The 215,302-nt window shown below is 56.5% G+C and carries 187 protein-coding genes, 4 tRNA genes and 1 riboswitch (1 of these 192 cut by a window edge); of the genes, 75 read left to right on the forward strand and 116 right to left on the reverse strand.

From position 1 onward, the window contains the following. From KOE80_RS03010 to metE, 5 genes are all read right to left on the reverse strand, one after another. Positions 1–429, reverse strand: partial view of a TerC family protein gene (locus KOE80_RS03010; RefSeq protein WP_035272842.1) — the 5' portion only. 276 nt of this gene lie to the left of the window's left edge; 429 of the gene's 705 nt are visible here — the first part of the coding sequence; it begins with the start codon at positions 427–429; the stop codon falls past the left edge of the window. Between the two features lie 301 nt (positions 430–730). After that, the gene (gene sucD / locus KOE80_RS03015) at positions 731–1,612 is read right to left on the reverse strand and encodes a succinate--CoA ligase subunit alpha (protein ID WP_009461784.1); all 882 of its coding nucleotides are present in this window, start codon (positions 1,610–1,612) and stop codon (positions 731–733) included. Between the two features lie 21 nt (positions 1,613–1,633). Next, positions 1,634–2,794, reverse strand: coding sequence for an ADP-forming succinate--CoA ligase subunit beta (gene sucC / locus KOE80_RS03020; protein WP_009461782.1), 1,161 nt, complete (start codon positions 2,792–2,794; stop codon positions 1,634–1,636). Between the two features lie 84 nt (positions 2,795–2,878). After that, a complete protein-coding gene (locus tag KOE80_RS03025) occupies positions 2,879–3,457 on the reverse strand; it encodes a DUF2889 domain-containing protein (protein ID WP_035272843.1) in 579 nt (192 codons plus the stop codon). Positions 3,458–3,729: 272 nt separating this feature from the next. Then, a complete protein-coding gene (gene metE, locus KOE80_RS03030; protein WP_226348333.1) occupies positions 3,730–6,024 on the reverse strand; it encodes a 5-methyltetrahydropteroyltriglutamate--homocysteine S-methyltransferase in 2,295 nt (764 codons plus the stop codon). A 117-nt stretch (positions 6,025–6,141) separates the two neighbouring features. Here metE and KOE80_RS03035 point away from each other — a divergent pair, with 117 nt between their 5' ends. Next, the gene (locus KOE80_RS03035; protein ID WP_026483398.1) at positions 6,142–7,062 is read left to right on the forward strand and encodes a LysR family transcriptional regulator; all 921 of its coding nucleotides are present in this window, start codon (positions 6,142–6,144) and stop codon (positions 7,060–7,062) included. A 167-nt stretch (positions 7,063–7,229) separates the two neighbouring features. Here the strand turns inward: KOE80_RS03035 and recX are convergent, their stop codons facing one another. Together recX and recA are read right to left on the reverse strand one after the other, a co-directional pair. Then, positions 7,230–7,724, reverse strand: coding sequence for a recombination regulator RecX (gene recX / locus KOE80_RS03040; RefSeq protein ID WP_226348334.1), 495 nt, complete (start codon positions 7,722–7,724; stop codon positions 7,230–7,232). A 137-nt stretch (positions 7,725–7,861) separates the two neighbouring features. Then, the gene (recA, locus tag KOE80_RS03045) at positions 7,862–8,944 is read right to left on the reverse strand and encodes a recombinase RecA (RefSeq protein ID WP_021446515.1); all 1,083 of its coding nucleotides are present in this window, start codon (positions 8,942–8,944) and stop codon (positions 7,862–7,864) included. Positions 8,945–9,150: 206 nt separating this feature from the next. On the opposite strand from recA, the gene KOE80_RS03050 reads away from it, so the two are divergent. From KOE80_RS03050 to KOE80_RS03065, 4 genes are all read left to right on the forward strand, one after another. Further along, positions 9,151–9,840, forward strand: a complete 690-nt coding sequence (locus KOE80_RS03050) for a response regulator transcription factor (RefSeq protein ID WP_003799515.1) — start codon at positions 9,151–9,153, stop codon at positions 9,838–9,840. 10 nt (positions 9,841–9,850) lie between these two features. Further along, on the forward strand, positions 9,851–11,308 hold the full coding sequence (locus KOE80_RS03055) for a sensor histidine kinase (protein WP_035272846.1): 1,458 nt from the start codon (positions 9,851–9,853) through the stop codon (positions 11,306–11,308). A gap of 4 nt (positions 11,309–11,312) precedes the next feature. Beyond that, on the forward strand, positions 11,313–12,986 hold the full coding sequence (locus KOE80_RS03060) for an MFS transporter (RefSeq protein ID WP_035272847.1): 1,674 nt from the start codon (positions 11,313–11,315) through the stop codon (positions 12,984–12,986). A 167-nt stretch (positions 12,987–13,153) separates the two neighbouring features. Beyond that, on the forward strand, positions 13,154–14,050 hold the full coding sequence (locus KOE80_RS03065) for a recombination-associated protein RdgC (protein WP_009461768.1): 897 nt from the start codon (positions 13,154–13,156) through the stop codon (positions 14,048–14,050). Between the two features lie 36 nt (positions 14,051–14,086). Here KOE80_RS03065 and KOE80_RS03070 read toward each other — a convergent pair whose 3' ends face one another. Continuing rightward, entirely contained in the window at positions 14,087–15,139 is a 1,053-nt protein-coding gene (locus KOE80_RS03070) for a helix-turn-helix domain-containing protein (RefSeq protein WP_080748095.1), read from the reverse strand. A gap of 114 nt (positions 15,140–15,253) precedes the next feature. Here KOE80_RS03070 and KOE80_RS03075 point away from each other — a divergent pair, with 114 nt between their 5' ends. The 5 genes from KOE80_RS03075 (at position 15,254) to KOE80_RS03095 (ending at position 21,234) form a co-directional block, all read left to right on the forward strand. Continuing rightward, a complete protein-coding gene (locus tag KOE80_RS03075; RefSeq protein ID WP_226348335.1) occupies positions 15,254–16,861 on the forward strand; it encodes a long-chain-fatty-acid--CoA ligase in 1,608 nt (535 codons plus the stop codon). A gap of 44 nt (positions 16,862–16,905) precedes the next feature. Beyond that, positions 16,906–17,700, forward strand: a complete 795-nt coding sequence (locus KOE80_RS03080) for a crotonase/enoyl-CoA hydratase family protein (RefSeq protein ID WP_226348336.1) — start codon at positions 16,906–16,908, stop codon at positions 17,698–17,700. A gap of 51 nt (positions 17,701–17,751) precedes the next feature. Further along, positions 17,752–18,069: a DUF485 domain-containing protein gene (locus KOE80_RS03085; protein ID WP_026483405.1), complete on the forward strand. Its 318-nt coding sequence runs from the start codon at positions 17,752–17,754 to the stop codon at positions 18,067–18,069. After that, on the forward strand, positions 18,066–19,634 hold the full coding sequence (gene actP, locus KOE80_RS03090) for a cation/acetate symporter ActP (RefSeq protein ID WP_009461764.1): 1,569 nt from the start codon (positions 18,066–18,068) through the stop codon (positions 19,632–19,634). The genes KOE80_RS03085 and actP overlap by 4 nt, the downstream gene beginning before the upstream one ends. 79 nt (positions 19,635–19,713) lie before the next feature. Beyond that, positions 19,714–21,234 carry a CoA-acylating methylmalonate-semialdehyde dehydrogenase gene (locus tag KOE80_RS03095; protein ID WP_060185191.1) on the forward strand — a complete coding sequence of 507 codons (1,521 nt, stop codon included), beginning with the start codon at positions 19,714–19,716 and terminating at the stop codon, positions 21,232–21,234. A 182-nt stretch (positions 21,235–21,416) separates the two neighbouring features. Here the strand turns inward: KOE80_RS03095 and KOE80_RS03100 are convergent, their stop codons facing one another. The 5 genes from KOE80_RS03100 to KOE80_RS03120 all read right to left on the reverse strand — a co-directional run bounded on the left by KOE80_RS03100 (position 21,417) and on the right by KOE80_RS03120 (position 32,160). Beyond that, a complete protein-coding gene (locus KOE80_RS03100; RefSeq protein WP_026483408.1) occupies positions 21,417–22,712 on the reverse strand; it encodes an aspartate carbamoyltransferase in 1,296 nt (431 codons plus the stop codon). Between the two features lie 161 nt (positions 22,713–22,873). Then, on the reverse strand, positions 22,874–23,329 hold the full coding sequence (locus tag KOE80_RS03105; protein WP_226348337.1) for a hypothetical protein: 456 nt from the start codon (positions 23,327–23,329) through the stop codon (positions 22,874–22,876). A gap of 113 nt (positions 23,330–23,442) precedes the next feature. Next, entirely contained in the window at positions 23,443–24,030 is a 588-nt protein-coding gene (locus KOE80_RS03110) for a hypothetical protein (RefSeq protein WP_226348338.1), read from the reverse strand. A gap of 74 nt (positions 24,031–24,104) precedes the next feature. Next, complete coding sequence (gene pbpC / locus KOE80_RS03115) at positions 24,105–26,267, reverse strand: penicillin-binding protein 1C (RefSeq protein WP_226348339.1); 2,163 nt, start codon at positions 26,265–26,267, stop codon at positions 24,105–24,107. After that, complete coding sequence (locus KOE80_RS03120) at positions 26,251–32,160, reverse strand: alpha-2-macroglobulin family protein (RefSeq protein WP_226348340.1); 5,910 nt, start codon at positions 32,158–32,160, stop codon at positions 26,251–26,253. The genes pbpC and KOE80_RS03120 overlap by 17 nt, the downstream gene beginning before the upstream one ends. A 343-nt stretch (positions 32,161–32,503) precedes the next feature. Here KOE80_RS03120 and KOE80_RS03125 point away from each other — a divergent pair, with 343 nt between their 5' ends. Then, a complete protein-coding gene (locus tag KOE80_RS03125) occupies positions 32,504–33,040 on the forward strand; it encodes a hypothetical protein (RefSeq protein WP_009461759.1) in 537 nt (178 codons plus the stop codon). Positions 33,041–33,054: 14 nt separating this feature from the next. On the opposite strand, the gene KOE80_RS03130 is transcribed toward KOE80_RS03125, so the two are convergent. Together KOE80_RS03130 and hemN are read right to left on the reverse strand one after the other, a co-directional pair. Further along, positions 33,055–34,203, reverse strand: coding sequence for an NAD(P)H-dependent flavin oxidoreductase (locus KOE80_RS03130; protein ID WP_021446508.1), 1,149 nt, complete (start codon positions 34,201–34,203; stop codon positions 33,055–33,057). Between the two features lie 122 nt (positions 34,204–34,325). Then, positions 34,326–35,747, reverse strand: a complete 1,422-nt coding sequence (gene hemN, locus KOE80_RS03135) for an oxygen-independent coproporphyrinogen III oxidase (protein ID WP_226348341.1) — start codon at positions 35,745–35,747, stop codon at positions 34,326–34,328. Between the two features lie 196 nt (positions 35,748–35,943). On the opposite strand from hemN, the gene KOE80_RS03140 reads away from it, so the two are divergent. From KOE80_RS03140 to KOE80_RS03170, 7 genes are all read left to right on the forward strand, one after another. After that, on the forward strand, positions 35,944–38,871 hold the full coding sequence (locus tag KOE80_RS03140; RefSeq protein ID WP_035272857.1) for a monovalent cation/H+ antiporter subunit A: 2,928 nt from the start codon (positions 35,944–35,946) through the stop codon (positions 38,869–38,871). Beyond that, a complete protein-coding gene (locus KOE80_RS03145) occupies positions 38,871–39,212 on the forward strand; it encodes a Na+/H+ antiporter subunit C (RefSeq protein WP_035272858.1) in 342 nt (113 codons plus the stop codon). Before KOE80_RS03140 ends, KOE80_RS03145 begins: the two co-directional genes overlap by 1 nt. A 44-nt stretch (positions 39,213–39,256) precedes the next feature. Further along, the gene (locus KOE80_RS03150; protein WP_235332520.1) at positions 39,257–40,837 is read left to right on the forward strand and encodes a monovalent cation/H+ antiporter subunit D; all 1,581 of its coding nucleotides are present in this window, start codon (positions 39,257–39,259) and stop codon (positions 40,835–40,837) included. A gap of 5 nt (positions 40,838–40,842) precedes the next feature. Beyond that, positions 40,843–41,328, forward strand: a complete 486-nt coding sequence (locus tag KOE80_RS03155; protein ID WP_052159474.1) for a Na+/H+ antiporter subunit E — start codon at positions 40,843–40,845, stop codon at positions 41,326–41,328. Then, the gene (locus tag KOE80_RS03160; RefSeq protein ID WP_009461751.1) at positions 41,325–41,606 is read left to right on the forward strand and encodes a K+/H+ antiporter subunit F; all 282 of its coding nucleotides are present in this window, start codon (positions 41,325–41,327) and stop codon (positions 41,604–41,606) included. Before KOE80_RS03155 ends, KOE80_RS03160 begins: the two co-directional genes overlap by 4 nt. Continuing rightward, complete coding sequence (gene mnhG / locus KOE80_RS03165) at positions 41,603–42,019, forward strand: monovalent cation/H(+) antiporter subunit G (protein WP_021446503.1); 417 nt, start codon at positions 41,603–41,605, stop codon at positions 42,017–42,019. Before KOE80_RS03160 ends, mnhG begins: the two co-directional genes overlap by 4 nt. 197 nt (positions 42,020–42,216) lie before the next feature. Further along, on the forward strand, positions 42,217–42,594 hold the full coding sequence (locus tag KOE80_RS03170; protein ID WP_035272861.1) for a hypothetical protein: 378 nt from the start codon (positions 42,217–42,219) through the stop codon (positions 42,592–42,594). A 117-nt stretch (positions 42,595–42,711) separates the two neighbouring features. Here KOE80_RS03170 and KOE80_RS03175 read toward each other — a convergent pair whose 3' ends face one another. The 14 genes from KOE80_RS03175 to KOE80_RS03240 form a co-directional block, all read right to left on the reverse strand. Beyond that, positions 42,712–44,547, reverse strand: coding sequence for a potassium transporter Kup (locus KOE80_RS03175; protein ID WP_226348405.1), 1,836 nt, complete (start codon positions 44,545–44,547; stop codon positions 42,712–42,714). A gap of 54 nt (positions 44,548–44,601) precedes the next feature. Then, the gene (locus KOE80_RS03180; RefSeq protein ID WP_035272863.1) at positions 44,602–45,741 is read right to left on the reverse strand and encodes a sensor histidine kinase; all 1,140 of its coding nucleotides are present in this window, start codon (positions 45,739–45,741) and stop codon (positions 44,602–44,604) included. Positions 45,742–45,780: 39 nt separating this feature from the next. After that, entirely contained in the window at positions 45,781–46,461 is a 681-nt protein-coding gene (locus tag KOE80_RS03185) for a response regulator transcription factor (protein WP_009461744.1), read from the reverse strand. An 87-nt stretch (positions 46,462–46,548) separates the two neighbouring features. Further along, positions 46,549–47,049 carry an ExbD/TolR family protein gene (locus KOE80_RS03190; protein ID WP_226348342.1) on the reverse strand — a complete coding sequence of 167 codons (501 nt, stop codon included), beginning with the start codon at positions 47,047–47,049 and terminating at the stop codon, positions 46,549–46,551. Positions 47,050–47,051: 2 nt separating this feature from the next. Next, the gene (locus KOE80_RS03195) at positions 47,052–47,909 is read right to left on the reverse strand and encodes a MotA/TolQ/ExbB proton channel family protein (protein WP_226348343.1); all 858 of its coding nucleotides are present in this window, start codon (positions 47,907–47,909) and stop codon (positions 47,052–47,054) included. 9 nt (positions 47,910–47,918) lie between these two features. Further along, a complete protein-coding gene (locus KOE80_RS03200; protein ID WP_413228917.1) occupies positions 47,919–48,722 on the reverse strand; it encodes an energy transducer TonB in 804 nt (267 codons plus the stop codon). Between the two features lie 221 nt (positions 48,723–48,943). After that, a complete protein-coding gene (locus KOE80_RS03205) occupies positions 48,944–50,041 on the reverse strand; it encodes a sulfate/molybdate ABC transporter ATP-binding protein (protein ID WP_026483423.1) in 1,098 nt (365 codons plus the stop codon). An 18-nt stretch (positions 50,042–50,059) separates the two neighbouring features. Further along, a complete protein-coding gene (gene cysW / locus KOE80_RS03210; protein WP_226348344.1) occupies positions 50,060–50,947 on the reverse strand; it encodes a sulfate ABC transporter permease subunit CysW in 888 nt (295 codons plus the stop codon). Next, the gene (cysT, locus tag KOE80_RS03215; RefSeq protein ID WP_035274669.1) at positions 50,944–51,858 is read right to left on the reverse strand and encodes a sulfate ABC transporter permease subunit CysT; all 915 of its coding nucleotides are present in this window, start codon (positions 51,856–51,858) and stop codon (positions 50,944–50,946) included. Before cysT ends, cysW begins: the two co-directional genes overlap by 4 nt. A gap of 25 nt (positions 51,859–51,883) precedes the next feature. Then, positions 51,884–52,903: a sulfate ABC transporter substrate-binding protein gene (locus tag KOE80_RS03220; protein WP_060185199.1), complete on the reverse strand. Its 1,020-nt coding sequence runs from the start codon at positions 52,901–52,903 to the stop codon at positions 51,884–51,886. 151 nt (positions 52,904–53,054) lie between these two features. Then, positions 53,055–53,327 (reverse strand): hypothetical protein, encoded by a 273-nt coding sequence (locus KOE80_RS03225; RefSeq protein ID WP_226348345.1) that lies wholly within the window; start codon positions 53,325–53,327, stop codon positions 53,055–53,057. 225 nt (positions 53,328–53,552) lie between these two features. Then, on the reverse strand, positions 53,553–53,762 hold the full coding sequence (locus KOE80_RS03230) for a cold-shock protein (protein WP_042481232.1): 210 nt from the start codon (positions 53,760–53,762) through the stop codon (positions 53,553–53,555). Positions 53,763–54,079: 317 nt separating this feature from the next. Beyond that, positions 54,080–54,155, reverse strand: a tRNA-Val gene (locus tag KOE80_RS03235). Positions 54,156–54,246: 91 nt separating this feature from the next. Further along, a complete protein-coding gene (locus KOE80_RS03240) occupies positions 54,247–54,519 on the reverse strand; it encodes an HU family DNA-binding protein (protein WP_003799450.1) in 273 nt (90 codons plus the stop codon). A 574-nt stretch (positions 54,520–55,093) separates the two neighbouring features. Between KOE80_RS03240 and cobA the strand changes: the two genes are divergently transcribed. Genes cobA through nirJ form a run of 7 tightly spaced genes read left to right on the forward strand, consistent with a single transcriptional unit; the run spans position 55,094 to position 60,496 of the window. Continuing rightward, the gene (cobA, locus tag KOE80_RS03245; RefSeq protein ID WP_226348346.1) at positions 55,094–55,876 is read left to right on the forward strand and encodes a uroporphyrinogen-III C-methyltransferase; all 783 of its coding nucleotides are present in this window, start codon (positions 55,094–55,096) and stop codon (positions 55,874–55,876) included. A 50-nt stretch (positions 55,877–55,926) separates the two neighbouring features. Then, positions 55,927–56,250 (forward strand): c-type cytochrome, encoded by a 324-nt coding sequence (locus KOE80_RS03250; protein ID WP_226348347.1) that lies wholly within the window; start codon positions 55,927–55,929, stop codon positions 56,248–56,250. Next, a complete protein-coding gene (locus KOE80_RS03255; RefSeq protein ID WP_226348348.1) occupies positions 56,247–57,407 on the forward strand; it encodes a cytochrome D1 domain-containing protein in 1,161 nt (386 codons plus the stop codon). Before KOE80_RS03250 ends, KOE80_RS03255 begins: the two co-directional genes overlap by 4 nt. Further along, on the forward strand, positions 57,388–58,383 hold the full coding sequence (locus KOE80_RS03260; protein WP_230940549.1) for an Lrp/AsnC family transcriptional regulator: 996 nt from the start codon (positions 57,388–57,390) through the stop codon (positions 58,381–58,383). The genes KOE80_RS03255 and KOE80_RS03260 overlap by 20 nt, the downstream gene beginning before the upstream one ends. Further along, positions 58,376–58,861 carry an Lrp/AsnC family transcriptional regulator gene (locus KOE80_RS03265; RefSeq protein ID WP_060185206.1) on the forward strand — a complete coding sequence of 162 codons (486 nt, stop codon included), beginning with the start codon at positions 58,376–58,378 and terminating at the stop codon, positions 58,859–58,861. Before KOE80_RS03260 ends, KOE80_RS03265 begins: the two co-directional genes overlap by 8 nt. Before the next feature lies 1 nt (position 58,862). Further along, complete coding sequence (locus KOE80_RS03270) at positions 58,863–59,360, forward strand: Lrp/AsnC family transcriptional regulator (protein WP_226348350.1); 498 nt, start codon at positions 58,863–58,865, stop codon at positions 59,358–59,360. A gap of 2 nt (positions 59,361–59,362) precedes the next feature. After that, positions 59,363–60,496 carry a heme d1 biosynthesis radical SAM protein NirJ gene (gene nirJ / locus KOE80_RS03275; protein WP_226348351.1) on the forward strand — a complete coding sequence of 378 codons (1,134 nt, stop codon included), beginning with the start codon at positions 59,363–59,365 and terminating at the stop codon, positions 60,494–60,496. A 308-nt stretch (positions 60,497–60,804) separates the two neighbouring features. On the opposite strand, the gene KOE80_RS03280 is transcribed toward nirJ, so the two are convergent. From KOE80_RS03280 to KOE80_RS03290, 3 genes are read right to left on the reverse strand one after another with little or no spacing between them, the layout of a single operon-like run. After that, positions 60,805–61,785 (reverse strand): bifunctional precorrin-2 dehydrogenase/sirohydrochlorin ferrochelatase, encoded by a 981-nt coding sequence (locus tag KOE80_RS03280; RefSeq protein WP_009461227.1) that lies wholly within the window; start codon positions 61,783–61,785, stop codon positions 60,805–60,807. A gap of 48 nt (positions 61,786–61,833) precedes the next feature. Further along, positions 61,834–62,178, reverse strand: a complete 345-nt coding sequence (locus KOE80_RS03285; RefSeq protein WP_026483439.1) for a c-type cytochrome — start codon at positions 62,176–62,178, stop codon at positions 61,834–61,836. 13 nt (positions 62,179–62,191) lie between these two features. Next, positions 62,192–63,751, reverse strand: a complete 1,560-nt coding sequence (locus KOE80_RS03290; protein WP_226348352.1) for a nitrite reductase — start codon at positions 63,749–63,751, stop codon at positions 62,192–62,194. Between the two features lie 319 nt (positions 63,752–64,070). Between KOE80_RS03290 and KOE80_RS03295 the strand changes: the two genes are divergently transcribed. Continuing rightward, the gene (locus KOE80_RS03295; protein ID WP_060185211.1) at positions 64,071–65,543 is read left to right on the forward strand and encodes a PLP-dependent aminotransferase family protein; all 1,473 of its coding nucleotides are present in this window, start codon (positions 64,071–64,073) and stop codon (positions 65,541–65,543) included. Positions 65,544–65,556: 13 nt separating this feature from the next. Here KOE80_RS03295 and KOE80_RS03300 read toward each other — a convergent pair whose 3' ends face one another. From KOE80_RS03300 to rnr, 3 genes are all read right to left on the reverse strand, one after another. Then, positions 65,557–66,792 carry a cystathionine gamma-synthase family protein gene (locus tag KOE80_RS03300; protein WP_115633817.1) on the reverse strand — a complete coding sequence of 412 codons (1,236 nt, stop codon included), beginning with the start codon at positions 66,790–66,792 and terminating at the stop codon, positions 65,557–65,559. A 158-nt stretch (positions 66,793–66,950) separates the two neighbouring features. Then, a complete protein-coding gene (gene rlmB, locus KOE80_RS03305) occupies positions 66,951–67,697 on the reverse strand; it encodes a 23S rRNA (guanosine(2251)-2'-O)-methyltransferase RlmB (protein ID WP_035272375.1) in 747 nt (248 codons plus the stop codon). Between the two features lie 69 nt (positions 67,698–67,766). After that, complete coding sequence (gene rnr, locus KOE80_RS03310; protein ID WP_226348353.1) at positions 67,767–70,244, reverse strand: ribonuclease R; 2,478 nt, start codon at positions 70,242–70,244, stop codon at positions 67,767–67,769. Positions 70,245–70,352: 108 nt separating this feature from the next. Between rnr and KOE80_RS03315 the strand changes: the two genes are divergently transcribed. Further along, positions 70,353–70,437: transfer RNA gene (locus KOE80_RS03315), tRNA-Leu, on the forward strand. A 497-nt stretch (positions 70,438–70,934) separates the two neighbouring features. Here KOE80_RS03315 and KOE80_RS03320 read toward each other — a convergent pair. The 3 genes from KOE80_RS03320 to KOE80_RS03330 all read right to left on the reverse strand — a co-directional run bounded on the left by KOE80_RS03320 (position 70,935) and on the right by KOE80_RS03330 (position 74,162). Next, complete coding sequence (locus KOE80_RS03320; protein WP_226348354.1) at positions 70,935–71,189, reverse strand: heavy-metal-associated domain-containing protein; 255 nt, start codon at positions 71,187–71,189, stop codon at positions 70,935–70,937. Positions 71,190–71,430: 241 nt separating this feature from the next. Further along, positions 71,431–72,708, reverse strand: coding sequence for an MFS transporter (locus KOE80_RS03325; RefSeq protein WP_226348355.1), 1,278 nt, complete (start codon positions 72,706–72,708; stop codon positions 71,431–71,433). Between the two features lie 71 nt (positions 72,709–72,779). Further along, complete coding sequence (locus KOE80_RS03330; protein ID WP_226348356.1) at positions 72,780–74,162, reverse strand: M20 family metallopeptidase; 1,383 nt, start codon at positions 74,160–74,162, stop codon at positions 72,780–72,782. A gap of 141 nt (positions 74,163–74,303) precedes the next feature. Here KOE80_RS03330 and KOE80_RS03335 point away from each other — a divergent pair, with 141 nt between their 5' ends. Beyond that, entirely contained in the window at positions 74,304–75,182 is an 879-nt protein-coding gene (locus KOE80_RS03335) for a LysR family transcriptional regulator (protein ID WP_060185215.1), read from the forward strand. 2 nt (positions 75,183–75,184) lie between these two features. Here KOE80_RS03335 and KOE80_RS03340 read toward each other — a convergent pair whose 3' ends face one another. Beyond that, positions 75,185–76,225, reverse strand: a complete 1,041-nt coding sequence (locus KOE80_RS03340; RefSeq protein WP_226348357.1) for a LacI family DNA-binding transcriptional regulator — start codon at positions 76,223–76,225, stop codon at positions 75,185–75,187. Positions 76,226–76,412: 187 nt separating this feature from the next. On the opposite strand from KOE80_RS03340, the gene KOE80_RS03345 reads away from it, so the two are divergent. The 7 genes from KOE80_RS03345 to KOE80_RS03375 all read left to right on the forward strand — a co-directional run bounded on the left by KOE80_RS03345 (position 76,413) and on the right by KOE80_RS03375 (position 82,663). Then, positions 76,413–77,096, forward strand: coding sequence for an amino acid ABC transporter permease (locus tag KOE80_RS03345; RefSeq protein ID WP_035272365.1), 684 nt, complete (start codon positions 76,413–76,415; stop codon positions 77,094–77,096). Positions 77,097–77,099: 3 nt separating this feature from the next. Continuing rightward, on the forward strand, positions 77,100–77,768 hold the full coding sequence (locus KOE80_RS03350) for an amino acid ABC transporter permease (RefSeq protein WP_035272363.1): 669 nt from the start codon (positions 77,100–77,102) through the stop codon (positions 77,766–77,768). A gap of 23 nt (positions 77,769–77,791) precedes the next feature. Continuing rightward, entirely contained in the window at positions 77,792–78,520 is a 729-nt protein-coding gene (locus tag KOE80_RS03355) for an amino acid ABC transporter ATP-binding protein (protein ID WP_035272361.1), read from the forward strand. A 46-nt stretch (positions 78,521–78,566) separates the two neighbouring features. After that, on the forward strand, positions 78,567–79,367 hold the full coding sequence (locus KOE80_RS03360; RefSeq protein WP_226348358.1) for a transporter substrate-binding domain-containing protein: 801 nt from the start codon (positions 78,567–78,569) through the stop codon (positions 79,365–79,367). A gap of 124 nt (positions 79,368–79,491) precedes the next feature. Then, on the forward strand, positions 79,492–80,031 hold the full coding sequence (locus KOE80_RS03365; protein WP_060185219.1) for a VOC family protein: 540 nt from the start codon (positions 79,492–79,494) through the stop codon (positions 80,029–80,031). A gap of 12 nt (positions 80,032–80,043) precedes the next feature. Further along, a complete protein-coding gene (locus tag KOE80_RS03370) occupies positions 80,044–81,318 on the forward strand; it encodes a RuBisCO large subunit C-terminal-like domain-containing protein (RefSeq protein ID WP_226348359.1) in 1,275 nt (424 codons plus the stop codon). A gap of 13 nt (positions 81,319–81,331) precedes the next feature. Continuing rightward, the gene (locus KOE80_RS03375; RefSeq protein WP_226348360.1) at positions 81,332–82,663 is read left to right on the forward strand and encodes a four-carbon acid sugar kinase family protein; all 1,332 of its coding nucleotides are present in this window, start codon (positions 81,332–81,334) and stop codon (positions 82,661–82,663) included. Positions 82,664–82,808: 145 nt separating this feature from the next. Here KOE80_RS03375 and KOE80_RS03380 read toward each other — a convergent pair. Next, positions 82,809–82,893, reverse strand: a tRNA-Leu gene (locus KOE80_RS03380). Positions 82,894–83,046: 153 nt separating this feature from the next. After that, a riboswitch (SAM-I-IV-variant riboswitch) is annotated at positions 83,047–83,140 on the forward strand. A 117-nt stretch (positions 83,141–83,257) separates the two neighbouring features. On the opposite strand from KOE80_RS03380, the gene KOE80_RS03385 reads away from it, so the two are divergent. Next, on the forward strand, positions 83,258–83,602 hold the full coding sequence (locus KOE80_RS03385; RefSeq protein ID WP_060185222.1) for a hypothetical protein: 345 nt from the start codon (positions 83,258–83,260) through the stop codon (positions 83,600–83,602). Here KOE80_RS03385 and KOE80_RS03390 read toward each other — a convergent pair. Together KOE80_RS03390 and KOE80_RS03395 are read right to left on the reverse strand one after the other, a co-directional pair. Further along, positions 83,599–84,399 carry a siderophore-interacting protein gene (locus KOE80_RS03390; RefSeq protein ID WP_226348361.1) on the reverse strand — a complete coding sequence of 267 codons (801 nt, stop codon included), beginning with the start codon at positions 84,397–84,399 and terminating at the stop codon, positions 83,599–83,601. The two genes, KOE80_RS03385 and KOE80_RS03390, sit on opposite strands and share 4 nt — an antisense overlap. Before the next feature lie 2 nt (positions 84,400–84,401). Next, complete coding sequence (locus KOE80_RS03395) at positions 84,402–84,974, reverse strand: PadR family transcriptional regulator (RefSeq protein WP_022983141.1); 573 nt, start codon at positions 84,972–84,974, stop codon at positions 84,402–84,404. Positions 84,975–85,136: 162 nt separating this feature from the next. Here KOE80_RS03395 and KOE80_RS03400 point away from each other — a divergent pair. Together KOE80_RS03400 and KOE80_RS03405 are read left to right on the forward strand one after the other, a co-directional pair. Beyond that, positions 85,137–85,221: transfer RNA gene (locus tag KOE80_RS03400), tRNA-Leu, on the forward strand. Further along, positions 85,192–85,437, forward strand: coding sequence for a hypothetical protein (locus KOE80_RS03405; protein ID WP_226348362.1), 246 nt, complete (start codon positions 85,192–85,194; stop codon positions 85,435–85,437). The genes KOE80_RS03400 and KOE80_RS03405 overlap by 30 nt, the downstream gene beginning before the upstream one ends. Before the next feature lie 115 nt (positions 85,438–85,552). Here the strand turns inward: KOE80_RS03405 and KOE80_RS03410 are convergent, their stop codons facing one another. Both KOE80_RS03410 and KOE80_RS03415 read right to left on the reverse strand, forming a co-directional pair. Then, positions 85,553–86,626: an NAD(P)/FAD-dependent oxidoreductase gene (locus KOE80_RS03410; protein ID WP_226348363.1), complete on the reverse strand. Its 1,074-nt coding sequence runs from the start codon at positions 86,624–86,626 to the stop codon at positions 85,553–85,555. Between the two features lie 211 nt (positions 86,627–86,837). Continuing rightward, positions 86,838–87,518 (reverse strand): prepilin peptidase, encoded by a 681-nt coding sequence (locus tag KOE80_RS03415; RefSeq protein WP_404831205.1) that lies wholly within the window; start codon positions 87,516–87,518, stop codon positions 86,838–86,840. Between the two features lie 224 nt (positions 87,519–87,742). On the opposite strand from KOE80_RS03415, the gene KOE80_RS03420 reads away from it, so the two are divergent. Beyond that, entirely contained in the window at positions 87,743–89,776 is a 2,034-nt protein-coding gene (locus KOE80_RS03420; protein ID WP_226348364.1) for a DUF4139 domain-containing protein, read from the forward strand. 8 nt (positions 89,777–89,784) lie between these two features. Here KOE80_RS03420 and KOE80_RS03425 read toward each other — a convergent pair whose 3' ends face one another. Beyond that, complete coding sequence (locus tag KOE80_RS03425) at positions 89,785–90,660, reverse strand: LysR substrate-binding domain-containing protein (RefSeq protein WP_083053390.1); 876 nt, start codon at positions 90,658–90,660, stop codon at positions 89,785–89,787. Positions 90,661–90,800: 140 nt separating this feature from the next. On the opposite strand from KOE80_RS03425, the gene KOE80_RS03430 reads away from it, so the two are divergent. The 6 genes from KOE80_RS03430 (at position 90,801) to KOE80_RS03455 (ending at position 97,602) form a co-directional block, all read left to right on the forward strand. Continuing rightward, entirely contained in the window at positions 90,801–91,877 is a 1,077-nt protein-coding gene (locus tag KOE80_RS03430; RefSeq protein ID WP_115633823.1) for a putative 2-aminoethylphosphonate ABC transporter ATP-binding protein, read from the forward strand. Further along, positions 91,864–93,672, forward strand: a complete 1,809-nt coding sequence (locus tag KOE80_RS03435) for a putative 2-aminoethylphosphonate ABC transporter permease subunit (RefSeq protein WP_226348365.1) — start codon at positions 91,864–91,866, stop codon at positions 93,670–93,672. Before KOE80_RS03430 ends, KOE80_RS03435 begins: the two co-directional genes overlap by 14 nt. A gap of 46 nt (positions 93,673–93,718) precedes the next feature. Next, positions 93,719–94,549, forward strand: a complete 831-nt coding sequence (phnX, locus tag KOE80_RS03440; protein WP_060185229.1) for a phosphonoacetaldehyde hydrolase — start codon at positions 93,719–93,721, stop codon at positions 94,547–94,549. A 37-nt stretch (positions 94,550–94,586) separates the two neighbouring features. Further along, positions 94,587–95,606 carry a putative 2-aminoethylphosphonate ABC transporter substrate-binding protein gene (locus KOE80_RS03445; RefSeq protein WP_035272329.1) on the forward strand — a complete coding sequence of 340 codons (1,020 nt, stop codon included), beginning with the start codon at positions 94,587–94,589 and terminating at the stop codon, positions 95,604–95,606. Continuing rightward, on the forward strand, positions 95,606–96,736 hold the full coding sequence (locus KOE80_RS03450; protein ID WP_226348366.1) for a TIGR03364 family FAD-dependent oxidoreductase: 1,131 nt from the start codon (positions 95,606–95,608) through the stop codon (positions 96,734–96,736). The genes KOE80_RS03445 and KOE80_RS03450 overlap by 1 nt, the downstream gene beginning before the upstream one ends. Positions 96,737–97,059: 323 nt before the next feature. Next, entirely contained in the window at positions 97,060–97,602 is a 543-nt protein-coding gene (locus KOE80_RS03455) for a GNAT family N-acetyltransferase (RefSeq protein WP_226348367.1), read from the forward strand. A gap of 225 nt (positions 97,603–97,827) precedes the next feature. Here the strand turns inward: KOE80_RS03455 and KOE80_RS03460 are convergent, their stop codons facing one another. Continuing rightward, positions 97,828–98,070: a hypothetical protein gene (locus KOE80_RS03460; RefSeq protein WP_226348368.1), complete on the reverse strand. Its 243-nt coding sequence runs from the start codon at positions 98,068–98,070 to the stop codon at positions 97,828–97,830. Positions 98,071–98,216: 146 nt separating this feature from the next. On the opposite strand from KOE80_RS03460, the gene KOE80_RS03465 reads away from it, so the two are divergent. From KOE80_RS03465 to KOE80_RS03475, 3 genes are all read left to right on the forward strand, one after another. After that, entirely contained in the window at positions 98,217–98,879 is a 663-nt protein-coding gene (locus tag KOE80_RS03465; RefSeq protein WP_226348369.1) for a dienelactone hydrolase family protein, read from the forward strand. A gap of 6 nt (positions 98,880–98,885) precedes the next feature. Beyond that, positions 98,886–99,110 carry a DUF3820 family protein gene (locus KOE80_RS03470; protein ID WP_003799391.1) on the forward strand — a complete coding sequence of 75 codons (225 nt, stop codon included), beginning with the start codon at positions 98,886–98,888 and terminating at the stop codon, positions 99,108–99,110. A gap of 99 nt (positions 99,111–99,209) precedes the next feature. Continuing rightward, positions 99,210–99,917: a glutathione binding-like protein gene (locus KOE80_RS03475; protein ID WP_226348370.1), complete on the forward strand. Its 708-nt coding sequence runs from the start codon at positions 99,210–99,212 to the stop codon at positions 99,915–99,917. A gap of 345 nt (positions 99,918–100,262) precedes the next feature. Here KOE80_RS03475 and KOE80_RS03480 read toward each other — a convergent pair whose 3' ends face one another. Beyond that, entirely contained in the window at positions 100,263–101,129 is an 867-nt protein-coding gene (locus tag KOE80_RS03480; RefSeq protein WP_045930071.1) for a pirin family protein, read from the reverse strand. 79 nt (positions 101,130–101,208) lie between these two features. Between KOE80_RS03480 and alkB the strand changes: the two genes are divergently transcribed. Beyond that, positions 101,209–101,856 (forward strand): DNA oxidative demethylase AlkB, encoded by a 648-nt coding sequence (gene alkB / locus KOE80_RS03485; RefSeq protein WP_226348371.1) that lies wholly within the window; start codon positions 101,209–101,211, stop codon positions 101,854–101,856. Between the two features lie 11 nt (positions 101,857–101,867). Here the strand turns inward: alkB and KOE80_RS03490 are convergent, their stop codons facing one another. Next, a complete protein-coding gene (locus tag KOE80_RS03490) occupies positions 101,868–102,656 on the reverse strand; it encodes a deaminated glutathione amidase (RefSeq protein WP_042481485.1) in 789 nt (262 codons plus the stop codon). A 1,183-nt stretch (positions 102,657–103,839) separates the two neighbouring features. Here KOE80_RS03490 and KOE80_RS03495 point away from each other — a divergent pair. After that, positions 103,840–105,012 (forward strand): MFS transporter, encoded by a 1,173-nt coding sequence (locus KOE80_RS03495; protein WP_226348372.1) that lies wholly within the window; start codon positions 103,840–103,842, stop codon positions 105,010–105,012. A 221-nt stretch (positions 105,013–105,233) separates the two neighbouring features. On the opposite strand, the gene KOE80_RS03500 is transcribed toward KOE80_RS03495, so the two are convergent. Further along, the gene (locus KOE80_RS03500; protein WP_045930074.1) at positions 105,234–106,430 is read right to left on the reverse strand and encodes an MFS transporter; all 1,197 of its coding nucleotides are present in this window, start codon (positions 106,428–106,430) and stop codon (positions 105,234–105,236) included. Between the two features lie 96 nt (positions 106,431–106,526). On the opposite strand from KOE80_RS03500, the gene KOE80_RS03505 reads away from it, so the two are divergent. From KOE80_RS03505 to KOE80_RS03515, 3 genes are all read left to right on the forward strand, one after another. Beyond that, entirely contained in the window at positions 106,527–107,291 is a 765-nt protein-coding gene (locus tag KOE80_RS03505; RefSeq protein WP_042481492.1) for an AraC family transcriptional regulator, read from the forward strand. 28 nt (positions 107,292–107,319) lie between these two features. After that, positions 107,320–108,522, forward strand: coding sequence for a benzoate/H(+) symporter BenE family transporter (locus tag KOE80_RS03510; protein ID WP_083053378.1), 1,203 nt, complete (start codon positions 107,320–107,322; stop codon positions 108,520–108,522). 120 nt (positions 108,523–108,642) lie between these two features. After that, positions 108,643–108,831: a DUF3008 family protein gene (locus KOE80_RS03515; protein WP_009458869.1), complete on the forward strand. Its 189-nt coding sequence runs from the start codon at positions 108,643–108,645 to the stop codon at positions 108,829–108,831. Here KOE80_RS03515 and KOE80_RS03520 read toward each other — a convergent pair whose 3' ends face one another. Both KOE80_RS03520 and KOE80_RS03525 read right to left on the reverse strand, forming a co-directional pair. Further along, entirely contained in the window at positions 108,832–109,590 is a 759-nt protein-coding gene (locus KOE80_RS03520) for a LamB/YcsF family protein (RefSeq protein WP_009458868.1), read from the reverse strand. It lies immediately after the preceding gene. Further along, on the reverse strand, positions 109,587–110,528 hold the full coding sequence (locus tag KOE80_RS03525) for a LysR family transcriptional regulator (RefSeq protein ID WP_035272299.1): 942 nt from the start codon (positions 110,526–110,528) through the stop codon (positions 109,587–109,589). The genes KOE80_RS03520 and KOE80_RS03525 overlap by 4 nt, the downstream gene beginning before the upstream one ends. A gap of 143 nt (positions 110,529–110,671) precedes the next feature. On the opposite strand from KOE80_RS03525, the gene xdhA reads away from it, so the two are divergent. From xdhA to KOE80_RS03560, 7 genes are all read left to right on the forward strand, one after another. Next, on the forward strand, positions 110,672–112,165 hold the full coding sequence (gene xdhA / locus KOE80_RS03530; protein WP_226348373.1) for a xanthine dehydrogenase small subunit: 1,494 nt from the start codon (positions 110,672–110,674) through the stop codon (positions 112,163–112,165). Continuing rightward, positions 112,165–114,492, forward strand: coding sequence for a xanthine dehydrogenase molybdopterin binding subunit (gene xdhB / locus KOE80_RS03535; protein WP_226348374.1), 2,328 nt, complete (start codon positions 112,165–112,167; stop codon positions 114,490–114,492). Before xdhA ends, xdhB begins: the two co-directional genes overlap by 1 nt. Then, positions 114,489–115,457: a xanthine dehydrogenase accessory protein XdhC gene (gene xdhC / locus KOE80_RS03540; protein ID WP_052159430.1), complete on the forward strand. Its 969-nt coding sequence runs from the start codon at positions 114,489–114,491 to the stop codon at positions 115,455–115,457. The genes xdhB and xdhC overlap by 4 nt, the downstream gene beginning before the upstream one ends. A 24-nt stretch (positions 115,458–115,481) precedes the next feature. Then, positions 115,482–116,807, forward strand: coding sequence for a guanine deaminase (guaD, locus tag KOE80_RS03545; protein ID WP_226348375.1), 1,326 nt, complete (start codon positions 115,482–115,484; stop codon positions 116,805–116,807). Between the two features lie 184 nt (positions 116,808–116,991). Further along, a complete protein-coding gene (locus tag KOE80_RS03550) occupies positions 116,992–118,293 on the forward strand; it encodes a methyltransferase family protein (RefSeq protein ID WP_063690622.1) in 1,302 nt (433 codons plus the stop codon). Positions 118,294–118,352: 59 nt separating this feature from the next. Continuing rightward, the gene (locus KOE80_RS03555; RefSeq protein WP_226348376.1) at positions 118,353–119,027 is read left to right on the forward strand and encodes a response regulator transcription factor; all 675 of its coding nucleotides are present in this window, start codon (positions 118,353–118,355) and stop codon (positions 119,025–119,027) included. Between the two features lie 3 nt (positions 119,028–119,030). After that, a complete protein-coding gene (locus KOE80_RS03560; RefSeq protein ID WP_226348377.1) occupies positions 119,031–120,335 on the forward strand; it encodes a sensor histidine kinase in 1,305 nt (434 codons plus the stop codon). Between the two features lie 31 nt (positions 120,336–120,366). Here the strand turns inward: KOE80_RS03560 and KOE80_RS20275 are convergent, their stop codons facing one another. The 4 genes from KOE80_RS20275 to KOE80_RS03575 are packed head-to-tail and all read right to left on the reverse strand — an operon-like array spanning position 120,367 to position 126,124. Beyond that, a complete protein-coding gene (locus KOE80_RS20275; protein ID WP_319002365.1) occupies positions 120,367–120,723 on the reverse strand; it encodes a hypothetical protein in 357 nt (118 codons plus the stop codon). After that, a complete protein-coding gene (locus KOE80_RS20280) occupies positions 120,704–121,123 on the reverse strand; it encodes a hypothetical protein (RefSeq protein ID WP_264180182.1) in 420 nt (139 codons plus the stop codon). The genes KOE80_RS20275 and KOE80_RS20280 overlap by 20 nt, the downstream gene beginning before the upstream one ends. 41 nt (positions 121,124–121,164) lie before the next feature. Continuing rightward, positions 121,165–124,611, reverse strand: coding sequence for a molybdopterin-dependent oxidoreductase (locus KOE80_RS03570; protein ID WP_226348407.1), 3,447 nt, complete (start codon positions 124,609–124,611; stop codon positions 121,165–121,167). 25 nt (positions 124,612–124,636) lie between these two features. Further along, complete coding sequence (locus KOE80_RS03575) at positions 124,637–126,124, reverse strand: short-chain fatty acid transporter (RefSeq protein WP_226348378.1); 1,488 nt, start codon at positions 126,122–126,124, stop codon at positions 124,637–124,639. A 133-nt stretch (positions 126,125–126,257) separates the two neighbouring features. Here KOE80_RS03575 and KOE80_RS03580 point away from each other — a divergent pair, with 133 nt between their 5' ends. Continuing rightward, complete coding sequence (locus KOE80_RS03580; RefSeq protein WP_226348379.1) at positions 126,258–127,211, forward strand: LysR family transcriptional regulator; 954 nt, start codon at positions 126,258–126,260, stop codon at positions 127,209–127,211. Between the two features lie 142 nt (positions 127,212–127,353). Here KOE80_RS03580 and rpoD read toward each other — a convergent pair whose 3' ends face one another. The 19 genes from rpoD to ndk all read right to left on the reverse strand — a co-directional run bounded on the left by rpoD (position 127,354) and on the right by ndk (position 148,368). Next, the gene (rpoD, locus tag KOE80_RS03585) at positions 127,354–129,576 is read right to left on the reverse strand and encodes an RNA polymerase sigma factor RpoD (RefSeq protein WP_226348380.1); all 2,223 of its coding nucleotides are present in this window, start codon (positions 129,574–129,576) and stop codon (positions 127,354–127,356) included. Positions 129,577–129,835: 259 nt separating this feature from the next. Beyond that, entirely contained in the window at positions 129,836–131,842 is a 2,007-nt protein-coding gene (gene dnaG / locus KOE80_RS03590; protein ID WP_226348381.1) for a DNA primase, read from the reverse strand. Next, positions 131,839–132,051, reverse strand: coding sequence for a 30S ribosomal protein S21 (rpsU, locus tag KOE80_RS03595; RefSeq protein ID WP_003799344.1), 213 nt, complete (start codon positions 132,049–132,051; stop codon positions 131,839–131,841). Before rpsU ends, dnaG begins: the two co-directional genes overlap by 4 nt. A gap of 122 nt (positions 132,052–132,173) precedes the next feature. Then, on the reverse strand, positions 132,174–132,719 hold the full coding sequence (locus KOE80_RS03600; protein WP_226348382.1) for a phosphoribosyltransferase: 546 nt from the start codon (positions 132,717–132,719) through the stop codon (positions 132,174–132,176). A gap of 154 nt (positions 132,720–132,873) precedes the next feature. Then, entirely contained in the window at positions 132,874–134,169 is a 1,296-nt protein-coding gene (locus tag KOE80_RS03605; RefSeq protein WP_009455867.1) for an adenylosuccinate synthase, read from the reverse strand. Positions 134,170–134,243: 74 nt separating this feature from the next. Further along, a complete protein-coding gene (locus KOE80_RS03610) occupies positions 134,244–135,401 on the reverse strand; it encodes an ATP phosphoribosyltransferase regulatory subunit (protein WP_226348383.1) in 1,158 nt (385 codons plus the stop codon). Positions 135,402–135,571: 170 nt separating this feature from the next. Next, the gene (gene hflC / locus KOE80_RS03615) at positions 135,572–136,459 is read right to left on the reverse strand and encodes a protease modulator HflC (RefSeq protein WP_021446479.1); all 888 of its coding nucleotides are present in this window, start codon (positions 136,457–136,459) and stop codon (positions 135,572–135,574) included. Between the two features lie 9 nt (positions 136,460–136,468). After that, on the reverse strand, positions 136,469–137,785 hold the full coding sequence (gene hflK, locus KOE80_RS03620; RefSeq protein WP_045930084.1) for an FtsH protease activity modulator HflK: 1,317 nt from the start codon (positions 137,783–137,785) through the stop codon (positions 136,469–136,471). After that, positions 137,769–138,857 carry a GTPase HflX gene (gene hflX, locus KOE80_RS03625; protein ID WP_226348384.1) on the reverse strand — a complete coding sequence of 363 codons (1,089 nt, stop codon included), beginning with the start codon at positions 138,855–138,857 and terminating at the stop codon, positions 137,769–137,771. Before hflX ends, hflK begins: the two co-directional genes overlap by 17 nt. Before the next feature lie 78 nt (positions 138,858–138,935). Further along, the gene (gene hfq, locus KOE80_RS03630) at positions 138,936–139,172 is read right to left on the reverse strand and encodes an RNA chaperone Hfq (RefSeq protein ID WP_003799329.1); all 237 of its coding nucleotides are present in this window, start codon (positions 139,170–139,172) and stop codon (positions 138,936–138,938) included. Between the two features lie 116 nt (positions 139,173–139,288). Further along, entirely contained in the window at positions 139,289–140,371 is a 1,083-nt protein-coding gene (gene hisC / locus KOE80_RS03635) for a histidinol-phosphate transaminase (RefSeq protein WP_042481536.1), read from the reverse strand. After that, entirely contained in the window at positions 140,371–141,729 is a 1,359-nt protein-coding gene (der, locus tag KOE80_RS03640; protein WP_009455876.1) for a ribosome biogenesis GTPase Der, read from the reverse strand. The genes hisC and der overlap by 1 nt, the downstream gene beginning before the upstream one ends. Continuing rightward, complete coding sequence (gene bamB / locus KOE80_RS03645) at positions 141,726–142,904, reverse strand: outer membrane protein assembly factor BamB (RefSeq protein ID WP_226348385.1); 1,179 nt, start codon at positions 142,902–142,904, stop codon at positions 141,726–141,728. The genes der and bamB overlap by 4 nt, the downstream gene beginning before the upstream one ends. Positions 142,905–142,907: 3 nt before the next feature. Continuing rightward, on the reverse strand, positions 142,908–143,543 hold the full coding sequence (locus tag KOE80_RS03650; RefSeq protein ID WP_009455880.1) for a YfgM family protein: 636 nt from the start codon (positions 143,541–143,543) through the stop codon (positions 142,908–142,910). Positions 143,544–143,545: 2 nt separating this feature from the next. Then, positions 143,546–144,829 carry a histidine--tRNA ligase gene (gene hisS, locus KOE80_RS03655; RefSeq protein WP_060185243.1) on the reverse strand — a complete coding sequence of 428 codons (1,284 nt, stop codon included), beginning with the start codon at positions 144,827–144,829 and terminating at the stop codon, positions 143,546–143,548. Between the two features lie 42 nt (positions 144,830–144,871). Beyond that, the gene (gene ispG / locus KOE80_RS03660; protein ID WP_035272271.1) at positions 144,872–146,158 is read right to left on the reverse strand and encodes a flavodoxin-dependent (E)-4-hydroxy-3-methylbut-2-enyl-diphosphate synthase; all 1,287 of its coding nucleotides are present in this window, start codon (positions 146,156–146,158) and stop codon (positions 144,872–144,874) included. Further along, positions 146,155–146,649, reverse strand: a complete 495-nt coding sequence (locus KOE80_RS03665; protein ID WP_035272268.1) for a helix-turn-helix domain-containing protein — start codon at positions 146,647–146,649, stop codon at positions 146,155–146,157. Before KOE80_RS03665 ends, ispG begins: the two co-directional genes overlap by 4 nt. After that, positions 146,646–147,794, reverse strand: coding sequence for a 23S rRNA (adenine(2503)-C(2))-methyltransferase RlmN (rlmN, locus tag KOE80_RS03670; RefSeq protein WP_009455884.1), 1,149 nt, complete (start codon positions 147,792–147,794; stop codon positions 146,646–146,648). The genes KOE80_RS03665 and rlmN overlap by 4 nt, the downstream gene beginning before the upstream one ends. 148 nt (positions 147,795–147,942) lie before the next feature. Next, a complete protein-coding gene (gene ndk / locus KOE80_RS03675) occupies positions 147,943–148,368 on the reverse strand; it encodes a nucleoside-diphosphate kinase (protein ID WP_009455885.1) in 426 nt (141 codons plus the stop codon). Between the two features lie 253 nt (positions 148,369–148,621). Here ndk and KOE80_RS03680 point away from each other — a divergent pair, with 253 nt between their 5' ends. Continuing rightward, positions 148,622–151,474 carry a valine--tRNA ligase gene (locus tag KOE80_RS03680; RefSeq protein WP_226348386.1) on the forward strand — a complete coding sequence of 951 codons (2,853 nt, stop codon included), beginning with the start codon at positions 148,622–148,624 and terminating at the stop codon, positions 151,472–151,474. Positions 151,475–151,701: 227 nt separating this feature from the next. On the opposite strand, the gene KOE80_RS03685 is transcribed toward KOE80_RS03680, so the two are convergent. After that, complete coding sequence (locus KOE80_RS03685; RefSeq protein WP_083053369.1) at positions 151,702–152,574, reverse strand: LysR family transcriptional regulator; 873 nt, start codon at positions 152,572–152,574, stop codon at positions 151,702–151,704. Positions 152,575–152,650: 76 nt separating this feature from the next. On the opposite strand from KOE80_RS03685, the gene KOE80_RS03690 reads away from it, so the two are divergent. Beyond that, the gene (locus tag KOE80_RS03690; protein WP_226348387.1) at positions 152,651–153,619 is read left to right on the forward strand and encodes a DMT family transporter; all 969 of its coding nucleotides are present in this window, start codon (positions 152,651–152,653) and stop codon (positions 153,617–153,619) included. A gap of 72 nt (positions 153,620–153,691) precedes the next feature. Here the strand turns inward: KOE80_RS03690 and trmD are convergent, their stop codons facing one another. From trmD to KOE80_RS03725, 7 genes are all read right to left on the reverse strand, one after another. Further along, positions 153,692–154,450: a tRNA (guanosine(37)-N1)-methyltransferase TrmD gene (gene trmD / locus KOE80_RS03695; RefSeq protein WP_060185247.1), complete on the reverse strand. Its 759-nt coding sequence runs from the start codon at positions 154,448–154,450 to the stop codon at positions 153,692–153,694. Positions 154,451–154,538: 88 nt separating this feature from the next. Continuing rightward, the gene (gene rimM / locus KOE80_RS03700) at positions 154,539–155,138 is read right to left on the reverse strand and encodes a ribosome maturation factor RimM (RefSeq protein ID WP_060185248.1); all 600 of its coding nucleotides are present in this window, start codon (positions 155,136–155,138) and stop codon (positions 154,539–154,541) included. A 33-nt stretch (positions 155,139–155,171) separates the two neighbouring features. Beyond that, complete coding sequence (gene rpsP / locus KOE80_RS03705; protein WP_009455906.1) at positions 155,172–155,432, reverse strand: 30S ribosomal protein S16; 261 nt, start codon at positions 155,430–155,432, stop codon at positions 155,172–155,174. Positions 155,433–155,568: 136 nt separating this feature from the next. Further along, complete coding sequence (locus tag KOE80_RS03710; RefSeq protein WP_009455909.1) at positions 155,569–155,823, reverse strand: sulfurtransferase TusA family protein; 255 nt, start codon at positions 155,821–155,823, stop codon at positions 155,569–155,571. Beyond that, positions 155,823–158,450, reverse strand: coding sequence for an alanine--tRNA ligase (gene alaS / locus KOE80_RS03715; protein WP_226348388.1), 2,628 nt, complete (start codon positions 158,448–158,450; stop codon positions 155,823–155,825). Before alaS ends, KOE80_RS03710 begins: the two co-directional genes overlap by 1 nt. Before the next feature lie 284 nt (positions 158,451–158,734). Beyond that, on the reverse strand, positions 158,735–159,667 hold the full coding sequence (gene puuE / locus KOE80_RS03720; RefSeq protein WP_021446474.1) for an allantoinase PuuE: 933 nt from the start codon (positions 159,665–159,667) through the stop codon (positions 158,735–158,737). Positions 159,668–159,678: 11 nt separating this feature from the next. Beyond that, positions 159,679–160,407 carry a GntR family transcriptional regulator gene (locus tag KOE80_RS03725; RefSeq protein ID WP_035272249.1) on the reverse strand — a complete coding sequence of 243 codons (729 nt, stop codon included), beginning with the start codon at positions 160,405–160,407 and terminating at the stop codon, positions 159,679–159,681. Between the two features lie 232 nt (positions 160,408–160,639). Between KOE80_RS03725 and uraH the strand changes: the two genes are divergently transcribed. After that, positions 160,640–160,993 carry a hydroxyisourate hydrolase gene (gene uraH, locus KOE80_RS03730; RefSeq protein WP_009455919.1) on the forward strand — a complete coding sequence of 118 codons (354 nt, stop codon included), beginning with the start codon at positions 160,640–160,642 and terminating at the stop codon, positions 160,991–160,993. A 58-nt stretch (positions 160,994–161,051) separates the two neighbouring features. Next, a complete protein-coding gene (locus KOE80_RS03735; protein WP_009455921.1) occupies positions 161,052–162,284 on the forward strand; it encodes a urate hydroxylase PuuD in 1,233 nt (410 codons plus the stop codon). Positions 162,285–162,503: 219 nt separating this feature from the next. On the opposite strand, the gene KOE80_RS03740 is transcribed toward KOE80_RS03735, so the two are convergent. The 9 genes from KOE80_RS03740 to KOE80_RS03780 all read right to left on the reverse strand — a co-directional run bounded on the left by KOE80_RS03740 (position 162,504) and on the right by KOE80_RS03780 (position 174,154). Continuing rightward, on the reverse strand, positions 162,504–163,037 hold the full coding sequence (locus KOE80_RS03740) for a hypothetical protein (RefSeq protein WP_226348389.1): 534 nt from the start codon (positions 163,035–163,037) through the stop codon (positions 162,504–162,506). Beyond that, a complete protein-coding gene (locus KOE80_RS03745; RefSeq protein WP_226348390.1) occupies positions 163,003–164,094 on the reverse strand; it encodes a hypothetical protein in 1,092 nt (363 codons plus the stop codon). The genes KOE80_RS03740 and KOE80_RS03745 overlap by 35 nt, the downstream gene beginning before the upstream one ends. 371 nt (positions 164,095–164,465) lie before the next feature. Next, on the reverse strand, positions 164,466–165,059 hold the full coding sequence (locus KOE80_RS03750) for a hypothetical protein (protein ID WP_226348391.1): 594 nt from the start codon (positions 165,057–165,059) through the stop codon (positions 164,466–164,468). Then, positions 165,056–166,045: a TcpQ domain-containing protein gene (locus KOE80_RS03755; protein ID WP_226348392.1), complete on the reverse strand. Its 990-nt coding sequence runs from the start codon at positions 166,043–166,045 to the stop codon at positions 165,056–165,058. The genes KOE80_RS03750 and KOE80_RS03755 overlap by 4 nt, the downstream gene beginning before the upstream one ends. 103 nt (positions 166,046–166,148) lie before the next feature. Then, on the reverse strand, positions 166,149–167,462 hold the full coding sequence (locus KOE80_RS03760; protein WP_009455926.1) for an extracellular solute-binding protein: 1,314 nt from the start codon (positions 167,460–167,462) through the stop codon (positions 166,149–166,151). 7 nt (positions 167,463–167,469) lie between these two features. Then, positions 167,470–168,723 carry a D-amino acid dehydrogenase gene (locus tag KOE80_RS03765; RefSeq protein WP_226348393.1) on the reverse strand — a complete coding sequence of 418 codons (1,254 nt, stop codon included), beginning with the start codon at positions 168,721–168,723 and terminating at the stop codon, positions 167,470–167,472. A gap of 37 nt (positions 168,724–168,760) precedes the next feature. Then, complete coding sequence (locus KOE80_RS03770; protein WP_009455928.1) at positions 168,761–169,795, reverse strand: CDP-6-deoxy-delta-3,4-glucoseen reductase; 1,035 nt, start codon at positions 169,793–169,795, stop codon at positions 168,761–168,763. Positions 169,796–169,856: 61 nt separating this feature from the next. Then, positions 169,857–172,166, reverse strand: coding sequence for a DNA topoisomerase IV subunit A (gene parC, locus KOE80_RS03775; protein WP_203145679.1), 2,310 nt, complete (start codon positions 172,164–172,166; stop codon positions 169,857–169,859). A gap of 20 nt (positions 172,167–172,186) precedes the next feature. After that, positions 172,187–174,154 (reverse strand): DNA topoisomerase IV subunit B, encoded by a 1,968-nt coding sequence (locus tag KOE80_RS03780; RefSeq protein ID WP_374698172.1) that lies wholly within the window; start codon positions 174,152–174,154, stop codon positions 172,187–172,189. A 227-nt stretch (positions 174,155–174,381) separates the two neighbouring features. Here KOE80_RS03780 and trxA point away from each other — a divergent pair, with 227 nt between their 5' ends. From trxA to gdhA, 3 genes are all read left to right on the forward strand, one after another. Then, positions 174,382–174,708: a thioredoxin TrxA gene (gene trxA / locus KOE80_RS03785; RefSeq protein WP_009455930.1), complete on the forward strand. Its 327-nt coding sequence runs from the start codon at positions 174,382–174,384 to the stop codon at positions 174,706–174,708. A gap of 69 nt (positions 174,709–174,777) precedes the next feature. After that, positions 174,778–176,034: a transcription termination factor Rho gene (rho, locus tag KOE80_RS03790; protein WP_009455931.1), complete on the forward strand. Its 1,257-nt coding sequence runs from the start codon at positions 174,778–174,780 to the stop codon at positions 176,032–176,034. Positions 176,035–176,175: 141 nt separating this feature from the next. Further along, complete coding sequence (gene gdhA, locus KOE80_RS03795) at positions 176,176–177,516, forward strand: NADP-specific glutamate dehydrogenase (RefSeq protein WP_009455932.1); 1,341 nt, start codon at positions 176,176–176,178, stop codon at positions 177,514–177,516. Positions 177,517–177,733: 217 nt separating this feature from the next. On the opposite strand, the gene KOE80_RS03800 is transcribed toward gdhA, so the two are convergent. The 7 genes from KOE80_RS03800 to KOE80_RS03830 form a co-directional block, all read right to left on the reverse strand. Further along, the gene (locus KOE80_RS03800) at positions 177,734–178,348 is read right to left on the reverse strand and encodes a flavin reductase family protein (protein WP_179136418.1); all 615 of its coding nucleotides are present in this window, start codon (positions 178,346–178,348) and stop codon (positions 177,734–177,736) included. A 13-nt stretch (positions 178,349–178,361) separates the two neighbouring features. Next, the gene (locus KOE80_RS03805; protein WP_179136417.1) at positions 178,362–178,979 is read right to left on the reverse strand and encodes an aromatic-ring-hydroxylating dioxygenase subunit beta; all 618 of its coding nucleotides are present in this window, start codon (positions 178,977–178,979) and stop codon (positions 178,362–178,364) included. Then, positions 178,976–180,289, reverse strand: a complete 1,314-nt coding sequence (locus tag KOE80_RS03810) for an aromatic ring-hydroxylating dioxygenase subunit alpha (RefSeq protein WP_063690659.1) — start codon at positions 180,287–180,289, stop codon at positions 178,976–178,978. Before KOE80_RS03810 ends, KOE80_RS03805 begins: the two co-directional genes overlap by 4 nt. A 32-nt stretch (positions 180,290–180,321) precedes the next feature. Then, positions 180,322–182,208, reverse strand: coding sequence for an ABC transporter ATP-binding protein (locus KOE80_RS03815; protein WP_226348394.1), 1,887 nt, complete (start codon positions 182,206–182,208; stop codon positions 180,322–180,324). After that, positions 182,208–183,092, reverse strand: a complete 885-nt coding sequence (locus tag KOE80_RS03820; protein ID WP_045930107.1) for an ABC transporter permease — start codon at positions 183,090–183,092, stop codon at positions 182,208–182,210. The genes KOE80_RS03815 and KOE80_RS03820 overlap by 1 nt, the downstream gene beginning before the upstream one ends. After that, on the reverse strand, positions 183,089–184,102 hold the full coding sequence (locus KOE80_RS03825; RefSeq protein ID WP_063690663.1) for an ABC transporter permease: 1,014 nt from the start codon (positions 184,100–184,102) through the stop codon (positions 183,089–183,091). The genes KOE80_RS03820 and KOE80_RS03825 overlap by 4 nt, the downstream gene beginning before the upstream one ends. Before the next feature lie 82 nt (positions 184,103–184,184). Further along, complete coding sequence (locus tag KOE80_RS03830; RefSeq protein ID WP_226348409.1) at positions 184,185–185,705, reverse strand: ABC transporter substrate-binding protein; 1,521 nt, start codon at positions 185,703–185,705, stop codon at positions 184,185–184,187. Positions 185,706–185,868: 163 nt separating this feature from the next. On the opposite strand from KOE80_RS03830, the gene KOE80_RS03835 reads away from it, so the two are divergent. Continuing rightward, positions 185,869–186,378 carry a V4R domain-containing protein gene (locus KOE80_RS03835; RefSeq protein WP_060185262.1) on the forward strand — a complete coding sequence of 170 codons (510 nt, stop codon included), beginning with the start codon at positions 185,869–185,871 and terminating at the stop codon, positions 186,376–186,378. Beyond that, positions 186,371–187,051 (forward strand): GntR family transcriptional regulator, encoded by a 681-nt coding sequence (locus KOE80_RS03840; RefSeq protein ID WP_226348395.1) that lies wholly within the window; start codon positions 186,371–186,373, stop codon positions 187,049–187,051. Before KOE80_RS03835 ends, KOE80_RS03840 begins: the two co-directional genes overlap by 8 nt. A 33-nt stretch (positions 187,052–187,084) precedes the next feature. Here KOE80_RS03840 and bla read toward each other — a convergent pair whose 3' ends face one another. Next, a complete protein-coding gene (gene bla, locus KOE80_RS03845) occupies positions 187,085–187,960 on the reverse strand; it encodes a class A beta-lactamase (protein ID WP_226348396.1) in 876 nt (291 codons plus the stop codon). A gap of 90 nt (positions 187,961–188,050) precedes the next feature. Beyond that, positions 188,051–191,656 (reverse strand): YhdP family protein, encoded by a 3,606-nt coding sequence (locus KOE80_RS03850; RefSeq protein ID WP_226348397.1) that lies wholly within the window; start codon positions 191,654–191,656, stop codon positions 188,051–188,053. Positions 191,657–191,756: 100 nt separating this feature from the next. Between KOE80_RS03850 and glnE the strand changes: the two genes are divergently transcribed. Both glnE and KOE80_RS03860 read left to right on the forward strand, forming a co-directional pair. After that, positions 191,757–194,513, forward strand: a complete 2,757-nt coding sequence (glnE, locus tag KOE80_RS03855) for a bifunctional [glutamate--ammonia ligase]-adenylyl-L-tyrosine phosphorylase/[glutamate--ammonia-ligase] adenylyltransferase (protein ID WP_226348398.1) — start codon at positions 191,757–191,759, stop codon at positions 194,511–194,513. Between the two features lie 103 nt (positions 194,514–194,616). Next, positions 194,617–195,315, forward strand: coding sequence for an epoxyqueuosine reductase QueH (locus tag KOE80_RS03860; protein WP_026483517.1), 699 nt, complete (start codon positions 194,617–194,619; stop codon positions 195,313–195,315). A gap of 319 nt (positions 195,316–195,634) precedes the next feature. On the opposite strand, the gene clpB is transcribed toward KOE80_RS03860, so the two are convergent. Continuing rightward, entirely contained in the window at positions 195,635–198,226 is a 2,592-nt protein-coding gene (clpB, locus tag KOE80_RS03865) for an ATP-dependent chaperone ClpB (RefSeq protein WP_009455937.1), read from the reverse strand. Positions 198,227–198,550: 324 nt separating this feature from the next. Between clpB and KOE80_RS03870 the strand changes: the two genes are divergently transcribed. Then, positions 198,551–199,279, forward strand: a complete 729-nt coding sequence (locus tag KOE80_RS03870; protein ID WP_009455938.1) for a helix-turn-helix domain-containing protein — start codon at positions 198,551–198,553, stop codon at positions 199,277–199,279. 137 nt (positions 199,280–199,416) lie between these two features. Here the strand turns inward: KOE80_RS03870 and KOE80_RS03875 are convergent, their stop codons facing one another. The 10 genes from KOE80_RS03875 to aceA form a co-directional block, all read right to left on the reverse strand. Next, positions 199,417–199,671, reverse strand: a complete 255-nt coding sequence (locus KOE80_RS03875) for a hypothetical protein (protein ID WP_042482206.1) — start codon at positions 199,669–199,671, stop codon at positions 199,417–199,419. Positions 199,672–199,737: 66 nt separating this feature from the next. Next, complete coding sequence (locus KOE80_RS03880; RefSeq protein ID WP_226348399.1) at positions 199,738–199,941, reverse strand: FixH family protein; 204 nt, start codon at positions 199,939–199,941, stop codon at positions 199,738–199,740. A gap of 18 nt (positions 199,942–199,959) precedes the next feature. Continuing rightward, a complete protein-coding gene (gene ccoG, locus KOE80_RS03885; RefSeq protein WP_226348400.1) occupies positions 199,960–201,459 on the reverse strand; it encodes a cytochrome c oxidase accessory protein CcoG in 1,500 nt (499 codons plus the stop codon). A 37-nt stretch (positions 201,460–201,496) separates the two neighbouring features. Beyond that, positions 201,497–202,414, reverse strand: coding sequence for a cytochrome-c oxidase, cbb3-type subunit III (gene ccoP, locus KOE80_RS03890; RefSeq protein WP_035272722.1), 918 nt, complete (start codon positions 202,412–202,414; stop codon positions 201,497–201,499). Next, positions 202,411–202,584: a cbb3-type cytochrome oxidase subunit 3 gene (locus KOE80_RS03895; RefSeq protein ID WP_035272721.1), complete on the reverse strand. Its 174-nt coding sequence runs from the start codon at positions 202,582–202,584 to the stop codon at positions 202,411–202,413. The genes ccoP and KOE80_RS03895 overlap by 4 nt, the downstream gene beginning before the upstream one ends. Further along, a complete protein-coding gene (gene ccoO / locus KOE80_RS03900) occupies positions 202,585–203,244 on the reverse strand; it encodes a cytochrome-c oxidase, cbb3-type subunit II (RefSeq protein WP_035272720.1) in 660 nt (219 codons plus the stop codon). It abuts the gene before it with no gap. 10 nt (positions 203,245–203,254) lie between these two features. Beyond that, positions 203,255–204,742 (reverse strand): cytochrome-c oxidase, cbb3-type subunit I, encoded by a 1,488-nt coding sequence (gene ccoN / locus KOE80_RS03905; RefSeq protein WP_021446465.1) that lies wholly within the window; start codon positions 204,740–204,742, stop codon positions 203,255–203,257. A 186-nt stretch (positions 204,743–204,928) separates the two neighbouring features. Continuing rightward, the gene (gene ccoS, locus KOE80_RS03910; protein WP_009455947.1) at positions 204,929–205,114 is read right to left on the reverse strand and encodes a cbb3-type cytochrome oxidase assembly protein CcoS; all 186 of its coding nucleotides are present in this window, start codon (positions 205,112–205,114) and stop codon (positions 204,929–204,931) included. A gap of 1 nt (position 205,115) precedes the next feature. Continuing rightward, positions 205,116–206,084 carry a hypothetical protein gene (locus tag KOE80_RS03915; protein WP_051359093.1) on the reverse strand — a complete coding sequence of 323 codons (969 nt, stop codon included), beginning with the start codon at positions 206,082–206,084 and terminating at the stop codon, positions 205,116–205,118. A 584-nt stretch (positions 206,085–206,668) separates the two neighbouring features. Next, positions 206,669–207,976, reverse strand: a complete 1,308-nt coding sequence (gene aceA, locus KOE80_RS03920; protein WP_009455950.1) for an isocitrate lyase — start codon at positions 207,974–207,976, stop codon at positions 206,669–206,671. Positions 207,977–208,284: 308 nt separating this feature from the next. Between aceA and queF the strand changes: the two genes are divergently transcribed. After that, the gene (queF, locus tag KOE80_RS03925; protein ID WP_226348401.1) at positions 208,285–209,112 is read left to right on the forward strand and encodes an NADPH-dependent 7-cyano-7-deazaguanine reductase QueF; all 828 of its coding nucleotides are present in this window, start codon (positions 208,285–208,287) and stop codon (positions 209,110–209,112) included. A 179-nt stretch (positions 209,113–209,291) separates the two neighbouring features. Here the strand turns inward: queF and KOE80_RS03930 are convergent, their stop codons facing one another. Genes KOE80_RS03930 through acpS form a run of 5 tightly spaced genes read right to left on the reverse strand, consistent with a single transcriptional unit; the run spans position 209,292 to position 214,456 of the window. After that, positions 209,292–210,542 carry an MFS transporter gene (locus KOE80_RS03930; RefSeq protein WP_052159458.1) on the reverse strand — a complete coding sequence of 417 codons (1,251 nt, stop codon included), beginning with the start codon at positions 210,540–210,542 and terminating at the stop codon, positions 209,292–209,294. A gap of 5 nt (positions 210,543–210,547) precedes the next feature. Then, positions 210,548–211,120: a CDP-diacylglycerol--glycerol-3-phosphate 3-phosphatidyltransferase gene (gene pgsA / locus KOE80_RS03935; protein WP_026482947.1), complete on the reverse strand. Its 573-nt coding sequence runs from the start codon at positions 211,118–211,120 to the stop codon at positions 210,548–210,550. A gap of 39 nt (positions 211,121–211,159) precedes the next feature. After that, complete coding sequence (gene uvrC / locus KOE80_RS03940; RefSeq protein WP_035272716.1) at positions 211,160–212,983, reverse strand: excinuclease ABC subunit UvrC; 1,824 nt, start codon at positions 212,981–212,983, stop codon at positions 211,160–211,162. Then, on the reverse strand, positions 212,946–214,001 hold the full coding sequence (gene nagZ, locus KOE80_RS03945) for a beta-N-acetylhexosaminidase (RefSeq protein ID WP_035272713.1): 1,056 nt from the start codon (positions 213,999–214,001) through the stop codon (positions 212,946–212,948). The genes uvrC and nagZ overlap by 38 nt, the downstream gene beginning before the upstream one ends. Beyond that, complete coding sequence (acpS, locus tag KOE80_RS03950; protein WP_226348402.1) at positions 213,998–214,456, reverse strand: holo-ACP synthase; 459 nt, start codon at positions 214,454–214,456, stop codon at positions 213,998–214,000. The genes nagZ and acpS overlap by 4 nt, the downstream gene beginning before the upstream one ends. 160 nt (positions 214,457–214,616) lie before the next feature. Between acpS and KOE80_RS03955 the strand changes: the two genes are divergently transcribed. Continuing rightward, positions 214,617–215,302: transposase (locus KOE80_RS03955; RefSeq protein WP_226348302.1), on the forward strand; the 686-nt coding region annotated here is incomplete at its 3' end.

Genomic DNA, 215,302 nt, shown 5'->3' on the forward strand with positions numbered 1-215,302 from the left:
GTAGCCCAGTTGATGATCCAGGTGCGCGTTTTGTGCTGCACCGGCAATGGCAATCACGTTATCCAGGCTCATCACGAAATCCGCGATGATGATGGTTTTGACGGCAGCCCAGATGGTTCCGCCCCCTTGAATATTGCCGTGTGCGTCGTCGTCCGGCATCAGCAGCTTGATACCGATCCACATGAGCAAAAGACCACCCACCACTTTCAAAAATGGCAGATCCAATAAGGTCAGAGCAAAGAAAATCAGGACTACACGCAGGATAATTGCGCCTGCGGTCCCCCACAAAATGCCTTGCATGCGCTGCTGCTTGGGCAAGTTGCGACAGGCAAGTGCGATCACGACGGCATTGTCGCCACCGAGCAAAATATCAATCAGTACAATTTGAAACAGTGAACCCCAATGCAGGGTTTGGAGGAATTCAATCATTTCGTTCCCGTATAGCTAAACGTGAGTTCTCTTCCCAGCCGCGGGACAAACGTTCTTTTTCTGTCGCCAGGCTGTCCCAAGACAACAATGCCCCTTAAAGCAGCAAACTAATCCTAGCCTGTGCAACATCGGGGCTTCTTTTTCTTACTTGATTCGTTTGAGCATGATCAGGCTGGCCAGATTCGGGAAGGAATGCGCCGGGTTGTGGTGTTTTTCTTGACGAAACCGGCTGGCCAATTTTGCCCGGCTGCACAGGGCAGCCAGACAAAGAGCCCGCCAAAGCGGGCCCTGGTACTACTATTTACAGCACTTCTTTGAGCAGCTTGCCCATTTCGGATGGGTTGCGAGTGGTACGAATACCGCAAGCTTCCATCACTTCCAGCTTGGCGTCGGCCGTGTCGGCACCACCGGAGATCAGGGCACCGGCGTGACCCATGCGTTTTCCGGGAGGCGCTGTCACACCAGCGATAAAGCCAACAACAGGCTTGGTCATATTGTCTTTAGCCCACAAAGCCGCGTTGACTTCGTCTGGACCGCCGATCTCGCCAATCATGATAACGGCATCGGTATCAGGATCGTCGTTGAACATCTTGAGCACATCGATGTGCTTCAGACCGTTGATTGGGTCGCCACCGATACCCACAGCCGAGGATTGACCCAGGCCCAGTTCGGTTACTTGAGCAACGGCTTCGTATGTCAGCGTGCCGGAGCGGCTGACCACACCGATGCGGCCCTTGCGGTGAATGTGGCCGGGCATGATACCGATCTTCAGCTCGTCAGGAGTGATCAGACCGGGGCAGTTCGGGCCCAACAGCAAGGTTTTGCGGTTTTCTGCGCGCATGCGGTTGCGCACTTCCAGCATGTCGCGAACAGGGATGCCTTCGGTAATGCAGATAACCAGGTCCAGGTCAGCTTCAACAGCTTCCCAGATGGCAGCCGCAGCACCTGCGGGCGGAACGTAGATAACTGACACAGTTGCGCCAGTTTCAGCCTTGGCGTCGGACACGGAGGCGTAAATAGGTACACCTTCGAAATCCTCACCAGCACGCTTGGGGTTCACGCCAGCCACAAAGGCTTCCATGCCGTTACCGTATTCACGGCACATGCGGGTGTGGAACTGGCCGGTCTTGCCGGTGATCCCTTGCGTGATGACTTTGGTGTCTTTATTGATCAGAATCGACATTTGCTAATCCTCAACCTTTTCTTACTTGGCGGCAGCGACAACAGCAGTCGCCGCTTCGGCCATGGTGTCAGCACTGATGATGGGCAGACCGGAATCGGCCAGCATTTTCTTGCCCAGCTCTTCGTTGGTACCCTTCATGCGTACCACCAGAGGCACGTTCAGGTTGACGGCCTTGCACGCAGCGATCACGCCTTCAGCGATCACGTCGCAGCGCATGATGCCGCCGAAGATGTTAACCAGAATGGCTTTGACGCCCTTGTTGGCCAACATGATCTTGAAGGCTTCAGTAACTTTTTCGGCCGTAGCGCCACCGCCCACGTCCAGGAAGTTGGCAGGCTCGCCGCCAAACAGCTTGATGGTGTCCATGGTCGCCATGGCCAGACCGGCACCGTTCACCAGGCAGCCAATGTTGCCGTCCAGCTGGATGTAGGCCAGGTCGTACTTGCTGGCTTCAACTTCAGCAGGATCTTCTTCAGCCAGGTCACGGAAAGCCACGATATCGGGGTGACGGAACAAAGCGTTGCCGTCGAAGTTGAACTTGGCGTCCAGAGCGATGATGTCGCCCGAGCCGGTCAGGATCAGAGGGTTGATCTCGGCCAGTTCAGCGTCGGTTTCGGTGTAGCACTTGTACAGCTTCTGGAATTCAGCAACGGCTTTTTCGATCGAAGCGTCAGGAACGCCGATACCGCGAGCCAGCTTGGTGGCTTGCTCGTTGGTCAGGCCAACAGCAGGGTCCACGAATTCTTTCAGAATGGCGTCGGGGTCGCGCTCGGCCACTTCTTCAATTTCCATGCCGCCTTCGCTGGAAGCCATCACGGCCACGCGCTGGGTAGCACGGTCGGTAACGATACCGACGTAGTATTCCTTCTTGATGTCCGCGCCTTCCTCGATCAGCAGGCGACCCACTTTCTGGCCTTCAGGGCCAGTTTGGTGAGTGATCAGCTGCATGCCCAGGATTTCCGAGGCCAGTTGACGCACTTCGTCCATCGAGCGAGCCAGCTTGACGCCACCGCCCTTGCCACGGCCACCGGCGTGAATCTGGGCTTTGACAACCCACACAGAGCCACCCAGCTCCTGCGCAGCTGCAACCGCTTCATCGACGGAGAAGGCAGGAATTCCGCGTGGCACGGCAACGCCAAACTGCTTAAGCAGTGCTTTGCCCTGATATTCGTGAATTTTCATGTGATACCTGTCAGTCTAAAAACACAATAAAAAAAGAAGGCAGGAACTCCAGGCCTGAGCCCGAGACCTGACTAAAACAAAAAACTAATCCACCCCGTCTGTGACTTTAGGTCGATACCAGACGGGATAAAACTCCTCAACCACGGGACCGCTCAAACGCAAGGCATGGCAGCCATCCAGATGGAAAGGCTGCTTGTCGGTGCGATAAATCTCTGATTCCCCGCTGCTGCGACGTCGCCCGGCCATGGTTTGTACGGCGGCGGTTGGCAACACTTGTGCCAGCTCGCTCATGTGCGTACAGCCAGCCGAACGCCCAAAGCGCTCTTTGACACCCTGACGAAACTGCTTGAGCAAATTCAGGCCCACCAACTTCTGGTAGGCGTCCGCAATGGACGAACAGTTGTCCTGGTAAGGGGCTGCATCGTAGACCGCCACGGCATCCACAATGGCAAAGCTGCTATCGATAGTGATACGCAGATGCATCAGGTGGACAGGATCACCTGCCTTATGGGTTTGGCCGTTGCGTATGGGAAAGTCGTAGGACTTCACATCCAGCAGCGAGGCCTCCAGGTCCCAGAGGCCATCTTCCCGTGCAAACGACTCTACCGTGATGGTACGCGTATGCAATGGTTCACGGGCGACGGACGGCGGGGGCAAAGGCATTGATATGAACGGGGCGGCAAGATTGAAACTGATCAAGTATAACGCACCTCGTATGTTCCGTATCAGCCACTTACATAATCTGTAAGCGCATCCCAAGCGGGCCAAACACAGGATCTACGCGGTGTCGATCCTACGGTATACCAAATTTGCATGAAAAAAACGACCACCTGACGGGCGGTCGTTTTCATCCGGCCTGGGAAATCGGGTGGCAGGACGAAAAGCGCCCTGCCCTGTCAATCTATTCAAGCGGCTTATTTTAAGCCTGCACCAAATCAGGCTAACGCCCGCAATGCTTTGGCCGCATCCACCATGGCCAGCAAGGCAGCCTCAGTTTCAGACCAAGCCCGCGTTTTCAAACCACAGTCGGGATTCACCCACAAACGGTCGGCGGGCAAGCGCTTGGCCGCCTCCCCCATCAAGCGCACCATCCAATCCTTATCAGGCACATTGGGCGAGTGAATGTCATAAACGCCAGGGCCAATATGATTGGGATACTCAAAACTCTCGAAAGCATCCAGCAAGAGCATATTGGAGCGCGAGGTTTCAATCGTGATCACATCCGCGTCCATATCGGCAATGGACTGCATGATGTCGTTGAACTCCGAGTAGCACATATGCGTGTGAATCTGGGTTTCATCGGACACCGCGCTGGTGGACAGGCGAAAGCAATCCACCGCCCAATCCAGGTAGGCCTGCCAATCGCCCTGACGGAGCGGCAAGCCTTCGCGGAAAGCGGGTTCATCCAGCTGGATGACACGAATGCCAGCCTGTTCCAGATCGGAAACTTCATCCCGCAAGGCCAAAGCCAGCTGGCGGCAAGTATCGGCACGGGGCTGGTCGTCACGAACAAAAGACCACTGCAACATCGTCACTGGCCCCGTCAACATGCCTTTGACGGGCCGATCAGTCAGTGATTGGGCGTAGGAGGACCAGGCCACACTCATTGGCGTGATGCGCAGCACATCCCCAAAGATAATAGGCGGCTTTACGCAACGCGACCCGTAGCTTTGTACCCAACCGTTTTGTGTAAAGGCGAAACCACCCAGCAGTTCACCAAAGTATTCCACCATATCGTTGCGCTCGGCCTCGCCATGCACCAGCACGTCCAGACCGATCCGCTCCTGAAAACGAATAACTTGCTCGATTTCTGCCTGCATCGCTTTTTCATAAGCCGCATCACTCAGGGCTCCCCCACGCCAGTCGCGGCGAGCAGTACGAATTTCCGTGGTCTGAGGAAACGAACCAATCGTGGTGGTGGGATAGGCGGGTAACTTCAGCTTGTTGCGCTGGGCCTGGATACGCTGCGCGAAGGGCGTACGTTGACGCTTGAGCTGGTCAATCTTGGCCATCTGGGCTTGTACAGCAGGATTATGCGTGCGCTTGGACTCACGGCGCGTTTGCAAAGCAGCTTGCTGAGCTTGAACCGCTTGCTGACCCGCTTCGTCCAAAGTGCCATCCAGCAATCCTTGCAACAGTTTCAGCTCATCCAGTTTTTGCACCGCAAAGGACAGCCAGCTCTTCAATTCAGCGTCCAGGCCGGTTTCACTTTGCACATCCACAGGGACATGCAGCAGCGAGCAGGATGGCGCAATCCACAGGCGCTCGCCCAAAGCCGCTTTCAAGGGCTTCAAGGCTTGAACCGTTTTTTGCAGATCGGTGCGCCAAATATCCCGACCCGAAATCACACCGGCAGACAGCACCTGGTCTTGCCCCAATACCGCTTGTACGGCCTGCAAAGCAGCCGGAGCACGCACCGCATCCACATGCACACCCGCCACAGGCAAATCCTTCAATACCGCGACGTTCTCATGCAGATCATCAAAATAAGTCGCCAGCAGCAGCTTCAAGCCGGATTGATTCAGACCTTGATAGACGCGACGGAAGGCGTCTTGCCACGCTTGAGGCAAATCCAGAACCAGAACAGGTTCGTCAATCTGTACCCATTCCACACCCTGAACTTTGAAACGGGCCAGCACTTGTTCATACACAGGCAGCAACGTATCTAGCAAGGCCAGCTTGCCCGCATCTGCCAAGCCCTCATAGGCATCGCCCTTGCCCAGCCACAACCAGGTCAAGGGTCCGGGAATCACGGGCTTGACCTTGTGCCCCAGAGCCTTGGCCTCTTCAATCTGCTCAAACAAGAATTCACGGGCAATCCGGAAGCTTTGACCTGGTGTGAATTCGGGCACGATGTAGTGGTAGTTTGTATCGAACCACTTGGTCATTTCACAAGCAGCGGCAGGGGTGCCGCTGGGCGCACGGCCACGCGCCATGCGAAACAAGGTATCCAATGACACGGGTGCATTTTCAGCCTGGCCGAAACGGGCGGGAACCGCTCCCAGCAAGGTGCTCCACTCCAGAATCTGGTCATACCAGGCAAAATCGCCCACAGGCACCGTATCCAGCCCAGCCTTGCCTTGCAAACCCCAATGCTGGGCGCGCAAGGCTTTGCCTGTTTCCAAAAGCTCTTGCTGGCTTACCTGACCGGCCCAATAGGCTTCCAAAGAGCGCTTCAATTCGCGCTGCGCGCCCATGCGAGGAAAACCCAGATTATGAATAATAGTCATAGTAAGCCCATAAATTAGAAATAAAAGGCCTGTATCAGGCGCTTGAAATCTATTGTGCCTGTATACTTATTTGAAAAAAAATCAAATACACCATGCTAATCATGAGTTTTCCTCAACATGCTTGAAATCCGCCATCTCGAAACCCTGAGCGCCATCCGCGACAGCGGCAGCTTGCAAGAAGCCGCCGAGCGCCTGCATGTTACGCAGTCCGCCCTCTCGCACCAGCTCCGCGACCTGGAAGTGCGGCTTCAAGTGCAATTGCTGAACCGCCGCACCCGCCCTGCCCGCCTGACCACCGCTGCCCTGCGTATCCTGACGCTGGCCGATGACATCCTGCCGCGTGTACGCGCCACCGAGCGCGATTTGCAAAGACTGGCCGCGGGACGCACGGGACGCCTGCATGTGGCCATTGATTGCCACTCCTGCTTTCAATGGCTGATGCCAGCACTGGACGCATTCAGGCAGCAATGGCCTGACGTCACGCTGGACTTGAGCGCGGCTTTTTCCTTTGCGCCCTTGCCCGCCTTGATGCGCGGGGATCTGGATGTGGTGATCACCTCGGACCCGCAGGACAATCCGGCTGTCCATTACGAACCCCTGTTCCGCTACGAGCTGGTGCTGGCTGTCTCCAACCAGCACCCCTTGTCGCAGTACCGCTATGTAGAACCTTTCCAATTGACCGATCAGGTTCTGATTACCTACCCGGTAGAACGCAATCGTCTGGATATTTTTACGCAGTTCCTGACGCCAGCCGATGTAGAGCCCGCTGCTATTCGGCAGGCCGAGCTAACGCCCATGATCGTGCAACTGGTTGCCAGCCAGCGCGGTGTGACGGCGCTGCCAAACTGGGCCTTGACGGAGTTCTTGAACCCGGCCTCGATTCGCACTTGCCGTTTGGGAGAGCACGGTATCTGGCGCACGCTATACGCCACGGTACGTAGTGAGGATTTACAAGCGGACTATGTGCAGGCCTTTTTGGCACAGGCACGAGAGACCTGCTTCAAAAGCCTGCAAGGAATCGTGGCGGCGCAGTCTTGAGCCATTTAGCAATGGCATGGCAAAACTCTGTTGCAAGCACTATATAGATAGAGGAAAAGTACAGGCGGGCGGGCTCATGCCACCTTGAACGAGAGAGACCACGTTTTTTGATAGCGGCAGCAGACAAGCAAGAAACACAGCAAAACGAAGCATTGCAGATAGCTTATTCAAGCCGGATCGTCTTCCCAATCACCCAGAATCTGCTGCAAGATACGGCCCGAGAAGCCTCGGCTGGCCATGAAGCGATATTGCTTGGCATAACTGCGGGGGTCATCGGGCGGCGCACTGAATTTCTTGCCCCATACTTGCTTGGCCCGTTCCAGCTCGGTCGCCATCAATTCTTCTTTGATAATTTCGGTCTGTTCCACATCCACGCCATGCTGGCGCAGTTCTTGCAGAATGACTCGGGTGCCCACACGCGAGGCACGGCGATTGACGACACTATGTGCGAAGCGCTCGTTGGACAGCCATTTCTGTTCGACCAGGGCGTCGAGCAAGGCTTCCACTTCTTCAGCGGTTTCTGCATGGGGTGCCAGACGGCGGCCCAACTCCAAGCGCGAGTATTCGCGTCGGGATAAAAAATTCAACGCTCTGGCTTTAAGAGACAGCCCCGGCCGTTTGGACGGGGCTTTCTTTTCCGCAGCGGGAGCATTGTCGCCCAAGCTATCTTCTACGTTTCTGCCCGCCCGAGTGGGCCGGGCAGAAAGCGCAGCAACGCGCTCCCTTTGAGCTTGTTTACGTTCCCGGATTTCCTCCGGGTCTGTCTCAAAGGGTTCGTCATCGAACTCTGGGGGAAAAATCAGACTTCTCCCTCGGCCGGATCAACCACAGGAGCAGCGGCTGGACGGCTGACAGCAGCGCTCATCAGGGCAACGCCCAGCTTTTCACGCACTTTGTTTTCGATTTCGCGGGCCAACTCGGGGCGCTCTTTCAGGAATTCGCGCACATTGTCCTTACCCTGACCAATGCGGTTGCCGTCGTAGCTATACCAGGCACCTGCCTTGTCGACCACGCCAGTTTGTACGCCTAGATCGATAATCTCGCCTTCACGGGAAATACCGCTGCCATACATGATGTCGAATTCGGTTTGCTTGAAAGGAGGCGCAACCTTGTTCTTGACCACTTTAACGCGGGTCTCGTTACCCACCATTTCGTCGCCACGCTTGATGGAACCGATACGGCGAATATCCAGACGCACGGAGGAATAAAACTTCAGCGCGTTACCACCCGTGGTGGTTTCAGGGTTGCCGAACATGACGCCAATCTTCATACGGATCTGGTTAATGAAGATGACCATGCAGTTAGCGCGTTTGATGGTAGCCGTCAATTTACGCAGGGCCTGGCTCATCAGACGGGCCTGCAGACCAGGCAAGGAATCGCCCATATCGCCTTCGATTTCAGCCTTGGGAGTCAAGGCGGCCACCGAGTCGATAACGATCAGGTCTACCGAACCCGAACGCACCAGAGCTTCGGTAATTTCCAGAGCCTGCTCGCCGGTATCAGGCTGGGAGATCAACAGATCGCCCAGGTTCACGCCCAGTTTTTGAGCGTATTGCACGTCCAGCGCGTGTTCGGCGTCAATAAAGGCACATGTGCCTTTGAGCTTTTGCATCTCTGCAATCACTTGCAGGGTCAGCGTGGTTTTACCCGAAGATTCCGGGCCGTAAATTTCAATAACGCGACCACGTGGCAAGCCACCGACGCCCAAAGCAATGTCCAGACCCAAGGAACCCGTAGAGACCACCTGGATGTCATGCTCGACGTTGTCGTCGCCATAACGCATGATCGAGCCCTTGCCGAACTGCTTTTCGATTTGCGACAGAGCGGCGGCCAGCGCTTTGGAACGTTCCGAGGCCACTGCTTTGCTGTTTTTATCGTCCATGAAAAATCCTTGACTGTGGAATGGCGCCCCAACGGACGGGCACGGCAATTAAAAATCAAACCTAATTATTGCATCAAATTATACTGTATATATACACAGATATTCAAATAAATTAACTAGCCGCCATCGTTATCCCCTACTGACCAGCCTTACAGCCTTGTGCAACAATGCCGAACAGCCATTCAATCATCTGTTTGTGTAGGGTCATGCGCATACTCATAGCTGAAGACGACAGTATTCTCGCGGATGGACTTTCTCGCTCCTTACGCTACGAAGGCTATGCGGTTGATGTCGTGCACGATGGCGATAGCGCCGACTCGGCCTTGCAGCTGCAAAGCTTTGACCTTCTGATCCTGGATCTGGACCTGCCCAAAAAGCCCGGCCTGTCGGTGCTGCAGTCTATCCGACAGCGTCAGGACACCCTCCCCGTACTGATTCTGACAGCCAGCGACACCGTAGAACAGCGCGTGCGCGGTCTGGACCTGGGCGCGGACGACTATATGTCCAAACCCTTTGCCCTGACCGAGCTGGAAGCCCGTGTACGCGCCCTGACGCGTCGCAGTACCGGCACCAGCAGCGCCTTGCTGCATCACAAACGGCTCAGCTTCGACCTGAAAGGTCGCATGGCTTATATAGACAATCAGCCCCTGGAGCTGTCGGCGCGTGAAACCAGCTTGCTGGAGATTTTCCTGTCGCGCAGCGGTCGCATGATCAGCAAGAACCAGTTTGTGGATCTGCTCTGTGAGTGGGGTGAGGAAGTCACCCCTAACGCCATCGAGGTCTATATCCACCGCCTGCGCAAAAAACTGGAGCCTAGCGGCGTACGCATCCTGACCGTGCGTGGTCTGGGATACTGTCTGGAACCGGAAAAACTGCGAGAAGACGCTCCAGCCTAAAGGATCGTCCATGCAGCACGCTACGCCCCCATCCCACAACACGGCTGCGCCTGCCAAAAGCAAGCGTGTCGCACCGCGCCCGCTCATCCACAAGATCATGATCTGGATTTTCGGGCCTTTGTTTCTGCTGTGGACGGTAGGCATTGTCATTACCTACTTCATCGCCCAGCACATTGCGAACTCCCCCTACGACCGCACCTTGCGCGATCACCTGGACTTGTTGCGGGTGGAAATCAGCCATCAGGATCTGAGCCAGCCCATCCATTTATCGCACGGGGCACAGACAATTTTGCGTCAGGAAAGCCCGACCCCTACGCTATGGCAAATCCGCGATGCCAATGGCGAGCCACTGGCTGGCAACGCGAATTTGCCGGTTCCCGACAGTTGGGGATATGACACCGACCTACTGCGCTACCGGGACGTTATTCTGGATGATCAAAGCCTGCGGCTGGCCTATGTCTGGGGGGGCAAGGACAAAAACGACACGCCCTTTCTGGCGGTTGCTGCCGAAACCAATGAACATAGAGCGGTGCTACACAGAGAAATTCTGATCGGGATGCTGACACCGCAATTCATTCTGGTACCGTTGGCGGCCATGCTGGCGGGCCTGGGGCTGACACATGGCCTGGAGCCGCTGAACCTGCTGCAAGCGCGCTTGCGTGCTCGTGCGCCCGGTGATTTATCGCCGGTAGATCAAGAGCAGGCACCTGCCGAAATTGTGCCGCTGATTGATGCCATGAATGGACTCCTGGCCCAGCAGGCACAATTTTCAGCCACTCAAAGGCAGTTTGTGGCCAATGCGGCCCACCAGTTGAAAACGCCGCTGGCGGGGATACGCACCCAAGCCGAACTGGCCCTGCGCGAGCGCGACCCCAGGCAGACCGAAGCCAGCTTGCAACAACTGGTACGCGGCACCGACCGGGCCACGCGCCTGGTCACCCAAATGTTGGCCTTGGCCCGTGCCGAAAGCAGCGATGCCCTGTACGCCCCTACCAAGCAAACCCTGGACCTGAATACCCTGACTGAATTGCATGTAGGCCAGCGTGTGCCCGATGCCTTGAAACTGGGGCTGGATCTGGGGCTGGAAAACACGGCCAAGGCCATCCTCTTGCAAGCGGATCCGGTCCTGCTCGATGAGCTGATCAACAATTTGCTGGATAACGCCCTGATCTACACCCCTGCTGGCGGCTGGATCACCATGCGTACCGGCCAGACTCAGGGCAAGGGCTGGTTGGAAATCGAGGACAACGGCCCCGGCATTCCCACGGAACATAAAGCACGAATTTTTGATCGTTTTTATCGCATCATGGGCAACCAGGCAGACGGTAGTGGCCTGGGGCTGGCCATTGTGCGGGAGATTGCCGACATTCACGGCGCCTCCATCGACTTCATGCCACTGACTGGGGGCCAGGAAAGCGGCCTGCGCTTGCGCGTCAGTTTCCCACTGTCTTTGCCTTGGAGAGCCTGAGCACATGCCCCAGACAATCACCAGTGCAACCTTCCCGAAAGCCAAGAACAAGCTGGACACCCAAGGCCGCAAAGTTATTTTTGCCTCCGCCCTGGGCACCATGTTCGAGTGGTACGACTTCTACCTGTACGGCTCCATGGCCGCCATTCTGGCGCAACACTTCTTTTCCGCTGTTAACCCGACAGCCGGCTTTATCTTTGCCTTGTTGGCCTTTGCCGCCGGTTTTGCCGTACGCCCCTTTGGAGCCTTGCTCTTTGGTCGTATTGGCGACCGCGTGGGCCGCAAGTACACCTTCCTGATCACCATCCTGCTGATGGGCCTGTCCACCTTTTTGGTCGGCGTACTACCCAGTTATGAAGCCATCGGGATTGCCGCCCCCATCATGCTGATCGTCCTGCGTCTGCTGCAAGGCCTGGCCATGGGTGGCGAATACGGCGGTGCCGCCACCTATGTGGCTGAGTACGCGCCCCAGCACCGTCGCGGTTTTTACACCAGCTGGATTCAGACCACGGCATCTGTGGGTTTGCTGCTGTCCCTGCTGGTCATCATGGGCATACGCAGTCTGGTCGGGGAAGAAGCATTTGTGGTTTGGGGGTGGCGCATTCCCTTTCTGATTTCCGTGCTGCTGCTGGCGATTTCCGTCTGGATACGGATGAACCTGAAAGAGTCACCTGCCTTCCAGCACATCAAGGAAGAAGGCACGCTGTCAACCTCTCCCATTACCGAATCCTTCGGGCGCTGGGCGAATCTGCGCATCGCCTTGCTGGCGCTGTTCGGCCTGACGGCCGGCCAAGGCGTGGTCTGGTACACGGGGCAGTTCTACGCCTTGTTCTTCATTACCCAAATGCTGGGTTTGCATGCCACCTTGGCGCAAACCTTGATGGTAATTTCCCTGCTACTGGCCACCCCGCTATTTATCTTTTTTGGCTGGCTGTCGGATCAAATCGGGCGCAAGCCCATCATCCTGACGGGCTGTTTGCTGGCCGCCCTGACCTACTACCCGGTCTTCCAGGGCCTGGCCTATTTTGCCAACCCTGCTTTGGTCCAGGCGCAGCGCAACGCGCCCGTCACTGTCATTACCGACCCGGCCAGTTGTTCCTTCCAGTTCAATCCGGTGGGCAGCCACACCTTCACCAGCTCTTGCGATATCGTGAAGTCCTACATGGCCAGCCACGCGGTCAGCTACAACAACGTCAAGGGTTCGCCCGGTCAGGTGGCCCAGGTACGCATTGGCGATCATGTGATCGATGGTTTTGAAGGCGGACATCTGAGCCGCGCCGATTTTGCTCGTCACTCGCAAGAGCTGCGCAATGAGCTGACTCAGACCATGCGCCAGTACGGCTACCCGGACGGCGCAGACCCGGAGCAGATCAATAAAGTAATGCTGGTGGTCCTGCTGACCTATCTGGTGGGGCTGGTAACCGCGGTCTACGGCCCCATTGCGGCCATGCTGGTGGAGATGTTCCCGATCCGCATCCGCTACACCTCCATGAGCCTGCCCTATCACATTGGCAATGGCTGGTTCGGGGGCTTTTTGCCCACCCTGTCCTTTGCCATGATTGCCGTCACTGGCAATATTTACGATGGTTTGTGGTACCCGATTCTGATCTGTCTGGTGACGGTTGCGATTGGTGCGCCCTTTGTGCGGGAAACCCGCCATAACGACATCAATCGTTAGCCAGTCCAGGCAAAAAACGCGTTGCACCGGCCATTTCCCGCGCTCTGTCAAGCAAATGCAAGGGTCCGTAAATGGCGGGGCGACACAGGAAGATCTGCGCGTACAATCGAACATTGCCTCGGGCTTTACGCCCGCCCTTTTTCTTCTGTTTATTTATCTTCGTATCCATGTGGTTTAAGAATCTACGCATCTATCGCCTCTCCCCCGACTGGGTATGTTCCGCCGAAGAGCTGGAAGAAGCTCTTTCCAAACACAGCTTCACCCCTGGTTCCAGCCAGGAACCGCTAAGCCTGGGCTGGGTCAGCCCACGCGAGAACAGTGCTCTGGTGCACGAAGTTAACGGTCAGTACCTGATCGCTCTGCGCGCCGAAAAGAAGCTGCTACCCACCACAGTGATCAACCAAGTCGCTCGTGAAAAGGCTCGTGATATCGAAGAGCAGCAAGGCTACAAACCTGGCCGCAAGCAAATGAAGGAAATCAAGGAACAAGTCATTGTGGACTTGATGCCTCGTGCCTTCGCCGTCTCGCGCGACACCCGCGTCTGGCTGGATACCCGCAACCACTGGCTGGCTATTGATGCCGCGGCTACCGCCAAGAGCGACGAAGTTCTGGGCCTGCTGGCCAAGAGCGTGGAACCTTTCCCCGTGCAGCCTCTGTATACCGAGCAATCACCCGGTGCCGCCATGACCTCCTGGCTGGTGGACGAAGAGCAACTGGCCAACTTTACTGTGGACCAGGACACCGAACTGCGCTCCACCGGCGATAGCGGTGCTGCCGTACGCTACGTGAAGCAAAGCGCCGACATTGACGAAGTGCGCAAGCACGTTGAAGCCGGCAAGCAATGCACCCGTTTGGCCATGACCTGGGCAGATCGCATCAGCTTTGTGCTGACCGATGCGCTGGACGTCAAACGCGTGGCCCCGCTGGACATCCTGACTGAAAAACAAGATGTGACGGCCGTCAACGATGACGAAATCTTTGACGCTGACATGACCTTGATGACCTCCGAGCTGGCCAAGATGATCAGCGATCTGGTCGAAGTCCTGGGCGGCGAACGCAAGTAAGCCCGGACCACACAGCCTGCTTGGCTGAACCGCCCTTCAGGCCAGTTCCTGCTGGGCGGCGCGATACACACCGGGCGTCATGCCCGTCCAATGGCGGAAAGCCCGGTGAAATGTCGCTGGCGAACTGAACTTCAAGGCGTAAGCAATTTCAGCCAGCGACATATCTTTGCGCAGCAATTTGAAAATCGCCAAATCTCGGCGCAGCTCATCCTTGATCCCCTGAAACGACAGGCCTTCTTCTTGCAGCCTGCGTATCAGCGTGCGCGCCGACATATGCAATTTGCCGGACACATCCTGCAAGGTGTAGCCCAGATCGGTATGCAAGATTTCCCGTACTTTCAGGCGCAAGGCATGCTCGTGATAGGAAGTAAAAATCCAGTCACGCGGCGCACGCTCCAGAAAGGCTCTGGCCTCAACCTGAGTGCGTTGTGGCCGTACCTGCCCCAACTCCACGCCGAACAAGATATGCGAGCACGGCGCATCAAAACTGACTGAAGCGGGAAACAGCACCGAATAGTCCGCCGCAAAAGCCGGTCTGGGAAATGCAAAGGCCACTTGCTGCACCGGCACCTCGCGCCCCATCAGCCAGGACACAATTCCGTGCGTCAGCTTCAGCATCAGTGCATGGCCGAAACGATGCACATAGGCGGTGGGATAGCGCGGCACCAGCTCAATGCCCAACTCTTTATCCGTGCGTATCAGATTCAGGCTGAAATCATCCAGCAGCAGATTCCAGAACTGGGTGAAACGGTACAAGGCCACATTGATGGATGGCGCATCCCGCACGGTGCGCACAATGTATTTCAAGGCCCCGGCCCGTATCGGCCGAGTCCAGAACCCCATCATCTCATCGCCCGTTTTCCTGGCGCTTTCCTGATACAGGCGCACCAGTTGATCCCGCGTCAAACGAGCGCCGGGCCGATCAATAAAGTCTTTCACGATGCCCGACTGCTTCAGGCAGTGATCCAGCACCTCTTCGGAGTAGCTGGTGCGCAGGCTGTGAAACCAGTCCTGAACCAGATCCAGCGCCACGGTGGCGGTATGGGCTGCATCAACGGGCACCGGGAGCGTGCCGGGCAAAGCATTCATTTCCTATGACCTCTCAAAGATTGTCACTTTTTGCATATTCGACGTCAGTATTCGCTATTGGGTAAGGTGCTAAACCATCCTATGCTGACACACATAATACAAGGAGACATCACCATGTTAGGCACTGGAAATATGATGCATATGCCCTTGCTCATCAGTTCAATTCTCACCCACGCCGTAGAGAATAACCCTGAGCAGGAGATTGTTACCGCTTTGGATAATGGCGAGCTTCATCGCTACAGCTATCTTGAATTTGCCCACCGGGTTCAGGATCTGGCCTTGGGACTGCGCCGCGAAGGCCTGCAGCCCGGCGAGCGCGTGGCAACTTTGGCATGGAACACCTACCGCCATCTGGAAATTTACTACGCCACCTCGGGCATCGGTCTGATCTGTCACACCGTGAACCCGCGTCTGACGCGCGAGCAAATTGCCTTCATCATCAATGATGCTCAAGACACGGTGATGTTCTACGACGAACATTTTGAAGAAATGGTCAGCTATCTGCGCGGCCAATGCCCCACCGTCAAGCAGTGGGTACGCATGGGCAGCCAGGCTCAGGGCCCCTTGGCCGATGAATACAAAAGCTGGCTGGGCAATGACAGCACGGGCTTTGAGTGGCCTGTGTTTGATGAAAATACCGCCAGCGGCCTGTGCTACACCTCCGGCACCACGGGCGATCCCAAAGGTGCCCTGTACACCCATCGCTCCACCCTCTTGCATGCCTACGCCTCGGCCCACCCGAACGCACTGTGCATTGCCAGCGCTGACGCCGTCATGCCTTTGGTCCCCATGTTTCACGTCAATGCCTGGGGCCTGCCTTACTCCGGCCTGATGTCCGGAGCCAAAATTGTTCTGCCCGGTGCAAATTTGCAGGGAGAGCGCATTTACTCCCTATGCGAACGCGCTGGCGTCACCTTGTCCGCCGGTGTACCCACCATCTGGAAAACCGTGCTGGACTATGCCAAAGCCAATGGCAAGCAGTTCACCACCCTGAGCCGCATCCTGATCGGCGGTTCCGCTTGCCCACCCAATATGATTGCCGCCTGGGCGGGCTACGGCATTACCGTGCGCCACGCCTGGGGCATGACTGAAACCTCGCCGCTGGGCACGGTGTGCCAATTGCTGCCCAAACACAGCGATCTGCCCGAAGCCCAGAAGCAGCACGTGCTGGCCTCGCAAGGCCGTGCCCTGTTCGGCGCACGCCTGAAAACTGTTGACGACGAAGGCAACACCTTGCCACGCGACGGCAAGAGCAGCGGCCACCTGCTGATCCAGGGCAACTGGATCATGGACCGCTATTACGGCAAACCCGATCTGGCCAGTGAAAACGGCTGGTTCCGCACAGGCGACGTGGGCTCCATCGACGCCGATGGCTACGTCTACATTACTGACCGCAGCAAGGATGTGATCAAGTCCGGTGGCGAATGGATCTCCTCGATCGAGATCGAGAACATCGCCATGGAAGAGCCTTTGGTTGAGCTGGCTGCCTGCATCGCCCAGGCCGACGACAAATGGGGCGAACGCCCCGTGCTGTTCGTAGTGCCACGCGAAGGCGCTGAGCTGGATGAGGCCCACATGCTGGAGCGCTATCAGGATCGCGTCACCCGCTGGTCCGTACCCGACAAAGTAATTTTCATCGACCAGATGCCGATGACGGCAACTGGAAAGATTCAAAAAATGGCACTGCGCAAAATGCTGGCGGATCAAGCCGACCCCAGCTGATTTGCACCACTGCCCTCGCATTTATGTAACACAAGGAGTTTTTTATGGCCGCCCCTTTCCTGCGCACCACCGAGTTGGACAACATCGGAATTGTCACGCTGAACAAGGCGCACAAGCGCAACGCCCTGGATGAAGATGCCATTGCTGAAATTGATGCGTACTTCTCCAATATTCCCGAGCACATCCGGGTCATTCTGATGAAGGCAGAAGGCGACCATTTCTGCGCGGGCCTGGATCTGAAAGAACACCATGACAAGGAACGCGGCGCCGTGGATTTTCTGCGCGTCTGCCAAAGCTGGCACCGTGCTTTTGACAAGATCGAACACGGCGGCATCCCCGTCATTGCCTGCCTGCAAGGCGCGGTCGTGGGTGGGGGCCTGGAACTGGCTAGCGCAGCGCACATTCGCGTGGCCGACAGCAGCACCTTCTTTGCCCTGCCTGAAGGCACACGCGGCATCTTCACCGGCGGTGGCGCAACCGTTCGCACCGCAAAAATCATTTCTCCCAACCGCATGATCGAACTGATGCTGACAGGCCGCGTGCTCGATGCCGTGGAAGGAGAGCGACTGGGGCTGGCGCACTACGTGTGCAACAACGAAGCCAACCCCAAAACAGCCTATGAGCTGAGCCTGGAACTGGCCCAGCGCATTGCAGGCAATGCCATCTTGTCGAACTACGCCATTGTCAGCTCGATCAGCCGCATTGCCGATATGTCTGCCACCGATGGCCTCTTTGCCGAGGGCTTGATGGCAGCAGTAGTTCAAACCGGGCGGGACGTGCAGGAACGCTTGGGGGAGTTTGTTAATAAGAAAGCTCATAAAGTGAAGCCGACCAAATAATATCGGCCAGGCGGACATGGGCAGTAATCACAACAATACGGAGACAAAACCATGCTGTCGCATCAAGAGTTAAGCCGGCAACTAGCCGGACTACAGGAATATGAGCAACTCAAGTCGCAGCGTCGGCGTCTGGCATTTGCCTGCGCCGGCATCTGCCTGGGGCTGACCGGCCTGTTTATCGTGACGGCCATTTTTTGGCCCGGCGTTCTAACCCATGACCTGGGCAGTGGAGGAGCTGTCAACAGTGGCATGGTGTACGGGGTAGGACTGATTTTTGTGTCCTGGTTATTAACAGGCGTGTACATCCACGTCGCCAACACGCGCTTTGATCCGCTTTGCGAACGTGTACTGGCAAAGGTGCGCCCATGAATACACAAGCGATTCTGATTTTTGCCGCCTTTGTGGTCGTGACCCTGGGCATTACTTACTGGGCCTCGTCACGCACTCGTTCCAGCTCGGACTTTTACACCGCCGGGGGTGGCATTACCGGCACGCAAAATGGGCTGGCCATTGTGGGTGACTACATGTCCGCCGCCACCTTGCTGGGTATTTCGTCCCTGGCCTTTACCAACGGCTTTGACTCGCTGTTGTATGCGGTCTGCGCCTTCATGGGCTGGCCGGTCATCATGTTTCTGATTGCCGAGCGTTTGCGCAATCTGGGTCGCTACACCCTGAGCGACATCGTCTCATACCGCCTGGATGAACGCAGCACTCGCATCTTTACCGCGATCAGCTCGCTGACCGTGGTGCTGTTCTACCTGATCGTGCAAATGGTCGGCGCAGGACAACTGGTGCAACTGCTGTTTGGCATCGACTACACCTATGCCGTGGTGGCCGTGGGCTTGCTCATGATGGTGTACGTCGTGGTGGGTGGCATGGTAGCAACCACCTGGGTACAAATCATCAAGGCTATCTTGATGATGGGTAATGGCTTCTTGATGGCTGGCCTGGCCCTGTACTACTTCAACTTCGACTTTTCCGCCCTGGTCAGTGCGGCGGCCGAACATCACCAGGCTGGCGCGGCCATGAAGGGTCCCTGGAAGCTGATGGCTGATCCGTTCTCGGGCCTGTCTCTGGCCGTGTCACTGGTGTTTGGTATTGCCGGTCTGCCTCACATCATGATGCGTTTCTTCACGGTGCCTGATGCACGCGCTGCCCGTAAATCGGTCTTCGTGGCAACGGGTTTGATGGGCGTCTTCTTTGTGGTGATCTGCTTCCTGGGTCTGGCTGCCATGGCCATCCTGCCCAACTACCCCGAGTTCTATGTGGACGGCAAGGTAGGCGGCATGGTGCTGGGCGGCTCGAACATGCCCATCATGCACCTGGCAACGGCTTTGGGTGGCAACCTGCTGTTTGGTTTGCTGGCCGCCGTATCCTTTGCCACGATTCTGGCCGTGGTCAGTGGTTTGACCCTGGCCGGTGCCTCGGCAGTTGCACATGATCTGTACGCCAAAGTCATCCGCCGCGACGATGTCACACCCTCGCAAGCCATGCGCGTCAACCGTCTGGCTTCGATCGGCATTGGCATTGTCGCCATTTTCCTGGGCCTGCTGTTCCGTGACCAGAACGTGGCGTTCCTGGTTGCCCTGGCCTTCAGTATTGCCGCCTCGGCCAACTTCCCGGTCTTGCTGATGTCCATGTACTGGCGCGGCATGACCACTCGTGGTGCCATTTATGGCGGTTTGAGCGGCCTGCTTGTGGCCCTGGGCCTGGTGATTCTGTCGCCAGCCGTCTGGGTCCGCATTCTGGGCTTTTCCGAAGCCGTATTCCCTTACGACTTCCCCACCCTGATTTCCATGCCTTTGGCATTCTTCATGATTTACTTTGTATCGAAACTGGACAGCAGCCGCCGCGCCAGCGAAGACCGGGATGGCTTTGACGCCCAACAGGTCCGCGCTGAAACTGCAGTCGGTATTGCCGCTGTCTCTCACTAGATACTTGGTACTCTGGCGGTAGCCCAGCCCGACCGGGTTACCGCCCCTTGTTTTAATTCATCCCAGCAGGAGCATCACCATGACAGAGTTAAACACCCCCGAAATTGCTCACTACATCGGAGGTGGCCAGCAGGCTGGCGCCGGTACACGTACTCAACCGGTGTACAACCCGGCCACCGGCCAGGTCAGCGCCAAAGTCAAACTGGGTAGCCAGCAAGATATTGACGCCGCTGTGGCCAGCGCCCAGGCCGCTTTCCCCGCCTGGGCCGACACCCCACCGCTACGCCGCGCCCGTGTGCTGTTCAACTTTTTGTCCTTGCTCAACGAGAACAAGGAAAAGCTGGCAGCCATGATTACGGCCGAGCATGGCAAGGTTCTGTCCGATGCAATGGGCGAAGTCACCCGCGGTATTGAAATTGTGGAATTTGCTTGCGGCATTCCTCAACTGCTCAAAGGCGATTTCACCGAACAGGTCAGCACCAATATCGACAACTGGACCATGCGCCAGCCCTTGGGTGTGGTGGCCGGTATCACCCCGTTCAACTTTCCTGTCATGGTGCCCATGTGGATGTTCCCCGTTGCCATCGCCGCGGGTAACACCTTTGTGCTGAAACCCAGCCCGATCGACCCCAGCCCCAGCCTGTTCATTGCCGAACTGCTGAAAAAAGCCGGTCTGCCCGATGGCGTGTTCAACGTGGTGCAAGGTGATAAAGACGCGGTTGAGGCGCTGGTCAATCACCAGGACGTGCAAGCCGTCTCCTTCGTGGGCTCCACCCCGATTGCCAACCGCATTTATGAAATGGGCGCCATCGGCGGCAAACGCGTGCAAGCCCTGGGCGGTGCCAAGAACCATCTGGTCGTCATGCCGGATGCCGACATCGACCTGACCGTGGACGCCCTGATCGGTGCCGCCTACGGCTCGGCTGGCGAGCGTTGCATGGCCATTTCGGTAGCCGTGCTGGTGGGTGACTCTGCCGAGCGCATCCTGCCCAAGCTGGAAGAACGCACTCGCAGCCTGAAAATTCTGAATGGCACCAATGCCGCCGCCGAAATGGGCCCCATCGTGACACAGCAAGCGCGCGAGCGCATCAGCAGCTGCATCGACAAAGGTGTACAGGAAGGCGCCAAACTGTTGGTCGACGGTCGCGAATTTGACGGCGCCAAAGCCGGTGAAGGTTGCGAGAACGGCTTCTGGATGGGTGGCACCCTGTTCGATCACGTCACCCCCGACATGAGCGTGTATCAGGAAGAAATTTTCGGCCCTGTGCTGTGCTGCGTACGCGTACCGGATCTGGCCAGCGCCATTGAACTGATCAACAAGCACCAGTTCGGCAACGGCGTAGCTTGCTTTACCAGCGACGGTAACGTGGCCCGTGAATTTGGCCGCCGTATCCACGTGGGTATGGTTGGCATCAACGTGCCAATTCCAGTGCCAATGGCCTGGCACGGTTTTGGTGGCTGGAAGAAGAGCCTGTTTGGCGATATGCACGCTTACGGTGAAGAAGGCGTTCGCTTTTACACCCGCCAGAAATCCATCATGCAGCGCTGGCCTGAAAGCATCTCCAAGGGTGCGGAATTTGCCATGCCTACGTCCAAGTAAAAGTAGATTTGCCGGGCTGAATCGTCACTTTCAAAAAACGGCTCAGCTTGGCATATCGGTATAAGTCTGCTCACCCAGCAGGCTTATAAAACACGTTTCAAGAACAAAAAAAACGGGGCTCTAATTCAGAGCCCCGGTTTTTTTTAATGCTTGCGTGTACTTAGCGCTGACACCTGCTCAACTTAGTACATGCCGTGGAAAACCGCATCATCAGGACCGATGTGCGAAGGAGGATTCCAGGTCACATCGCGCATGGAATGCTGCACCAGCGTTTCCACACCCAGCAGCACAGCAAAAATCGCCATACGCACGGGAATACCATTGTCAGCCTGACGGAAGATGGCCAGTCGAGGGTCGTGGTTCAGATCCACGCTCAAATCGTGGGCACCTTCACGGCTATCGCGTGGCAGCGGGTGCATCACGATGACATCCGGGCCGCAGCAGCGGTCGATGATGGCCTTGTTCACCTGGAAGTCCGCGGTAAAGCTGCCATCCTGCCCTTCTTCGAAACGCTCTTTCTGCACACGCGTGGCGTAAATCACGTCCACACCGGGCAAACCTTTTTCCAGGGAAGTCGTTTGCTCGATGACGTGCTTACCTTGCTTAGCCACCTGCTCCACAATGTGCTCGGGCATTTCCAGGCCGGGGGGCGAGATCAGGGTGAATTTCAGGCCACGGTACATGCCCAGCAACTTGATCAGGGAGTGCACGGTACGGCCATACTTCAAGTCACCCACCAGGGCGATATGCGCGCCATCCAGCAATTTGCCCAGACGGGAAAATTCAGTGCTGATAGTGTACAAATCCAGCAGCGCCTGGCTGGGGTGTTCACCCGCACCGTCACCACCGTTCACCACAGGAATGTTGGTGGCACGCGCAAATTCCGCGACCGAACCTTGCTCAGGGTGACGAATCACCATGGCATCCACATAGCCGCTCATGACGCGGCTGGTGTCGTAAATGGATTCGCCTTTGGCCATGGAGGAAAAGGTAAAGCCAGTGGTATCGCACACCGAACCACCCAGGCGGCAGAAGGCCGAGCCGAAGCTGACGCGAGTACGGGTGGAGGCTTCGAAAAACAGGTTACCCAGCACCGCCCCTTCCAGCACGCGCGACACTTTTTGACGGCGAGCGATGGGCTGCATGATGTCGGCCAGACTGCACAGTTCTTCCACGGTTTCGCGGGTGAACTGGTCTACGGACAAGAGCTGATGCTTGCCGCCGGTGGCGATACGGTCACGCAAAGGACCGGACTGTGCGCTTTGCGCATACTTGCTCAGCAAGGCTTCGTTTTCCACGATTTCCGTGACAAAACGCTGCACCACTTCGGGCATGGCCCGCGACTCCAAAGAGCCTTCAGGCAGCAGCCAGGTATCCAGTGCACGACGCTTCACCCCAATACGTGCCGCAAAAACGTCACGAGTCAGGTTCAGGCGACGCATTGCATCACGCAAAAAAACTTGTTGGGAGACGGCCATATCAGCTCTCGCTTATGAAATATACGCAATGCGCACATTTTAAGACTGCGACTGATAAAAAAGCGAGCAAGAATTGAGACTATTGCAGAAAATACAACGACACTCTACGCAGCAGGCTGGAATCGCTGCTGTCTGAACGTAGCGTTCAAGTGGAAGGCAAGCTAAGGATGCTGCCGATAAGGCGTCGTGTAGGGCTGGGCTTCGTCATTATTGGGAACGACAAAACCGTCATAGTCTTGCTGGCCGGAGGTAAGCCACTCGCTATGCTGGTAGGTAAAATCGGCCAGGCCCAAAGTACCCCATACGCCAATTACAAAAAGAGCCAGACTCAAGGCCAGAAAGAAGGCCGAACAGAAACCGGGTATCCAGGCCCAGCGTCGCCCTACTTTGGAGCTATGCCACGCCAAGGTCCAGTGACTCCAGCACAAGGCCAGAAACGCCGAAACCAGCCCCATCAGAAAAACGAACAAGGGCAGACGCAAAAAAGCGGGGACGAAAACGGATCCAATTGCTCCGGTGCCCATCAACATGACGAACAGCAGCGCGGCCCCATGCAGGCCGACCAGAACCCGAAAAGAAAGAATATAAAAAGCGAGACTGCCTGGCGGGGTCACCATACCGACTTTCCTGTTAGTAACAAGAGCGGCGGGTTTGCACCCACCGCGTTTTTCAAAAAGCCGGGCATGGGTGAACCCAGGACCAGGACAGCACTCAGACGAGCAAGCAGCGCTTACTTCTTACCGTTGGTCTGGGTAGCCTGTGGACCGGCAATCGCGCGGGCAGCAGCCAAAGCGTTAGCTTCCGTACCGACCATAAAAATCAGACGGCCATCTTTAACGGGCGCACCGTAAGCAGGGGCAGCCAGCATGGTGTCACCCACGACCAAAGCCAGACGCTTTTTGGGGAACTGAGTGGTAACTTGCAGCAGACGCTGAGCAGCCTCTGGAGTCAGATCCAAAGCCAGCAAACCTTCTTTGCTGTCGTTGGTGCCGGCTTGCACGCCAACCAGATCCTCACGCACCACCACGGCACGCGGATTCACAAACAAGACACCATTAGGTTGCACGTCGACACGTGCCCAACCCGCTTGTTCCTGAGTATCAGCCAGGAAGATCTGTACAGGCGCAGCTTGCTGCTCGGCACCAGCTTGAGCCTGAGGCTGCTGAGCACCCGTCGCAGGCGTGGAGGGAGTGGTTTGCGTTGCGGCGCTGGAGGTGCCAGCTTTGTCGCTCGGCTTTTCTTGAACGGTTTGACAAGCGGCCAATGCGACCAGGCCAACAGGAGCCAAAATTCGAGCGAGTGTGCGTAAAGTCATCATAGTGAAGTTCCCCCCTCTCTTTACGAAGAATCAATAAGGATAGCAGTGTATCAGTCATGTAAAAGCGCAAGCGGTTAATCTTTGTTAAAGCTTGTCATTTGCGCACCCCTAATTTGTACGCTGACTTGATCCATTAAGCGACCTTGTTCAGTTTTCAATTCAATGCGCAGCGTTCCGGGTACCAATGGAATTCGCAGCTGCGCCCCCTTCCCTGCTTCTACTCCCTGCACCCACCATACCAAGGGCTCGGTAATCTGCCCTTGGGCCAACAAACGCAATTGCTGGTTTTGCGGTGGAATATCCGGGTCCAACGCAAAAATGGTGCCATTGACCGGCTCGCGGATACGGGCCGGGCCGGCATAGGCCAGATTCACATCACTTAATTCCACACGATCGGTCTGTGTGCCTTCAACGAAAAACTCTTCCCGGCCAGGCTCCATGGCGGGTACAAACTCAATCTGCCGCACCTGCACCTGGGCAGGCATGGCCGTTTGACGACCGGGGCGACGCTGGTTCAAGAGCGAAATGACCTCGTGCCAGATCGGGGCTGCCCCGCTGACACCTGATACATCTTGCATACTTTGGCCAGCACTATTTCCCACCCAAACGCCAACGGTATAGTGCTCTGTCCAACCCAGGGCCCAGTTGTCACGCATGTCTTTACTGGTCCCGGTTTTAACCGCACTCCAAAATGGTGTACTCAAGGCACTGTCCAATCCAAAGGTCAGCACCCGAGCCTGACGGTCCGACAACATATCACCCACAATCCAACTGGCCCCCTCATCCATCACAGAATGAAAGGGAGCGGATTGCTGATCCATACGTGTTTGCACGGCTTGCGTCTGGCCCAAATTGGCCAGTGCACGGTAAGCATTGGTCAGTTCCAGCAAGGTGACATCGGCGCTGCCCAAAGCCAGGCTATACCCATAGAAATCGCCATCCTGGCGCAGATTCAGGCCCAGTGCACGCAGGCGATCCACCAAGTTGGCAGGCCCCAGCATGGTCAGCACACGCACAGCAGGAATGTTCAGGGAAGAAGCCAGAGCATTGCGCGCACTGACCCAGCCCACAAACTGCTTGTCGTAGTTTTGCGGGATATACAGACCATTGCCGGTGGACAGATTCAGCGGCGAATCCTCCAGCAAGGATGCGGCGGTCAACAGGCGCTTTTCAATCGCCATCTCATACAAAAAAGGCTTGAGCGTGGAACCGGCTTGCCGCAAGGAACGGGCATGGTCTACCTCGGCCGCCTCGGACAGATCGCCACTGGACCCCACATAGGCCAGGACCTGTCCGCTATGGTTATCCAGCACCACCACCGCAGAATCCTGAACACGTGCGGTGCGCAGATCCAGCAAGTGGCGCCGCATACTGGCTTGCACTTGAGTTTGCAGGCGCGTATCCAAGGTCGTACGAATACTGTCACCGGCCTTGATTTCAGGATTCTGATCCAGAACCCAACGGGCAAAATGAGGGGCCAGTTGGGCTTGCCCCAAGGGGGCTTGTCCGGCCCGGCGCAAAGCCACCGGCACCAGATTACTTAATTCTCGACATAGTTCGGCACGTCCCATCTCTTGCAGGGTCGTACACGCCCGGCGCTCGACCATCAAGGCCGAGGCATTGGGGCCGCGCAGCAAAACTGCGGCAATGGCAGATTCGCGTGCATCCAGCGCAGCGGCCTGCTTTTGAAACAAGGTACGCGCCATCGCGTCCACCCCGACCAGCTCACCCCGAAAAGCCACCTGATTCAGATAGGCTTCCAGAATTTCCGGCTTGGTCCAGGTGTCTTCCAGCGACTGGGCGGCCACCACCTGATCCAGCTTTTGCCAGACTGAGCGCCCACCTCGACCACCGATCAGATCCTGATCCATCAGGCCGGCCAGCTGCATGGTAATCGTAGAAGCACCGCGACTGCGTCCGGCAAACAGACCATCCCACGCGGCGGAGCCCACTGATAACCAGTCCACCCCACCGTGAGATTCAAAACGGCGGTCTTCAGACACCAGGACCGCCATTTGCAAGGCCGGAGAAATTTGCTCCAGCGCGACCCAATCGCCGCGCCGTTGACGAAAGTCCAGACGGACTCGCTGGACAAGCTGGCCCTGACGATCCAGGACCTGCACATCGGACGATCGGTAAGCTTGCCGAACTTCCTTGTAGCTGGGCATGGCCTGCCCGGGACTGGCCCACAGGGCCAGTCCCAACACCAGCAGTCCTGCTTTAATTGGCTGGTGCATCCACAACTTCCAGAACTTGCTCGTTAGGCCAGACAGCAAACACGTCGGGCTCGTACAGGGCTTCAGCACGGCTGGCTGGCAGCACGAACTGACCCACTGTATTCAGACGCACCGTATAGCTGACTTCGGTCGTGCCTTCTTCAAAGCGCTCGTAGTAAGCACGGTAGCCATCAAAGCGGCGTTCGACAAAGCTGGGCCAATGACCGGACTGCTCTTCACCGGCCGTTGCCATGGCAGAGTCGCGACCCAGGCCGCTGCCCAGGATAGTGGCACCGGCAGGAATCGGATCCGACACCACCACCCAGCTTGCCTGACCTTGAGCCTTGACCTTGATCTTCACGCGCATGATGTCGCCACGACTCCATACACCGGGTTTGGCCTGCTCCACGGCTTCGATGTGACGCTCCATGCTCAAACCAGCCGCAATAGGCTTGGTCACGGGCACCGCTGCCAGGGAGCGAACTTCGATCCAGGCCTTGCCCTCACCCATTTGCTCAACGCTCAGGTTATCGGCCTGATCGCCGCGCCACGGCACATCAATTTTGGAAGAGCGCACACCCTGACCGTCAGGTTTGAGCATGTCCCAATCCACCACCTGGGCACTTTCCGAGCCCAGAATCACCATGGACTGACCGCTAGGGTTCTGTTCGTGATGACGGCTGAACTGTTCAATAGCCAAACTACCCAAGAGGTTTTCAGTGGTCATGCGCCATGCACCACGTTGCTGCTCCGCCAACAGACCTTGGGCCAGACGAGGCATGTCCTCGGTCCAGTCCGACATTTCATTGGCCAGCAGCATCAGGCGAGCCTGGTTGGTCACGCGGCTGGTCATGGCCCATGGGCTGCCGTTAAGCGCGTCCTCACCAAAGACCAGACGGGTACCACGGCTGACCAGACGTGCCTGAATCAGATTCATGGCTTCTTTACGTGTCTGCTCGGCTTTCTTGATGCCCGGCAAACGCTGAGTCAGATCCACCCAGGCCAGCAGGATTTCAGTGGGCCAGCTTTGCAGGTTCAGTTCCACCGAATCCAGCATATTGACGCGAGCACGGCCATACTTGGCCAACACGGCCGTCGCACGAATCACCTCAAGATCCCGCTCTTGGCGAGAGACCGTTTGCATGCTCGGGATACGACCATTCACCACGTTTTCCAGCGCTTGCAGCATCTCGTTGCGGAAGCCGTCCGGGATGGGGTAGTTCAGGCCCATGGATTCTGCAATGTAGCTGATATCCAGGATGTAGCTGGTCAACACGCGGCTGCCCCAACCGTAGCTGCTTGGGAAGTAACGCAACAAACCATTCTCGTCCATATAGGACGGCATGCGCTGCATCAGGCCAGCCCACGCCTCTTCGGAACGCAGGCCCATGAAACGCGAGGCTTGCTGTTCAAAGCAGCTGTAAGGATAGCGTTCAAACCAGGCACGCACCCCTTCCATACCGCCACCCAAGGAGGAACGGAACAACATTTGCAGACCACCTTGAACCACGCCTTGTTCGTTCTTCAAGGCACCGGCCGGTGCCTGCACCGACATGTTCAATGGCTCATCCATACCCACGGCAACCAGTGTTCCCTGCTGAACCGTAACGGGGGTCGCGGTAAAGACTTCCTGCTTGATTGCAAGGCTGTCTTTGGCAGCCTTGCCCGTGGCACCGGACTGCTGAACTTCCTGTGCATCCACCGTCCACTCCATCTGGTGCGAATCAGCTGAACCGCTGGACAGTGGAACCGACATGGGCCAGGAAACCACTTTAGCCGAGCCCGAAGCCAGCTCAACGGTTTGCTCTGGCAAGGCCGCCGAGGGCAAGCCTTTACCACGGTACTGCGCCTGCACCTTCACGGTCATGGCACGTGGGCTGCTGTTACGCAGCGTCACTTGGGCCTGGTAATCATCACCCTCACGAGCAATGGCTGGCAAACCGGAAATGATTTGCAGGTCTTGCGTTGTGACGATCTGAGCCGAACCACTACCAAAGCGGTCGCCCGCCAGATCGGCGACGGCCACAATCCGGTATTGGGTCAGGGAGTCTTTCAGCGGCACGGTCACCGTTGCGCGACCTTGTGCGTCCAGCTCCACATTGCCTTTCCACAGCAGCAAAGTATCCAGCAATTCACGAGTGGGGCTCTTGCCACCGCCACCACCCGCTGCGACAGCCTTGCGACCATAGTGACGACGACCCACGATTTCAGACTGCGCCGTGGCGGTCTGCACGTTGTAGCCGCGCAAGGCACGCATGGCGTTGAGCAGGTTCCAGCTATTGTTCGGGCTCAGTTCCAGCAAGGCTTGATCCACAGCCGCCAAGGCCACGGACGCACCGGCTGCCGGTGTGCCATCGGACTTGAGGACCTGAATATCAACCTTGGCCTGCTCACGAATCGCGTACTGGCTGCGATCCGTCGTTACCTTCACATCCAGCGCATCTTGCTGGCTGCTGACTTCAATGCTGGCCAGACCAAAACGATAGCTAGGCTTGGACAAGTCCACGGTAGTTGTCGGGGCAACAAATTCACCACCGCCTTCCGAGTAGGCTTTGTACCAAGTCAGAGGCTGACTCCAGCCCCAGCTAAAGAAAGAGTACCAAGGCACTTCACGCAGACGGCCACGCAGAACCAGCACGGACACGTAAACGTTCGGCCCCCATTCGGGCTTGATCTCCACGCTGACGTTAGGGCTGTCGCCTTCCAGCTGAACCACTTGAGCCTGCAAGACACCTTCACGCTCCACCGACACCAGGGCCGTGGCCTCGCGGAACGGCATGCGCACCTGGAACTCGGCTGTCTCGCCAGGAGCCCAAACTTTCTTCGCAGGAATCACGTCGATACGGTCATCGTTCTGACCACCGAACCACAGGTAACCGGAGCCACTGACCCAGACGGTGCTGGCAGCAACGGACTCGCGGCCTTCGCCATCACGTGCAATGGCACGCAGCTCGACCTGACCGCCCTTCTCCAGTTTCACATCACACTGCACCAGACCCTGATCGTCGCTGCGACCTTCGCAGATCGTGCCCAGGTCTTCGCGCTGCTCCTGATTGTCGTAGCTGTAGAAGCCACCCACCATACGCTTGCGGATCGAGAAACGCTGCACATTGGCCGCCTCAATACGCACAGGCACGTTTTTCAGTGGCTTGCCGTCCGGGCTCACCGCGATAGCCGAGAGCTTGGTGGACGAACCGGCTGCCAACCAGCTACCTGCACGCAGACCCACCACTACATCGGCCGGCCATACGGACACGGTTTGGGTCAAGGTTTGAATTTCACCGTTCGGATCGGCAAAAGTGGCTTCTACCAGAAATTCGGAAGGACGATCCACCTCAGGCAACTCATCCAGCGTGGCACGCAAACCACCCTGTGCATCCAGCTGAAAGCGCTTCTTGTTCAGGAAAACACGGGAGTCCGAGACATCAGACTGTTCAACTTTCTCGGGAGGGACAAAGCTGAAATCGTCATAGGCGCTGAAGGACGTTCCTGCCGAGCGGACGACCGCCGACAACTGAACCGGCAAGTAATCGGCCGGGCCACCAGACAGGTACTGCAACTGCAGGTCGGCCTGCAGTTCTTTGGGTTTGACCAGATAAGGACGATCCTGACCGTCACCCAGCTTGATACTGCCGCCCAACGCAGGCAGCTTGAACTGCTCTACGCGGAACTCGCCGAAGTTGAAGTACTGATCCTCGCCTTCGGTTCGCAAGCGATACACACCCAGCTCGGCGTCCTTGGGGATTTTCCAGTCGGTCAGAGCAAATACGCTGCCTGCCGCTGTCTTTTGCCACTTCAAGGGCAGCTCAATTCGCTTGCCGCTGCCATCGTGCTCGACAATCATGGTGTCGGGATAGCGAGCTGGAGCCTTGAAACCGTCACGCACGCGTTCGCGTACATAGTGTTTCATATGGGCCACTTCACCCGCACGGAACAGATTGCGATCCATCACAGTGTGAGCAATGGCCTCATCGCGACCGCCCCAGTTGTAAGGCACATTGAAGCGCCAAGGCTCGATACCCGAATTCCACTCGCTCAAGGCAAAGCTGAAATCATCTTTACCACGAGCCATGGGGTTGTTCTTGTCGATTCGCGCCGTCACAAACAAACCGGACAAGCTGGTTTCCTGGCAGTAATCCGGGCTGGACACCGCCTGCGGGTGATGGAACATCCCATTCTCGTCTGTTTCACCTTGCAGCAGCTCTTCACCACGGCAGTTCATCACGCGAATTTTCGCGCCGGGCACGACTTTGGCATCATCCAGTGTCGTGACCCAGACCAGCAAATCGTCACCACCTTTCTTGATATGCACACCCAGGTTGGTCACCAGCACAGAGCTACGCACGTACATGGTACCGGCCGCCTCCAGCAAGGAAGCTCCCAGACGTGGGGAAGCGACTTCCAGAACATGGAAACCAGGCTCTTTCAGCGGCACGCCAATCAATTCAAAAGGACGCTCGCCTTTTTGATCCATGCCGGGCAAGTCCAGCTTCTTCAGATCCTTGCCTTGCAACAGGGGCTGGGCACGCAGATCCAGGTAGCCGTTCTCATTCAAAGGAGCGGTGACATGGAAGTCACTGCCCATCATGGTCTTCAGATAGTCGGGGGTGACCGACCAGGAATAGTTCAGCTGACGCAGACGGGAGAACCAGGTCAGAACTTCCTTGTCGTCCTTCACGGCAAGAGCCCCCACCTGACCGGCGGACACCAGCATTTGCTGGGTTGTCAGATTGGCTTCGACATTACGCAGGCTCAAGCCAATGGCTGGCGGATCGGAATCGTCCGATCCGTCACGATCAGCATGGCCGAAACGCTCCACAATCCCGAAAGGCTCCACCGCAAACTTCACCAGCGGCGGATAGGTCGTGGTGCTCATGCCGTTGCTCAGCACTTGCGGGTTCTTCAGGCGGCGACCTGCGTCGTCCGTCAGGCTGTCCGGAATCTTGACCGTCAGCTTGGCGTTTTCAGGGAAAGGACCCTCGAAACGCACGTACTGGCCAGGCCCACGATCCTGCCATGCCTCGTCGCTATCAGACTTGGGTTCCCAAACCTGCTTGCCGGCTTCCAAACGAATCTGGCTCAAGTACTCGTACGCGACAGGCGCGGAGAACTGAACACCGAAGCTGCCAACCGGCGTGCAAGGCGCTTCTGCGCGCTCACGCATGCAAGTGAGCGAGGCGGTAAACTCGGGGCGCACGTTGTAATCGTAGGTATAGCGGTCCGTATTAGGGACGCCCTTGCGATTTTCAATCTGCGTCATGACGCCCGGCTCCAGCACCACCGACACGCTGGCATCCGCTGGCAGGGGACGCGCACACTGGACGGCCTGGTATCGGTCGTCTACCTCGTCCACATAGAACTCGGCGCGAACCATGGCGTCGCGCTCGGCACCCTCAATGGCTTTCAAGCCAATACGCTCGCCAATACCCTCTACCCGGCAATAGCCGTTCTTGACTAAAGAGGCGCTATTAACCGGCGCATTGAAGCTGAATAGAAAGACCTGGTCTTCATCAATAATGTTGTAATACGGGCGGTTGCTTTCCAGAATGGCGCCGCCTGAATTAAAACGATATTGAGCCGGTCCGCTAATCGCTTCATTATTGATGCTGCGAAAACTTTTGGACACGACGGCCGTACAACTCAAGCCTGGTCCTGGACGCTCGTCGAATTCATAAATCCAGCGGCGCGAATCAAGCCAACGGCCCTGACCGACTACCGAAGGATCATCACACTGCACCTGAACGGGTGCAGGCAATTGCGAATCCCCAAAATGAACTGCGGGTGTGGCAAAGGTGACTTTGACATCCCGCAAATCCGATGTCGCCCCTTGGGGCGAGAAACTGCTTATCGTAATGGCTTGGGCGCTACTGACACCCAGCAAGAACATCAAACCCAGCAAAGACTGGCGATGCATCGTTCTTCCCCTATGGAATGTGCTATTTTCGGCGCCAGTTTAATAGAAATCAGACCCTCTGAGCGTGTCTGAATAGCCCCGAAAGCGCATAAAGAATGCCACCAAGTGCAACAGAAAAAGACACCGGGCTTTAATTGTTCACGACACCCGTTTGTAGAAGCATTCATGGCATTTGAAAGAAAAAATTTCAAATGCGACCAATACCCTGCTTTTTTCCCCAAACTGGCGGCATCCACTACGATAAGAAACATAATTGCCCAGGCAGTCACTGGAAAAGCACGGTACTCGCCCCATATGCGTTAAGGCTTGCACGATCAATCCGCTTAGATTTCAGGACAGACACATGAGCACGATGACACTGCAGGAACTGGATAAAACCCGCGAGGAATGTCGCAAACTAATCAGTCGGCGCGCTCTGCTGTCAGCAGCGGCAGCCGTGGTGCCCATCCCTGGTGTGGATGTGGGTACGGATGTGGCGATTCTGATGAAAGTCATCCCCATCATCAATGCGCGCTTCGGCTTGACGGCCAACGATGTGGACGCCCTGAGCCCGGAGCTGAAAAAGCTGGTGGTCGTGGGGGGAACCAGTATGGGCCTGGGCATGGTGGGACGCGTGCTGACTACAGATCGCGTGGTCAATATTCTGGTGCGTCTGGGAGCGAAGAAACTGGCCGGGAAATACGGCGCCAAATATGTGCCTTTGATAGGCAGCGCCATTTCCGCTTCCATCAGCTTTGTAGTGCTGCGCAAAGTCGGCAACCAGCATATTGAAGAATGCTATGAAATTGCCCGCCGCCTGGCACTGGAGACACAAAGGAAGGAAGCCGTCCACACCATTGATGGCGGTGAGGAAGGCTTGATCCGCGAAATCAAGGGCTAAGCCCTTGATCCCGTTTAGGCCGCAGGAACCACGCCCGGCGTTTTGCTGCGGCCATTCAACATATAGTCCATCAGCTCGCGCACCGATTTCATGGCTTTGCCAAAAGGCAAGGCTTCGGAACTACGGAAGAACAGACCGCGCTGTACATCACCTTTCAGGGCATAGGCCAGCTGACGGTCAATGCAAAACTGACCATGGCGTTGCACGCCATCGCGCAAGCCGCAATGCGCCAGGCAGTCAAAACCTTCCGTGCAAGCACGCTCGCGTGCCACCGATTGCAGCTTTTGCTCTTTATGCAGGTAAGCATCCAGCCAGGGCGTACGCACGGCACGGGCAGGCAGTCCGGCCACGCTCATAAAGGTCACGATGTCCTTGGGCTCGGCATCCAGCAACACGCGCTTGAAGTTTTCATGCGCATCACCTTCTTCAGTGACGGCAAAGGCAGTGCCCATTTGCACACCATCTGCACCCCAATCCATTAATTGACGCAGTTGTTCAGGACGGTGAATCCCGCCTGCAGCGATCAAGGGAATACGCTCGGCCTCCAGGCCCAACTCGCGAAACAAGGCACGGCAGCCTTCCAGAACGCGCTGGAAAGCATATTCAGGTTTGTTCAAGGATTGGTCGTCGGCGGCCCCCAGGTGGCCTGCGGCAAAACGGGGATTTTCCAGAACGACTGCATCCGGCAAACGCTTGCGGCGCAGCCATTTCTTCACCAGTAAAGTGACGCCGCGCACATCCGACAAGATTGGAATCAAGGCAACTTTGGGATGATCCTGAACCAGCTCAGGCAAATCCAGCGGCAGGCCAGCGCCCACCACCACGGCATCTGCCCCGCTTTCGCAAGATTGACGCACATACTCGGGATACTGCGAGACAGCCTTCATGATATTGACGGCGATGCCACCGTTACCACCAGAACGCTCTCGGGCACGATTGATCTCGCGGTCCAGGGCCTGCAAATTGGCTGCATCGACCACGCCTTTTTCGACATCACCCTGGGTGCTGTCCATCAGGTCTTCGTGATGACGCCGTAAATCCACGCTGGAGATCGTCCCCAGCCCGCCCAATGCAGCCACAGTACCGGCCAGCCGGGACGCCGAAATACCGACTCCCATGCCGCCTTGAACAATAGGCAAAAGCAGTTTTCCCTTCAGGGACATGAGACGTAAATCCGTCTTTAGCACGATGTTAATACCTTAGGTTGATGCAAGAACCTGCCGGCCACGTCGGGACCAGAAACAGGGCAATAGAATCGTGGCCGTCTGCAAGGACGGCCACTGTGTTAAATCAGGCGGGAATAGCGCGCACCGCTTTCCTGGCTCAAGTACTTGTCGAACACCATGCTGTAGGCGCGCACAAACAAACGACCTTTGGGCAGAACCTGGATGGATTGGGCATCGACCGTCAGCAGACCAGCGTCGGCATAACTGTTGAGCTCTTGCAGCTCGGCGGAAAAGTAGCTGGCAAAATCAATGCCGTAACGCGCTTCCAGACGCAAGATAGGCACTGGCATGCTGCACATCAAATGCATGATGACTTCCGCCCGCAGGCGATCATCCTGCTGCATCACAATACCCCGCTCGATAGGCAAACGCCCCCGGTCTATATCGGCGTAGTAATTGCGCAGGCTGCGGGCATTTTGCACATGCATGGTGCCCACCTGACCAATGGACGACACGCCAAAAGAGACCAGATCACAGGCTGCGCGGGTGGTGTAGCCCTGGAAGTTGCGGTGCAGACTGCCGTCCAGACGGGCCAGATTCAGCTCGTCGGTCGGCAAGGCAAAGTGGTCCAGACCGATATAGACATAGCCTGCATCCAGCAGACGCTGCGAAGACATCAAGAACAGTTGCAGACGCTGATCGGCATCGGGCAGCTCTTCTTCATTGATTAAACGCTGAGCCTTGAAGCGTGTTGGCAAGTGCGCGTAGTTATACAGAGCGATGCGATCTGGTCGCAGTTGCACCAAGGAGTCAATGGTGATGGCAAAGCTTTCCAGGGTCTGCAAAGGCAGGCCGTAGATCAGGTCCGTGTTGATGGACTGGAAACCGGCAGCCCGGCTTTCTTCAACGGCGCGTTTGACCATTTCGAAGGGCTGAATACGGTTGATCGCTTTTTGCACATTGGGATCAAAATCCTGCACCCCGAAGCTGGTACGGTTAAAACCCAGAGCCGCCAAGTTCTGGAGCGTGCCTTCCGCCAAGGTACGCGGGTCGATCTCGATGCCCAGTTCGGCATCGTCCGTGAACGCGAACTGCTCCTTGAGCTTGGTCATCAAGCGGGCCAACTGTTCATTGTCCAGGAAAGTGGGCGAGCCGCCGCCCAAATGCAGTTGTTCGGTGCGCCGGTCTTCACCCATATATTGGGTGACCATATCAATTTCGCGCAGCAGGTAATCCAGGTACTGCTCGCTCTTGCTACGATCCTGAGTGATGATCTTGTTGCAGGCACAGAAGTAGCAAAGCGACTGACAAAACGGAATATGCAGGTAAACCGACAGAGGCGGATTACTGCTGCTCAAGGCGCGCCGCGATAATTCGTGAATATAAGGCTGAGCAGGAAAGTCCTGAAAAAAACGATCTGCAGTGGGATAGGAGGTATAACGAGGCCCGGAACGATCAAAACGCCGGATCAGGGCTTCAGAGATTTCGATATCCGGCGCGGTGGGGGCGCTGGCATCCGATGCTTCCAGTGTTTGCGGCATAAAGGGTCCTCCTGCACGAGACCTGTTTCTTCTAGTCAAGCATTCATTGTGAGAGAAAACCTCAAGCATGCGCTTGACCTGCATCAAGGCCGCAATAACTAAAAAAACGCTTTTTTTATCGCTGTTGGGCTGAATTTAGCTTCATATATCGTATTATTAAGCGCTAGCCGCCTAAATTACCGCCTGTTGGAGTCAGATGTATTTGCTCGTGATCCTAGCTCTACCGTTTATCGGTAGCTTGCTATCTTCCCTGATGCCCGCGAACTCTCGCAAACTCCAGGCATCTCTTGCAGGCGCTGTCGCCGTTACGTGCGCCTTACTCACTCTCTACGCCTATCCGGACATTGCTCGCGGAGAGGTGCTGGAGTCGTCACGCTCCTGGATACCCGCCCATGGCTTGACCTTCAAGCTGCGCATGGACGGCTATGCCTGGCTTTTCAGTATCATCATTACCGCCATGGGGGCCTTGATCGCCCTTTATGCGCACTATTACCTGTCCGCCCAGGATCCGGTCCGACGTTTTTTCTCCTTTCTGCAAGCCTTTATGGGCTCGATGCTGGGGGTGGTGCTGTCGGGCAATCTGATCCAGCTGGTCGTGTTCTGGGAGCTGACCAGTCTGTCCTCATTCATGCTGATTGCCTACTGGTATCACCGCATGGATGCGCGCCGGGGTGCGCGTATGTCGCTGATCATTACGGGAACCGGCGGTTTCTGCTTGCTGGCGGGCGTGCTCATGCTGGGCCAGGCTGCCGGCAGTTACGACCTGAGTGTGGTACTGGAGTCGGGCGAGCAGATTCGCAATCACCCCTGGTATACCGGGATGCTGATCCTGATTGCCTTGGGTGCACTCACTAAAAGCGCGCAGTTTCCCTTCCATATCTGGCTGCCTCACGCCATGGCTGCCCCCACACCTGTGTCCGCCTATTTGCACTCGGCCACCATGGTCAAGGCCGGGGTATTCCTGCTGGCGCGCCTGTGGCCTGCCCTGTCGGGCACCACGGAATGGGCTGTCATTATTGGCGGCGCTGGCCTGTGTTCCCTGACGCTGGGGGCTTATGTGGCCATGTTCCAGCGCGACATGAAGGGCGTACTGGCCTATTCCACCATCAGCCACCTGGGTCTGATTACCTTGCTGTTGGGCCTGAACAGCCCACTGGCTCTGGTCGCGGCGCTGTTTCACATGATGAATCACGCGACGTTCAAGGCCTCCCTGTTCATGGCTGCCGGTATCGTGGACCACGAGACCGGTACCCGTAACCTGAACCGGCTTTCCGGTTTGCGCCACGCCATGCCCTTGACTGCCACCTTGGCTACCGTTGCGGCGGCTGCCATGGCCGGTGTGCCCCTATTGAATGGCTTCATCTCCAAAGAAATGTTCTTTGCCGAGACCATTCTGGCCAGCAATGGCAACACCTGGGAATATGCTCTGCCCGTGGTGGCCGTAATTGCGGGCTCCTTCAGCGTGGCCTACTCCTTGCGCTTTATCGCACAGGTGTTTTTTGGCCCCGTCGCCAAGGACTTGCCCCGCGAGCCACACGAGCCGCCTCGCCGCATGTTGATCCCCAGCGCGATTCTGGTACTGACCTGTCTCTTGGTCGGCATTATTCCCAGCCTGACTTTTGGCCCCTTCTTGCATACTGCGGCTAGCGCCATTCTGGGTGCAGAAATGCCCCAGTACGACCTGGCCGTCTGGCATGGTTTCAACCTGCCCCTGATCATGAGTCTGGTCGCCACGGGCATGGGTGTGATCTTCGTTCTGATCATCAACCGCTTCTACAGGAACCGCCAAGGCCGTACGCCTTTGCTGACCCGTGCTGATGGCCGACGCTTCTTTGAGCTGGCCATGGAGTATCTGGAAGTGGCAGCCAACTGGGCCGTGGGCAAGCTTTACTCGCCACGCCTGCAGCGTCAGACCTTGCTGATTATTGTGGCCACAATCTGTGTTGCTGCCCTGCCTCTGGTTCGCGGCAACTGGTTCAAGTCCACTATTTCCACCCCCATCGACCCCTTCTTTGCCCTGATGTGGGCCGTCGGAATTGCCTGCGCGATTGGTGCGGCTCGTCAAGCCAAGTTCCACCGCCCGGCCTCCCTGCTGCTATCTGGTGGCGCTGGACTGGTTACCAGCCTGACCTTTGCCTGGCTTTCCGCCCCTGACCTGGCGCTGACCCAGTTGGCGGTGGAAGTGGTCACCGTTGTGCTGATTTTGCTGGGCCTGCGCTGGTTGCCGCAACGCGTCAGTGATATGCCTGGCGGCCAGGACAATAGTGGTCGTGCCCTGTTCCGCCGTAGCCGCGACTTGATTATTGCCATTCTGGCCGGTTGCGGTATTGCCGCTCTGGCCTACGCCATGATGACACGCCCTCACCCCAGCGGCATCTCGCCCTTCTTTGTCGAAAAGGCCCTGCCCCTGGGCGGTGGCGCGAACGTGGTGAACGTGATTCTGGTGGACTTCCGCGGCTTCGATACCTTTGGTGAAATCGTGGTGTTGGGCATTGTGGCCCTGACGGTCTTTGCGCTGCTGCGACGCTTCCGTCCACCGATCGAAGCCATCGCCCAGCCTCTGGCCCGTCGCCAGAACGTCAAGGACAGCCGCGAAGCCGTCTTTGTGGAACCAGACCCCAAGACACCGTTGCCAGAAGGCATTATGCAGATTCCAGCTGTCTTGCTGCGCCTGCTGCTGCCTATCTCCACGCTGATCGCCCTGTACTTCCTGCTGCGTGGGCACAACCTGCCCGGTGGCGGTTTTGTGGGCGGCCTGATCATGGCAACCGGCATTATCCTGCAATACATGGTTAGCGGCGTGGTGTGGATGGAGTCCCGCCCTCTGATTCAGCCTCAAACCTGGATTGGCTTGGGTCTGCTGACAGCCGGAGTGGCTGCCATGCTGGTCTGGGCCTTCAACAAGCCCTTCCTGTCTGCCCAAAGCTGGGATCTGCACCTGCCCCTGGTGGGCGACGTGCATACTTCCAGCGCACTGATCTTTGACATTGGTGTATTCATGCTGGTGATTGGTTCCACCATCCTGATTCTGGTCGCGCTGGCCCACCAGTCCCTACGTTTTTATCGCAAACTGCCGTCGCTGCAATCCGCCTCGAACGCTGCATCCGGGATGGAGAATAAATAATGGAAATCGTGCTTTCAATTGCGATTGGTGTGCTGGCGGGCTCGGGCGTCTGGCTCCTGCTGCGCCCGCGTACCTTTCAGGTCATCATGGGACTGGCCCTGGTCTCCTATGCCGTGAACCTGTTCATATTTAGTATGGGGCGACTCAAAATCAGTGCTGCACCCGTGATCAATAGCAGCGAGCTGGGCGCCAGCTACGCCGATCCTTTGCCACAAGCACTGGTACTGACCGCAATTGTGATTGGTTTTGCCACTACCGCCTTGTTTCTGGTCGTCATTCTGGCCAACCGCGGCCTGAGCGGCACCGACCACGTTGATGGCCGCGAGGAAGACGATCTGTGAGTCTACTCAACCAACACTTGCCCGTATTGCCCGTTGCCATCCCCATGATGGCCGCGGCCCTGATGGTGATGCTGCGCGACAAGCGCCGTCACTACAAGCTGCTGATCGCTTTCAGCTCCTTATTGGCTCAACTGTTCTGCGCGGTCTACCTGCTGTTGCTGGCCGATGGCACACTGGATCCGATCTGGCCGCAGTCCGTCGGTGTGTACCTGCTCGGTGACTGGCCCGCTCCCTTCGGGATTGTGCTGGTCGTGGACCGGCTGGCCGCCTTCTTGCTGGTGCTGACCAATGTGCTGGCCTTTTGCTGCTGGTTCTATTCACTAGCACGCTGGGATCGCGTGGGGGTGCATTTCCACTCCTTGTTCCAGCTGCTCTTGATGGGCCTGAACGGCGCGTTCCTGACCGGCGACCTGTTCAACCTGTTTGTGTTCTTCGAGGTTCTGCTGGCCGCGTCCTATGGTCTGATGCTGCACGGTTCGGGCGCGGCCCGCGTCAGTGCCGGCCTGCATTACATTGCCGTCAACCTGATCTCCTCCTTCTTGCTGCTGATTGCCATCGCCTTGGTCTACGGTGTCACCGGCACCCTGAACATGGCTGATCTGGCTCTGCGTGCTGGCTCCATGCCGGATTCGGATCGTCTGGTATTTGAATCGGCCATGGCCATTCTGGGGATTGCCTTTCTGATCAAGGCCGCCGCCTGGCCCTTGAACTTGTGGCTACCCAATGCCTATGGCAATGCCAGTGCACCGGTCGCTGCCATGTTTGCGATCATGACCAAAGTGGGTATTTACGCACTGCTGCGTATCGGCTCCTTGCTACTGCCTACGGGGGCACCTGCCGCCTTTGGCGTGGCCTGGATGTTCCCCGCCGGGATCGCCACGCTGGCCTTCGGCGCTATTGGTGTCATGGCCGCACAGCAACCCGAACGACTGGCCAGTTATTGCATCATCGTGTCTTCCGGCACCTTGCTGGCCGCCTTGGGCATGCCCGGCGTCATCCTGACCGGCCCTGCCCTGTACTACATGCTCAGCAGCGTTCTGGCCTTGGGTGCTTTCTTCCTGCTGCTGGAACTGGTTAGCCGTACCAAACCTTTTGGTGCCGACCTGCTGGCCGTCAGTCAGGAGGTCTTTGACCTGGACGACCCGGAGTCCGAAGACAATAGCGATGACGTGGTAGGTGTGGCTATCCCTGGCGTGATGGTGTTCCTGGGCATGTCCTTTATTGCCTGCGCCTTGCTGATTGTGGGCCTGCCACCGCTGTCCGGTTTTGTGGCCAAGCTGTCCTTGCTGACAGCCGCGCTGAAAGCCTCGGGCCAATCGCCAGAGCCTCTAAACGCCTGGATTCTGACCGCTGCCGTGCTGATTTCCGGCGTAGCCGGTTTGATCGCCATGGTACGTGTGGGCATTCGTCTGTTCTGGAGCAATAGTTCCCTGACGATTCCCCGCCTGAAGCTGATCGAAGCTGCTCCCATTGCCAGCATTATTGTGGCTTGCGGGATCTTGAGCTGGTATGCCGGCCCGATCACCACCTACCTGGAACAAACAGCCCAGCAACTGGACGAACCCCGTATTTATATAGGGTCCGTCCTGCGGCAGAACCCGCTACGTTCTGTTCAAGCGGAGTGATTCTGATGCGACGCTATACCAAACATCTTTTCCTGCCCTTGCTGCTGCTTGGCCTGTGGCTACTGCTGAACGACTCGCTCTCGGCCGGTTACGTGGTGCTGGGCCTGTTCCTGGCTATCGCCCTGAGCTTGGCAGCCATTCCATTTCGTCCGGTTAAGGCCAGCATCCGCCACCCCTTTCTGGCCTTGAAACTGATTTGCCAAGTGGCCTGGGACATTGTGCTGTCCAATATTGCCGTTGGCCATCTGGTTCTGAAAGGCAGCAAAGCACCTCGTCCGGGCTTTCTGGCCATTCCGTTGCAACTGACTGACCCACATGGTCTGGCAGCCTTGGCGTGCATCATTACCTACACCCCAGGTACTGTCTGGTCCGGCTTCGATTACGAGACCCGTGTCCTGACTTTGCACATTCTGGATCTGCAAGACGAACAGGTCTGGTTAGACACTATTCAGAAGCGCTACCAAGGACCGCTACTGGAGATTTTCCAATGATAGACATTGTTTACTGGGCCTGTCAGTTTGCCCTGGGCTGCTTTGTCCTGGGCATGGGCTGCGCCGTCATCCGCCTGCTTAAAGGCCCCTCTGCCGCCGACCGCGTGCTGGCGCTGGACACCATGTACATCAACGGTATGCTGGCCTTGCTGGCCCTGGGCATCCGTTTTGACTCTACCCTGTACTTTGATATCGCCTTGCTGATTGCCCTGTTTGGTTTTGTAGGCTCGGCAGCCATGGCGAAATTCCTGCTGCGTGCCGAGGTGATCGAGCCATGAATACGCCTTTACTACCTTGGTGGCTGGCTGTCCCGGTTGCCCTTTTGCTGGTTCTTAGCGGCATCGTGGCCCTGGTGGGTTCGGCTGGCTTGCTGCGCTTCAAACACTTTTATTCACGCATCCATGCCCCCACCATGGGGAACACGCTGGGTACGTTTTTCATGGTGCTGGCCGTCGCCATCAGCGCCAGCCACTTGATGAGCCGTCCCATTCTGCATCCGCTCATCCTGAGTGTGCTCTTGATCATTACCTCGCCGGTCACCGCCATCTTTCTGATGCGCGCTGCCATCAAACGCGAGCATCGCCAACGTCTGGCCGAATATGGCCCGGACGAGCCAGGCTATCTGGACATGCCACATAAAGCGCCTCTGCCCAAAGATTTGGCTCAACCACCAGCCAGCGATAAGACCTAAGTCAAGCCGTGAGGGTTTAGACAAGTTTTATTACCCTCACTTGCAACTGCTCCACTTATACTAGTAAGTGTTTACTGCGTATCGGGAATTGCCCCATACGCAGTCGCTTTTGGGGCTTTGCGGCCTGCTACTCATACCTGCTCGTAACAGTGCTCGCCAAGCCGGTGATTCCCTTAGCAAGTAAAGGAGTGAGATCGATGAGTCTACTTACACGCCCATCCCGAATTCTGAGTGCCGGCCTGCTCAGCCTGGGTTTGCTGTCCTCTGCTGCCTGGGCTCAAACCCCGTCCCAAGACTACCGACACGACATCCAGCGCTGTGAGCAATTCAAAGGAGACCAGCGCACCACTTGCCGTCGCGAAGCCGGTGCCGCGCTGCAAGCCGAGCGCCATCACAAGCTGGACAAACGCGATCACAATCTGGATGCCAACCGGCAAGCGCGCTGCCATCGCTTACCCGCTGACCGCCAGCAAGACTGCCTGAAATCCATGACCGGCCAGGACACAACGGTACGCGGTAGCGTGGAAGGCGGCGGTATCCTTCGCGAAACCACGACTGTGGTGCCTGCTCAGTAAACGCAGAAAACACGGCTATTCATAATAGGTAGCCAGATAAAAAGAATGGGCCTTGAAAAGGCCCATTCTTTGTTTCTACTGGCTGCAATAGCTAGCTGCAGCTGCGAATGTCTCCACCTACAGCTCCACCTGTATCCCCATCTCCACCACGCGATTAGGCGGGATCTTGAAAAAGCGCGTGCTACGGCTGGCATTACGCGCCATGAATGCAAACAAGCGACGACGCCAGCCCAAGTACCAGGGCTGACGGGATTGAATCATCACCGTCTGACGCGACAGGAAGTAGGATGTCTGCATAGGCTCCAGATTCAGCTCCGGGTGCTCCAGCGCGATCTGCTCCAGCAATTGCGGCACATTGGGCTCTTGCTTGAAGCCCCAGGAAGCCACCGCCTGCCAGCTGCCTCGGCTTAAACGTTGCAGGCTATAGCGCTCCCCAAAAGGAACGTAAGGCACACCGGCACTGGTTACGGTCAAGAACAGGACCTGTTCATGCAGGACTTTATTGTGTTTCAGGTTATGCAATAAGGCCGGAGGGACCGAGTCGGGAATGGTGCTCATGAACACCGCCGTCCCTGGTACACGGGTGGGAGCGTACTCCTCCAGGCTCAGCAAAAACTCTTTTAGCGGCTGCTTGTTTTCCAGCAGACGTTCGTGCAAAGCGGCTCGTCCCTGGCGCCAGGTCAGCATCAAGCCCAACAGCACAGCCCCCACCAGCAATGGCAGCCAGCCGCCTTCCAGAATCTTGAGCGCATTGGCCGAGAACAACAATATGTCCAGAATCAGGAAAACACCCAGGAGCCCCAGCCAGGCCCAGCGCTTGATTCCGCTAGCGCGGCGCGGCAGCAGTACCAGAGCCAGCAAACTGGTCATCAACATGGTACCCGTGACTGCAAAGCCATAAGCATGGGCCAGGCGATCCGAGGAGCCAAAGCTCAGGACCAGAATCATCACCGCCACGCATAGCAGCAAGTTCACACGCGGCAAGTAGATCTGTCCTTCTTCTTTAGCCGAAGTATGTTGGATCACCATACGCGGCCAGAAGCCAAGCTGCACCGCCTGGCGAGTTACAGAAAACGCCCCGGATATCACGGACTGGGAGGCAATCACCGTTGCAACCGTTGCCAGCATCACCATGGGCACCAAGGCCCAGTTGGGAGCCAGGAAGAAGAACGGATTACGAATGGCGGCCGGATCGGAAATCAACAATGCCCCTTGGCCGAAATAACACAGGACCAGGCAGGGCATGACAATCATGAACCAGGCTTTGCGAATTAAAGGACGGCCAAAATGGCCCATATCGGCGTACAAGGCCTCGGCCCCCGTCAAGGCCAGGACCAAGGCCCCCAAAAGCAAAAAGGTTTGCCAGGGAGCGTCAGCAATAAAAGCCACGGCCCACCGTGGGTCCAGCGCCATCAAAACTTGGGGATGCTCAATAACACGCCATAGACCCAAGCCACCCAGCACCAGAAACCAGGTCAACATAATGGGGCCGAACAACTTACCCATGGTACCCGTGCCATGGGACTGGATCAGAAACAAGGCCAGCAAGACGCCCAGGGCCAAAGGTACGACCCAAGGGTCCAGCACGTGAGACACCATCCCTATGCCTTCCAACGCCGACATCACGGAGATGGCCGGGGTAATGATGCTGTCCCCATAAAACAAGGCAGCACCAATCAGCCCCAGCACCACAATAATCTGCCGACGTGGTCCCTGAATGCCGCGTGCCGCCAATTCCATCAGGGCCAGCGTGCCTCCCTCACCTTTATTGTCCAGACGCAACACCACTGTGACGTACTTGATGGAGACCACCAGAGTCAGCAGCCAGAACAGCAAGGACAAGACTCCATAGACCTGTTCGGCACCGGGCTGTCCGTAGGCGCTCAAGGCCACTTTCATGGTGTAGAGCGGGCTGGTTCCAATATCGCCATACACCACGCCTAAAGCGCCCATTAGCAAGGCGGCCTGAGCCGCTTTTTTGGGGTTTTCTGTTGCTGTGTTCAAGGCTTAGTTTCCAATCAAAGTGTCGTGCCGGGTCAGACGCGCACCAATACGCGGACCGGGAAAAACAATGGTGATGCGAGTGCCTGGAAAATCAGGACGGCTCATCAAGCTCCACCAGGCGCCATGCGCACGGGCAATTTCCTGCACAATGGCCAAACCCAAGCCGGAGCCTCCTGCTTGTGTGCCGGGGGAGCGATAAAACGCTTCAAATACCCGCTGCTGCTCGCTGGATTCAATGCCCGGCCCGTGATCTTCCACCGACAAGGAGGGTGGATTACTGGCCACCCGCAAGACGATGCGATCTGTTCCTTGCCCGTAGCGCAAGGCGTTATCCATCAGATTGGACAATAACTCCCGTAGGAGCACGGGGGCAGCATCAATCCAGACCGGCTTTTCAGGTGCCAGCAAATGGATTTCCACACCATGCTGACGCGCCTGCAAGAACCAGTCACCGCCCTCCTCGCGCGCCCATTCACATAAGTCCAGACGCACAAAGCTGTCTTTAATATTGGTGTCCGCATCAGTACGTGCCAGCACCAACAACTGCTGGCCCAGACGAATCATGCGGTCCGAGACACTTTTGATGCGCTCGGCCCGTTGGCGGATATCTTCTGGCAAAGGCCTTGCCAGCATCAGCTCGGACTCCAACTGCAAGCCCGTCAAGGGTGTGCGCAACTGATGCGCAGCGTGACCAATAAAACGCTTTTGCGCCTGCAGCGTATCACGCTGACGTTCCAGCAATTCGTTAAAGTGCTCCACCAGCGGCACTATTTCAGCAGGCAAGGCGCTGGCATCCAGGCGCTCGAAGTCGTCATCGGAGCGGTTGCGGATTTGTTGTGACAAATCATCAATGGACGCCAGCTGCGAGCGAATCCCCGACAGCAGCACCCAGGCAATCAGACTGACCAGCAAGACCTGACTGAGCGCCATGGTCCAGAAAATATCGCGCAGCAGCCAGTCTTCCAGGCTCATGCGGCGCGTCAGTATCCAGGTAACGCTCAAGTCGAGCACCACCAGAATGGAAATCGGGGGAAACAGACGGCCCATCAGTTTGCGGGCCAAAGAACCGGGAGCAAGAAAGCGCTCCAGCCAGCCTCGCAACAAGGAGGTTTTTACCGCTGGAGAAAGATGCTGATCGGGCATGGTTGACCTAAGGTTTCAGGCAGCGGGCACGGGCTGCCGTTATGCTCCGGCCACGCTCTCCACATCGAGCAAATAGCCAAAGCCGCGCACAGTCTGTATGACAGCCCCGGTGCCTTCCAGGCGCTTGCGCAAACGATACACGTAGACTTCGACCGCATTGTCGCTGAAATCGGCATCCCAGGCAGACAAGGAGTTGATAATTTGCTGCTTGGTGACCACACGGCCCGCGCGCATCATCAGCATTTCCAGTACGGACAGCTCGCGCACCGACAAGGTCACACGTTGACCGGCACAGCGCAGCTCGCGGCCAATGGTATCAAAGCTCAAGGGGCCCACATCAATAATGGGCTGTACCTGACCACTGCGGCGGCGGCCAAAAACACGCACGCGGGCGGCCAGCTCGGACAGGTCAAAAGGTTTGATCAGGTAGTCGTCAGCACCGGCATCCAGGCCGCCGACACGATCATCCACACCATCACGCGCAGTCAGAATCAGAACGGGAATGGCGTTGCCCTGCTGGCGCAATTGGCGCAGCACATCCAGGCCACTGATGCCGGGCAAGTTCAAGTCCAGGAGCAGAAGATCGTAGACCTGGGCGGCCAACTCCTTCAAGGCACTTTCGCCTTCCTGGAGCCAGTCAACAGCGTAGCCCTGATCGTTGAGAAATTCCTGCAGTGCGGCGCCCAGTATGGCGTCGTCTTCGATAACTAGTACACGCATTCGGGGGATTTTATTACGAAACTGGCCCCTCGCGTTGCAGATGCAAAGCGAGGGGCCAGAAAAAACAACACGAAGAAGAACCTGGAATTACAGAGCAGGTTTAGGCTCGACGGCCTTCTGGTCGGCGACGGCGCCTTCCTTGGCTTCGCCCTCGTCACCCACTGCCTTGGTCGTCGGACCTGGGCGGGTGATGAAACCCAGACGGGTCAGGCCGGAAGCCTTGGAGCGGCTCATGACCTGGGCCAGGGTTTCGTAGCGAGTATCGGTATCGGCACGGATACGCAATTCAGGCTGAGGCTGATCCTTGGAATAAGGGGCCAGCGTGGCAGTCAAGTCTTCCAGCGCCACAGGCTGCTCATTCACGAAAATCTGCCCTTCTGCATCAATCGCCAGATCAATCGTCTTGGGATCTTGCTGAACTGGTTCGGACGTCGCCTGGGGCAGCTGAATCTTGATGGAGTGCGACAGCAGCGGAGCGGTGATCAGAAAGATCACCAGCAACACCAGCATGACGTCGATCAGCGGCACCATATTGATTTCGGACAGCGCAGAGCCCGAATTGCGATTATCAAAGCTGCCAAAAGCCATGATTAGTGCTCCCGCTTGGCAGCCGCTGCCGAGCTCGATGCTGCACCACCGCCCGAGCTAGGGACACGACGCAGAACAGGTTGGTTATCTTGCACTGGCTGGCCTGTGGTCAGGAAAGTGAACAGGTCGTGAGCAAACGCGTCCAGCTGGGACAGGTAAACGCGGTTGGTACGCACAAACGCGTTGTAAGCCAACACGGCAGGAATAGCCACGGCCAGACCCAGACCGGTCATCACCAGGGCTTCACCCACAGGGCCGGCGATCTTGTTCAGGGTTACGCCATCGGACAGACCGATATTGATCAGGGCGTGGTACACACCCCAAACCGTACCGAACAGACCCACAAACGGAGCGGTAGAACCCACCGAAGCCAGCAGCGTCAGGCCATTTTCCAGCTTGGCGGTTTCTTCGTCCATGACTTTACGCATGATGCGCGAGACAAAGGCATCGGTAGAGCCTTTCTCTTCCAGACGCATGGCGCCGTATTTCACATGGTGTTTTTGAGCGTGAATAGCGTGACTGGCCAGGTGGCTGAACGGATCGCGGGCACCGTGGGTGGCAATTTCGTTTTCAACCTGCTCCAGGGAACTGGCGGACCAGAACTCGCGCATGAAACCTTGCGAGCGGCGCTTCAGGCGGAAGGACAACACGCCTTTGAGGATGATCAGGTACCAGCTGGCAACCGACATCAAGGCCAGAATCACGAACAAGGTCTTGCCGACCACATCACTTTGCTGGATAAAGTGCAGCACCCCGGTCGCTTCCTCAGCGGCAGCAACACTGGCGGCAGCCTGATCTGCAACAGGCCCTGCAACTTGTGCCAGGCTTACCCATACGCTTTGAAATAGTTCCTGCATCATTGATATATCCTAGTAAACAAAGTCGAAAGGAATATCGGCCATGGCACGATAGGCCACACCATTTTCCGTATACGGTTTAAAACGCGCTGTGCGTACTGCTTTCAGTGCCGACTCATCCAGACGTTCATAGCCTGAGGAGCTTTGCACTTTGGCTTCCAGCACGGTTCCTTGGGTTGAAATCACTACACGAACCACCACGCGGCCCTGCTCACGACGGCGCTCGGAAGCCCGGGGGTACACCGGCACAGGACGACGTCCCAAATAATCCACACGACCAATCAGCTTGGGCCGATCACCATCCGTAGAACGGGCGGCAGTTTGGGAGGACGTATTGTCCGTAGCTGGACCTGCTTGAGCGGCAGGAGCGGCTGGTTGAGCAGGCTGCGGTGTTTCTGCCGGTGGGACCTCGGGCTTGGGCTGTGGCTTGGGCTTGGGTTTCGGCTTGGGTTTTGGTTTGGGCTTGGGCGGCTCGGGAATCAGAGGTTTTTCCACGATAGGCTCTGGCTCGGGTTCCGGCTCAACAACCGGTTCTGGCTCGGGCTCGGGGTCCGGTTCCACCTCGGGTTCGGGCTCAGGTTCCGGCTCGGCCACCACCTCTTCAGGAGGGGCACTGACCTGCTCTTGCTGAACCGGGGACTCCGACACTTCCACCAAAGTCACCCCAACAACATCCATGGGGGCGGGTTCACCCACAATCTTGGGGGTTTCCGTCCACAAGATGGTAGCCACGACACCCACGTGCAATCCCAGTGCCAATGCCAAACCAGTTGCCTTCAAGGCCAGCATCGAGCGATTATTCTTTTGAGAAGCAATTCCGGTCATAATCCGTTCTACACATTCTGCAACCCGCATGGACCATGACGGGACCGGACAGGATGCCCAGTGAAGTATCGAATCTTAACAGAAACAGGAATGATTCTCAATACTAAATTCCTGTAATATTTCCTGCTCCAATCCGCCCTGCAAAAAACCTCCAGATACTAACGCAGACAGGCTGACCTAGGGTCAGCCTGTTGCGAATAATTTGCAAAAAATCAGGACAATCGCGCTTCGGTTTGAGACTCGATAGGGAAAGCGCTGAACTTGCGTGGCAAGGCCAAAGCCCGCTCACCCGGCCGCAAGCCCAGCTGCGACCAACGCTGATGATCGAACTCGGCTTCCCAAGCACGCTCGCCCTCGTTCAAGGCCAGTTCAACCCGTACTGTCGCCCCCAAGGGAATAATGCGCTGCACGGCCACGACGATGCCCTGGCCATCCAATTGGCGCTGTAAATCCAGGTCATGCGGGCGCACATAGCCAACTGCTTGCCCCTGCCCCGCATCCTGAGCGTTCAAGGCCTGATTGGACTCGAATTGTCCCAACTGAGGATCAGCCACAAAGCGTCCATGCTGGAACTGACCCGGCAAGCGATTCGCCGCCCCCAGGAACTCATACACAAATGGACTGGCTGGATGGTTATAGACATCCTGCGGAGCACCTTCCTGCTCAACCCGGCCTTTATTGAGCACCACAATACGATCAGCCACTTCAATGGCCTCTTCCTGGTCGTGCGTCACAAACAAGGTACTGATATGGAGGTCATCATGCAGACGACGCAGCCAGGAACGCAGTTCCTTGCGCACCTTGGCATCCAAGGCACCAAAAGGCTCGTCCAGCAACAAGACACCCGGTTCCACCGCCAAGGCACGTGCCAGAGCAATACGCTGCCGCTGGCCACCCGACAAGGCCGCCGGGTAGCGATCGGCCAGCCAATCCAGCTGCACCAGCTCCAACAGCTCGTGCACACGCTGACGAATCTGAGCTTCGGGCAAGCGCTGCTTGCGTGGCTTGATGCGCAGACCAAAGGCGACGTTTTCAAACACCGTCATGTGGCGGAACAAGGCATAGTGCTGGAACACAAAACCCACCTGGCGATCACGCGTGCCCACAGCAGCCACATCCTTGCCGTTGATCAGCACCTGACCCGCATCCGCATGTTCCAGGCCAGCCACGATACGCAGCAAGGTCGTCTTGCCGCAGCCCGACGGCCCCAGCAAAGCCACCAGCTCGCCCGCTGGGAAATCCAATGTCACATCACCCAGTGCCGTAAACGCACCAAACTGTTTAGATAGATGACGAACTTCGATACTCATAATGAACTCCGAATGCGATCATCCACGATGACCGTCTTGAACCATTTTGCGCTCGGCCCACAATTTAAGCGCCAACGTCAGTAAAGCCAAGACCGCCAGCACCGAAGCCGCCGCAAAAGCGCCCACCGTGTGATAGTCGTTGTACTCAATCTCTACATGCAAGGGCAGCGTGTTGGTCTGGCCCCGTATATGGCCCGAGAGCACCGACACCGCCCCAAATTCACCCATGGCACGGGCATTGCACAGAATCACGCCATACAGCAGGCCCCACTTGATCTTGGGCAGAGTCACCCGCCAGAACATCTGCCTGCCATTGGCCCCCAACACCCGCGCAGCCTGCTCTTCTTCGCTGCCCTGCATTTGCATCAGCGGAATCAACTCACGCGCCACAAAGGGAAAAGTGACAAACAAAGTCGCCAAAACCAAACCGGGCAAGGCAAATACGATACGAATGTTATTAGCGTCCAGCCAATCCCAAAATGGGCCTTGGCGACCAAAAATCAGTAAAAACATCAAACCGGCAATGACAGGTGATACCGAGAACGGCAGGTCGATCAGCGTCGTCAGAATGCTTTTGCCACGGAACTCAAAACGCGCAATCGCCCAGGAGGCTGCCAGGCCAAACGCGATATTCAAAGGCACGGCAATCACGGCAACCAGAACTGTCAGGCTGGCGGCATGCAAGGTATCGCTCTCGCTCAAGGCGGACAGATACGGCATGATGCCCCGGCTAAAAGCCGTCATGAAGACCAGGATCAAAGGCAGGAGCAAGAACAGCACAAAGAACACCAAGGCAATGCCAATCAATAGGGCTTTGACGGCCGGACCTTCATCCTGCGCCGCCCGCAAGCGCGCCGTATGTACCGGCACCGCCTGCACAGAGGAATCCATCGTCAGGCTGCTCATCGTGCGCCCTCCAAAGTCAAAGGCGCTGCCACCTTGGCTGCCTTGCCACTAGCCTGGCCCGAATGACGCGACTGCAAGTACCACTGCAAGCGATTGATCGCCAGCAGGATAATGAAGGACAGCACCATCATCAAAACGGCCAGCGCCGAGGCTCCGGCATAGTCAAACTGCTCCAGCTTGATCACGATCAGCAAGGGTGTAATTTCCGAAACCATAGGGACATTACCGGCAATGAAAATCACGGAACCGTACTCACCCACCGCACGGGCAAAAGCCAGCGCTACGCCCGTCAAGCAGGCGGGCAAGATAGCGGGCAGAATCACCTTGGTGACCGTCTGGAAGCGATCGGCCCCCAGGCAAGCACTGACCTCCTCCTGCTCCTGTTCCAGCTCTTCCAGAACCGGCTGCACGGTACGCACAACAAAGGGCAGCCCAATAAAAACCAGGGCGATCAGCACCCCCCAAGGGGTAAATGCAATCTGCCCAACATAAGGTTCAGCCCAGGAGCCGATCCAGCCGGTAGGCGCATAAATCGCTGCCAAGGAAATCCCGGCTACCGACGTTGGCAAGGCAAAGGGCAGATCAATCAAGGCATCCACAATGCGACGACCGGGAAAGCGGTAACGCACCAGGACCCAGGCCAGAATCAAGCCAAATACACCATTGATCAACGCCGCCAAAGCGGCCATCCCAAAGGTCAGTTTCAAGGAAGCCAAGACGCGCGCAGCACTGATGGTTTCCCAAAAGGCCGACCAACCCATGGAGGTGGTCTTGAGCAAAACAGCAGACAAGGGGATCAGAACAATCAGGCTCAAATAGCTGATGGACAAACCCATGGTCAAGCCAAAGCCTGGCAAAGCCCGCTGCTTGCGGGCAGCGGGCAGAAATCCCCAAAGACGAGCCTGTGACATCGAACGGTCCTCGGTGATAGTGGGGTTACTTGCTCAAGTAGATGCTGTCGAACACGCCACCATCCGCAAAGTGCTTGGCCTGAACCTGAGTCCAACCGCCCAGCTCATCGTCAACCTTGTACAGTTTCAACGCCGGGAACTGATCGCGGTACTTGGCGGCCACCGACTCCAGGCGAGGACGGTAAAAATGACGGGCGGCAATTTCCTGACCTTCCGGGCTATACAGATATTCCAGATAGGCCTGAGCCACTTTTTCCGTGCCATGCTTGGCGGCATTGGCATCTACCAGCGCCACAGGCGGCTCGGCCAGAATGCTGCTGGAAGGCACCACAATATCGAAGCGATCCGGCCCCAGATCCTTGACGGACAAGAGCGCCTCGTTCTCCCAGGCAATCAATACATCGCCAATGCCCCGCTCCACAAAGGTTGTGGTCGATCCACGCGCACCGGAATCCAGCACGCTGACGTTGCGATACAGCTTGGCCACAAAGTCACGGGCCTGCGCTTCATCCCCATTGCCTTGCTTCAAGGCGTACAACCAGGCCGCCAGATAGTTCCAACGTGCCCCCGCCGAAGTTTTAGGATTGGGCGTAACCACCTTTACATCAGAGCGAATCAAGTCGTTCCAGTCGTGAATCCCCTTGGGATTACCCTTGCGCACCAGCAAGACAATCGTGGAGGTGTAAGGCGTACTGTTGTCCGGCAGGCGAGCCTGCCAGCCTTTGTCCAGCAAACCGGACTGAGCGATCTGATCAATATCGGAAGAAATACCCAGCGTCACCACATCAGCGGGCACGCCATCAATCACGGTACGGGCCTGCTTGCTGGAACCACCGTGGGAACTACGGATGACTACACTGTCACCCGTTTGCTCTTTGTAATGCGCCTGGAAAGCCTTGTTGAATTCAGCGTACAGTTCACGCGTTGGGTCGTACGAAACATTCAGAATGCTGACCTCGGCTGCAACAGCCGTTGCCGCCGCCAGCACCAACGCCAGCAAAGCCCCTGCCCGAACGCCCTTCCACTTCTGTTGAATCCGCTTCATTTCCCATCCCCTAGAAACCATTTCCAAGCAATGAGAACGAGTCTAGCAAGGGTGTTACACCCGGCTAAATACCGATTCTTTGGTTAGATATAGCGGGGAGATGGAGGGGGCGGAAATGGCTGCCTAATCAAGGCATGTACGGGGCCAGGAATCAGGAAGCAGGAACGCTCAGGTCACGGACCAGCAAAGTCAGAACAATCGCCGCAAACAGGCACTCGCCTACATTGAACCAAAGGTGCCAGGGCTTGGACTTGTCACTATTGCCCAATGCGTAACGTATCCCTCTGTAATTGATCCAACCCAGGCACACGACCAGCACAGGCCACAAGATCCATAGCGGCGGGAAAAACAAAAGAAACATAAAGGCCAGCCATGCCAGAATCAAGGTGGCAAGAGGAGACAGGCAAGAGAGTAGTTTGCTCATGAAGACCCGAGGACCGCATATCGACAAGGCGTAGTGTTACCTGAATAGTTGCTGCGCTCAAGAGTAAAAAAAAAGCAGCAACCAGTTTGGCTAAGACGCGAAACCATCCCGGCCCTAGCCTGTCTCGGAACAGATAAGCAGAATGGAAAAAGCCGAACCCAATGTTTCAAAGGGTCCGGCCTAACTTGATCAACGCTACGCTTGCCTAGTCAGGCAAGCACGGGATCAAATGATTTGGATCTGGGTAGCGCATGGGCCTTTTTGGCCAACGCCCGCAACGAAGGAAACTCGTTGGTTCTCATCAAGAGATTTAAACCCAGAACCTTGAATTTCACTGTGGTGCGCGAAGAGGTCTTTACCACCACTCTCCGGCATGATGAAGCCGAAGCCTTTTTCGTTATTGAACCACTTCACGATACCAATTTCTGTTTTCAATGTATGTCCTAAGTAATCAGGGGAAAAATGTCCCTGGACACACTATGGACGCTATCCACATATATAGATAGCACTGTTACAAACTAAACAGCTGGGTCACCCTCTGACTTTATGGCTTGCGCGCAGGAATCACAAGTCTGTGCCGCTCAAATGGGGCACTTACCAACGCTTACAGGCTTTCAGGACGAAAATCTGGCAGAAAAAGTGCCCGCATCAGAGAAGCAGCGCTGCTCCGAACTGGCCTGATACACAAAACAAACAGGCACAAAAAAAGCACTTAGTTTTACCTAAGTGCTTGATTCGACTAGCAAAAGAAATGGTGGGTGCTGAGGGGTTCGAACCCCCGACCTACGCCTTGTAAGGGCGCCGCTCTACCAGCTGAGCTAAGCACCCATTTCTGTGATGCTGTTCTTCTTGTGAAGAAAAAGAATTATAGGACCAAAGAATTTTTTTTGCAAGTCTTTTGCGTAAATTAATTTAAAAATTAATTCACAGCGTCTTTCAGAGCCTTACCGGGACGGAACTTGGGCACGTTTGCGCCTTCGATCTCGATAGTTTCACCGGTACGTGGGTTACGACCCGAACGGGCAGCGCGTTCCGACACAGCGAAGGTGCCAAAACCAACCAGAGTAACCGTATCTTTTTCTTTCAGCGTGGTGGTCACGGCATCGATAAACGCATCCAGTGCACGACCAGCGTCAGCTTTGGACAGATCGGCTTTGGTGGAAATGAATTCGATAAGCTCGGTTTTATTCATTGAGAAAATACCCCTGAAAATTATTTTACGGGCCCCCAGCGGGAACCAGTTTGTGGCGGTCAGACTTAATAGTGACAAACGACAGGGCAAGCAAGCACTACCGTCTGTCATCGCTACCGGGCGCACAAGTGCCCCGGTTGGCTACCGCGTATTAAGCCTTCGTTTAATACCCGTGTCAAGCAAAAAAACCCCTGTAACCCGCATCATTGCTCACTGTTGATACAAGTTGCAGGACTTTCCCTATTTTGCATCGAGAAACTTAACAGGCTGCCTCAAATATGTTATTTGGGCTTTGAAACCCCAAAAAATTAGCCGGCTGATACTGCGTTTTTGAACATTTTTTCAAGCACTTACGCACGTCCATCAGCGACTCTGCGGGCCGTCGCTCGCATAAATTTCCTTATATGCCTCGCACTTAGCCCCACCCTACCTTCTTGTCTGAGAGCCAGAAGCTTCCTTTCTGCACCCCTCTACTGAACACCAACCATGCCCATATCGAAGCGGCCTGCCCTCCTACAATTTTCTGCATTGTTTGACTGTCTTTCGGTACTTGCTACCGTCAAGGAGCGCAGCGATGCACGGCAAGGTTTATTTGGTTGGGGCGGGACCTGGCGACCCTGAACTTCTCACACTACGCGCTTTATACCTGCTGCAACATGCAGATGCGGTGGTCTATGACCGTCTGGTCAGCCGCGCCATCATGAGCTGCATCAATCCTGAGGCCTCCTTGCATGACGTCGGTAAAGTTGCCGCGTGCAAGCCCAGCATGCAGGACGATATCAACGACACGCTCTTGTCGCTGAGCCGAACCCATCAACACGTTGTCCGCTTGAAAGGCGGTGATCCTTTTATTTTTGGCCGTGGAGGCGAAGAGCAGCTGTACCTGCAACAACATGGAGTCCAGGTTGAAGTTGTACCCGGGATTACAGCGGCTACAGGCTGTGCAGCTTCTTTAGGCATTCCCTTGACCCATCGCGGGCTGGCCAGCAGTGTGCGCTTTATCACCGGGCACCTGCGCGACAACCAAGGGCTGGAACTGAACTGGGCCTCCTTGTCTGACCCCACCTGTACGCTGGTGTTCTACATGGCCATGGCCAATTGCAACCATATTGCCCAGGCCTTGATTCAACATGGGCGCAGCCCGCATACGCCTATCGCCTTGGCACAAGATGCCACGCTTAAAAGCCAGCGCTGGGGCTTGGGTACTTTGCAAACACTTCCACAGCTTGCGCAAACCTTCAGTCCCCCGGCCTTGTTGATTATCGGCCAGGTGGTGCAGTTGCATCCGGATTACCCGCAACCCGCCTCAAACACGCAAGATGCCCTGGCCTGCGAACCCTCCTGGGCCGTGATGTGAAAGGTTTGCACCTCCCTTTCAAACTCAGTGGCAGGCAACTTCTTGGCAGCATGTGGCTAACCGTGCTGCTCTCCCTTCTTTGGCCACAACAAGCCGCTGCTGATGAAACAGCTTTGACACCGGAGCGGCAAGCCTCTTTACGAACGCTGCTTCATCAAGAATGCGGCTCATGTCATGGCTTGCTCCTGAAAGGAGGCTTGGGGCCTGCTTTAACGGCTAACGCCTTGCGAGACCAAAGCGCACAGCAGATCGCCCTGACGATCATGCAGGGGCGTCCCGGAACAGCCATGCCTGCCTGGAACCGCTTCTTGCAGCCAGCAGAAAGTCTCTGGCTGGCTCATTTTCTTCTCCATGAATCGGATGCAGCACCATGAAAGCACTGATGACTCTGGGCCTGCTTGTCGCTTTAAGCGGCTGTGCCAACCCACTACGCGGCACGAATGACCTGGGGCTGGTTGTAGAGCGTGCGACAGGCAGTGTGGCTGTCGTTGAAACCAGTCATCGTAGCCGCTTGGCGCGAATTGAAGGTTTGGGTGATCTGTCCCACGCCCATATCACCTACTCACGTGACGGGCGTTATGGCTATGTCTTTGGGCGGGACGGTGGCCTGAGCAAAGTGGACCTGCTTCAACAAGTTCTAGTCCATCGCATCATTCAGTCCGGCAATGCCATAGGTGGCGCCATCTCCCAGGATGGCAAGCTGATTGTGGTGCAAAACTACGAACCGGGTGGCATCAAGGTTTTTGATGCGGACACCCTGGCCCTGATAAGTGAAGTTCCGTCTTACTACGCCCCCAACAAACGCGCCAAAGTGGTTGGTCTGGCTGACTTACCCAATCAGCAATTTGCCTACTCCTTGTTCGAAGCAGGTGAAATCTGGCTGACCGACCTGTCCGACCCCTTACGCCCCACAACACGACGTTTTGCAGCGGGTCGCCAGCCCTACGATGCCATGGTCACTCCAGATGGGCGTTACTACATTGCCGGTCTGTTTGGCGAGGATGCCCTGGCCATGCTGGATTTGTGGAACCCAGAAAGGGGAGTCCAAAAAATCTTGCAAGGCTATGGCCGGGGAGAGACCGCCCTGCCCGTCTACAAAATGCCGCATCTACGGGGCTGGTCCTTGGCTGGTCAGGACTTGTTTTTACCAGCTATTGGACGCCATGAGGTTCTGGTCGCCAGCACCGTGAACTGGCAAGAGAAAACTCGCATTCCGGTTCATGGACAACCCGTTTTTGTCATGGCTCAGCCCGATGGCCGTCAGGTCTGGGTGAACTTCGCTTTTCCAGACAACGACAAGGTACAGGTAATTGATGTCGCCACCCTGGAAGTGGTTCAAACCTTGGACGTAGGCAAAGCCGTTCTCCACATGGAATTCACCCCCAAGGGTGAGGCTGTCTGGATTTCAGCGCGAGACGACAACAAGGTCAGTGTGTACGACACCCACAATTTCAAGCGTCTGGACAGCCTGGATATTCAGCACCCGAGTGGAGTGTTTTTTACGCATCGGAGTGGTCGCATTGGTTTCTGATCTTTCCCCTTCTGCCTTTCAACTATTGAACGCCTGGCAACATGGCTTCCCCTTGGAACCCCGACCGTTCCGCAAGCTGGGACTGCTTTTGGGGCTTAGCGAACAAGCCGTGATGGACTACCTGCAACGCTGGCAAGACCAAGGCATCCTCAGCCGTATCGGGCCAGTACTGAACCCTGCCTGTATGAGCAGCACTTTGGTGGGCATGCATGTGCCCGCCAAGGATCTGAACACGGTTGCAGACTGGATCAGTGCCCTGCCCGCCGTGAACCACAACTACGAGCGCGAACACACCATCAATCTCTGGTTTGTGCTGACCTGTGCGAATGAACAAGAACGGCAGGCGGCCTTGGAGCACATCGCTGAACATACTGGCTTGTTGCCCTTGTCCTTGCCCATGATCCGGGCCTATCACATTGACCTGGGGTTTAGCCTTGTCCCACATACCAAGAGCACCAGCCCCTTGTCGCCCAGCAAGGGACTGCCCGCATTAGGCAGTACTGAACGCAAACTGCTGGAGTGTTCTTTGCAAGGTTTGAAGATTCAAGCCGACCCCTTCAAGCCTTGGGCAGAGCAAGTACAGATCAGCGAGAAACAAGTGCTGCAACAGCTACGCGGCTTTCTGGAACAAGGCATATTCCGGCGATTTGGCGTGGTCCTGCGCCATCGAAAACTGGGCTACCAAGCCAATGCCATGTGTGTCTGGACGGTAGACAAGCATCGCATTGATGCCCTAGGCGAGGAGCTGGCCAGGCAAGACGGCATCACGCTGTGCTATCAGCGGCAGCCCTGCCCGCCACATTGGAATCACAATCTGTTTTGCATGATTCATGGCAAAAACCGTCAGGACGTACTGACACACCATGCGGAGTTGAATAATCGTTTTGACTTGGGTCAGCTCCCGCAGGAAGTGTTGTTCTCCACTCGCTGCTTCAAACAACGAGGCGCACTACTTAGCCCGTCTCGTCATGACTGATCATCACCCCCCACCATTGCATGCGCCGGTTGAACTGGACAACACCGATCGCCACATTCTGAATCGCCTGCAAGATGGTTTCCCCATCTGCTCCCGCCCCTTTGCACAGTTGGCACCTGATTTTGCCTTGAGCGAGTCTGCCTTGATTGCTCGTGTCCAGCACTTGCGCCAATCCGGGATATTGACCCGCTTTGGGCCCCTCTTTCAGATCGAGGCTTTAGGCGGTGCTTATTGCCTGGTCGCTATGGCCGTACCGGAAAAACGCTGGGACAGTACCGTCATAGCCGTCAACCGCCATCCTGAAGTCGCTCACAATTACCGGCGCGCCCATGCCTTGAATATGTGGTTTGTACTGGCCACGGCGACACCGCAAGACATCGAATCCTGCCTGAAGACAATCGAAGCTGAAACCGGCTTGCCCGTCTTTGCCTTTCCCAAAGAGCAGGAATATGCCCTAAGCCTGAAACTGGAGCTTTGATATGGTGCATTTGAATCCTGCCTATACCGCACTGATCCATGCCTCGCAGCAGGGCTTGGCGATAGAACCACAGCCCTACCTAAAACAGGCGCAAGAGTTAGGTGTATCCGAAGCTTATGTCATGAAGCAGTTTCAAACCATGCTGGACCAAGGCTTGATACGGCGCATTGCAGCCATCCCCAATCACTATGCTCTGGGCTACGTAGCCAATGGCATGTGCGTCTGGAATATCACGGACGACAAGCTGGACCTAGTCGGTACATGGCTAGGCTCGCAAGCCGGAGTCAGCCACTGCTATCGTCGTCCGCGTCGTCTACCCCAGTGGCCGTACAACCTGTTCGCCATGCTGCATGGCAAGGACCATGACACGGTACGTGCCCAGGCACAGAGCATCAGCCTGCAAATATCGCAGCGCTTTCCTGGCGTCCTGCACGATCACGATATTTTGTTTTCCACGGCCATTCTTAAAAAGACCGGCCTGCGTCTACGGAGGCCTTGAGCATGTTCCGGATATCCCGTTTTGTTGCTGCCCTGCACTCTCCTGTTGCGCCGACACGCGTCAGCAAGGCCCCTGTGGTGATCTGGAATCTGATACGTCGTTGCAATCTGCATTGCAGCCACTGCTACTCTGCCTCTACCAACAAGGACTTCCCTGGCGAGCTGAGCTACGAACAAGTCTGCACTGTCATGGATGACCTGCATCAATTCGGTGTACGCGCCCTGATCCTGTCCGGCGGCGAACCCTTGCTGCGCCCAGATATTTACGACTTGGGCCGACGTGCGAAAACATTGGGCATGTACGTAGGACTATCGTCCAACGGCACCTTGATAACTGAGCAAAATATTGATCAGATTGCCGACTGCGGCTTTGACTACGTAGGCATCTCCCTGGACGGTTTGCAGGCCCGCCATGACCGAATTCGTGGAGAGGACGGAGCCTTCGCAGCCTCCTTGCACGGCTTGAGACTATGCCGTGAAAAACAGTTGAAAGTAGGCCTGCGCTTTACCCTGACTCAAGAAAATGCAGTTGATCTAAATGGCCTGCTGGCTGTGATGGAGCAGGAACAAATCGACCGCTTTTATCTCTCTCATTTGAACTATGCAGGTCGGGGTTTGGGCAACCGCGCCCTGTCCAGTCACCACGCCGTCACCCGGCAGGCTATGGAGCAGCTTTTCACAACCTGCATGACCTATCAAAAAGCCGGCAAACCCAAAGAGTTCACCTCGGGCAACAACGATGCTGACGGTGTTTTCTTTCTGCACTGGGTGCGACGGCATTACCCCGAGCAAGCTCCCAAAATTCTGACTATGTTGCGCCAATGGGGAGGCAATTCCTCCGGCCAAGGAATTGCGAACATCGATAACCGTGGCAATGTTCATCCCGACACCATGTGGTGGCATTACAGCCTTGGAAACGTGTTGCAACGGCCTTTCTCGGAGATTTGGTCCAACGATCAAGATCCCTTGCTGACAGGGCTGCGTCAACGACCCAGGCCTGTACAGGGGCGCTGTGCTGGCTGTGCCTACCTGGATATCTGTAATGGCAATACGCGCACTCGGGCAGAAAAAAGCACAGGCAATGTGTGGGCAGAGGATCCGGGATGCTATCTCAACGATCAGGAAATCACTGTCTGAAGACTTTCCAAACGATTAGCTAGAGCTTTTTTACTCAGCCACAGTTCTGGAACTACGGCTCCCCCCCCTGCCTTCTAAAGCCTCAACACAACACTCAGCGCCCCAATAGAATCAGGTGAACTGCTGTGGGGAAACACGTACAGAATCAAGACACCACAGGCGGCAAGCACCAGACTAAACAGACCTGAATCGAAAGGCCAAAAAAAGTGAGGCAAGCGATCTTGCCTCACTCAACAACAACAACAACAACAACAACACTTCACTTAGTTCTTCATCACACAGTTCACCTAAGCAAGCTGATAGCGCACCTAGGCCAGCTCACAGATCAAGCCTTGCTGCTGCAACAGCTCAACCAAAGGCTGTACATCCCACGATGACTTCCAGGCAATCACGATGCGCTCGCCTGGCACCCAGGACTGGCACAGGGGTGCCCAGAAATCACGATTCAACAAGGTGTCTTGCAAGACCACCCCCGCCTGATCCAAGGCCATCAAACGGGCATCACGACGTGCCTTCTCCAAAATCGCAGGCAAAATCAGTGGCAGGTACAAGACCCAATCTGCCTGGTTCAATTTGCGCAAGGCGCGCAGCGTCAGCAAGTCCACTGCCTCCAAGTCGGCGATAGGCAAAATGGTGACCTGAATATGCTGCTGAGGGGTTTCTGTCCTCAAGGCAGCATCAAAGGCTGCCAGCGCTTCCGTAGCCTTGCCTTGCGCCAGGAGATCGGGGATAGGACTATCTAGTACGTAATCAAAGAAATGACGACGGGTATGTACCTCGGGGAAAGCCTGTTTGATATCGGCTCGGCGGCGAGCCAGCAAACCGGCCAAGTCCCCTACTGACTCAGGCAGCTCGCTTTCTATCCACTCCCGAACACGCCGCGCCAGTACAGGAGCTGAACCTGCAGAGGAGACCGCAATCATCAAGGGCGAACGGTCGACCATGGCAGGGACTTGTACGGTAGACAGATGCCCATCGTCGACCACATTACAGGGCAGACGCAAGGCGTCGGCTGCCTGAGCCACGATGCGATTTATCTCGCGCCGTCCAGTTGCTGCAACAACCAGCCAGGCCTCGTGGATATGCTCGGCAACAAAGGAAGTAAACAAGCTGCTTAAAGCACCCGCCTGAGCACTGGCCCTCAACCAGGAGGTTTGCTCCGGTGCGACGACGGTGACTCGCGCGCCTGCACGCAGCAAGAGCCGAACTTTACGCTCCGCAACCGTCCCGCCACCTACGACGACAACCGCCTTACCGGTCAGATTGAAGAACAAGGGAAACACATTCATTGCACGACATCCTTAAGGCGCCAGCAGACACTGGCGCCCGGTTCACACTTACTTCAGGCTGGAAAAGTAGGCAGCCAGTTCATTCACCATTTCCGGGCTGAGAGGCTCGGCCATCGGGCTCATGATGGGATCGTTACGCTCTCGCGATTTGAACTGCTGTAGCTGCTTGACCAGATACTCCACCTTCTGCCCTGCCAGGTTGGGATACATACCCTCCGTGCTGACACCTTCCAGCCCATGGCAGGACGCGCACAAAGGCAGCATGGACGATGCCTGGGCCGATAGTTGCGACTGCCCATGCGAGCCTTGTAAACCCACTGGTTTGTCCGCTGCCAAAGCGACACTGGAACCCAAGAGGCCCACAAGAGCCATACCCATAAAAAGCTTTTTCATGACGTTCCTTTGCTTAGAATTTTTGGGTTTCAGGCTGACCAATGGTGAGCCAACGGGTACGGGCACGCGAGAAAATGCCCGATGGGCTTTCCATCTTGTGTTCAGCTACCAGCTCCAGACTGCGGCTGTCGTAAATCTTCAAGCGATCCCCCCAGTAACCCGAACTGACGTAGAGGTAATCGCCCGTGCGGTTGTAGTTGGGGAAGAAGGCATGACCACCCACGTCCAAAGTCTTCACCACGGACAAGGTGTTTTTATCGATCAGCTGAATCCAGGAAGCGCGCTTGTCCTTGTCGATAATGTCCACCGCCACATACGGGGCATTAGGATGGGCGGCGGGGGATTCGGTGGCTCCGGCAACGGGAATCTGCTTCACCACAGAGAAGTCTTTGACATCCCAGGCAGTAACCACAGAGCCTAACTTGCAGGTGCCCATATTGGTGCCGAAGGCCAGCATGCGGCCGTTCACTTCCGTGACAGCACCCGAGCCTGCGTGGGGCTGACAGCCAGCCGGAATGTCACGTACCACCTTGTCGTCCTTCAGGTCGATGGCCACGTACTTGTTGTCGTCGTAAGAAGCCACCATGGAATAGCGACCATCCGGCGTCAGGAAGGTGTCGTGCAACATGCGGCCGACCTTGGCCAGTTTGGTGACCGGCATATCCGGCTTGTCTGGATCAATAATCCAGATCTGCCCGGCTTGGCGCAGTGTCAATGCAAACTTGTTATTGATACGACTACCAATAATCGGACCACCGGCGGATTTGATGAAATTGCCGTCCGGGTCCTCGCCCTCCAGAGCGATATATTTCACTGGTTCCAGGGTGTCGGCCTTCAGGATAACCATGCTGTTGGGTACGAAGGAACTCAGTGCCAGCCACTTGCCATCTTTGGATAAGGCAATACCCGTACCAGTCAGCCCCACCTTGGCCTGACGAACAATCTGCAAGGTGTACAAGTCGATTTTGTAGACGTGGCCATCATCACTTTTCAGGTATCCCCAGCGCTCGTTGCTGGGGCTGAATTCCATGATGTGTGGCGCGCCAACCGTGGCAATTTCACCCACCTTCTGGTTGTTCTTGCCATTGATGAAAACAGCACGAGCCTGATTGGAACCATCGCCCCGCCCATAACGCCCGCGGGCCATGATGACCATCAAGTCGTAGACGGAATCGATCTCGTAATTGGGTTTGCCGGGCAAGGTGGATTCGTCTACCAGCACTTTCACGCTGGCACGTATCTGATCCATATCCCAAGTGCGTTCCACCACGGGCTCGTTCTTGATCATCTTGGCCAACGCGCGAATGTCCTCGTCGGGCAAGCGTCCGACAAAAGGTGGCATCAAGGTATCCGGAATCCCGGTCATGATGGTGCCGCGCAAGGCAATCTCACTTTGAACCAGGCGATCACTGTGCAGGCCCGGAGCGATATACCCTCCCCGGTCGGCTGCGTGACACACCGCACAGTTTTGCTGAAACAAGTTGTCTACCCGAACTTGCTCTTCCGTCGGGGCCGCCAAAGCCGCGCTGACGGTGGTAGACAGGAAGGCCAGGGTCATCATTTTTCTATACATTCCATTACCTCCAACAATTGCCTTGCTAAAGGGCAAGACCAAACAAACTATAACGATTGTTATTTTTTACTGAGAAGGTATGGATACGGATTAAATAATGGGGATGGTTTTTTTATATCGTAATTACGAGATATTAAATACTCTTACCTAGATAAAAACATCCATGACAAGGAGCCAGTTGGCAGATCAAGAAGCCGGATAAATTTATCACGAACGAATATTCATTTTGACCTAACTCAAGTTAAAACTAGAGGCTGCTGCCTATAGTGGCCCGGCCTGGCTCGCCCTTGATGGTTTTGATTATTTTTCCGGTCCCGCCATGTTTTCTTTACCGATTACGCTTTCCCATACTCATAGCCCACCGTATAAACGACAAATTGCACGTCAAATCGAAACCCTGATCTGTTCGGGACGTTTGCAAGAAGGCAATCGCCTGCCTTCAATCAACCGAATGGCTTCTCTGCTGCAGGTTTCCAAAAATACGATCATGGGTGCCTATGATTTGCTGATCGACTCCAATCTGATTCATAGCGAACCTAGCCGTGGATTCTTTGTGGCTACACCTACCCGCAATGGTCGCAGTCGCCTGGCACCGGATTTTGTGCTGGAGACGGCCCACTGTTCACGCAGCCCGCGTACCAGCACGGCACAGGCCAGCGGTGTGCATGTGCCTGCTGCCAGCGTGCCCGTTCGTTTTGATTTCAAGATTGGACGCCCCTCGGTCCATGCTTTTCCGCTGCGACAGTTCATTTATTTGTCCAACCAGTTGCTGCGTTACGCAGGCTCTGCCATGGCAGACTATCCACCGCCTGAAGGTCTATGGGGCTTGCGGCTGCAAATTGCGGATTATCTGGCGGCCAGCAAGGGCATATTGGCTGACCCGGAGCACATCATCATCACTGCAGGAACACAGGAGTCCTTAAGTCTGATCGCAGCTCATTTCCTGGACGAAAAAAGCTGTGCGGTGCATGAGTCGCCCGGCTACAACGGCTTCAGACATTTGCTGGCGCGGCACCGCGCACAAAGTATTCCCGTGCCTGTGGACCAGCACGGCTTGCGCACAGACAAACTGCCCGACAAGGCTGTTCAGTTGGCTTTCGTCACGCCCTCCCATCAGTACCCTTTGGGGCACACCTTGACGGTAAGTCGCAGACAGGAGCTACTGGCTTGGGCCAGTACCAGTGGCGCTTTGATTATTGAGGACGATTACGACGGGGACTTCTGTTATGGCCCGGCCTTGCCCGCGCCACTCAAGGCCATGAGCCCCGGGCAGGTGATTTATCTGGGTTCGTTTTCCAAAACCTTGGGCCCTGGTTTGCGCTTGGGCTATATGGTCTGTCCTCCCCACCTGAGCCAGGATTTTATTGCTCGCAAGGCCTTGCTCAACAACGGATCACCCTGGCTAACACAAGCCGTGTTGGCACGTTTTTTTGATGAGTATGACTATCCACGGCACCTGCAATACTTGCGCCGCCGTTATATGGAGCAACGCAATACGCTGTTGCAAGGACTGAAAAAAGTGTGGGGAAATGCGGGCGTGGTCAGCGGACACAATGCTGGCATGCATCTGGCTTTTCGCCTGCCACAACAAAGCCCAAATGCCCACCACGTTGCCGCTGCGGCACTGCGCCATGGCATACGGCTCTACCCTTTAGCACAGGCCGCCAGCCAGGAAACAGACAGCACGAATCCACGCCATCTGCTGTTTGGCTATGCGAATCTGGAATGCAGGGAATTGCAGCAAGCAATGCAGCATCTAGCCCTGATACAGCCCAGGCTGAACCATGGCTAGATGTGCGAAGAGCTTAGGACTGGGCCAGCGCCTGATCAAAGTCCGAGGTCAGATCGATAATCTCTTCAATACCTACGGAGATACGCAACTGATTGTCGGCAATGCCCATCAGAGCGCGCTGCTCAGCGCCCATCTCGTAGTAGATGGTGTGGGCCACGGGCAGCACCAGACTGCGGTTGTCGCCCAAGTGCGTAGCCAGTACAAAGACCTTCAGGCGATTCAGGAAGTCAAAGATTTCGATGCCCTCTTCCAGCACTACGCTCATCAGGCCACCGAAGCGATTGCCGAACAATTGAGCCGTACGCTCGTGCTGCGGGTGATCTTCCAGGCCGGGATACTGCACGTGCTTGACCTTGGGATGCGCCTTCAAATGGCGCGCCAAGGCCAGGGCGTTGGAACAGATACGCTCCATACGCAAAGGCAAGGTTTCCGAACCGACAGCCAGGCGGTGAGCCACGTCAGACGACAAGGTGCCGCCCATATCGCGCAAGCCCTTTTTCCGAATCTGTACCAAACCCCAATTCTGCGTATTGCCCGTGCGGTAGACCTCGGCAATATTGGGGTAGGTCGTCCAGTCAAACAGGCCGGTATCCGTCACCATGCCACCCAAGGCATTACCGTGACCACCAATGTGTTTGGACAGGGAATTGACCACCAGAGAGGCCTTGAACTCACGGCCGGGCGACAGGTAAGGCGAGGACAAGGTGGCATCGACCACATACAACAGCCCCTCGTCCTGACACCATTGCCCCACCCCTTGCAGATCAGCTACCTGTGTACCGGGATTGGCAATGGTCTCAACAAAGACCATGCGGGTATTGGGCTGCCGTGCGGCTTGCACTTGGGCCAGATCGGTTGCATCCACCAGCGTGGTTTGTACACCCAGGTCGCGCAAAGTCCCCAGCAAGCTATTGGTATTACCGAACAGGAATTTGCTGGCAATCAGATGATCGCCCTGGCGCAGCAAGGTAAACAAGGTTGCTGTCAGCGCCGCCATACCTGTGGCAAAACTGACGCTGCCTATGCCTTTTTCCATGCGTGTAATCTTGGCTTCCAACGCCGCCGTGGTGGGCGTGCCTTGACGGGAATAGGTAAAGCCGGACTTGCCCTGAAAGACCGCAGCCAGCTCACGCGCATCCTGAAAACCGAACTCGGTCGATGGGTGCAATGGCTGATGGATAGCGCCATGTTGCGTGCCCAAGCGACGGTCAGAGTGCAAGGTAGAGGTAATAAAGCCGTTTTCTTCCATGATCGTTTCCAAGCCCATAATGCGTGTACACACCGTCAGCGCCGATTGGGTTTTGCCCGGCTGACGGCCAATTACCTATTATCTGGTGAAGCGGCGGATGAAACCCGCCGTTTTTTATACAAATAAGTAATTAAGCAAGTAACAAGACTTAAAAGAAATTAAGACTGGCTACGTTGGCGCAAGGTTTCGTACAAGCAAACCGCACTGGCGACGCTAACATTCAGGCTTTCTACTGCGCCCATCATGGGGATGGAAACCAGCTCGTCGCAGGTTTCACGAGTCAGACGGCGCATGCCCTCGCCCTCGGCACCCATTACCCAGGCCATGGGACGGCGGGCATCGACCTGGTGGAAGGTATGCGTGGCCTGGTCGCTGGTGCCAACCAACCAGACATCACGCTCGCGCAGCATACGCATGGTACGGGCCAGGTTCGTTACCGTAATGTAAGGCGTAGACTCTGCACCGCCGCAAGCCACGCGTGATACGGTGGCATTCAGACCCACAGCGCGGTCACGAGGCGCAATTACGGCGTGGGCACCTGCCGCATTGGCGCTACGCAAGCAGGCTCCCAGATTATGGGGGTCTGTCACTCCATCCAGAATCAACAGAAAAGGAACCTGCCCGGCCTCTTCCAGATCGTCCAGCAATTCATTGACATCGACAGCCAGTTCTTGCTCCAGAGCCAGTGCCACCACGCCCTGATGGCGCGTGCCTTTGGCCAGACCATCCAGACGTTCGACCGGCACAGCCATGACTTTCAAGCCAGCCTGTTCTACCTGTTCGATAAAAGCCAGCATCCGTTTATCGCGCCGGGTCTGATCCACATAGACCTCGCGCACCGAAGCGGCGCTAAAACGAACTCGGGCAATAACGGCATGAAAACCGGCCAAAACCTGCTGAGGCATAACAATCCTTGGGGGAAATAAGAGCAAATAAAGAAAGCCGGGCAAAAAGCCCGGCTTGGCATTGTACGCCTATCGACGGCGTCCTCTAGGGCTACGCGTGGATTTCGCAGACTTGGCTGCCTTCTCCGCACTGCGCTTTTCATCCCGCTCAGCCTGTTTTTGCGAAGCACGTCGTTGGGATGCCGTGGTGCCCTTCAAGGCCAGCGGTTTGGTTGGGGCTGCTTTCTTGATGGGACGCTCGGATGGATCAATCCCTTCAGCTGCTGCCTTCACCGCCTTGTAGCCCACGCCTTTAACCAGACGGAACTCAATACGGCGCGCTTCCAGATCAACACGCGCAACCTGGACTTGCACCGCGTCGGTCAGGCGATAACGCAGACCGGTGCGCTCACCACGCAACTCGTTCGAAGTTTCGTTGTACTGGAAATAATCCGCACCCAGCTCGGAAACATGGACCAGACCTTCCACATACAAGGTATCCAGCGTCACAAACAGACCGAAGCTGGTCACGCCGCTGATCTTGCCGGAGTACTCCTCACCCACGTGCTCTTTAACAAACCAGCACTTGAGCCAGGCTTCCACATCTTTGGAAGCCTCATCAGCACGACGCTCGCGCGCTGACAACAAGGCACCCAATTTTTCCCAACGTGCAAAGTCACGCTTGCTGGCTGGCAAGGCGGCATCGCCCGGATCCTCGTCGATAGCCGGAATGTAGCGCTCGCCCTTCAAAATACCCTTGATGACACGGTGCACCAGCAAATCCGGGTAACGTCTAATCGGCGAGGTGAAGTGCGCGTATTGCGAATAGGCCAGACCGAAGTGCCCCGTTTTTTCCGGACTGTAGATAGCCTGCTGCATGGAACGCAAACACATGGTCTGAATGACGGCGAAGTCAGAACGGCCACGGGCTGCAGCCACGACTTTGGCGTAATCAGCAGAAGTAGGCTCGTCGCCTCCTTCCAGGGTCAGACCCAAGCTACGCAAATACTCACGCAAGGCTTCCAGCTTGGGCGGCGTTGGGCCTTCGTGTACACGGTACAAACCGTTGCGACGGCTGCGGGCAATAAAGTCGGCAGCACAGGTATTGGCTGCCAACATGCACTCTTCAATCAGCTTGTGCGCGTCGTTACGGACCAAGGGCTCAATACGTTCGATACGACCCAAGGGGTTGCAGACAATCTTGGTTTCAACCGTATCGAAATCAATCGCACCACGGGCGGTACGGCGCTCGGCCAGCAGGCGGTACAGAGAGTACAGGTTCTGCACAGGCTCCAGCACATGCTGAATCTGGGTGGCCGCCGGGCCAGTGGGCTGCTGCAAGGCGCTCCAGATATCGGAATACGTCGTGCGCGCATGTGAATGAATGACCGCTTCATAAAACTGGTAGGCCGACACAGTGCCGGATTTGGCACCATCGGCCAACACGACCATATCGCACACCATGACCAGACGGTCTACCGACGGGTTCAGAGAACAAATCCCGTTGGACAGGCTTTCTGGCAGCATGGGGATCACGCGGCGCGGGAAATACACACTGGTGCCACGCTCCAGAGCGTCTTCATCCAGGGCATCGCCAGAGCGCACGTAATGGCTGACGTCGGCAATCGCAACCAGCAAACGCCATGCCCAGCGCGAGCGCTTGCCCGTGCCAATATCAACGCGTTCGCAGTACACCGCGTCATCAAAGTCTCGTGCGTCTTCACCGTCAATCGTGATGAAAGGCACATCGCGCAAATCTACGCGGCCTTTGTATTCCGATGGTTTGACCTTGGCGGGAATGCGCGCAGCCTGCTTGAGCGCCTTCTCGGAAAAATCGACCGGCACTTCAAACTTGCGCACGGCAATCTCGATTTCCATGCCGGGATCGTCAGTTTCCCCCAGCACTTCAATCACACGCCCCAAAGGCTGACGATGGCGCTCGGGCTGCTGAGTAATCTCTACCGTCACAACCTGACCGGGCTCGGCCTCGCCCTGGTCTCCGTTGGGAATCAGGATGTCGTGCTTGATACGTTGATCTTCGGGCACCACGATGAACGTGCCACGTTCCCGCAGGAAACGGCCCACCAGCTTGCTGGTGTGGCGCGCAGTAACTTCGACGATCGAGGCATCTGGCTTGCCGCGGTATTCACCGACGATACGCACCATAACGTGGTCGCCGTGCAACACTTTGGCCATTTCTCGAGGCGACAAGAACAGATCGGGCTGCCCATCGTCGCGCTGCAAGAAACCAAAGCCGTCGCGATGGCCCAACACTTTGCCGGCGATAAAACCAGTTTGGTTATTTTTGCGAATTTTGCCTTCGGGGGAGATCAGCAGCTGACCATCGCGCTCCATTGCGCGCACACGCCGCTCGAAACCCACCGTAATTTCTTTGCCCAGGCCCAGCTTTTTCGCCAGAGCCTGCATGGTCAGGCCGTCTGCATCTTCGCGCAGCCCCGCCAGGATCACTTCCCGCGTCGGGGTATCCGGGTCGAAGTCAGGCGGCAACTCATAACGGCCCGTTGATTGAATACGGTCCTCAGTACTGTCTTGATGTTTTTTATTCAAAAGGACACTTCCATTATTAATAAAGTATGCCTATAATCCTTTTTCTTTGCTGCTCACGCAGTAAAGTCGTTAAAGGCTTTTGGCACAGCCATAAGCATACAACGATATGCCCAGGTGGCGGAATTGGTAGACGCGCATGGTTCAGGTCCATGTGCCTTCGGGTGTGGAGGTTCGAGTCCTCTTCTGGGCACCAAATTCCAAAAAAGCCGATCATCGCAAGATGGTCGGCTTTTTGCTTTCCAGCCCAGAAAGTCAGGTGCTTGAGCACCTGACGTGGGGGCGAGAAAGGTCGGGCATGCAAGCCCGACCGGGGTCGCGCCCGTGTGACCGAGTCCTCTTCTGGGCACCAAAATTCCGAAAGGCCGATCATTTCTCAATGGTCGGCCTTTTTTATTTTGTTGCTCCATAAATTTATTATCCTTCAGCATCAATCCGATGACGTCTGACTGTGGCAGAAAACGAGCAGCAATACGACCCCCTTCTTTTTTAAACACAGCCATTTCCACATAAAGAATCACTACCGCATGATCGGCTGCTTTCTTTACAGGCCTGTGAATACCCCTTGAAGCAAGCACCTGGGGAGCCAAGGCAACACACTCAAAGCAAAACACCGCCTGCCCTGCTTTGTACAACCATAAAAAAACCGACTGTGTTTCTACAGTCGGTTTTCAGTCTCAGGATGCAGTAGGTTTAACCGCCGCAGCCACCGCAACATGCACCATCTTCACCATGCGCAGGTTTGGCGATTTGATAGCCGGCCCGCTCGACGGCAGCATGCAGATCTTCCAGCGAGACCTGGTTTTCATCAAAACGAACCGACGCCTTTGCGTTTTCGAACGAGGCATCTGCCGCTTGTACGCCTTCAATAGCCGCCAAGGCAATAGCCACTTTATCGGCGCATTCAGGGTGTCGCAAACCCGCCAGTTTCAGCATTCCAACTTGCATTTTTTATCCCTTTAACATGAGGTGAGGCAGTTGATGAAATCGCCACCGCCCATAAAGATATATATTAAATACATCTTATAAATACGGCAAGGTGCCAGGACAAGAACGATGCGCCAGCCTGGAGGCAGACACAAAAAAAACGGCTTGCCCGCTGACCACAGGCAAACCGGTCTGAAAACGGTTTTCTGAATACGCTCCTTTGCTTGTTAGCAGTGCCCGCCCTCCCTTGAACGACCCTGACTTACCTCATACCCAGCTTGCGACTGGCTGCTAGCAAGGCCACGATACTCAACGCCGCGGCCAGAATCAGGTAGTAACTGGGCGCCACCGGAGAGCCGGTCAGTGAAATCAGACCCGTGGCAATCACAGGTGCAAAACCACCAAAGACAGTGACGCCGATGTTGTAGCTCAAGGACATGCCTGTAACACGGGTACGTACTGGAAAGACATCAGCCATCAATCCGGCTAAGGGGGCGAAGTACACGGCTTTGAGCAAAGCCATCAAACCTACAACCAGAATCAGCGCCGTTTGGGTCGCCTCGCGGTTCAACCACATGAAGGACGGGAAGATCGCAATCGCATACAGCACGGCAGCGGTGAGCATGATCTTGATCCGACCAACTTTACCCGCGACATAACCTACCAACGGCGTAGCAACAGTCAGAATCAAGCCTGCGGTGAGTGTTGCCAAAAATCCGGCCGATTGCGGAACACGCAGGGTAGTCGCTGCATACGATGGCATATAAGTAATCAGGTAGTTGGAGGCGGTAGACAAAATCAAGGTGCCCAAAGCAATCAACAGCAAAACCTTTTGTGAACTCAGCACCTCTCGCACTGGCTGACCGCCAGGTTCACTTTCTTTGAAATCCGGGGACTCATCCACCGTTTTGCGGATCCAGTATCCTACCGGCCCCAGCAACAAGCCGAAGAAAAAGGGAACACGCCACCCCCAATCCAGCATCTGCTGTTCGCTTAAGGTAGAAGTCAACACATAACCGAACAAAGAAGCCAGCACGACACCAAAGCCCTGACTGGCAAACTGCAGACTGGCCACAAATGCGCGAGAGCGTTCTGGAGCATGCTCCATCATGAATGCGGTAGAACTGCCAAATTCGCCCCCCGCCGAAAAGCCCTGAATAAAACGGGCAATCAAAATACCGATAGGCGCAATGAGTCCGAGCGTTTCATAACCAGGCATGACCGCAATCATGAACGTGCCCAATAACATCAAGAGGATGGACAGGGACAAGGCTTTCTTGCGTCCGTGTCTGTCCGCATAGGAGCCAATAACCGCGGCTCCAATGGGCCGAATCAGAAATGAAATCCCGAATGTGGCAAAAGCCAGAACCAAAGAGACGGTAGGGTCTGAGCTCGGAAAAAAAACACGACCAATGGTCAGTGCAAAGTAGGCATATACAGCAAGATCAAACCACTCCAAGGTATTCCCCACCACGGACGCGGCGACCGGCTTCCAAAACGAACGCGGTAAAGGCCCCACCGCTTTTTTGGTCTGCTCCATCTTTTATCTCCTCCTGCCCCCGGTGTTTCCGAAGGCAATGCGCCGTTACTTCTGAACGGCGTCTATTTTTTTTAAGTGTTCTTGTTCAATTCGCCCAGTTCCCAGAAAACGCTGGTCATGATGTCCAGTCCCTCTTGGATAATGGGAGTCAGCATGTGCTCATTGGGAGCGTGCTGAGAGCAGCCGGGGTAGGAGTGTGGCACCCAGATCGTGGGCAGACCCAGTACATCGGCAAAAATATCGTTGGGTACAGTTCCTGCCAAATTCGGGATCACGGCAATTTTCTGATCCGTCACTTTGCTGATCGCAGCCTTGATCAAGGCGATCCACTTATTGCCCAGATCCAGCCTGGTGGCAGGCATGATCTGGCCCATATGAATACGCACCTGCTCGAAGCCATGCGCATCAAGGTGCTGGCGCAAAGTGCTTTCCAAGTCCTCTATCTGCGTTCCCAGCACAAAACGCAAATTGCAAAAAGCCTGAGCACGAGGCGGGATAGCATTGATTGGTTTTTGCGGATTCCCGGCATCCAGTGCCAGCACTTCCAAGGTGTTCCAGCCGAACAGACGTTCGCCGTAGCTAAGGCCCGGTTCGCCCCAATGCTCATTTAAGGCCAGCCCCAAGGTATGCTGACCAATCTCCAAATCTGCAATGGCAGCCAGCACGTCCTCCGGTATGGGGCCTGGCGTCAGTTCGCGACACAACAGTTGTCCTTGAGGCCCCACCAGACAGGCCAGAGCATTGGCCAGCACCACCGCGGGGTTTTCCATCACCCCGCCCCAATTGCCCGAGTGCAGCCCCCCTTCACGCGAAATCACCTCCAGCGAGAACAGCACAGTGCCACGCGAGCCCAAGAACAAGGTCGGCTGATTGGCGTTCAAGCGCGGGCCGTCCGAGGCCAGAAACAGATCAGCCGACAAGCTCTGTGCATGTTGCTCGCAAAACTCGCGCAAACCGACCGAGCCACGCTCTTCACCCGTCTCAAAGATGGCTTTGAGGTTGAAACCCAAACGCCCATCGCGAGCTTGAATGACCTGTTCCAGCGCGGCCAGATTGATGCTGTGTTGGCCTTTATTGTCCGCCGTCCCCCGGCCATACCAACGCTCCCCTTCGATCTTCAATTCCCAAGGCGCCAGGCCTTCACGCCATTGATGGTCATGTCCGGGCACCACGTCGCCATGCCCATAGGTCAGAATCGTGGGTAGCTCATCGGATTCATGTCGGTGAGCCAGAAGGATGGGGCCTGCCCCTTTGGGATTGGCCAGGATACGGACCTCAAACCCCAGTTTCACCAAGGAAGGGCCCAGCTCCTGATCCAGGTAGAGCTGCAATTGATCCGCTTTCTCCGCAGTCTGGCTGTCACTTTGAATCGCCACACGACGGCGCAAGTCCTGCTCGAAACCGCCCTCCTCAAAATAGGCGCGCACCCTGGACAAGGCTTTACTTTTTCCCATTTTTGTCTCGTTGTCTTATTGATAGGAAAGAGGACTATAGAATCCGTCTTACCTTCTGTATATTTCTATCTTTAGAATAGAATGAGCTAATTTTTAGAACTCAAAACACAAAGCCCAGACCCGAGACAAACAAGCAAAGCCATGGATTACAAATACTTTCTGGCCGTGATGAAAACAGGCTCACTGGCGGCAGCCAGCGCAAGGCTGCATATTGCCCCTAGTGCAATCAGCCGCCAAATCAGCTTGCTGGAGGAGTCCATTGGGGTGGCGCTGTTTGAGCGCAGGCGACGAGGAATGGTACTGACTGCAGCAGGTCAGGCCCTGGCCGAACACGCCTTGCGCGTGCGGCTGGAAGAAGAAGCCATCGTACAAAGTCTGCGTCAAAACGACTATGCCCAGGCCCATTTAATTCGGGTGGCAGCCACCGAGGGGTTAGCCCGCTACTTTTTACCCATGGTCATGGCAGAGTTTTCCAACCGAACGCCATTGGCACGGTTTGTATTGAAAGTGAGCTCGCCCAATGATTGTGTGGATATGGTTCGAAACGGAGAGGTTGATATAGGGGCTATTTTCAGCACCGCCCCGGTACCCGATGTGGAAGTGAACTACTCCTGCCGCTCACCCATTTTTGCCGTCATGCAAGCACAACACCCTTTAGCCACGGCAAGCAAGCTGTCCTTGAACGAACTACAACCCTATCCCATCGTGATGCCCGGCGAGGAGCTTACCCAAAAGCAACTCTTTAACCACGTTTGCCAGATGGAAAAGCTGGTCTTTAACGAAGTCTTTACCTGCAACTACTCGGGGGTGTTACACGAGTTCGTCAGACGCACCAATGCCATCGCCTTGGGAGCGTCAATCAGCCATCGCAGCAGCCTGGACCATGGATTGAAAATTGTTCCTGTGCGGGACTCCCGACTGGATCGAGACTTGCAGATTTTAAGCATGGCCAAGCGGGTCTTGCCACAAAGCGTCAGTGACTTTTTAAAGGCCTTGATTCAGGATCTGAAGGCCGCTTGAAATCAAGGCAAATTCTCCCTGAACACCACAATGCTGTTCATGGGCTTGAGCTTCAAGCCCGACTCTCCCCCCTCCGCCATGTGCCGGGCTGCCGTCAACATGCGCACACAGTTCAGGATCGACTGCTGCGGGTCCTGCATGATGATGGCATCCAAGGTGCCATCGATCAGCAAGGCACGCACATCAGAGGTCAGCCCATGGCCGACAAAGATAATTTTCTTGTCTCGTCGTGCCTCTTTCAACGCCCGCGCCACTCCTTCAGGGGCGCCGCCAATATTGTAGATACCCAGCAAATCCGCATGCTGCTCAAGCAACAGCCGCGTCTGCCGGTAATTGCTTTCTGCATCGTCATGCCCTTCGCGCAAGCCAATCACCCGATCTGCCCAGCCTTTTTCCTGCATTAGCTGCAAGAAACCGGACTCACGATCACAGTGGGCGCGGTAGCACAGACTGCCTGCAATCAAGGCGAAGCTGCCCGACTGCCCGCCCCCAAGACGGCTAAGTAGATAGGCTGCCAGACGGCCGGTTGCCACATTGTCCAAGCCTACGTAGCCAAAGCGCGTCGAGGCCGACAAATCGGAAATCAAAGTCACTACCGGAATACCATCGTGAACCAAGGTATCGACCGCTTCGCGCACCACCGGATGCTCCAGCGCCATAAATACCACGCCATCGGTGCGGCCGCGCAAGCCCAGCAGCGCATGGGCCAGGGACTCGTGATCAAAGCCGTTAAAGACTTCGGTATGGCAATCCACATTGAAAGGCTGCAACTGCGTCTGTGAGTAGTCGATGGCATCCCCAAACATATGGATCACGCGATTGCTGCCGGCAGGCAATAAAAACGTGATGCGCATGGGCTTGAGGCAACGGTCGGCGCTGAACTCGGCATCGCTGATGTAGTTCAGTTTGCGGGCCGCTTTAAGCACATGCTGGACCGTGCCGGGACGCACGCCGGGACGCCGGTTCAAGACCCGGTCCACCGTCGCGGTAGAGACGCCCGCCAAACGGGCAATATCGCTGATTTTAGGGATTTTATTAGTCAATCAAAAACCATCATTGGATTGGCTGGACAGGCTTTAAGTGGCTTCTATACCATACAAAAAGGCTAGTGCAACAACACAGCAAAAAACATCATAAAAACATGTAAACCATAGGGAGACAAGACCTGCAGCATTCGGGAGTCAGCACGCTCTGATTCTGTTTGATGACGTAGGTTCCACCCGTCCAGCCATGACTTATACCTTTGACTTTTCCAGCGTGCTGCTTCAGTGGCCGCAACTGCTGCAAGGGGCCTGGATGACAATCAAATTGTCCGTTCCGGCTACCGTGCTCGGTTTTATCGCCGGCACTTTTCTGGCCATTGGTCGTCGCAGTTCATCCCGCCTGATTGCCCGCCTTTGCGGTTTCTACGTGGAGATCATTCGCAATACGCCGCTGCTGGTACAGATCTTCCTGGTCTTTTTCGGTTTGGCCACCCTGGGCTGGAAAGTCAGTGCCTTTGGCGCAGCTCTGGCCGCTTTGGTCATCAATGTGGCGGCATATACCTGCGAGATCATGCGCGCCGGCATGGACTCCATTCACAAAGGACAGCTGGAAGCCGCCGAATGCCTGGGTCTGACTCGTGCCCAAACCTATTGGCATGTCATTTTGCTGCCTGCGCTGGAGCGTGTGTACCCGTCCTTGTGCAGCCAGTATGTGTTGCTGATGCTGGCATCCTCGGTGACCTCGCAGATTTCAGTGGAGGAGTTGACGGCCATGGCCAACCATATTCAGGCCGAGACCTTCCGCCCTTTCGAGGCCTACATTCTGGTTGCCGTCCTGTACCTGGCCCTGTCCTTGCTGATGCGACTGGTCCTGTGGCTAAGCGGACAGCTGGTTTTTTCTCGTCAGCGTGCGCTGCGCGGCCGGAGTTAAGCCATGTTCACAAGCGGATTCAATGCCAATCACCTGAACTTCCTGTTGGAAGGCGCTTTGTGGACGGTCGTACTGTCGCTGATTTCCTTTATTGGAGGTGGGTTAGGCGGTGCCCTGGTAGCCCTGGCCCGTATCAGCGCATGGCGCCCCCTGCGCTATCTGGCCATTGCTTACATTCAGATCATTCAAGGCACTCCCTTGCTGGTGATTCTGTTCCTGTCTTATTTCGGGCTCAGCATCATGGGACTGACCCTGCCGCCACTGGTAGCAGCCGGGCTGTCCATGACGATTTACGTCAGTGCCTACCTGGGTGAAATCTGGCGCGGGAGCATCCAGTCCGTGGCCCGAACCCAATGGGAAGCCGCTGAATGTCTGGCCCTATCCCGCTGGCAACGACTGTATCTGGTGATTCTGCCCCAGGCTGTGCGCATTGCCACGCCGCCCACCGTCGGTTTCATGGTGCAAATTATCAAGAACACTTCGCTGGCATCCATTGTGGGCTTTGTGGAGTTGGTACGAGCCGGCCAATTGATCAATAACTCGATCTTCCAGCCCTTCCTGATCTACGTGCTGATTGCAGCCCTGTATTTCGCCCTGTGCTATCCCTTGTCGGCCTGGAGCCGCCGCCTGGAGATGCGCCTGCATTTTGCTCATCGCCCAGTGCAGAAATAAGTTCGGATCGCCAAGGAGTTTTTATGTCTATCGTTGTTGAACTCAAAGACGTCTACAAAAGTTTTGGCAGCAATGCCGTCCTGAATGGCGTGTCCTTTGCCATTCCCAAAGGTCAGGTAACCGCCATTATCGGACGCAGCGGGTCAGGCAAAAGTACCGCCCTGCGCTGCATAGACCGGCTGGAGATCATTGATCGCGGCCAGATCGAAGTGTGCGGCCATCAAGTCCACGACCCGGATGTCTGCCTGCGCTCGCTACGGACCGATGTTGGCATCGTCTTCCAGAGCTACAACCTGTTCCCGCATTTAACAGTAGAACGCAACATCATGCTGGCTCCGCAAGTCGTTCGTGGCCGCAGCCGTGAGGAGGCTCGCGCCATTTGCCGACGCACCCTGGAGCAAGTGGGGCTGTCCGACAAGGCCCAGGCCTATCCGGAACAGTTATCAGGTGGTCAGCAACAGCGCGTTGCCATCGCCCGCTCCCTGGCCATGGAACCCAAAGTCATGCTGTTTGACGAGGTGACCTCTGCGCTGGACCCGCAACTGACCGGCGAAGTTTTGCGTGTCATTGAAAGCCTGGCGGCCGATGGCATGACCATGGTCCTGGTCACACACGAAATGGAGTTTGCTGCCCGCGTAGCCGATGTGGTGATTTTCATGCACCAGGGGCGTGTCTGGGAAACCGGCCCCGGCGACATGCTGCGCAATCCCCAAACCCCGGAGCTGCAAGCCTTTCTGGCTCACGGTCTGTAAAGATTCTTCCCTAGCACCATAACAATATCCTGACGGAGACTGCACCATGACACTCTCGACCCTCCTGCGTGCCACCATCCTGGCCCTGGGCCTGACTGGCTTGTCCGCCGCTGCCAGCGCCAATGCGCTGGACGACATCAAGGCCTCCAAAAAGATCCGCGTCGGTATCGACCTGGGCGCACCCTTTTATGGCTATATCGACGACAAAATGCAGGCTGTAGGCTCGGATGTGGAAGCCGCCCGCTTGCTGGCCCAGGATCTGGGCGTAGAACTGGAAATCGTGCAGACCACCAACTCCGCCCGCATTCCCAATCTGCTGTCCAACAAGGCCGATTTGATTATCTCTTCACTGTCGATTACGCCTGAACGTGCCAAGGCCGTGGACTTTTCCATTCCCTACGGTGCTATTCAAGCAGCCGTTGGCGCTCCCAAAGATGTGGACATCAAGGGCATGGAAGATCTGGTAGGCAAGCGTGTCGCCGTAACCCGTGGCGGCCCTCAGGACAAGCTCATCAGTGAGCGGGCACCACAAGCCAATCTGGTGCGCTTTGATGATGAGGCTGCCTCGATTACCGCCGCTGCCAGCGGTCAGACCGACATTGTGGCGATCACGCCACCCATTATCAAAGCCATTGCCGACCGCAATCCCTCGCGCCCCTTCGAGGTCAAGTTCGTGATCGAGTCCTACAAGCTGGGCATTGCCATGCGCCAGAACGAGCCTGAACTGAAAGGCTGGGTGGACGAATGGATCAAGACAAATCTGCAGAACGGTAAGCTCAATGAAATCCATCTGAAATATGCCGGTGTGCCTATCCCCGACGAAATCGTCCAGGGCGCTGGCCAATAATTCTTAGCCGGGCCACAAGCCCGGCCTCTCTCCCTATTGATAACCCTCCGACGGCAGCGCTCCAAGTCTGCCGCGGGACTGGCTGCGCCTTCGCTCAGCTGATTTACCCCTTCAGGAATTATGTATGAGTACCTTATTTGGTGAAATCCGCCAGCTTGGCTATGTGGTGCGTGATATCGAAGCCGCCATGGACTACTGGAGTCGCCAACTGGGTGTAGGCCCCTGGTACTACAACCCCAAAGTCGGCATCAAGAATTACCAGTACCGAGGCGAATCCTACGAACCGCATAACTCGGTCGCCCTGGCCAATTCCGGTTTTGTGCAAGTGGAACTGATTCAATGCCGCAACGATGTTCCTTCGATGTACCGGGACTTTCTGCAAGCCGGCCAGCTGGGTTTGCAACACGTCGCCTACTGGACAGAAAACTACGATGCGGACCTGCAACGCGCGCTGGACCATGGCTTGAACGTTGTCATGAGCGGCGAGGTTGGCGAGCGCGGCCGTTTTTGCTATTTCGATACCGAGTTTCATCCCGGTGCCGTCATTGAGCTATCCGAGGTGGCGGGCCCCAAAGGCAAGATGTTCTCCATGATCCGTGCCGCCTCCGAGAACTGGGACGGCCAGGACCCCGTACGTCCCTTCCCTGACCTGAGCACGCTATAGGTCGTACACAGCATGAGCACTGACACTTTTCTGGCCCGTTACCTGATCGAAACTCCCCTGCCGCCCGAGCAGGTTGCCGAGGTAATCGCTGGCGAACAGTCCTGCGGCACATTTACCCGTGTTGCAGGGGAAACCGAAGAGCTGCGCAAGCGTGCACGAGCGACAGTCGAACGCGTGCAACGGCTGGAGAGCATCGCGCAGCCCAGCTTATCCAATACCTTGCTGGAACGAAGGGGCATCTCTGGACCCTATCAGCGAGCCTTGGTCGATATACGGTTTCCTATCGCCAACATCGGCGCCAATCTACCCACACTGGCTGCATGCGTTACAGGCAACCTGTTTGATCTGGGCGAGGTAACGGGCCTGCGGTTGGAAGCGCTGGAGTTGCCCGCTTCCTATCGCCGCCAGTTCGAGATGCCTGCTGTTGGTATCGACGGCACCCGCTCCCGTACCGGCGTTGTCCGCAACGCCATGGTTGGCACCATCATCAAACCCAGCGTGGGCTTGCGTACTGACGACGTGGTACAGCTGGTACGAACCTTGTGCAATGCCGGAGTAGATTTCATCAAGGACGATGAAGTCTGCGCTGACCCGACCCACTCGCCTTTGCATGAGCGCATTCCCGCTGTCATGGAAGTGATCCGCGCTCATGAAGAGCGCAGCGGCAAGCATGTAATGTTTGCTTTCAACATTACCGACGAAACCGATGCCATGAAACGCCACGCCGATCTGGTCGAGCGCGAAGGCGGCAGTTGCGTCATGGTCAGCCAGAACTGGGTAGGCTATTCCGCGCTGCAAACTCTGCGCCGTCATACCGGCCTGGCCTTGCATGCACATCGCAATGGCTACGGAGCCTTGTCGCGTCACCCTTTGCTGGGAATTTCTGTCAGTGCCTATCAAACCCTGTGGCGTCTGGCCGGAGCAGACCATATTCACGTACACGGACTGCAGGGGAAATTTGCACAAGCCGATCAGGAAGTGCGTGAAGCCATTGGGCATTGTCTGCATCGTCTGGACGACCAGCACGATGATCGCGTCCTTCCCGTGGTGTCTTCCGGACAATGGGCGGGAACCGTGGAAGCAACTTGGCAGGCGGCAAACAGTACTGATGTGCTGTTCATGGCAGGTGGCGGCATTCTGGCTCACCCGGCCGGAGCGCATGCAGGAGTGCTGAGTCTGCAACAGGCTTGGCAAGCAGCAGATCAGGGAATCAGCGTGCAAGAACAGGCCAGAACCTGCAATGAGCTGGCCCAGGCGCTGGAGTTTTTTGGCCCGAAAATGGCCTGATCGGAAATACCTCATGACTGTATTACGCCCCGAATATGTCTGGTATGGCGATGACTTCACCGGAGCCAGCGATACCTTGGCGACCTTAAGCCAGAGCGGAGTACGTGCCATCCTGCTCTTGCAAGCCCCCAGCCCCCATCACCTGAAAAGGCTGCAAGGACTGGAAGCCATAGGGCTGGCGGGGGCGACCCGCTCGCTGGATTGCGAGCAAATCCGCAACAGCTTGAAGGGCGTCACCCCTTTTCTGGCCTCCATGCAGCCCAAGCTATTGCATTACAAGATTTGCTCAACCTTCGATAGCAGTCCTGAAATCGGCAATATTGCGATTGCTTTGGAGTGCTTGCGCCCGCTGGCTCAGGTCGCTGTCAGCCCTGTACTGGGGGGACAAATCAATCTGGGACGCTACTGCGTTTTTGCCACCCTATTCGCGCAGGCTGGACAAGACGGACAGGTCTACCGGATTGATCGACACCCTACGATGGGATCACACCCTGTCACGCCCATGCACGAAGCAGATTTACTGCTTCATCTGCAAGCACAGGGGTTAAAAAACGTGTTCTCTCTGCCGTGGACCGAATATCAGAAGACGGACTACGAAGTGAACAAGCAAAGCAAACAATGGCAAGAGCAAGCAGCAGAACACGGGCATCAGCATCCTCTGCTGGACATTGCTTGTGAGGCCGATATTGCACAGGCTGGTGCGCTGCTTAAAGTGCTCAGCCAAAACGGAACCGTGTTAACTGCCGGCTCCAGCAGCGTGGCACAAGCTTATTTAAGCCAACGGCCTGATACTTTCGCCCAACCCGTTACGGGACTACACGCCAGTACACAGCCGGTGCTGATTCTGGTGGGAAGTCAGTCGCCCATCACTGCACAGCAGGTCGCCCGTTGCCAGCAAGCAGACATCTTTGAGCTTGACCCGTACGAACTGCATCACAGCCCAAGCTATGTCACCAAGCTGCACGCAACGGTCATTAACAATGTGCGCAAAGGACGTCATACCTTGCTGCAAACAAAGCCTGCAAACCAGGGCCCAAGCCGCCCCACCCTGCCTACACAACTCGTGGCAGAAGACAGCGCGCAGTTTTTACGTCATCTGGTCAAACAGTTGCGATTAGAGCACCGTTTGTCACGCCTCTGTATCGCGGGCGGCGACACGTCCAGCTTAAGCACCCAGGCATTGGGTATTTGGGGCCTGAGTTATCTGGACTTAGTCAGCCCAGGCGTAGCCGCCTGCATCTGCCATGGGGACGATGAGATTGATGGGCTGGAGCTGGTGCTTAAAGGTGGGCAAATGGGGCCAGCGGATTTCTTCGATCGGGTGATTGAAGGCACATCGTACTGAGACGGATCGCAACAGCGTATACAGCCCCCGTCAGATCGGTATACCCGACCTTTCTCATCCTCAAAAAGGCGGCTCCCCCCAGTTTTTTGGACACACAAAACAAAAAGCCGATCATCTTGCGATGATCGGCTTTTTGAGGAATTTGTGGTGCCCAGGAGAGGACTCGAACCTCCACACCCGAAGGCACATGGACCTGAACCATGCGCGTCTACCAATTCCGCCACCTGGGCTCTGACTGCTGGATTTGTTTTTCAACTCGTCTCTGCAAGACAGAAGAGAACTATAACATGATTTTGAAAGAGTGCAAACTATTTCTGCTTTTTTTCATGCCTGACAGAAATAAGCGCAGCCCTTGCACTTCATAAGAATCGCTTTTATGCTTATTGCTATATCAAGAGTTGGGGCAACCCATGCCAACCTGTGTACCCGCACAAGGTGGATTCAAGATATGGCCATCTGGCAATCAATGGGATCATCAAGACACGAACCCGCTGCCAGCGGGTTTTTTTATGCTTGGTTGTTTCCAGGCAAAGGGTCCTTTAATCCAACTTGCTCACCCGGAAGTCCCTTCCAAGAGCTAAACAGGAGTGTTTCATGTCTGCACCGTTTTGCTACCACCTGACTTTAGAGCAGCACCACTACCGCATTGTCCTGCACCCCGGTTGTTCCCGGCTGGCCGTCGTGTGCGAAGTGCTTGCTGACAAGGTCGGAGATTACGAGCCGCGCTGGCTGGGTTCCAGTTGTCGCGGTGGCTACTGGGCCCGCTTCCAGCACGATATTGACAGCACCTTGTTGCTGAACATGGATGCCATTGCCCGCCTGATTGACGAACACCGTCTGGCTCATCCCAATACGGTGCTGGATACAGATTTACAGCCCGTGTTGAACGTGGGCGGACGCTTGCGCGCCCAGCCCTACCCTCAGCAAAAAGCCGCTTAGTCCAGACGTGGGGCATCCTCGCCCTGATCGCCTTGACGCCAATAGCTGCTGGCCCGAATCGCGCCTTTATCCAGGCCGCGTTCTTGCACCCAGTACTCACGCAAGCTTTGAGCGATGGAATATTCTGCTGCGACCCACACATAGCCGGTGCCGCTCAACTCGGGTGCGGCACGCAATGCGTCCAGAATGCCATTCAAACCGGCCAGCGAAGGAATCCAGTTCACCGTGACATGGTCCGGTGCCTCCATCGCACCAACTGTCAGCAGATTACGTGCCAATACGTAAACCTGCACCTTCACATTGGAAGGCAGTTCTTTCACTCGTCGCGCCATGGCAGGCACAGCGGTTTCGTCGCCAATCAGAACTTGCCAGTCCAAGTCCTTGCTGACCAGGAAGGAGCCACGCGGACCGGCCACACCCAGCTTGTCACCCTCTTTAGCTTGCATGGCCCATTGGCATGCCGGGCCTTCACCGTGGACCACAAAATCAATATCCATCTCCTTTTCCTGCTCGCGGAACTCGCGAGGAGTGTAGTCGCGGATAGGTGGCTTTTCCTGACCGGCGGCAAAGACCATGCCACGCTCGCCCATTTGAGGCAGTCGCAATTCTTTAGTGACAAGGTCCGGGAAAATCAGTTTGACGTGGTCATCAAAACCAGGGGTATAAAAACCTTCCAGATCCGAGCCTTCCAGGGTGATGCGCACCATATCAGGCCCCAGTTCGCGCCGCTTTTTTACGGTCAGCAAACGCAACTTCAAGGTATGAGCAACTTTCTGCGTTAATTGTTCAGACTGCATTCTTAAGACTCCTTGGGCAAGTTCCGTATGTCAGCGATGGCTTTTTCCAAAATGGCCACCACCTCTGCCTGTCGTTCCAGACTGGCTGTCGATTGTTCAAACATGGCCTGCTTCAGGCTGTGGCGTACCTGGACGAACTCCGGCAACCAACCTGTTTGTTCCTGCGCGGCCTTCAAATCCTCGTCGCTATTGTGTTCGGCCAGCATCTGCCGTATCCACACCAGCTTGCGCCCGCGATAGGTCAGGGACTGCATCAGGTAATCGCACTTTTCTTTTTGCTCTTCCAGATACGTGTGCCCTTCCTTGGTCAGGCTGTACATCTTGCGACGGCCTTCTTCTTCAATCAGCACCCAGCCTTGCGTGGCGCAATACGCCAGGGCGGGATAGACCGCACCAGCGCTGGGTACATAGCTGTTCTGGCTAAGCTGCGCGAAACGGCGTATCAACTGATAACCGTGAGTACTGCCCTCTTTGAGCAGGGCCATCAGCATGAGCTGCATGGCCCGAGCAGAGTATTTTCGGCCTTGGCCCATATCCAGCAGCATCCGCTCGACATCCATTGTGTTGAATTTCATGTCCATACTCTTATGCTATATCACATGACACACTATAATGATAATGAGAATGCCAATCAACTAGAAATTGAAATTAAATTTATTGAGTGGAAAATGCTTGCTTTCCCAAGGAAACTCACTCTATAATTGAATGCTTGAGACGGGCAGCAGCCTTGATCAAAAGCCCAGGTGGCGGAATTGGTAGACGCGCATGGTTCAGGTCCATGTGCCTTCGGGTGTGGAGGTTCGAGTCCTCTCCTGGGCACCACAAATTCCTCAAAAAGCCGATCATCGCAAGATGATCGGCTTTTTGTTTTTTCCGTCTGAAAGCAAGCAGCTTGAACCCCTGTTTGAAGACGAGGAAGTCAGATACGTAGATCCAATCAGTGTTGATATGACCGGGCCTCTCTTCCAGAAGTACGACCTTCCGAAAAATCAAACTCCTTTTGGACTGAAGGCAGACGTATTCAAAACACCTCCCTGACTTACCGAAGAACAATCAGCCATAAAAAAAGCCGAAACAGCATGAGCACTGTTTCGGCTTTTTTGATTCTGGCGGTCTTACAGCAAGCTATTTCGTTGCCCCGCCCTCTTTACCATCACTCCAAGGCGCGATGACGACGCTGCCAGAAAGGCTGCGCCGCGTAGCGTTGCTCCATGCCATACAGAGCATGTTGCGAATTCAGGTGACGCACCAAACCCAACAAATAGTCTTTCTCATAAGCACGAGCCGGCTCGGGATTGCCTTTTGTCAGAGCTACAGCAGCCTGTGCCGATTGTGATCCGCTCCACAGGGCCGTTGCCAGGCCATTGGCGGCCAGGGGGTCCATGGCCGCGCCTGCATCACCAGCACGCAAGATGCGGCCTTCCACGAAGTAAGACACGGTGCAGCTAGCGGCAGCGCTGACTTTAGGAGCGTGATCAGCCATCTGACTATCCAAGCCCAGGCTTTCCATACGCACTCGTGCCGCATCGGCACAGCCCAGCAAACCGGCCCAGACCGAACCATCTCGACTCAAACCATCGGGCAAAAGATCCGAGTCCGAAAACAAGGCCACCATCAAGCGATGACCCGGCATGGGGGACAAGTACCACCACCCCAACTCGACGGCTTCTACCAGGGATGCAGCCAAGGGTTCTGCCCCTTCAGGCAGGTCAAAGACGTGCCAGGCAGCGACCAGTCTATCCAGACGATGACGCTGGGCGGCCGCTCCGGTGGACAAGGCGGCACGACCCGTACAATCGATCAAGGCAGCAGCTTCCAGGCTGCTACCATCTGCCAGCCTGGCAACCACACCTTCAGGCTGGTGCTCCAGGCCCAGAACTCGTGTCTGGCGAATACTGACCTTCGCTTCTTTTTGTACACGCTCAAGCAGCACCTGTTCCAGACGGGCCTTGTCCAGCAGGTAGCCCTGCCCGTCTTCATCCTGCACGGTGCGCAGTCCTGCGCTACCCCATACCGAAAAACGCCCTTGTGAACGCAAGGCTACCGTCTCATCCAGACAGCCTGCCCAGCCCAGGCTGGTCAAGACCACGGCCCCACGTTCGGACAAGGTCTCACCAAACGAGGGCTGGGGCTCCTGAGGAGCCACCAGCGTTACTTCCTGACCTTGCATACTCAGGCGACGCGCCGCCGCTAAGCCCGCCACACCGGCGCCAACAACAATAATCATGCCTTCATCCTCAGGTTCCCGTCTGCTTTGTCAGCGGGACAATGTCCATGGAACCGCGTTGTACTTCCACATACAGCTCGGGCGGAACTCCCGCCAGCCCGACTGGCCCCGGACGTTTTACCACGACTCCCATACGGGTCCAAACTTTTGCTGTGGCAGCGCGGACAAGGCCTGCACAGCCTGTTTAATTGTGGAAAAAACGAATCATGTTTTACAAAATGCGCGGCAGGGAAAACAGCATGACCCAGCCTCCCAGGACCAGATACGGACCAAAGTGAATGGCCTGCCCGGCTTGCAAACGCCCACCAAGGCGCAAGACCAGAGCCGCCAGCAAGCCCAATACCGATGCCGCCAGAAGAATTCCCGGCAAGGCGGTGGCCCCCAGCCACGCTCCCAACGCGGCCAGTAATTTGAAGTCGCCATAGCCCATGCCTGCACGCCCGGTCAGCAACAAGAACACATGGTTTAACAGCCACAGCAAGCTGTAGCCCAATGCCGCGCCAATCACCGCCAAGGGCAAGCTGCTAAAGGTGTAATCCAGATTGACCAGCAAGCCCAGCCACAGCAAGGGCAAAGTGAGACGATCAGGTAGATAGCCGGTTTCCGCGTCAATCCAGGCCAAGAGAGCAGTACCGGCGATAAACACACAGGCCGCCACTGCTGCAGGCGTCAACTGCCAGCGCCAACCGGCCCACAACATCAGGACCAGGGCCAGACTCTGGCATACCCATCCCCATTGACGATGAGCACGCGGCGAACGCCCGTCCAACTCAGGCTCCAGCTCTACAGGCAGGCTCCAGGACAGGTGTCGGGCTGGCCAGAAAAAACAGACCGCCAAGATCAGGGCAATTCCCATCCCCGCCCAGGCATTGCCCCACGACGTCCACATCATATTGATCCTTCACCAGATTGATAAACGCGCGCTGGCACAAGCCACGCTGCCCAAATCCTAGCAGAGCCTTGCGTGCTTTTGATGACGTAAGTATTTTTTGCTCCAGGTAGAGAAAGCCGGACGGTGGCATTTTTTTGTTACCCGAATGACAGACAGAGCCCCACAAGGCTAGGCATAATGCGCTTCAACCCTTTGTTTCGCTTACGGATGAATAAGGAAGCGCTATGAACCACTTTGTGCCCCACGCTGCGCGTACGCCTCGCCTGCGCTTTTTGACCGGCGCCTTGCTCCTGGTCTGGATGGGCTCGGCAGCCAGCACCGCCTGGGCCCAGCAGATCGAGTCCATTACCTTATCCAGTGCCGGTATGGCCGAGATCGAGCGACAAATCCCCGTCTCTGACACCGGTACCGCTCAGTTGCGTGTGCCCCTGACCCAGGTCGATGACATTCTGAAAACCCTGATGGCCGTCGATGGCAAGAACCGCATCGACTCCCTGACCTTGTCGGGTCTGGCCCCACTGAAAGAAAGCTTTGACAGCCTGCCCTTCTCGGCCAAAGACCTGCGCTCGCCCGCCACCCTGGCACAAGCGCTGCGCGGCCAGCAAGTCAGCGCCAGCTCGCAAGGCCGCCTGGTGCGGGGTGCCGTCCTGGGGGTGCAAGCTACTGCGGCCACCAAGGAACATCCCGCCCAGGCCATCTTGAGCGTGCTGACAGAACAGGGCCAGATCCAGACCCTGGAATTGGGCCCGGACACCAGCCTGGAAGTACTGGACAAGACCTTGCAACAGCAATTGCAGCAGGCCACCGAAGTGCTGGCCGGTCAAAGCAATCAGCAGTCGCGTGATATTCAACTGGTATTGAACAAGACCGACGCCAAGACAGCCCGCCTGTCCTACCTGATTCCTGCACCGGTATGGAAAAGCTCCTATCGCCTGATGATGCAGGACGGCAAAGCCCGCCTGCAGGCCTGGGCCATTTTTGAGAACACCAGCGGTGAGGACTGGAAAGATGTGAAGGTCACGCTAAGCTCGGGCTCGCCTGTGATGCTGCGCCAGCGTCTGCTGGAGCGTTACTGGAACGAGCGCCCTGAACTGCCGGTGGCGGTAGGCAGCTCCATCGCGCCGCAAGCTGACACCCAGGCTACTGTCAGCGCAAATCACGCCCGCAAAGCAGCAGGTGAGGCCATGCGTGCTCGCATGGCTCCAGCCGCACCCGCTCCCATCATGATGGAAAGCGCCGCCTATGCGGCCGATGGCAACATGGCCAAACAGTGGGCTTCGGGCGGCGCTGGCGCCAGCACCCAGGCACAGGAAGGTCAGACTCAAGTGCGCTTTAGCCTGCCACAAACGCTAAGCGTACCCACCGGCCAGACGGTTTCGGTGCCCTTTATCGACACATCGCTGCAGGCCGAGTCCCTCTCGGTTTACCGCAGCGGCCAAGCTGGCGACTATCCCACAGCCGCCATTTGGGTGAAGAACGAACAGGCCAATAGCCTGCCGCCCGGCATTATTACCGTCTTTAATGAACAGGACGGTCACGTGGGTGATGCAGAGCTGGCCGGTCTGCCTGCTGGCGAGCAGCGTTTGATCTACTTTGCCCAAGACAGCAAAGTTCAAATCCGCGAAGAGCAAACGGATGAATACCGCCTGAGCAAAACCCGTGTGACTGATGGCGTTGCCCGTTCGGAATGGACGCGTTTGCAGAACTTCCGCTACGAGATCAAGGCTCCGGCCGATGAAGATCGCACGGTGCTGATCCAGTTGCCTCGTCAGGATGGCTGGACCTTCAAGTCCGACGCCCATGATAGCGACACCGCCCAGGAGCACCGCCTGAAAGTGAAAGTTGCCAAGGGCAAGACGGTCACCGTCACGGCCCAGCTGAGCCTGCAAGACCATATGGAATTGCGCCTGGAAGAAATCGACGAAAACATGCTGCTGCAGTGGCGTGGAAACGGCCAGGACAGCGCGCAACAAGCCAGGATGGACAAGCTGATCGAGCTGCGTCGTCAGCTGAGTCAGGCCCAGCAAGCGCAGAATCAGGCCGTTGAGGCCCTGAACGAAACCGTGACTGAACAGGAACGCATCCGCGCCAACCTGGCTGCCGTCAGTGCACAAAGCACCTTGGGTCAGCGTTTCAGCGAGCAACTGGCCCAGCAGGAAGACCAGATTGCCAGCCAGCGCAAAGCCGTTCAGGAACAGCGCGACGCTGTACAGAAGGCCCGTCAGGCTTTTGAGAAAGGTCTGGCCGAACTGGCTTGATCCTGGCCTTATGCAGGTGCAGGCAGCTCGGCCTGCACCTGCTCCAGAAACGCGCGTATGGCATGGCCCTGCGCGCGTTCTTTCAAGCAATACACAAACTCGCTCAAATGAGCCGAGACATCACTGAGTGGCACACTGATAATGTCCGGATGCGCAGGCACTTCACGCAAGGGCAGCAAACTGGCCCCCATGCCGCACACCACTCCCCACCCTATCGCCTCCCGACTCCCTATCTCCAGCAACTGCGTCGGCTCCTGCCCCGCCTGCCGGAACACTTGATAGCATAGCTCCCGTGTCATGGACCCGGGCTCACGCATCAGAATGGGATGGCGGCACAGGTCCACAATACGCACACGCTGCCGGTTAGCCAAAGGATGATCCACTCGCAGCACGGCCACCAAGGGATCAGAAGCCAGCAGCAGACGCACCAGACGCGGATCATCAACCAGCGCCGAGGACGCAATTACATCAAGTTGATAGTCATGCAAGGCACTCAAGACCCGTTGCGAATTATCAATGCTCAAACGCATCTTCACGCCGGGATAAGCCTGATGGAAATTCCGTAATACAGCCATGATGTAATACGGCCCGGTCGCGCCCACTCGCAACATGCCACTTTTCAGATCGCGCAGATCACGCAAACTGAAATCGATCTGGGCAGCTTGCTGCATCAGTTGCTCGACTTGGGGCAAGAGGCGTTCCCCTTGCTGGCTTAAGTACACCCCCTTGCCTTGCCTATAGAACAGCTCCACGCCATAGCGGGTTTCCAGCTGTCGCAGATGCGAGGTCACGGTGGGCTGGCTGATCCCCAATTGCTGGGCAGCCTTGGTAATGGAGCCACAATGAGCCGTGGCGTGAAAGGACTTCAGTTCCAGAGCCAGCATGCTGCCGCTCTCCTCGGGGAAGAATCAAAGCCCAAATTATCCGATGCTCGTATTACAGAAATTAGTTGTACTGTCATAGTGCCGCCATATCCGACTCCCATACTGACGTTCATGACATTCATGACAAGTCGGAACCCAGGATGAGCGCCAAGCCCGCATTTTTAACCATACAAGGACTGCACAAGCAGTTCGGCTCCTTTACCGCCCTGGACCAGGTCAGCCTGGATATACAAGCCGGTGAACTGGTGTGTTTGCTGGGCCCCTCGGGCTGTGGCAAAACCACCTTGCTGCGATGCATTGCCGGGCTGCAACAAGCCGATCAAGGCATCATCGTGATGGCGGGCCGTGACATTACTCACCTGCCCCCTCAACAGCGTGATTACGGCATCCTGTTTCAGTCCTACGCCCTGTTCCCCAACCTGACCGTGGCCCAGAATATTGCCTACGGCCTGTCGCCCCGCAAGAACCTGGCCACCCAAGTGCGTCAACGCGTCTCCGAGATGCTGGATCTGGTCGGCCTGTCCGGTTCGGAAAACAAGTACCCGGCACAACTGTCGGGCGGTCAGCAGCAGCGTGTGGCCCTGGCTCGTGCACTGGCCCCCTCACCCTCCTTGCTCTTGCTGGACGAACCCATGTCGGCGTTGGATGCCCAGGTGCGCGAGCGGCTGCGTATCGAGCTGCGTGCGCTGCAAAAGCAACTGTCCATCACCACCTTGATGGTGACGCACGATCAGGAAGAAGCCATGGTCATGGCGGACCGTATCGCCGTGATGGAAAAAGGCCGACTGGTGCAATTTGATCGCCCCCAGGCTTTGTACCGAGCCCCCTCTGATCCCTTTGTGGCGGGCTTTATCGGTGAAGCCAACTGGCTGCCCTTTTCGCCCTTGCACGATTGCTCGGTGCTGGTCGAGCGCGTTCGTCTGGACTTGGGTCAGGAAGCGCCTACTGCAGCAGGACGTCTTTTCATCCGCCCTGAAAACATTCGGGTACTGGATAACAGCAGCCCGGCCACCACGACCAATACCTTTTTGGCCGACATCGTGGACGGCGTGTTTTTGGGCCGTCACTACAAGCTGATTCTGCGCCCCGAAGGCATGGACGGGCTCACTGTCCAGGCCATCGTCAACCCCGAACAAGGGGATCGCTTGCTTGACCCCTTGGCCGCACGTCGCTGCCGCATTCAGCTTCCCAGCGAGGCGCTGCATGCCCACCATTGATTCCACACCACAGCCTGGCGCGGCGTCCCTGCGCTCCACCAGCCTGTATGGCCTGCCCGTTGCTGAAACTAGCGTGAAGAACCATCCCCTGACCCGTCCCGTTTTGCCTGTCTGGATAGGCTCGGCGGCACGACGCGCCTTATTGATTGCCCTTTTTGCCCTGCTGGTCCTGTTCCTGGCCCTGCCCATGCTGTTCATCTTGCTGCGCGCCATTCAGGACGACGACGGGCAACTGGTGGGTTTGGGTCAGTTCTGGTCGGTGATCAGCGCCCCGGGCTTCATGCCCATGGTGGGCCGCAGCATTCTGGTGGGCGTGACCACCTTGCTGATCGTGATCCCCGTTGCCTACGCGTTCGCCTTTGCCCTGCAACGCTGCTGCATACGCGGTGCCGGACTATTTCGTGCGCTGGGCCTTTTGCCCTTGCTGGCCCCATCGCTGATGCCAGGCCTGTCCCTGATCTACCTGTTTGGCAATCAAGGTTTGCTGCGTCACTGGTTGGGCGGTGAAACGATTTATGGTTTCTGGGGCATTGTGCTGGGCGAAGCCTTCTACACCTTCCCCCACGCCCTGATGATTCTCAGTACCGGTCTGGCCCTGGCCGATGCTCGTCTGTATGACGCTGCCCGCGCCATGGGTGCCAACTCCTGGCGTCGCTTCCTGACGGTAACCCTGCCCGCCAGCCGCTATGCCGTTTTTTCCGCCGCATGCCTGGTCTTTACGCTGACCGTCACCGACTTTGGTGTGCCCAAAGTGGTGGGCGGTTCCTACAACGTGCTGGCCATGGAAGCCTATAAAGCCGTGGTCGGTCAGTTGCAGTTTTCCAAAGGCGCGGCCATTGGCGTGCTGCTGCTGATTCCCGCTGTGCTGACCTTCTTTCTGGACCGTCATCTGCGTGCTCGTGCCAGCGGTCAGGCTCAAGGCTCGCTCAGTGCCTACTCGCCTCTGCCACACCGTCAGCGCGACCGTTACTTCACTCTCGTTCTGGTACTGGTATCCCTGGCCATTCTGAGCATTGTGTGCATGGCGGTGTGGGCGTCCCTGATCAAGTTCTGGCCTTACAACCTGAGCCTGTCCCTGAAGTCCTACGACTTCAACAATATGGACGGTGGCGGCTGGCTGGCCTGGCGCAACAGCCTGACCATGGCCTTGTTTACCGCCATTCTGGGTTCGGCCCTGATCTTTCTGGGCGCCTGGGTGCTGGAGAAACTGCCTGCCCGTGGTCAGTCCGAAAAAGGCTTGTACGGCATGCTGCAAATGCTGGCGCTGGCCCCCATGGCCATTCCCGGTCTGGTGCTGGGCCTGGGCTACATCTTCTTTTTCAACCACCCCAACAATCCCTTGTCCGGTCTGTACGGCTCCATGAGCTTGCTGGTCCTGTGTACGGTAATTCACCTGTACACCAGTGCCCATCTGAACTTTGTGACGGCCCTGAAAGCCATTCCTGGCGAGCTGGAAGCCGCTGCCGCCTCCCTGAAGGCTCCGCGTCTGTCCACCTTGATGGGTGTCACCGTGCCGCTGTGCCTGCCTGCCTTGCTGTCGGTGGCGCGCTACCTGTTCGTCTCGGCCATGACCACCGTGTCTGCCGTCGTGTTTCTGTACAGCCCGCAAACCGTGTTGGCCTCGGTAGCGGTCATGAATATGGACGACGCCGGCTTTATCGGCCCGGCCGCCGCCATGTGCACGGTCATCATGCTCAGCTCCGGCTTTGTCTGCGTCCTGGTTCATGTTCTGAGCCGCGCTTCCTTGCGCCGCAGCCAGGCCTGGCGCTCCCCTTCTTCTCTTTCTCCAACCTGACAGGACCGCAATGTCATCCCCAACTTGCGCGAATACATCGCTTGATATGCCAAATCACCAGACTCCACGCCTTGAAGCCCTGATTTTTGACTGGGCCGGCACACTGGTGGATTTTGGATCCTTTGCTCCCACCCAGATTCTGGTTGAAGCCTTCAAGTGCTTTGATCTGAATCTGAACCTGGACCAGGCCCGCAGCGCGATGGGCATCGGTAAATGGGATCACATCAAGGCCATGCTGGAGTTGCCTGAAGTGCACGCCCAGTTTTTGGCCCTGCATGAGCGCGAACCCGATGACAGCGATGTAGACCGTATCTACAACACCTTCCTGCCCATGCAGAACGAACGCGTGGGCGAGTTCTCCGCCGCCATTCCCGGTGCTCGCGAAACCTTGTCCTGGGCGCGCCGCAAAGGCCTGAAAATCGGCTCCTGCTCCGGCTACCCGCGTCTGGTTCTGGACAACCTGCTGCAACACGCTCACCGCCAACAAGTACTGGTGGACTACCACGTCGCCTTTGACGAAGTCCCGCAAGCACGCCCCTGGCCTGCCATGGCCCTGGAAAACGTCATTCGTCTGGAAATCAAGAATGTCGGTGCCTGCGTGAAGATTGACGACACCCCGGTCGGCATTGAAGAAGGCCGCAATGCCGGTATGTGGACGGTAGGTTTGCTGCTGTCAGGCAATGCCGCCGGACTGACCGAACTGGAATTTCTGGCTCTGGACGAAGAAAGCCGCCAAACCCTGCGTGATCGCGCCGCAGCCACCTTCGCCGACGCCCAACCACATTACCTGATCGACACCGTTGCCCAACTGCCTGCCGTGGTTGAACAAATCACCGAGCGGATGGCCCAGGGCGAATGCCCTGGCGACTCTCTCTAACCCCACCCCCCTTTTGCTGTCACAAGGACACTTCTCCATGAAAACCATTGTTCTGAGCTCCTTGGCTGCCGCTTTGATGGGCGCCGCTTCCCTGGCTCAAGCCGCTACGACCCTGACCGTCTACACCGCGCTGGAAGCCGATCAGCTCAAGGCTTACCAGGCTGCTTTCGAGAAAAAGAACCCCGATATCAAGATCCAGTGGGTACGTGACTCCACGGGCATCATTACCGCCAAACTGCTGGCTGAAAAGAACAATCCCAAGGCTGACGCTGTCTGGGGTCTGGCCGGCTCCTCGCTGGGCTTGATGGCCAGCCAGAACATGCTGCAGCCTTACGCCCCGCAGGGTCTGGACAAGATCGACGCCAAAATGCGCGATCAAAACAACCCACCCAGCTGGGTGGGCATGGACGGTTTTGCCGCCGCCCTGTGCGTGAACACCGTTGAGCTGGAAAAGAACAAGTTGCCCATGCCCACGTCCTGGGAAGATCTGACCAAGCCCGAATACGCTGGCAAGATCGTCATGCCGAATCCCGCTTCTTCGGGCACCGGCTTTCTGGACGTAAGCGCCTGGCTGCAACTGTTTGGTGAAGAAAAAGGCTGGACCTTCATGGACGGTCTGCACAAGAACATCGGTGCCTACACCCACTCCGGCTCCAAGCCTTGCAATATGGCTGCCGCTGGCGAATACACGATTGGCGTGTCCTTTGACTACCGTGGCGCTCGCCTGAAAGAAGAAGGCGCTCCGCTGGAACTGGTGTTCCCCAAAGAAGGCCTGGGCTGGGAAATTGAAGCCGCTGCCATCATGAAAGGCACCAAGAACCTGGAAGCCGCGCAGAAACTGGCTGACTTCTCCGCCAGCGAAGAAGCCAACCACTTGTACAAGACCAACTTTGCCGTGCTGGCCATCCCTTCTATCGCCACGGCCAACCCGCACCTGCCAGCAGACCTGAACCAGCGTCTGATTGACAACAACTTCGTCTGGGCCGCTGAAAACCGCGAGCGCATCATCGAAGAGTGGACCAAACGTTACGACGGTAAATCGGAAGCCAAGAAGTAATGAGCACACAACACTACGATGTCATCGTGGTGGGGGGCGGCATCCTGGGCATGGCACATGCCTGGGCGGCTGCCCGCCGCAAGCTTAGCGTGGCTGTGCTCGAGCGCAGCCACCAGGCCCAAGGCGCCACCATACGTAATTTTGGTCAGGTTCTGGTCACAGGCCAGGCACCGGGCATCATGATGGATCTGGCTCGCCAAAGCCGCGGTCTGTGGCTGGAACTGGCTGCCCAAGCCGGTTTTCATGTCCGCAGCAATGGCTCGCTGGTACTGGCCCGCAATCATCTGGAACTGGAACTGCTGGAAGACTTTGCCCAGGGCCGTGCCCAAGCTGAAAACGTTGCCTGCAAAATGCTGAACGACAAGGAGCTGGCCGCCTTGTTTGATGGCCGCTTGGGGCATCACCACGGGGCACTGCAAGGTTTTGACGATTTGCAGATCTACTCGCGCGACGCCCTGCCCGCCATCACCAGCAGCCTGCAAGCCATGGGAGTGGACGTGTACACGCAAGCGCATGTGCACTACGCCCAGGAAGCTCAGGTACATAGCAGTGCGGGCAACTTCACGGCCAGCAGCATTTTTGTGTGCCCCGGTCATGACTACAGCAGCCTGCATCGCGAACTGCTCGATACCGTCAAACCGTCGGTGACACGTCTGCAAATGCTGAAAGTACGTGCGCAGGACGCGGGCTGGGCTTTGGACCGTCCTTTGCTGACGGGCTTGTCCTGCCTGCACTACGGCGCCTTTAGCGATCTACCGCTGGCAGAGACGCTGCGCGAGCAGGTACAGAAACGTCACGGTGTACTGCTGGATCAAGGCATTCATTTGCTGATCAGCCCCACCCCGGACGGGGATCTGATTATTGGTGATTCGCACGACTACGGTCAGCAAGCCAGCCCATTCAATCAGGAAGAAACAGACCAGTACTTGCTGGCTCTGGCAGAATCCGTGCTGGGCTGCCCGGTGCAGGTGCTGCAACGCTGGCAAGGGGTGTATGGCGCGAAAGGACCTGCTCCATTTTCTGTCTTGCAGGCAGATGGCAGCACGCAAGTGACCGTCATGCACACCGGCTTGGGGATGACCACGGGTCTGGCCATTGGCGAACGCAATATCGCGGCTCGCTACGATTGATTGCAGGACATGGATGGTTAGGCAAGCAGATCAGCTTTGACCTAGCCAGCAAGAGTGCAAAAACGCGCAGCCTGGGCTGCGCGTTTTTCTTTTCCTAAAGCGCGTGTCTGGATGGCAGAATCCAAGCCTCAAAATAGGGCGACACAATGCATTTTCTTACCGGGAATTTCCCATGAGAAACCCAATAGAGTGGAATAAAATACGCCACACGATAGGCCAGAATGAGCGCTCATGAGTTTTAGCAATCCACACAGCCAGGCCGCCAAGTACCTTGTCGCGATTGGCGATGAAACCCCGGCCTACTCCATGACAGGAACGGATCAATGAAAAGCAGTGACAGCGGGTTGCATTTTATAGACTGCAATGAAGAACAGCATGCAGCCGCTATTTTGGCGATCCTGAACGACGCCATCGTGAATTCCACCGCACTGTACGATTATGTCCCACGCCCGCCCGAGGCCATGGTGAGCTGGTTTGCCACCAAACGCGCCAACGGCTTTCCGGTAGTCGGCGTCATCGATGATCCAGGCACGCTGATGGGCTTTGCCAGTTGGGGCACCTTCCGCGCCTTTCCCGCCTACAAATACACCATGGAACACAGCGTATATGTGCACCCGGAGCATCGCGGCAAAGGGCTGGGCAAGATTCTGATGCAAGAGCTGATCACGCGTGCCCGCCTGGCCAATGTGCATACGCTGGTAGGCTGTATTGATGCCAGCAATGCGGGCAGTATCCATCTGCATAAAAGCCTGGGCTTCACACATGCGGGCACCTTCAAGGAAGTGGGGTTCAAATTTGGCCGCTGGCTGGATGTCGCCTTCTACTTGCTGACGCTGGATACGCCTGCCGAGCCAGTCGACGGCTGAAGCCCCCCTCCACGCTACGCCTTCGGCTTGCGCTCCACCTCGCGGCTTGTATGCCGCTCGAATTCGCCAGGCACACAGCAGTCCGCAATGGACTGCTGTGTGCCCAGGCTCATCCCCGAGGGGGAGGTTTCCCCGGGGGCGCCGAGCCTTGGGGCGGTCCGGCGACAAAAAAACCATCGCTGGCAGCACGCCGCGATGGCTTTTCTCAAACGATTTGTCCCTGACTCAGGCGCTGGCTTTTGGCTTTTCGTAGCACACGGCAAAGGCGATCAGGCCCAGCACGATGCTGAAAATACCCACACCGACTGCCACCCCAGCCACCAGACCCAAACCTATTGCAATAAACACGCCCGGAAAGGCGTAGTTTCGTAACCAGGAAGGTTTCTTGGGAACAAGAAATAGCCCTAAAAACAAGAACCAGGGCATCACAATCGTCCAGAACAGACTGTCCATTAGCACGTCACGCATCATTATTCCATTGAAGTAGGTGGGGCTTGGGCGAGAGCTAGACACCCCCGCCGTTCTGGGTGGATTGTAAACGTCCTGAGGCTGGCCTCCCAGTATGGGCGACTGTTATAAGAGAGAATTATTGTTTCACAGCTAAAGGACACGCCATGAGTACGCTTAGCTTGACCAGCGCAGACCAGCACCGTTTCCAGGCTTATGCCGCAGGCGACGAAAAGGCCGAACGCGGCTTGATCGTGTTGCAGGAAATTTTTGGTGTCAATCAACACATACGCAACACCTGCGAACGCTTTGCCGAGCAGGGCTTCCGGGTCCTGTCTCCCGCCCTGTTCGACCGGCAAGAGAAAAATGTAGAGCTGGGCTATACCGCCGAGGACGTGCAAGCAGGTCTGGCACTGCGCAACGGCATTGCCCAGGATAAGACCCTGCTGGATATCCAGGCCTGCGTGGACGCCTTGGGTTCACGCAAGATTGGGATTGTGGGGTATTGCTGGGGGGGCTCCTTGAGCTGGCTGGCCGCCTGCCGCTTGCACGGTCTGAAAGCCGCCAGTTGCTGGTATGGTTCGCAAATTGCCCAGAACGCCCAGGAACAGCCCAGGATTCCGGTGCAAATGCACTTTGGTGCCCAGGACCACTCCATCCCCGCCAGCGCCATTCAGACCATTAAAGACGCGCAGAAAGACGTGGCCATTTACGTGTACGAGCCTGCCGGCCATGGTTTCGGCTGCGATCATCGCCCCGACTTTCACGAAGCCTCCTACAAGCTGGCTCAGGAACGTACACTAGCCTTTTTTGCCGAACATCTGCGTTAAGCCCCCATGCTTGAATCCAGCGACGACCTGCTTGCCCTGCTAAATACCACCATGCCTTACGGAAAATACAAAGGTCGCTTGCTGGCGGACCTGCCGGGGCATTATCTGAACTGGTTTGCCCGTGAAGGCTTTCCTTCCGGGCGGCTGGGTCAATTGCTGGCCCTGATGCACGAGCTGGATCACAACGGCCTGAAATCCTTGCTGGACCCCTTGCGCCCGCGCAGTCGCTAAGCGATACAAATACCTTACTAGGCAGCGGGCTGCGGCGGTATGTCACCGTACAGCTTGCTACTATCAAGGCTTCCTCTACACCCCATTGTGAAGGACGTCATGACAATCGATCTCTCCGCATTCCCCATCACCCGCAAATGGCCGGCTCAACACCCCGAGCGCCTGCAACTGTATTCCTTGCCCACCCCCAACGGCGTCAAGGTTTCCATCATGCTGGAAGAAATTGGCCTGCCTTACGAGCCGCACCTGGTCAGCTTTGAACGCAACGACCAGCTCAGCCCGGAATTTATTTCGCTCAGCAGCAACAACAAGATCCCGGCGATTCTGGACCCCAATGGCCCTGGCAATAAGCCGCTGGCCCTGTTCGAGTCCGGTGCCATCCTGATCTATCTGGCAGAAAAATCCGGCCAGTTGCTCTCAGCAGACCCGGCCCAACGCTATGAAACCCTGCAATGGCTGATGTTCCAGATGGGTGGTGTAGGCCCCATGTTTGGTCAGCTGGGTTTCTTCCACAAATTTGCCGGCAAGGATTTTGAAGACAAGCGCCCTCGTGACCGCTATGTCAACGAATCCAAGCGCTTGCTGGGTGTGATCGACAAGCATCTGGACGGTAAGGACTGGATGGTGGGCAATAGCTACTCCATCGCCGATATTGCTCTGTTCCCCTGGATTGCCAACCTGATCGGTTTTTACGGCGCAGGCGAGTTGGTGGAGTATGAGCAATTCAAGAACGTGGCCCGTGTTCTGAAGCAGTTCCAGGCCCGCCCGGCAGTACAACGCGGTCTGAACATTCCTGCCCGTGATTGATGGATAAGCAGCGCCAATCAATGCTTATAAGCCAATTTTTAATAGCCCTGCTAGCAAGCTGGTCTTTTTTGTTTCGCTTGGCGGCAGTCCGTACAATTGGCCTCCTAAACATCCTGCGCAAGCGGTACTATTCCGTTTGCCTGGCTTGCTCATCAATCAAAAAACCAGTCTGTTCATAGAGCAGATACAGGCAAATCCACCAGCCTGATGAGCAAGCCTTCAAAGCCCTGGATTCTTTCCAGGGCTTTTTTTTGTGTGTACGATTTGGCGCCCCACTGCTACTCACGCAACCATGAGGTTACGGTTCAGGTGCAAGACCAAACGCCTCTGCAACCAACGTGAGCATTACACCGCAGGCAAAGGGATGAACTGATCATCATCCAGCGGTGGCAAGCTGATACGACCGTTGACCCAATCATCCTTGGCCTGCTCGATCCGGTCTTTGCGGGAGGACACGAAGTTCCACCAGATATGGCGTGGTCCCAAAGGCTCGCCGCCCAGCAGCATCAAGTGGCTGCTCTGCTCAGCAAGGATACGGGGGCTGTCGCCTTTGGCAAAGACCAGCATCTGGCCGGCTGGATAGCGCTGTCCACCTACTTCCAGCCCGCCCGCACAGATATAAATGGCGCGCTCTTCGTGGCCGGTTGGCAAAGGCACAGACTGGCCGGCTTGCACGCGCAACTCCATATAGAACAAAGGCGAGGCCACACTGGCGGGACTGCACAAACCCAGCGCCGAGCCGGCAATCAGGCGACCTTCCAGGCCCGTATCCTTAATCAAAGGTAGCTGCTCGGCCTCGTAATGCACAAAGTCCGGGTTCTGTTCTTCCTTGTGTTCCGGCAAGGCCACCCAGGCCTGGATGCCATCCATGCGGCCGCCTTGCGTGCGCATGGGTTCAAAGCGCTCGGAATGGCTGATGCCTGAACCCGCGGTCATCCAATTGAGCGCACCAGGTGTAATGTCCTGCTCCACGCCCAGACTGTCGCGGTGCGTCATGGCGCCTTCAAACAAATAGGTCACGGTAGACAGGCCGATATGCGGGTGTGGCAGCACATCGTTCTCTGTTCCTACCGGTGCCGTCAGCTCTTGCGGCCCCATGCGATCAAAGAAGATAAAAGGCCCCACCATACGCCGTTGGCGAAAGGGCAAAACGCGCCCCACTTCAAATGCACCAATGCTGTGCTGACGTTGTGGAATAAGCAGCTCGACCATAGACACCTCTACTGGGAAGTCGCAAAAATACAATCCCGATTACTATACTCTGGTCCCTGATTGCTTCGCTTACTCCCGCATGTCCACGCTCTCACTCTTCGATCCCGTTCCCGGCCATGTGCTGACGCTGGATACCGGCCTGCTTGCCCTGCCGGGTCTGGCCCTGCCCTACGCCGCTGACTTGGCCCAAGCGGTTCAGGAGCTGGTGCACAGCGCCCCCTGGCGACATATGCAGGTTCCATCCGGACATCGCATGTCGGCTGCACAAAGCAGTTGTGGAGATTTGGGATGGATATCGGACGAGCACGGCTATCGCTACAGTCCCACAGACCCGCAAAGCGGTTTGGCCTGGCCCGCCATGCCTGTTGTATTCAGGGACTTGCTGGAGCGCATTGCCCAGGAGTCGGGCCAAGGTCCTTTTCAGCCCGATACCTGCCTGATCAACTACTACGACGAGCAGGCGCATATGTCCTTGCACCAGGACAGAAACGAGCGCGACTTGCAGCACCCCATCGTCTCGGTGTCCTTGGGGCGTGAGGCCTTGTTTTTATGGGGTGGCGCAAAACGCAGCGACCCGATGCGTACCCTGCGGCTACGCGATGGCGATGTGCTGGTCTGGTGGGGGCCATCCAGAATGAATTTTCACGGGGTACGCAGACTGGAAGGCCCGGCCCATCCACTCTGGGGCTCGGGCCGGGTCAATCTGACATTCAGAAAAGCAGGCTAAGACCTGTGCAATCAACCCAGTTCGGGCGGTGCAAAGCGGCGATTGTCCAGCACAGGCAAAATACGGCGGGCATAGGCCAGACGCTCCCGATCCAGATCGACCAAGAGCAAAGTGGGTGTCTCTGCCGCCTGGGCCACAATCACCCCCAGGGGATCGACCACCAGACTTTGGCCGATATTGCGTTCGCCACATTCACCCACGGCCACCATATAAGCCGTGTTTTCCAAAGCGCGAGCCGTCGTCAGCACTCGCCAGTGGTGTTCCTTCAAGGGCCCTTTCAGCCAGGCCGATGGTGCCAACAGGACTTGAGCCCCATCCACGCACAAGCGTCGAGCAAGTTCGGGAAAGCGCAGATCGTAGCAAGTCATCAAACCAACCTTGAAACCGGCCACATCAATCAAGGCGGGGATTTCTGTACCGGGCTGTACATAGCGCGATTCTTGTACCGAGAAAGCATCGTACAAATGGAGTTTGTTGTAATGCGCCAGCACCTGACCATCACGCAGCACCACCAAGGTATTCCAGACCTTGCCTTCCCCTGCTGGGGTGTGAATGCAGAACACCACCGTCAAATCGGTATCGCGGGTCGCGGCGCTCAGGCGGCTGACAAACTCCCCATCCAGAGCTTGTGCCGATTTCAGGACCACTTCAGGATCGGCCACATTTCTAGCCAGTACACCCTCAGGCAAGACCAGTAACTGAGCTCCAGAGCGCAAGGCCTGGTCGATCAGCCCCAGACAAGCGCTCAGGTTCTCCTGCGAATCTTTGGATACGGCCATCTGGCCCAATGCAACTTTCATGACCACCTCCTTGAGTGTGCTGCCTGAATGATTCTAACGCAGCGTTTCGGCTTGGCCAGCCAACAATCCGAACACAAAAATAGTTCACCAGGCGGTCAAACGTAAAACAACACTCTGTTCTTCTGTATCACTGATACGTTTGCCTATCTCCCACTTCCCAGCATGTAAAAAATCAGATAGGAATTGAAATTAAAAAATAGCTCATGTTTTCGTCAAGACCTCGAACGCGTTTAACCACACTAAACAGGCTAGGTGAATTCAAGAATATTTCTGCAAGACGACTCACTTAATTAAGCGACTGAACAAGAAAACAATGCGATAACTTGCCCAGCTGCAAGCTATGGCCTGAGAGGCTATCCATCCGACCCGCATTTTTCCATCATGAGCTTGAATTGAGTTCGGGCAGACAGCTCGGACCACACTGATTCTTGCAGAGCAAATCCTTAAAATCAAAAAACATATGATAATGAGATATAAAAAACATTTATATTTGCAATGCCATATAAGATATACAAGCAAGTAAAATCACTTGTTCATTAAACCGGACAAAATCGCACAAAACCCAGGTGCAGTCTTGCGCCATGCCTGAAGTCGATTACATTAACTCCTTCAGAGCATGGCTTGGCCCTAAAAAATATGACCGGACATAAATGGGAAATAGATTCACCCTGAATAAATCAATAAACTAAAGAAAGAGAAAACCAGCTTAAAAAAAATGGGCCTGCTGCAAACATGCACAGGCCCACTCTTTAATTCTCAACACCGCACCGCGGCCTGAAACAAGGCTTTGAATCATGGCTGCACGCCGTGTCGCCATTGGACTGTCAATGCACTAATGATTGAAATTCAAAATAATCAGAATAAAAAAAACCCCCGATTTCTTGCAAAATCAGGGGAAAGCTACCACAGGAAAATGGTTGGATACAAAACACCCAATACCGAGATTCTATATAAAAAAGATAAAAAAATCTGCATACCTTGTTTAGGGCTGACGCTATAGATAGATAAATTAATTTGTGCTAGGACGTAATAAAAACTAAAAATTTAAAAAGATCTTCAATTCCCTACAGTTACATGACCTTATTCAAGCCCTAGAAATCTTGAGCCTGCCCCCAGGACTGCGCGACAATAAGACCTCTTACGGGCTGGACACACCACCCTTCTTGTTTCTCAGGCTTTTATCTTGTCTTCATCACACGATTCCTTATCTACCCGCCAGGTTCTACTGGCGATTCTGGCCTTGGCTGTCGGTGGTTTTTCCATCGGCACGGGCGAATTTGTCATCATGGGCTTGCTGCCTGATGTCGCCCAGGATCTGGGCATCGATATCCCCACTGCTGGCCATTTAATCAGCGCCTATGCCCTGGGCGTGGTTATCGGCGCACCCGTTCTGGCCGTGCTCGGTGCGCGCTGGCCGTGGCGACGCCTCTTGATTGCCTTGATGGGCGCCTATGCCGTGGGCAATTTTCTGACCGTGATCGCCCCCAGCTATGAAACCGTTTTAGTCACCCGCTTTTTGGCAGGTTTCCCGCACGGCACCTACTTTGGTGTTGCCGCCCTGGTTGCCGCCCGTCTGGTGCCACCCCATCGCCGCGCCCAGGCCGTCGCCTATGTCATGCTGGGCTTGACCGTCGCCACCTTGCTGGGCGTGCCGATTGCCACCACTCTGGGTCAATGGCTCAGCTGGCAAGCGGCCTTCACTTTTGTCAGCATCATTGCCCTGATCACCATGGGGCTGGTGCTGCGTTTTGTTCCTTTTGTCCCTGCCAATACCCTGGCCAGCCCCTTGCGCGAATTGGGGGCCTTGAAACGCAAGCAGGTCTGGTTGACGCTGGGCATAGGCGCCATTGGCTTTGGCGGCATGTTCTCGGTGTTCAGCTATGTGAAATCCACCCTGATGGAACTGGCCGGGCTGTCAACCAGCGCCATTCCGGTTGTACTGGCCTTGTTTGGGGTCGGTATGGTCCTGGGGAATCTGCTGGGTGCACGCTACGCCGACCGCTATCTGGATCGCAGTATTCGGCTGGTGCTGATCTGGGCAACCGGAGTGCTGCTCTTGTTCATGATTACGGCTCATCACCCTATTTTGGGCCCCTTGAATATCATGCTGATCGGCACCCTGGTGGCCTTGGGGCCAGCCTTGCAGATTCGTTTGATGGACGTGGCCGGAGATGCCCAAACACTGGCCGCAGCCTTGAATCACTCGGCCTTCAATATGGCCAACGCCTTGGGCGCCTGGTTGGGTGGGCTGACCATCGCCGCTGGCTGGGGATGGACCTCCACCGCCTGGGTCGGTGCCCTGCTGGCTTTGGGTGGCCTGGGCCTGCACACCATTTCGCTGCGCATCAAAGAGTAAAAACAGATCTGCTCCCAGTCAGCGTAGGCAGCTAGACGGCCCTAGCCGACTCAAAGCAAGCCAATCTGCAGCTGAAAATGGCGTTGGCAGAACTGAAAATTTGCCAGTCTTTCATGGAAAAAGCGGCCTGTGATTGCAACACCTTTCAAAGGTATTCAATCACAGGCCGCTTTTCTGGATCTCTCTCGACGATCCGGCTATTTACTGTTTACAAGGCCGCCTCAGGCTTTTTCAGGCTGTGCAGGACGGGCAGCCAGCCAACCGGCATAGCTCATCCCGAAACTGACCAAAATGCACAAGCCCAGCGCCCAACCCCAGCCATCGAACAAGTCATGCAAGCCGCCCATGGCAGGTGGGCCAAAGGCCGCCAGCAAATAGCCCATGCACTGCGCCATACCCGACAGGGACGCAGCCTGCGATGTAGAGGTCGAACGCACACCGATCAAGGCCAGGGCAATCAGGAAAACACTACCACTACCAATACCAAACAGCACCGCCCACAGCAAAGACCACGATGGCAAGACCAGAAAGCCGACAAAGGTCAACGTCTGCAACAAGGCACCCGCCAAGGCGACGGCACGCTGGTCATGCAAACGGCTGAGTACAGGCATGAGCAGCAAGGCAGGGATGGCGGTCGCCAGCTGCATCAAACCGTGAATCTGGCCGGCATGATCCGGTTCAAAGCCGTAGTTCACCAGCATCACCGGCAGCCAGCTGGCAATCATGTAGTACGCCACCGAGTTCAGACCCATATACAGGGTGATGTACCAGGCCAGAGGCAAACGCCATACCGACGCGCTGCTGGCAGGGGCTGGCGGTGCACTTTGCGCCGCACGTCGATCCGCCCCCAGCTGTGTGGCCCACACCAGAACACTGGCCAGTGCCATCACACCCACCACAATCAAAGACGACCAGCGCCAGCTTTGGCCTGTCCACTCTGCCATTGGCACGGCCATCGCGGAGTTGAAAGCCGCAACCAGGCCCATGAACAGGACATACAAGGAAGTAATAAAACCAATACGCAAAGGGAAATGACGCTTGACCAAGGACGGCAAGAGCACATTACCCAAGGCAATCCCGATAGCCAGCAAACCAATACCGGCAAACAACTCCGTCGCTCCCCCCAGAACTCGCACCACCACACCAATGGCAATCAGCACGGAAGCGATGAACAAAGAGCGGGACAGCCCCACCTTACGAGCCATGGAGGCGGCCAGCAAGGAGACCACCGCAAAGATGAACAAGGGCATGGCAGTCAGCAAACCGGCCTGCGTGGACGACAGGGACAGGTCTGCCTGGATCAGCTCCAGCAAGGGAGCGATACCCGTGATCGGAGCTCGCAGATTGCCAGCGATCAGCAAGACGCCAATCAACACCAGCAAGGGGTGGGAGAGCCAGGAGAGTCGAGAGAGGGACATGAAATGTAGCCAGTAGGTGAAAACCCTACTCTATCCTGTTTCGATGCCGACGCAAACAGGATATTATGACAACTTATACCTCAAACCGGACAAAGCATGAGTTTTAGCGCCAATCCGCAAGGCGGGCCTATTTTCAGCATCAAGATGGCGATAGGTAGCAATACTGAAAATCCATTACATACCCATCCCAATGGACAGTTGATCATGACGCAATATGGCTCGGTCACCCTGCAAACCGACCAGGGCTACTGGATGGTTCCGCCGCTATGCGCCGTCTGGGTGCCGGTGGGTATTCGCCACCGTGCCCGTGCCGACGATCAGGCCCTGATTCATTTCCTGTACATTCAGCCCGGTCTGGATCAATTGCCCGATCATTGCAGCACGCTGGATCTGAGCCCCATGGTGCGCGAAATGATCATTCATTTAAGCGATCTGAACCCCCACTACGAGCCAGGCAGCCAGACGCACCGCCTGGCGCTGGTGCTGCTGGAAACCTTGAACCAGATGCCCACACGTCAATTGCATGTGCCGGTGCCCGAAGACAAGGTTCTGCAAACGATTGCACAACATATGCTCAAGCAGCCTGACTCGCGCCCCACCATGGCCGACTGGGCAAAAGAACTGGCCATGAGTGAGCGCACCCTGGCCCGACATATGCTAAAACACACAGGGATGAGCTTCGGGCGCTGGCGGCAACAATTCATGATTATGCTGGCCCTGCAAAAACTGGGTTCGGGAATGTCCGTAAAGAGTACAGCCAGGGAATTGGGTTACACCTCTATCAGTGCCTTTATTACTGTTTTCAAATCCATTTTGGGCGACACTCCCAGCCGTTACTTGAGCCAAACCCATTCTTCTTAAGTCCCTACTACCCTCACCACACGCATCCATGTCTTCCACACACCTGTCCCGCCCCGGATATCTGCAGCGCTTATTGAGTTGGTTCCAGATTTCTCACATGTCGGCGGGGCTGATTGCCGTGCTGGTGGGCTACACAAGTTCTGCTGCCATTGTTTTTCAGGCCGCTCAAGCGGCCGGTGCCAACACCGCCGAGCTGGGCTCCTGGATGTGGTCTTTGGGTATTGGTCTGGGCCTGCTGTCGGCAGGTCTGTCGCTGCGCTACAAGATTCCAATTCTGACTGCCTGGTCCACACCTGGCGCAGCGCTGCTGGCCACGGGTCTGGTGGGCCTGCCCATGTCCCAGGCCGTGGGCATTTTCCTGTTTTCGTCCCTGCTGACCACTATTTGCGGTCTTAGCGGCAGCTTTCAGAAGTTGATGCAGTACATGCCGCGCAGCATTGCCGGCGCCATGCTGGGCGGCATCTTGCTGCGCTTTGGCCTTGATCTGTTTGGTGCCATGCAAACCCAATGGCTGCTGTGCCTGAGCATGTTCATTGTGTTTCTGGTGGTGCGCCAATGGTCGCCCCGCTACGCCGTGCCGCTGGCCCTGGTGGCCGGTGTCACGATTGCTGCCATGCAAGGTTTGCTGAAAATGGAAATTCTGAGCTGGACACCCGCCAAGCCGGTGCTGGTCTGGCCCGAGTTTTCCTGGACGGCGCTCATTGGTGTGGGCATTCCCTTTTTCATCGTCACCATGAGCTCGCAGAACATTCCGGGCGTGGCTGTATTGAAGGCGCATAACTACGACGCGCCCAACTCCACTGTCATTAGCTGGACCGGGATTGTGGGCCTGATCTTTGGCCCCTTCGGTGGCTACGCCTACAATCTGGCCGCCATTAGCGCCGCCCTGTGCATGACTCCCGAAGTGGATGCGGACCCGCGTCAGCGTTATCGCGCCAGTGTCTGGGCCGGGATTTTCTATTTTGCCGCCGGTATCTTTGGTGCCACCGTGGTCAGCCTGTTTGCCGCCTTCCCAACCGAACTGATTGCGGCCATTGCCGGTCTGGCCCTGCTGGGCACCATAGGCAATAGCATCCACATGGCGCTGGAAGCCCCAGACACCCGTGACGCCGCCCTGGTCACCTTTCTGACCACCGCGTCAGGCATGAGTCTGCTCAATATCGGCAGCGCCTTCTGGGGTCTGGTTTTTGGTATGGCTATGTATCTGATTCAGAAACGAAAAGTGTCCTGATCCGGCCATCCCCCCGGCGTCTGTTCAAGACGGCAAACAAGCCTCACATTTGCTTGCTTTGCCGTCTTTTCCATTTGGCACACTAAAGGCGTGACCACTTTTCTTTAACGGAGGTGCTTCATGCCTGCTTTATCTCAAGCCCAACAAAAAGCTGCCGGTGCAGCCTTGTCCGCCAAACGCGGGGAAACTCCGGTAGCCAGTCTGAAAGGGGCATCGCTGGAAATGTACAACACCATGAGTACCAAGGAGCTGGAAGAACTGGCCAGCACCGATACCGCGCGCCGCAACCTGCCTGAACACAAGGAGTAATCAGACAGCCTGAACACGCACGCCGCTTTGCTCGAAGGCTTGATGCAAACGCTGCGCAAATTCGGCCGCCCCCGCCTGATCCCCATGCAGGCACAAGGTATCAGCAGACAAAGGCACCGTTTTACCCGACAGACTGGTAACGGTGCCTTGCTCTATCATCTGCATCACTTGCTGTACGGACTGATCGGCATTGGTAATCATGGCGCCAGCTTGCTGACGAGGGGTCAGGCTGCCATCGTCCTGATAGCTGCGATCGGCAAACACCTCTTGAGCCACCGTCAAACCCGCATCACGACCGGCCTGCACTTGCACACTGCCTGCCAGCGCATACAGAATCAGGCTGCGATCAATATCGGCCACAGCTTGGGCAATGGCTTTTGCCAAGGCCCCATCACGGGCGGCCATATTGTAAAGAGCACCATGTGCCTTGACGTGATGCAAAGCAGCACCCTGGGTGCGGGCAACGGCAGCCAGGGCTCCCACCTGCACCACCACCATGTCATACACCTGCTCGGGGGTAACCGCCATCACCCGGCGACCAAAACCAGCCAGATCCGGCAGGCCGGGATGTGCGCCCAGCTTCACGCCATGCTTTAGGGCCAGGGCCACCGTCTGACGCATGGTGCCCGGATCTCCGGCATGAAAGCCACAGGCGATATTTACCGACGTCACCCACGGAATCACCTGCTCGTCATGGCCCATGACCCAGGGGCCAAAGCTCTCGCCCATGTCGCAATTCAAATCAATACTCAAGCTCATGGAGTTCCCTCTGATAATCCATCCAATCTGCCTGCGGCCTGGGCAATGCAACGCCTGAACCACAGCAGTTCTGCCGCATTATGCGTGCGCGGGTGCCACAGCTGATAAAAGCGCATCAGTGGAAAATGAACCGGACAAGGCAAAACCGTAATCGGCAGAATGCGGGCATAGTACTCGGCAAACTGGCGGTTCGTGGTGAACACCATGTCCGTGCGACTCAAAATCCCCGGAACCAGGCCGAAATACGGCACGACCATCTGTACGTGACGGCTGATGCCCTGCTCGGCCAGGCAACCGTCAATAAAGCCGCGCTTGTCCGTCACGTGGGCCGAAGGGGCCAGATGCGGCATGTCCAGATAGTGCTGCAAGGACAGACCACGCTGCGCCAAGGGATGATGGCGGCCCAGCATACAGACCACCTCGTCATCAAACAGACGCGCCAGGTGCAGCTTTTCAGGGGGCTCGAGCCAGTTGCCGATCACCACGTCCAGCTCGCCCTCTTCCAGGGCCTGCACGTAATCCAGATCCGGGTTGATGGTATGGACCACCAGCCGGGCCTGCGGCGCCTGACGACGCACCCGCTCCGCAATATCCGGGATAAAAGCGCCGTCCAGATAATCCGGCGCGCCCAGATTGAAAACGCGGGTAGACTGACTGGGATCCATAGGCTCTGCCGTGGCAGAAATTCGCTCGATAGCTTGCAGAGCTTCCGTGGCATGTGCCAGCAAAAAGGGGCCGCGCTCGGTAGGCACCATTCCCTTTTTACCGCGCAACAAAATCGGATCGCCCGTGATTTCGCGCAAGCGCCGCAAGGCATTGCTAACGGCTGGCTGGGACATGCCCAAGCGGATAGCCGTACGCGAGACGCTGTGCTCTTTGAGCAGCGACTGCAATACCCGCAGCAAATGTAGGTCTAGTTGTTCTCGTAATTTTGGCATGGTTTAAATAATACAAGCGCTGGCCCGCCTCGTTGATCGGTGTAGACACTCATACGCCTATATAGTGAACATCATTCCAAGCAAATGTTCGCATCCTAAGCAAATGCTATCTTCGATCCGTAAAAAACCAGTCGAGTGAGATCATGGAGACAAGACCAATTCGTTTTATTTATCGCGGCGAAGTACAGGAAGTGGCTCAGGCCCCAACCACGCGAACCGTTTTACAGTATATCCGTGAGGATCTGCACTGCACCGGCACCAAAGAAGGCTGTGCCGAAGGTGATTGCGGCGCCTGCACGGTCATGATTGGCGAACTGGACCAGAACAATCAACTGCAATTGCGCGCCGTCAATGCCTGTATCCAGCTGCTGCCTACGCTGGATGGCAAGGTGCTCTACACCATTGAGGATCTGCGCCAGGACGATGGCACTCTGCACCCGGTGCAGCAAGCCATGGTGGACTGGCACGGCGCCCAGTGCGGCTTTTGTACGCCCGGCTTCATCATGTCGCTGTGGGGCCTGTACATGACGCATTCGCCCGAAGACGGCCCGGTTTCCCGAGAACAGATCGACGATGTGCTCTCGGGCAATCTGTGCCGCTGTACCGGCTACCGCCCCATTATTGATGCGGCCAAGGCCATGCACAGCTATCCGGCTGTCCGCATGGATCGCCAATCCATTGAAGACAAGCTGCGTGCCATTCGTCAGGACGGCATGCTGGCCTATGAATACCAGGGCCAGACCTTCCATGCCCCCCGCACGCTGGACCAGTTGGCCCAGCTGCGCGAGCAATATCCGCAAGCCCGCATTCTGGCTGGCAGCACCGATATCGGCCTATGGGTGACCAAGCAATTCCGCGATTTGCCGCATCTGATCTATATCGGTCAGGTGGCCGAGCTGCGCGAACTGAAAACCACCGAGGACGATCTGTATATCGGTGCAGGCGTGCTGTTGAACGACGCTTTTGACGCCCTGATCAAAGACCACCCCGAATTGACAGAACTGCGCCAACGCTTTGCCTCCTTCCCTATCCGCAACGCCGGTACCCTGGGCGGCAACGTGGCCAACGGCTCGCCCATTGGCGACTCCATGCCCGCCCTGATTGCCATGCGTACTCGTGTGGTGCTGCGCAAAGGCGCAGTCGAGCGCGTGCTGCCTTTGGAAGATCTGTATCTGGCCTACCAGAAAACCGCCATGGAACCGGGCGAGTTCGTGCAAGGCCTGCTGGTCCCACGCAACAAGGGACAATGGCAATTCCGTACCTACAAGCTGTCCAAGCGTTTCGACCAGGACATTTCTGCCGTGTGCGCCGCCTTTGCGGTGGAACTGGACGGCAAGATCGTCAAACAGGCTCGCATCGCCTTTGGCGGTATGGCTGCCACCCCTAAACGCGCCAGCCACGCCGAGCAAGTGCTGCAAGGTCAGGAATGGAACGAGGAAAACGTACAAGCTGCCATGCAGGCGCTGCAACAGGACTACCAGGCCCTGAGCGATATGCGTGCTAGCAGCGAATACCGCAATCAAAGTGCGGCCAATTTGCTGTACCGCTTCTTCCTGGAAACCCACCCTGAAAACGCTTTGAGTCCCGCCCAGCTGAATGTCTTTCACCGAGCTCAAGCCAGCCTGGAGACTTTGTGATGAAAATTGACAATATCGACCACCTGAACACCGCCACGGCTCAACGAGTCGGCGTGTCCTTTCTGCACGAGTCGGCAGACCTGCACGTGAGCGGCACGGCCACATATACCGATGATTTGCCTGAATTGCAGGGCACGGCCCATATTGCGCTGGGCCTGTCGGAAAAAGCCCATGCCCGTTTGCTGGACGTGGATCTGGAAGCTGTGCGTCAAGCGCCCGGTGTCATTGCCGTCCTGACGGTTGCCGACATTCCCGCCGCAAATAATTGTGGCCCTATTCTGCATGACGACCCCATTCTGGCCGATGGCGTGGTGCATTACTTTGGCCAGCCCATTTTTGCGGTTATTGCGAAATCCCACGACCAGGCACGCCGTGCAGCGCGTCTGGGCAAGATCACCTATGAAGAGCTGCCCGCCATCTTGACTCCGCAAGAAGCCAAGGCCGCGAATGCCGGTGTTCTGCCCCTGATGAGCCTGAAACAAGGCGACGCCAAAAAAGCACTGGAATCGGCTCCACACCGCCTGCGAGGCACCTTCCAGTGCAATGGTCAGGAACAGTTTTATCTGGAAGGCCAGATTTCCTACGCCGTGCCCAAGGAATACGGCGCCGTGCATATCTGGTGCTCCACCCAGCACCCTTCGGAGATGCAGCAGCTGGTTGCTCACTGTCTGGGCGTTGGTGCACACAAGGTACACGTAGAATGCCGTCGCATGGGCGGTGGTTTCGGAGGCAAGGAATCTCAATCGGCCCTGTACGCCTGCGTGGCCAGTGTGGCCGCCGTCAAGCTGCAACGCCCGATCAAACTGCGCCTGGACCGCGACGACGACTTCATGATTACCGGCAAGCGTCACGGTTTCTACTATGAATACGATATTGGCTACGACGACGAAGGCCGCCTGCTGGGTGCCCGTCTGGACATGACGGCCAACTCGGGGTTTTCCGCCGACTTGTCCGGCCCCGTGGCAACCCGCGCCATCTGTCACTTTGACAATGCCTACTACCTGTCCGATGTAGACATGAGCGCCTTGTGTGGTCGCACCAATACCCAATCCAATACGGCCTTTCGAGGCTTTGGTGGCCCGCAAGGGGCCTTGGTCATGGAAGTGGCGCTGGACACGATTGCTCGCCGTCTGGGCAAAGATCCGCTGGATGTGCGCCGCATCAACTTCTACGGCAAAGAAGACCGTAATGTGACGCCTTACGACCAGACCGTGGTCGATAACGTCATTCACGAGCTGGTGGCCGAGCTGGAGGAAACCAGCGAATACCGTCAGCGCCGTGAACACATCCGTGAATTCAATGCCAGCAGCCCGGTACTGAAAAAGGGTCTGGCACTGACCCCGGTGAAATTCGGTATTTCCTTTAACGTACCCGCCTTCAACCAGGCTGGTGCTCTGGTCCACGTCTACCGTGACGGCACGGTTTTGGTGAACCACGGTGGCACGGAAATGGGCCAGGGCCTGAACACCAAGGTGGCCCAGGTGGTAGCCCATGAACTGGGCCTGAATCTGGAGCACATCCGGGTCACGGCCACCGATACCACCAAAGTGGCCAATACCTCGGCCACGGCGGCATCCACAGGTACGGACTTGAACGGTAAAGCCGCCCAGGATGCGGCCTACCAGATTCGCCAGCGTCTGACGACGGTAGCGGCCCAGTTGTTCTCGGTTGAAGAGTCCAGCGTGAAATTCGAGCGGGGTCAGGTCGAGATCGGCGGCCAGACCATGCCCTTCTTTCAACTGGTTGAGCACGCCTACCAGGCCCGCGTCCAGCTGTGGTCCGACGGCTTTTACGCCACTCCTGGCCTGCACTGGGACTCCAAAATCATGAAGGGCAACCCCTTCTACTACTTCTCCTATGGGGCTGCCGTCGCTGAAGTACTGATCGACACGCTGACCGGGGAATCTCGTCTTCTGCGTGCTGACGTGCTGCACGATGTGGGCAAATCCATCAATCCGGCTCTGGATATTGGCCAGGTTGAAGGCGCCTTTATTCAAGGCATGGGTTGGCTGACAACAGAAGAACTGGTGTGGAACGCTCAAGGCAAGCTCACCACGCATGCACCGTCGACCTACAAGATCCCGGCCATCAGCGACTGCCCCATGGACTTCCGCGTCAATCTGTTCGATGGCCGCAACGCCATGGATTCGATTCACCGCTCCAAAGCCGTGGGCGAACCCCCTTTGCTGTTGCCATTCTGCGTCTTTAACGCGATTCGTGATGCCGTTGCCAGTGTAGGCAACTACCAGATCGAACCCGTGCTGAACGCACCTGCGACTGCGGAAGCCGTCATGCGGGCTGTTGCGGCTATTCGCAAAGCGAAATGAGTAGCTGGCCATCTCTTGCCCTCGCCCGTGTAAAAGCGGGCGAGCGGCTGGTTTTGTGCTCGGTGGCGCTGGCCAAAGGCTCCACCCCGCGCACCACGGGCACGGCCATGCTGTTCAGCCAAACTGAGCAGTGGTTAACCATTGGTGGCGGGCACCTGGAATGGGTAGCGGCAGAACAGGCCCGTGTCATGCTCAGCCAATCCTCCGGTCCCGGCTGGAGCATGAGCCGCCTGCCACTGGGTCCCAGCCTGGGTCAATGTTGCGGCGGGGTCGTGACCTTGCTGTACGAGACCCTGGGTACCGAGGATCTGAGCTGGCTGGAAGAGCTCGATAGCGCCGTGCGGGCCGGTCAGGCGACCAGCCGCCGTTCACAACTGCTGTCGGATGGCAGCAAGCAGGTTGATATCCACAGCCCTTCAATTGTGGACGAATCCCGGCTGGACTACGACGGCTCGCAAGGCGTCTGGATGGAGGACCTGCCGCCCCCGCCCCTGACCATTCTGCTATTTGGGGCCGGTCATGTGGGCGAGGCACTGGTGCAGATTCTGGGCACCCTGCCATGCCGGGTTCTGTGGATTGACGAACGCCCTGAACTGTTTCCCGCTCAGGTACCCAGCAATGTCAGCCTGGAAATTACCGACATCCCCGATGCGCTGATCGAACAAGCCCCGACCAATAGCTATTTTCTGGTGATGACGCATAATCACGGCCTCGATCTGGCTCTGTGCCAGAAGATCTTGCGCCGCCCCGATACGGCCTATGTCGGCCTGATCGGTTCCATGACCAAACGCCGTCAATTCGAGCGCCGCTTGCAGCAACGCGGCATGCCCGAATCCCGTATTCAGGAACTGGTCTGCCCCATTGGCGTGCCAGGTATCAAAGGCAAGGCCCCCTCGATTATTGCCGTGGCTGTCGCCGCTGAATTGCTGGCCCACGCCTATGAAATGGGGCAACTCAGTCGCTGATGCGACCTCGACTTCAAGGACACTATGACTACCTCTTTACACTCCGCCTGCGCCTACCGTGCCCAACTGCTGTACTTTGTCGCGGACCCTGCCACATTGGAAGATCCTTCCGAAGCCGTGCGCTATCACAGTGACGGCCTGCTGCTGGTCAACGAACAAGGCCAGATTCAGGCCTGTGGCGACTGGGCCGAACTGTCGCAGAGCCTGCCAGCCGGTACAAAAACCGCGGATTTGAGCGGGAAAATCATCATGCCAGGCATGATCGACACCCACCTGCACTTCCCGCAAACCGATATTATTGCCTCCCCCTCCAGCGGCCTGTTGCCCTGGCTGGAAACCTACACGTTCCCCGCCGAAGGTCGTTTCGGCGATAGCGAACATGCCCGCGAAGTAGCTGGCGTGTTTCTGGACGAACTGCTACGCAACGGCACCACCACCGCCCTGGTCTACGGCAGTGTGCACCGTCAATCCGTGGATGCCTTCTTTGAAGAAAGCCACGAACGCAATCTGCGCATGATTGCGGGCAAGGTAATGATGGACCGTAACTGTCCGGACTATCTGCAAGATACCGCCGAGTCGGGCGCACGCGATTCGGAAGACCTGATCAAGCGCTGGCACGGCAAGGGCCGTCAACTGTACGCACTGACACCCCGTTTTGCGCCCACCTCAACCCCGGAGCAACTGGCCGCCTGTGGTGAACTGGCCCGCGCCTACCCCGATGTATTTCTGCAAACCCACGTGGCAGAAAACAAGGACGAGATCAAATGGGTGAACGAGCTGTTCCCCAAGAACCGCAGCTACCTGGACGTCTACGATAGCTTCGGATTATTGCGCCCCCGCGCCATCTACGGCCACAGTATTTGGCTGGATGAACAAGATCGTGCCCGCATGCACGATACCGGCAGTATCGCGGCTCATTGCCCCACGTCCAACCTGTTCCTGGCCTCTGGTGTATTCGACTTCCAGGCCATTCGTCAAAGCAAGGTGCTGCACACCCTGGCCACCGATGTGGGCGGCGGCACATCTTTCTCGATGCTGCGCACCATGAACGAGGCCCACAAAGTCGCCCGCCTGAACAGCTACCATCTGACCGCCGCGTCCATGTTTTATATGGCCACCGAAGGGGCCGCCCGCGCCCTGGACATGCAAGGTCAAATCGGTACATTGGCACCCGGTGCAGAGGCCGACTTCATTGTGATGGATCCTAAGGCCACCCCCTTGATGGAGCGACGCAGCACGATGTTGAACTCGCTGGAAGAACAATTATTCATGCTGGCCGTGCTGGGCGATGACCGCTGCATTCAAGCCAGCTACAGCGCAGGCCGCTGCGTGCATCAGCGCGACCACTAGTCAGCGCTGAAATACGTTCCTGACTGGCAGTTCCAATCATTCAAACTGCCGCCAGGAACGTTCCTCCCCCAACACATCCACAAGCGTTCGGCAATTTAACGCGGATTTTACGGTGCCACCGCTACATTGATCTCGTTTGCAAGGAGCCATCCCCGGCTCCCCTGCGTATTGGCGAGATTTCACTATGTCCGGCACATCCACACTGGTGCAACGCAACTCCCTGTTCTATCTGCTGACGCAGGTTGTGGGGGTAAGCTTTCTGTTTCTTTGGCTGGCCAGCCTGACTCAAGACTGGTCCCCGCTCAATCCCTTATTCGCATCCAGTCAGCAAGCGGGCCATATGGCCCATGAAATGAGAGAGGCCCAAGGCCTGCTGACCGGCCTGATTGCCGCTGCCAGTTTGTCCTTTGTCGCCTGGAAACTGCTGCGCTTGCGGGGCCAAGAAGCGTTGCCAAGTAAACGCATTCTGCTCTTGGGCACCAGTCTATTCCTGCTCGTCCCTTTGCTGATGCTGCTCTTGCAACACTCAGTCTCTTCCCGGCATCTGGAGTTTCTCTATCGCTGGATGCCTGGGATCAAGCCGTTGCTGGAAGTGGGAGCCATCGTCGCCGTGGGCGCTGGCCTGCTGCACCTGTATTTTGCCGGTTGGGCCTTGAACCAGGCTCGGCTGCGCTGGGGCGGCCTGCTGGCCGGTTTGCTGTGTGCTTTTTTGCTGGGCCTGCTGGAAGCAGATCAGGAACGCATCAATCTGACGCAGGTATTTGCCTCGCTGGCGATTGTCTGGTTACTGGGAAGCATTGCTTTCTATCCCTTGATCGTGAACCGGAAACGCTGGACGGCCTCCCATAGCGAACGGGCAACGGTCGAACAGGCTTGGGAGCATCTGGCCAGCATTCAGGTACAACGCCGCCGCACCCTGGGAGTGTTTGGTGGCCTGATGATCGTGATTCTGCCTTTCTTCGCCTCCACCTGGGCTGCCAATTCGCTGGTCTTTCAATTCACCCGCATGGCCGGTCTGGGACTGGTCCTGATTGCCGTCCTGGGCCGCTGCTGGTGCATGTTGTATCTGGGCGGACACAAAGGCTCCAGCCTGATCAGCCAAGGCCCCTACTCCATCAGCCGCAACCCGCTATACCTGTTTTCCCTCTGCGCCGTCACCGGCATGGGCGCCCTGTCCGGCAGCCTGCTGCTTGGTCCCGTGCTGGCCCTGTTTGTCTACGCCGTCTTCAACAATGTGATCGACGAAGAACAGGTTCTGCTGCACAAAGTTTTTGGCCAGGATTATCAGGCCTACTGCCAACGTGTCCCTCGTCTGGTGCCGCGCCTGAGCCTGTGGAACAGCCCGACCGAGCTGAAAATCTCCCTGACTGGACTGGCCCGCACCTTGCGCGATGCCTTGCCCTACTTCCTGATCTGGCCCGTCTTTGCCTTGACGCAGTGGCTGCAGATCAATGGCTGGGTCCCCGTACTACTACGCCTACCCTGACTGCCTTGCGGTAAAGTAAGCTGCACAAGAACTGTCCCAACCCTGCGGAACAAGCTGTCATGCGTGTCCTGATTGTCGAAAACGATACGACCATTGCTGAAAACCTGTACACCTACCTGGAGCTCAAAGGCTTTGCGGTTGATGCTGCCTACGATGGCAATGGCGCGCTGGCACTGCTGCAAGATCAGGATTTTGATGCGCTGGTACTGGATCTGGGCCTCCCCGGCCTGGACGGCTTCGGCGTTCTGCAAGCGCTGCGTCAGTCTCGGCAAACTCCCATCCCCACCCTGATCCTGACTGCCCGCAGCCAGCTGGAGAGCAAGCTCACCGCCTTTGACCTGGGGGCCGACGATTACCTGATCAAGCCCTTTGCCCTGGCCGAGGTCGAAGCCCGACTACGCGCCCTGATGCGCCGCGGCCCGCCACAGGTACAGCACGGCTCACTGCATTGGGGAGGTCTGGAATACAACCTGGATTCCGCATTGGTCCAGGTAAACGGACAAGCGCTGAACTTGAGCTTCAAAGCCCGCCAACTACTGGAAGCCTTCCTGCGTGACCCGCAAGCCATTCTGACGCGTCGAGCACTGGAAAAAACGCTATGGCCCCAAGGTGCCCCCTCACCCGAGGCGCTGCGCAGCCAGATCCACCTCCTGCGTCGCGCCTTGTCCGAGGCAGGTGCCGGCACCATCGAAACCCTGCCCGGCATGGGCTGGCGTCTGCAAGCGGAACACTGAACAATGCGCAAATCCCTGCGTCGCAGCCGCTTCATGAGCACCCTGACCCAACGGGTCTCCTTGGCCTTGACCCTGATTGCCACCTTGCTGGTCATGATCATGGGCGGGCTGGCCTACGTGGCCTTTGCGCGTATGGAAGACGAAATGGTCAATGCCATGCTGGTTTCCTACGCACGCAATCCCACCTTGCTGCCCGACAGCGCCTACGACCGCAGCGAAGCCTTGGGGGCCGAACTGGACAGCTACTGGTTCTTGCCAGGCCAGGCCCTGGATAATCTGCCCGAGTTTGCCCGCGTTCCCGAACCGGGCATTTACGAGTTTCATCTAAGCAGCGACACCTGGCACGTGCTGCGCCAGGACAAGGAGCAAGGTCAGCTGTATCTGGTGTACCGCGCCACCCCTCACGAAGACCGGGTCCGTGAATTCGGCCTGATCCTGATTCTTATCGGGTCAGCAACTATTTTGCTGGTATTTTTGCTGGGCCGCCGTGTCGCTCGCCATGCCGTGGCTCCCATGCTGACTCTGTCTCGCCACCTGGAAAACTGGGCACCGGGCCGCTCCGGCCTGCCAGAACATCAGGACGATGAAGCAGGACGTCTGATCCGGGCCTTTAATCGCATGCAGGAACACGTGGAAGAACTGCTGACCCACGAGCGAGAGTTCGCCGCCAATCTGGGCCATGAACTACGCACTGGCCTAACGGCCATACGCAGCGACTGCGAGCTTTTGCTGCTGCAACTGCCCGAAGGCCCGCAACAACAGCGCCTGCAACGTATGATGTCACAAGCTGACGCTGTTACTGCCAGCCTGGATGCTGCAGAAAGCCTTGCCTATACCGCAGAGCGTCATGTGCGCGACGTGGAGGTCCATGAACTGGCCCAGCAAACCTGGCAGGCCGTCGCCCTGCTGGACGCGGATAGCAGCAAAGTGCGGTGGAGCAATCTGCTGCCCGACACCCTGATCTACACCCTGGACCCTTATGCCTTGTCCATGCTGCTGCGTATCCTGATGCGCAACGCCATCGACCACGCCGCCCCCTGCAAGCTGCAATTAAGCTGGATTGCCCCCTCTGTACTCGCCCTGCAGGACGACGGCCCAGGCATAGCCACGCAAGACCAGATCCTGATTTTTGAGCGCCACTTCAGTCAAGGCAAACAACTGGCGACAGGCTTGCGTGAACAGGGCCACCGAGGCATAGGCCTGGCACTGGCACGCCAATTGGCCCTGGCCCAGGGCTGGAGCCTTAGCGTCCAAAGCGGAGCGAATGGGAAAGGCTGTGCTTTCATGCTGGATCTTGACCCGTCATAAGCCTGTTTGAAGTCAGACCGACACGCCCTTTTCAGGACAGGCTCAAGACGCCACGCGACATAGGCCCCAGTAGCTCCCCACTCTTTTGCAGTGCCTCTTGCGTATCAATATAGAGAAGCGCATGACTGAAGCACGCATCATCGGCTTCTCGCATCTGGGGGTTGAAGCTACCAATCAGATCAAGGTGACTACCGGAACCCAGCGTCGCACAACTAACAATGTCAACCTCGCCCACGGCACTATCCAAGTCTGATGCAAGCCGTGCCTCAAAGCCTTGCTGGCTCAAACTTTCTATCAGCCTCTGCGCTGCCGTCACATCCCGATCCCACACCAGCACCCGCTCAATAGGTCGCACAACCCGGTAGGCTTCAGGAATCAGACTGCCCACACCCCACAACCAGCAGGCTCCGGGCCGCTACAGGAGCCAGGTAGGCGGCAGCCAATGCCGACGCAGCCGCCGTTCGGCGAGAGGTAATTTCATTGCCGTCCAGTAATGCCAATGGCTCACCCGTCTTGGGGTCATACAGCAGATAACTGGAATGCAGGCCTGGCAGGCCACGTTCAGCATTGGCGGGGCAGATAGCGACTGTCTTGATACCCAAATATCGGTCCCCTTGCCATGCAGACATGATCAGCAAGGTTCTGGGAGACGCCCCATCCGTCTCATGCAGTGAGTGAGTATGCCGCAAAGGAACATGACAACCCGTGATGAACATCTGTTCCAGCGCGGGAATCAAACGATCAAAAGAAAGCGCCTGCCGTGTGTCCGCCGTATTAACAATTTTCATAGTAGTCCTGTGTTTAAAAGAGAATGAAGGTCTGCGCGTCATCACGCATCCAGCACAACATCCTCAATAGGAATCGCCTGACAGACAAGACAAACGCCTGGGTCCTCTGGTTCACCACCATGAAGGTGACGTACCTTGCCAGAAACCAAACGCACCGCACAGCTTTCGCACTGCCCCACCCGACAACCGCTGGCCATCTGCAAACCCAGCGATTCAGCAAAGCTCAGCAGCGTCCCTTGCTGAGGCCCCCACTCCACGGCATCGCGGCCCGAGCGTAAAAAGCTGACCTTGAAACGATGATCACCCTGCGGAGGTTCAGTAGGCGAACGAAAAATTTCGCTAAAGATGTCAAAACGGGGAACACCCCGCTCCACCAGTCCGGCGGAAACGATATCCATCATCATAGGAGGGCCACACATATACACCCGCGCACGCAGCTCGATCAGCCTTTCATCGACCACACTGGCGTCGATAAAACGCTGCTCAGTGAAATCGATTCCCTCCCGATCCCCTTCAAGCGGCGCGGCGTAATAGTTGAGCACCTTCAACTGGGGCAGACGAGACTGGTGATACAAGATGCGCTCACGAAATGCATGTGTACGACTATTTTGATTGCCGTAATACAGCCAGATTTCCGGCCCTTCCGCCCCGTTTGGCAGGGACTCCAAAAGACTGATGAAAGGCGTGATACCAATGCCACCCGCAAATAGACAAAGCGGCTGCTGGGATTGGCGCGGCAAGACCCAGCCTCCGGAGGGCGCGCGCAGCGACACCACGTCACCCAGGCGGAGTCGACGGTGCAATAAGCCAGACATGCGGCCCTCAAAGGGCACACCATCAGGCGATAGCCCCTTTTGATGGCGGACAGCGATACTGTAGCTGCGTCGATGAGAGACTTGAGCCGCAGCAGTCAGCGAATAAGCTCGCGTCAAGGCGACTCCATCCCCTCCATCCCACTGAATTTCGATATGTTGCCCCGGTCTATAGTCCGGCAACTGCAGTGCCTCTACAGACTCAAAATGAATACCCAGAACCCCCTCCGCTTCCGGATGCAATTTGCTGACTTTGAAATCACGATAGCCCACCCATTTGCGTTGGCACGCCTGAGTTGCAGGGTCCAGCTCCACATCACAGAGAAAAGAGCGCATGGGCACAGAACCACTGACAGGATCATGGTGGTCAGCAGAGATCAAGATATTGAAATTGCTAGCTTGAGCACCCTCAATGGGCAGGTCCGGGCGGTCCAGCTCCAGACAGCTTTGCCACCAGCCGAACTCCGCCACAATCAGGTTTTCAGCGAGTTGTGGCGTGATACGGGCAACAAATCGTGCCTTGCCTAGACGGGTGCTGATGCGTATCCAGTCTCCATCCAAAATCCCTTTCGCATTCGCCAGCACAGGGCTCAACTCAGCGACCGGGTCTGGAGCGCGTTTACGCAGCGACACCAGACTGCGGTGCTGACTATGACAATAAAAGCCGTTCTTGGCCGAGCTCAACACATAGGGAAAGCGCCCCTGCTGTGTCGCCTTAGGATCATGTGGTGTATCGGCTGGCTCAATAAAAGTGGCCAGGGGCGGTTGGGAATGCTGCAGCAGCCTCTCTGAGTAGAGTTCAACCCGCCGCGTCGGCGTATCAAATCCTCGCACTCCCTTTGATGTGACACGCGCATACTTTCTTTCACTGGCGTCAAGAGGGCAGGCAATGCCCTGCGGCTGCTGCCGCAGTTGTTCCACCGACAGGCCCATGGGTTCCAGAATATGATTCCACCCAGCCTCCAGGCTACCCCCGAAGAAATCATCCCCCATGCCCAATCGGCAGGCCAGGTCAAAAACAACATCATTGTCGGATCGTGACTCGCCTTGAGGCGGCACCATACGCTGACGCAGTTGCACCCACCCTGCCGCCCGATCAGTAATTTCAAAACCGACCCGCAAACCCTCACGTTCCCAGGGCGTGTTGATGGGCAGCACGATGTCTGCATACTTGGCGGCAGGCGTCTCAAACAAATCGCAGTGCGCATAGAACTCAAGCTGAGAAAGCGCCTGCTGCGCTTGCGCCGTATCAGCCTGCGATACCAGCAAGTTCGTGCCAAACGCCAACATCCCACGTACCTTGTACGGCTTCCCCTCCAGAATGGCCCGGTACGTATCGCGTGCTGTCACCCAGCCTTGGGCGGGTGGGCCAATAGGCCGCTCATCAACCCCCAATGCCTTCATACGCTGACGATCAGCCAAGAGGGAAAGTGAATTCACTGACTGAGTAGGCGGCCCGATGCGCACTCGGTTAGCCCCTATACGATCAAAACTCCCGGTCAATGCATACAAGCAGGCGACTGCCCGCTCTGTCTGCGTTGCATTGGAATGCTGCCCAATGCCCGTCCAGGCGTGATAGGCAATGCGGGCGCTGGACGCAAACAGTGCAGCAGCGGCATGCAAAGCCTTTTCCGGCACACCACTGATACGCTCAACCTCCTTTGGCTGATAGGCGGCACTGGCCTGAGCCAGCAGTTCAAATGCAGGATGGCAAAGAAGCCCCGCGACCTTTTCGGTATCAATTGAAAAAGTACCCCGCAAGCAAAAATGCTCGCCACCTTGCTCCTGTGCACTCCGCTCGGTGTCATACGGCACCGCACACAGATGTGCGTCGCTCCACACTACATAGCGGTTCTGCCCGGCATGAGGCCAAAGATCTTGCTCTCGTAAAAAATGCCCGTTATCGCTACGGACCAATAAAGGCCCGTTAGTCCAGTCACGGACAAATGCCTTATCGAAGCCCTCGTCACGTAGCATCAAGTGCATCAGGCCAAGCGCAACCGCCGCATCCGTGCCTGGGCGTACCGGCAGCCACACCTCGGCCTGACGCGCCAATGCCGTTGGCCTGGGGTCAACCACAATCATCTTGGCCCCTTTTGCCCGCCCCTTGCCAATTGCATTGGCTTGAGCCAACCAGGTATTAGTGGGGTTATGCCCCCACAAGACCATCAGATCTGCATTGGCATAGTCAGCCGGTGGCATGCCACAACCAAAGGTAAAGGCATGCGCATAGTCTTTATGCCAATTGCACACCTCGGTTGCATAGCAAATATTGGGACTACCAAACAGGCGGACAAAACGCTCAATCCAGTCGATGCTGTCACTGAGCGAGGTTCCACTGGGTGTCGTCACAGCAAACACGACCGCCTCCGCGCCGCTCTCGGACTTGATTCGGCCTAGCTGTTGCGCCGTCTCCGAGAGCGCCTCCTCCCAACTGATACGCACCCACCCAGGATCAGCACTGCCTTTGGGCTGGGTGCGCCGCATCGGATAGTGCATGCGATGAGGGCTATGCACCATTTCAGGTGCCGACTTCCCCTTCATGCACATGGCTTCCCCGGTCGGATGCGACGGGTCGGGACGTACGGAAATCAAGCTTTCCCCACGCACCTCATTGACCGTGCCGCAACGCGAACGACAAAGCGTGCAGTATCCCTGTTTGAATTCAGTTAGTATCACGATGAATCACACTCCCTCTGAATCAAGGCATCACAGGAGGGATGTAGGTCAAGGTACGCCCAAAGAACCAGAGCATGAACAGGACCAGCGGTGCATGCACCAGCAACTGCAAAAAGGTGAAGCCAACAATGTCGCGGGCTTTCAAGGCCAGCACTCCGAGCAGCGGCAACATCCAGAAGGGATTGATCAGGTTGGGCAGCGCCTCAGCCGCGTTATAGACCTGGACGGCCCAACCCAAATGTACCTTCAGTTCATTCGCTGCCTGCATGACGTAGGGGGCTTCAATAATCCATTTCCCACCACCCGAGGGGATGAAAAAGCCCAAAACTGCCGAGTAGGCTCCCATCATCACTGCAAAAGTCTCTGTGCTGGAGATGCTGACAAACAGATGCGCGATACGGTCGGCCAAGGTCACGCCCCCAGCACCCTTGGCGGCCGTCAACATAGCGGCAATGGCACCGTACAAGGGGAACTGGATAATGACGCCTGCTGTAGAGGGGACTGCACGCGTCACCGCATCAAGAAAGTTGCGTGGACGCCAATGGAGCAACAAACCCAGCAAGAGGAACAAGAGGTTATAGGTGTTCAGCCCGGAGATCGCCACCAGAGGACTCTTGGCAATCAGCTCTTGAGCCAACCAGCCAAAACCAAGAGCGCACAGAAGAATGGTCAGAATGGGGCTACGTTCAAACCATTCGCCCGGACGCCGGGTGGTGGATTCTTTATCAGCCGATTTGAATTCCGTCAGGTCCACACCCAGCTCCTGAGCCGTCACCGCCTTGGAAGCGGTTGGAGCGGACAGAAACGCAATCAGCACCGATACCGTGATCAGAATCACGGCCATGACCATGGACTGCCATAAAAAAATGGTCTGGCCGAATGGGATCACCCCGGTGATATCGAGAATGCTTTTAGGCAGGCTGTCCGGATTAGCCTGCAACTGTGCGGCTGAAGAACTGAGACCCAAGGCCCACGTGCCACCCAGGCCCAGATACGCGGCAGCGCCTGCTGCGCGGTAATCCAGCCGCAAATCAGGACGACGTGCCAGGGCCCGTGCATAAAGCGCACTGAAAATTAATGACACCCCCCAATTGAACAAGGACAAAATCATGCTGATGGCCGCAACGCAAGCGATGCCCTGTCGGCCAGAACTGGGTACAGCAGCAAGGCGTTCAATAAGGCGGGCGGCCAGCGGCGAAGTCGCCACCACGTAACCACCAATCGCCACCAGAGCCATTTGCATCGTAAAAACGATCAGGCTCCAGAACCCGTCACCAAAGGCCTTGGCAACTGCTTGAGGGCTGGAGCCGTTAACCATGGCTGCACATGCCACAACAACCACCGCAATCGCGGCAAACACATAGGCATCGGGAAACCAGCGCTCTGCCCAGGCCGTAAAGCGCAAACCTAGCCGACTAAGAACACCAGACTGACTGTCCGTATCGCCAGGCGCATGAAAAGGAGGTGTACCCCGCCCTATTCCGGCAGAGGCTTTTGATGAAGATTGCATGAGTGTCTCCGTATATTGGAACTGTTGGCGTTCCTTGTTGCACATCGACAAACGGTGTGCTGATGGGGATCCTAGCAATCGTCATGTGATATTCATAATCCTTTAAATCTATGCAGTGATATAGAATAAATCTATGCAAATCACGATCAAACAACTGGAGCACTTCGTCGCTGCCGCCCAAACGGGGCAGGTTTCTCGGGCTGCCCAGCGTTGTTATGTCAGTCAGCCCTCGCTCACCACTTCCTTGAAAAACCTGGAGTCTTTTCTGGGGGTGCAACTCTTTAGCAGGCATTCTGCTGGCTTGCGACTGACCTTGCACGGCGAAGGCTTTCTGCGCCATGCCGAGCACATACTGGCGTCTCTGGAAATGGCGGTCGCGGAGACCAAGGACGCTATTTCGTCCGTAGAAGGCTCAGTGAAACTGGCCATTACGGACACAGTCTCGGAATACATGCTGCCCAAAATTATCGGTGCCATGCGCCGCCAACTCCCGCAGGTCTTCTTCGAGCCGGTTGAACGTAACCGCCTTCAAATCGAGCATGGAGTACGAGACGGCGAATTCGACTTGGCCGTCGTTCTTGTCTCCAACTTGACGCGCCGCTCAGACCTTCAGCAAGAACGACTACTGAAGTCCGAGCGCCGACTCTGGACAGCGCTGGATCATCCCTTGGCGACGCAAAGCTCTGTCTCCTTGCAGGAACTGGCTGATCAGGCATTTATCTTGCTGGATATGGATGAGCATGTGGCTACCGTCAATCGCTACTGGAGCGCAGCAAAGCTCAAGCCCAAGGTCGTTTTTAGTACGAAGTCCGTTGAGGCGGTGCGCAGCCTGGTGGCCCAGAATGTCGGGGTCACTATTTTGTCAGACCTTGTTTTCAGGCCTTGGTCCCATGACGGCGGCAGGATACGTAGAACGGCCATGACGAGTGGCGTGCCCTCCATGGATTTGGGCCTGATTTATCGACATGAGGCCCAGATGTCCAACGCAGCCCTGGCCTGCGCCAACACCTTGCGTTTGCTGGCAAAAAGCGTTCTACGCAAATCCCATCTGATGACGGAAGGGAATGTGCAAGTACCCAGAAATTAAGCCCTAGAAGGCCCGGCCAAACAAGCTGATCTAAATAAGCCACGCATAAAAAAACACCCCAAATGTTGGAGAAAGCTCCAACTTTTGGGGTGTGATTCAGAGGGCCGGTTTTGCTACCAACCCCGGCTGAAGAGCTAAGAACTTACTGGCTTTCCAGGAAACTCTTCAGTTTGTCAGCGCGGCTAGGATGACGCAGCTTGCGCAATGCCTTGGCTTCTATTTGACGAATACGCTCACGCGTGACGTCAAACTGCTTGCCCACCTCTTCCAGAGTCTGGTCGGTGCTCATCTCGATACCGAAACGCATGCGCAGCACTTTGGCTTCGCGTGGCGTCAGGGAATCCAGGACATCTTTCACCACATCGCGCATGGAACCGTGCAAAGCGGAATCCGATGGCGAAACGGTGTTGTTGTCCTCGATGAAATCGCCCAGGTGGGAATCGTCATCGTCACCGATAGGCGTTTCCATGGAGATAGGCTCTTTGGCGATCTTCAAGATCTTGCGAACCTTGTCTTCGGGCATGTCCATCTTCTGGGCCAGGGTTGCGGGATCGGGCTCAACGCCGGTTTCCTGCAGGATCTGACGATTGATACGGTTCATCTTGTTGATCGTCTCGATCATGTGAACCGGAATACGAATCGTGCGGGCCTGGTCAGCGATCGAACGCGTAATGGCCTGACGAATCCACCACGTAGCGTACGTGGAGAATTTGTAGCCACGACGGTATTCGAACTTGTCCACTGCCTTCATCAAACCGATATTGCCTTCCTGAATCAGATCCAGGAACTGCAAGCCACGGTTGGTGTACTTCTTGGCGATGGAGATCACCAGACGCAAGTTGGCCTCGGTCATTTCGCGCTTGGCTTTACGTGCCTTGGCTTCGCCCGTGGTCATGCGTTTGTTGACTTCTTTCAGGTCCTTCAACGGCAGCACAACGCTGGTTTGCAGGTCGATCAGCTTTTGCTGAACTTCCTGAATGGCAGGGATGTGGCGCTCCAGAATGGAACTGTAAGGATGGCCTGCAGCCACCTCCTGCACCACCCAATCCAGATTGGTTTCGTTGCCGGGGAAAGCCTTGATGAAGTGTGCACGTGGCATATCAGCACGATCCACACAGATGTTCAGGATTTCGCGCTCGTGCTGACGCACGATGGCAACCTGCTCACGCATGGTGTCGGCCAGCTTTTCCACCATCTTGGCGGTAAAGCGAATGCCCATGAATTCGTTCAGGATGGTTTCCTGGGCTTGCACATAGCCTGCGCTCTTGTAGCCTTCGGACTCGAAGGACACGCGCATCTTGTCAAACCATTCGCCAATGATGTCGAATTTCTTGAGCGACTTGTTGCGCAGGTATTCAATCTGCTTGCTGCTCATGCCGCCGGCTGGACCTTCGTCCTCGTCGTCAGCAGTCACGCCGGAACCGGCGTACTCTTCGCCATCATCGTCCACCAGACCGTCAACCACTTCGTCGATCTGCATGACGCCTTCGCGTACACGCTGAACGTAAGCCAGGATCTCATTAACCGTGGTTGGGCACGCGGCAATCGCCATCACCATGTGCTTCAAGCCATCTTCAATACGCTTGGCGATTTCAATTTCGCCTTCGCGGGTCAGCAGTTCCACAGAGCCCATTTCGCGCATGTACATACGCACAGGGTCAGTCGTGCGACCGAAATCAGAGTCCACCGTGGTCAGAGCGGCTTCAGCTTCGTCCTCGACGTCGTCGTCGCTGGATGCCATGGGCGCGTTATCGCTCATGAGCAAGGTATCAGCGTCGGGAGCCTGGTCGTAAACCGAAATACCCATGTCACTGAAGGTGCCGATAATGCCATCAATGGCTTCGACATCCACCAGATCATCGGGCAGGTGATCGTTGATTTCACTGTAGGTCAGGTAACCGCGGTCCTTGCCCAGCTTGATCAGGGCCTTGAGGCGGTTGCGGCGTGCTTCCTGTTCTTCAGGGCTCAACTGGCCACGTACACCGAAAACGTCTTTTTCGGCTTTGGCGCGCTTGGCACCACGCTTGGCCACCGGCTTGAGATCAGGAATGACCTCTTCTTCGCCCATTTCGTCGTCATCGACAAAGTCGATACCGTCGTTATTGGCATTTTTTGCAGAACGTCCACGGCGACCGCCGGTAGCGGCTTTAGCCGCTGTTTTCTTGGCAGCCGCTTTTTTAGCTACCGTCTTTTTAGCAGCTGCCTTTTTAGCTGCCTTTTTGGCAGGCGCTGCGCCTGGCTCTCCACTTTCGTGAAGCTCATCGAGCTCTACCGAGCTTGATGCCCCTGATTTTGCTGTCGCGGCCAAGGTTTTCTTAGCAGACCGAGAGACCGTCGTCGAGGTTTTACCAGTCGTTTGAGTCATATTTTCTTCCATAGACGCCATTTACCCCTGTGGCACTAAATATGTAGCCACCGAGTCGTACAGGCAAGAGCCTGATGATGCGCGTGTCCACAACCGGCTTGCTCCTGGGCGTGTTGCGCGAGCGAACCCTAAGTCATTTAATCCCTGGCTCATGGGCTCAAGGCATAAGGTGGTTCACAATCCGCTAACCCGCCGCATTTGCTCGCGTACCAGTTTTAACCCCCTGGCCGGCCACAAACACAACACATAACCCAATATTTTACTTCACTTGCCGAGTATAAGCAGCATTCAACAAAGCAATACGGCGTGTCAATTCTTGATAACGCTGACGCTGTTCGGGCTCTTGCAAGCCCGTAGCGACCAATGCCGACTGCTCTGCCTTGATCGCATCTAGTTCGATGCGATGCAGCGCATCACGCCATTCGCCTTGGGGATCAGGCAATTCTTCCTCGCCCAAAAGCTCCGTGGCCAGCGCCTCCAGCACAGGGGCCAGATCGGACTCGGGGTCCACGGCCTCCAGCAAAGCGCCTGCATGACGCGCCGAGCTGATATTGCTTAAGGCAATCAGCTCTTGCACTAAACGTAAGTGGGGACTTTGCGCCAAAATTTCAAGTTGTTGATCGCCCAGCCCGCCCACCAGGGTTGGATGTCCAATGAGCAAGCGCAGCAATCGCTTGGCCATCGGAGTCACGGCGCGGCTGCCACCCAGGACAGCGCGCTCTTGCCGTTGACGATTATTCTTGCCACCCTTGCCGCGACCTGATGCTGGCCGCTCCTGATATTGCTCCTGAGGCTGCCAATCGGGCTCGTCCTGCCAGCCATCCATAGGCAGGCTGTCGGCAAAGGAGCCGTCAAAACCATCCTCAAACGGGGCCATCTCATCCGTTGCGGGCGCAGGCTGCACCGGTACGGCAGGCCTGGCAACCAGGCCATCTTGCGCCGGTGGCGTGTCGACAACCGGTCGACGCACCGGCTCTACCGTGCTCAGGCGCTGCGCCAGCTCGTCCGGCGTCAACAGCACCATGCGGGCAAATTCGTGCTGAATCTGCACTTTCAAGGTACTGTCGGCCAGCTCCAACAGCAAAGGCAACGCTTCGTGTACGCAGGCCGCACGGCCTTCGGCCTCGTCCATGCGATGGCGAGCCGCCAGCTCATCCAGGAAAAAACGCGATAAAGCAGCGGCTGCCTGGGCTTGCTCGCGAAACGCTTCCGCGCCGTACTCACGAACAAAAGAATCCGGGTCGTGGTTATCCGCCAGGAACATGAAACGGATGGATACGTCGTCACGAACCAGGGGCAAGCAGGTATTCAAGGCACGCCAGGCGGCCTTGCGCCCTGCCCCGTCACCATCAAAGCAAAACACCAGCCTGTCGCTGGCGCGCATCAATTTGGTGATGTGGTATTCGGTTGTCGCGGTGCCCAAGGTCGCTACGGCATTGTGCAAGCCATGTTGCGACAGCGCCACCACGTCCATATAACCTTCAACAATCAGGACAAAGCCTTCTTTGCGTATGCCCTGACGTCCTTCCCACAAGCCGTATAGCTCGTGTCCTTTGGAAAACAGCGTGGTTTCCGGCGAATTCAGGTACTTGGGTTCACCTTTTTCGATCAGACGGCCACCAAAGCCAATGATATGGCCCTTGGTACTGCGGATCGGAAACATGATGCGTGAACGGAAACGGTCGTAGCGACGACCATCTTCGGACTCGATCACCAAGCCGGACTCAACCAGCTGCTTGTCTTCGTACTGCGGAAATACAGCCGATAAGCCGCGTCGCTCCGTACCTGTCCAGCCCAAACCGAAACGGGCAGCCGTCTCCCCATCCAGGCCACGACGTTTTAGATAGTCGATAGCAATGGGTGACTGTTTTAGCTGACGTAGGTAGTGCCCCTGTGCCGTTTCAAGAATATGATGCTGACGCGACAACTCGTCTTTACGACGCGCATCGGCAGCACGTTGGCGTGGGGTGCGATCTGCTTCGGGTACAGTCATTCCGACGGACCCAGCCAAGCTGCGTACCGCCTCGGGGAATGAAGCCCCTGTGTGTTCCATCAGGAACGAGATAGCCGATCCGTGAGCGCCACAACCGAAGCAATGGTAAAACTGCTTGGTCGGACTGACTGTAAATGAAGGGGATTTTTCGTTGTGAAAAGGGCACAGGCCAAGCAAGTTGGCCCCGCCTTTGCGCAACTGCACATATCGCCCGACGACATCTACGACATCGACACGGGCGAGCAGTTCCTGAACAAAAGATTCAGGGATCAATACAAGCGTGGAGGCAGTTGCTGGCTGCGGATGCGTTTGTAGTGACGCTTCACGGCGGCAGCGTGCTTGCGCTTGCGCTCAGCCGTTGGCTTTTCGTAGAATTCGCGCGAACGCAGCTCGGTCAACAGACCAGTTTTTTCAATAGTGCGTTTGAAGCGGCGCAGAGCAACTTCAAAGGGTTCGTTTTCTTTCAGGCGAACAATGGACATGTAATCCCTGACCTTTGTAAAAAGAGTTAGCGTAACAGATAGCCCAATATGGTAGCACGATTGCAGGCATACACCAAGCAAGGTACCATTAGGCTATCCACCAATTATCTGAATGCCAGCGATCAAGCCTGGCCAGTACCCTTGCGGATCCAAGCGTCCAGCTGATGAGGGCGAATGCTATCGTAGTCCTCAAAAGGCTGATGAATCCAGGGATTTGTGGGCAACTTGGACACGTAGTAGTCTGGGTTGACCTGGGCGTGGCCTTTCCACCACAAAACGGCAGTTTTCAGCTCGGTGATCGCGGGAAACTGTGCACGCAGGTGATCACGTACACGCATAAAAGTCTTGCCGGTATCGACCATATCATCGACCAGCAGCACATTGCCATCCAGAGTGCCACGGGTAATGGTGATGTATTGCGCAATATCCAGATCGCCCTGTTCGGTACCGGCCGCCTCGCGATAGCTGCTGGTGGCCAAAATGCCCAGGGGTACATCATAGATGCGCGAAATAACGTCTCCCACTCTCATGCCGCCTCGGGCCAGGCAAACAATTTTGTCGAATTTCCAGCCTGATTCGTGAATGCTCAGGGCCAATTGTTCAATCAAGCGATTGTATTGTTCCCAGGAAACCCATTCATCAGTATCGCTATTTGAGGGCAGACTCATATGTATTCCAGATATAAATGCACTAGCTGCGCTTTGGTACCTGCAAAACAAGAGTCTGGTAGGCCAACGCAGCGTCCAGAACGACAAAGCGGCCCTTCAGGCCGCTCTGTACGCACCGTACAACGGTGCAAGGCATTATACCGCGATAAATCGCTTATTTGGTAAACGGATCGCGCAATACAATGGTTTCGTTGCGATCTGGCCCCGTGGAAACCATGTCGATAGGTACATCGCACAGTTCAGCAATGCGTTCCAGGTAACGACGAGCGTTGATGGGTAGCTTGTCGTAGTCCGTCACGCCCACGGTAGACTCGGTCCAGCCGGGCATTTCTTCCAGAACAGGCTCGGCTTCGGCAACCGCGTGTGCGCCGTAGGGCAACACGTCCAGGAACTCGCCCTTGTAGCGGTAACCCACACCAATCTTGATTTGCTCAACGCCGTCCAGCACGTCCAGCTTGGTGATGCACAGACCGGAAATACCGTTGATCATGACCGAACGCTTCATGGCGGCGGCATCAAACCAGCCACAACGACGTGGACGACCCGTTACGGAACCGAACTCCTTGCCCACGGTAGCCAGACGCATGCCGGTGTCATCCAGCAATTCGGTCGGGAATGGACCCGAACCCACACGCGTGGTATAGGACTTGGCGATACCCAGCACGTAGCTCAGCTCCTGAGGGCCAACACCCGAACCTGCGGAAGCGGCACCGGACAAGCAGTTGCTGCTGGTGACGAAGGGGTAAGTACCGTGGTCAATATCCAACAGTGCGCCTTGGGCACCTTCAAACAGGAGCTTCTGCCCTGCTTTCTTGGCCTGGTACAGGTTGTTGGAGACGTCAGCGACCATAGGAGCCAACTGTTCAGCGTGCTTCATGGCCAGATCACGAACCTGCTCGGCGGAGACGGCTTCGGCGCCCAGGTACTGGGTCAGCACGAAGTTGTGGTAATCCAGGGCTTCGGACAATTTCTCGTCAAAGATTTCGGGATCGTACAGGTCCTGAACACGCAGGGCACGGCGAGCCACCTTGTCTTCGTAGGCAGGGCCGATGCCGCGACCGGTCGTACCGATCTTGCCATCACCTTTACGCTTCTCACGAGCCTGATCCACGGCAATGTGGTAGGGCAAAATCAGCGGGCAAGCAGGCGAGATCTGCAGGCGCGAACGCACGTCCAGACCGGCCGCTTCCAGCTCGGCAATTTCGGTCAGCAGGGCTTCGGGCGAGAGCACCACGCCATTGCCAATGTAGCAAGTGACGTGCTCGTGCATGATGCCCGAAGGAATCAGGCGCAGAATGGTCTTCTTGCCATTAATCCACAATGTATGGCCAGCGTTATGCCCACCCTGGAAACGAACCACGCCATGCGCGGACTCGGCCAGCCAGTCGACGATCTTGCCTTTGCCTTCGTCACCCCACTGGGTGCCAATCACCACAAGGTTTTTGCTCATGTCTAGTATCAGAATAAAGGAGGCCGGCACGGTGCCGGACCGATAACAATCACCAACGCTACAAGCCATCTGGCTTACAGCGCCCTAACCTGCCACTGACCGTCCGACGAGACCAGCTCGCGGTCGATCACGAATTCATCCAGATTCAGCTCTTGACCGGGCAGCATCTGAATCACAATTTCACCGTTTTGACGCAACTGCTTGACCGCTGCTATCAGGGCCGCATCATTGCCCCAGGGGGCACGTACCGCGCGGGCAGCCTGAGCCGGCGCCAGGCCAGCCGAGAGCTTGCGCAGATCCAGGCTAAAGCCAGTTGCAGGACGGGCACGACCATACATGCGGCCGATACCGTCAAAGCGTCCGCCCTTGACCAGGGCATCGTGCCAGCCTTCGGCGTAGACCGAAAAGATCAGGCCCGAATGGTAGGCATAACCGCTGCCAATATCAGCCAGGTCCACCGTAATTTCGTGGCCGGGCAAGGCATCAATAAAGTCGCGCAGACTACCCAGAGCTTCACGTACTTCGGGCTCGTCGGGCAGAACACTGCGGGCGCGTTCCAGCACACTGCCATCGCCATACAGCGAGGTCAAAGCCAGCAAGTAACGGGTGGTCTCAGGCAGACAGCCCGACTCACGGCCCAGGGCGCGCAAGCCCGACACATCTTTGGCGTTCAGAAGCTCGCACACTTCTGCCACGCGGGTTTTCAAAACAGGATCGCGCTCGATCAGGAAGCGTCCCAAATCGGGATAGTTCAAATCCAGGCGAGGATGACGCACCCCAGCCCGACCCACACTTTCCAGCGCCAGTTGCACCACTTCCAGATCGGATTCGATACCGGCATGGCCGAAGATTTCCGCGCCGATCTGCAGCAGCTCACGATCCGACAGCAAACCAGCCGGACGGGCATGCAAGACCGAACCACAGTAACAAAGCCGAGTCACGCCTTCGCGGTTCAGCAAGTGAGCATCAATACGTGCTACCTGGGGGGTCATGTCGGCGCGTACGCCCATGGTACGACCCGAGATTTGATCGACGACTTTGCTGGTACGCAGATTCAGATCTGTGCCAGAAACCGCTTGCAGGGATTCCAGATACTCCACCAGGGGCGGAGCTACCAGTTCGAACCCGTAAGTACGATACAAGTCTAGCAAATCGCGGCGCAGCTCTTCGATGCGGCGCGCCTCTGCAGGCAAGATATCAGCCAGGCTCTCTGGCAACAACCAATTGGACATACTCGTGCCTCGGACTACTTATAAACGAAAGTTCCAGCCAAACAAAAAGCGACTTGGGGCCTGTAAGCCGCCTAAGTCGCATGCGAAGTGGTGTTAGTAACTTACACGCTAGTATAAACGATCAGGGCCGCGGGTGGAACACCCAGCGGCCCTAAGTTCTCTAGCGGGGATCAGTTCGCAGGTGCTGCGGGTGATCCTTGCTTGCCCCAATACTTGAAGAAATCAGAGTCAGGGCTGATGACCAGTGTGTCGGTCTGTTTGCTGAAAGCACTGCGGTAGGCTTCCAGGCTGCGGTAGAAACGATAGAACTCGGGGTTCTTGCCATAACTATCGGAGTAAATGGCAGCGGCTTCACCATCACCCTGACCACGGATGGCCTGAGCTTGGGCATACGCGTCGGCCAGCAACTCTTCACGCTGACGTTCGGCTTCGGCACGGATACGCTCACTTTCAGCAGCACCGGTTGCACGCAAACGGTTGGCTTCTTGTGTACGTTCGGCTTCCATACGACGGTACACCGATTCCGAAATCTCGGGAGCGAAGTCAATACGACGCAAACGCACGTCAATCACTTCCACACCCAAAGGACGGGCACGGGCCTCAACGGCCGTCAGCACTTCACGCATGATGGCATCACGCTCGGTGGAAACCACTTCTTTCACCGTGCGCACGTTCACCGAAGCGTTCAGGGCGTCACGAATCTGGGCTTGCAAACGCTCGACAGCACCACGATCCGTTGCGCCAAAGGTCACGTAAAACAGGCGTGGATCGGAAATACGCCATTTGACGTACGAGTCGATCAGCAGGTTTTTCTTTTCAGCCGTCTGAATACGCTCGGGATCCTTGGTTTCAATCGTCTGCAGACGCTTGTCCAGGAACACCACATTTTCAAAGGGTGGCGGCAGTTTGAAGTACAGGCCGGGGGTCGTGATGGTACCGCGCACTTCACCCAGGGCAAAAACCAGAGCCGCATCGCGCTCACGCACGATAAATACGGAAGACAGCAGCAAACCGACAATTACCGCCAGGGCCACCAGAGCAGGAAATAAACGTTGCATCAAGCTCTCCTAGCGTGCGTATGGGGAATAAGGACTGACCAAAGAGCCCAGCGAGGTATCCAGACCGGCTGGATTGGCTGGCGCAGGCGCTTTAGGTGCCGCAGCCGGAGCTGGACGGCTGATCTGTCCTTGCGAAGCGGCCGAGGCGACAGGAGCGGATGGCTCCATATCGGTACGGCTGCCCACCTGACGCACGATCTTGTCCAAAGGCAGATAGATCATGTTGTTATCGCTACGGGTATCAACCAGTACCTTGCTGGTGCTCTCCAGGATTTCCTGAATCGTGGACAGGTACAGACGATCCCGCGTTACACCGGGAGCCTTCACGTACTCGGCCTCGACGCTGCCGAAACGTGCAGTGTCACCCTTGGCATCACCGATCACACGAGCCTTGTAACCTTCGGACTCCTGCATCATGCGTGCCACTTGACCAGCGGCTTCGGGCAATACCTTGTTGGCATAAGCCTGACCTTCGTTGATCTGACGCTCGCGGTCCTGGCCGGCCTTGACGGCATCGTCAAAAGCCGCTTGCACCTGCTCAGGCGGCTGCACGTTCTGGATCGCCACGGTGCTGATCTGAATACCGGTACGGTAGCGGTCCAGAATGGACTGAGCCAGTTGCTGCACGTCCGAGGCAATCTGTGTACGGCCGGAATACAGTACGGAGTCCATAGGCTGTTTGCCCACAACTTCACGCATGGCGGTTTCTGCCGCCTGACGTACGGATTCGTCCGGATTATTGGTGTTGAACAGGTAGTCCGGCGCACCAGTAGGCAACAAGCGATACTGAACCACGTACTGCATATCAACGATGTTCTCGTCGGTTGTCAGCATCAAGGATTCAGGCAGGACTTTATTGCGCGCACTTCCGCGGTAGCCCACCTCAAAGGTACGCAACTGGGAAATATTGACGGTTTGGTGATCTTCGATGGGAGCGGGCCAACGCCATTGCAGACCGGGATTCAGGGTTTTGGTGTACTCGCCAAAACGAGTCACTACGGCAACCTGGCCTTCCTGCACGATGGTAAAGCCACTGGCCATCCACAGGCCGACTGCCACCACGCCACCGATAATCAGCAGCTTGGGCGAACCTTTAGGGATGGAGGGACCATTACCGCTACCTGGAGGCATGCCGCCAGGAGGGGAACGACGTCCCTTTTTGCCAAATAAAGATCCCAAGCGACTGTTGAAGTCACGCCACACCTCGTCGAGGTCAGGCGGGCCATCTTGTTTCTCGGGGCGGCGAGGTGGCTCAGAACCGTTTTTGCCACTGTCTCGTCCCCAACCGGGATCATTGAGATTGAATATTTTATTGTTCAGACGCATTGTTTTCCGCGAAATGACCTGATTCGACGATTGCTGTACGCAATCCATCCAATCCGATGCGCTCTAAAGCGCTAACAAAGACTCGGGCAATAGTACCATGTTCGTCTCGCTCTACCCGTGGCTCGTAGCCTGCCTGGTCAATTTTGTTATAGACCAGAATGCGAGGTATTTCATGGGCCCCGATGTCCTCCAGAACCTTATGAACTTCGGCGATTTGTTCATCGCGCTGGGGGTTGGCCGCATCGACCACATGCAGCAACAAATCTGCATGGACGGTCTCTTCCAAGGTGGCCCGGAAAGCCGCGATCAAGGTGGGTGGCAATTCACGAATAAAACCCACCGTATCCGAAATCACAACCTGCCCTGCCCCTTCAATCCAGATACGACGCGTGGTGGTATCCAAAGTTGCAAATAACTGGTCGGCTGCGTAGGCATCCGCCCGAGTCAAGGCATTGAACAAGGTGGATTTACCCGTATTGGTATAACCCACCAATGACACCGACAAGGTGCCGCTACGGGAACGAGCCCGGCGCTGAGTGCTGCGTTGACGCTGTACCTTGGCCAGACGTTCGCGCAAGGTACGGACTTTGTCGCCAATCATCCGGCGGTCCATTTCCAGCTGCGATTCACCAGGACCACGCATGCCGATACCACCCTTTTGCCGCTCCAGGTGAGTCCACATCCGGGTCAATCGGGACGTCAGGTGCTGCAACTGCGCCAGTTCCACCTGCAATTTACCTTCGTGACTTTGTGCTCGCAGGGCAAAGATGTCCAGAATCAGGGCAACCCGGTCGACCACACGCAATTCCAGCTTGCGCTCCAGGTTACGTTGCTGCGCCGGGCTCAAGGCATGGTCAAACAGCACCACTTCGGCGCCGGTTGCCTTGGCCAGGGCAACGGCCTCTTCCAGCTTGCCTGTACCGATGTAGTAGGCAGAATCCGGACGGGAGCGACGCACGACCAGCTGCTCCACAATCTGAGCGCCAGCGCCTTCGGCCAGCATGACGAACTCTTCAGCATGGGCTTTGTAGTCCAGCTCGCCCATATCCACACTAATTACCAGTGCCTTCAACGCTTGCTCCAGAAACAAAGACCCGCCCGCGGGCACCGCGAGACGGGTCTTTCAGAGTACAAAGAACTGGGTGAGGATTTATTCAGCCTGCTCATCCGCAGCCAAAGTAACAGGGCGTGCAGGAACGACGGTAGAGATCGCGTGCTTATACACCATTTGAGTGACTGTATTGCGCAGCAGTACGACATACTGATCGAAGGACTCGATCTGACCTTGCAGCTTGATGCCGTTGACCAGGTAGATCGACACAGGGATATGCTCCTTGCGCAGCGCGTTCAAAAACGGGTCTTGTAGAATTTGCCCTTTATTGCTCATTGGTGAGGCTCCGGTTATGTTGTTTTTCCAGAAATGGAAGCGAATCCCACTACTTTACCGGGTTTTCCCTGAATCCGCACGTTCCAAACTGGAGATTTTTATCTAATAGGTGTATATCAGGCGCCTTGCCCTAAAATCTGCCGCAAACTGTTGCACAGTCGGGCACATTGCTCGGGCGATCCTACCGTAATACGTAAATACTGCTCAATGCGTGGCTGACGGAAGTGGCGAACCAAAATCCCCTGCTCACGCAAAGCTTGCTGAATACCAGCAGCCGAATGCTTAGGGTGCGTTGCCATCAAAAAGTTCGCTTTCGAGGGCAAAATCTCGAAACCCAGCTGTTCCAGATCGGCACGCAACTGTTCACGTGCATCAATCACTGCCTGGCATTGACGTTCAAAATACTCCGTATCCTTCAAGGAAGCCACGGCACCCACCTGAGCGATGGTGTCCATGGGATAGGAGTTAAAGCTGTCTTTCACGCGTTCCAGGGCCTGAATGATATCGGCGCTGGCCAAGGCATAACCCACACGCAAGCCAGCCAAAGCACGCGACTTGGACATGGTCTGGATGACCACCAGGTTGTCGTACTTTTCCAGCAGACCAACCGAAGACGTACCGCCGAAATCGACGTAGGCCTCGTCCACCACCACCGTGGTGTCCGGGTTGGCGGCCAGAATGGTTTCAATATCCGTCAAGGACAAAGGAATCCCGGTAGGCGCATTGGGGTTGGCAAAAATAATGCCAGCTGGTGGCAGGCTGCGCTTGCGCACATAGTCCTGCACATTCAGCGTGAAGTCTTCGCTCAGCGGCACAATATCAGCAGGCACCCCGAAGTACGAACAGTAGGTGGTGTAGAAGCTGTACGTGATATCGGGCAACAGGACCGGACGCACGCCACGCAGGAACAAGGCGCTGAACACATGGGCCAGCACTTCGTCCGAGCCATTGCCCAAAAAGACATTGTTAGCTTTCACGCCGTGGTTGTGCGCCACGGCGTCACGCAGTTCCTGCGCGCTGTAGGAAGGGTAAAGACGCAAGTCATCGGTCGCCGCCTGGCGGATCGCTTCCAGCGCTTTGGGCGACGGACCGAAAGGATGTTCGTTTGTGTTCAACTTCAAGAGGTTATCCAGCTTGACCTGCTCACCCGGTACATAGGGTGAAAGCCCCGCTACATGATCACTCCACAAACGGCTCATTACGCGTCCTTCAGATAAGGGTTCTTAGATGATTTGAATTCGATGCGCAAAGGCGTGCCTTCCAGCTTGAAGGCCTCGCGAAAACGCGTCTCCAGATAACGGCGGTAACTGTCCGAAATGGCATCCAGGGCGTTGCCGTGAATCACCACGATCGGCGGGTTCATGCCACCTTGGTGAGCATACCGCAACTTGGGACGGAAAATGCCCTTGCGCGGTGGCTGTTGCTGTTCCACCGCTTCTTGCATGACGCGAGTGAGCTTGGGCGTGGACAGCTTGGAGAAGGCAGCCGCATGAGCGGCATTGACCGACTTGAGCAAGGGATTGATCCCCTGCCCTTTCAGCGCCGACAAGGTGTGCATCTTGGCAAAGTTCAGGAAGCGCAATTTGCGATCGAACTCGCGCTTGATCCACTCGCGCTGGTACTCGTCCAGGCCATCCCACTTGTTGATGCCCACCACCAGTGCACGACCGGTTTCCACCACGAAGCCCGCAATGCTGGCGTCCTGGTCGGAAATTTCGGTGTGAGCGTCAATCATCAACAAGACCACGTTACACGCTTCAATCGCCTGCAAGGTCTTGATAACGGAGAACTTTTCAACCGCTTCAAATACCTTGCCGCGCTTGCGCAAACCGGCCGTGTCGATCAGGGTGTATTCCACCCCGTTGCGCTCGAACTCGATCTCAATGGCATCACGCGTCGTACCGGGCTGGTCAAACGCAATCACGCGATCTTCACCCACCAGGGTATTGATCAAGGTGGATTTACCCACATTGGGGCGGCCCACAATCGCCAGCTTGATACGGTGCTGAAATTCATCGTCATCCTGGCCATCCTCTTCAGGCTCAGGATTGGGCACTTGCTCCAGTGCCAGGTTGATCAGCTCTTCCACGCCATCGCCGTGGGAAGCGGAGATCAGGTAAGGCTGACCCAGGCCCAATTCGTGGAATTCCACGCCACCGGCCTCGTAACGCATGCCTTCGGCCTTGTTGACGGCCAGCAGCACTTTCTGACCAAGCTTGCGCAGCAACTGCGCAATTTCCAGATCCAGTGCATTGACGCCCTCACGGGCATCGACCAGAAAGACGACCACGTCAGCTTCGGCAATCGCCTGCTGGGTCTGACGAGCCATCTCCAGCAACATGCCGGTTTTGGCCACAGGCTCGAAACCACCCGTATCGACCACGATATAGGGGCGGCTGCCAACCCGACCTTCGCCGTAATGACGATCGCGGGTCAGACCAGGGAAGTTCGCCACCAGAGCCGCGCGCGAGCGCGTCAGGCGGTTGAACAAAGTGGACTTGCCGACGTTGGCCCGACCGACCAAAGCCACTACGGGCTTAAAAGAAACGCTTTTCAATTGATTCCAACCAAGACCAAATTACCATTGCCGGTCTGAACCAGGACCCCACGCGGGGTTCCGATCAAAGGCGACACAATGGCACCACCGCCGACACTGACCCGACCCAACAAGGTGCCGTCCAGTCGCGATAGAAAGTGAACATAGCCTTCCATGTCACCGGCGGCGAGCGCCTGGGGCATGACGGCCAAAGGAGCCAGACCACGGTTACGCAAAGCATTCTGCGTCCAGATGGTTTGCCCGTCTGTCATGGCAAACGCTTCAATCTGGTCGCGGCTATTGGCGGCATACAACATATGGTTGTCCGCTGCGATACCGGTACCGGCCGAAAATTCCCTATCCCACACCAGTCGTCCACCTTGGGAGACGTCAAAGCAGGCAACACGACCTTGGTAGGTTGCACCGCACAGCAGGGGATCGACGACCTGGGGAGCACCCACGACGTCATTAATGCGCTCCAGGTCCGTCGCGCCACGGGAGACAGAAATACTGCCTTCCCACACCAGATGACCTTGAGCTGCGTCAATGGCCATCAAACGGCCGTTGGGCATTCCTGCCAGCAACAAACCATCAATAATGCGCATTTGCATGCTGGTTTTCAGCGACAAGGCGGGGCCAGGACGCTGCAGACTCCAGCGCAGATCGCCTGTGCTGGCATCAAATGCCTGCAAGCGGTAGTCGCTGGTACGCACCACAACCACACCGGCACCCACAGCAGGCGGCACATTCACAGCGCTGCTGCTACGACTGCGCCACAACTCCTTGCCCGAGTCGTCAAACGCAATGACGTTGCCGTCCACCGAAGCGACCGCAGTCACCACACCGTCCGAACCTGCACCGGCGGTCAACTTCTTGCCGGCATTGGCCGACCACTGCACGCGACCCGTATCCAGATCCACCTTGCTGACCTGACCCGAGACCGTCGCGGCGTAGACCGAAGAGCCACTGACTTGCGGTGCAAAGCCGGAGTCTGCGCCGCTACCAATCGAGGTACTCCAGCTGATCTTGGCGGCCACACCAGGGGTGTATTCCGTCAGGGGCGTAGGCTCGAAACGAGGATCCTTGCTGGAGAACATGGAGCAACCGGCCAAAGCGGTCAGGCTCAGGGCCAGAGCGCTCAAGCGCAGGACACGCATGGCAGAGGATGGCAATTTGCGAATAGTAGGAAGAGACATGAATTAAGCTCCTGCCAGGGCATCAAGTTTGATCTGTACCAACTGCGAAATAGGGTCTTGCTTGAGCAACTCCACGGCCTGCGTCCAGGCTTCGCGTGCTGCATCGTTCTGCCCTTGGGCGGCCAGAATATCGCCTTTGCGATCCGCAAACAGACCGGCAAAGCTGGCAGGAGGATTTGTCAGCTGAGCCAGGGCATCATCGTAATTCTTCTGTTCCAGCAAGATACCAGCCAGACGCAAACGCGCCAGCGGAGTCAGCGCCGGGTCGTGGTTGGTTTTAACCATCCACTCCAGTTGCTCACGAGCAGGTGTCAGATTGCCGCGTTGCTGCAAAGCCTGGGCAGCCAGCAAGACACCACGGGAGGTGTAGCCGGACTTGGGGAAATCGTTACGCAAGGTCGTGCTGGCAGCCAGCACGCGGGCATCGGCCTCTTCGCCGGTCTGGGCAGCCGCACTTTCCAGCGCCTCAAAGTAACCCATGGCCTGACCGGCCTGATGCCCCTGGTACCACTGCCAACCGCGCCAGCCGGCTACCGCCGCCAAGGCAGCAAAAGCCAGCACGATGCACAAGGTGCCCCAGCGGTCCCACCATGCTCGCATGGCATCTAGTTTTTCCTGTTCTTCAAGATCGTAGGCCATGCTCAAATCCTTGCTGACAAAACACTGGCGAGTTCAGAAAATTCAACAGACTGTTGCTGCTCGGCGCCATCCGCAGCACGCAACCATTTCACACTGGCCTGTTCTTTTTGGAGTTCGTCGTCACCCAAAATAACGGCGGCCTGCGCACCACTGGCATCAGCCCGTTTGAACTGGGACTTGAAGCCGCTGGAGCCTGCATGGACTATCACCTGCAAACCGGCATCCCGCAATTGCTCGGCCAACAGCGAGGCCTTGCGCTGGGCTGCCTCACCCTGGTGAACCATATACACCTGACATTCGGGAATGGCTGGCTGCTCGCCATCTTGCGAGCACAGGTCCAGCAAGCGCTCCACACCAATGGCAAAACCCACGGCGGGCGAAGGCTTGCCACCCATCAATTCGATCAGGCCGTCGTAACGGCCACCGCCGCACACCGTCCCTTGAGCACCCAGGCGATCCGTTACCCACTCGAACACGGTCAGATTGTAATAATCCAGACCACGCACCAAGCGCGGGTTCAATGTGTAGGCAATACCGGCATCATCCAGACGATCGCAGACGCCCTGGAAGTGAGCACGAGACTCTTCACCCAGGAAGTCGAACAAACGTGGGGCCGCATTGGCCATTTCCTGCATGGCCGGATTTTTGGTATCCAGCACGCGCAAGGGGTTGGTATACATGCGACGCTGGGCCTCTTCGTCCAGCACATCCTTGTGCGCTTCCAGGTGCTCGATCAAGGCCGCACGGTGGGCGGCACGCTCTTCAGCCTGACCCAGGGAGTTCAGTTCCAGACGGATGTCCGTCAGACCCAGCTTCTTCCACAAACGAGCCAGCATGACGATCAGCTCGGCATCGACGTCCGGCCCTGGCAGACCCAACGCTTCCACGTCGATCTGATGGAACTGACGGTAGCGGCCACGCTGCGGGCGCTCGTGACGGAACACCGGTCCCATCGCATAAACGCGATGAGGGCGATCGTACAAGAGATTATGTTCGATAGTGGCGCGCACCATGCCCGCCGTAAATTCGGGACGCATGGTGAGCTTGTCGCCGTTGAGCGAATCGGTAAAGGAATACATTTCCTTTTCGACAATGTCGGTGACTTCGCCAATACCACGAGCAAACAGCTGGGTATGTTCCAGCACGGGGGTACGCATATTGCGATAGCCATAGCTGGCCAACCATTCCCGCACCAGAGCCTCCAGGGCTTCCCACTGTGCGCTTTCACCCGGTAAGGTGTCTTTCATGCCCGTCAGGGCGCGGAGCTTTTGAAACTGCTGCGTCATAATTCTAATGGTTTGCTCGCCATAGACTGACAAGCGTGTTGATCAAACCGTTGATGTTTTGCCGTAGCGGCGCTCAACGTAATTCTGGACAATGGTCTGAAATTCCTGAGCGATAGTATCACCCTTCAGGGTCACCACCCGCTCGCCATCCACATAGACGGGTGCCGAAGGAACTTCCCCGGTTCCCGGCAAGCTGATGCCAATATCGGCGTGGCGGCTTTCCCCCGGACCATTGACCACACAGCCCATCACCGCGACGTTCATGGTTTCCACGCCGGGATACAGATCCTTCCAGACGGGCATCTGGTCACGCAAATAGCTTTGAATATCGTTGGCCAGCTCCTGGAACACCGTACTGCTGGTGCGACCACAACCCGGACACGCCACCACCATCGGGGTGAAAGCACGCAAACCCATGGTCTGCAAGATTTCCTGAGCCACCACCACTTCACGAGCACGATCGCCACCGGGTTCAGGAGTCAGGGAAATACGAATGGTGTCACCAATGCCTTGCTGCAACAAGACAGCCAAGGCGGCGGTGGAAGCCACAATCCCCTTGCTGCCCATCCCCGCTTCGGTCAGACCCAGGTGCAAGGCGTAGTCACAACGAGCCGACAAATCCTGGTAGACCGTGATCAGGTCCTGCACATGGCTGACCTTGCAGGACAGAACAATACGGTTGCCCGACAGCCCCAGTTCCTCGGCACGCTGGGCGTTGCTGATGGCAGAGATAACCAGAGCATCGCGCATCACCGCCTGAGCCGTCCAGGGATGAGCACGCTCGTTATTTTCATCCATCATGCGGGCCATCAGCTCGTGATCCAGGCTGCCCCAGTTCACGCCAATTCGCACGGCCTTGTCGTAACGGCAGGCGATTTCGATCATCTTGGCGAAATTATCGTCCCGGCGCTTGCCACCGCCCATATTGCCCGGATTGATCCGGTACTTGGACAGGGCCTGAGCACACTCGGGGTAATCTGCCAGCAATTTATGGCCGTTGTAATGGAAGTCCCCCACCAAAGGGACATTTACGCCCATGCGGTCCAGTTGCTCGCGAATGGCAGGCACTTCACGGGCCGCTTCGGGGGTATTGACCGTGATACGCACCATTTCAGAACCGGCACGCGCCAGTTCCTTGACCTGGATAGCCGTTGCAATGGCATCGACCGTATCCGTATTGGTCATGGACTGCACCACGACCGGCGCCGAGCCCCCCAGTTTCACAACATGATCACCCCAGCGCACATCAACCGTACGCGTCACCCGCTTGGGTTGAGCGCCTACCGGCAGAGGTTGGCAAGCAGAGGGAGTTTCGGGACCCTGCGTCATTTCTTCAAGTCCTTGAGCCAATCGAACACCAGCCACTCTTCGGGAACCCAGCCCCGATCAATGGCGTAAAAACCAGCGACCAACAGCAAAACAATAATGATAAGAATCCAGATCCAGCCAAACCCGCCGCGCGAGTCCGAATACAGGCTCAAGTCCGCACTGGACAAGCCCGCACCCGAATGATTGCGCGGCACGGGCTTGGGCGCAGCGGTATCGCTGACCTGAGCTTCCAGCATGACCAGCACAGCCGATACGTCGGCCTCCAGAAAGCGCGCGTAATTGCGCACCATGCCCCGCAACGGCTGCCCACCGGGCAACTGGTCCCACTCCTGGGCCTCCAGGGCCTCTAGCTGGCGAACCGAAAACTTCAGGCGAGTGGAGGCTTCGTTCAGCGTACAGGATCGCGCCAGACGCAGTTCACGCAATGTCGGGCCTACACCTGAGTCCGTTTCCGGAGCCGATTGGTTGGAGGGGACCAGAGTCTCGCTCATGCACGTTCCTGTTTGATTTGAATGACAGCACGATCAGGCAAACGTTGTTCGATACGGGTGCGATCACGAATATCGCCCGCCAACTGTCCACAAGCGGCAGCAATATCATCGCCGCGCGTCTTGCGCACTGTGGTTACCACCCCACCATCCATCAGCCGTTGGGCAAACTGTTTGACCCGTGCAGCTGAAGAGCGTTTCAGACCGGACTGCGGAAAAGGATTGAAAGGAATCAAATTAAATTTACAGCGCACAATGCGTGCGATGTCCAACAGTTCCTGCGCATGCTGGTCGGTATCGTTGATGCCGTCCAGCATGATGTATTCAAACGTGATGAAGTCACGCGGCGCGTGCTCCAGATAGCGATTACAGGCATCCAGAAGCTCGGCCAGCGGGTACTTCTTGTTCAGGGGCACCAGGCGATCACGCAACGCATCATTGGGCGCGTGCAGCGATACGGCCAGTGCGACCGGGCAATCTTTGGCCAGACGATCCATCATGGGCACCACCCCGGAGGTGGAGACCGTCACGCGGCGGCGCGACAGACCGTAGGCATTGTCATCGAGCATCAGGCGCAAGGCACCGAGCACCTGATCGTAATTGAGCAAGGGTTCGCCCATGCCCATCATGACCACATTGCTGATAACACGTGTGCTGGTTTGCTCGGCATCGCCAATACGGGCGGTTTCCGGCGCATTCAGCAAAGCACGGCGAGCAAACCACAACTGGCCAATGATTTCAGAGGTCGTCAGGTTGCGGTTGAAGCCTTGATAGCCCGTGGAACAGAATGGACAGGCCACCGTGCAGCCAGCCTGGCTGGAAATACACAGGGTGCCCCGGTCGTCCTCGGGAATGAAAACCGCTTCGACGGCGTTATTGCTGCCTACATCAAACAGCCATTTACGAGTGCCGTCGGTAGAAATATGTTCGTGCGACATGCTGGGCGCGGTGACAACGCAATTAGCGGTCAGCTGCTCGCGGAACTCGCGCGCCAGATCCGTCATCTGCCCAAAATCGTCTTGTTGACGCTGGTGTATCCAGCGCTGCAATTGGCGCGCGCGGAAAGGCTTGCCACCCCATTGGGCGACCAGTTCAACAAGTTGCTCCGGGCCCAGGCCCAGAAGGTTAGTAGGTTCGAGCGATGACATAAAAAAATAATACCTTCACGCGGTCTGGCTATTACTTTCTTGCAGGAGGGCAAAAAAGCCTCTTTTTGCGGATTTGCCCGGCACACCCATTCCGGTGTGCCGGGCAAGTCTTGCTCAGAGTACCGCCAGTACTGCGCGGTTTAACGAATTAACGGCTGTAAACGTTGCACTCTGGGAAGAAGAAAGCGATTTCGACAGCAGCGGTTTCAGGAGCGTCGGAACCGTGAACGGCGTTAGCGTCGATGCTTTCAGCGAAGTCAGCACGGATGGTGCCGGCGTCAGCTTTCTTGGGGTCGGTAGCGCCCATCAGTTCGCGGTTCTTGGCAATGGCGCCTTCGCCTTCCAGAACTTGAACGAACACAGGACCGGAAACCATGAAGTCGACCAGATCCTTGAAGAAAGGACGCTCGGCGTGCACGCCGTAGAAGCGCTCGGCTTCGCCACGGGACAGGTGAACCAGGCGACCAGCGATCACTTTCAGGCCAGCGCCTTCAAAGCGGGAAATAATCTGACCGATCACGTTTTTAGCAACAGCGTCGGGCTTGATAATGGACAGAGTGCGTTCAATAGCCATGTGAAAATCCAAATAAGAACAATATAGTGTAGTCTTTGCTGCGTAAAGCAAAATGCAGATCCGACGGTTCGCGCTAAATTTTTTAATGAAAACAAGCACTTTCATCAGATTTACGGCAACCCGGCATTTTACCACGCCAAAGACGCACGGCCACATCTTAAAATAGTGCATCTTAAATTCGTTTTTTACCCAGGATTAGTCCCGCCCTATCTGGCACTGAACGTGCAATAAGGGGCAGGCAGACCGCATCACCATGACCAACTCATCCGCTACGACCTCCGACGAGCAATTATCCAAGAGCTTTGAACCCCAGGAAATCGAAACGCGCTGGTACGCGCGCTGGGAGCAAGCCGACCTTTTCAAGGGTGGCCAACATGTCCAGCCCTTGGGTGATCATCAGTCCGAACCCTTTGTGATCCAGTCCCCACCACCAAACGTCACCGGGACTTTGCACATGGGCCACGCCTTTAATCAGACCATCATGGATGGCCTGACGCGCTACCACCGCATGAAAGGCGACGATACGGTCTATATTCCCGGTACCGACCACGCCGGGATTGCGACCCAGATCATCGTGGAACGCCAGCTTGATGCCCAGAACATTAGCCGCCACGACCTGGGCCGCGAGAAATTCCTGGAAAAAGTCTGGGAGTGGAAAGAGAAGTCGGGCAATACCATTACCGGCCAGTTCCGTCGCCTGGGCGCGTCCTGTGACTGGAGCCGCGAATACTTCACCATGGACGACAATCTGTCCCGTGGCGTGCTGGAAACTTTTGTCCGTCTGTACGAGCAAGGCCTGATTTACCGCGGCAAGCGCCTGGTGAACTGGGACCCCGTGCTGGGCACCGCCGTGTCTGATCTGGAAGTGGTCAGCGAGGAAGAAGACGGCCATCTGTGGGAAATCAGCTATCCGCTGACCACACCTCAAGGCGGTCTGACCCACCTGACGGTGGCCACCACCCGCCCCGAAACCATGCTGGGCGACGTTGCCCTGATGGTGCATCCTGAAGACGAGCGCTATATCGGCCTGATCGGTCAAACCGTTACCCTGCCCCTGGTTGGCCGTTCCATCCCGATCATCGCAGACGACTACGTAGACCCGGCCTTTGGTACCGGCGTGGTGAAGGTTACTCCTGCCCACGACTTCAATGACTACGCCGTTGGCCAGCGCCACGGCCTGGAAATGATCAGCATCCTGACGCTGGATGCCCATATTGCCGACACCGCCCCCGAAGCCTACCAAGGCCTGGAGCGCTTTGCTGCACGCAAGCAAATCGTGGCCGACCTGGAAGCCCAGGGCCTGCTCAAGGCCGTCAAGCCACACAAACTGATGGTGCCACGCGGCGACCGTACCAATACGGTTATCGAACCCATGCTGACCGACCAGTGGTTTGTCGCCATGAGCAAGCCTGCGCCAGACGACTCCCTGCACCCTGGCAAGAGCATCACCCAGGTTGCCCTGGATGTGGTGGCCGATGGCCGTGTGCGCTTCTACCCCGACAACTGGTCCAACACCTACAACCAGTGGCTGAACAATATTCAGGACTGGTGTATTTCCCGTCAGCTGTGGTGGGGTCACCAAATTCCCGCTTGGTACGCCGAAGACGGCAGCCTGTTTGTCGCCCGCTCCGAAGAAGACGCTCTGGAACAAGCCCGTGCCGCTGGCGTGACCGGCCCGCTGCGCCGCGACGAGGACGTACTGGACACCTGGTTCTCCTCTGCCCTGGTGCCCTTCACCGATCTGGGCTGGCCTGAAGAAACCCCGGATCTGGCTCGTTACCTGCCCTCCAGCGTGCTGGTAACTGGCTTCGACATTATTTTCTTCTGGGTGGCCCGCATGGTCATGATGAGCATGCACCTGACCGGCCGCGTTCCGTTCAACACCGTCTATGTTCACGGACTGGTGTGCGATATGGAAGGCAAGAAGATGAGCAAATCCAAGGGCAACACGATTGACCCGGTGGATTTGATCGACGGCATCGACCTGGAAAGCCTGATACACAAGCGCACCTTTGGCTTGATGAATCCCAAGCAGGCTCAAAGCATTAGCAAGCGCACCAAGAAGGACTATCCCGATGGCATCCCCGCCTTCGGTACGGACGCGCTGCGCTTTACCATGGCCGCTTACGCCACCCTGGGTCGCAACATCAACTTCGACATGAAGCGCTGTGAAGGCTATCGCAACTTCTGCAACAAGCTGTGGAACGCCACCCGCTTTGTGCTGATGAACACCGAAGGCCATGAACTGCACACCGACGCTGCTGCCGAACTGAGCTTTGCAGACCGCTGGATCATCAGCCTGCTGCAAGGCCTGGAACAGGACGCCGAGCGCGGTTTTGCCGACTACCGTTTCGACAACGTCGCCAACGCCATCTACCACTTTGTCTGGGACGAGTACTGCGACTGGTATCTGGAACTGGCCAAGACCCAGATCCAGAACGGCACGCCCGAGCAGCAGCTGGGCACCCGCCGCACCCTGATCCGTGTACTGGAAGTGGTGTTGCGCGTGGCACACCCCATCATCCCGTTCATTACGGAAGAGCTGTGGCAGAAAGTCTCGGTGGTAGCTGGCAAACGTGCTGCCAATGAAACCACCAGTATTTCGGTCCAGCCCTACCCTATCGCCAATCCGGCCGCCATTGATGAACAGGCCATGGCACAGGTTGCAGAACTAAAAGCCCAAGTGGACGCGATTCGCGCCTTGCGCGGCGAGATGAACCTCTCGCCCGCTCAGCGCGTGCCACTGGTTGCCCAAGGTGACGCTGCAATCCTGAGCGCCAACAGCCCCTATCTGGCCAGCTTGTGCAAACTGGAAAGCGTAGACATCGTGGATCAACTGCCCGCCGACGCCGGCGCCCCAGTACAAGTGGTCGACACCACTCAGCTGATGCTGCACGTAGAGATTGACGTGGAAGCGGAGCGTATCCGCCTGTCCAAGGAAATCGAACGTCTGCAAGGTGAGATCAACAAGGCCGAAGCCAAACTGGGCAACGCCAGCTTTGTAGAACGTGCACCTGCCGCCGTAGTTGAACAGGAGCGCCTGCGCGTGGCTCAATTCGGTGAGACACTGGCCAAGGTGAAACAGCAGTTTGATCGTCTGGGCTAATCGCCTGAATCAGGTCTCGGTGACGAGAGAAGGCCCTGCACTAGTGCAGGGCCTTTTTACATCTATGGTCCTTCAATCCCGCTGCACTATTCCGATTACTCGTAACACACCCTCCCTGTTCATACGAAACAGAAGACCACAGGAACATCACACCAGCGCAGACCGGTCGCGCACAGAAGCTATCCCGCACTGACACAACAAGAAAAAGCGAAGCCATCCTGAGCGCATCACCTCTTGTGATGTATTTTCCGGGCTATCCGCAAAAACGCCTGAGCAGCAGGAGAAAGCCGCTCGAAATTCAGAGCCGCCAGAGCAATTTCACGAGGCCTACACGGCTCCAGGCTGCGATAAATCACCCCTTCTGGCGGCTCCGGCAAGGCCAGTCTGCCCGCGATGGTCACAGCCACTCCTTGCGCGACAAAGCCCAACATGGAGGACAACTGCTCGAAACGGAACAAGGTCCTGGGGACCGCCCCTGCTGCCGCAAGAAACCGATCTACATGCGGGCCAGAGCCTGCCGCAGTCCGAATAAACGGCAAGTCATGAAAGTCACTGGCAGAAACACGGGCGCAAACGGCCAAATGATGCTCTGCCGGCAGCACGGCCACCAGCTCATCCTGGGCCAAGGGTAAGCAATCAAAGCGATCATCTGGCAAGATCACAAAGCCCAGCTCCACACGCCGCTCCAACAGCCATTGCGCCACTTCACTATCAATACCCTCATCAATCTGCACTTCCACTTCGGGATGCGTCTGCCTGTAGCACGCCAATAAATGCGGCAGCAAATGCAAGGACGAGGAAGCCCCAAAAGAAGCAATACGCAAGGTGCCACGGGCAATTCCCTGCTCGTAGCAGGCCTCCTGATGCAAGGCCTCTTTCTGCTGCAGGATATCGTTGGCACGTTGCAGCAACTTAGCCCCCACTTCAGTCAGCTCTACTGAGGTCGGGCCACGAGAAAACAGGCAGACACCCAAATCGGCCTCCAGCTGCTTGAGCGCATGACTGACCGCACTTTGCGTCACCCCCAAGGCACTGGCTGCCCGAGAGAAGCTGCCTATCCTGGCCAGCACGGAAAAGATTTCTAGTTGAGTGAAGGTCATGAGCGTTTACTCATTCGACTATGAAGCAATAAAAGTAAATAGTACCCCTGCTGAAATCTTCTCCATAGTGGCTTTAATGAAATCTCCCAACTACTCCGTACACCTACGCCTGATTGGCATGGTCGCTCTGTGGGGGGCCTCCTGGCCCTGGGGCCGAGTCGTGGCGCAAGCCATGCCGCCTTTGGCGGCAGCCAGTCTGCGCTTCCTGATTGCCAGCGTCGCACTGCTGCTTTGGATGAGCTGGAGCGGCCGACTGAAAGCCCTATGCACACTTGACTCCCGAGAATGGCTAGGTCTGCTTAACGCCTCGGCTTTTGGGGTATTTGGCTATTCAATTTTCTTTCTTCTGGCCCTAAAACTGGTGCCAGCAGGCAAGGCCAGCATGGTCGTTGCTCTGAACCCGGTCCTGATCCTGATTCTGGCCTCTTTGTTGTTTCGCGAGCCAGTCAACAAAAAGATGAGCCTGGGAGTAATCCTGGCCGTATCAGGGGCTCTCTATGCCCTGAGTGCCGGCTCTATCAGCAGCCTCATGCCGGGCCAGAGTGGAATAGGCGAGTGGCTATTACTGGGCTGTGCTCTGTGCTGGGTCAGCTACACCTTGATTGGCCGCACCGTACTGACCACCGTAGATTCTCTGACCGCCACTAGCATGACCACATTGATTGGCGCAGTGCTGCTGTCCATCAGCAGCTTGGGGGTGGAGGGTCTTTCGGCCTGGGGCAGCCTGATCCATGCGCCAAGCCAAGCCTGGTACAGCGTATTGGCCTTGGGCCTGGGTTCAACGGCTCTGGCCTTCGCCTGGTATATGCACGGCGTGAAAAGCCTGGGCGCCACATCCGCAGGCGCCTACCTGGCCCTGGTACCGCTGTTTGGCGTTTTACTGTCCAGCCTGTGGCTTAAGGAGACCCTGAACCCATCCTTGATCGGCGGAGGTTTGCTGGCGATTAGCGGGATGGCCCTGATGAGCTGGGGACGGCAGACACTGAATACCAAGGACGACACCCCTGCGGAAAATTCGCAACTGCAGCTTGGCCAGTACGACTAACAAAGTCACCCAGATACAAAACGGCCCGCATAAAAACGGACCGTTAAGGTTTGGCGAACGCTTTAAACAAAGCTATTCGCTCAAGGAAGCCAAAGATGCCAAAAAGCGCTCGTCTGCCTTGCTAAGTTCGCCACGCTGACGGGCCTGCTCAATCAACTCGGGCCGCCGCAAGGCTGTCAAACGCAGGGATTGCTCACGCCGCCATGCCTGGATACGACCATGATGACCAGACATCAACACGTCGGGCACCGCCTGATCGCGGTATACCTCGGGACGCGTGTAATGCGGGCTATCCAGCAAGCCGCTATTGTCGGCATGGAAAGAGTCCTGACGAGCCGAGTCAGCGTCATTCAACACGCCGGGCAAAAGCCGAATCACGCTATCAATAATCGCCAGCGAGGCAATTTCGCCGCCAGACAGCACAAAGTCCCCCAAAGACAGTTCCTGGGTGACGCGCGCATCAATAAAGCGTTGATCGATACCTTCATAGCGACCGCAAACCAGAACCGCACCGGGACCTTGAGCCAGTTCCTGAGCCACAGCCTGGTCAAAGCGTCGCCCTGTGGGACTTAGCAAAATCACTTCCGGGCTATCGCCACGATCAGCCAAAGCCTGATCCAGGGCATCATTCAAGGGGTCAGCCAGCATGACCATGCCTGGGCCACCGCCGTAAGGACGATCGTCTACGGTACGGTGCACGTCAGTGGTGTAGTCGCGCGGGTTCCAGGTCCGCATCTGCCAGATGCCCTGTTTGTGCGCACGGCCGGTAACCCCAGCCTCGCTGACCACATCAAACATGTCCGGGAACAGGGTCAGGGCATCAAATCGCATGAGGACTCGGCAAGAGAAAAAAGCGGATACGCTTTACAAGGCTCGACCAGTCAGGCCAGAGCCATGCAGGTGCGCAGGATTGAAACGATCAAATCGCCCAGTGGCTGTGCAGCTCGCGGGCGGACATATCCACCGTATGCACAATGGCTTGCACAAAGGGAACCAGCTCTTCAAGCGGCCTGCCCTGTTCGTCCTTTACAGGTGTAAAAACACCTTCGGCATCCCAGGAGCCGCGGTGCACGACCAAAATGGCATGCGCGCCGTTATCCAGCACTTCCACCACTTCGCCCAGGCTTTCAGCCTGGCCGTCCTGCTCGCCAAAGAAGCGGCAGCCGATCAGATCGACCCAATAAAATTCGTCTTCGTCCGCTTTGGGGAAAGCGGCACGGGATACCCAAACGGTATGCCCCTTGAGAGCTTGAGCCAGCTCTCGATTATCCAGACCCTCAAACTGCGCCACGATGGTTGCACCATGCTGCTTTGCGGTTTGTATCTGTCTGGGTGACACAGACGCAAAAACGCCCGCCTGAGATTCAGGCCGGGGCGTTTTTAACCACCATGTCTTTGCATTCAGCAGCGCCTTGGTTTGCATGGAATGCGGCTGGATCTTGACCCAACCACGCACACCATAAGCGGAAACAATACGACCGAGCTCAACAAGGTCAGCAGGAATCGCAGATTGCTTCACACTAAACGCTACTAAAAAAACAGGTGAATCAACTTAGGCAGCCGAAGCAACCTTAGCCGAGTATTCTTTCAACAGGCGAGCCACAGCAGGCGAAACCTGAGCACCGTTGTCGGTGAAGTGCTTAACGCGGTCCATTTGCAGACGCAGGTTTTCATGACCTTCGCCAGCAACGGGGTTGTAGAAACCCAGACGTTCGATGAAGCGACCATCACGGCGTTGGCTCGCCTCGGCGGCTACTACGTTGTAAAAAGGACGCTTTTTGGAGCCACCACGGGCCAAGCGAATTACCACCATTGATAATCCCTTTATTGTGTAAGGTAAACAAAAAATTCTAGCACTATTCTGGCAAGCATGCCAAAAGTAACACGCTAAGATAGCAGATTCAGTGCTAGAGACGCAACAGACAAAGCAGTATTCTACCGCCGTCGGCTCAACGACGGCGTAAAAAATGCAGAGTTTTTTCGGCTTGCTGGTCTTGAGCCAACAGTTCGTTGCCAGTTTGGCGACAAAAAGCCTGAAAATCTTGAATGGCGTGCTGATCGGTCGTGATGACCTGCAACACTTGCCCGGATTCCAGCTGTGCCAAGGCTTTCTTGGCACGCAAGATAGGCAAGGGGCATTTCAGCCCACTTGCATCAACCTGCAGATCGCTGTTGGGCAATGCGCCGGTCTCGGACATCGTCATTACGCACCCAATTTACTTTGAACCCAGGCCTGCACCGAAGCATTGGCCTGCGGCAGAACGCTGGCATCGGTACCGCCGCCCATGGCCATGTCAGGACGACCACCGCCCTTCCCGCCCATTTGCGAGGCCACAAAGCCCACCAGATCACCCGCCTTGACCTTGGAGGTCAGGTCAGGCGTCACGCCAGCCACCAGGCTGACTTTGCCGTCTGCCACGATAGACAGCAGGATCACGGCAGACTGCAGCTTGTTCTTCAACTGATCCGCCATTTCGCGCAAGGCTTTGGCCTCCACGCCTTGCAACGTGGCAACCAGCAAGCGGCTGCTGTCATTCAACGGGACAGCCTGAGCCAGCAGATCCTGGCCTGCCGAAGCAGCCAGCTTGGATTGCATTTGTTCGCGCTCGCGCTCCAGATCCTTGATCTGACCTTGCAAGGCGCTGATACGGGCAACCAGACCCTCTGGCTGCGTACGCAGACTGGCAGAAGCGTCGTTCAACAAGCGTTCCTGCGCTTGTACCCAATGCAGGCTGTTGGTGCCGGTGATGGCCTCGACACGGCGCACGCCAGCGGCTACACCGCCTTCCGAGACAATCTTGAACAGGCCAATATCGCCCGTACGTTGAACGTGAGTACCGCTGCACAGCTCGCGCGAGAAACCGATATCCAGTACGCGCACTTCATCGCCGTACTTTTCGCCAAACAAAGCCATGGCACCACCGCTAACAGCGTCATCAAAGGACATCAGTTGGGCTTGCACGGCCTGGTTAGCCAGAACCTGCTCATTCACAATGGCTTCGACCTGAGCGATTTGCTCGGCCGTCATGGCGGCATCGTGAGCAAAGTCAAAACGGGTCTTTTCGGCGTCCACCAGGGAACCACGTTGCTGCACGTGACCGCCCAGCACCTGACGCAAGGCCTTGTGCATCAAGTGCGTGGCCGAGTGATTACGGATCACGCGCTCACGGCGCTCGGTATCCACCTGGGCTTGAACAGTCTGGCCCACTGTCAGCGTGCCTGCGTTCAGCACCCCTTGGTGGCCGAAAACCTGATTGGAAATCTTTTGAGTATCTTGCACTTCAAAGGACAGGCCCTTGGCATCGCTCAAGATACCGGCATCCCCCACCTGACCACCGGATTCGGCGTAGAAAGGGGTGGCATCCAGAACCACCACCGCTTGCTGACCCTGAGCCACGGACTGCACCGAGGTGCCATCCACATACAAGGCGGTAACGGTGCCGCTGCCTTCCAGGGTGGTGTAGCCATCAAAACGGGTCTGCACACCGGAATAGCTCAAGCCTTCGGCTGTTTTGAACTTGCCCGAAGCGCGTGCCATCTGACGCTGGTTTTCCATGGCAACTTCAAAACCGTCCAGATCGACCTCAATGCCACGCTCGCGGCAGATGTCGGCGGTCAAGTCCACGGGGAAACCGTAGGTATCGTACAAGGTGAACAGCGTCTGGCCGTCCAGCTTGGCATTCTCCGGCAGGTTGGCCAAAGCGCCTTCCAGAATGCGCATGCCATTTTCCAGCGTTTCGCTGAAACGCTCTTCTTCCTGGCGCAGCACTTGTTCGATACGCTCGCGCTGGCTAATCAGCTCGGGGTAGGCTTCGCCCATGGTCAGGCCCAAGTCCTGTACCAAACGGTAAAAGAACAAGCCCTTCTGACCCAGTTTGTGACCGTGACGCAAGGCACGGCGAATAATACGGCGCAGCACATAGCCACGGCCTTCATTGCTGGGGATGACCCCGTCAATAATCAGAAAGCTGCAAGCACGGATGTGGTCAGCAATCACCTTGAGCGAGTTATTGCTCAAGTCGCTGGTCTTGGTTTCGCGTGCGGCGGCCTGAATCAGAGACTGGAACAGGTCGATCTCGTAATTGGAATGCACGTGCTGCAGCACAGCCGAAATACGCTCCAGGCCCATGCCGGTGTCCACACAAGGCTTGGGCAGCGGCGTCATGGTGCCGTCGGCGGAACGCTCGAACTGCATGAACACCAGGTTCCATACTTCGATATAGCGGTCGCCGTCTTCTTCAGGCGATCCGGGAGGGCCACCCCAAACGTCAGCGCCGTGATCGTAGAAGATTTCCGAACAAGGACCACAGGGGCCGGTATCGGCCATCTGCCAGAAGTTGTCCGAGTTGTAGCGTACGCCACCCTTATCGCCGATGCGGATGATGCGCTCTTTGGGCACACCAATTTCCGAAGCCCAGATATCGTAGGCCTCATCGTCTTCTTGATAGACGGTGACCCAGAGTTTCTCTGCAGGCAGCTTGTAAACCGTCGTCAGCAGCTCCCAGGCATAGCGAATGGCGTCTTGCTTGAAGTAGTCGCCAAAGCTGAAGTTGCCCAGCATTTCAAAAAAGGTGTGGTGGCGGGCGGTGTAGCCCACGTTTTCCAGGTCATTATGCTTGCCACCGGCACGAACACAGCGCTGAGAGCTGGTTGCACGGTTGTAGGGTCGGGTTTCCTTGCCCGTGAACACATCTTTGAACTGCACCATCCCTGCGTTAGTGAACAGCAAGGTAGGGTCATTGCCTGGTACCAGCGAAGCCGAGGAGACGATGTGATGTCCCTTGGATTCAAAAAAAGAAAGAAACTTCTGACGAATTTCTGAGGTTTTCATTACATGCAACGCGATGGAAAATTTAACTGCCTATTATAAGACGATCAGCCTTGCAGCCCATGCGCGCGCTGCGCTGGCACAACACCTGCCGCCCCGGCAAAGCAGTGAGAAGCCAGGACGCCACACTCCCTGTACGAGCGGCTGCGTAAGCGTCAAATAGTACTGTTTTCAGCGGGCAGAAACAACAATTCCGACCCTGGCGAGTCGGAATGTGAAGGCACCCTGCTCATATTCAGGATGTCGTCCTGACGGGCCAGGAGGCATGAACCCTGGCCCTGCCTCGATCAGGCCTTGGGCTGATAGGGATGATGCTCGGCCCAATGACGAGCAATATCCACACGACGGCAAACCCAGACACGCTCGTGCGATTGCACGTAATCCAGGAAGCGCTGCAAGGCACGGAAGCGGCCAGGACGGCCAATCAGACGGCAATGCAAACCGATGGACAACATCTTGGGGGCTTCTTCACCTTCTTCGTAGAGCACGTCAAACGCGTCTTTCAGGTAGGAGAAGAAATGATCGCCGGTGTTAAAGCCCTGAGGAGCCGCAAAGCGCATGTCATTGCTATCCAGGGTGTAAGGCACAATCAGTTGCGGCTTGACCGTATTGTCGCTGAGTTGAACCTCGGTCCAGAACGGCAGATCATCACCGTAGTAATCGGAGCTGTACAGGAACTGGCCTTCTTCTGCCACCAGACGCAAGGTGTTGGGGCTATCACGGCCGGTGTACCAGCCTTCAGGGTGATGGCCCAGCAGGTCCGTCAGTACTTTTACGCACTGGCGCATATGCTCGCGCTCCACCTCTTCGGACACGTTCTGGTAGTGAATCCAGCGGTAACCGTGGCACGCGATTTCATGGCCCAGGCGTACAAACTCCTGTGCCAGCTCGGGATGACGCTCCAGCGCCATACCCACACCGAAAATGGTCATGGGCAAGCCGCGTTTTTCAAACTCTTTCAGAATCCGCCAGACACCGGCACGCGAGCCGTATTCGTAAATGGACTCCATGGACAGGTGACGGTCCGGGTAAGCCGCCGCACCAATGATTTCGGACAGAAACTGTTCAGAGCCCGGATCACCGTGCAGAACGCAGTTCTCCCCGCCTTCCTCATAGTTCAAGACAAACTGCACCGCAATGCGCGCCCGATCAGGCCATTGTGCATGAGGCACGTTTTTACCGTAACCAACCAGGTCACGAGGGTACTTACTCAAGGACATACCGTCTCCGTTTAGCGTTTTACGCTGAGGGCCAGCCAAGGATCAGCAGCACTGCCATCACCCGCTTCGCTCATGCGATGTTCACAATCACTTAAGTGATGATGCATAGCCAGATGCGCGCCGTCGGCGTCGCCCTGACTAAGCTTGTCCAAAATCTCTTTGTGCTCGTAAAACGAGCAAGCCTGTTCGCCCGGTGTGTCGTGATAGGCAATGATGAGCGTGGTGCGGGCGCACAAGGTGTGCATCAACTCGGTCAGCTCATCATTGCCAGCGCAGCGCGCCAGCATCACGTGAAACGCGTTTGACAGGCGCAACCAGCTGATGCGGTCGCCGTGTTCAAAAGCGTGCTGTTCACGTTCCACCATTTCATACAGGCCAGCCAAACGCTCCGGCAGATCCGGGTAGCTGATCAGTTTTTTCAGAATCAGCGCTTCCAGGTCTCGTCGCAGTTCAAACACATCCCGTGTCTGCTTGGCCGTCGGCTTCCAGATAAAAGCGCCACGATTGGGCTCGATAACCACAATCTTGTCGTGTTCGAGGGCAGCCAGCGCCGCACGAACGGTCGCCCGCGAGCACTCGAAAATCGTGCACAGCGTGGCTTCCGTCAGTTTGGTTCCAGGCAAAAGACGACGGTCAACGACCGCATCAAAGATCTGGCTATAAACACGCCCGACCTCGCTATCTGCCATGCCTCCCTCTAGCAGCGAGGAGGCGCTGGGCGCTTGGGATTCACTGCTCATCCCCTCTTGCCGCCGTATCTGAAGCATAGAATTTCTCGTTATTGACTATTGACAATTATTCGGTACCCCGACAAAATCGTCAACATAAATTGTCGACAATCTGATTCCTCAAACAGAGCGACAGTTTCGGGGCCTCAACCCAGCGCACTGATCCTTGCACCGTTGGCCCCCGGCCGGTTCTCAAAACTGGGCTCGCTGGACCTTTTTTGATCACCATAAACCGGAGACATTTATGGGAAAGCTATCAACCCATGTCCTTGACACGACTCAAGGGCGCCCAGCCAGCGGCGTGCGCGTCGATCTTTATTCCATCGAAAACGATCAACGCACTCTGATCAAAACCACTCACACCAACAGCGACGGTCGCTGTGATGAGCCCCTGCTGCAAGGCGAGGCCATGCACACGGGCGTTTTTGAACTGGTGTTCCATGCAGGTGACTACTTTGCCGCCAGCGGTGTGGCTCTGCCCGAGCCACGCTTTGTGGATCAGGTCGGCATTCGCTTTGGTATCGCTGATGCCAATGCCAATTACCACGTACCTCTGGTCGTGACCCCCTGGTCCTGGTCCACCTATCGCGGTAGCTGATCGCGTATCCAAGTCGACTTTTCGCTTCTATACGAAACCACTCTGATACGAGATCTTTATGTACGCTTACCTACTTGAGTACGGCAACCTGCTGTTGCGTTGGTTGCACGTGATTGCGGCTGTCGCCTGGATCGGCGAGTCCATCTACTTTGTGATGCTGGACAATGGCCTGAAACCGCCCAAAGGCGAAGAAAGCAAGAAACGCGGTGTGTTTGGCGAGATGTGGGCTGTCCACGGCGGCGGCTTCTATCACAACCAGAAATACCTGACCAACCCGGCTGAACTGCCTGATGACCTGCACTGGTCTTTCTGGAAGTCCTACACCACCTGGTTGTCCGGCTTCTTCCTGTTCGCCCTGCTCTACCTGACCAAGCCCGAGTTCTATCTGGTCAACCCCAACAGTCCCTGGGAATGGGCGGCTCAAATGACAGGCACTCAGGCCAACGTCATGGCCATTGCCTTCCTGGTACTGGGCTGGGTGGTCTATAACGGCCTGTGCCGCCTGATCAGCCCCAACATGAACCGCGACGGCCTGCTAAGCGTGGCGGTGGCGATCATGATGGTGGTCGTGGCTTACCTGAGCGCCCACATCTTCTCGGGTCGTGCTGCGTTCTTGCTGACCGGTGCTGTCATGGCCACCAGCATGTCGGCCAACGTGTTCTTCTGGATCATTCCCGGCCAGCGCCGCATGGTCAAGGCACTGAAAGCCGGTCAGGCGCCCAACCCTCTGGATGGCAAGCGCGGCAAACAGCGTTCGGTACACAATACCTACTTCACGCTGCCTGTCCTGCTGCTGATGCTGAGCAACCACTACTCGTTCACGTACAACAACCCCAATGCGTGGATCATCATGGTGCTGTTCATCTTTGCCGGTGCCCTGATCCGTCAATACTTCGTGCTGATGCACGCTGGCATCAAAAAGCCTGCCTACCCGGCTGCCGGTGTTGTGCTGCTGCTGATCGTGGGTTACCTGGCGGCTCCTGCCAGCTTGAAGGGTGAAGTTGCCAGTGCACCTGAAGCTGCCAACGGTGCGGAAACAATCAGTGTTGCCCGTGTCCAGGAAATCATGGACGCACGATGTGTTCAGTGTCACGCGGTCAAGCCCAATGCCGACTTCGGCTTTACGGCTGCCCCTGCCGGCATGTTGCTCGATACCATCGACAACACGGTACTGCACGCCGAACAGGTCAAGACCGTGGTGCACTCCAAGTACATGCCCTTGGGCAATATGACGCAAATGACCGACGAAGAGCGTGCCGCCATTGCCGCTTGGAGCGGTACCCGCGACTAATGCAGAACAAGGCTCAAGCCTGACGAGCGACAAGCTCCGTAGTAACTTCCAACCCCGATATGATGAAAATCATGTCGGGGTTTTTTCTTGCTTCGGTTCTATGAAGCCGCCTGTCTGGTCTGCTGCTGCACGAACCCACGGCCTTGCTGATTCAAGAACAGTCAGGCGTGAAACCTGCAAAGCAGTAAGCCTGGGCTTCTGCGGATCGCAGAAGTCCTGTCACACTTGGCCCTGCCCGGAAGGCAAACATAGTTTGATGGATTGCAATTCCAGTTGCGGTTGCGGTTGCGGTTGCGGTTGCGGTTGCGGTTGCGGTTGCGGTTGCGGTTGCGGTTGCGGTTGCGGTTGCGGTTGCGCAGCTTGAGCCTGGGTTTGCCCTATTTCAAGCTCAATACAGCGACTACTCAAAGACAAGAGGCGCATGGACCTATCGCGCTCACGCCCTATCGGCCAAAGCTGTCCTTGCTGAAACAAGAGCAGACGCTGCTCATGCTGCACTTCGGCTAGCAACTGGGTGTCTTTTCCATAGATCGCTTTCAGCTTCAATGCAGGGGTGGGCTTACTGGATTTGATCTTGGCCACATCAGGCTGACTTGCCCCCTCTTGCTCCTGTGGTGTCCTCAAGCAGGACGACATGTTCTGCCGCGCCTGTTCGGCTTCCAGCAACAGCATCTCCCTTACTATCGTCGCCATGGTTTCCATCGCCCAAGCCGGTGCACTAAACATCAGCGTCAGACCAAACAGAATACTCAAAAGGGGTCTGCATGTAATCGGCCAGATCTTGATCAGCCAGATCCCGCTGCGCAGATTCATAAACATAGCCTTCCAGCTCCACGATAAAAGCGCTGCCCAGCAGCGAGGGGTAGGACCGCGAGTTCAATGACAAGCTCATACGCTCCCAGTGCAGTTCAGGAAGCTGGGCCGCCAGTAAATACACCGAACGCAGGGGTGATTGACTGAGCCAGGAGCGGCGCCACACGCCTGCCCTTGTTTGCTCATTTTCGGCGGAGGATTCAACCCACTGAGCGGGGCTCAATGACAAGCGCATAAAAGCAGGCTGCACGGCCGCCAGCTTGGCATGCAAACCTGGAGATGCCGCAGTTGGCATTCGCGTCTGATCTTTCGTTTCCAAGGACTGGGGAATCAATACCTGATACCCGCGCCGGATACTCAAAGTCCCCTGCCCCAAGCCGGTGAACTCCAGCACATTCGGCTCACGAATCTGGCTATTCATGGCTGCACTCAAACTTTGCACATCCTCAAACCCGTAATGTGCCCTGCACTCCCACAAGCCGGCCTGACGGCGACAATCCACCTGCTGCAATTGCCAGTCTGCCCCCTGAGCAGGAAGCTCCTCAATCAAGCCCAACACAGATTGAATACTCGTCAAACCATGCTCTTCCTGTGATGGACTTTGCTCCCAATCAGACGCCATGGCAGCCAAGCGAGCCCGAAGATCAAGGGAGAACACGCTTCCAAGCGTAGCCAACACCAGCAAAGAAAGAACCGCCAGACGAAGCGGGATCTTTTCACACCCACCAACACGCCTGACAGGCTGGCGCAGCATACGGCCCTGCGGTCTTCTGCCCTGTTCCAGACAGACCCATAAATCAGCAGGTTGCCGCAGTTCACGTATAGAGGGATAACGCGCCTGCATGGCCCGCCGCAAGGTCTGCACTTGCCCGATCTGAGCCAGGAGGCAATCGCTACCTTCCATCACCTGACCATGTTCAAGCACCAGAAACCACAAACGGCCAGGAGCCACCGCCCATAAAAGAAAAACTGCGTCCTGTGGGTGGTGGGCAGCCATACAGGCAGCCGCGGAATAGGCCTGAACTCGCGTTAGTCTGGCTCTTGAAGGCCCATTCTGGGCCAAGCGCAAGACAGATTGGGTCCTCCGGCTGTTCAGCCAACAACTTGGAACCCAAGCCATTGCCTGCCCTGCTGTTTGTCCTGCCGTTTGCCCTGCTACATCCTCATCAGTCTTTTCCTGTACTTGTTGTAGTTCTTCTATTTGCCTTTCCGTTCGCTTACGCGCCTGTTCTCTCAGCCCCCCTTTCACTCCCATCAAGCAAGTCCAATACGATCTCTTCATCCGACGATTTTCAGTCCGCCGCATACCGTCCCCGGCATCCACCCACTGCAACCCAAACCAGTACTCCCGCTCAGGCAAGACAGAACTCATTTCACACCTCGACCAATTAAGTCCCCTGTCCCTGACCCGTCTACTTGTCGCAATCCAGACTGCTGCCCCAAAGCCAGAGAACTCTCATCGCGATACAGCTCAATACGGCCTGCCTGATAACGCCACTTCAGGCCATATACCGCTGCAACCTTATCCAACAAGGCTGACAAACGCAGTTGTTCAAAAATCAGACCTCCCTGCCGAGCCGATTCCGACCCCTCCTGCCCAGCGGTTCGTGGCGGGAAGTGCGTTAAAGGCAAACGAGCCTGCGGGCTAATGAAAACGCTCAAATCAGACAATAAAGACAAACGACGCGCCAGCTCATCCAGATCGGGCAAAGGCGCTTCCAAAGAAAAACTGAAGGTTTGTCTGGAGCGCAATGCCGCTGGCAAGGCAGCCGGTTTTCGTAAAGGCACCGCCGCCCCCAGCAACCAGGGCTTGTCGACAGACTGAGCATGGGCCACGGAGGATGGACTGTTGCCATCCAACACCACGGCATCATCCAGCCATGCCTGATCAACATGCTGCCCTGCTGTTTGCAAGCTGCAAGCCGCTATCAGCGGCAAAAGCAAGAGACAGAGATAATTCATGACTGTCCCTCGGGCGAAGCACTGGGATCACAGGCTTGCGGCCAAGCCAGAATCCTGAGCACCTGATTTGAGTAAAAACAGGCCTGCAAAGGATGAGCATTCAGTTGGGCAGCCGCCAACAACTGAGCCACAGCAGTCTCAAAGTCCCCCTCAAAGCGAGCCGCCGCCTTGATAGGGAAATCGACCTCCAAAGTCCAATGCTCAGGTGCAAAAACCCATTGCGCTTGCTTAGCCCATCGGACCAATGCCTGCCTCAAGGTTCTATCCTTGATTCGCAGTTCAAAAACAGGCTCTGCAATGGACTGTGCATCCACACCAGGAGCTGAGACTGGCAGCAACTCTGAACGGGCTTGAAAGGCTTGTGTCTGCAACACATTCCCAGGGGCAGACTCGCCCTCCTTCACTTGAGCCGCCATCCAATCTGGCACAGGCTTTCCAGAAAACAAACTGCTTTGCTCGGAAGAGCGGATATCGGAACGACTTAATGGGAAATGGCTTGGTAGAGAATCATCACGCTGAGAAAAACTAGCTTGGGTCAGCTGGTGATCCTTCTGTTGGCTGCGATCCTGTGACAAGGCATCCGATGCCTCTACGCCAAGTGTTGCAGCACCCTCAGCATGGGCACTCTTGCGCCCGAAACTAGCCTGCGCCTGTGCTCGTCCGGCCCGAAATATCAACTCCGTCCACAGGCCTTCAATCACTTGAAACTGCCCCAAGGGCTTCAAAGACAGCAGCGTTTCCTGTCCATTCCTGCGCCCCAACACCGCTGGCAGCATCTGCTCCGGTGCAAAATGCAGCCAGATACGCCTGCCATTATCAAACACCTGCATAGGGCCGACTTGAGGGTCGCCAGACAAGCGCCAATCGAAGTTAAAGACGCGTGTTCCCGGATCAGCCAACAGGCCATCAGGCTCCTGACTGGTCTGACAGGCAGACAACCCCAGGCCACACATCAGCAAGACGCAGAAACGGACAAGAAAACGCATTGCGAGCACCCAAAGAAAAAACCCCATGTCCCGTCAAGGGCATGGGGTTTATCTTCAAGGATGCTCGCTCAAGCCGCTAGATCGGCTTGTACGCACAGATAAATCAGCGTCCTTTCTGAGCCACCAGTCGGTTGGCTTCCGTGGCGGCGGTACGCAAGGCCGTCATGGCAGGTTGCTGACCGTCCAGCGCGCTTTCCAGGCTCTGGTTGAACACGGCGCGAATCTGACGGTAGTTCCGGAAGTTGCCCTTGGCTGTACCCGATGTACCGCTGCTGTAGGCGCCCACCAGGTGCATCCAGTCGCCCTTGTCCTTGTAGTAGTCACTACCCGTCGCGTTAAAGGCTTCACGGCTTACAGGCAAAAAGCCTGTTTTCTGATACCAGCGAGCGGCATTCTCTGGCTGGGCCAACCAGCTGATGAAGCGGGCCGAGGCCTGGTTCTGTTCAGCGTTATGGCCTTTCACCGCCCACAGCGCCGAGCCGGTCACAAAAGGCTTGCCGGGGGTTTGGGTGACTTCAGGGTAGTAAGGCAGACCAGTCACAGCGTACTTCAGGCCGCGCGTGTCGCTGTACTCACCGATATGGCCGGAGTTGGAGAACATGACTGCACATTCACCCTTGGCAAAACGCTGGGGCGACTCGGGCAAGGTGCCGGGTTTGACCATCAGCTCGGATTTCACCCAGCTGATCATCATGGACAAGTGACGGATATACATCACGTCAAAATCAAAGCCCACTTTGCCTTTAACCTTGGGGCCGGGTGCCAGACCGTAAATCTGGTTATTAACCGCTGCCAGGTTTTCCAGGTTGATGGAGACAGACTGGTCGGAGGTCAAAGGACAACGGCGCGAGCCTTTATTGGCCAGATCAACCAGTTGAGCTTGCAAGTCCAGCCAGACGCGGCTGGGCACGGGAGGCTCGATCTTGGCTTTATCAAACGCTTCCAGGTTGTAGTACATGACCGGAATTTCGGCCATGTAGGGGAAGCCTTGCAATTGGCCACGGCCATTGCGCACAAAGGAATTCGAAGCCAGGAACCAGGACACATTGTCCATTTTTTCCCGAGCCAGCAAGGTGTGCATGGGCATGATGTAGGAGCGGTCGGCGACCTCGTCCAGGCCGGACATCTCGCCTAACTGCACCAGATTGGGCAAATCCTTGCCCGCTTGCATGACCTGCTCCAAAGAGGCTTCTGTGTCATGCGCCTTGACCGACACCTTGACGTCGCTCTGGCTACGATTGAAATCCCGAACCAAGCGTTCGAACTCGTCCTGATTGTGCGAGTTCAAAGCGGTCCAGACCTGAATATCAACGGCTGCCAGGGCGGTCGACCCGAACAGCAAAGCGGCTGAGCCACCCGCTGCCATCGCCAAAGCCATAACACCACGTTTCAACAGTAATCCGCGTAGATTTTTCATACATCCTTCAAGATAAAAAAGGAAATTCAGGTTCGGGTTTGTGCCCCATGACCAGGTCCGCCAAGGCTCGGCCAGAGCCTATGCCCATGGTCCACCCCAAGGTGCCATGCCCGGTATTCAGGTACAGGTTGGGAATGGAGGATCGGCCTATCAGTGGGACATTTGATGCTGTGGCAGGACGCAGTCCTGACCAGAAATGAACATTATCAAAATCCAATGCGCTTGGGAACAGATCAGCCACATGCGTTAACAAAGCCTGACAGCGGGCGGGGTTCAAGCTACGCGTATAGCCCGACAATTCGGCCGTTCCAGCAACCCGCAGGCTATCGCCCAGGCGGGAAAAAACCAGTTTGTGATCTTTATCTGTCAGGCTGACAGTAGGCGCGCCCTCGGGGACCAGCACCGGGAAGGTGGCCGAATAGCCTTTGGCCGGATAAACGGGGCAGGAAATTCCCAGCGGCTGCAGGACGGTAGGGCTGAAACTACCCATGGCCACCACGAAGGCGTCTGCCTGTATGGAGTCGTACGCACCATCCGCGCCTATAACCTCGACCCCCACCACTCGGCCCTTGGCCGTCAGCAAACGGGTGATTTGGGTAGAAAAGCGAAATTCCACTCCGGCTCGCCTGGCCATGGCCGCCAAACCGCAGGTGAATTGATTGGCATCGCCCGACTCATCATCTTTGGTGTAGTCGCCACCCACGATCTGGCCGCGCGCTGATGCCAGGGCAGGCTCCAGCTGCACCAGTTCGTCCACGCTCATGATGCGGCGGTCCACTCCCATATCTCGCATGACGTCGGCCATTTGCTGGGAGTCGTCCAGGCTTTGGGCATCCCGGTAAAACGTAATGATGCCTTTTTCCTGATGGCGATAATCAAAATCCAGGCTGGGACGCAATTGCTTGAGCGTGCTGCGGCTGTATTCCGCCATGGCCACCAGCGCGCGCACATTGGGCGTAACCCGCCCCGGCAGGCACTCTCGCAAGAAAGACAGGCACCAGCGCCACTGGCGCAGGTCCAGACGCGGACGGAACAACAAGGGAGCATCATCCTGCAACAACCATTTCAGCAGTTTGAGCGGCATTTTCGGGTTGGCCCAGGGCTCGGCATACGAGACCGAGATTTGCCCGCCATTGGCACGCGAGGTTTCCTGCGCGGGACCGGTTCCCCGATCCACGACCACCACCTCACAACCTTGCTGGCTGAGCCACCAGGCAGTTGATACCCCAATAATGCCGCTGCCCAGAACTGCTACTTTCATGTGTACTGTCCGCTTGTTGAGCTATTGATCAAGACGCTTACTTGACGTCTGCCAGCGACGTAAAGGCATCTGCAAAATAATTGTCCGGATTCAGTTGAGCCTGCTCCACAAAATCCTTGCGGGCCGCTTCAACCATGCCCGGCGCGCCACAGGCGTACACCTGCCAGGCCGACAGATCAGGCAAATCAGCCAATACGGCCTGATGCACAAAGCCGGTACGACCTGTCCAGCCATCTTCAGGCTGAGCGTCGGAAATCACCGGAATGAAACGCAAGTTAGGCAGTTCGCTGGCCCATTTCTCGGCCAGTTCGGACTGGTACAGATCCTTGGGTCGACGCCCGCCCCAGTACAGGGCGACTTCGCGCTGGCTGCCGGTTTGAATCAGGCGCTCGATCAAGGCCTTGATCGGAGCAAAACCTGTACCGCTGGCCAGGAAAACCATAGGAGCCGCGCTATCTTCGCGCAGGAAGAAAGAACCCAAAGGTGCTTCTACGCGCAGAATCTCGCGCTCTTTCATGGCGGTAGCACCGGCACCAAAGACGTGGTCGGTAAACACGCCACCGGGCATGTGACGGATATGCAATTCCACCTGATTGTCTTCCCGTGGCGGTGTCGCCATGGAATAACTACGACGGCTGCCGTCTTTCAGGATGAATTCCAGGTACTGACCCGGGTAGTAACGGAATGGCTCGGAAGATGGCATTTGCAAACGCACCACCATCACATCATCACGTACTTTTTCCAGACCCACCACGCGCGACGGCATTTTACGAATCTGGATATCGGTCGCCATGCGAATTTCGTGCGATTCGATCAACATGTCGCTGCTGGGCTTGGCCTGACAGAACAGGGTGTAACCTGCAGCGCGGTCCTCTTCGCTCAGCAATTGCTCGGGCGCACGGCCTGCATCGTATTCGCCTTCAATGACCTTGCCACGGCAAGACGAACAGGTGCCATTGCGGCAACTGTAGGGCAAGACAATACCGGCATTGAGCGCGCCATCCAGCACAGACTGTCCGGGCTGTACGTCAAAACTGTGCCCGCTGGGCTGAACCGTGACTTTGAAACTCATATCCAACACTCAAAAAAGAAATCTATCAGGCGGAGGGCCAGCCTCCGGCGGCTATACAAATTCAGGACTCTTCAGGCCGATGCAGCACAGGGTCGTTCAATTTAAGCGACAGGGCCTTGCCCTTGCCTGCCCGCTTGCCCAGATAATTGGCCAGCATGTCCAGATCCATCACGATGGTGGACGGACGCTTACGGTTCACTCCGCTGACGGCCAGACCCGCCTCACCAAAGGCAACCCATTGACTGAGCGTATCGCCCTCGTTCAGTTTGATCAGCACCGTGCCACGCCCCCCTTTGGACAGCACTTTCAGCTCCTTGATGTCCACCACCAGGAAACGTCCCTGCTCGCTGAGCAGGCCCACGTACTGATCATCCGGGCGCAAGGCCAAGGGCTTGAGCAGCTTTTTGCCATCCTCGACGGTGACAAACTGCTTGCCCGCTTTCTGCCGTGTATTCATGTCGCCCTGAGAAGCCACAAAACCGTAACCGTCGCAGGCAGCCAGCAAGTAGTTCTGGTCCAAAGGCGCCCCCAGAATATGCTCAATGGGCGCACTGGGGCTGACTTCAATCATGGAGGTAATGGGCTGACCATCGCCACGCGCTGAAGGCAAACTGGAGACCGGAACAGTATAGACCCGGCCATCGGTGCCGATGGCGACCAGGTCCGTGGTACTGCGACACTCCAGCGCATCGCGCAAGCCATCGCCGGTCTTGAAGCTGAATTGCGAGGCGTCATGGCCATGGCCCTGGCGTGAACGCAGCCAGCCTTTGCGCGACACAATCACGGTAACCGGCTCGTCAACCACCTTGGTTTCCAGCACAGCGCGCTCGGCCGCTTCAATCAGGGTACGACGGTCATCACCATAGGTTTTAACGTCTGCTTCAATCTCACGAATCATCAGACGCTTCAAGGCTTTGGGATCGTCCAGCAGCTTTTGCAAAGACTCCTGCTCGTCCAGACGCTCTTTCAGCTCTTTCTCGATCTTGAAGCCTTCCAGACGCGCCAACTGACGCAAGCGCATTTCCAGAATATCGTCGGCCTGACGCTCGCTCAGATCAAAGCGCTCCATCAGGGCGGCACGCGGCTCGTCGGATTCACGAATAGTTTGGATGACTTCATCCACATTCAGGTACACCACCATGCGCCCTTGCAGCACATGAATACGGTCGGTGACCTTATCCAGACGGTAACGAGTACGACGCTCCATCGTGTGACGGCGGAATTCCAGCCAGTTCAGCAACACCTGGCGCAAGGAACGCTGACCGGGACGGCCATCCGTATCAATACATACCAGGTTGATGGAGACGTTGCGCTCCAGGCTGGTCTGCGCCAGCAAGGTGGTCACAAACTCGTCCCGATCAATCGCGCGGGATTTGGGTTCAAAGACCAGGCGCACCGCAGCCTGCTTACCCGACTCATCACGCACGGCATCAAGCATGTTCAGCATCAAGGCTTTGGTTTGCTGTTGCTCGGTGCTCAGCGATTTCTTGCCAGCCTTGACCTTGGGATTGGTGCGCTCTTCAATCTCTTCCAGAATCTGCTGGGAGGAGCTGCCGGGCGGCAATTCAGTGACGACCAATTGCCATTGGCCACGTGCCATTTCCTCGAATACCCAACGGGCACGAGCCTTGATGGAGCCACGGCCTTGGGCGTACACCGCCGCAATATCGTCTGCGGCGGAAATAATCTGACCACCACCCGCAAAGTCCGGGCCGGGGACGATCTCGTGTATGTCCTGATCGCTCAAATTCGGATTGCGCAGCAAGCTGACGCAGGCTTGGGCGACTTCACGCAGGTTGTGCGAAGGAATCTCGGTCGCCATCCCGACGGCAATCCCCGATGCGCCGTTAAGCAGCATGATGGGCAGGCGTGCAGGCAAAGTCACCGGCTCTTTCTGGCTGCCATCGTAGTTGGGGATGAAGTCCACTGTGCCTTCGTCCAGCTCGTCCAGCAGCAGACGCGAGAACGGTGTCAAACGTGCTTCCGTGTAACGCATGGCGGCGGCATTGTCGCCGTCGCGCGAGCCAAAGTTGCCCTGCCCGTCTACCAGCGGATAACGCAGCACAAAATCCTGCGCCATACGCACCATGGCATCATAGGCGGCCTGGTCACCGTGCGGGTGATATTTACCCAGCACATCCCCCACCACTCGGGCCGACTTCACGGGCTTGGCCGTCGGGCCCAGACCCATGGCATCCATCGCGTACAAAATGCGGCGCTGCACCGGTTTCTGGCCATCGGTCAGATCGGGCAAGGCACGTCCACGTACCACTGAAACGGCGTAATCCAGATAAGCCTGTTCCGCGTAAGTCGCCAGCGTGATGCTATCGTCCGATCCCGCCGGTTCAAAATCCAATTGATTGCTATCCATAAATAACTCTTAAGTCGGGCTCAGACGTCCAGATCGGCCAAATTGCCTTTTTCTTCCAACCAGGCTCGGCGGGCCGAGGCCTCACCCTTGCCCATCAGCATGGTGAACATGGCTTGTGTATCGCTCAGGCCATCCTCGCCCCAATGCACAGGCAGCAAGCGGCGGGTGTCCGGATTCATGGTGGTATCCCACAACTGCTCCGCACTCATTTCACCCAGACCTTTAAAGCGGCTGATGCTCCAGGACTCGTTACGTATACCTTCGTTGCGCAGCTTTTCCAGTGTCGCGTCCAGCTCGCCCTGATCCAGACAGTAGATCTTGCGGGCTGGGCGTTTGCCGGCGGCAGGCACGTCTACGCGGAACAAGGGGGGACGCGCCACATACACGTGGCCCGCCTCGATCAGTTTGGGGAAGTGACGGAAGAACAGCGTCAACAACAGCACCTGAATGTGCGAGCCGTCCACGTCCGCATCAGACAGGATACAGATACGGCCATAACGCAAACCGGACAGATCCGGCTCGGACTGGGCGTCGTGCGGGTCCACGCCGATCGCCACGGAAATATCGTGAATTTCCTGGTTAGCGAACAAGCGGTCCTTATCGACCTCCCAAGCGTTCAGAACCTTGCCGCGCAGGGGCAAGATAGCCTGAAATTCCTTGTCACGGCCCATCTTGGCCGAACCGCCAGCCGAGTCACCCTCGACCAGAAACAGTTCCGAACTTTCCAGATCGTGCGACTCGCAATCCGTCAGCTTGCCGGGCAACACGGCCACGCCCGAGCTCTTGCGTTTCTCCACCTTCTGCGCCGAACGGGTACGGGCCTGAGCCTGACGCACCGCCACTTCAGCCAATTTGCGACCCTGATCCACATTGGCATGCAGATGCAGTTCCAGCGCATTGCGCACATAGCCACTGACCAGACGCACGGCGTCACGGCTATTGAGCTTTTCCTTGATCTGCCCTTGAAACTGCGGGTCCAGCACTTTGGCCGAGAGCACAAAGCTGGCACGGGCAAAGACGTCCTCGGCCTGCAGCTTGACGCCTTTGGGAATCAGGCTATGCAGTTCGGCAAAACTGCGCACGGCTTGATACAAGCCATCGCGCAAGCCCGATTCGTGTGTTCCCCCCGCTGGGGTTGGGATCAGATTGACATAGGACTCACGCACAATATTGGAGTCCAGCGCCCAGGCCACCACCCAATGCGCACCTTCGCCGGCGGAGAAATTATCGTCATCTTGCGGGGCGTACTGGCGGCCTTCAAACAGGGGAACCAGCAGCTCCACCCCTTCCATTTCCTCCTGCAGGTAGCCGCGCAAACCGTCCTCGTAGCGCCACTGCTGGCGCTGACCGGTTTTTTGCTGCACCAGTTCCACCGTCACGCCTTCCAGCAGGACGGCCTTGCTATGCAGGATATGAGTCAGTTGGGCCAGGGGAATCTGGGCGGAGTCAAAATATTTAGCATCGGGCCAGACCCGCACACGGGTACCCGTCTTGCGCTTGGCCACCGTGCCCGTTTGGGTCAGGGGCTGCTCCAGCTCGCCGTCGGCAAACACAATCTCGTTGGCCTGGCCATCGCGCCAGACCAGCACTTCCAGACGGCGCGACAAGGCGTTGGTCACCGACACACCCACCCCGTGCAAACCACCAGAAAAGGCGTAGGCACCGCCATTGAGCTTGTCGAACTTGCCCCCGGCGTGCAGTCGCGTGAACACCAGTTCAACCACCGGCGCATTTTCTTCAGGGTGCAAGCCAACAGGAATACCGCGCCCGTCATCCTCAACCTGTATGCCGCCGTCCTCCAGCAAGGTGACAGTCAGTGTGCGGGCAAAACCAGCCAGGGCTTCGTCGGCCGCGTTATCGATGACCTCCTGCACAATATGCAGGGGATTATCCGTGCGGGTATACATGGCCGGGCGCTGACGGACCGGTTCCAGCCCTTTGAGCACCCGTATAGAAGATTCGTCGTAACGTGTAGTAGACAACTTGATTCCCGGTAGATCGTACAGAAAAACGCTATTTTACGAGTGGTTAGGCGCCAGTGGGGAAACGCTTTATTGGCGCGCGTTGCGCAGCGAATGCACATTATCAACCAGACGCAATGGTATCCTGTCAAAAATTGGCAACAAGACCGTCGCAATTGGCCGTAGAATACATTGTGCTCAGGTCACGCCACACGTATAGTTTTTCGTTATTCTCACTTTTTTTGTATCTAGCCATGAGCGACTCCATTAAACACATCACGGACGCCTCCTTTGAGTCTGACGTCCTTAACGCCGACCTCCCCGTTCTGGTCGATTACTGGGCTGCCTGGTGCGGTCCTTGTAAAATGATTGCCCCTTTGCTTGATGAGGCAGCCGAACTGTACCAAGGTCGTGTTATCATCGCTAAGCTCAACGTCGATGAAAATCCCGACACCCCAGCTCAATATGGTGTTCGCGGTATTCCAACGCTCATGCTGTTTAAAGACGGCAAAGTGGCCGAAACTAAAGTCGGTGCACTTTCCAAGTCCCAACTTAGCGCGTTTCTCGACAGCTCCCTGTAATCTCTGATTAACCGCACGCAGGCCCTTCGCTGGCCTGCGGTCTGCTGCTGAAAGCCCTTCCCCACTCCCATGCACCTGAACGAATTAAAAGCTCTGCACGTCTCGCAGCTGCTAGAAATGGCTGCCACTCTGGAAATCGACAACGCGAACCGCTTGCGCAAGCAAGAGCTGATGTTCGCCATCATGAAAAAGCACGCCAAAAAGGGCGAGCAGATTTTCGGCGACGGGGTGCTTGAAGTCCTGCCTGATGGTTTTGGCTTTCTGCGTTCGCCAGAAACCTCTTACCTGGCCAGCACAGACGATATCTACATCTCCCCTTCGCAGATACGTCGTTTCAATCTGCACACGGGTGACTCCATTGAAGGTGAAGTGCGCACCCCTAAAGACGGCGAGCGCTACTTTGCCCTGGTAAAAGTTGACAAGGTTAACGGCATGCAGCCCGAGGCCATCAAACATCGCATCATGTTTGAGAACCTGACGCCGCTGCACCCGGACCAGCCCATGCGCCTGGAGCGCGACATCAAAAGCGAAGAGAACATCACAGGCCGTATCCTGGATATCTTCTCGCCTATCGGTAAAGGCCAGCGCGCCCTGATCGTGGCCAGCCCCAAATCCGGTAAAACCGTGATGATGCAGCACATGGCTCACGCCATCACGACCAATTACCCCGAGGCCATCATGATCGTCCTGCTGGTGGACGAGCGCCCCGAGGAAGTAACCGAGATGCAGCGCACGGTGCGCGGCGAAGTAGTGGCCTCCACCTTTGACGAACCCGCCACACGTCACGTGCAAGTGGCCGAGATGGTCATTGAAAAGGCCAAACGCCTGGTTGAATTGAAAAAAGACGTGGTGATCCTGCTGGATTCCATTACCCGTCTGGCTCGCGCCTACAACACTGTGGTCCCTGCTTCGGGCAAGGTTTTGACCGGTGGTGTGGACGCCAACGCCCTGCAGCGCCCCAAACGCTTTTTTGGCGCTGCCCGTAATCTGGAAGAAGGTGGCTCCTTGACCATCATCGGTACTGCCCTGATCGAAACCGGCAGCCGCATGGACGAAGTCATCTATGAAGAATTTAAAGGTACCGGCAACTCCGAAATCCATCTGGAGCGCCGTCTGGCCGAGAAACGTATTTACCCAGCCATCAACCTGAACAAATCAGGCACACGTCGTGAAGAGTTGCTGATCAAGCCCGACCTTCTACAAAAGGTCTGGGTTCTGCGCAAGTTCATCCATGGGATGGATGAAATTGAAGCCATGGAGTTTATCCTGGACAAAATCCGGGCCACAAAGACCAACTCCGAATTCTTCGACATGATGAAGAAGTAAATCGAACATCCTGCGCAAGCCTCTCTATACGAGAGGCTTGCTTGCGATGGGCGTATGATCGGGTGCATTCCCGTGCATCCATTCTTTCAATCTGCTGAGTTCGACTCGAGTTCTCAGTATTGCAAACAGAGTTCGCTTGCAATGAAATCTATCTCTCTAGAACAGTTCCTAGCCAGAGTGCAGTCCCGCGACCCCAACCAGCCTGAATTCATGCAGGCCGTTCGGGAAGTCATGACCAGCTTGTGGCCCTTCATCGAGAAAAACCCCCAGTACGCCGATCATGGTCTGCTCGAGCGTCTGGTCGAACCCGAACGTGCTATCCAGTTTCGTATTTCCTGGGTAGATGATCGCGGCCAGGTTCAGGTCAATCGCGGCTTCCGTATTCAGCACAGCAATGCCATCGGTCCTTTCAAGGGCGGCATGCGCTTTCACCCTTCGGTGAACCTGTCCATTTTGAAGTTTCTGGCGTTTGAACAGACCTTCAAGAATGCCTTGACCACTCTGCCCATGGGCGGCGGCAAAGGCGGCTCGGACTTTGATCCCAAAGGCAAGTCGGATGGCGAAGTGATGCGCTTTTGCCAGGCCCTGATCGTTGAGCTGTACCGTCACCTGGGCCCCGATACCGACGTTCCTGCTGGTGATATCGGCGTGGGTGCGCGTGAAGTGGGCTTTATGGCCGGCATGATGAAAAAACTCTCCAACAGCGCAGCCAGTGTGTTCACCGGCAAGGATTTGTGCTTTGGCGGCAGTTTGATTCGTCCTGAGGCCACCGGTTATGGCACCGTATATTTCGTACAGGAAATGTTGGCACGTAAAGGGCTATCCTTGGACGGCATGACAGTGTCCGTTTCCGGCTCGGGCAATGTGGCTCAGTACGCCATTGAAAAATGCCTGGATCTGGGTGCCAAAGTCGTTACCGTTTCCGACTCGCAAGGTTGCGTGGTGGACATGGATGGCTTTACGCGTGAAAAACTGGCTTCCCTGATGCACGTTAAAAATGTACAGCGTGGCAGTCTGGTCGATTACGCCCAGCAACATCACCTGCTGTACGAACAAGGCAAACGTCCTTGGCATATCCCTGTGGATGTCGCCCTGCCTTGCGCCACCCAGAACGAACTGGACGGCAAGGATGCAGAAATCCTGATCAAGAACGGTGTACGTTGCGTTGCCGAAGGTGCCAATATGCCCAGCACGCTGGATGCAGTCGATGCCTTTATCCACGCCAAGATCCTGTATGCCCCAGGCAAAGCCAGCAATGCGGGCGGTGTTGCCGTATCCGGTCTGGAAATGAGCCAAAACGCCCAGCGCTTGAGCTGGACACGCGAACAAGTTGACGCAAAGCTGCACTCCATCATGCGTGACATCCACGAAAATTGTGTGAACTATGGTCAAGAAAGCAACTTCATCAACTACGTTAACGGCGCCAATATTGCCGGCTTTGTCAAAGTCGCCAATGCCATGCGTCATCAAGGCGTTTATTAAGTTTTGCGCCTTGCTCAGTAGTCAAAAAAACCGCCCACAAGGCGGTTTTTTTTGTTTCTGGCCCAACCGAAAGTGTCTATTGCAGGCTTGATGTTATATGCCCTTGAAAGCTGTCTATGTTTCAGTCATCTGTGTAGAGCAAAAAAGCAGGCCCTTAGCCAAAACTCACTGATCTACAAACACAGCCAGGACGAAAACCAATCAACAGGCAATGACATCAAGGAAGAAGAATATCTCCCCGCTGTGCATAATACGGTCCAGCCCACCGAGCCAAAGGCCGATACGCCTCCAGATCCACTCTCCCTTTTTCGTCCATCAAGGATGAATCCACATGGAAGGCCAGCACTTCCAGAATATGCAGCTGGTTAACTCCCCGTCCCAAATCCACCACCTGATCCAGCCTGCACTCCATCTGCACGGCTGCCCCATCCAGTCGGGGTACGCGCACATGCTGGCTGGGCACAAGACTCATGCCCAACTCCTTGACCTCACTCTGACCGGGCGGCAAAGCAGCAGCACTGGCATGTACCGCAGCCAGATCAGACTGACGACATAACTGCACCACACACTCTTTATTGGCCTGCAAATTACGGGCCGTATCCTTCAAGCTGCCATCCTCATTGCGGTTGATATTGATCGCCAGCATGGGCGGGCTGTGCGCCACATAGTTAAAGGAGCTGAACGGTGCCAGATTCACACTGCCCGACTCCTCCAAGGTACATACCCAGGCAATGGGGCGCGGCACGATCAGGGACGTCAGCAGGCGATAAGCCATGCTGTCGTCCATGCCTTCACACGGCAGGCTGCGATAGCCTGGTGATGGGTCATTCATGTGCATATAGGGCCTAAATGAATAGCTGAATAGTGGGCAAATAGCCATCCACACTCAGCAAGTCCACCCGCTTTTCCACAATCTCCCAAGCCTGATCGACGGCGCGCAAACGGTAAGAGGCAGTAGCGGGCAGAACCTCGGTTTTTTGCTTCTGATACTCCGAATAAATCAGATTGGTGCGCACGGTATAGCAGCCATCTTCATCAGGATATTCAGACTGAACACGTGGATGCTGAATCACACGCAGACCACGTACACCGGGTTGCAAGGAAAAGGCACGATGGTGCGACAGACGGTCGATACGCAAGCGCATCAACATACGGTTTTCCAAGGCAATACACATGCGCCCTTCCGGGCTTTCCTGGCCGGACTCACCAGGAATCCAGTACAGCCCATCCTGTGCGAACAGCTCATACCATTCGTCAAAACGCCCCTCGTCCAGCAGGGCGTTCTCTTGCCATACAAAGTCTTGCAGGCTTTGTTTCAGACTCTCCATTTGGCCCAGACGCTGGTTTTGCTGCGGATTCAATGGCTGCTGCGCCTTATGTTGATATTGCTGTTGCTGACCATCTTGCCATGCATGCTCTCCTCGACCGCTACGCTGGCCCTGCTCTTGCACCGTCCCCATCATTCCTGCTCCTGCTGCTTCATGCCTTGCTTCCAGGCACGGTATTGGTTGCGTATGACCCATTCATTATTCGCGTCGTCAAAGCTGCCCTTGCCCTGCTCGCCTTCTTGCGCATCGTATTGACGCAGCAGATTCACCCACGGATTGCCTTGGGCTTTCAGGCTGGCTTGCTGGCTCTCGAACAAGTGCACATCATCATGGGCGACGACGCTCATGGGGGAATACACCAGACGGCTGTACGTCAGGCCGCGATCCAGCATTTCACGCGGCGCTCCTTTGGGCTGAAACACCCATACTTCCAGCAAGGTTCGGTCTACCGCCAAAGGTCGCAATACACGAATAATCTGCGGCGAACCCTTGGCTGCCATGCTCGGGTAAAACACCACGTTCTGAGGATTGAAACCCAGCACCCGAGCCGCTTTCTCCTCGCCCCAGGCTTCGTTCATCATGGCTTCGTAACCCGGAATCCCGGAGTAGTCGGTATGAATGCTGAACTTGGTGCCCAGAATGCTGTGCCCGTTCGGGTACGTTTCCACGCCCATGCGTGAATAGAAGTCGTAGCCCGAACCGAAGGGCAGCAATTGCTCCAGCGCGGTGGGGTCTTCTTCCTTGAACACTTCACCCACTTTGGCTGCCGAGCTGGAGGCCGACTCATGCGTGGAGATGGGATGCACGGTGTCGTTGATGTTCTCCATGTACATCTTCCAGTTGCAGTTGATGACGGTACGAATCGAACCGCCAGCCACCTGCAACTCCCCTTCCGGCGAGCGATCCGCCATATTGTCCAGGGCCTGCAGCACATCACCGAAATACTCTTGCAGGCTGAACCCTTCCTTACTGAGGCGGGCAAACACAAAGCCGCGATAGCTTTCTACCGCCCCCGGTGTGGACAGGCCGCCCGCAGCCGGACATTGTGAAAACTCCGTGTTTTCATAGGCATTTTTCAGCGGCACCGCCAGCAGCGAGCCATCCAGCTTGTAGGTCCAGGCGTGGTATGGACAACGCAGCATCTTGCCCACATTACCGCTGGGTTCGCTGACCAGTCTGGCCCCCTTATGGGCGCAACGGTTCATCACCACCCGCACCGAGCCATCGCTATGGCGCAGCATGATGACGGGGCTTTGTGCCAAGGTCACCGATACATAATCGCCCGTTTTGGGCACCTGACTTTCATGGCCCACATAGAGCCAGGCACGGCTGAACAGCCGTTCCATTTCCAGTTGAAAGACGTCCTCGTCCAGATAGGCATCCCGATGGACCTGATGATCCTGGGTCAGGCCCGACAAGGCGGCCTCGTTATTGGCATAACTCATAGTGCTTCCTGTAAATACGAGTAAAACGGGATTCAGACCGCCATAGCGGGTACTAAAGCGGGTGCAACCTTTCCCACGGCTTGGGATGGACAATCCAGAGGCACAGGCCAGATCTGGCTGGAATCATCCGGCGGCACACTGCCCAGCAAAAGACGGGTATAGGGATGCTGCGGGTCGGCAAACACCTCGGCGGTATTTCCTTGCTCCACGACTTCACCGTTTTTCATCACCAGCACTCGTGTGCACAAATAGCGAATCACGGACAAGTCGTGCGAGATGAACACCACTGCGATGCCCAATTCCTTATTCAGTCGCAGCAAGAGATTCAAGATCAGCGCCTGCACCGACACATCCAGACCAGACACAATCTCGTCCGCCACCAACAGACGCGGCTGCACGCATAAGGCGCGGGCAATGTTCACGCGTTGCTTTTGCCCACCGGACAGTTCCGAGGGGAAACGCAAACCCGCATCCTGGGCAATGCCCACCTGCGCCATCAACTCGTCGGCTTTCTGACGACGCTGCTCGGGCGTCATCCCCGGCTGCAACTCCAGTACCTGCGTTACCAGTTGCTGTACGCTGCGGCGTGGATTCAAGGCCGAATCCGGATCCTGAAAGACCATCTGAATCGTCTGCGACAAGGACTCGCCCTGCCCTTTGGCAAACTGCTCGCGGGACTGACCTTGCACCAGCACTTGCCCACCGCTGGGCTGCAACAAGCCCACCATCAAACGGGCGACGGTGCTTTTGCCACTGCCGCTTTCCCCCACCACGCCAACCATCTCGCCGGGGCACACGCTCAAGGACAGGGGTCGCAAGGCATACATCAGGCTACGGCGACCATTGCGTGTCACTCGATAGCTACGCTCCACGCTCTGAAATTCAACCAGCGGGGCGGACTCGTCAGAAGGCCCTTGCGGCAGGACATGCAGCTGGGCTTGCGACGCCACACCACGCGTCATACAGGGACCGGCGCAACTGACCCAATGACCGGGTTTCACCGCTTCCAACTCTGGCGCGCGCTGTTCACAGACCGCATTACGCGTAGGGCAACGACGGGCAAAACGACAGCCCGGCAGATCCCGCATGTCTTTCAAGCCCGGCATGATGTCGGCCAGTGACGGCAAGGCGTACAAAGGGCCATTCAATGCTGGCGTCGCGTTCTTCAAGGCCCAGGAATAAGGATGCAAAGGTGTATCCAAAACATCTGCAGCAGGACCTTGTTCGACCACATCCCCGGCATACAGCACGGCCACCTCGTCACAGACGTGAGCAGCCATGCGCAGATCGTGGGTGATCAGAATCACGGCGGTTTGATGGCGCTGCTGCACATCGCGCAGAATCCGGATGATTTGCGCTTGGGTAATCACATCCAAGGCCGTTGTAGGCTCGTCGGCCACGATCAGTTCCGGGTCGCCGGAAAAAGCCATGGCAATCAAGATACGCTGGCACTGTCCGCCGGAAAGCTCATGGGCATAGCGTCCCAGCATAGACGGTGGATCAGGCAGACCCACTTCATGCAGACGTTCCAGGCAATATTGCTCGCGGGATGCACGGGGAATACCCAGTCGAGCCAAGTGCTCGAACATCTGCTGGCGTATGGTCAGCACCGGATTCAACGAGGACAAGGGCTCCTGCGGCACAAAGGCCACTTTGCGACCCAGCAGACGACGCATTTGTGCACCCGTGACCACTGAGCCCTGAAAACAGACCTGGCCCGAGGACAGACGCAGGTTGCTGGGCAACATGCCCGAGATCACCCGCCCTATCATGCTCTTGCCCGCGCCGGACTCCCCGACCAGACCCAAGGTGCGGCCTGCTTGCACCGCAAACGAGACCTTGCGCAGCAGCTCGACCGATTGCCCTTGTACCGGCACCGAGACACTCACTTGCTTGAATTCAATAACCGGCACGCTCATCAGTGCGCTCCTCGTTGCTTGAGCCGAGGATCCAGCGTGGTGCGCAAACCATCACTCAGCAAATTGAAACCCAGCACTGCAAACACAATGCCAATCACTGGCGCCATCAGACCCCAGCCTGCCTGGTAAATCTGATCACGACCATCAGCCAGCATCACGCCCCAGGCCACCACATCAGAAGGAACAGAAAGGCCCACGAAACTGAGGATGGCTTCAACCACAATAGCCACCCCCATTTGCAGGCTGAACAAAGTGACGATTAGTGGCGCCACGCTAGGCAGCACTTCGCGCAGCATGATGCGCAGGTGGGAAAAGCCCAGCAGATGCGCGGCATACACATAATCACGCTGACGCGCCACCAGCACTTCGGCCCGAACCACGCGATAAAAACGGGTCCAGTCCACCAGCACCACGGCCAGAATCACATTGAACAGACCCGTGCCCAAGCCCACCATCAACATCATGGAAAACACCACGGGCGGGAATGCCATCCACAACACCACCAGGGAGCTGACTCCCCGGTCGAACCAGCCACCGATATAACCGGCCAAAATAGCCAACACCGTGCCCAGCACCATGGTGCCGGCGGCGGCAGTCACTGCAACCTGAAAGGCCACACGGCTGCCATAAATCAGACGCGACAAAATACATCGCCCCAGGCCATCCGTACCCAAGGGATACTGCGCCAGACCGCCGTCCTGCCAGGCGGGTGGCAAGAGCGTGGCCAGCAAGTCCTGTGCATTAGGATCATTGGGCGCCAGCAAGGGGGCAAACAAGGCCACCAGAGCAAAGATCAAGACCAGAGTGCCGCCAACCAGCACTTTGGGATGGGCTAGCACAGGCCGCAGCCGCGCTTGCCAGAAAGAATGTGGATGCGCGCTCATGCGGACCTCAGACGTGGATTCATAACGCTGTACAAGCCATCGACACAGAAGTTGACGGCCAACACCATCAAACAGAACACCAGGGCCACGCCCTGAATCAGGGGAAGGTCGTGGTTCTTGATGGCTTGCACCATCAGATTGCCGATACCGGGGAAGGAAAAAATGACTTCGATCAGCAAGGTGCCACCAAACAAAAAGCCAAATTGCACACCGATCAAGGTCAAGGTAGGCAGGGCCGCGTTTTTCAACATGTGCACCAGCAGCACGCGCCATTCCGGCACACCACGCAGGCGGGCGACATTCACGTACTGGCTATTGGCCGTTTCAATCAGGCTGGAGCGCAGCACACGAATCACGATGGGACTGAAAGCCAGGGCCAAGGCCAGGGCGGGCAGAAGCAAATGCGAAATGGCATCCCACCAGGCTTGCCACTGACCGCGTATCAAGAGGTCAAACAGCAGAAAGCCCGTGCCGCCATCCACAGCGGGTGTCCCTTCCATCCGCCCCATAAAGGGCAGGACCGGGAACAGCACACCGAACACCACGATCAAAATAATGCCCCACAGAAAGGATGGCACTGACAGAAGCAGCACCAGCACAAAGTCGGCCACAAATTCGATCTTTTTCTTGTCCAGCAAGTACAGAACAAGGCCGCCGGGAATGGAGATCAGCAAAGCCATCAGCAAGCTGATACAGGCCAGCTCCAGCGTGGGTGGCAAAGCCTGGGCCAGCAAGCCCGTCACTGGTTGATGAAAGAAGATGGAGTTGCCCAGATTGCCACGAAACACACCGCTCAACCAAACCTGGTACTGATGCAAGGCCGAGCCATCCATGCCCAGCTCAACACGCAGCGCCTGCGCATCGGCTTCGGTGGCCGAAGGAGGCAGCATCATGCCCAGAGAGTCAGCGGGAATGACGCGCAGCATGAAGAACACGATCATGGACAGCAGGAACGCCGTCACCAGCACGAAGACGAGCTTGCGCGCCATCAGGAAGCAAACGTTTTTCATGAAGAGAACCGCAGGAGAAAATATGCCGGGTCAAACCCGGTAGATCACCCCGCAGCGCGAGGCTGCGGGGCACATGAAAGGCTTACTGCCAGGAATATTCCTGCGGCAGGATGTAGCCTGTCTGATAGGTGTTGAGCTTCAAGCCCTTTTTATAGGCAATGGTGGAGATGGACTGCAGCACCGGCAGACTCCAGGCCTGTTCCGCAGCTTCACGATTCAGCGCCTGATAGCCGGCTACTCGCTTGTCCTCGTCCATCTGACGGTTCAGCTCATCCAGCGTGCCCGCCAGACGCTCTTCTTTCCAGGTGGAAAAACGCAGGCGCGGGTCCAGAATGCGGCCCGTGAAAATCTCCGGATCGCCAGTTGCATTAGCCCAGCTGTACAGCATCACACCCGTCAATTTGGACGAATGACTCAGCTCCAGATACTTGGCCACAGTAATTTCTTCAACCGTGGTCTGCACACCGATCTGGCTCCACATCTGCGCCACCGCACGGGCCACGTCATAGTCCGAAGGGAAGGTGTTATTGGTGGAGTACAAGGTAATGGTCAGCGGTTTTTCCGTGCTGTAACCCGCTTTGGCCAGTTCCTCTACCGCTGCTTTCTTGTCGAAGGGAATATTCAGATCCGGTACATCACCAGGCGAGCCTTTGGTGGCCAGAACCGACAAGGGCTGGGCGACATTTTTGTAGAAGGCACGGGACAAGCCTGCTTTGTCGATCGCCATATTCATGGCGCGACGCACATGCACATCCTTGAAGCTGTCTACATAGCTGGGCATTTGCAGAATGTAGATCTCGCTATAGGGGTAGACCTTGGCTTCCAGCTTGGGATTCTTTTCCAGGCGGGTAATTTCGCGCACCGGAATCTGTACCGAGACATCTGCCCGACCGGACTCAACCGCAGCAACACGCGCCGAGGAATCCGGCACGATTTCAAACACGACCTGCTTCAGGTCTGGCGCACCTTGCCAGTAGTCCTCAAAGGCTTCCAGGGTGATACGGGAACCACGCTGATAATCGCTCAGCTTGTAGGGGCCTGCGCCAATTGGACGCTTCAGGAACTCCTCTTCCCCCACCTTCTCGAAATAGGCTTTGGGCAGGATATAGGCCGACAAGAAGGCCAGGCCTTTGGGGGCCGTTGGCGTGGGCGAGCTGAAATGGATAATGGCTTCCAGCGGGCCGGTGACTTCCACCGACTTCAGGGTGGGCAGCATACCGTTCAGGGCCAGGGTTTTCTTGTTGATCGCACGATCAAAGGTGAACTTCAAGTCTTCAGCCGTCATGTCGCTGCCGTCATGGAATTTCACCTTGTCGCGCAGCTTCACCTTCAGGGCCTGACCTTGCTCGTCCGCCCATTCCCAGGACTCGATCAGACGCGGTGCCACCTTCAAATCGTCACCCACAAACAGGGGTGAATCAAACACGGCCTTGTAAATCGACTGGCCCGCCGGAAAGGTAACCGAGGTCGGATCCCAGGACGGGATATCGACCGGGAAAGCAATTTTCAACTCGCTCCCGGCTGCCTGGCTGACCGTCCCCCAGCCCATCATCAAGGCTGCCCCCAAGGCCAGCCCCATTACGCTTTTTCGCAACGCTTTCACCATTTGTCCCCTTTTGTTATGCACTTCATTCCAGCGTTAGTCCGCCTTGCGAAAAAGTATATAGTTTATTCTTAAATTAAATAGATAATGGTTTTCCCTATAATTTATTTGCTTTAATATCAATCTATTATCTAAAAACAAAACAATATACTTTTAATTTAAAATGACAGAATTCAGAGACAGATTAAGCTGGGATACGGCACAGGGCCAGATTTTGGACGACGATCGGCGCTACTTGATGATGCGTGTCGACGTGTTGATGGGGCTGTTTCGCCGGCTGGATGAACCCGCCCGAACACAGGCGCTAGATGCATTGGGGCAGGCCGTAATGGAACAAGGTGGTTTGTCAGCCAAGGCGTATTGGGAAGCCATCAATCACGACCCGCAGGCCTTGCTGCACAGCATTGCCGACATCTCGGCACAACTGGGCTGGGGGAGCTGGGACATTCAAACAGAGGCCACGGGATCCTTGCAGGTCCGCGTGAAAAACAGTCCCTTTGCATGGGGATTTGGCCCCCATGATCGGCCCCTGTGCCGCCCTATCGTTGGTATGCTTACAGCCGTCGGCCAACTGATCTACGATCAGCACGTCCAGGTGCAGGAAACACACTGCTGCGCACAGGGATTTCATGCCGACTGCCTGTTCACCGTCTTGCCCAAAACCAATGAATAAAAACCAGCCTGCCGCCCCCAAACTGAACATACGCCAGCAGGTCTACAAACACCTGCGCAGCCGCATGCGCAGTGGCGACATCAGCTATGACGACCGTCTGGTCGACCATGAAATTGCTGCTGAACTGCAAGTCTCGCGCATGCCTGTGCGCGAAGCCTTGCTGCAACTGACCAACGAAGGATTGCTGGAGGGCACCTCGCGCGGCTTCATGCTGCGGCGCTTTACTCCGGCCGATATTGCGCAGATTTTTGAAATACGCATGTTGCTGGAACCGGAAGCAGCCGCCGCCGCCTGCTTGCAGGCCAATCTGGAAGGGTTGGCCTTGATGAACAAGGCTGCCAATGCCTCAGAAAAAGCCCATGCCGCCGCCGACCCCATGCAGTACATGATTGCCAACGATGCGTTTCGGGAAAGCTGGATTTCGCTATGCCCCAACCCGCACTTGAGCACCATGATTTTTCGTCTGAGTGACCACGTGGAAGCGGTGCGTCTGGCTACCTTGCGCGACACGCGCTATCGGGAGCTTTCCATGCAGGCCACCCGAGCCATCCTGCAATCTTTTCTGGACAAGGACCCAGAACAGGCACGCGAGCATGTACGCACGAATCTGCGCCATGCCTCCATGAGCTATTACGCAACGCTGGATGAAATGCTGGAGCGTCAGGCCGGCTAAGTGGCCTGTCCCCGCCAGTACCCACCAGCTGATTCAAGGCTGTGCTTTCTGATCCACTGCCTGTGCAATTACTTTGCCGATAGCCGCGATGGCCGCATTGCGCGCTTCCATCGAGGCTTTCGTTTCCGTGATGTAGACAGCAGCCACCAGCGGCGCACGCTCTGGTGGCCACATCACCGCCACCACCCCACGCGTGCCGTATCCTGCGGCTCCTGTTCGATCTGCCACGTTCCAGCTTTCGGGTACTCCCGCCCGCAGCAAAGGCCCACCCACTTCGTTATGGCGCAGCCAATCAGTCAGCCGATCACGGTCTGAGGTTTTAAGCGCATCGCCCAGGACCAGACTTTGCAAGGTCTGCACCATGGCTTGCGGGGTCGTTGTGTCGCGCAGGTCCCCGGGCGTGGCTTCATTCAGGCTGGGCTCATTACGGTCCAGACGCGTCACCGTATCGCCGATAGTGCGTAGAAAGGAGGTGACGGTCTGCGGTCCACCCAGCATTTCCAGCACCCCATTGGCGGCGGTATTGTCGCTGTTGCGCATCGTAATTGCACACAATTGGGCCGCTGACACATACTGGCCGATCAGGTTTTCCGTCGTCGGGGCGTAAGACTGAACAGCTTCCTCTTTAATTAGCCAGGCCGTCTTCATCGCCCCCGGCCCTCTGGCCAACAAGGCGGAACAAATCAAGGCCTTGCTGGTGCTGGCCATGGGGAAACGTTCGTCGGCGCGATACTGCCAAAGCTGGCCATCTGCCGTATCCAGCACGGCCAGGCCGATACGGGCCTGCAAGGACTGCTCAGCCTCTTGTGCGGCCTGAACCACCGGATGGGTTTGCGCCCCGACAGCCTGGACAGTCCAGCCAGCCAGAATCCATGTCACTGCCAGTCGTTTCAGTCTCTGTGCACTCATCGGCCCATCCTTCACAAAGGGGTTAAAACACGCAAACAACTTGCAGCACCTCGAACTCAGGGAAACTCGCTATGAGTCAGGTCTCTGGCATCAAGGTTCAACACGCGGCTGTTTCTCTTGTTTCGCGGCACTGACCGCCGGCACCTCCAGCTCTTTCAGCTGGGGATCGTCAATCTTGCCCGTAACAGCGTAGGTAACCGACAGGTGACTGCTCATCGGGATCTGCATCAACCACTGCGTCAGCAAGGCCCCTACCCCCACCATGGGGTTGACAGTGAAATAAGCCGCAATCGCTGCGCCACTCATGTCCAGATTCGGGTCCACCACGGCAATCAAGTCCAGCGTTTCGTCCTTGATATCAACCCAGCCCTTCAGGCTGATCGCCCCCGCCGGGCCCTTGATCTGATAATTGTCCAGTTCCAGCTTGCCCTGCGACAGGTTCATGCGCCCGGTCAGGCTATCGAATGCAAACCCCTCCTTCACTGCACCAAACAAGTCCAGATCCAGGCGACTTAAACGCGAGATGGACTGCAGGCTGAGCAGCTCCAGCAATTTGGCCGAGCGCGATTTCAGGCTGATAAAACGCCCTTTACGCAAATCTACATTGAACTGGCCGCGAATATTGCGCTTGTCAAAAGACCAGGGAAAATCGCCCCAGAACAAGGCCGCCTGCACGGTACCGTCGCCATCCTTGATGGACTCGGTCAACAAACCACTGACATCTACAAACTGTCCCAGATTGCTCACCTGACTATTGGCAACCAATTCCAGCCCGCGCTGCGGCCCAGTCAATGCCAAAGAGCCGTAACCTTGCAGTTGCATTCCTTGGGCATTCAAGGAAAAGTTCTCCAGCGTCCACTTTGCTCCTTTTCCAGCAGGCTTGCCCTTGGCTTCCAGCTTGCCAAAGCGCACGCCCTGTATCTGCAAGTCATCCACCTTGAACGAGATTGCGGGCAAGAGCAGATCGTCATTCATGGGCTGTTCAGCGTCGGGCCAGGCCCAATCGGGCCTGCCACTATCAAGGTACAAATGAGAGAAATTGGCATTGAACATGCCGATGTAGCGACCATCTTGATGCTGGGCCTGCAAACGCCCCTCTGCCTGCTTGGCCTTCAGGCGCAAAAACAGTCTGCCAGCGGCATCTTCCGTGCTTTCCATCTCCAGCTGATCCAGCACTTGCCCTCTGAAAAATGCCTGATCCGCTTGCAGGCGCACCCGCTCCAGCAAAGGCAGCAAGGGACGGCCCGAAGGCGTCAACGGACTGCCATCCAGATTCTGACCAAACTCCTCGACCACCCTCTCCCAGGCATCCAGATCCATACGGTCATGACGGCTATGCAGTTCCAGACCGCGTTTGGGCCAGTTCACCAGCCCCGGCGTCCCCATGCTGCCACTTTGAAAATAGCTGCCTTGGCGCGAGCCTTGGGCATGCAACAGGTTCAGCAAAAAGGTCTGTCTATCTTCCAGGCTTATCTGCAGACGGTCCATTTTTGCGGCGGAGTCGCTACTCCAATCCGCCTTCAATTTGGCTGCGCGCTCGGCAGGCTTGTGGAAAGGCTCGGGCAAGTTCAGCGCCAGCCCCGTCAGGTCGGACTCCACACCAAAGGAAAAAGAACTCTTGGCATCCAGCTTCATCAGCACCTTGTAGGGAGTCTGGCCCTGCAAGCGCTGTACGCCCTTCAGTTCCAGGTACTGCTCCAGACCTTGGGCAGTCAGCACACCATTGAGCTGCAAACCGGGCTTGCCGGGTTCCAGCACACCGCTGATCTGGGTATCACCGCCCAGCATCTTGCCCGTCAGCGTCCGGGCACTGACACCTTTTTCACTAAAGGCCAGTTCACCGCTCAAGGCCGTAAACGAGGGGGCTTCAGGCATGTACTGAAACTCGCCATTGCTCATCTGGATTTGGCCCTGTACCTGGGTGTCGTCCGCATTATCCAGAGGAATCTGCAAATTGATGGGTACGGTCCAATCCCCTTTGACGCGACTGTCGGCCAACAAGCCATCCAGCAAGGCATTCAAGGGCGATTGATGAACCAGGGCCAGATAACTGGTCGCCGGAGCCTGCGACACGCCCTCAAGCTTCAAAAAGCTGTTTTGCTCCAAGGAAGTAATGTGGGTCTGAATATCGCGCAGTGCAATATCCTGCTGCTTGGCGATAGGCATACGCGCCTGCTGGGCCACAATGTCCAGATTGTCGTTATGCATGCGTATGCTGCCTTGCACGCCTTCCAGACGCGGCCAGGCCAAACGCTTGGGACGGGCGGGCTGATAATCCACAATCCCATCGTCCAATCTACCGGCCACTTCAAAACTGCCATCCTCCGGACTCAAGCCATACGGAAAGGTATCCAGCCCCCCTTGCAGCCGGATTGTGCCGTCTCGCACAGCCCCCTGCACCAATCCAGCCTGCATCCATTCGCGCGCCAAAGGGTTGACCGTCAAAGGCAGATAATTCACCAAAGCCGCCAGATTCAGGTGCTTGAATTGCCCCTGCCAGTCCGCCACACCGGCCTCGAACTTGGCATCCTCACGCCAGCTTCCTGTTAATTGCGCATCCAGGTCAGGATTGCGCAAAGCAAGATTCATTTTGCTGACGCTGAGTCTGGCCTGCTCATCGCGGTGAACGGTCCCTTGAGCATTGAGCTGATCCACCGCCAGATATTGGGCAAACAAATCCGGCACACGCAGGCCAAAGCCAGTCATTGCCAGCGCCCACTGCACATCACCACTTTGCTTGCCTTGGGCCAGTGCTTGCAAATCGTTCAGCCCACCCTCCAGCTCCAGACTGGCCTGCTCCAGCTGCAGGCGATCTTCGCTCTCAGTCAGTACGGCCATATCCCGCACTTGAGCAAGCAGCTGCATCTGTATGGTCTGCTCGGCCTTGGGCTGGCTGGCCTGCGCACGCATATTGACCCAGCCCCTGTCCAAGGCCACTGGCACGTCCAGCCATGGGCGCAGCGCGGGTGCGTCTACTGCCTTGGCCTGTGCCGTCATTTCCCAAGGCAAATCCAGCACATCCACATTTTCAGGCAGACGACGTTTGCCTTGTACACGCAAGGACAGGGCCAGGGATTCACCCAGATTGGCTGGCAAGGCGGTAGCCAGGTTCACCTCGTGCCAGCCCTGTCGGTAGCCAATCTGCCATTCAATCGCGGGCAGGTGCAAGGCAGGTGCGCCGCGCATATCATCCTGCCATTGCAAGGACATGCCCTGAATGCGGATACCACGCTGCTCCAGCAGCCAGCGAACCGGCCCTTGCCATGCTTCCGGTTCTGAGGGCGCACTCTCATCATTCAAATCCAGCACTTGGCCCATCACCAGAATCTGTCCCTGGGGGTCGCGCCGTACCGGAATCGTCAAACCCTGCACATCCAGCTGACGCAACTGCAGCGAACCACTGAACAAGGACTTCCAGCTGATATCGGCCTGCAGCTTGGGCAACTGCAACATGGGCTCCTGCCCGGGTTCTGCCAGCGACAGATTCGTTACGGAAAGATGGGGATTCCAGCCCTGCCAGTCGCCTTTTAATTCTTGAATCTGGACTTGCAGGCCGGTTTGTTCGCTGATTTTCTGCACCAGATAGGGACGCAGATTGTCCAGCTGGGGCACAAGCAAATAACGTAGCCCGACAAGGCTTAGCATCAGCGCAAAATAGAGCACCAGCGCCAGTCGCACAAGCCCTCGAACTACCATGCAATCAATTCCCGAGTATAGTTAGATGCGGTCATTTCCGGCCTAGTCAGACAAGTCATTTCACTTGTCGTTCCCCCTTATCCGAAAAGCCTCTTATCGTATGAGCCAGTCCATTATATTGAAGCCCGTGATGCAATGGTCCGGCCCCTTGCGTCGAAAAGTAAACGCTCAACCACAATTTGGAACGTGGCTGCAAGAGCAAGCCCAGCACCCTGTCACCCCCGCACTGATTACGCAATGGTATAGGACTTTGCTGCCCGAACCCGATAATGATCGTCTGGCACAAGTGCGCCAGGCCTTGCGCCAACTGCGCGAGCGGGTTTTCCTGGTGCTGATGATCCGCGATATCAATGGCCTGGCGCCCTTGGAAGAAGTGATGCAGGCCATGAGCAGCCTGGCTGATCTTGCCGTGGCACAAGCCTATGAAACCGTGGCGCAGCAACTGGCGGAAATCCACGGTATTCCTAAAAATTCGGAAACTGGCCTGCCCCAGGAGATGATTATTTTGGGTATGGGCAAGCTAGGCGGGAAGGAATTAAACGTTTCCTCGGACATTGACCTGATCATGCTCTACGACGAGGACGGCGAAACCGAGGGTCGCCGCCCCCTGAGCTATCACGAGTTTTACGGCAAAGTGACCCAGCGCATGATGCCCGTGCTGTCCGATACGGATGCCTTCGGCCAGGTGTTTCGTACCGACTTGCGCCTGCGCCCGGACGGCGATTCCGGGCCGCTGGCCTGGAGCATGCCGGCCCTGGAAAACTATCTGGTCAACCAAGGCCGGGAATGGGAACGCTATGCCTGGATCAAGGCGCGCCCCATCAAGGCCCAGGCCTTTGAAGGCAGCCGTAGCGCCGGCGATATACATCACTTCGAAGCGCTGCGTACCCCTTTTGTGTATCGCAAGTATTTTGACTTTGATGCCCTGTCCGCCCTGCGCGGCCTGCGCGAGCGCATCCGTCAGGACTGGACACGCCGCGCCCTGAACCGCAATGGCGTGGAGACCTGGCACAACATCAAGCTGGGGGATGGCGGGATTCGAGAAATTGAGTTTGTGGTTCAGCTCAATCAACTGATACGCGGTGGACGACAGCCTTCCCTGCAAACAACTAGCCTGCACAAGGCTTTGCGCGGTCAATGCGCGGCCGGACTGCTGGACCAGGAGGTCTGCGACAAGCTACTGGCCGCCTATACCTTCTTGCGGCGTGTCGAACACCGCCTGCAGTATCGCGAAGACGAACAAACCCATTTGCTGCCCCAGGACGAGGAGCTGCGCACCGAGCTGGCCGCCACCTTAGGCCTGAGCCTGGCCGATTTCGACGAGCAGCTAGGCCAGCACAGAAAGTTTGTGTCGCATACCTTCCGCAATGCCTTCCGTCTGGCGGGTATGGGCGAGGAAGCCAGTGCCGAGCCTCCTGTAGCGGCAGCCCCCACCCTCGAAGTCAACAGCGCCGAGCAAGATCAGGCTTTGCGGGAACGCATCGAACAATTGCGTCAGGCCCTGCTGAACAGCCATCGCCTGCGCAGCCTACCCAACGCCAGCCTGGATCGCGTACAACGCTTGATTCCCCTGGCCGAGGACTACGCCTACCGCTCCGAAAACCCGGAAATGACGGCGACCCGGCTCTTCAACCTGATCGAGCTGATCGCCCAACGCAGTGCTTATCTGGCTTTGCTGGCTGAATACCCCGATACGTTGGCCCGCGTCGCCCGTATTGTCTCGGCCAGCCCGTGGGCCGCGCAGTATCTGGCTCAATACCCGCTCCTGCTGGACAGCCTGATCGAATGGCATTCGCTGATGGAAATTCCGGACTTTGCGGCCCTGTCCGAGCAAATGTGCCGCGATCTGGACGCGTGCCGCCTGCCCGATGGCCAGGCCGACGTCGAACAGCAAATGAACATGATGCGCGACTGGCAGCACCAGATCACCTTCCAGTTGCTGGCTCAGGACCTGGAAGGCGTGCTGACGGTGGAGGCCTTGGCCGACCAGCTCTCGGCCCTGGCCGACATGATGCTGGCCGAAACGCTGGAACGCACCTGGCCTCTGACGCGCCCCCGCAGCCTGGGCCCCGAACATGACACCCCGCCCCGCTTTGCCGTCATTGCCTATGGCAAGCTGGGCGGCAAGGAAATTGGCTACGCCTCGGATCTGGATCTGGTGTTTTTGTACGACGACCCCAGCCAGGACAACGTGGAGCGCTACATCAAGCTGGCTCGCCGCATGACCAGTTGGTTATCGGCCATGACCTCCTCTGGCCGCCTCTACGATATTGACTTGCGTTTGCGCCCGGATGGCGATGCCGGATTGCTGGCCGTCAGCGTGGATGCCTTCGAGCAGTATCAAACCCGCAGTGCCTGGTCCTGGGAGCACCAGGCCATTACCCGCGCCCGTTTTGTGACCGGGGATGCCCAGATCAAGGAACGTTTCGATGAAATCCGCCGCTCCATCTTGCTGATGGAACGGGACCGTCGCAAACTGCGCGCCGACATTCTGGACATGCGTGACAAGATCAGTGCCGGGCACCCCAATCGCAGCGAGCTGTTTGACTTGAAACACGACCGTGGCGGCATGGTGGATGTGGAGTTCATCACCCAGTATCTGGTGCTGTGCCATAGTCGCGAGCATCCCAAACTGCTGGAAAACCTGGGCAATATCGCCTTGCTGGGCATTGCCGCGCAGGCGGGCCTGATCGCGGTCGACCATGCTCAGGAGGTGGCCGATGCCTACCGCGCCCTGCGCCGTCGTCAGCACGCTTTGCGTCTGGAAGGAGCAGAAAAAGCCCGTGTGCCGCAAACCGAGCTGACCCAGGAGCGGCAGGCCGTTACGCGACTATGGGACGAGGTCCTGGGGTACTAAGGCAACAGATTGATTTCACTAAACTTTGCCAAGAATCTACAATAGTCGCATTGATTTATTGTGCGACCGACTCGGGACGCCCTTTTTACTCGGATTCAGATTCATGTCCACTCAGCTCAATCGTCCAGTTTTAACCATGCCGGAGAAGCGCGAGAAATTGCTGCTGCACTCCTGCTGCGCCCCCTGTTCGGGCGAGGTGATGGAGGCCTTGCACGCCTCGGGGATTGAATACACCGTTTTTTTCTACAACCCCAATATCCATCCTGTACGCGAGTACGAACTGCGCAAGCAGGAAAACATCCGCTTTGCCGAACAGCACGGCATCGAGTTCATTGACGCCGACTACGACGTAGATAACTGGTTTGAACGTGTACGCGGCCTGGAACACGCTCCCGAGCGTGGCGAGCGCTGCACGGTCTGCTTTGACATGCGCTTTGAGCGCACAGCCCTCTACGCCCATGAAAATGGCTACGACATCATCTCCAGCGTGCTGGGTATTTCGCGCTGGAAAGACATGAACCAGATCAACGACTGTGGCGAACGCGCCGCAGCCCGTTATCCGGAGATGAAGTACTGGACCTACAACTGGCGCAAAGGTGGCGGCTCGCAACGCATGCTGGAAATCAGCAAACGCGAGAATTTCTATCAGCAGGAATACTGCGGTTGCGTGTACTCGCTGCGGGACACCAACCGCCACCGCCGCTCGCAAGGCCGCCCTCGTGTCGAGATCGGTGTGAAGTTCTACGGCAAGGATGAACTGGACCTGACGCCGCCTCCGGCTCCGGCACACGAGAACGCCTAAGCAAAGCCTGACCGGTCGTCCTGACGGACTCAGCACACCTGGCTGAAACAGCCTCTGCTTGGCAGCTGCCCCTTATACGAGCAGTGCATCGATAAGCTCCACCAGGATTCTGAATAGCTTTCTCTTTGCCAAAACCCAAGCGGGTGGCTCAGATCAGAGGGAAAGCAACCCAGGCTTGAATCATTCCGTAGAGCCAAAGAAAAAGCGCCTTGGTCTCCCAAGGCGCTTTTTTACTGCCGTTTCAACTACGGTTACTGCATGTGCTGGTCAGCTCGACTGCTCAACGCTCACCAGCACAGCAGAAATCAGAGCCTGCTGATTACTGGATACTACGGGTGAACGTAAACTCACCGTCCTTCCAGTCCACAGGCACCACATCTTTAGGACCAAAGCGGCCTTCCAGAATCAGACGTGCCACCGGGTTCTCAATGTGCTGCTGGATAGCACGTTTCAACGGACGCGCACCAAACACAGGGTCAAACCCAGCCTTGGCCAACTGCGCCAAAGCAGCCTCGCTGACTTCCAGATGCATATCACGCTGAGCCAGACGCTGATCCAGACGTTCAAGCTGGATACGAGCAATGGACTCGATGTGTTCTGCTTCCAGACCGTGGAACACCACCACTTCGTCGATACGGTTCAGGAACTCGGGGCGGAAATGCTGTTTCACTTCTTCCCACACCACTTCCTTGATCACATCGTAAGGCTCACCCGACAAACGCTGAATATGCTGCGAACCCAGGTTCGAAGTCATGATGATCACCGTGTTGCGGAAGTCCACCGTACGGCCCTGGCCATCGGTCAAACGACCATCGTCCAGCACCTGCAAGAGCACGTTAAAGACGTCGGGGTGTGCTTTCTCTACCTCGTCCAGCAAAATCACCGAATAAGGTTTGCGACGCACGGCCTCGGTCAGGTAACCGCCCTCTTCATAGCCCACGTAGCCGGGAGGCGCCCCGATCAAGCGGGCCACCGAGTGTTTCTCCATGAACTCGCTCATGTCGATACGAATCATGTGATCCTCGGAGTCAAAGAGGAAGTTGGCCAATGCCTTGGTCAGCTCGGTCTTGCCCACACCAGTTGGCCCCAGGAACAGGAAGGAACCATATGGGCGGGACGGATCAGACAGACCCGCACGCGAGCGACGGATGGCATCCGACACCAAACGTACTGCTTCACCTTGACCGACCACACGCTTGTGCAGGTAGTCTTCCATCTGCAACAGCTTTTCACGCTCGCCCTGCATCATCTTGGACACAGGAATACCGGTTGCACGCGAAACCACTTCCGCGATTTCCTCGGCACCGACCTGCGTACGCAACAAACGAGGCTTGTCCTGATCAGCCTTGTCCATATTGGCTTCAGCCGCTTTCAGGCGCTCTTCCAGCTCGGGCAGCTTGCCGTATTGCAGCTCGGCCAACTTGTCGAACTGACCCTTGCGTTGCAACTCGGCCATTTCGGCACGGACTTTCTCGATTTCCTCTTTAACGACTTGCGAGCCCTGGACGGCCGCTTTTTCGGCTTTCCAGATCTCTTCGTAGTCGTTGTACTCACGCTGCAGCTTCTCCATCTCGTCATTGATGGCCTGCAAACGGCGCTGAGAGGCTTCGTCCGTGTCCTTGATAACGGCTTCACGCTCGATTTTCAACTGAATGATGCGACGATCCAGCTTGTCCATGACCTCGGGCTTGGAGTCAATCTCCATGCGGATACGGGCAGCGGCCTCGTCGATCAGGTCAATGGCCTTATCAGGCAGGAAACGGTCCGTAATGTAACGCTGCGATAGCTCGGCCGCAGCCACAATGGCCGGGTCAGTAATCGCAACACCGTGGTGCAACTCGTAGCGCTCCTGCAAACCACGCAGAATCGCAATGGTGGACTCCATGTCCGGTTCGTTAACCAGCACTTTCTGGAAACGACGCTCCAGAGCCGCGTCTTTCTCGATGTACTGGCGGTACTCGTTCAGCGTAGTAGCACCGATACAGTGCAGCTCGCCGCGCGACAAGGCGGGTTTGAGCATATTGCCGGCATCCATGGCACCTTCGGCCTTACCGGCGCCCACCATGGTGTGCAACTCGTCAATAAAGACAATGGTTTTGCCATCGTCCTTGGACAGCTCTTTCAAGACGGCTTTCAGACGCTCTTCAAATTCGCCACGGTACTTGGCACCCGCCAGCAAGGCAGCCAGGTCCAGCACCAGAACGCGCTTGCCCTTCAGGGTTTCGGGCACTTCGTTGTTCACGATACGCTGCGCCAAGCCTTCCACAATGGCGGTCTTACCCACACCAGGCTCACCAATCAACACGGGGTTGTTCTTGGTGCGACGCTGCAGAATCTGGATAGTGCGACGAATTTCGTCGTCACGGCCAATCACCGGGTCCAGCTTGCCCAGACGGGCACGCTCGGTCAGGTCAGTGGTGTACTTGTCCAACGCCTCACGGTTGCTATCACCTTCGGCATCATTCACATTGGCACCACCGCGTACGGCCTCGATGGCCGCTTCCAAGGCACGGCGCTGCAAGCCGGCATCGCGCAGGGCACGACCGGTTTCGCCTTTGTCGTCCGCCAGGGCCAGCAGGAACAACTCGCTGGCGATATAGGTATCACCGCGCTGGGCAGCTTCCTTGTCGGTTTTGGCCAAAGCGGCTTGCAGAGCCGAGCTGAGCTGCTGCTGACCTTCCGCCCCTTGTACCTTGGGCAGATTGGAGATCAGGCGGTTAAGCTCATTTTCCAGACGGGGAATGGCGACGCCCGCACGAGCCAGCAAGCTGCCAGTGCCGGAATCGGCATCGGCCAGCAAGGCGACCAGTACGTGGGCGGGTTCCAGATAGGGGTTGTCTTCGCGAACAGCCAGGCTCTGCGCATCGGCTAGAGCCTGTTGAAACTTCGTTGTCAATTTATCGATTCGCATAGAATTTTCACTTGAGAAAATATGCGATAAGCTAAAGCAAACAGTTACTAAATACTGCTCGCCCAGATCTCGCAACAAATAACAGGATGAATTGAAGATAAGGACAAAAACCAAGTATTCAAGTGTTTGGATCGCTTTTAAACAACAACCTGGCAAGAGAAGTCTGACCGCGCTGTACCCGGCATAGGCAGCCGCTTCCCGCACGGCGCGGCCCTTAAGAACTAAACATATTAAGGATTAGCGGGAATACCAACCAATAAAAAGCTACAATTACACTTGATTTGACTCAAAGATTTAGCGTTTCGCCATCTGACATTATTCCTTATGCAAAAACGTATCTCGGTTACCGCTGACTCCATACGCTGCTCCAGCTGTATGCTCAATGAGGTGTGTCTACCTCTTGGGATGCCTAAGCATGAAATGGAGCGGTTGGACGAATTAGTCAAGGAGCGCATCCGCATCCCCAAGGGCGGCGTGCTGTTTCGACTGGCCGACTCAGTCGAGGGAATCTATGGCCTGCGCTCTGGTTCGATCAAGATGCAGCTGGAAGATTCCACCGGCCACATCCAGATTACGGGCTTTTTATTACCAGGAGAAATCCTGGGCATGGATAGCCTGGTTGAAAACCGCCATGTCTCCCATGCCATCGCCCTGGAAGACAGCGAAGTCTGTGTGATCCGCCTTGATGATCTGGACCGCCTGTCGGCCCAACTGCCTATCTTGCAACAACAATTCCGTCGCTTGATGAGCAAGGAAATCAACCGCGCCCATCAACTGATGATGACCTTGGCCGGACTGCGTTCCGAGCAACGCCTAGCCGCCTTCTTGCTGAACCTGTCCCAGCGCCTGTCGCTGCTTGGCTACTCCCCTTACGAATTCATTCTGCGCATGAGCCGCGAAGAAATCGGCAACTTCCTGGGCCTGACACTGGAAACGGTCAGCCGCCTGTTCTCGCGTTTTGCGCGCGAAGGTCTGCTGAAAATCTCCCAGCGCGAAGTCCATTTGCTGGATCTGGCCGCACTGCGCACGCTGGCAGGCACGGAGTGCGATTAAAACCCCTGGCCCTTGCCTAGGCCTCAAATAGCTTGCTGAACGCGCTACGGCCTGCTGCACCGCTCCTGGGCACCTACTACGCACAAAAAAAAGCACATGCAATTTGCATGTGCTTTTTCTTTTAGCGCTTGTCCGAATCAGTCCAGACTATCTGCCGGTTCAGCCAATGCCGCTGGTGAACCAGACGACATATACAGGCTAAGCGTACAAGCCACCGATGCGGCTACCCAGAACAGAAAAAACGCCACCGTATAAAAGGTCAGTCGATCCACTTGCATATGTCCAAGTACAACGATGTCCAACGGGTCCACCAAAGCAAACACAATTGCACTTAGCACCCCAGCGACCAGGAATGAAGGCCACAGTATCCACATCAACGATCGGATGGTCATTCGTACCCCCTTCTTGAACGGAAACATACTTCTCTCAACCCTAGCGTAACGGTGTATCAACTACTTTCAGTGCTGCTCGCGGGCAGGCTCGCCTTTGGTGACGACCAGGCCCTGCTTGACGCCGCCGTCTGTCACTCCCTGATTACTGAAGTTCTGGAACGCCAGCACAATGGTAATGACGCAGCCCACGATAGCCAGAGCCGGGCCGGCCATCAACAACCAAGGCCACGGTTCACGCCACCAGGGTCCACTGTCCTTTGATTCGTCCATGTTTTGCTCTTTATAAAGTTACTGAGGAATATAGAAACTACTGCGTTCATTCACGTAGGTCTTGCGGCCGCCTTCATGCTCGCCGACTGCCTGGATGGAAATATCATACAGGCCTGGCTTGGCACTACTAATTGGGACTTGCACCACGACAGGCAACAATCTATTGCCTGCAGGGGCCACATGAATGTGATCCTGGCCGTTCTCGGTCAAGTGAATGCGTGCGCCTTCCAGACCTGTTACGGACAACTGCAACTCCATCGCCTCTTCCGAGGTATTGATGACTTGCAGACGGAACACGTTTTCGATCATGCCGCCAGGCACTTCACGGCCCAGAGCACCACGGTCACGAATCACGTCCACACGCATCGGGGTACGGGTTGCCAAGGTGTAGACGAAGGCACCGCAAATGACGGCCAGAATCAGGATATAAGACAGCACGCGCGGGCGCAGCATGCGACGTCGCACCTGCGATTGCGTCATGCGCTCTTTAATGGCGCGCTCCGAGGTGTAGCGGATCAGGCCCTTTTCATAGCCCATCTTGTCCATGACCTGGTCACAGACGTCCACACATGCGCCACAGCCAATACACATGTATTGCAGGCCATCACGAATATCAATACCGGTCGGACAGACCTGAACACAGAGGCTGCAGTCCACACAGTCGCCCATACCGGCTTCTTTGTGGTCAATCTTGCGAGATCGACCACCGCGGGTTTCACCACGCACAAAATCGTAGGTCACCACAAAGGTATCGCTGTCCACCATGGCACTTTGGAAACGTGCGTAGGGGCACATGTACTTACAGACGGCTTCGCGCATGAAACCTGCGTTACCCCAGGTGGCAAAGGCGTAGAACAAGAGCCAGAACCACTGCCAAGGGCCCAGAGACAGAGCGATCAGCTCGCCACCCAGTTCACGGATAGGAGCGAAGTAGCCGATAAAGGTAAAGCCGGTCCACAAAGCAATCACGACCCACAGGAAGTGCTTGGTTGCTTTGAGACGTAGTTTGCGGGCGTTCCAGGCTTGCTCATCCAAGCGGATACGCGCCAGACGGTCCCCTTCCACCTTGCGCTCAACCCACATGAAGATCTCGGTGTAGACCGTCTGCGGACAGGCATAGCCACAGAACAAACGTCCGGCCATGGCGGTGAAAAGGAATAAGGAGAAGGCAGATATCAGGAGCAGCACCGTCAGGTAAATAACGTCCTGGGGCCACAAAATCATGCCAAAGATGTAGAACTTGCGTTCCAGCAGGTCAAACAGCACGGCCTGACGGCCATGCCATTCCAACCAGGGCAGACCATAGAAAATGATCTGCGTGAAATACACCATCCAGATCCGCCAGCGGGCGAATACGCCCTTGACGGATCGTGGATAGATTTTGCTGCGTACATCGACCAGCGCCTTCTCGACTTGCGGAGAGGTTCCACCCGCTCCCTTGGTGTTACGTGTAGGTTGCCACTTGGGCACAGTTCCCTGCGCGTTATCAGCGCTGGGTTGGGAAGAATCACTACTCATTGCAAGTCCTGAAGGCGTCAGATCAATTTAAAACACATTAGTTAGCCTGGGCAGGCTCGGCATTGTTCGACAAGCCCCAGACCCAACCCGCCAGCAAACGAATCTGCTCAGGAGTCAAAGTGGCTTTCTGAGCCGGCATCTGGTTGGTACGACCCTGCAAGACGGTCTGAACGATGGTGGCTTCGGAGCTGCCATACAACCAGTAATCGTCCGTCAGATCAGGAGCGCCCAACAAGGTGTTGCCCTTGGCATCCGCACCGTGACAGGCAAAACATGCGCTGTCATAAACACGCTTACCAGCCACCAGACGCAGAGGATCTGCAGCCAGGCCGGACAAGGAGCGCACATACTGAGCCACGTCGGAGGCTTGAGCGGGGGTGAATTGCGCTTGTGGCGGCATCATCCCGGTACGACCTTCGGTAATGGTGTGCAGAATCTGCTCGGGCTCGCCACCCCACAACCAGGCTTTATTGGCCAGGTTAGGGAAGCTGGGAGCACCTTGTGCATCGGAACCGTGACACTGGGCGCAGTTATTCAGGAACAGGCGCTGACCAATTTCGCGGGCCTCCTGATCGCGAGCGATCTCTTCAATAGGCATTTCGCGGTAACGGGCGTACACAGGCTCCAGGCGAGCATTGATCTCGGCCTGTTGCTGCTTGACCTGCTGGCCGGAACTAAAACCCAATGTGCCCTTGAAACTGCCCAGGCCGGGATACAGCACCAGGTAACCCAAGGCAAACACACACAAACCGATGTACATCACGGTCCACCAGCGAGGCACTGGAGTGTTCAGCTCGGTCAGGTCACCATCCCAGACGTGGCCGGTTTCTTCCACATCGACCGTCTTGCCCAGAAATGCACGCTGGGTAAATAACAGCCACAAACAAAATATGATGCCTAACAAGGCGATGCCGGAAATCCAGAGGCTCCAGCCATTGTTAAAAAAGTCACTCATTCGGAACCCCCAGGGTTTTTATCGTTGATTCCCTCGTCGGGCAAGGCGAAAGGCAGAAGCGCTGCTTCTTCGTTGGCCTGGCGGCGTCCCCGAGAGAACGCCCACCAGCAAATGCCAAGGAAGGTAGCCATCGCCAAAGCGGTCACAACAGCGTTGATGATGGCTAGCATTTAGTGGCTCCCCTGCTCCACAGCCTTGGCGGCTGCGTCGCGACTGGCTACGCCCAGGCCCTGCAAGTAAGCAACCACTGCATCTTCTTCGGTCTTGCCTACCAGCTCCTGAGGAGCAGCATCAATTTGTTCCTGCGTGTACGGCACGCCCAGGGTACGCAGCACCTTCATGCGATCCTGCACGTTTTCACCTTCCACCGAGTTCTTCTGCAGCCATGGGTAGGCGGGCATATTGGACTCTTTGACCACGTTACGTGGGTTACGCAAGTGAATGCGGTGCCATTCGTCGCTGTAACGCTGACCTACGCGGGCCAAATCAGGACCGGTACGCTTGGAGCCCCACAGGAAGGGGTGGTCGTACACGGACTCACCGGCCAGCGAGTAAGGACCGTAGCGCTGCACTTCGGACTGCAGCATACGGATCTGCTGGGAGTGACAGCCCACACACCCTTCACGGATGTAGATGTCACGACCAATCAGTCGCAAAGGTTCGTATGGCTGGATGCCTTCGGTAGGCTGCGTGGTCGAGTGTTGAAAGAACAAAGGTACGATCTGTACCAGGCCAGCGAAGGAAATCACCAAGATACTCAGGATGATCAGCAGCCCGGTATTTTTCTCGATCGTGGCGTGCGAAAAGCGCTTATTAGTGTCATTAGCCATGATTTACTCCTTAGGCCAGCACAGGGGTTGGACCCACCAGGGCTGGATCGCGGGCGTCTGGGTTCTTGAGGGGCACAACAGGGTTGATGCCTTTCTCGCCTGCACGGATGGTCAGGAACACGTTCCAGGACATCAGCAAGATACCGGCCACAAAGAAGGCGCCGCCCAGAGCACGGATTGCGTAGAAGGGGTAAGTAGCTTTCACGACTTCCACAAAGCTGTACGTCAAGGTGCCATCAACACCGGTAGCACGCCACATCAGACCTTGCATCACACCGGCAATCCACATCGCGGCGATATACAGCACCACGCCCAGGGTAGCCAGCCAGAAGTGCAGGTCGATCAGACGGGGACGAGCCATTTCAGTACGGCCGTACAGACGTGGGATCAGGTAGTACAGGGAACCGAAGGTAATCATGGCAACCCAGCCCAACGCGCCGGAGTGCACGTGACCAATAGTCCAATCGGTGTAGTGCGACAGCGCGTTCACCGTACGGATAGCCATCATGGAACCTTCAAAGGTAGACATACCGTAGAAGGACAGAGCCACAACCATGAACTTCAGGATCGCGTCAGTACGCAGCTTGTGCCAGGCACCCGACAAAGTCATGATGCCGTTGATCATGCCGCCCCAGGAGGGAGCCAGCAGAATCAGGGAGAAAGTCATGCCCAAGGACTGAGTCCAGTCTGGCAAGGAGGTGTACAGCAAGTGGTGAGGACCTGCCCACATGTACGTAAAGCCCAGAGCCCAGAAGTGAACGATGGACAAACGGTAGGAGTAGATGGGGCGGTTGGCCTGTTTGGGGATGAAGTAGTACATCATGCCCAGGAAGGACGTGGTCAGGAAAAAGCCCACGGCGTTATGGCCGTACCACCACTGCACCATGGCGTCCTGCACACCGGCGTAGGCCGAGTAGGACTTCATGAAGCTGACTGGCAGTTCCAGGTTATTGAAAATGTGCAGTACAGCGATGGTAACGATGTAGGAGCCAAAGAACCAGTTGGCCACATAAATGTGACGCACACGGCGCTTGACGATCGTGCCAAAGAACACAATGGCGTAAGCCACCCAGACCAGCGTGATCAGGATGTCAATCGGCCATTCCAGTTCGGCGTACTCTTTGGAGCTGGTGTAACCCATAGGCAGGGTAATGACCGCGGCCACCAGCACGGCTTGCCAACCCCAGAAGGTGAAGGCTGCCAGCTTGTCGCAGAACAAACGGGCCTGACAGGTACGCTGCACGACATAGTAGGATGTCGCGAACAAACCGGTGCCACCAAAGGCAAAAATCACAGCGTTCGTATGCAGTGGACGCAGACGTCCAAAACTAAGCCACGGTGTGTCGAAATTGAGTTCTGGCCAAATCAACTGCAAGGCAATAAAAAGGCCTATTGCCATGCCGATGACGCCCCAAAATACGGTCATGATGGCGAACTGCCTCACAATCCCGTAATTGAAGACTTCGGCGTTATTTCCGACTGCATCGGAAGTGCCCATTTGCTTCCCCTAAACAAACATTGTTAATACAAGCGACAACAAGCTACATCATCCAGCAAGTCGGTAATCTGCTACTTGATGCTTATCAAAAAACTTCGGAAAGCACGCGCTCGCGCGTGTTTCCGCCCCGCAGACTGTGTGTCGCCGACCATTTGCAGGGCTAAAAAACAAAAAAATTGGAAGGTATCAGGAATCGGGTGGACGCTCTGCTCCCGACAAACCCGCTGTGGAGTCGTCGTCCAGCAAGATGGAATCAGCCGCATTGCCCGTATCTTCAAACTGGCCAGCAAAAATGGCCCACCAGAAAGAGACACCGATAACAATGACCAGAAAAATGGAGATGGGGATCAGGACCAGCAAAGAGCCAAACATATCAGCCCTGCCTTGCTGCTGGACCGGTCCACTGAGCCGGCACCTCGCGGGTGCGGCTGCGATAGATGCGCCAGGAGTTGGCCGCCACGGCCAAAGAGGACACCAGCATGCTGACGGCGGCCAGCCAGGGAGCCACAATGCCCAAAGCCGCCAAAGGAGTCATGAGCAAGTGCCAGACAATCGAACCGTACAGGTTTTGACGGGCGATGCGGCCAGTTTGCTGGGTCAGTTGTACAACTTCAAATTCATTCCTGGCAGGTCGGGCCAGCAAGCCGGCATGCGCCGAAGCGACGGCGGAGGGAACCGACATGGACATGGCACAGGGACAGCTCATGACCAGCATGGCAACCACAACAGGAACGACATGCGAAGGGTCCATCCAGTACCAGACCAGACCAAAGGCGGCGGCCAATACCAGCTGAATGCTGACAAACCAGAATGCCAGAGTATTGGCATGACCTGTCACGGACTGGCGAAAGCGTTCGATCAGGTCATGGGATGCGGACTGCGTCACCGACTGGCGGGCGCAAAGCTCCAGATAACGGGCAGTCAGCAAAAAGGCCACGAACATCGTGACCGAGTCGTAGTACACCTCGCCCTGCTGGATCCAGGTGTTGTACACACTAGGCAGGAAGGCACCCACAATACCCAAGGCCACCGGCACATCCATGCCTACACGACCTTCGGACAAGCTTTTGACAGCCCCTTTCAGGATGGGCCAGGCACAGTACAGCACGACAGGCATGGTCAAGCACAGGCCCGCCCAATTCATGAGCACAATGACTTGCGAGAGAGATTCAATGTCTTCAGCGCGAGTGCTGAAAGAGCGCATATAGCCGGGGAAAGCAAACATCATCACCTGCATGGCAGCCAGCCAGGACAGGCCCAAACGGGCTAATGTGTGTCGCCGACGTGACCGCTGCTCATCGGTGAGGGGCTTTGGAAGAGAAAAAATCGAATATGCGCGCATGGAAGGACTATAAGCCACTGATATTTCTTCATTCTTGATTTAAATCAATACGACTTTGCTTCGATCCTATATCGTTGTCCTTATGCATCTTGTTCAGGCCGTTACCCCCCCAACGCGGCGCTAACTGTTCAATGCTTTCAAGGCTGCTTATTGGCAGCCTTTTTTTTATTCCATCCGCAACACAGGGCAAGGATTTCGCACTGCTTATGCGTCCCTTGCGCGGCCAAAGTCTACCACGCCTTTCCCCTATGAGAATGCCTTGATTATCAAGACTTTTCATGACGAAATAATGTAGCGCTGTGAATGCAAATCAATCCACGCAAACGTGCACCTTGAATTGAAGAACAGGCAGGTCTGACCACCCGCTTTGCAAGCCTTTTCGGGCTTGTTTCCGCTCCCTCTTTCCATACCTTCAAAGTCTGTTCAAAACAGCAGCCACCAAATATCAAGCCTTCAAATTTGATATTTGAAATATGTAGTTTTTAAGCAAAAAAGTGTGCCAATAAAAAAGCAGCCCACCGACTGGAGCGTACGGTGGGCTGCCTGCAACCAGAGAAGGGGCTATCTACCCTTCCCTGTCCTGCTTATGCCTCGGAGGGCGCGAACTGCTCGGCTTCGGTGGAGCCAGCCAGTGCGGTCGTCGAGGACTTACCGGCTTCAACTGTCTGAGTGACAGCATCAAAGTAGCCTGTACCCACTTCGCGCTGGTGTTTCACAGCGGTAAAGCCCAGGGGTGCAGCGGCGAACTCTTTTTCCTGCAGTTGAACGAAGGCGCTCATCTGGTTGCGGGCGTAGCCGTGGGCCAGCTCGAACATGCCGTAGTTCAGTGCGTGGAAACCAGCCAGAGTGATGAACTGGAACTTGTAGCCCATGGCGCCCAGCTCGCGCTGGAACTTGGCAATCGTGGCGTCGTCCAGGTTCTTCTTCCAGTTGAACGATGGCGAGCAGTTGTAGGACAGCAGCTTGCCAGGGAACTGACGGTGGATGGCTTCCGCGAAGCGGCGGGCGTACTCCAGATCCGGTGTGGAGGTTTCGCACCAGACCAGGTCGGCGTAAGGAGCGTAGGCCAGACCACGGGCAATGGCTTGATCCAGACCGGCACGGGTGCGGTAGAAGCCTTCCACCGTACGCTCATCCAGAATGAAGGGGCGATCGTACTCGTCCACATCGCTGGTGATCAGGTCCGCTGCATCCGCATCCGTGCGGGCAACCAGAATGGTGGGAACGTCCAGAACGTCAGCAGCCAGACGAGCAGCCACCAGCTTGGAGATAGCCTCACGAGTTGGCACCAGCACTTTGCCACCCAAGTGACCACACTTCTTGGCCGAAGCCAGCTGGTCCTCGAAGTGAACGCCAGCAGCGCCAGCCACTATCATGGCCTTCATCAGTTCAAATGCGTTCAGCACACCACCGAAACCGGCTTCCGCGTCGGCCACGATAGGAGCGAAGTAATCCACGTAGCCTTCGTCACCCGGGTTCACCCCTTCCATCCACTGGATCTGATCACAGCGGGCCAGGGAGTTGTTGATGCGACGCACCACGGATGGCACCGAGTTGACGGGGTACAGCGACTGGTCAGGGTACATTTCGCCAGCGCTGTTAGCATCGCCAGCCACTTGCCAACCCGACAGGTAAATCGCTTTCAAACCGGCCTTGACCTGTTGCATGGCCTGGTTACCCGTCAGGGCGCCCAGTGCGTTCACAAAGGGTTCCTGATTGATGGACTGCCACAGACGCTCAGCACCACGGCGAGCCAGGGTGTGCTCCTCGACCAGAGAACCACGCAAACGAATCACTTCCTCAGCGGTGTAACCACGCTTGATACCTTGCCAGCGTGGGTCTTCTGCCCAGCGTTTTTGCAAATTGCGGATCTCAGTTTCTCGAGCATTCATGGTGAACTCCTAAGATGGATTTAACAGTGAACAAGATGACTACAGTCTACCCAAATGCTGCACCGCATCCATGTTTTCTATCTTATATAAGAGTAAATATTTTTCTTTTAAAAATCATATAGATATATAATTAATTTCGAGATATGAAATGACTTACCTGTTTGTGAAATGAAAAACTGTGCGGCGCGCAAGCCGTTTTTTGCATACTGAGACAAGGATTTCACAATGTGGGATAATCGCCTTTATACCGCCCGGTGAGCGCCTGCTCGCTGCACCGGTTTTCCGTTTTATTGCTGCAGCACCCGTCAATGAGCAACAACTCCCCTCTTAAAGACTCGCCTCTTGGGCACGATGTGGTTTATCCCACACAGTACGACCCCAGTGTCCTGTTTGGTATTGAGCGCTCTCTGAACCGCCAGGCGCTTCAGGTTCCCGAGCAATGGTATGGCGCCGATATCTGGAACGGTTACGAGATCTCCTGGCTCAATCCCAAAGGCAAACCTGTCGTCGCCCTGGCGCGCTTTGTTATTCCCTGGAATAGCCCACGCATCATCGAGTCCAAATCCTTCAAGCTTTATCTGAACTCGTTTAATGATGAAGTGGTGGAAGATATGGCCAGCCTTGTACAGCGCATGGAGCAAGACTTGAGCGCGGTTGCCGGTGCCGCTGTCAATGTGACGCTGATTCCGCTCAAGGCCTTGAACGGCCAGCCTATCCGTCAGCTCGAAGGCCATTGCATTGATGAGCTGGACATCAGCATTCAGGACTACACGCCACAAAGCGGCTTGCTGCAATGCCTGCCAGATGCCCCCATCGTGACCGAATCCCTGGTTTCTGATTTGCTCAAGTCCAATTGCCCCGTTACCGGCCAGCCCGACTGGGGCAGTGTGCAAGTACGCTATACCGGCCCGCAGATTGATCCGGCTTCCTTGTTGCGCTATATCGTCTCACTGCGTCGGCATACCGAGTTCCACGAACATTGTGTAGAACGCCTCTACAGCGATATCCAGCAAAGCTGCAAGCCCGAGCGTCTGCTGGTGTATGCGCGCTACACCCGCCGTGGTGGCCTGGATATCAACCCCTGGCGCAGCAGCCATGCTGATAGTGTGGAAGAACCACGTCTGGCGCGTCAGTAGTCTCTATATAGCTATATAGAAAAGCGTGAACCGGAAAAGCCAATATGCTTTTCTGAGTTCACGGCTACAAGCTTCCCCCCTGCTTTAAGGCAGGGCAAGAAAAAACCCCAAAAACCTATCAAGTTTTTGGGGTTTTCTTTTATGGCCTTCCGAAGCGGCCTTGCATAGCAACGGGCAGATCAGGATTTGGTCGCGCGACTTACTGTAGAGGCCACATACACAGCCAAACCGGCCGCGGTCCAATACCCGATGGCGGCACCATACCAGGGAGCCTGGGTCAGACCCACGTCCAGCAGCAAACCAAAGCCCACTGGTGCCAGGGAAGAACCTACGTCCATGCCCGAGTACACTAGGCCATACACTGCGCCGGTAGACCCTTTGGGGGTAACACGGCGTATCAGCATGTCCCGCGATGGCGAGGCAATGCCCGAGCAGAAACCAGCCGCCCCCACCACAAACAAGGCCAGCGAAGGCATGACCCAACCTGCCCCCAGTACCAGCAACAAAGCGCCCGATACGCACAGGGACACAAACACAATCAATTCAGAACGTGGTGTCGTGGAAGCAATAAAACCACCCACAAACATGCCCGCTGCCGAAGCCAGCATGAAGCCGGACAAGGCCGTACCCGCCGTTACCTTATCAATGCCATAGGTGTTATGCAGCATAGGAATGGTGTAATTCTGCACCACGGCCATCGCTGCTGTAGCAAAGGCAAAGAACAGGAAGGCACCCCACAAGGAAGGACGCGACAGCAAGGTAGATAGCGTCGTCCAAACCGATTCCTTGCTCTGTGGACGTGCAGGCGCTGTTCCCGAGGCTGTACGTCCCGCCAAGGCATCCCGGTTCATCAGAACCAGCACCAGAATGGCCGCAATCAGGGCTGCCGCCGACAGTACAGCAACGCGCCAGTTGAAATAGATGGTCAGCGTGGTGATAAACACCGGCGTCAGGGCCCAGCCCAGATTCCCAGTCAAACCATGTGCGCTAAAAGCGTGGCCCAAACGAGCCGGGCTGACACGATGATTCAGGATGGAGTAATCCACCGGGTGGAACACGGCATTGCCCACGCCACCGATCAAGGCAGCCGCCAACAGCATTCCATAGCCATTGGCCGTCCCGATCAGCAAGGCCGCCACCACAAAACAGGACAGGCCCACTTTCAGGACCGGCAAGGCTCCGATACGGTCAACCAGAAAACCGGAAGAAGCCTGCCCAAAACAGGACACCAGATAAAAGGTGGTCACCAGACCACCCAAGGTCAGGAAGTCGTAACCGAACTCTTGGCCCAGGGAAATATACAGTGTGGGCAGAATCAGCTGAAAGAAGTGCGAACTGGCGTGGGCGATACCAATAACGCCAATAACCCGCCAGTCCTGTGAACCGTCAGGCCCCGCCCCATCCAGCGTCGTTGTTGATGAATTAGCCATTTGTATTAGAGTTGCTTTTTCTTGATTTCCGGCCAGGCCTTCTGCAAGTAATAGCACATGGACCAGACCGTGAGAACCGCGGCCACAATAATCAGAGCTTGCCCAATAATCCGTGTCGGCAGGCCCATGACAGGCGACCAGTACAACAAACAAGGAATGGCAACCATTTGCGCGGCGGTTTTGAATTTACCCAAGCGATGAACTGCCACACTACCACTGGCACCAATCTTGGCCATCCATTCCCGCAATGCCGAAATGGTGATTTCACGGCCAATAATAATCAGGGCGATAAAGGCATCCACACGGCCCAGATCCAGCAAGACCAGCAAAGCGGCACTGACCATGAGTTTGTCCGCAACCGGGTCCAGGAAGGCCCCGAATGAGGACGTCTGGTTCCAGCGGCGAGCCAGCCAGCCGTCAAACCAATCCGTTGCGGCGGCCACGATAAACACCGAAGCGGCCCACAGATCGCGTGTTTCCATGCTCAGCCAATCCGCTGGCAGATAAAACAGGGCGACGATCAAGGGGATCAGAACGATGCGAAGCCACGTCAGGGCTATGGGCAGATTAAAAGGCATAGCTTGGATACCAACCTAATTTAAAACAAAGGCTCTCGCCTATCGTAAAGCATGATAAATGCGTTCGGCCAGTTCAGTGGATATTCCATCAACCGCACTAAGCTCATCAATACTTGCGTCCGCAACGCCACTAAAACCACCAAAGCGAGCCAGCAGACGCTGACGCCGTTTGGCGCCAATCCCGTCAATATCTTCCAGGCGTGACACATTGCGCGTTTTGGCACGTTGGGCACGCATGCCCGTAATGGCAAAACGGTGCGCTTCGTCACGCACCTGAGCGACCAGCATCAGTGCCGCCGACTCCACACCCAAAGCCACAGGCGGGCGATCATCGGCAAATACCAGGGTTTCCAGACCTACTTTACGCTTTTCACCCTTGGCAACGCCGACCAAGACGTGAATATCCAGGCCCAGTTCCACAAAAACCTGGCGGGCAATTTCCACCTGCCCCTTGCCACCATCGATCAACACAATGTCGGGCAAAGGTGCCAAACCTTCGGCAACCCGCGAGAAACGTCGGTTCAGCACTTGGCGCATGGCCGCATAATCATCGCCAGGCGTGATGCCTGCAATGTTGTAGCGGCGATAAAGCGAGTTCTGCATCTCGTGGTGTTTATAAACCACACACGAGGCTTGGGTGGCCTCCCCTGCGGTATGGCTAATATCGAAACATTCGATGTGCAGGGTATCAAGCTGGGCCTCATCCAGGTCCAGTTGCAGGGCTTCGGCCAGGGCTCGGGTACGGTCAGCGCGAGCGGTGGATTCGCTCAGCACACGGGCCAAGGCCAGGCCGGCATTCTTGGTGGCCTGCTCCAGCCAGATCTTGCGTACCCCTTGGGGGCGCACCACCACACGCGCCTTCACACCGGTTTGCTCAGCCAGCAATGGCATCAGGTCTGCATCGGGCAAAGCGTGCGAACAGACCAGAACCGGCGGCATGCGGCGCTCCAGATAGTGCTGGGCGATAAACGCGGCCAGCACATCGCTAGGGGTGTCATCGTTGATTTGGGTGGGGAAGAAAGCACGGTCACCCAAGTGACGACCGCCACGCACCATGGCCAGGTTCACACAGAACTTACCACCGGCGTTCAGCACCACAATAATGTCTACGTCTTCCTTGCCCACCTGCTCCATGCTTTGCTGCTGCAGTACGGCGGACAGGGCTTTCATCTGGTCGCGCAAAATCGCTGCCTGCTCGAAATCCAGCGAGTCCGAAGCCTGCATCATGCGCTCTTGCAGCTCGCCCAGAATTTCAGAGGTATTCCCGTCCAGAAAGCTGATGGCGCGCTGCACATCCAGCTGATACTGCTCGGGCGCGATCAAGTTCACACAGGGGGCCGAACAGCGCCCGATCTGATGCAGCAAACAGGGACGGCTGCGGTTGGCGTAAACGCTGTCTTCACAGGTCCGCAAACGAAACACCCGTTGCAGGATCTGAATGGTTTCACGCACCGCCCAGGAGTTGGGATAAGGGCCGAAAAAATGCCCTTTCCCGCTGGTACTGCCCCGGTAATAGGCAATACGAGGCGCCTGATGGGCGCTGATCATCAGGTAGGGGTAGGACTTGTCGTCCCGGAAAAGAATGTTGTAGCGCGGCCGCAGGCGCTTGATAAGGTTATTTTCCAGCAGCAAGGCCTCGGCCTCGCTGCGGGTAACGGTTACCTCGATGCGCGCGACGCGCGCCACCATATGGGCAATACGGGGGCTGCTCAGCGTTTTCTGGAAGTACGAGCTGACACGGCGCTTGAGATCACGCGCCTTGCCCACATACAGTACCTCGCCCTGTTCGTCGATATGCCGGTACACGCCCGGCAGATTCGGCAAATCAGACAGAAAGGATTTTAGATTGAAGTCCGCGGGCATATTGATAGTGTTCATCCGCTTGCAAAGCGTCCCAATCCAAGGCTGGCGTCGTCGGCATCAGACGACGGATGCGGTTTTGTGATTCCTCGGAAATCGTGAAATCCAGGCGCGAGAGCAGATCGTCGGCCAGATCGGGACGATTGCATACCAGCACCATGTCGCAACCGGCACCCAGGGCAGCCTGAGCACGTGCCAGGATATCGCCCACGACAGTGGCGCCTTCCATGGTCAGGTCGTCGGAAAAAATCACGCCGTCATAAGCCAGGGCCTTGCGCAGCACGCGCTGAATCCAGTACGGCGAAAAGCCGGCTGGCAGCGGGTCCACTTTGGAATAAATCACGTGTGCCGGCATCACCGAAGGTAGCTGCAAGGTTCCCAGCCAGCCATAAGGAGCGGCATCCTCGTCCAGAATCTCTTCCAGCGTACGGTCGTCAACGGGAATCTCGTGATGCGAATCTGCCTCTACGCCGCCATGGCCAGGAAAGTGCTTGCCGCAGGCAGCCATACCGGCCTTGTTCAGACCACGTATCAAGCCGGCCGCCAACATGGAGACGGCACGGGGATTACGGTGGAAAGAGCGATCACCAATCACCTTGCTGACACCCCAGTCCAGATCCAGTACCGGCGTAAAGCTCATGTCCACGCCGCAAGCACGCAGCTCGGCCGCCAGCACATAGCCCGTATCGGCGGCAACAGCAGCGGCCTTGACCGCATCGCGCGTCCACAGTTGACCCAACTGGCTCATGGCGGGCAGCGTGGTAAAGCCATCCTCGCGGAAACGCTGTACCCGCCCCCCCTCGTGGTCCACGGCGATCAGCAAAGGCTCATCCCGCGCTTCGTGAATGGACTGGCACAGGGCGGTCAGCTGAGCACGATTTTCAAAGTTGCGGCTGAACAGGATCACGCCACCGACCAGAGGGTGACGCAGGCGCTCACGCTCCTGATCCGTCAGGACCATGCCCTGCACGTCCACCATGACCGGGCCCGGAGGCAGCACTGCTTGCGAGGAAGAACTCATTTAGTATCAGACTCAGCTAAGGATAAGGAAGGAATGGCAGACGCTTTGGCTTCCAGCACCACAAAGGCCATGGCCATATCGGATTCATCTGTCAGGGAAATATGAACAGCCCCGAAGCGGGCGTCAAACCAGTCTTGCAAATCAGCAGACAGGCGCACTACCGGGCGGCCACCAGGCGCGTTCAAGGTTTGCATGCGTGACCAGGCCATAGGCATGCGCATGCCCAGCCCCACCGCTTTGGAAAAAGCTTCCTTGGCTGCGAAACGGGTGGCCAGATAGCGCAGGCCGCGCACCGGGTCGCGTGCCTGACGGCGGGCATAAACCTCTCGCTCCTGCTCGCCCAGTATGCGCTTTACAAAGCGATCACCATGACGAGCCAAGGCGCGCTCGATCCGCTCGATACGGATCAGGTCGGTGCCGATGCCGGCAATCAAACCGGACGGTATTGGGGGCATGATGTCATCAGAAAAAATACTGCAAAAGCGGCCTGGGCCGCCTACCAGCTTGCAATGATACCGTGAGAGCGCGGAATACAAAAACGGCCCTGCCAGAGCAGAGCCGTCAGACTGCTGACAAACCCTCCCATAAAACAGCAGGCTTGTTCATAATACGTTCATGCTTAAGACCCCGACTGCTTATCAACATGAATGGGAAATGGTCACGCTGGACTCCTTGGTTCCGGGCGACCATTTGGTGCGCAAGATCGCTGCGGCGATCGACCTGGAGTTCATCCGCGATCGGGTGGCCCATCTGTACTGTGCCAATAATGGTCGTCCGGCCATAGACCCGGTGATGTTGTTCAAGTTGTTGTTGCTGGGGTATTTATTCGGCATTCGCAGCGAGCGTCAGTTGATCCGTGAGGTGCAGGTTAATGTGGCCTATCGGTGGTTTCTGGACTTACGTCTGACCGACAAGGTACCGGATGCCTCAACGCTGAGCCAGAACCGTCGTCGCCGGTTTGCCGACAGTGGCATTTATCAAGAGATCTTCGATCAGATCGTGCTGCAGGCGATGGGCCGGGGCATGGTCGAAGGCCGGGTGTTGTACACGGACAGCACACATTTGAAGGCCAACGCCAACAAGAACAAGCATGACGTGGTCAAGGTAGCTCAGACGCCGGTGGCGTATCTGGCCGAGCTGGAGGCGGCCATCGATGCGGATCGGCACGCCTCGGGCAAGAAGCCGTTGAAGGCGCGCGCAGACGATGAGGATGGCGATGGGGGCCAGCCGGGTTCGGGCAAGCCCAAGGAGATCAAGGTCAGCCGGACCGATCCGGACAGCGGGTTCATGGTGCGAGACGA

The organism is Alcaligenes sp. 13f, from assembly GCF_020496585.1.
Classification (GTDB): Bacteria; Pseudomonadota; Gammaproteobacteria; order Burkholderiales; family Burkholderiaceae_B; genus Alcaligenes; species Alcaligenes phenolicus.

Excerpts from the sequence above, each read along its gene's own strand:
- KOE80_RS03475 (WP_226348370.1), top strand. The coding sequence starts at position 99,210 with ATGACAATCGATCTCTCCGCATTCCCCATCACCCGCAAATGGCCGGCT.
- KOE80_RS03190 (WP_226348342.1), bottom strand. The coding sequence starts at position 47,049 with ATGGCTTTTGGCAGCTTTGATAATCGCAATTCGGGCTCTGCGCTGTCC.
- alkB (WP_226348371.1), top strand. The coding sequence starts at position 101,209 with ATGTCCACGCTCTCACTCTTCGATCCCGTTCCCGGCCATGTGCTGACG.
- KOE80_RS03760 (WP_009455926.1), bottom strand. The coding sequence starts at position 167,462 with ATGAAAAATCTACGCGGATTACTGTTGAAACGTGGTGTTATGGCTTTG.
- ccoG (WP_226348400.1), bottom strand. The coding sequence starts at position 201,459 with ATGAGTAGTGATTCTTCCCAACCCAGCGCTGATAACGCGCAGGGAACT.
- gdhA (WP_009455932.1), top strand. The coding sequence starts at position 176,176 with ATGAAATCTATCTCTCTAGAACAGTTCCTAGCCAGAGTGCAGTCCCGC.
- KOE80_RS03175 (WP_226348405.1), bottom strand. The coding sequence starts at position 44,547 with ATGGGCGCTTTAGGCGTGGTGTATGGCGATATTGGAACCAGCCCGCTC.
- KOE80_RS03825 (WP_063690663.1), bottom strand. The coding sequence starts at position 184,102 with ATGAAAAACGTTTGCTTCCTGATGGCGCGCAAGCTCGTCTTCGTGCTG.
- KOE80_RS03320 (WP_226348354.1), bottom strand. The coding sequence starts at position 71,189 with ATGCAAGTTGGAATGCTGAAACTGGCGGGTTTGCGACACCCTGAATGC.
- ccoS (WP_009455947.1), bottom strand. The coding sequence starts at position 205,114 with ATGTTTGGCTCTTTGCTGGTCCTGATCCCCATCTCCATTTTTCTGGTC.
- aceA (WP_009455950.1), bottom strand. The coding sequence starts at position 207,976 with ATGAATGCTCGAGAAACTGAGATCCGCAATTTGCAAAAACGCTGGGCA.
- KOE80_RS03055 (WP_035272846.1), top strand. The coding sequence starts at position 9,851 with ATGCAGCACGCTACGCCCCCATCCCACAACACGGCTGCGCCTGCCAAA.
- xdhC (WP_052159430.1), top strand. The coding sequence starts at position 114,489 with ATGAGTAGCTGGCCATCTCTTGCCCTCGCCCGTGTAAAAGCGGGCGAG.
- KOE80_RS03130 (WP_021446508.1), bottom strand. The coding sequence starts at position 34,203 with ATGTCCCTGAAGGGAAAACTGCTTTTGCCTATTGTTCAAGGCGGCATG.
- KOE80_RS03185 (WP_009461744.1), bottom strand. The coding sequence starts at position 46,461 with ATGCGTGTACTAGTTATCGAAGACGACGCCATACTGGGCGCCGCACTG.
- KOE80_RS03300 (WP_115633817.1), bottom strand. The coding sequence starts at position 66,792 with ATGGAAGAAAACGGCTTTATTACCTCTACCTTGCACTCTGACCGTCGC.
- KOE80_RS03850 (WP_226348397.1), bottom strand. The coding sequence starts at position 191,656 with ATGGTAGTTCGAGGGCTTGTGCGACTGGCGCTGGTGCTCTATTTTGCG.
- KOE80_RS03095 (WP_060185191.1), top strand. The coding sequence starts at position 19,714 with ATGACAGAGTTAAACACCCCCGAAATTGCTCACTACATCGGAGGTGGC.
- KOE80_RS03860 (WP_026483517.1), top strand. The coding sequence starts at position 194,617 with ATGTCCACTCAGCTCAATCGTCCAGTTTTAACCATGCCGGAGAAGCGC.
- KOE80_RS03145 (WP_035272858.1), top strand. The coding sequence starts at position 38,871 with ATGGAAATCGTGCTTTCAATTGCGATTGGTGTGCTGGCGGGCTCGGGC.
- KOE80_RS03355 (WP_035272361.1), top strand. The coding sequence starts at position 77,792 with ATGTCTATCGTTGTTGAACTCAAAGACGTCTACAAAAGTTTTGGCAGC.
- KOE80_RS03290 (WP_226348352.1), bottom strand. The coding sequence starts at position 63,751 with ATGTATAGAAAAATGATGACCCTGGCCTTCCTGTCTACCACCGTCAGC.
- phnX (WP_060185229.1), top strand. The coding sequence starts at position 93,719 with ATGCCAAATCACCAGACTCCACGCCTTGAAGCCCTGATTTTTGACTGG.
- KOE80_RS03755 (WP_226348392.1), bottom strand. The coding sequence starts at position 166,045 with ATGCGTTTTCTTGTCCGTTTCTGCGTCTTGCTGATGTGTGGCCTGGGG.
- KOE80_RS03080 (WP_226348336.1), top strand. The coding sequence starts at position 16,906 with ATGGCCGCCCCTTTCCTGCGCACCACCGAGTTGGACAACATCGGAATT.
- KOE80_RS03170 (WP_035272861.1), top strand. The coding sequence starts at position 42,217 with ATGAGTCTACTTACACGCCCATCCCGAATTCTGAGTGCCGGCCTGCTC.
- KOE80_RS03725 (WP_035272249.1), bottom strand. The coding sequence starts at position 160,407 with ATGAGCAGTGAATCCCAAGCGCCCAGCGCCTCCTCGCTGCTAGAGGGA.
- KOE80_RS03100 (WP_026483408.1), bottom strand. The coding sequence starts at position 22,712 with ATGGCCGTCTCCCAACAAGTTTTTTTGCGTGATGCAATGCGTCGCCTG.
- KOE80_RS03255 (WP_226348348.1), top strand. The coding sequence starts at position 56,247 with ATGAAAGCACTGATGACTCTGGGCCTGCTTGTCGCTTTAAGCGGCTGT.
- bla (WP_226348396.1), bottom strand. The coding sequence starts at position 187,960 with ATGAGTGCACAGAGACTGAAACGACTGGCAGTGACATGGATTCTGGCT.
- puuE (WP_021446474.1), bottom strand. The coding sequence starts at position 159,667 with ATGTCCTTGAGTAAGTACCCTCGTGACCTGGTTGGTTACGGTAAAAAC.
- ccoN (WP_021446465.1), bottom strand. The coding sequence starts at position 204,742 with ATGGGCACTTCCGATGCAGTCGGAAATAACGCCGAAGTCTTCAATTAC.
- KOE80_RS03605 (WP_009455867.1), bottom strand. The coding sequence starts at position 134,169 with ATGAGCAAAAACCTTGTGGTGATTGGCACCCAGTGGGGTGACGAAGGC.
- xdhA (WP_226348373.1), top strand. The coding sequence starts at position 110,672 with ATGGAGACAAGACCAATTCGTTTTATTTATCGCGGCGAAGTACAGGAA.
- KOE80_RS03250 (WP_226348347.1), top strand. The coding sequence starts at position 55,927 with ATGTGGCTAACCGTGCTGCTCTCCCTTCTTTGGCCACAACAAGCCGCT.
- trmD (WP_060185247.1), bottom strand. The coding sequence starts at position 154,450 with ATGCGATTTGATGCCCTGACCCTGTTCCCGGACATGTTTGATGTGGTC.
- cobA (WP_226348346.1), top strand. The coding sequence starts at position 55,094 with ATGCACGGCAAGGTTTATTTGGTTGGGGCGGGACCTGGCGACCCTGAA.
- KOE80_RS03915 (WP_051359093.1), bottom strand. The coding sequence starts at position 206,084 with ATGCGCGCATATTCGATTTTTTCTCTTCCAAAGCCCCTCACCGATGAG.
- KOE80_RS03160 (WP_009461751.1), top strand. The coding sequence starts at position 41,325 with ATGATAGACATTGTTTACTGGGCCTGTCAGTTTGCCCTGGGCTGCTTT.
- KOE80_RS03685 (WP_083053369.1), bottom strand. The coding sequence starts at position 152,574 with ATGACCTTCACTCAACTAGAAATCTTTTCCGTGCTGGCCAGGATAGGC.
- nirJ (WP_226348351.1), top strand. The coding sequence starts at position 59,363 with ATGTTCCGGATATCCCGTTTTGTTGCTGCCCTGCACTCTCCTGTTGCG.
- KOE80_RS03515 (WP_009458869.1), top strand. The coding sequence starts at position 108,643 with ATGCCTGCTTTATCTCAAGCCCAACAAAAAGCTGCCGGTGCAGCCTTG.
- KOE80_RS03820 (WP_045930107.1), bottom strand. The coding sequence starts at position 183,092 with ATGAGCGCGCATCCACATTCTTTCTGGCAAGCGCGGCTGCGGCCTGTG.
- KOE80_RS03870 (WP_009455938.1), top strand. The coding sequence starts at position 198,551 with ATGCAAAAACGTATCTCGGTTACCGCTGACTCCATACGCTGCTCCAGC.
- KOE80_RS03065 (WP_009461768.1), top strand. The coding sequence starts at position 13,154 with ATGTGGTTTAAGAATCTACGCATCTATCGCCTCTCCCCCGACTGGGTA.
- sucD (WP_009461784.1), bottom strand. The coding sequence starts at position 1,612 with ATGTCGATTCTGATCAATAAAGACACCAAAGTCATCACGCAAGGGATC.
- hemN (WP_226348341.1), bottom strand. The coding sequence starts at position 35,747 with ATGCCGCAAACACTGGAAGCATCGGATGCCAGCGCCCCCACCGCGCCG.
- ccoO (WP_035272720.1), bottom strand. The coding sequence starts at position 203,244 with ATGGCTAATGACACTAATAAGCGCTTTTCGCACGCCACGATCGAGAAA.
- KOE80_RS03370 (WP_226348359.1), top strand. The coding sequence starts at position 80,044 with ATGAGCACTGACACTTTTCTGGCCCGTTACCTGATCGAAACTCCCCTG.
- KOE80_RS03140 (WP_035272857.1), top strand. The coding sequence starts at position 35,944 with ATGTATTTGCTCGTGATCCTAGCTCTACCGTTTATCGGTAGCTTGCTA.
- KOE80_RS03710 (WP_009455909.1), bottom strand. The coding sequence starts at position 155,823 with ATGACGATGTCCGAGACCGGCGCATTGCCCAACAGCGATCTGCAGGTT.
- hisS (WP_060185243.1), bottom strand. The coding sequence starts at position 144,829 with ATGACGCAGCAGTTTCAAAAGCTCCGCGCCCTGACGGGCATGAAAGAC.
- KOE80_RS03745 (WP_226348390.1), bottom strand. The coding sequence starts at position 164,094 with ATGGCTGCCCACCACCCACAGGACGCAGTTTTTCTTTTATGGGCGGTG.
- mnhG (WP_021446503.1), top strand. The coding sequence starts at position 41,603 with ATGAATACGCCTTTACTACCTTGGTGGCTGGCTGTCCCGGTTGCCCTT.
- KOE80_RS03025 (WP_035272843.1), bottom strand. The coding sequence starts at position 3,457 with ATGCCTTTGCCCCCGCCGTCCGTCGCCCGTGAACCATTGCATACGCGT.
- KOE80_RS03815 (WP_226348394.1), bottom strand. The coding sequence starts at position 182,208 with ATGAGCGTGCCGGTTATTGAATTCAAGCAAGTGAGTGTCTCGGTGCCG.
- KOE80_RS03880 (WP_226348399.1), bottom strand. The coding sequence starts at position 199,941 with ATGGACGAATCAAAGGACAGTGGACCCTGGTGGCGTGAACCGTGGCCT.
- KOE80_RS03800 (WP_179136418.1), bottom strand. The coding sequence starts at position 178,348 with ATGAATGACCCATCACCAGGCTATCGCAGCCTGCCGTGTGAAGGCATG.
- KOE80_RS03225 (WP_226348345.1), bottom strand. The coding sequence starts at position 53,327 with ATGAGCAAACTACTCTCTTGCCTGTCTCCTCTTGCCACCTTGATTCTG.
- rpsP (WP_009455906.1), bottom strand. The coding sequence starts at position 155,432 with ATGGTGGTAATTCGCTTGGCCCGTGGTGGCTCCAAAAAGCGTCCTTTT.
- KOE80_RS03445 (WP_035272329.1), top strand. The coding sequence starts at position 94,587 with ATGAAAACCATTGTTCTGAGCTCCTTGGCTGCCGCTTTGATGGGCGCC.
- KOE80_RS03455 (WP_226348367.1), top strand. The coding sequence starts at position 97,060 with ATGAAAAGCAGTGACAGCGGGTTGCATTTTATAGACTGCAATGAAGAA.
- rpsU (WP_003799344.1), bottom strand. The coding sequence starts at position 132,051 with ATGTCCATTGTTCGCCTGAAAGAAAACGAACCCTTTGAAGTTGCTCTG.
- KOE80_RS03035 (WP_026483398.1), top strand. The coding sequence starts at position 6,142 with ATGCTTGAAATCCGCCATCTCGAAACCCTGAGCGCCATCCGCGACAGC.
- KOE80_RS03205 (WP_026483423.1), bottom strand. The coding sequence starts at position 50,041 with ATGAGTATCGAAGTTCGTCATCTATCTAAACAGTTTGGTGCGTTTACG.
- KOE80_RS03430 (WP_115633823.1), top strand. The coding sequence starts at position 90,801 with ATGAGCGCCAAGCCCGCATTTTTAACCATACAAGGACTGCACAAGCAG.
- KOE80_RS03365 (WP_060185219.1), top strand. The coding sequence starts at position 79,492 with ATGAGTACCTTATTTGGTGAAATCCGCCAGCTTGGCTATGTGGTGCGT.
- KOE80_RS03285 (WP_026483439.1), bottom strand. The coding sequence starts at position 62,178 with ATGAAAAAGCTTTTTATGGGTATGGCTCTTGTGGGCCTCTTGGGTTCC.
- rlmN (WP_009455884.1), bottom strand. The coding sequence starts at position 147,794 with ATGTCATCGCTCGAACCTACTAACCTTCTGGGCCTGGGCCCGGAGCAA.
- KOE80_RS03500 (WP_045930074.1), bottom strand. The coding sequence starts at position 106,430 with ATGTCCCTCTCTCGACTCTCCTGGCTCTCCCACCCCTTGCTGGTGTTG.
- hflC (WP_021446479.1), bottom strand. The coding sequence starts at position 136,459 with ATGCAACGTTTATTTCCTGCTCTGGTGGCCCTGGCGGTAATTGTCGGT.
- KOE80_RS03360 (WP_226348358.1), top strand. The coding sequence starts at position 78,567 with ATGACACTCTCGACCCTCCTGCGTGCCACCATCCTGGCCCTGGGCCTG.
- queF (WP_226348401.1), top strand. The coding sequence starts at position 208,285 with ATGAGCAACAACTCCCCTCTTAAAGACTCGCCTCTTGGGCACGATGTG.
- KOE80_RS03580 (WP_226348379.1), top strand. The coding sequence starts at position 126,258 with ATGCAAATCACGATCAAACAACTGGAGCACTTCGTCGCTGCCGCCCAA.
- KOE80_RS03435 (WP_226348365.1), top strand. The coding sequence starts at position 91,864 with ATGCCCACCATTGATTCCACACCACAGCCTGGCGCGGCGTCCCTGCGC.
- cysT (WP_035274669.1), bottom strand. The coding sequence starts at position 51,858 with ATGTCACAGGCTCGTCTTTGGGGATTTCTGCCCGCTGCCCGCAAGCAG.
- KOE80_RS03410 (WP_226348363.1), bottom strand. The coding sequence starts at position 86,626 with ATGATTATTGTTGTTGGCGCCGGTGTGGCGGGCTTAGCGGCGGCGCGT.
- guaD (WP_226348375.1), top strand. The coding sequence starts at position 115,482 with ATGACTACCTCTTTACACTCCGCCTGCGCCTACCGTGCCCAACTGCTG.
- KOE80_RS03490 (WP_042481485.1), bottom strand. The coding sequence starts at position 102,656 with ATGAAAGTTGCATTGGGCCAGATGGCCGTATCCAAAGATTCGCAGGAG.
- rlmB (WP_035272375.1), bottom strand. The coding sequence starts at position 67,697 with ATGCCTCAGCAGGTTTTGGCCGGTTTTCATGCCGTTATTGCCCGAGTT.
- KOE80_RS03345 (WP_035272365.1), top strand. The coding sequence starts at position 76,413 with ATGACTTATACCTTTGACTTTTCCAGCGTGCTGCTTCAGTGGCCGCAA.
- KOE80_RS03075 (WP_226348335.1), top strand. The coding sequence starts at position 15,254 with ATGTTAGGCACTGGAAATATGATGCATATGCCCTTGCTCATCAGTTCA.
- KOE80_RS03510 (WP_083053378.1), top strand. The coding sequence starts at position 107,320 with ATGTCTTCCACACACCTGTCCCGCCCCGGATATCTGCAGCGCTTATTG.
- KOE80_RS03810 (WP_063690659.1), bottom strand. The coding sequence starts at position 180,289 with ATGAGTTATGCCAATAACGAGGCCGCCTTGTCGGGCCTGACCCAGGAT.
- KOE80_RS03560 (WP_226348377.1), top strand. The coding sequence starts at position 119,031 with ATGCGCAAATCCCTGCGTCGCAGCCGCTTCATGAGCACCCTGACCCAA.
- KOE80_RS03770 (WP_009455928.1), bottom strand. The coding sequence starts at position 169,795 with ATGAGTTTCAAAGTCACGGTTCAGCCCAGCGGGCACAGTTTTGACGTA.
- KOE80_RS03420 (WP_226348364.1), top strand. The coding sequence starts at position 87,743 with ATGAACCACTTTGTGCCCCACGCTGCGCGTACGCCTCGCCTGCGCTTT.
- KOE80_RS03840 (WP_226348395.1), top strand. The coding sequence starts at position 186,371 with ATGAATAAAAACCAGCCTGCCGCCCCCAAACTGAACATACGCCAGCAG.
- ndk (WP_009455885.1), bottom strand. The coding sequence starts at position 148,368 with ATGGCTATTGAACGCACTCTGTCCATTATCAAGCCCGACGCTGTTGCT.
- KOE80_RS03120 (WP_226348340.1), bottom strand. The coding sequence starts at position 32,160 with ATGCATCGCCAGTCTTTGCTGGGTTTGATGTTCTTGCTGGGTGTCAGT.
- KOE80_RS03750 (WP_226348391.1), bottom strand. The coding sequence starts at position 165,059 with ATGAATTATCTCTGTCTCTTGCTTTTGCCGCTGATAGCGGCTTGCAGC.
- KOE80_RS03180 (WP_035272863.1), bottom strand. The coding sequence starts at position 45,741 with ATGCCCGATCAGCATCTTTCTCCAGCGGTAAAAACCTCCTTGTTGCGA.
- KOE80_RS03110 (WP_226348338.1), bottom strand. The coding sequence starts at position 24,030 with ATGATGACTTTACGCACACTCGCTCGAATTTTGGCTCCTGTTGGCCTG.
- hfq (WP_003799329.1), bottom strand. The coding sequence starts at position 139,172 with ATGAGCAATAAAGGGCAAATTCTACAAGACCCGTTTTTGAACGCGCTG.
- KOE80_RS03385 (WP_060185222.1), top strand. The coding sequence starts at position 83,258 with ATGTCTGCACCGTTTTGCTACCACCTGACTTTAGAGCAGCACCACTAC.
- pbpC (WP_226348339.1), bottom strand. The coding sequence starts at position 26,267 with ATGCACCAGCCAATTAAAGCAGGACTGCTGGTGTTGGGACTGGCCCTG.
- hflK (WP_045930084.1), bottom strand. The coding sequence starts at position 137,785 with ATGCGTCTGAACAATAAAATATTCAATCTCAATGATCCCGGTTGGGGA.
- KOE80_RS03665 (WP_035272268.1), bottom strand. The coding sequence starts at position 146,649 with ATGAGCGAGACTCTGGTCCCCTCCAACCAATCGGCTCCGGAAACGGAC.
- KOE80_RS03220 (WP_060185199.1), bottom strand. The coding sequence starts at position 52,903 with ATGAAGCGGATTCAACAGAAGTGGAAGGGCGTTCGGGCAGGGGCTTTG.
- KOE80_RS03930 (WP_052159458.1), bottom strand. The coding sequence starts at position 210,542 with ATGGCTAATTCATCAACAACGACGCTGGATGGGGCGGGGCCTGACGGT.
- KOE80_RS03150 (WP_235332520.1), top strand. The coding sequence starts at position 39,257 with ATGATGGCCGCGGCCCTGATGGTGATGCTGCGCGACAAGCGCCGTCAC.
- KOE80_RS03470 (WP_003799391.1), top strand. The coding sequence starts at position 98,886 with ATGCTTGAATCCAGCGACGACCTGCTTGCCCTGCTAAATACCACCATG.
- rpoD (WP_226348380.1), bottom strand. The coding sequence starts at position 129,576 with ATGACTCAAACGACTGGTAAAACCTCGACGACGGTCTCTCGGTCTGCT.
- KOE80_RS03550 (WP_063690622.1), top strand. The coding sequence starts at position 116,992 with ATGTCCGGCACATCCACACTGGTGCAACGCAACTCCCTGTTCTATCTG.
- KOE80_RS03155 (WP_052159474.1), top strand. The coding sequence starts at position 40,843 with ATGCGACGCTATACCAAACATCTTTTCCTGCCCTTGCTGCTGCTTGGC.
- KOE80_RS03375 (WP_226348360.1), top strand. The coding sequence starts at position 81,332 with ATGACTGTATTACGCCCCGAATATGTCTGGTATGGCGATGACTTCACC.
- KOE80_RS03425 (WP_083053390.1), bottom strand. The coding sequence starts at position 90,660 with ATGCTGGCTCTGGAACTGAAGTCCTTTCACGCCACGGCTCATTGTGGC.
- KOE80_RS20280 (WP_264180182.1), bottom strand. The coding sequence starts at position 121,123 with ATGAAAATTGTTAATACGGCGGACACACGGCAGGCGCTTTCTTTTGAT.
- hisC (WP_042481536.1), bottom strand. The coding sequence starts at position 140,371 with ATGAGCCGTTTGTGGAGTGATCATGTAGCGGGGCTTTCACCCTATGTA.
- KOE80_RS03295 (WP_060185211.1), top strand. The coding sequence starts at position 64,071 with ATGTTTTCTTTACCGATTACGCTTTCCCATACTCATAGCCCACCGTAT.
- ispG (WP_035272271.1), bottom strand. The coding sequence starts at position 146,158 with ATGACGCAGGGTCCCGAAACTCCCTCTGCTTGCCAACCTCTGCCGGTA.
- KOE80_RS03525 (WP_035272299.1), bottom strand. The coding sequence starts at position 110,528 with ATGCCAAAATTACGAGAACAACTAGACCTACATTTGCTGCGGGTATTG.
- glnE (WP_226348398.1), top strand. The coding sequence starts at position 191,757 with ATGAGCCAGTCCATTATATTGAAGCCCGTGATGCAATGGTCCGGCCCC.
- rho (WP_009455931.1), top strand. The coding sequence starts at position 174,778 with ATGCACCTGAACGAATTAAAAGCTCTGCACGTCTCGCAGCTGCTAGAA.
- clpB (WP_009455937.1), bottom strand. The coding sequence starts at position 198,226 with ATGCGAATCGATAAATTGACAACGAAGTTTCAACAGGCTCTAGCCGAT.
- uraH (WP_009455919.1), top strand. The coding sequence starts at position 160,640 with ATGGGAAAGCTATCAACCCATGTCCTTGACACGACTCAAGGGCGCCCA.
- KOE80_RS03050 (WP_003799515.1), top strand. The coding sequence starts at position 9,151 with ATGCGCATACTCATAGCTGAAGACGACAGTATTCTCGCGGATGGACTT.
- KOE80_RS03195 (WP_226348343.1), bottom strand. The coding sequence starts at position 47,909 with ATGATGCAGGAACTATTTCAAAGCGTATGGGTAAGCCTGGCACAAGTT.
- KOE80_RS03765 (WP_226348393.1), bottom strand. The coding sequence starts at position 168,723 with ATGAAAGTAGCAGTTCTGGGCAGCGGCATTATTGGGGTATCAACTGCC.
- bamB (WP_226348385.1), bottom strand. The coding sequence starts at position 142,904 with ATGTCTCTTCCTACTATTCGCAAATTGCCATCCTCTGCCATGCGTGTC.
- KOE80_RS03335 (WP_060185215.1), top strand. The coding sequence starts at position 74,304 with ATGGATTACAAATACTTTCTGGCCGTGATGAAAACAGGCTCACTGGCG.
- KOE80_RS03460 (WP_226348368.1), bottom strand. The coding sequence starts at position 98,070 with ATGCGTGACGTGCTAATGGACAGTCTGTTCTGGACGATTGTGATGCCC.
- KOE80_RS03280 (WP_009461227.1), bottom strand. The coding sequence starts at position 61,785 with ATGAATGTGTTTCCCTTGTTCTTCAATCTGACCGGTAAGGCGGTTGTC.
- pgsA (WP_026482947.1), bottom strand. The coding sequence starts at position 211,120 with ATGCCTTTTAATCTGCCCATAGCCCTGACGTGGCTTCGCATCGTTCTG.
- recA (WP_021446515.1), bottom strand. The coding sequence starts at position 8,944 with ATGGACGATAAAAACAGCAAAGCAGTGGCCTCGGAACGTTCCAAAGCG.
- KOE80_RS03895 (WP_035272721.1), bottom strand. The coding sequence starts at position 202,584 with ATGCTAGCCATCATCAACGCTGTTGTGACCGCTTTGGCGATGGCTACC.
- KOE80_RS03600 (WP_226348382.1), bottom strand. The coding sequence starts at position 132,719 with ATGAGTCTGCCCTCAAATAGCGATACTGATGAATGGGTTTCCTGGGAA.
- KOE80_RS03265 (WP_060185206.1), top strand. The coding sequence starts at position 58,376 with ATGACTGATCATCACCCCCCACCATTGCATGCGCCGGTTGAACTGGAC.
- nagZ (WP_035272713.1), bottom strand. The coding sequence starts at position 214,001 with ATGAGTTCTTCCTCGCAAGCAGTGCTGCCTCCGGGCCCGGTCATGGTG.
- KOE80_RS03330 (WP_226348356.1), bottom strand. The coding sequence starts at position 74,162 with ATGGGAAAAAGTAAAGCCTTGTCCAGGGTGCGCGCCTATTTTGAGGAG.
- cysW (WP_226348344.1), bottom strand. The coding sequence starts at position 50,947 with ATGAGCAGCCTGACGATGGATTCCTCTGTGCAGGCGGTGCCGGTACAT.
- KOE80_RS03520 (WP_009458868.1), bottom strand. The coding sequence starts at position 109,590 with ATGAGCTTGAGTATTGATTTGAATTGCGACATGGGCGAGAGCTTTGGC.
- KOE80_RS03450 (WP_226348366.1), top strand. The coding sequence starts at position 95,606 with ATGAGCACACAACACTACGATGTCATCGTGGTGGGGGGCGGCATCCTG.
- ccoP (WP_035272722.1), bottom strand. The coding sequence starts at position 202,414 with ATGAGTGACTTTTTTAACAATGGCTGGAGCCTCTGGATTTCCGGCATC.
- KOE80_RS03390 (WP_226348361.1), bottom strand. The coding sequence starts at position 84,399 with ATGCAGTCTGAACAATTAACGCAGAAAGTTGCTCATACCTTGAAGTTG.
- KOE80_RS03650 (WP_009455880.1), bottom strand. The coding sequence starts at position 143,543 with ATGGCCTACGATCTTGAAGAACAGGAAAAACTAGATGCCATGCGAGCA.
- KOE80_RS03555 (WP_226348376.1), top strand. The coding sequence starts at position 118,353 with ATGCGTGTCCTGATTGTCGAAAACGATACGACCATTGCTGAAAACCTG.
- acpS (WP_226348402.1), bottom strand. The coding sequence starts at position 214,456 with ATGCCCCCAATACCGTCCGGTTTGATTGCCGGCATCGGCACCGACCTG.
- KOE80_RS03125 (WP_009461759.1), top strand. The coding sequence starts at position 32,504 with ATGAGCACGATGACACTGCAGGAACTGGATAAAACCCGCGAGGAATGT.
- xdhB (WP_226348374.1), top strand. The coding sequence starts at position 112,165 with ATGAAAATTGACAATATCGACCACCTGAACACCGCCACGGCTCAACGA.
- KOE80_RS03505 (WP_042481492.1), top strand. The coding sequence starts at position 106,527 with ATGAGTTTTAGCGCCAATCCGCAAGGCGGGCCTATTTTCAGCATCAAG.
- KOE80_RS03060 (WP_035272847.1), top strand. The coding sequence starts at position 11,313 with ATGCCCCAGACAATCACCAGTGCAACCTTCCCGAAAGCCAAGAACAAG.
- KOE80_RS03465 (WP_226348369.1), top strand. The coding sequence starts at position 98,217 with ATGAGTACGCTTAGCTTGACCAGCGCAGACCAGCACCGTTTCCAGGCT.
- KOE80_RS03690 (WP_226348387.1), top strand. The coding sequence starts at position 152,651 with ATGAAATCTCCCAACTACTCCGTACACCTACGCCTGATTGGCATGGTC.
- actP (WP_009461764.1), top strand. The coding sequence starts at position 18,066 with ATGAATACACAAGCGATTCTGATTTTTGCCGCCTTTGTGGTCGTGACC.
- KOE80_RS03835 (WP_060185262.1), top strand. The coding sequence starts at position 185,869 with ATGACAGAATTCAGAGACAGATTAAGCTGGGATACGGCACAGGGCCAG.
- sucC (WP_009461782.1), bottom strand. The coding sequence starts at position 2,794 with ATGAAAATTCACGAATATCAGGGCAAAGCACTGCTTAAGCAGTTTGGC.
- KOE80_RS03680 (WP_226348386.1), top strand. The coding sequence starts at position 148,622 with ATGACCAACTCATCCGCTACGACCTCCGACGAGCAATTATCCAAGAGC.
- metE (WP_226348333.1), bottom strand. The coding sequence starts at position 6,024 with ATGACTATTATTCATAATCTGGGTTTTCCTCGCATGGGCGCGCAGCGC.
- parC (WP_203145679.1), bottom strand. The coding sequence starts at position 172,166 with ATGGATAGCAATCAATTGGATTTTGAACCGGCGGGATCGGACGATAGC.
- alaS (WP_226348388.1), bottom strand. The coding sequence starts at position 158,450 with ATGAAAACCTCAGAAATTCGTCAGAAGTTTCTTTCTTTTTTTGAATCC.
- KOE80_RS03575 (WP_226348378.1), bottom strand. The coding sequence starts at position 126,124 with ATGCAATCTTCATCAAAAGCCTCTGCCGGAATAGGGCGGGGTACACCT.
- KOE80_RS03875 (WP_042482206.1), bottom strand. The coding sequence starts at position 199,671 with ATGACCATCCGATCGTTGATGTGGATACTGTGGCCTTCATTCCTGGTC.
- KOE80_RS03085 (WP_026483405.1), top strand. The coding sequence starts at position 17,752 with ATGCTGTCGCATCAAGAGTTAAGCCGGCAACTAGCCGGACTACAGGAA.
- KOE80_RS03070 (WP_080748095.1), bottom strand. The coding sequence starts at position 15,139 with ATGAATGCTTTGCCCGGCACGCTCCCGGTGCCCGTTGATGCAGCCCAT.
- KOE80_RS03105 (WP_226348337.1), bottom strand. The coding sequence starts at position 23,329 with ATGGTGACCCCGCCAGGCAGTCTCGCTTTTTATATTCTTTCTTTTCGG.
- KOE80_RS03480 (WP_045930071.1), bottom strand. The coding sequence starts at position 101,129 with ATGGTCGAGCTGCTTATTCCACAACGTCAGCACAGCATTGGTGCATTT.
- KOE80_RS03350 (WP_035272363.1), top strand. The coding sequence starts at position 77,100 with ATGTTCACAAGCGGATTCAATGCCAATCACCTGAACTTCCTGTTGGAA.
- KOE80_RS03270 (WP_226348350.1), top strand. The coding sequence starts at position 58,863 with ATGGTGCATTTGAATCCTGCCTATACCGCACTGATCCATGCCTCGCAG.
- uvrC (WP_035272716.1), bottom strand. The coding sequence starts at position 212,983 with ATGCCCGCGGACTTCAATCTAAAATCCTTTCTGTCTGATTTGCCGAAT.
- KOE80_RS03805 (WP_179136417.1), bottom strand. The coding sequence starts at position 178,979 with ATGATGGGGACGGTGCAAGAGCAGGGCCAGCGTAGCGGTCGAGGAGAG.
- KOE80_RS03415 (WP_404831205.1), bottom strand. The coding sequence starts at position 87,518 with ATGATGTGGACGTCGTGGGGCAATGCCTGGGCGGGGATGGGAATTGCC.
- KOE80_RS03610 (WP_226348383.1), bottom strand. The coding sequence starts at position 135,401 with ATGTCCAATTGGTTGTTGCCAGAGAGCCTGGCTGATATCTTGCCTGCA.
- KOE80_RS03325 (WP_226348355.1), bottom strand. The coding sequence starts at position 72,708 with ATGGAGCAGACCAAAAAAGCGGTGGGGCCTTTACCGCGTTCGTTTTGG.
- KOE80_RS03735 (WP_009455921.1), top strand. The coding sequence starts at position 161,052 with ATGTACGCTTACCTACTTGAGTACGGCAACCTGCTGTTGCGTTGGTTG.
- KOE80_RS03395 (WP_022983141.1), bottom strand. The coding sequence starts at position 84,974 with ATGAAATTCAACACAATGGATGTCGAGCGGATGCTGCTGGATATGGGC.
- KOE80_RS03240 (WP_003799450.1), bottom strand. The coding sequence starts at position 54,519 with ATGAATAAAACCGAGCTTATCGAATTCATTTCCACCAAAGCCGATCTG.
- trxA (WP_009455930.1), top strand. The coding sequence starts at position 174,382 with ATGAGCGACTCCATTAAACACATCACGGACGCCTCCTTTGAGTCTGAC.